Origin of the sequence: Agrococcus jejuensis (assembly GCF_007679035.1) — a bacterium.
Taxonomy (GTDB): domain Bacteria; phylum Actinomycetota; class Actinomycetes; order Actinomycetales; family Microbacteriaceae; genus Agrococcus; species Agrococcus jejuensis_A.
On sequence record NZ_VEFR01000002.1, the window covers coordinates 1 to 230686 of the forward strand.

Consider the following 230686-nt stretch of genomic DNA (forward strand, 5'->3'; position numbering starts at 1 on the left):
GTCGGCCTGCTGGTCGGCGTCGCGCAGATCACGGCCGTCCCCGCCGAGTAAGGCACGCGGAACCACCGAAGGCCCGTCGCACACCACTGGTGCGGCGGGCCTTCGCCATGCCCGGACCCGCAGACGACGACAGGGCTCGTCGCACCCCCTGGTGCGGCGGGCCCTCGCCGCGTGCGGCGCGGGGACGACGAGAGGGCGCGTCGCACCATCGGTGCGGCGGGCCCCGCCGCATGCGGCGACGACGCGCCCAGCACTCCGGGATGGCACATGCCCACGGGGCCCGCGCCATCCCGCCTCGCCGCGCTCGACGAGTCAGTAGCCGGCGAACGCGTCCACGAGGACGCGGCGGGCGCCTGCGGCCTTGGCGATGCGCCGCAGCCTGCCCACCTGCTCCGACGACCCCGAGACGAGCACCTGTCGCTCGGCGAGGTCGGGCACGAGCGCACGCAGCCGATCGCCGTCGATGCGTCCCGTCTCGTGCTCCCACCGCGCGGGCATGCCCTCGGGCTCGGTGGGCGTCACCACGATGACGCGCGCATGGGCCTCGGCGAGCGCTGCCGCGAACGGCACGGGGTCGCCGTCGCGCACGAGCAGCACCAGCACGGTGTCGTCGTCGCCGGCGCCGAGATGCGACAGGAACGGCGTCACGCCGATGCCGGCTGCGACGAACAGACGAGGCTGCCCGGGCTTCGGCGTGAAGTCGCCGCCCTGTCGCGTGACGGCGACGGTGTCGCCGGGCGCCATGTCGAGCAGGTGCTGCTTGAACGACGAGATCGGTGCGGCGGCACGGATGCCCAGGCGCACCTCGGGCGAGCCGGGCGGGGATGCGACGCTGAAGACGCGCCGCTGGCCGCGCAGGTCGGCGCGGTGCGGCAGGCTCAGCTCGACCCACTGGCCGGGCCGGTGCGCGAGCTCGGGCTCGGCGACGAAGCGCAGGTCGACGAGGTCGCCGTCGCGCTCGAGGCCCGTGAGCCGCAGCAGCGTGCCGTGGCGCGCACCGAGCAGGAATGCGACGACGTTGCCGACGACGAGCGCGAGCGCGGGTCCCGGGTAGAAGGAGGCGACGCCGACCGGGATGCTCGCGACGGATGCGAGCGCGGGCACCGCGAGCAGCAGTCCGACGAGGGCGCCGATCGCGATGCGCTGCCACCGCAGCGGCGGGAGCGTGATGGGCTCCGAGAACATGAACGCGGCGAGGAAGAGCACGGGGCTCTGGCCGATGGCCTGCACGAACGCGGCACCGACGTCGCCCGTGAACGACGCGTACGCGAGGGTCTGCAGCACGACGCCGACGGCCACGAGCACGAGCGCGGGCGCGACGATGCGCGTACGCAGCAGCACGAGCGCGCCGCCGACGAGCGTGAGCGGCAGCAGCGGCAGCGCCGCGACCCACCACAGCTCGACGCCGACGCCCGACGTGAGCAGCGGCAGCACGATGCCCGCCACGACGAGCCCGACGGCAGCCGGGTTCGCGACGAGGCGTCCGCGCCACACGACGAGCACCTTCGCGGCCGCCGCGAGGGCGCAGACGGCAGCGACGACGGCGAGGTCGACGATGCCCGTCGGCGCATCCATGCTCGGCGGCGCCGCGATGAGCGCGACGAGGAGGCCCGTGATCGCGGCGCTCGGCACGTCCGCGGGGCGGCGCCCGATGCGTCCGAATAGCAGGCTCGCGACGATCGACACGACGACGGCGAGCGCCGCCGAGACGAGGATGCCGATGCCGTCGAACGTCAGCACGCCCGTGAGCGACAGCAGCGCCGCGAGCACGACGTGCGCCGCGAGGATCGCTCCCACGAGCACGTGCATGGGCACGGCGTCGAGCCGTGCGATGGGCGTCTTGGCGCTCACGCCGCCACCTTCCTGACGTGCAGCCCTGCTGCGAATCGGCCGGTCGCCTCGACCTGGCCGCCTGCGTACATCCTCGCGTGCTCGAACGACCAGTGGCGCGCGAGCAGCCCGACGGGCGCGAACGACAGCGCCGTCGCGATCGCGTCGGCGACCATGGCGCGCTCCGCGACGACCCACGTGCCGATGACCTCGTCGGTCGGGGCGCCCGTGCGGCCGTCGAGGATGTGGTGCCGCCCCGCCCAGCGGCGACGGTTGCCCGCCGAGGCGCAGAAGGCCTCGCCCTCGACCTCGACGACGCCGATCGCATGGCCGAGCGCCCGCGGATCCTCGAGCGCGACCCGCGTGGGGCGCCCCTGGTCGCCAGCGCCCGCGTGCCGCAGGTCGCCGGACGCGTCGACGACGCGGTCGTGGATGCCGTGGGCGTCGAGCACGTCGCCGACGAGGTCGACGAGCTGGCCCTTGCCTGCGGCGCCGACGTCGAGCACGAGCGGCGCCGTCGTGCGGATCGTCGTGCCCTCCCAGCGCAGCACGTCGTCCCACGCGGGCGGCGCCTCGGGCGCGAGGCCCGTGTCGGCGACGCCGTCGGCTCGGTAGCCGAGCCGTTCGAGCGATGCGCCGACGAGCGGCGTCACGGCGCCGTCGGTCACGTCGTGCAGCTGGCGGTAGAGCGTCGCGAGCTCCGCCGACTCCTGCGGCATCCGCACCTCGCCGGCCGCGCGGGCGAGCGGAGCGATCGCCGCGTCGGGCCGGAACCGCGACCAGGCTCGGTCGTAGGCGTCGATGCGGTCGCGGATCGCCGCGACGACCTCGTCGCCGAGCGGCTCCTGCGTGTCGATCGACCAGCGCGTGCCGATCGCGTCGAGCCGGAGCCGCGCAGGCATGCCTACGCGGCTGCCTCGTCGCGGATGGTCTCGAGCGCATCCTCGAAGCCGCCGCTCGTGAGGCTCGAGCCGCCGACGCGGTCGACCGACACGTCGTCGAGCGGCACGCCCACGACCTCGGCGGCGATGCCGTCGATGAACTCGCCCTGGTAGCGCAGCGAGTTCGGGTTCGTCGTCTCGGGATTCTCGACCTCGACGTCCTCGATCACGCCGTCGGCGAGCGTCACCGTGACGGTGATGGTCTCCTCGCCGCCCGGCGACGTGTACGAGCCGTCGGCCGAGTACGTGCCGTCGGCGTAGGCGCTCGATCCGGAGTCGGTCGTGGTGCCGTCGCTCGTCGACGTCTCGGGAGCCGTCGTCTCGTCGGTCGTGTCCGCGGGCTCGTCGGCGGTCGCGCAGGCGGAGAGGCCGAACGCTGCGAGGGAGGTCGTGGCGAGCGCGAGGGCTGCGCGGCGGCGAGGGGTCATGAGGGCTCCTGTCGTCGGGGGTCGTCGGTCACGGTATCCGTGAGGTTCGACGCGCCCGCCATCAGGCGCATTGGAGATTCCCATGATGCCCCATGGCGTCGCCGGGCAGACGGCCCTGTGCGCAGACGCCGCCAGCGAGTCAGACGAGTCCGACGGGCGCGACGCCCCAGCGCCCCGTCCATGTCTCCCCCGGCTCGAGCCACACGAGTCCCTCTCCCGAGTTCAGCGCATCGGCCGGGGCCGACATCGGCTCGACCGCGACGGCCTGATGCACGCCGTCGACGCCCGGGAAGTCGCGAGGCGTGAACACGACGGCGTAGCCGAAGGCCGAGTCCTGCCACAGGCGCACGCCGCGACCGGCGTCGTCGAGCAGCGTCGACGTCGCGATGCCGTCGACGTGCGCGACGTCGGCGAGCCCGAGGTCGAGGTCGAGCTCCGAGAGTCGACGACCGGCGCGCAGGTCGGCGCCCGCGGGCGCGTCCGCGTCGTCGACCGCGACGGTGCGCACGGGCAGCAGCCGCTCGTCGGCGATGAGCGCGGATGCCGCGGGCACCGTGAGCGTGAGCGCATCGGCGGGCGTGGCGCCGACGGCGAGGTACGGGTGGGCGCCGCAGGCCCACGGTGCACGGGTCGGGCCGGCGTTGACGGCCTCGTGCGTCACGGTGAGCCCCGTGTCGTCGACCTCGTAGCGCACGAACGTGTCGAGCAGGAAGGGGAAGCCGGGCTGCGGGTGGATGGTGGCCTGCAGCAGCACGAAGGCGTCGCCGTGGTCGAGCACGCGGTACGGGGCGTAGCGCAGCAGTCCGTGGCTCGCGTTGCCGAGTGCGGGCTCCGTCAGGGCGAGCTGCTGCGGGGCGCCGTCGAGCGTCCAGCGGCCGTCGCGCACACGACCGCCCCACGGCGCCATGACGATGCCCTGGCCCTTCGCGGGCCTCGCATCCTCGCGGAACGGCTCGACGAGGTCGACGTCGCCGAGCACGAGCTCGCGCAGGCCGGCGGCGACCTCGGTGACGGTCGCGCGCAGACGCACGCCGCCCAGGGTCGACGAGATGGTCAGCTGCTGGCCGGAGGGAGGTCGCACAGAGGCGATCCTACGGATCGGGCTAGGGTCGAGGGGTGACCCAGCCGAGCGCGTATCCGCCCGCCGCGTCCTTCCGCCCCGCGAGCGGCTGGCAGTTCGACGGGGCATCCGCCCCCGTCGCCGCGACGCCCTCGCGCCGCACGAGCCTCGTGCCCGGCATCGTGCTCGTCGTCGCCTTCCTCCTCATCGGGTCGCAGGGCGCCGCGAGCACCCTGAGCGTCGGCCTGCCGTCGGCGGGCGACCTCGCCGTCACCATCGCGCTGTGGAGCACGTCCGGCGTCGTGCTCGCCACGCTCTTCGCGGTCGCCTCGCGCGTCGTGTGGCTCGCGGTCGCCGCGGGCATCGCCGCGCTCGCGGACGCCATCGCCATCGCCGTGCTCCTCGCGATCGGCTCGGCGACGGGCTGGGATGCGGTGCAGCTGGTGCCGATCCTGCTCGCCGTCGCCGCCGCCGCGTTCGTCGCGTTGAGCGGCCGTGACGCCCAGGGTCGTGCTGCGCTGCTCATCGCCGCGGGCGCCGTGGCCCTCTTCTACGTCACCGCCGCCGCCGTGCAGGTGCTGCGCAGCGGCGACGCCGGCGACCTCGCGATGACGCTCGCGCGGTCGATGCCGATCGCGATCCTCGCGATCGCCGCAGCCCTCGCCCTGCACGGCGCGCGCTCGCGCATCGTGCCCGCCGTGCTCCTGTGGGCGCTCGCGGCGTCGCTGCTCGGCGCACCCCTGCTCGCGACGCTCGCGGGCTCGCCGCCCGTGCTCGCATCCATGCTCGTGCTCGTGCTGCGCGTGCTGCTCGTCGCAGGCGCCGGCGTGCTCGTGCTGCTCGCATCGCGCCGCTGACGCCGATCGGTACGCTCGCGGCATGACCGTCCACGAGCGCGCCACCGTCATCGTCCTGCCCGGCCGCGAGCCGCGCATCCCCGACTCGGCGTACGTGCTGCCCAACGCGGTGATCGCCGGCGACGTGCGGCTCGGCGAGCGCGTCGGCGTCTACCCCGGCGCGAGCCTGCGCGCCGAGGAGGAGCCCATCGTGATCGGCGACGACTCGAACGTGCAGGACTCGTGCTCGCTGCACGTCGACGCGGGCTCGCCGCTCACGATCGGGCAGCGGGTGTCGATCGGCCACAACGCCGTCGTGCACGGCTGCACGATCGGCGACGACGTGCTCGTCGGCATGCACGCGACCGTCATGAACGGCGCCGTCGTCGGCGAGGGATCGCTCATCGCGGCGGGTGCGCTCGTGACGCAGGGACAGGTGGTGCCCCCGCGTTCGCTCGTCGCCGGCGTGCCCGCGAAGGTGCGCCGCGAGGTCACGGACGACGAGCTCGCCTCGATCCACCGCAACGCGGCCGTCTACGTGGAGCGCACGGCGCAGTACCGCGCGCTCTGACCGGCGTGGAGGCGCACGGGCGCTGCACGCTGGGCTGCTAGAGCAGGGCGCGCTCGGCGGCGCTCACGACGTTGTCGAGGAGCATGACGCGTGTCATCGGCCCGACGCCGCCCGGCACGGGCGACAGCCAGCCGGCGACCTCGGCGACGCCGGGATCGACGTCGCCCAGCAGGCGCGCCTTGCCGTTGTCGAGCACGCGCTCTCGCGTGATGCCGACGTCGAGCACCGCTGCGCCCGGCGTGATCCAGTCCGGCTGCACGAGATGCGGTCGGCCGACCGCCGCGACGACGACGTCGGCCCTGCGCACGTGCTCGGCGAGGTCGGGCGTGCGCGAGTGCGTGAGCGTGACGGTGGCGTCGACGCCGCGGCGCGTGAGCAGCAGGCCGATCGAGCGACCCACGGTCAGGCCGCGGCCGATGACGCACACCTCGGCGCCCGACAGCGGCACGCCGTGGCGGGCGAGCAGCTGCACGCACGCGCTCGGCGTGCACGGCAGGGGCGCGTCGATCGGGCCCTGCACGCCCAGCACCAGCCTGCCGAGGTTCGTCGGATGCAGCCCGTCGGCATCCTTCGCCGGGTCGATCGCCTCGAGCATCGCCTGCTCGTCGAGCCCCGCGGGCAGCGGCAGCTGCACGATGAAGCCCGTGACCTCGCCCGCGTCGTTGAGGTCGCGGATGGCGGCGTGCACGTCGGCGTTCGTCGCCGACGCCGGCAGCTCGACGCGCACCGACGCGATGCCGACCTCGTCGCAGTCGCGATGCTTGCCCGAGACGTACGAGCGCGAGGCGGGGTCGTCGCCCACCATGAGCGTCGCGAGCCCGGGCGTCACGCCGACGCCCCGCAGGGCGTCGACGCGCGCTCGCAGCTCGGCCTTGACGGTCGCCGCGGTCGCGACGCCGTCGAGGCGCTGCGCGGTCACAGGGTGGGGTAGAGCGGGAACGCGCCGGCGAGCGCGTCGACGCGCGCGCGCAGCGCCTCGACGTCGGCACCCGGCAGCAGCGCGAGCGCGATGACGTCGGCGACCTCGCGGAACTCCTCGTCGCCGAAGCCACGGGTCGCGAGCGCGGGCGTGCCGATGCGCAGGCCCGACGTCACCATCGGCGGACGCGGGTCGTTCGGCACCGAGTTGCGGTTCACCGTGATGCGGATCTCGTGCAGGAGGTCCTCGGCCTGCTTGCCGTCGATCGCGGCGTCGCGCAGGTCGACGAGCACGAGGTGCACGTCGGTGCCGCCCGAGCGCAGCGTGATGCCGGCATCGGCCACGTCCTGCTGCGTGAGGCGCTCGGCGAGGATCTGCGCGCCGCGCACGGTGCGCTCCTGGCGCTCGACGAACTCCGGCTCGGCCGCGAGCTTGAACGCCGTCGCCTTGGCGGCGATGACGTGCATGAGCGGGCCGCCCTGCTGACCGGGGAACACGGCCGAGTTGATCTTCTTCGCGATGTCGGCGTCGTTCGTGAGGATGAAGCCCGAGCGGGGGCCGCCGATGGTCTTGTGCACGGTCGACGAGACGACGTGCGCGTGCGGCACGGGGCTCGGGTGGATGCCGGCGGCGACGAGGCCCGCGAAGTGCGCCATGTCGACCCACAGCAGCGCGCCGACCTCGTCGGCGATGGCGCGGAACGCGGCGAAGTCGAGCTGGCGGGGGTAGGCCGACCAGCCGGCGATGATGACCTTGGGCTGGTGCTCGACGGCGAGGCGACGCACCTCGTCCATGTCGACGCGGCTCGTCTCGGCGTCGACGCCGTAGGCGACGATGTCGTAGAGGCGGCCCGAGAAGTTGATCTTCATGCCGTGCGTGAGGTGGCCGCCGTGGTCGAGCGACAGGCCGAGGATCGTGTCGCCGGGGCGCGCGATCGCATGCAGCACGGCCGCGTTCGCCGAGGCGCCCGAGTGGGGCTGCACGTTGGCGAACGCTGCGCCGAAGAGCGCCTTCGCGCGCTCGATCGCGAGCGACTCGGCGACGTCGACGAACTCGCAGCCGCCGTAGTAGCGGCGGCCGGGGTAGCCCTCGGCGTACTTGTTCGTGAGCACGGAGCCCTGCGCCTCGAGCACGGCGACCGGCACGAAGTTCTCGGACGCGATCATCTCGAGGTACTGCTGCTGGCGGCCGAGCTCGTTCGCGAGCACCGCGGCGATCTCGGGATCGACCGTCGCGAGGGAGTCGTTGAAGGTCGAGGGAAGGCGGTCGGACACGCTGCATCTCCTTGGCAGTCGATCGGATGGCCCAGGCGCGCGACCGTGCAGTGGTCGGCCGCTCCCCGGTGGTCACCCACCCAAGCGCCAGTCGCGGCCGTCACCGATGCTACTCGTCGGCGCCGACGGCATCCACATGCGCGCCGCACGAGACGCGCGTCGGTGGCACGCTGGGGGCGTGCACGACGACGACCGGGGACGCGACGCCCTGCTCGCGACGCTGCATGCGGCGCGTGCGCACGTGCTGACGGCGATCGAGCCGCTCGACGATGCGCAGCTGCGCACCGCGACGCTGCCGTCGGGCTGGAACCCCATCGGCCTCGTGCGGCACCTGACGTACGGCGGCGAGCGGTACTGGTTCGAGGTCGTGGTGGCCGGCGGCGGTCTCGACTGGTGGCCCGCCGACGATGCCGCGCTCGACGCGGGCCGCCCGGCGGACTGGCGCGTCGCGCCGGACGAGTCGTGCGCCGAGGTCGTCGCGGCGTATCGCGCGTCGATCGCCGCCTCCGACGGCATCCTCGCCGCGACCCGTCTCGATGCCGCGCCGGTGCGACGCGAGCCCGACTGGCCGCCGGAGCGCTTCGCCGACGTGCGCTCGGTCGTGCTGCACGTGCTCGCCGAGACCCTCACGCACGCGGGGCATCTCGACGCGGCGCTCGAGCTGCTCGACCGGAGGCAGCGCCTCGTGCTCTGACGCCTCAGGCGTCGCGCGACGCGCGACGCGCACGGGCGAGCCGGGCGCCGTCGGCGAGCACGAGCACGAGTCCGATGACGAGGGCGCCCAGCAGCACGGCGGGCAGCGCCTGGATGCCGACGCCCTCGTAGACGAGCGCTCCGAGCAGCGCACCGCCGCCGATGCCGAGGTTGAAGCCCGTCGTGTACCAGGCGGTGGACGACTGCAGCATGTGGGTGGGCGACGCCTGCAGCATGCGCGTCTGCAGCAGCGGCGGCAGCGCCCCCATCGCGAGGCCCCAGAGGAGCACGGCCGCGAACGCCACCGACAGCGTGCTCGTGGCCGACAGCACGACGCACACGACGGCCATCACGAGCATGCAGCCGACGGCGCCCGCGAACGGCTTGCGCCCGAGCCACACCGAGACGACCGCGACGGCGAGCGCGCCCATGAGGCCGTACGACAGCAGCGCCGGGCTCAGCCACACCTCCGGCAGCTCGACGCGCTCGACGAGGTACGGGGTGATGTACGTGTAGAAGGCGTACTGGCCCAGCATGACGACGGCAGTCGCCGACACCGCGACGGCGACGCCGATCGCCGACCGGCCGGGCTCGCGCTGCGGCATCGCCACCGAACCCGTCTCGGTCGTGGCGACATCGGGCAGGTGGTTCACGGCGGGCAGCATGCGCCGCACGAGCACCGCGCCCGCGAGGCACGCGACGCCGAAGACCGCGAACGACCAGCGCCAGCCGAGCGCCTGGCCCAGCAGGGTCGACAGCGGCAGGCCGAGCACGAACGCGAGCGAGCCGCCTGCGCTCGTGATGCCGACGGCACGGTGGCCAGCGTCGCCGCATGTCGAACCTCGTGTCCTCGCACACCGTCGCTCAGACCGACGTGCCGCGCATGCGTGGCGCTGCCACGACGCAGGTGAGGTCGACGCGATGCTCGCCCGCATCCACGCACCGCGCTCGTCGCGCACGAGTCGCGCTGACGCGCGTGCCACCGGCATGCTCTCAGGCATTGCCGAATAGCGTTCGCAGCATGCAACCCGGTCCGCTCCTCATGCCCGACGAGATCGTCGAGCAGATGTTCTCGACGACCCGGTTCCGCGCGGGCTACGACCAGGATCAGGTCGATCACTGGCTCGACGGGGTCGTCGCGACCATGCGCCAGCACCTTGCGGGCTCCCACGAGGCGGGGCCGATCCGCGCCGACGACGTGGCCGCGGTGCAGTTCACGCAGACCAGGTTCCGCGACGGCTACGACATGGCCGAGGTCGACGACTTCCTCGACCGCGTGCACGCGACGCTCGCCGCGCTCGAGCGGGGCGAGCGTCCCAGCTGACTCCGCGTCAGCAGTCGGGCTGCCGACGCCGCTCGGCCCTCCCCGGATGACGAGCGCTCGGGCGACCGGCGTAGGGTGTGCGCATGGCAAGGGTGCCTGCGTGACGACGCTCAGCCCCTGGCTCGCGCAGCCGGGCAGCAGCGAGGAGCGCGCCGTCGTGCGCGCGTCCTGGGATCGTGCGCGCCGCGAGCGCCTCGCGCCCGACGTGTCGGCATCCCTCGCGCTCGACGACGACGCCCTCGCCGCCGCCCGTGCCGCGCATCCGCTCACCCCCGCGCTCCCCGTGATCTCGCGCCTGCTGCACCGGGATGCCGACGACGGCTCGGGCGTGCTCGTCGCCGTCGGCGACGCCATGGGGCGGCTGCTGTGGGTCGACGGCGACCGCAGCCTCAAGGCGCGCGGCGAGTCGATGCTGTTCGTCGCGGGCGCCGACTGGTCGGAGTCGCGAGTCGGCACGAGCGCGCCCGGCACCGCCCTCGCGATCGACCACGCCATCCAGATCCATCGCGCCGAGCACTTCGCCGAGGTCGTGCAGCCGTGGAGCTGCTCGGCCGTGCCCGTGCACGACCCCGAGCACGGCGGCCTGCTGGGCGTCATCGACATCACGGGTGGCAGCGAGGTCGTCGACCCGCACGTGCTGCCGCTGCTCGAGGCGACCGCCGCGGCCGTCGAGCGCGAGCTGCTCGTGCAGCGCCTCACGCACGCACGCGGCGCGCACCCGACCGAGGTGCCCGTGCTCGCGTGCCTCGGCGTCGACACCGGCATCGTCACCGACGGTCGCGAGCGCCGCCTCACGATGCGGCACACCGAGATCCTCGCGCTGCTCGCGCTGCACCCCGAGGGACTGTCGGGCGGCGAGCTCGCCGCGATGCTCTCGGAGCACGACGCCTCCCCCGTCACGCTGCGCGCCGAGATGACGCGCCTCAAGCGCGCGCTCTCGGGCGTCGTGCGCCTCGAGTCGCGTCCCTACCGGCTCGCGACGGCGCTCGAGACCGACGTCGACCGGCTGCTGTCGCTGCTCGACCGGGGCGCGCACCGCGTCGCCCTCTCCTGCTACCGCGGTCCGCTCGTGCCCGGCTCCATCGCCCCGGGCATCGTCGCCGCGCGCGACGAGATCGCCGGGCGGTTGCGCACCGCGATCCTGACCTCCGCCTCCTCGGAGGTGCTGTACGACTTCGCCTCGACCCACGGCCGCACCGACCGGGATGCGTGGATGCAGCTGCTGCATGGACTGCCTCCGCGCTCGCCCCGCCGCGCTGCGGTGGTCGAGCACCTGGAGCGACTGGACCGCGAGCTGGCCTAGCGCCGGGCCCACCCCATCCACCTGGTCGAGGAGCGCGCGAGCCCTCGGCGAGCACGCGTCACGAGACCGCGCGAGCGCTGCTCCCACCCACCCATGCGCACGGTCGCGCCGAGCGGACATCTCGCGAGGTCTCGTGACGGCTGCAGCCTTCGGCTGCGGCCTCCTCGACCGGCTGGTGCGGCGTGGCGTCGGCGGGCGCACCCCCATCCACCTGGTCGAGGAGCGCGCGAGCCCTCGGCGAGCACGCGTCACGAGACGGCGCGAGCGCTGCTCCCACCCAGCCATGCGCACGGTCGCGCCGAGCGGACATCTCGCGAGGTCTCGTGACGGCTGCAGCCTTCGGCTGCGGCCTCCTCGACCAGCTGTCGGGCTGCGGCCTCCTCGACCGGCTGGTGGTGCTGCGGCCCCCTCGACCGGCGCGTCACCCTGCAACCTCCTGCAACGTCGCCGCGCGTAGCGTGCCGCGCAACGGCAACCCGCCGGACAACGACGTCAGAGAGGGTGACCATGACCGTCTACGCCAGGCCAGGAGCTGAGGGCTCCGTCGTCTCGTACGAGAGCCGGTACGACCACTACATCGGGGGCCGGTACGTGCCGCCCGCCAAGGGGCAGTACTTCGAGAACCCCACGCCCATCACCGGCCAGACGTTCTGCGAGGTCGCCCGCGGCACGAGCGAGGACGTCGACGCCGCCGTCGACGCCGGCTGGAAGGCGTTCGCGACGTGGGGCAAGACGTCGCCGACCGAGCGGGCGAACATCCTCAACAAGATCGCCGACCGCATCGAGGAGAACCTCGAGGCGATCGCCGTCGCCGAGTGCTACGAGAACGGCAAGGCGGTACGCGAGTGCCTCGCCGCCGACATCCCCCTCGCGGCCGATCACTTCCGCTACTTCGCCGGCGCCCTGCGCGCGCAGGAGGGCGGCATCTCCGAGCTCGACGGCGACACCGTGGCGTACCACTACCACGAGCCGCTCGGCGTGGTCGGGCAGATCATCCCGTGGAACTTCCCCATCCTCATGGCCGTGTGGAAGCTCGCGCCCGCGCTCGCCGCCGGCAACTGCGTCGTGCTCAAGCCCGCGGAGCAGACCCCCGCATCCATCCACCTGCTGCTGTCGTTCATCGAGGACCTCATCCCCCCGGGCGTGCTCAACATCGTCAACGGCTTCGGCATCGAGGCAGGCGCCCCGCTGGCATCGCACCCGCGCATCCGCAAGATCGCGTTCACGGGCGAGACGACCACGGGCCGCCTGATCATGCAGTACGCGTCGGAGAACCTCATCCCCGTCACGCTCGAGCTCGGCGGCAAGAGCCCCAACGTGTTCTTCGAGGACGTCGCGCGCGAGAAGGATGCCTTCTACGACAAGGCGCTCGAGGGCTTCGCGTTCTTCGCCCTCAACCAGGGCGAGGTGTGCACGTGCCCCTCGAGGGCGCTCATCGCGTCGTCGATCTACGACGGCTTCATCGCCGACGGCCTCGACCGCGTCGCCAAGGTCAAGCAGGGCAACCCGCTCGACACGGACACCATGATCGGCGCGCAGGCGTCGAACGACCAGCTCGAGAAGATCCTCAGCTACATCGACATCGGCAAGCAGGAAGGCGCGGAGCTGCTCACGGGCGGCGAGCGCGTCGACCTCGGCGGCGACCTCTCGGGCGGCTACTACGTGCAGCCGACGGTCTTCAAGGGACAGAACCGCATGCGCGTGTTCCAGGAGGAGATCTTCGGCCCCGTCGTGTCGGTGACGACGTTCGACGGCTTCGACGAGGCCATCGAGATCGCCAACGACACCCTCTACGGCCTCGGCGCCGGCGTGTGGAGCCGCGACGGCGCCCAGCTGTACCGGGCCGGTCGGGCGATCGAGGCGGGCCGCGTGTGGTCGAACACGTACCACCAGTACCCGGCGCACGCCGCGTTCGGCGGCTACAAGCAGTCGGGCATCGGCCGCGAGAACCACAAGATGATGCTCGACCACTACCAGCAGACGAAGAACCTCCTCGTCTCGTACGCCGAGGGGCCCATGGGCTTCTTCTGATCGGCGCCGGGCTGTCGACGACCCTCGGCAAGCCCTCGCCACGCGCGGTCCGCGGTGCCATCCTGGTGCCGCGGGCCGCGTCCCGCATCCGTCCTCAGGAGGTCGACGATGACCGAGTCCACGAACCCCGCCACGATCGAGCGCGTCGCGCTCACCGAGGCCGCAGCCGACCTCATCCGGCAGCTCGTCGCCGCCCACGGACCCGTGATGTTCCACCAGTCGGGCGGATGCTGCGACGGCTCCGCCCCCATGTGCTACCCCAAGGGCATGTTCCGCACCGGGCAGCAGGACGTGCTGCTCGAGGAGCTCGCGATCGACGGCGTCGACGAGCCCGCGCCGTTCTACATGAGCGCGTCGCAGTACGCCCTGTGGAAGCACACGCACATCACCGTCGACGTCGTGCAGGGCCGCGGCTCGGGCTTCTCGCTCGAGGCGCCGGAGGGCAAGCGCTTCCTCATCCGGTCGCGCATCTTCTCCGACGACGAGTACCGCTCGCTCGTCGACGCGGGCGTGCTCACCGCCTGACGCATCGCGTCGACGACGCTGCGGCCGGCCGGCCCTCGTCCTAGCCGAGCACGGTCGGCACGAGCGCCTCGGCCAGCGCCGTGCCCGTCGCGACGGCCTCGATCGCGGTGACGCGCAGCAGGCGGTCACCGGCCGCGGCCCACGTCGTGCCCACGGTGCCGAAGTCGTCGACGCCCGACTCCTGGTCGGAGCGCACCTCGTGGCCACCGACCGTCGTCGACGCCCACTCCCCCGACTCGTCCCACGCGTCGAGCTGCTCGTCGTCGACCTGGAAGACATCCACGACGACGAACACGTCGCCGGCCGTCGCGGGCGTCCACGCGCACGTGAGCGCAGGCTCCGGCAGCGCGACGTCGCGGCTCCACGAGTCACCCGACGCCTGCCACTCCTGCGCGTTCGGCACGAAGCCGGCAGCGTCGGCGGCCGCTGCCGTGCTCGGCGAGTCGAGCTCGCCGCACAGCTGCGGCATCGGGGGCAGCGTCACCGGCTCCTCGATGGGCTCGCCGCTCGTCGACGCCTCGTCGCTCGGCGCCGTGGTCGGCGTGCTCGTGCCGGTCTCGTCGGGAGCGAGCGCGCCCGCCTGGCATCCCGTGAGGGATGCGATGGCGAGCGCGGTGACGAGCGGGAGCAGCAGGCGACGGCGCATGTCCCCCATGATGCCGCGTGCCGCTGGCCGGTCGCTGCAGCAGGCGTCCAGGCCGCGGACGACCATGAGGCATGCCGTCTCATCGCCTCGCCGTCCTGCCGCTCGTCGCTGCGCTGCTGCTGGTCGGATGCGCATCGTCGGCGGAGACGCCGGGGTCCGCATCGCCGGAGCCCTCGACGACGCCGTCGCCGAGCGCGACCCCGAGCGCGACGCCGACCCCCGCAGCAGAGCCGGCCGCGCAGCCGACCTTCGACCCGTCGCCCTTCGGGCCGAGCACGACGATGACCGACGAGGACGTGCAGGTCCTCCTGCCGTCGAACGCCGACGTCCCGGCCGGATGGGTGTCGCAGTTCGTCGACTACGGCCTGGCCTTCTCGCCGGAACCGGCGCCCTGCGGACCGGGCTTCTGGTACGTGACCGGCTTCCCGCTCGAGACCGAGGCGGCCTTCGCCTCGATCCGCTGGGCCTCGAGCGGCGACGTCCCGGCACCGCCCTTCCCGACCGGCATCACGACGAGCATCTGGGCGACCCCGGACGCCCCGGGCGCGTTCGAGCGCATCGCGACCGACCTCGCCACGTGCACGAGCGCCGACATCGACGATCCGCAGTCGCTGCCGACGACGTTCGAGGCCCCCGCGGGCCACGGCGCGGTATGCGGCGGCCTCGCGACGACGCGCGAGGGCACGACGGTGACGAGTCGCACCGTCTTCTGCTGGGCATCCGCGGGAGAGCTGCTCGTGCAGGTGCTGTACTGGCAGACGTTCGAGCCGCAGGTCGTGCTCTCCGACGCCGAGATCCGCACGGCGTTCGACGCAGCCCTCGCCCGGGCACTCGGCTGACGTGCCGCGCGCCGCGTCGGCGCGCGCACTCCTAGACTCTTGCCTCGTGCCGAATCACTGGATCCTCTCGTTCGCGTGCGACGACCGCGCGGGCATCGTGCACGCCATCACGGGGGCGATCGTCGCGTGCGGCGGCAACATCACCGAGTCGCAGCAGTTCTCGTCGGCGGACACCGACCGCTTCTTCATGCGCCTGCAGGTCGAGGCGGATGCGCCGCGCGAGGACTTCGAGCGCGAGCTCGCCCCCATCGTCGAGCGGTACGACATGCAGTGGCAGCTCGACGACGTGGGGCGCCCGCTGCGCACGCTCGTGCTCGTGTCGAAGGCTGCCCACTGCCTCAACGACATGCTCTTCCGCCAGCGCGCGGGCCAGCTGACCGTCGACATCCCGCTCGTGCTGTCGAACCATCCCGACCTCGGCGACCTCGCCGCGTTCTACGACGTGCCGTTCGAGCACGTGCCGGTGACCGACGCCGCGTCGAAGGCCGCGTTCGAGGCGCGGGTGCTCGAGGTCGTCGAGCAGCACGACGTCGAGCTCGTCGTGCTCGCCCGCTACATGCAGATCCTCTCGCCGGAGCTCTGCGAGCGCCTCGCCGGTCGCATCGTGAACATCCACCACTCGTTCCTGCCGGGCTTCAAGGGCGCGAACCCATACCGCCAGGCGCACGCGCGCGGCGTGAAGCTGATCGGCGCGACGGCGCACTTCGTCACGAGCGACCTCGACGAGGGGCCGATCATCGAGCAGAACGTCGTGCGCGTCGACCACGCGCATTCGCCGGCGCAGCTCATCGCGATCGGGCAGGACGAGGAGTCGCGCACGCTCACGAAGGCGGTGCAGTGGTTCTCGGAGGATCGCGTGCTGCTCGACGGGCAGCGCACCATCATCTTCCGGTGACGCCGGAGGGATCGGGTTCGAGCGACGGAGGAGCCCGAGCCCGATGCCGGAGGGGTCACGGTCGAGGAGGCCGCGAGCGCAGCGAGCAGCCGTCGCGAGGCCGCACCACGCCGCACCGCCGATTCCGCACCTGTCAGGGCGCAAGTCCTATGCATTCCGTCGTCCGGACCCCCATACTGGGTGGCATCCGGTAGCGAAGGAGCGCGATTCCATGGAGTATCAGGTCGTCAACCCGTCCACGGGCGAGACCGGCGAGGTGCATCCCACCGTCACCGCCGACGAGCTCGAGACCGCGATCGCAGGAGCGTGGAGCGCGTGGCACGTGCTCGCCGCCGAGTCGGTCGCCGATCGCGCAGCCCGCATCGCCAAGGTCGCCGACCTGCACGAGGAGCGCGTCGAGGAGCTCGCCGCGATCATCATGCGCGAGATGGGCAAGCCGAAGAGCCAGGCCACGGGCGAGGTCGAGTTCGCCGCCGCCATCTACCGCTGGTACGCCGACCACGCCGAGGAGCTGCTCGCGGACCTGCCGCTGCAGACCGACGACGGCCGCGCCGTCGTGCGCAAGTCGTCGATCGGGCCGCTGCTGGGCATCATGCCCTGGAACTTCCCCTACTACCAGGTCGCCCGCTTCGCAGGCCCCAACCTCGTCGTGGGCAACCCGATCCTGCTGAAGCACGCACCCCAGTGCCCCGAGTCGGCCCTCGCGATCCACGCGATCTTCGCCGAGGCCGGCTTCCCCGTCGGCGGCTACACGAACGTGTTCCTCACGAACGACCAGGCCGCCGAGGTCATCGCCGACCCGCGCGTGCGCGGCGTCTCGCTCACGGGCTCCGAGCGCGCGGGTGCCGCCGTCGCCGAGGTCGCGGGCCGCAACCTCAAGAAGGCCGTGCTCGAGCTGGGCGGCTCCGACCCGTTCATCCTGCTCTCGACCGACGACCTCGACCAGGTCGTCGAGGACGCGGTCAACGCGCGCCTCGACAACACGGGCCAGTCGTGCAACGCCGCGAAGCGGTTCATCGTGCACGAGGACCTCTACGACGCGTTCGCCGAGAAGATGACGGCGAAGATGGCGGAGCAGGCTCCCGGCGCACCCGACGACGACCTCCTGCTGGGCCCGCTGTCGTCGAAGGCGGCCGCCGACCGCCTCGAGACGCAGATCGAGGCGGCGATCGCCGCCGGCGCCACGGCGCTGCTGCGCGGTGCCGCGCCGCACGGCGACGGCGGCGCGCACGTCGGCACGACGGTGCTCGCCGACATCGCACCCGAGAACCCCGCCTACCAGCAGGAGTTCTTCGGCCCCGTCGCGTCGCTCTACAAGGTCGCGAACGAGGACGAGGCGATCGAGGTCGCCAACGCCACGCCGTTCGGCCTCGGCTCGTACCTCTACACGACCGACGAGTCGCAGGCGTCGCGCCTGGCCGACCGCATCGACGCCGGCATGGTGTTCGTCAACGCGGTGCTCGCCGACGAGGCCGGCCTGCCGTTCGGCGGCGTCAAGCGCTCGGGCACGGGCCGCGAGATGGGCGTGCTCGGCATCGAGGAGTTCCTCAACAAGAAGGTCGTGCGCCTGCCGTAGGCACGGGATCGCACGCTCGGATGGGGCGCGTCGGCTGCGGCCGACGCGCCCCATCGTCGTGCGAGGGAGACTCGGGCCGGCCCCGGAGCAAGGTTCATCGAATCGTCACGAACGGCACGGACGTGTCGTCGCAGGTTCTGGCTAGGTTGAGCGGCAACCCCCGACCACCGGACCTTGGACCACGCATGCCTCAGGCCCTCCGACGCTCGCTGAGCGTCGCCACCGCGACAGCGCTCGCGGCATCCGCCCTCGTGGCGCTGGGGGGTGCCGGCGTCGCGAACGCCGCCGCCTACCCGACGATCAACGAGTTCTCCGCGAGCACGACCGGCAACGACGTCGAGTACATCGAGCTGCACGCGACGCCCGGCACCGACCTCACCGGCCACTCGCTCGTGGTCGTGCGCGGCGACGTCTCGGCGAACCTCGGCACCGTGCTGCGCAGCTACCCGGTCGCCGGCACCACCGACGCGAACGGACTGTGGCTGCTCGAGCTGCCCGCGAACGACCTGCAGAACGGCTCCATCAGCATCCTGCTCGGCACCGGCACCGCACCGGCCGTCGGCGCGGATGTGGACGCCGACGACGACGGCGTCATCGACGCAGCCCCCGGCTTCACGATCGTCGACGGGGTCGGCGTGAACGACGGCGGCATGAACGACGCCGGTCAGCGCGACGTCGTCTACGCGGAGACCTCGCTCGGCGTCGCCTACGACGGCCTCCCCTTCGCGCCCGGAGGCGCGAGCCGCATCCCCGACGGCACCGACACGAACTCGGCCGCCGACTGGGTGCGCAACGACTTCGATCTCGCCGGCATCGGCGGGGCCTCGGGCACGATCGTCGACGGCGAGGCGTACAACACCCCCGGCATCCTCAACCGCACCTTCGCCGACGGTCCGCCGCCGGTCGACGAGCTCGATCCCCTCGAGTGCGACGCCCCTGGCGTGACGCTCATCAGCGCCGTGCAGGGTGCCGGCGACGCGAGCCCGATCGTGGGCTCGGCCGTCGAGGTGCAGGGCATCGTCGTCGCCGTGCAGCCGGACCTCCTGGGCTTCGTCGTGCAGGAGGAGCTCGCCGACCAGGATGCGGACGCGCTCACGAGCGAGGCCGTCTTCGTCTACGACGTCGACGCCGCCGCTGACGTCGCCGTCGGCGACGCGGTGCGGGTCGGTGGCGAGGTCGCCGAGGAGGCGGGACTCACCCGCCTCGAGATCACGGGCATCGGAGGCTGCGCCGAGGCACAGACCCTGCCGCCCACCACCGAGGTCTCGCTGCCGCTCCAGAGCCCCGAGTCGCTCGAGAGCATGCTCGTCACGGTGCCGCAGACGCTGTCGGTGATCGAGACGTTCGAGTACGCGCGCTTCGGCACGATCGTGCTGGGCACCGATCGCCAGTTCCAGCCGACCGCGCTCTTCGCACCCGGCTCCGCCGAGGCCGTCGCGCTCGCGGCATCGAACTCGGCGAACCGCCTCATCCTCGACGATGCGAGCATCCTCCAGAACCCGGTGACGCCGCTGCACCCGAACGGGCAGCCCACCACGCTCGACAACCTGTTCCGCGGAGGCGACACCGTCGCGAACGTCACCGGCACGCTCGACTGGCGCATCACCGAGGCCGGCGACGCCGACTGGCGCATCCAGCCCACCGAGGGCGCTGACTACACGGCAGCGAACCCGCGCCCAGAGGTGCCCGACGTGGGCGGCTCGCTGCAGGTGGCATCGTTCAACGTGCTGAACTACTTCACGACGCTCGGCTCGCGCGGTGCCAACAGCGCCGCCGAGTTCGACCGCCAGGAGGCGAAGATCGTCGCCGCGATCCTCGAGCTCGACGCCGACATCGTCGGCCTCATCGAGATCGAGAACAACGGCACCGCCGTGCAGACCCTGGTCGACGCCCTCAACGAGGCCGCGGGCTCGGAGGTGTACACGCCCATCATCACCGGGCTGCTCGGCACCGACGCCATCACGCAGGCGTTCATCTACAAGGCCGACGTCGTGACGCCGCAGGGCGCCTTCGCAGCGCTCGACGGCGACATCGACCCGCGGTTCGACACCGACCGCAACCGGCCCGCGCTCACGCAGACGTTCGCGCAGAACGTCGACGGCGCGCTGCTCACCGTGTCCGTGAACCACTTCAAGTCGAAGGGCTCCGCCTGCAGCGGCGAGCCCATCGACGCGAACGGTCAGGGCGAGTGCAACCCCACTCGCACGCTCGCAGCGGAGGCGCTCGCCGACTGGCTCGCGACCGATCCGACGGGTGCCGACACCGACGACGTGCTCGTCATCGGCGACCTCAACTCGTACGACCACGAGGATCCGATCGTCGCGCTCGAGTCCGCCGGGTTCGTCGACCTCGAGGAGCGGTTCCAGGGCGAGGAGGCGTACTCGTACGTCTTCGACGGCCAGCTCGGCTACCTCGACTATGCGATGGCCACCGACTCGCTCGTCGACTCCATCACGGGCGCGCAGGCATGGAACGCGAACTCCGACGAGGTGCCGATCCTCGACTACAACCTGGAGTTCAAGTCGCCGGCGCAGGTCGCGCTCTTCGCGCCCGACGCGTACCGCGCATCCGACCACGACGCCGTGCTCGTCGGGCTCACGCTCGACCCGCCGACCGTCGAGGAGCCCGCGGTGTCGACCCTCGCGGGGCCGAACCGCTACGCGACGAGCGCCGCAGCCTCGGCTGCGCAGTTCGAGCCGGGCACCGACGTCTACCTGACGGCGGGCGAGGGCTTCGCCGACGCGCTCGCCGCCGGGCCCGCCGCAGCGCACGACGGCGCGAGCCTGCTGCTGACTCCCTCGGCGTCGCTGCTGCAGGTGACGCTCGACGAGATCGAGCGTCTCGCCCCGTCGTCGATCACGATCGTCGGCGGCGCGGCAGCCGTGTCGCCCGCCGTCGAGGCGCAGCTCGCCGCCGCATGGCCGGAGGTCGAGATCACCCGCATCTCGGGCGCCGACCGCTACGCGACGGCCGCCGCGGTCGCGACGGAGGTGTTCGGCACCGCCGACACCGCGTTCGTCGCGAGCGGCGCCGACTTCGCCGACGCCCTGTCGGCGAGCGGCGTCGCGGCGACCCTCGCCGATGCGCCCGTGCTGCTCACGATGCCGACGGGCCTGCCCGCCGGCACGGCGGAGGCGCTCGACGCGCTCGGCGCGTCCGAGATCGTCGTCGTGGGAGGCCGCGTCGCGATCTCCGACGGCGTCGTGCGCGAGCTGCGCGCCTACGGCACGACGACGCGCGTCGCCGGCGCCGACCGGTACGCGACGAACGCCGCCCTCGTGGGCGCGTACGTCGAGCCGACCGACCCGCAGACGATCGTCGTCGCCTCCGGTGGCGCCTTCCCCGACGCCCTGTCGGGCACGGCGATCGCCGGAGCGACGGGCGGCCCGCTGCTGCTGTCGGTGGGCCAGTGCGTGACGATCGACGTCGAGGACTCCATCGCCGGCTTCGCGCCGGCCGTCGTGCTCAACGTCGGCGGCCCCGCCGTGCTCTCGCCGGAAGCATGGCGCACGGCCTGCTGACGCGAGCCTGACGACGAGGAGGGCGGCATCCGGGCGACCGGATGCCGCCCTCCTCGTCGTGCGGTGCGCCGCGTCAGCGGAAGTCGCGCGACGGCGGCGCCGCCGCGTCGAACGGCTCGATCTGGTCGGCCATCATCGTCACGACCCCCTGCGAGTGCTGCAGGATGCCGCGCACCTTGAGCGCCGCCGAGTGCTTCGCGATGCTGCGGTACCGCTTCCAGAGCCCGACCGAGCAGATGACGTTGAGCATGCCGGTCTCGTCCTCGATGTTCATGAACGTGACCCCCTGCGCCGTCTGCGGCCGCTGCCGGTGCGTGACGATGCCCGCCGCCCACCGCCGACGCCCGGGCTCGAGATCCGCCAGCCGCGCGATGGGCACGACGCCCGCAGCCTCCAACGCCACCCGCGCATGCCGCACGGGATGGTCGTCGGGGCTCACGCCCGTCGCCCAGATGTCGAGCGCCGTCTGCTCGGCCTCCGACAGGATCGGCAGCAGCGGCGGCTGCACCGTCACCGACGTGCCCTCGAGCTGATCCTCGCGCTCGGTGGATGCGGGCGCCGCGAGCCACAGCGCCTCGCGGCGCTCGAGCCCGAGGCTCTCGAAGGCGCCTGCGGTCGCGAGCGACTCGAGCTGCCTGCGATCGAGCCGCGCCCGCCTCGCGACGTCGTCGATGCCCGTGAACGGCGACTCGTCGCGTGCCGCGACGATGCGCTCGGCGTCGGCCTCGCTCACGTGCGCGACGCTCGACAGACCCAGCCGCACCGCGAACCCCCGATCGCGGCGGTGCCGCGCGTGGTCGTTGGGGCCAGGCGTCCACGGCACCTCGGGCTGATGGTGCGCGAGGCAGGCGTCGTCGCCCGCGACGCGGTCGCCGCGCGCCTCGAGGTCGGCCGTCGCCGCCGAGCGCACGATGTCGGGCCCGAGCACCTCCACGCCGTGCCTGCGCGCATCCGCGCTCAGCGTCTGCCCCGACCAGAAGCCCATGGGCTGCGCCCGCAGCAGGCCGGCGAGGAACGCCGCCGGGTGATGCAGCTTCAGCCACGACGACGCGTACACGAGCTTGCCGAAGGCGAGCGAGTGCGACTCCGCGAAGCCGAAGCCCGCGAACGCCTCGATCTTGCGCCAGATGCTCTCGGCCAGGTCGCCGACGATGTCGTTCGCCTGCATGCCCGCGAAGAGCCGATCGCGCAGCTGCGCGACGCGCTCCTTGCTGCGCTTCGACGCGATCGAGCGCCGCAGCTCGTCGGCCGCGGCCGCGTCGAAGTTGCCGACGAGCACGGCGATCTGCATCAGCTGCTCCTGGAACAGCGGCACGCCGAGCGTGCGCGCCAACGCATCCTCGAGCAGCGGATGCGGATACGTGATCGGCTCCTGCCCGCTGCGCCTGCGCAGGTACGGATGCACGGCGTCGCCCTGGATGGGACCAGGGCGGATGAGCGCGATCTCGATGACGAGGTCGTAGAACGAGCGCGGCTTGAGCCTCGGCAGCGTGGCGAGCTGCGCCCGCGACTCGACCTGGAAGACGCCCACGGCATCCGCCTCGCACAGCATGTCGTACACGCCCGCCTCCTCCGCGGGGATCGTCGCGAGCGTCCACTCCTCGCCGAGGTGCTGCCTGGCGATGTCCATCGTGTGCTGCATCGCGCCCAGCATGCCGAGCCCCAGCAGGTCGAACTTCACGAGGCCCATCCACTCGCAGTCGTCCTTGTCCCACTGCAGCACCGTGCGCGCCTCCATGCGCGCGGGCTCGATGGGGCTCACGTGGCCCACGGGCTCCTTCGTGAGCACCATGCCGCCCGAGTGGATGCCGAGGTGACGGGGCGAGTGCAGGAAGTCGTCGGCGAGCGACAGCACGGGATCGGGGATGCCCTCGGTGCCGTCGACCGACGGCGCGCTCCACCCCTCGACGCGCTTCGACCACGCGTTCTGCTGCCCGACGGCGTAGCCGAGCGCCTTCGCCGCGTCGCGCACCGCCGACTTCGGCCGGTACGTGATGACGTTGGCGACCTGCGCCGCGTTGCGACGGCCGTACCGCTCGTAGACGTGCTGGATGACCTCCTCGCGGCGCGCGGCGTCGAAGTCGATGTCGATGTCGGGCTCCTCGGTGCGGATCATCGAGATGAACCGCTCGAACGGCAGCCGGTAGAGGATCGGGTCGACGGCCGTGATGCCGAGGATGAAGCACACGGCGCTCGCCACCGCCGAGCCGCGGCCCTGGCAGAGAATGCCGCTGGCGTGGGCGAAGTCGGCGATCTCGCTCACGATGAGGAAGTAGCCGGCGAAGCCCTTGTCGTCGATGAGGCGCAGCTCGTGGGCGAGGCGCTCGTCGACCGCCCGCTGGTCGACGTGCGGGTCGTCCGCGGGATAGACGCGGCCGCGGCGCTCGGCGACGAGCTGCCGCAGCCTCGACATCTGCGTGTGGCCCTCCGGCACCTCGGTGTCGGGCAGGCTCGGACTCGCGGCGCGCAGGCCGAACGCGAGGTCGCGGCCGATGGCGGCTGCGCGCTCGACGACGCCGTCGAACTGGCGGAAGCGCCACGCCATCTCGGCGCCCGACCGCAGCCGGGGCACGCCGCCGGCGGGCAGCCAGCCGTCGAGCTCGTCGATGCTGCGGCGGGCGCGCACCGCCGCCATCGCATCGCCCAGCAGCTGCTGCCTCGGGCTCGCGACGTGCGCGTTCGTCGTCGCCACCACCGGCAGGCCGCGTCGCTCGGCGAGGGCCTGGAGCGCCTGGTTGCGCTCGCCGTCGTCGGGCAGGCCGAGGTCGGTGAGCTCGACCATGACGCCGTCGCGGCCGAAGAGCGACACGAGCCGGTCGAGCTCGACGCCCGCCGCGTCCGCCCCCTCCCGCTCGAGCGCGCGGCGCACGGCGCCCTTGCGGCATCCCGTGGACACCATCCACTCCCCCGCACGCTCGGCGACCTGCTCGAGGTGCAGGATGGGGCGGCCCTTCTCGCCGCCGGCGAGGTAGCCGTCGGTGAGGGTCGCCGCGAGCCTGCGATACCCCTCGGGGCTGCGGGCGAGCACGAGCAGATGGTCGCCGACGGGGTCGGCGACGCCCTGCTGGGGCTCGGGCAGCTCGAGGCTCAGCTCGGCGCCGAAGATCGTGCGCAGGCCTACGTGGTCGGCGGCCTCGGCGAAGCGCACGGCGCCGTAGAGCCCGTCGTGGTCGACGAGCGCGAGGGCCTCGAGGCCGAGCGCCGTCGCCTCGGTGACGAGCTGCGCGGGGCTCGAGGCGCCGTCGAGGAACGAGTAGTGCGAGTGAGCGTGCAGCTCGGCGTACGGCACGACCCGCTCGGGATCGGGGCGCGTGCGGCGCTCGCGCGGCTCGGGGTTCGGCGTGAGCGACGGCGCCTCGGTGGCGCGGCCGTCGAGGATCGCCTCGAGCTCTCGCCACGGCATCGGCGGATTGCGCCAGCCCATCGCTCGGCCCCCTCCTGCTGCGATGCGGATGCGGCGCATCCGCTGCTCTCGTGCTGCGTGGGATGCGGGTGCATCCACGTCGTGCGCATCGGGCCGGCCTCCGCGATGGTGCGCTGCGACGATACGCCTGGATCGAACGTATGTTCGACCTCCGACGCGAACTCGCCTCAAGCCCTGGTCGAGGGTTCGGGCCACTTCCGGTCGATGAGTGGTCACTCGATGTCGCCGACACGCCGCTACGGCGACATCGACTGACCACTGTCGGCAGGGGGAGGGATGCGCGGTCGGGGCACGGCGACGGCGCGCCTGGTCGGTCGTGTCGGAGGTCGGTGCCACCCTCGTGCCATGACCGATCAGCACGACGAGCTCGAGCTCCAGCTCTGCGAGAGCGCGTGGTGCACGGCCGCCTTCGTGCCCGAGGAGGGCTTCGGCGGTCGGTGCCCCGCATGCCTCGCGGTCGCCGACGAGCACCACGCCTACGGCCACGCGACGGTGGTCGACGACTGCCTCGTGTGCGACCGCATCCCGAGCCTCGGCGCGGCGCGGTCGCGAGTCCGCTCGGCGAGCGCGGCGTAGCCGCACCACGACGCGACGTCGGCCGCGCGCGGTCGCGCGTCAGCCCTGTCGAGCAGGCTTGGCCGCTGCTGCCGAACCATCAGCGCGCTCGGCGATGAACGCGTCGATCACCGCCTCGGCGATGCCCGCTCGCACGAGCACGTCGCGCTCGTCGCGCGAGAGCGTGGGCCGCTGACGATCGACGCGCAGCTCGAGCTCGCGCATCCAGTCGTCGCCCGCACGCAGCGTCCTGGCGAACGCGGCGCGCTCGGCCGCCGTCGCGAGGCCGTCGACCGGTGCACCCCAGCGCCCGGCCTCGGCTGGGCGGCGACGCTCGCGGGCGAGCTCCACGAGCATGCGTCGCGCAGTCTCCTCCTCCTCGTCGCCTGCCCAGCTCAGCCAGCCGCGCACGAGCACGTGTCGCTCGTCGGCGTCGGTCAGCCGCTGCCACAGCTCGGCGACATGGGCTGCGACCACGCGCCGGCGACGCGCGTCCTGCCGCTTGAGGTGCGCGTCGAACGCGACGAGGAGGCCGCCTCCGACGATGCCGGCGCCCACGACGAAGAGCACGCCCTGCATGAGGAACTCGCCCGTCTCGGCTCCCGGCGTCCCCGTGGCGATGCGTACGACGACGCCGATGGCGACTCCCAGGCCACCAACCACGACGCCGAGGACTCCGGCGCAGCCGAGCGTCACGGCGACACCGCCCAGCCAGTCGAACCGACCGGCAGCGGGCGGGGCGACGACCACGTCGGCGATGCCCGACGGCACCGGCACGTCGAGCGGCAGGCCGAGGTGCTGCCCGGCGTCGAGGCGCGGCAGCCGCTCGAGCAGCGTGCGGCGCAGCGCGCGCACCTCGCTCGCTCGCGTCCAACCGGGGATCGCGATGCCCCACCGCGCCGCCTGGTCGGGCGAACGGAGGGCGCGGTAGTGCTCGGCGAGCATGCGCCGGATCGCCGGATCGGCGGCGGCGCCGGCGCGCAGCAGATCGCGGCGCTCCCCGTGCAGCGAGTGCGTCGGCGCGGTGCGCAGCAGCGCGAGCACGACCGGGAGCCGCTCGACGGCGCGCGCACGCTCGGCCCCGCGCCGCCGCTCGGCGCGCGTCGTCCGGGCGGATGCGCTCATCCTGCGAGCATCCCACGAGCGCGACACGTCGTCGCGCCAGGCCACGACCGCGTCGCCTAGGTCGTGGAGAGCCGCTCGCCGTCGCCCGTCGACGCCTGCCTGCGGTGCCACCAGCGGCGCTCGCCGCGCACGAGCAGCCAGAGCGCGCCGAAGCCGACAACCAGCGAGACGAGCACGAGCACGATGCCCTGCGCGACGAACGCGAGCACGTCTGCCATCGCATCGCCATCGGCGAGACGAGCGAGCGAGCCCGCGACGACGCCGATCACGCCAGCGACCGCCAGCATGAGCGCAGCAGCGGCCACGACGAGGCCGAGCACCTGCTGCCAGGCGACGCGTCGCTGCGGCGCAGGATCGGTGGCGCTGAGGACCGGGTCCGCGACCGGCGCGAGGTCCCGATCGCGCACGACGTCGTCGCTGCGCTCTCCCTGGACCATCCGTCGATGATCCCACGTCCGCACGCCGCTGCGCGTCAATGCCAGGCGCCTCGAGCGCTGAGATCGTGCGGTGGATGGCTAGCGGCGGTCTCGCACGCGGGTCGCGAGCGCATCGACGTCGGCCTGCGAGACTCCCGCACGCGCCGCAGATCGAGGGTCGGGTCGACCAGGAGACCGTCGAGCACCGCGGCGATGCGCTGCAGCTCGGCCGCATCCGCATGCCCGTGCCTGACCATCCTGCGAGCATCCCACGGTCGCGACCCTGCGTCGCGCCACGACGCGTCAGTCGTACCGACCCTCCGCGCGCCACCCGGCGGCGTCGCCCAGCAGCACCCACGCATCCCCTGCGCCATCGACGACCTGGATGCGCGCGAGCGCCTCGACGTGCGATCCCGCGCGCATGCGCAGCGGCCACGGCCCCGCCCACGCCGCCACGCGTCGGCGGTCGCCCGTCGGCGTGCGGAACCACGTCGGCGGGTGGATGCGCTCGCCCGTCTCGACCTCCGCACCCTCGGCATCGAGCAGCACGACCGGCTGCGGCGGACGGAACACCGTCGCCGGTCGCGGCTCGGGCAGCGACCCCGGCCACGGCCCCTCGCGCACGTCGGCGACCGCATCGCCCCACGGCGTCAGCACGCCCCGCTCGGCGAGCAGCCGGCCGCCGCCGAGGCTCGCCACCACGACGCCCTCGCGCCCCAGCACGCCCTGCAGCCGCTCGATGACGCCGCGCGTGCGCTCGTCGACGCCGCGCCCGCCCCACAAGCCGGGCATGTGCTCGGTGTCGCGCTCGAGCCGCTCGGGCGTGATGCGCACCTCGACGAGCGCGCTGTCGAGGCCGCTCTCGGCCAGCTGCCACCTGGCTCGGTCGACGACGTCGCGCGCGCGGAAGAACCCCGGCTTGCGCCACGTGCGCTCGCTGATGCCGCCGAGGTCGGCGCGCAGCAGGATGCGCACCTCGGCGACGACGAGGCGTCGGGCGGCGAGCTCGGCGACGTACGCATCCGCCCGACCCTGCAGCGCGAATCCCAGCTCCTCGCCGCCCTCGATGCCGGGCTCGAACTCGAGCGCGAGCGCGTCGGGCGGATGGTCGGAGCCCGGCTCGATGCGACGGTCGTCGAGACCGCGAGCGCGCTGCAGGTCGCGCAGCCCCTCGTGGCCGAAGCGGTCGCGCACGCTCGCGTCGGGCAGCGCCGCGAGGTCGCCGAGCGTGCGCAGGCCGAGGCGCAGCAGCATGCCGGCGAGCTCGCCGCCGAGCACCGTGACCGGCACGGGCGCGAGGAACGCGCGCGAGGCGCCGGACTCGACGATGCGGATGGGGGTGGGGTGCTGCGGATGCGCGGGGCTCGTGTCCACCTGCGGACCGGGGGTGCCGGGAGTCGCGTGGGAGATGTGCACGTGAGCGGGGTCCCGTCGCCCATGCGGGCCTGCTCGCCCGCTCACGTGCACATCTCCTGCAGACGAAGGGGCGGCCGGCACGCCCTCGTGCCCGGCGGGCGCGGGATGCGACGCCGGGGGCGCCGCATCCGCCACGGCTGCGCGCTCGGCGAGCTCGGCCGTGAACCGATCGTCGGCCACGCCCACGCGCACGCGCAGCCCGAGCGGCGCGAGGGCGGCGACGATCGCCGCGACCGCCTCGCGCTCGCCACCGTAGAAGCGGGTGGCGCCGCGCATCGGCAGCGCGAGCGCACCGTCGCCGAGCCCCTGCACGCCCGGCACGACGGACTCGACCGCTCGGATGACGTGCGCGAACGCGAGCACCTCGCCCACGGCATCCGCATCCGCGAGCACGAGCGACGGCGCACCGGCCTGCGCATCGCGCACCCGCTGCCCCACGCGCACGCCGACCGCGCGAGCGAGGTCGTCGCACGCGACGATGCGATGCAGGTGCGTCGTCGCCACGGGCACGCCGCCCGGCAGCTCGCCAGCGGCGCGCGCCACCTCGACCGACCAGTCGGGCACGCGCACGACCGCGATGCGCCGGGCGGTCACGGGATGCTCCGGGGTGCGCTCGAGCGAGAGGTGGGGCCGTTGCGAGGTGCGCTTCGCGGTTGCGAGGTGCGGTCCTCGCGTTGAGGTGCGGTTGCAACCGCACCTGAACACGAGAAGCGCACCTCGGCAGCAAGAACCGCACCTGAACGCGAGAGGCGCACCTCGCAACGGGGATGGCGACCGTGGTGGCGACCGACGTCTCGGCCGCGCGCCGAGGTGCGGTTGGTGCGCTCGGATGCGGAAGGAGCCGCACCCGAGCGCACGAAGCGCACCTCGGAGCCGGGCTGCGCAGCACCGGTCGACGAGCATCCGCGCGCCCGCAGCCGCAGCGCCCGGCATCCATCGACGCTCACCGGGAACCGCCCAGGTCGACGACCGCACGCCTGGGCACGCGGTCGCCCGCCGACACCTCGACCTCGAGCCGTGCCGTGCGGATGCGGCCGAGGCCGTCGTCGGCACCCGCCCACGTGGCGCCGAGCGTGCGGATGCGGCTCGCCGGCTGCGGCCAGTCGCCGAGCACGAGCAGGCAGCCGTCGGCGCCGCGCACCCGGGCGGCGAGGCGCGCAGCCTCGGCGGGCGCGAGTCGCGAGGGAGCGGCGGCGAGCACGACGGGCAGCACCTCGGCGAACCCCGCGACCGCCGACGCCCACGCCTCCCCCGGCTGCGGCACGAGCACGACGCGATCGACGGGCACGCCCGCATCGGCCGCCGCCTCGACGCCGACGTCGGCGAGCCCGATCATCGCGCCCCATCCACCCGCCGGCAGCGCCGTGGCGAGCATGCGCAGCGCGAGCGATCGCGAGTCGACCGCGTGCACGCCGCCGATGCGCAGCGCAGGCAGCACGCGCTGCAGCGCAGCCGGCGTCGGCAGGCCGACGACCTCGACGGCCGTCGACTCCATGCCGCGCATCCGCGAGCGCAGCGCCTCGATGGTCGCGGCCTTGCCGCGGTCGAGGTCTGCGATCGTCATGCATCCATGATCGAACGTATGTTCGAATGCGGCAAGTCGCTGCGGCGTGTCTCCCAGCGGCTCGTGCCCCGGATGCGCGCGTCGGTCGAGCGCGCGGATCGCGCGGTCGAGCGGCGGCGGCGGGCGGTCCCTGCACGCCGATCCCTCGAGCATCCTCGGCACCCCCGACACGTCTCGCGCGCCGCTCGCCCGCATCCTCCATCCGCACCGACAGTGGTCAGTCGATGTCGCCGTCGCGGCGCATCGACGACATCGAATGACCACTCAGACGCATCGAGCGACCACTCACCGCACGAAGCCGCCACTCACCGCACGACGTCGCCGAGCACCGCAGGACACGGCCGATCGGCACGCAGGCGGGACGAGCGCGGGGCCGACGGCCGCACTGCCGCGCACGCGCGCCGACCGCAAGTCCGCACGCGGCACCCCGACCGTCTGCCAGGCTCGACGCGTGCTCCCCGATCGCGCGAGCGGCATCCAGCTGCACCTCACGTCCCTGCCCGACGGACGCCTCGGCGCATCCGCCCACCGCTTCGTCGACTGGCTCGCCGACGCCGGCCAGACGGTGTGGCAGGTGCTGCCGCTCACGGTGCCCGACGCGTTCGGCTCGCCGTACGCATCGCCGTCGGCGTTCGCGGCGAGCCCTGCGCTGCTCGAGCATCCGGATGCACCGGTCAGCCAGGAGGAGGTGCGCGCGTTCGCCGAGCGCCACGCCTACTGGGCGCCGTCGTGGGTCGCGCACGGCGGCGACCTCGCCGACCAGGTGCGCTTCGACCGCGAGTGGGGCGCGCTGCGCGCCTACGCGACCGAGCGGGGCGTGCAGATCCTCGGCGACGTGCCGATCTACGTCGCGCAGGGCGGTGCCGACGAGGCCGCGTGGCCCGAGTACTTCCGGTCGGATGCCGTCGCGGGCGTGCCGCCCGACGCGTACGCCGCGACCGGCCAGCTGTGGGGCAACCCGCTGTACGACTGGGATGCGCTCGCCGCCGACGGCTACCGCTGGTGGATCGAGCGCCTGCGCCGCACGTTCGACCTCTACGACCTCGTGCGCATCGATCACTTCCGCGCGTTCAGCGACTTCTGGGCCGTGCCGGCCGGGGATGCGACGGCCGAGCGGGGCGTGTGGGAGCCCGGCCCCGGTCGCGCGATGTTCGACGCCGCGAACGCCGAGCTCGGGCCGCTGCCCGTGCTCGCCGAGGATCTTGGCGACATCGACCAGCCCGTGCTCGACCTGCGCGACGCGCTCGGCCTGCCCGGCATGGCGGTGCTGCAGTTCGCCTTCGAGGGCGACGCCTCGAGCCCGCACGAGCCCGCGAACCTCACGCGCGAGCAGGTCGTCTACACGGGCACGCACGACAACGACACCGTCGCCGGCTGGTGGGCGGGGCTGTCGCGGTCGCGTCGTCGCGCGGCGCGTCGCGCGATGCGCGACGCGGGCGCCCGCTGGTCGACGCGGCGCCGCGAGCCGTCGTGGGGTCTCATCGAGGTCGCGCAGCACGGTCCGAGCCGCCTCGCGATGGCGCAGGCGCAGGACGTGCTCGGCCTGGGCTCCGAGGCCCGCATGAACACGCCGGGCACGGCGTCGACGTGGGGCTGGCGGATGGATGCGGGCGCCCTGACCCCGGCGCACGCAGCCAGGCTCCGAGCGATCACGGAGGCAGCGGGCCGCGTCTGACGCGTCATGGCACGCTGACGCGGGCCGTCGGGCTGCACCGCATCCCTCGGGCCCGCGCGCGCGTGCGGTCCTGTCGACCACCCCGATCCGTGGTCGCCATGCTCAGGCACGGCGGCGAGCACCTGAGGACGGGTGGCGCTCGTCGGGTGCCGCACCTGAGCACGGTGAGCACGGATCGGGATGGTCGACTCGTCGCGACGACGAGCCGTGGCCGCGCGAGCCGGCTGCGCGCCCTCTCGGCGGCAGCCGGCTCCCGTGGTGCTCGGTGATGCGGACCGCAGCCCGCATCACCGAGCGATGGACTCAGCCACGCTGACGCTGCGTGCGCAGACGCGCACCCAGCATGAGCAGCAGGCCGAGCAGGAGTGCCGCGAGCGCGAGGCCGAGGCCTCCGACCTCGGCGCCGGTGACGGGCAGCGACGCCGTGGGCGTCGCGGCCTGCGCCGGAGCGTCAGCCTTCGCGGTGCCGGTCGGCACGCCTGCGGGCGTGGCGCCCGCGGGCGTCTCGCCGGCTGCCGGGGTGTCCGTGCCGGGGTCACCCGTCGACGGGGCGTCCGTACCGGGGTCGGTCGGCTCGGTCGGCGTCGTCGGCGTGGTGGGGTCGGTCGGGTCGGTCGGCGTCGTGATGACCGTGGTCGTCGACCCGGTCGTGGTGGCGTCGCCGAGCACCGACACGGCGTTGCCGCCGATCGTCACGGGAGCCACGATCGCGATGCCCGAGCCGATGCCCGAGAGCAGCCCGTCGTCCTGCGACGTGCCGTCCGACGTGCCCGTCGCAGGCGCCACGACCGTGGTCGTCGCCCCCTCCGACGTCGCGTCGCCCAGACCCGCGACGGCGTTGCCGCCGATGGTCACGGGAGCCGAGGCGCCGAGCGCCGAGTCGATGCCCGACAGCAGGCCGTCGTCACCCGACGACGTGCCCTCGGACGTCCCGGCGGCAGGAGCGGTCACCGTGGTGCTCGCACCCTCCGAGTGCGCATCACCCAGCACCGACACCGCGTTGCCCGACACCGTCACCGGCGCCGACACCACGCCCGCCGAGCCGAGGCCCGACAGCAGCGAGTCGTCGTCCGACGACCCCGTCGACTCCGCCGTTCCCGTCGCAGGAGCGTCGACCGTGGTCTCCGCACCCTCCGAGGACGCGTCGCCGAGACCGGCGATGGCGTTGCCACCGATCGTCACCGGCGCCGAGGCACCGAGCGCCGAGTCGATGCCCGACAGCAGGCCGTCGTCACCCGACGACGTGCCCTCCGACGTACCCGTCGCAGGAGCGTCGACCGAGGTCTCCGCACCCTCCGAGTGCGCGTCACCCAGCACCGACACCGCGTTGCCCGACACCGTCACCGGCGCCGACACCACGGCAGCCGAGCCGATGCCCGACAGCAGACCCTCGTCATCCGACGAGCCCGTCGCCTCGGACTCGCTCGTCGCAGGAGCGTCGACCGAGGTCTCCGCACCCTCCGAGTGCGCGTCACCCAGCACCGACACCGCGTTGCCCGACACCGTCACCGGCGCCGACACCACGGCAGCCGACGCGAGGTCGGATGCGACGGACTCCTCGGAGCCCCCGGATGCCGTCGCAGTGGACGTGGCGGGAGCGGCGACCGCGGTGGCCGCGTCGTCGCTGGTCGCGTCGCCGGCGACGCTCACGGCGTTGCCCGAGATGGTGACGGGCACGGAGATCACTGCCCCTGACGAGTCACCGGCGAGGATGCCGCCCGACGAGTCCGCGGGCGCGGAGGCCGTCGTGGCGGTGGACGCTGCATCGACCGACGTGACGGCACCGGAGGTGCTCGCATCGTCGCCGCCGACCGCATTGCCTGCGATCGTGACGGGCAGCTGGACGTCGACGACCGACGTGAGGTCGGAGACGATGCCCGACCCGTCGTCGCCCGTGTCGGCACTGGCGACTGCCGTGCCCGCGGCCCACAGGCCGCCTGCGACGGCTGCGACCAGCAGCCCTCGCTTCACATGCGTGTTCATGATGAACCCTTCTGAAGGATGTGCTTCGCCTGCTCCGGTCGGAGCGGCGTGCGTGGCCACGCGAAGGCGTGGCGCGGCATCCGTCAGTCAGGGCTCGAGTCGTGGTCTCCCACCACGGAGGCGGGCAGGTCGTCGTCATCCGCGAGCGCGCCGAGGATGGCGCCGCTCGAGCGGAGGAGGTCATGGGTCGCGTCGCCGACGACGACCGCGCCGACGGCGGACGCCGCGGGCGCGACGGCACCCGGCACCTCGACGGGCGTCGGGGGCACCGGAGCGCGGGGCGCATCGATCGGCAGCGCACCGAAGGGCGACGCCGACGGCATCGCCGCGACGGGCGCGGGCACCGAGAGCGCAGCCTGCGTCGCACGGATGGCGACGGAGGTGGCAGTGCGATCGCCCGCGACGATCGCTGCAGCGGCGCTCGCGTCCGATGCCGTGACGACCGGGGAGGCCAGGGGGACGTCGCCGCTCGCATCGCCCTCGTCGGGCGTCGGGAGCATCGGGAGCTCGGCATCGGGCGCGGGCTCGAGAGCGCCGTCGACGGCGTCGACGATGGGCTCGGTCACCGAGCCCACGGGCGTCGACACGAGCCCACCGACCACCGGCACGGCGGCGACGACGTCGTCGACGCCCGAGGCGATCGGCGTCACGACGCTGGAGACCGGAGAGATGGCCTGCACGACGGGCTCGACGACCTGCACGACGGGCTGCGCGATGGCCTGCACGACGGGAGCGGCGGGCTCGGTCACGGCCGTCGCGGGCGCGGCGACGACGGCGACGACCTGCACGGCGGGCTCGACGAGGGACGTGGTCGCGTCGACGAGCGTCTGGCTCGTGGAGCCGAGCGTCGAGTCGAGGAGGCCGGCGCCATCGTCGGCGGCTGCATGCGAGCCGCCGAGGAGCAGTCCGCCGACGACGGCGGCTCCGGCAGCTGCGACGCCCAGCAGGGCAGCGCGCACGATGCGGCGGTGGTCGACGACCATGCTCCGCGCATCCATGCGACACCTCCATCGGCAGTGCATCGGAGGACTCCTCAGTCCTTCGTACCCCTTAGAGGACACCTCAGGCGCGCAGTGCGTCGACCCCCTTGCGCCTTCCAGCGAGATTCGTCCACGCGGGCGCGCGGGTCCGGAGCCACCCCGGCATCCGGATTGGACGCATCTCGGATCGCTCGACGCGGCATCCTGCGTGCCCCACGACGAGGAGCGCCGTCCCCGCTCCGGGACGGCGCTCGGATGCCTCAGGAGGCCGTCGTCAGTCGGTGCCCGCGTCGAACGCCGCGCGCTCGCCGGCCTCGTCGAGCGAGTCGAGGTCGGCGCCGGTCGACGAGCCGCCGCTCGCGATGAGCGCGGCGCCGCCATGCTCGAGCTCGCCGATGAGCGCGGCGGTCTCACCCGTGACGAGGCCCGCGGCCGCGTACTGCTCGAGCCGCTGGCGCGAGTCGGCGATGTCGAGGTTGCGCATCGTGAGCTGGCCGATGCGCTCGGTCGGGCCGAACGCGGCGTCGCCGACGCGCTCCATCGACAGCTTCTCGGGGTGGTACGACAGCGAGGGTCCGGTCGTGTCGAGGATCGTGTAGTCCTCGCCGCGGCGCAGGCGCAGCGTGACGGTGCCGGTGACCGACGAGGCGACCCAGCGCACGATCGACTCGCGCAGCATGAGCGACTGCGGGTCGAGCCAGCGGCCCTCGTACATGTAGCGCCCGAGGCGACGACCCTCGTTGTGGTACGTCGCGACCGTGTCCTCGTTGTGGATCGCGTTGAGCAGACGCTCGTAGGCGATGTGCAGCAGCGCCATGCCCGGAGCCTCGTAGATGCCGCGCGACTTCGCCTCGATGATGCGGTTCTCGATCTGGTCCGAGACGCCGATGCCGTGGCGGCCGCCGATCGTGTTGACCTCGTCGACGAGCGCGACCGCGTCGAGCTCGACGCCGTTGACCGACACGGGGCGGCCGGCTTCGAAGCCGATCGTCACGTCCTCGGTCTCGATGACGACGTCGTCGCGCCACGACGCGACGCCCATGATGGGCTCGACGAGCAGCACCGAGGCGTCGAGCTGCTCGAGGTCCTTCGCCTCGTGCGTCGCACCCCAGATGTTCGCGTCGGTCGAGTACGCCTTCTCCGCGGAGTCGCGGTAGCCGAAGCCGTGCTCGACGAGCCACGCCGACATCTCCGAGCGACCACCGAGCTCCTCGACGAACTGCGCGTCGAGCCACGGCTTGTAGATGCGCAGCGCCGGGTGGGCGAGCAGGCCGTAGCGGTAGAACCGCTCGATGTCGTTGCCCTTGTAGGTGGAGCCGTCGCCCCAGATGTCGACGCCGTCCTCCTTCATGGCGCGCACGAGCATCGTGCCCGTGACGGCGCGGCCGAGCGGCGTCGTGTTGAAGTAGGTGCGGCCGCCGGAGCGGATGTGGAAGGCGCCGCACTGCAGCGCGACGAAGCCCTCCTCGACGAGCATCTCGCGGGCGTCGACGAGGCGGGCCTTCTCGGCGCCGTACTCGAGCGCGCGGCTCGGCACGGCATCGATGTCGGGCTCGTCGTACTGGCCGATGTTCGCCGTGTATGTGAAGGGGACGGCGCCGTTGTGCCGCATCCAGGCGACCGCCACGGAGGTGTCGAGCCCTCCCGAGAAGGCGATGCCGACGCGCTCGCCGACGGGCAGGGAGGAGAGGACCTTCGACATGCCCTCCAGCCTAGAGCCGCGCGGATGCTGGCGCTGACGCGCGTCGCTAGGGTCGGAAGGGTGGATGCGCACGTCGAGACCGCTGCCGGCACGACGCTGCTGCGAGGCCGCGTCGTCTCCGATGGCCTGGCCGCCGACGCGGCGTGGGTGCTCGTGGAGGGCGACCGCATCGTCGATGTGGGCACGGGCGTGCCGCCGGCCGCGGATCGGACGATCGACGGCGCCGTCGTGGCGCCCGGATTCGTCGACCTGCACTGCCACGGTGGCGCGGGCGTCGCGTTCGACGACGGCGAGGACGCGATCGAGCGGGCGATGGCCTTCCACCGCGCCCACGGCACGACGCGGCAGCTCGCATCCCTCGTCACGGGATCGCTCGACGACATGACCGCCCGCACCGCCGCCGTCGCGGCCGTCGCGGCGCGCGACGACCGCCTGCTGGGCGTGCACCTCGAGGGGCCGTGCATCGCCGAGGCGCGCAAGGGCGCGCACGACGTGACGCTGCTGCGCGACCCCGACGCCGCATCCCTCGACGTGCTCGTCGGAGGCGTGGGCGAGCTGCTCGCGATGATCACGCTCGCGCCCGAGCTCGACGGCGGCATGGCTGCCGTCGCGGCGCTGTCGGCGCGCGGCTGGCGCGTGGCGGTGGGCCACACGGATGCCGTCGTCGAGCAGGGCGCTGCGGCGTTCGACGCGGGCGCGACGATCGTGACGCACGCGTTCAACGGCATGCGCGGCCTCGACCACCGTGCCCCCGGCGTGCTGCCGGCGGCGTTCGACGACGAGCGCGTGACGATCGAGGTCATCGCCGACGGCGTGCACGTGCATCCGCGCATGGTTCGCCTGCTCTTCGACGCGGCGCCCGGCCGCATCGCGCTCATCACCGATGCCATGGCGGCCGCCGGGCAGCCCGACGGCGAGTGGATGCTCGGCTCGCTCGCGGTGACGGTGACGGATGGCGTGCCGCGGCTGCGCGACGGCGGCGCGATCGCGGGGTCGACGCTCACGCTCGACCACGCCGTGCGGGTCGCGGTGGATGCGGGCGTGCCGCTGGCCGCGGCGATCGACGCCGCGACGCGCGTGCCCGCGCGGGCGCTGGGCGTCGACGACCGCTTCGGGTCGATCGCGTCGGGCCGGGTCGCGGACCTCGTCGTGCTCGACGAGCACCTGCAGGTCGCCGCGGTGCTCTCCCGCGGTGCCGTCGTGCCGCTCGTCGACTGACGCCGATTGGTCCAGTTCTGGACCGATCGGCCGGTGCGGACCTACGAGACGCGGCCAATCACCGCAGGAACTGGCCAATCACCGCAGGAAGTGGCCAATCGACGAGGACGACGCCGTCGACCCTCGACTAGGCGTCGGGCTGCACGATGCTGCGGTGCTCGACCGTGTAGCGGTAGTAGTCGGTGAGGGTGAGCTCGGAGGCGGCCGCCTCGTCGATCACGATCGTGGCGTGGCGGTGCAGCTGCAGCACCGATCCGGGCCACATCGACGACACCGGGCCCTCGACGATCTGCGCGATCGCGTGCGCCTTCGACGCCCCCTGCGCCACGAGCAGCGCGCGCTTGGCGTCGAGGATCGTGCCGAGGCCCTGCGTGAGGCAGTGCATGGGCACCTGGTCGAGGCTGTCGAAGAAGCGCGCGTTGGCCTCGCGCGTCGCGGGCGCGAGCGTCTTGACGCGCGTGCGCGAGACGAGCGACGACGTGGGCTCGTTGAAGCCGATGTGGCCGTTGCCGCCGATGCCGAGCAGCTGCACGTCGACGCCGCCCGCGGCGGCGATCTGCGCCTCGTAGTCCTCGGCGGCGGCGTCGAGGTCGGCGGCGAGGCCGTCGGGCACGCGCACGCGCGACGCGTCGAGGCCGAGCGGCTGCACGACCTCGCGGTCGACCACCGCGTGGTACGACTCGGGGTGGTCGTGGGCGATGCCCACGTACTCGTCGAGCGCGAACGCCGACACGCGCGAGAGGTCGAGCCCCGCGTCGCGGCGCGCGGCGAGCGCACGGTACGTCTCGAGCGGGCTCGACCCGGTCGCGACGCCCAGCACCGCCTCGGGCTTCGCCGCGACGATCTCGGCGATCCGTCCGGCTGCGAACGCTCCGACCTCGACCGACCCTGCCACGATCACGACTTCCACGCGCTGCTCCCCACGATCGCGGCCCCGACGGCGGCCGGCTGGCTGCCTGCTGGGACCATGTGCACCCTCGACGGTATCGCCAACGCGGCGAGGAAGGGCGACGCCGCCGACCACTCGCCGAGCCGCTCGCGGATGCCGTCGAGCAGCGGTGCTCCGAGGCCGCGCATGCCGCCGCCGATCGCCACCGCGTCGACGTCGACCGTCAGCACCAGCATGCGCACGGCGTGCGCGAGCGCGTCGACGACGACGTGCCACTCGGCGGATGCCATGGCCGAGCCGGCACGGGCCGCCTCGAGCATGCGAGCGGCGGGCCACGGCTCGCCCCAGCGCTCCGCGAGCGCCCATCCGGCCGCGACGGTCTCGAGGCATCCGGCCTGTCCGCACCGGCAGACCGCGGTCGCGCCCGGCACGGGCACGTGGCCGATCTCGCCCGCGACGCCGGTCGCACCGCGCCAGACGGCGCCGTCGAGCAGCACGCCGGCGGCGATGCCGGTGCCGAGGCCGAGGTAGGCGAACGCATCCGCGTCGCTGCCGAGCAGGTGGCGGGCGCCGAGCGCCGCGGCGTTGACGTCGTTCTCGACGAGCACGCGCGTGCCGAGGCGGTCGCCGACGGCGGCGCCGACGTCGAACGCGCCGAGGCCCAGGTGCACGGCGTTGCGGATGCGCGAGCGGTCGGCATCCACCTGCCCGGGGATGCCGAGGCCGACCCCGTCGAGCTCGGAGACGCCGACGCCGACGTCGCGCAGCACGAAGCGCGCCGCAGCGAGCACGGAGTCGACGACGCCCTCGCCGAGCTCCGTCGGCACCTGATGCTGGCCGACGACGGCGCCGTCGCTCGCGAGCAGCACGGCGGCCGTCTTCGTGCCGCCCACGTCGATGCCCAGCCGCATCATGCGCGCTCGATCCAGCGACGCACGGCGGCGCCGACGGCGGCGGAGGCGCCGAAGGTGGCGACGTCGGCGCAGTCGCCCGCCGACCAGCCGAGGTCGATCGCGAGCACGTCGTGGCGCGCGCGCAGCCCGTCGAGCGTCGCCCGCGACTCCGAGCCGCGCTCGAGGTCCTTGCCCACGACCACGACCGGTCCGGGCTCGAGGTCCGGCACCGCGCCGGGCTCGACGACGATGGATGCGGCGAACGGATCCCACGGCACGGCACCGGCGGCGATGTTCGCGGCGCGCTCGATGCGCACCGTCGTCGTGGCGCGGTCGGCACGACGCACGCGGCGCAGCCACGCGCGCGCGCGATCCGAGAGCGCGAACGTCGACGCGATGCGGTCGAGCTCGCCCTCGTCGAGGCCGGAGAGCTCGGCGAACGGCAGCGGCGCCGGCGACGTCGCCGCGAGGGCGCGCACGCGTGCCGCGGCGTCGCGCACGCGCGCCTCGGGCAGCCGCCCCTCGGCGACGGCCGCGAGCACGGCCGCCTCGATGGCATCCATGCCGTCCGGCCCCGTCGCGGTGCCGAGGCACAGCAGGTCGCACCCGGCCGCGAGTGCGCGCACGGCGGCCTCGGGGATGCCGGTCTCGCCCGACGCGCCCGCCATGTCGAGCGCATCCGACACGATGACGCCCTCGAAGCCGAGCTCGCCGCGCAGCAGTCCCTGCAGGATGCGCGGCGACAGCGTCGCCGGCACGTCGTCGAGGGCGGGCAGCACGATGTGCGAGGTCATGATCGTGGCGGCGCCGGCCGCGATGGCGGCGCGGAACGGCGCGAGCTCGCGTGCCTGCAGCACCTCGAGCGAGGCGTGCACGACCGGCAGCCCGAGATGGGAGTCGACGGCGGTGTCGCCGTGGCCGGGGAAGTGCTTCGCGCTCGTCGCGACGCCCGTCGCCTGCACGCCCTCGACCCAGGCGCCCACGTGCCGGGCGGCGAGCGCCGCATCCGCCCCGAACGAGCGCACGCCGATGACGGGGTTGCGAGGATCGACGTTGACGTCGGCGACGGGGCCGAACGTGAGGGTGCAGCCGGCGGCGCGCACGTCGCGACCGACGCGCTCCCCCACCGATCGCGTCCATGCGACGTCGTCGGCGCGGCCGAGCACCGCCGAGCCCGCGTACGGGGCGCCGGTGGCGTAGTGGATGCGCGTGACGTCGCCGCCCTCCTCGTCGATCGCGACGATCGCGTCGGGGCGCGCGGCGCGCACGGCATCCGCGAGCGCGCGCACGGTCGCGGCGTCGGGCGCGTTCTCGCCGTAGAGGCACACGGAGGCGAGGCCGTCCGCGAGCCGCGCGGCGACCCAGGGGGGCAGCGTCGCACCCTCGAACCCCGGCATGAGCGTGGCCCGCACGTCGTGCAGCAGCGTCGTCATCCCTTCACCGCCCCGCTCACGAGACCGCTCGTCATGCGCCCCTGCACGATGAGGAAGAACAGCACGACCGGGATCGCCATGAGCGTCGATCCCGCCATGATCGCGGCCCAGTTCGTCGTGCCGTTGAGCGCGAGGAACGTGCGCAGCCACACGGGCAGCGTCATGAGCTGCGGGTCGGTGTTGACGATGAGCGCGATGAGGAACTCGTTCCAGGCTTGGATGAAGGCGAAGACGCCGGTGGCGACGAGGCCGGGCGCGAGCAGCGGGAAGGTGACGCGGAAGAACGCGCCGACGCGCGAGCAGCCGTCGATCATCGCCGCCTCCTCGAGCTCGATCGGCACGCCGTCGACGAAGCCGCGCAGCGTCCAGATCGTGAATGGCAGCACCGTCGCCGTGTAGACGAGCACGAGGGCCAGGATCGTGTTGAGCAGCTGCCAGCCGTCGAGCACGCGGTAGAGCGACACCATCATCGCCTCGAGCGGCAGCATCTGGATGACGAGGATCGCCACGATGAACCCGCGGCGGCTGCGGAAGCGGAAGCGCGAGATCGCGACGGCTGCGAGGAACGCGAGCACGGCCGCGATGAGCACCGTCGCCGTCGTCGCGATGAGCGACGTGCCCAGCGCCGGCAGGAAGGGCGTGCGGCCCGGATCGAGCAGCACGGTCTCGTAGTTGCGCAGCGTCCACGTCTCGGGCCACAGCTGCAGCGACGTCGAGCGCACCTCGGAGTTCGGCTGGAACGACGTCTTCACCATCCAGTAGACGGGGAAGACCGAGCAGACGAAGACGACGACCGCGACGGCGCACCACAGCACCGTCATGCCGCGGTAGGCGGGCGAGCGCCTCACGAGTCCGCTCGCAGCATGCGGCGCACGAGCGCGATCGACGCGACCGAGATCGCGGCCATCGTGATGATCGCGAGCGCACCGCCCTCGCCGAACTCCCCGCCGGCGATGGCGGTCTGGTAGATGTACACGCCGAGCGTCGACGTCTCGCCGCGGATGCCGCCGATGTCCTGCAGCGCGAAGATCTGCGTGAAGACGCGCAGGTCCCAGATGATCTGCAGGATCGTCGCGATGACGAGGATGGGCGCGACCTGCGGCAGCACGATCGCCGTGAACCGCTGCACGGGCCCGGCGCCGTCGAGCGCGGCGGCCTCGAGCTGCTCGTCGGGCACCTGCGTGAGGCCCGCGAACACGGTGAAGGCCACGAACGGGATGGCGCCCCACACGATGATGACGACCGCGACGCCCATGAAGGACATCGGCTCGATGAGCCACGAGTGCCGATCGAACTGCGCGAGGCCCAGGCCGTCGCGCAGCAGCTGGTTGAGCACGCCGTACTCGGTGTCGACGATCCAGCCCCACACGATCGTCGCCGTGAGGGCGGGCATCGACCACGCGAGCAGCAGGCCCACGCTCACGAGGATGCGGAACGGCGTCGGCAGGCGCTGCATGAGCAGCGCGATGAGGGTGCCGAGCACCATCGTCACGACGACGCACACGGCGGCGAAGCCGACGGTGCGGCCGAGCACCTCCCAGAAGACGGGATCGGTGAGCACGCCGACGTAGTTGTCGAGCCCCACCCACTCCGCGGGCTGCCCGAAGGCCTGCGCGCGGCCGAACTCCTGGAAGGAGAGGATGACGAGCTGCACGAGCGGCCAGCCGATGATCGCGAGCACCACGATGGTCGCGGGCGCGAGGAGCGCGTACGGCAGGGCGCCCGCGCGCCGGCGGTCGCGGCTCCCGGCTCGTCTGCCGGGTGGCGGCGCGATGGCGGTGACCGCGGGACTCGCTGCGGTCGGCACCTGGGTCTGCACCATGGAAGTGGTCCTCCTAGGATCGTGTCGGCCTTCCTAGGGCCGGATGCGGTCGGCGCGGCGGGCGATGCCGCGCCGACCGCATCGTCTGGTCGGACTCGGGCCTAGCCGTTGAGGATGGCCTCGATGTCCTCGTCGGCCTGCTCGGCGAGGGCCCGCACGTCGCCGCCCTGGGCGATGCTCACGAACAGGTCCTGCATGATGCCGGCAGCCTCGACGTCGGCCCACCTCGGCGATGCCGGGGTGAGACGGGCATTGGCGGCGGCCTCGGTCGACGCCTGCGCCGAAGGGTCGTCGCCGAGCGTGCTCGCGAGCGAGACGCGGGCGGGCACGAGGCCGTTCTCGCCGTAGATCGTCTGGAAGTCCTCGCCCAGGATGATCTCGAGCGCGTCGAGCGCCAGCTCGGGGTGCTCGGTGCGTGCCGAGATGGCGATGTTCGAGCCGCCGGCGAAGACGGAGGCTGCGCCGCCGTCCATGCCGGGCATCGCGTACACGCCGAGGGTCGCCTCGGCGTCGGGGCAGCCCGGCGTCTCGGCGTCGGCGGGCGCGAGGATCGAGCCGCGCAGCCAGTTCGGCGCCGAGACCTGCAGCGTCGTGCCGTCGCAGTAGCCGACCTGCGCGTTCGTCTCGTTGGCGTCGACCGGGGCGAGCGAGGCGCCCTGCATCACGGCCTGCACCTGCTCGAGACCCGCGACCGACTCGTCGCTCGAGAGCTGCGCATCCCACTCGTCGCCGTCGGGCACGGCGATCTCGCCGCCGTGCTCCCACACGAACGGGAGGCCGTTGTACCAGTCCTGGCCGGGCCACCACAGGCCCGAGTCGCCGGGGTTGGCGGCGGCGAGGGCGTCGGCGTTCGACACGTACTCGTCGAGCGTGGTCGGTACCGCGAGCCCCGCTGCCTCGTAGGCGGCGGTGTCGTAGTAGACGACGCGAGCGCCCGAGTAGAGCGGTGCCGCGTAGAAGGCGTCCTCGTACGAGCCGATCTCGACGAAGCCGGGCAGCAGGTCGTCGCCGCCGAGGTCCTCGTAGTGGTCGGTGAGGTCGAGGAACGCGCCCGCGCTCGTGAACGCGGGCGTCTGCGTGTTGCCGATCTCGACGATGTCGGGGCTGTCGGAGCCCGAGAGCGCCGTGGTGAGGCGGTCGACGAGACCATCCCACGACTGCTCCTCGATCACGACGGTGCTGCCGGGGTGGGCATCCTCGAACTGCTCGACGAGCAGGTCTCGGGCGGCGTCGGGGGTGTCGGTGCCGACGAGCCACACGCGGATCTCGGCGCCGTCGTCGCCGCCTCCGCCGTCGCCGCCTGCGCTGCAGCCGGCCGCGGCGAGCACGCCGACCACGGCGACGCTCGCGAGTGCGATCTTCCTCATGCGTGTTCCTTTCCTAGGGCGGCCGGCGGAAGGGCACCGTCGGCTCTCGGGGGTCACGCGACCCCGAGCTCTCCGGAGCGCACGAGCATCGCGGCTCCTCGCACGACGACGTCGTCGCCGTGCACGGTCATGGCGACGACGACCTCCTGGCCGTCGTCGAGGGTGCGCTCGCGCAGCGTGCGCTCGGCGGCGCGCGCGAGGGGGCCGTCGAGCAGGTCGGCGGGGCCCGAGACGATCACGCGCGGCAGGTCGAGCACGCCGACGATGGGCGCGAGGGCGATGCCGAGGCGGTGGCCGGCCTCGTCGAGGATGCGGTCGTGATCGGATGCGTCGGCGACGGCGAGCGCGTGGCGCAGCCGCGGCTCGGCGAGCCAGGCCTCGAGGCATCCGTCGCGGCCGCACGCGCAGCGGGGGCCGCCGTCGGTGCCGATCGTGACGTGGCCGATCTCGCCGGCTGCCGAGCGGGTGCCGCGCACGGGGACGCCGCCGACGGCGAGGCCGGCGCCGACGCCGAGACCGATGCGCACGACGAGCAGGTCGGCGTTCGATCGGCCGCGCTCGGCGAGCAGGGCGGCGTTGGCGTCGTTCGCGACGTGCACGGGCACGCCGAGCGCGTCGACGAGGCGGTCGCGCAGCGGCAGGTCGTGCCAGTCGAGGTTGGGAGCCTGCAGCACGACGCCGTCGACGTCGACGACGCCGGGGGTGCCGACGCCGACGCCGAGCACGGGAGTCGCTGCGCGGTCGCGCAGCGTGCGGGCGAGGTCGATCGCGAGCGCGAGCGCCTCCTCCCCCGCGGCGCCGCGCGTCGGCAGCTCGGCTCGGTCGAGCACGGTGCCGTCGATCGCGAGCAGCGCGCCGCGGAAGGCGGCGGCGTCGGAGAGGTCGAGGCCGACGATGAGGAAGGCGTCGCGCGCGAGGTCGACGAGCGTCGCGGGCTTGCCCGGCCGCGAGTCCTCGCGGGTGCCGAGCTCGACGAGCAGCCCCTCGGCGACGAGCTCGGCGACGAGGTCGGAGACCGTGACGCGCGTGAGCGACGTGGCGCGGGCGAGGTCGGCGCGCGACGACGGCCCGTCGTCGAGCAGCGTCTGCAGCACGAGCGTGCGGTTGTGCGCGCGAGCGTGCTCGGGCAGCACCTTGGCACGGCGCGGGGCACCGCTCGCGAACGCGTCGCGGGGCAGGGCGACGGCGGCGTCGGAGCGGACCTGCGTGGGTGCCATGTTTGTTAGTACACCTTCCAAACAAACATCGCGCAAGAGCCGTTCGATCACGATCCGGTCACGAGCACGTCACCCGGCCGCCGTCGCACGGCCACCGTCCACTCATCCTCGGGTCTGATGCAGCACATGGCGGAGTCGGCTACCGTGATGGTCATGCACGACCTGCGCCTCGAGGAGCTCAACGCGAAGAACGCCGTGGCCGCGAACGGGCTCACGCTCAAGCGCGGACAGGAGGCCTTCCTCGTGCCCGCCTCGAACGAGGCCTACGTCGACCAGTCGTCGACGTGGACGCGCGTCGTCTACGCCGGCGAGGACCTCGTGGCGTACATCATGGCCAACTTCGACGCGGAGTCGTCGAAGGAGGAGTACCGCAGCAGCGTGCTGCGCATGCACGTCGCCGGCACGGCGCAGGGCCAGGGCGTCGGCACGTTCGCCGTCGGCCAGGTCGCCGACGAGGCCAAGCGTCGCGGCTTCGACGCCCTCTACGCCGTCTGGGAGCCGGGCGAGCTCGGGCCGACCGCCTTCTTCACCGCCATCGGCTTCGAGGTCGTCGGCGAGACCGAGTTCGGCGACCAGATCGGCCGCCGCGCCCTCTAGGTCCGTTCGGCGTCGAGCACGGCGTCGAGCCCCAGGCTCCATCGACGCAGGATGGCGGCGAGCGCCCGCCTGTCCTCGTCGCCGAGCGGCGCGAGCAGCCGTCGCTCGTTGTCGAGGTGGGCGGCGTACGCCTCGTCGATGACCTCCCGCCCGCGCTGCGTGAGCGCGATGGTGCGCGTGCGCGCATCCACGCCGCCCGCCGCACGCGTCACGAGCCCCGCGGCGACGAGCCGATCGATGCGCTTCGTCATCCCGCCCGTCGTCACGAGCGTCTGGGCAGCGAGCTCGCTCGGCTGCAGGGCGAACGGCTCGCCGTGCCGCCGCAGCGTCGCGAGCACGTCGAACTCGCCCTCCCCCAGGCCGAAGTCGCGATAGCGGGCGACGAGCTCGGCGCGCAGCCGATCGCCGAGGCGGTGCATGCGGCCGACGACGGCGACGGGCGACGAGTCGAGGTCGGGCCGCTCGCGCGCCCATTGGGCGAGCAGGCGATCGACGGCATCGGGCTCGAACGGTGCGGGCGTGGTCACGCTTGCAGGATATCTTCCGCGTCACCTATCTTTGCTTCCATGGAAGCGAACTGGCGATGGATGCTCGTCACAGCCGTCGCACCCATCGCATGGGGCTCGATGTACGTCGTCACCCACCAGGCGCTGCCCGCCGACGCGCCGCTGTGGGGCGCGACGCTGCGCGCCCTGCCCGCCGCCATCGTGCTGCTGCTCGTCGTCCGCCGCCTGCCGACGGGCGCGTGGTGGTGGCGCTCGGCGGTGCTCGGCGTGCTGAACGTCGGTGCCTTCTTCCTGCTCGTCTACGTCGCCGCGACCCTCCTGCCGTCGAGCGTGGCCGCGTCCGTCATGGCCGCGAGCCCCATCGCGCTCATGGCGCTCGCCTGGCCCATCGCGCGCGAGCGCCCGACCGCACGCCTGCTCGCCGGGGCCGGCGTCGGCGTCGTGGGCGTGCTGCTGATCGTGTCGACGGCGACCGGATCGATCGATGCGCGCGGCGTGGTCGCGAGCGTCACCGCCCTCGCGATGTGGTCGCTCGGCTCGGTGCTCGCGAAGCGCTGGCACGACGGCACGCCCGCCCTGCGCCTCACGGCGTGGCAGCTCGCGACCGGCGCCATCGCGCTCGCGCCGCTGGCCCTGCTCGTCGAGGGTGCGCCGCCGCACGTCGACGCCGTCGGCGTCGCCGCGTACGCCTACGTCACGATCGTCGCGACCGCCGTGGCGTTCGTGTGCTGGTTCACGGGCATGCAGCGCCTGCCGGCCGGCGCCGTCGGCATCCTCGCGCTCCTCAATCCGGCGACGGGCGTGCTGCTGGGCGTCGCCGTGGGCGGTGAGCACCTCGCGCCGCTGCAGTGGCTCGGCATCGCCCTCGTCGTCGCGGCCGTCGCCATCGGAGCGACGCGCACGCGTCGCCGGGCACCGGCGCCAGCCTCACCATCCGCCGCGCAGGCTTCGTGAGGATGCGTCTCGCAGGCGATCCGGGTGGGCGGAGGGAAGATGCCCCTCCACCACCCCTGATCGCCTGCGAGACGCAACCGCGGCCGTCCCTGCGTATCGCAGGCGATTCCGCGAGCCAAGGGAGCATTCCCCTCAGGTCTCGGAATCACCTGCAGAACGCAACCGCGGGCGGGGCGGGGCGGATGCGGTGAGCCCGGCGGGGTCAGGCCGACCGGAGCGCGGCGCGCACGTCGCCGCCCGCCGCATCCAGCAGCGCCTGCGCTCGGGATGCGTCGCACTCGGCGAGCAGCATGACCACCGCGGTCTTCGCGTGCGTGCCGGCTGCCGCGAGAGCCTCCGCCGCGGCATCGCGATCGGCGCCCGTCGCCTCGGCGACGATGCGCTGCGCGCGGTCGACGAGCTTCGCGTTCGTCGGCTTCACGTCGACCATGAGGTTGCCGTAGGCCTTGCCGGTGCGCACCATGCTCGCGGTCGAGAGCATGTTGCACACGAGCTTCTGCGCCGTGCCGGCCTTGAGGCGCGTCGAGCCCGTGAGCACCTCGGGGCCTGTCGCGACCTCGATCGCGACGTCGGCGGCCGCGCCGATGCGCGATCCCGGGTTGCAGGCGACGGCGACCGTCGCGGCGCCGCGCGACCGAGTCTCGGCGAGCCCGCCGAGCACGTACGGCGTGCGGCCGCTGGCGGCGAGTCCCACCACGACGTCGTCGGCACCCACGCCGAGCCCGGCGACGTCGGCTGCACCGAGCGCCGGGTCGTCCTCGGCGCCCTCGACGGCCACGACGAACGCGTCGCGACCGCCGGCCATGAGGCCGACGACCTCCGACGGATCGGTGCCGAACGTCGGCGGGCACTCGACGGCGTCGAGCAGGCCGAGCCGACCGCTCGTGCCGGCGCCGAGGTAGATCAGCCGGCCGCCGCGGCGACGTGCAGCCGCGATCAGCTCCACCGCCTCGGCGACCTGCGGCAGCACGGCGCGCACCGCGGCGGCCACCGTCGCATCCTCGTCGTTCATGCGCTCGAGCAGCGTCGCGGTGTCGAGCGTGTCGAGGTCGAGGGTGCGCGGGTTGCGCCCCTCGGTGCCGAGCGCGGCGATGGTCTGGATGTCGTCGGCCACGGGGTCCTCCTGGTCGATGCTGCGGGTGGGGATGCCGGCGCTCACGCGTCGGCCGCCGCGGTCGCGGTGGCGGCGACGACCACGGGCGCGTCGCCGTCGCGCTCGACGATCGACCACGCGGCGCCGTTCAGCACGACGACGGGCGAGACGAGCGAGGGCACGCGGTCGCGCACGGCGTCGAGGTCGACGTCGACGATCGCGTCGCCCGCGGCGACGACGTCGCCCTCGGCGCGCAGCACCGTGAAGCCCTCGCCGTCGAGCGCGACGGTGCCGAGACCCACGTGCACGAGCACCTCGAGGCCCTCGGGCGTCGTGACGCCGAACGCGTGGCCCGTGGGGAAGATCGCCGTGATCGTGCCGGCCACGGGGCTCGCGAAGCGACCGCTCGTCGGGTCGACGGCGAAGCCGTCGCCGAGCGTGCGCTCGCGGAACGCCGCGTCGGGCACGTCGTCGAGCGAGACGATGCGACCCTCGGCGGGCGTGGCGATCGCGATGCGCGTGCCGGGCACGGCTGCGACCGGTGCGACCGCGGGCGCGGCGTCGGCATCCGTCTCCACCGCTCCCCCGTGCTCGGCGAGCAGCGCCTTCGGGAAGCCGAACGCCATCGTGATGGCGAAGCCGGCGACGTAGCCGACGACGAGGCCCACGACGTACGCGAGGATCGCGTATCCCTGCCCCTCGTCGCTCTGCAGCAGCGGCAGCAGCGCGAGGCCCGACGGGCCGATGGCCGTCGCGCCCCACGGTGCGACGAACTGGTTGAACGCGCCCGCGACGGCGCCGCCGAACGCGCCGCCGAGGCACGCGGTGAGGAAGGGGCGGCCGAGCGGCAGCGTCACGGCGTAGATGAGCGGCTCGCCGACGCCGAGCACGCCCACGGGCAGCGCGCCCTTGATGGCGCGGCGCAGCGAGGCGTTGCGGCGCAGGCGGATCCAGATCGCGATCGCCGCACCCACCTGGCCGGCACCCGCCATCGCGAGGATCGTGAGCAGCGGGGTGAAGCCGAGCTGCTCGATGAGGGTCGCGTGGATGGGGATGAGCGCCTGGTGCAGGCCCAGCATCACGAGCGGCAGGAAGAGGCCGCCGAGCACGAAGCCCGCGAGCACGCCGGAGACCTGCAGCAGCCAGACGGCGCCGTCGCCGATGCCCGTCGCGATCGCGCCGGCGAGCGGCATGAAGGCGAAGATCGTCGCGAGCCCCGAGCCGAGCAGCGCGAGCGTCGGCGTCACGAGGATGTCGATGGCGTCGGGGATGCGCCCCCGCAGCCCGCGCTCGATCCACGACGCGAGCACGGCGGCGAAGATCGCGCCGATGACGCCGCCCTGGCCGGGCGCGAGCGTGATGTCGCCCACGACCGGCAGCGTGTACGAGACGTCGGCGATGCCGGGGAAGACGATGATCGCCGCGACGGCGCCGCCGATCGCGGGGGTGCCGCCGAACTCCTTCGCGGCGTTGATGCCCGCGAAGATCGCGAGGTACGCGAAGAACGCCGAGCCGATGGCCGTGAGCGCCGGGATGAGGCCGGCGACCCACTCGGGTGCGGCGCCGACCGCATCCCAGTTGACGATGAGGCCGCGCACCGCGGCGACGATGCCGGCACCGATGAGCGCGGGGATGAGCGGCACGAAGATGTTCGCGACCTTGCGGATGAGGTTCTTGAACGGGGTGTCGTTGCGGCGCCTCTGGGTGGCCTTGATGTCGGCGCCGCGGGCGGCGAGCGCCTCGGCGTCGGTGCCCTGCTCGGCGAGCAGCGCGCGGAACGCGGTCGTGATGCGGGTGACGGCGCCCGGACCGAGCACGACCTGGTAGGTCTCGTCGTCGACGACGCCCAGCACGCCGTCGGTGGCCTTGACCGCGGCCTCGTCGATGCGGTCGCGATCGCGGGGCGTCACGCGCATGCGCGTCATGCACTGCTCGACGCCGGCGACGTTGTCGGCGCCGCCGAGGTGCTGCAGCAGCTGGGCGGCGATCTGGTCGGGTGCGGCCATGGGTGGATCCTCGCGTCGATGGGAGTGTCGGTACAGAGAGTACACACTCTGCGTGTTTCAGGTACATTGCGTACATGGCGGGCGATGCGCCGGCACGGGCCGCGCCACCGATACCGTGTCGACGGTCGAGAGGAGCGCCATGGCATCCGAGCCCGCACGAGCGGCGGCGCGCAGCACGCGCGCCGTGCTCACGGAGGCGCGCGCTCGCTACGACGACCTGCGCCCCTCCGAGCGCCGCATCGCCGACGCGCTGCTCGCCGATCCCGAGGCCTTCGCGTCGCGCTCGATCGGCGAGATCGCCGTGCAGGCGAGCACCTCGACGACGACGGTCGTGCGCTTCACGCGCACCGTCGGCTACGAGCGCTTCCGCGACCTGCGGCGCGACCTCGCCGAGCAGAACCTCCGTGCGCGCCTCGCGATCGCCGCCGTCGACGTCACGAGCCCCGACGTCTCGGCGGGCGACGGCATGGAGGACGTCGTCGCGCGGGTCGCCGCGAGCGAGTCGCTCTCGATCGCCGACACCGCAGCCACCATCGACGTCGCAGCCCTCACGACCGCCGTCGGCGCCATCGCCCGCGCGCGCCGCGTCGACCTCTTCGGCGTCGGCGCGAGCGGCATCGTCGCCGTCGACCTGCAGCGCAAGCTCTCGCGCATCGGCCGCGTCGCGATCGAGTGGCCCGAGCCGCACGCGGCGTGGACGGCCGCGGCCGTGCTCGACGAGGACTCCGTCGCCATCGCGATCTCGCACTCGGGCGCGACGGACGAGACCGTGCGCTTCCTGCGCCTCGCGAGCGAGTCGGGTGCGACGACGATCGCGATCACGAACCACGACGACTCGCCGCTCGGGCGCCTCGCCGACGTCGTGCTGCGCACCGCGGCGCGCGAGGCGGCGCCGCTGCGCTCGGGCGCGCTCGGCAGCCGCACCGCGCAGCTGCTCATCGGCGACTGCCTCTACCTCGGCGTCGCCCAGCTCGACGCCGACGGCGCGATGGATGCGCTGCGCCGCACGTACGCGGCGGTCGGCCGCACGCTGCCGAACGCCTGACGCGCTCCCGTCCGCGGGCGTCGTATCGTGGCGACGTGACCGACGAGCCCGACCACGACGCCTTCGCCGAGGCGGTGCACGAGCTCGTCGCGAGCATCCCGCCCGGTCGCGTCATGGCGTACGGCGAGGTGGCGGCGGTGCTCGGCTCGCGTGCCGCACGCCGCGTCGGTCGCATCATGGCGACCGACTCGGAGGGCCTGCCGTGGTGGCGCGTCATCCGTTCGAGCGGCCTGCCCCCGGCCGGGCTCCACGATCGCGCGCTGCCCCACTACGAGGCGGAGGGCACGCCGCTCGCCGGCACGAGCCCGGGCACCGACGCGCCGTTCCGCATCCAGCGCCGCGCCCGGTGGATGCCCGACTGAGCGCATCCAGCACGCGCGCGGCGGCAGGTGCCAGGATGCGGCCATGACGCACCTCCCTCCCCCGCAGCCCGGCTCGCAGCAGCCGGCCGCCCCCGCGTGGCAGCAGGCTCAGCAGGGTCAGCCCCCGCAGGCGCAGCCGCAGCAGCTCGCACAGCCGTCGTGGGCGACCGCCCAGCCGAGCGCGGACGCGAGCCCGCAGCGGCCGCGCGGCAACCCGCTCGGGCTCGTCTCGGTGCTGCTCGCCGCGGTCGCCCTGCTGCTCGGGCTCGTCGCCGCCGTGGTCCAGGCGGTGCTCATCGCCTCCAACGGCTTCGAGGCCGTCGGCGCGGCCTCCCTCGCGTTCAGCCTCGCGCGGCTGCTGGTCTCGCTCGCGGGCGTCGCGCTCGGCGTCGTCGGGCTGCTGCGTCGCGACGCGCGTCGCACGGTCGCCGCCATCGGCCTCGGCGCCTGCGCGGCCATCGCCGCCAGCGTGCTCATCGGCCTCCTCAGCGTGCCGATCACCGCGATCGTCACGGGCTGATCGTCGCCCGCGCGGGGCGGGGTCGCTCAGACGAGCGACTCCCGCCACGCACGGTGCAGGTCGGCGAACCGGCCGCCGGCGGCGATGAGGGCTGCGGGCGCGTCATCCTCGATGACGCGACCGTGCTCCATCACGAGCACGCGATCCGCGATCGCGACCGTCGACAGACGGTGGGCGATGATGATCGCCGTGCGGTCGGCGAGCAGCGTCTGCAGCGCCTCCTGCACGAGCCGCTCGCTCGGGATGTCGAGGCTCGCCGTCGCCTCGTCGAGGATGAGCACCGCAGGGTCGGCGAGGAATGCGCGCGCGAACGACAGCAGCTGCCGCTGCCCCGACGACACGCGGCCGCCGCGCTTGTTCACGTCGGTGTCGTAGCCGTCGGGCAGCGCCGACACGAAGTCGTGCGCACCGACGGCGCGCGCCGCCGCCTCGATCTCGGCCCGCGTCGCATCCGGCTTGCCCAGCGCGATGTTCTCGGCGACCGTGCCCGAGAACAGGTACGCCTCCTGCGTCACCATGACCACCGCGCGGCGCAGGTCGTCGTTCGACAGGTCGCGCAGGTCGGCGCCGTCGAGCCGCACGGCACCCTCGGTCGGGTCGTAGAACCGCGCGAGCAGCTTCGCGAGCGTCGTCTTGCCGGCACCGGTCGTGCCGACGAGCGCGACGGTCTGGCCGGCCGGGATGTGCAGGTCGAGCGCGGGCAGCACGTCGCCGCCCGTCGCGTACGCGAAGCGCACCTCGTCGAAGTCGATCCGCCCCTTCGCAGCCTCGAGCGCCGTCGGCTCGACGGGCTCGGGCACCGTCGGCTGCTCCTCGAGCACGCCCGAGATCTTCTCGAGCGCCGCGGACGCCGACTGGTAGCCGTTGAAGAACATCGCGATGCCCTGGATGGGCTGGAAGAACTGCCGCGCGTACAGCGCGGTCGCGAGCAGCACGCCCACCTCGAGCGTGCCGTCGATCACGCGGATGCCGCCCAGCAGCACGATCGCCGCGATGCTCGTCGCCCCGAGCGCGATGATGCCCGGCTCGTAGACGCCGAAGATCGAGATGACCTTGTGGTTCGCGACGCGGTAGTCCTCGACGCGGTCGCCGAACTCGTCGTCGTTGCGACGCTCGGTGCGGAACGCCTTCACGGCGCGGATGCCCGTCATCGTCTCGACGAAGTACACGATCATGCGCGCGCTCGTCGTGCGGGTCTCGCGGAACAGCACGGTCGATCGCACCTGGAACCAGCGCGTCAGGATGATCGCCGGCACGAGCGCGATGCCGAGCACGAGTCCCGAGATCGGGTCGAGCAGCACCATCGCGACGCCGGTGAACGCCATGAACAGGATGCCGCGCACGAGCTCGTTGAGCCCCTGGTCGAGCAGGTCGCGGATCGACTCGAGGTCGCTCGTCTGGCGCGCGATGATGCGGCCCGACGTGTACTGCTCGTGGAACTCGAGGCTCAGCCGCTGCGTGTGGTCGAAGAGCCGACGGCGCAGCGAGAACAGCACCGCCTGGCTGATGCGCGCCGACGACACCGTGTAGACGTACATGAGCACGCCGGCAGCGACGGCCGAGACGACGTAGGCGATCGTCGCACCCCACAGGGGCAGCCAGTCCTGCCGGTCGAGGATCGCGGGCAGCGCCGTGTCGACGCCGTACGCGATGATCGCGGGGCCGACGACCCCCGCGCCCGCCGAGATGACGACGAGCAGCATCGTCCACGTGATCCGCCGCACGTGCGGGCGCACGAGCTGCAGCAGCAGCCTGCGGGAGCGCAGGCGGATCTCCCGCGACTCCTCCTTCGTGTAGTCGTCGCGGTCCTCGCCGGAGACGCCGTGCACGCTCACAGGTTCACCTCTCGGTTCCGCTCGGCCTCTTCCAGGCTCGAGAGCACGAATCGGTAGTGCTCGTTGCGCGCGAGCAGCTCGGAGTGGGTGCCGACGTCGTCGATGCGACCCTCGCGCATGAGGGCGACGCGGTCGGCCAGCTGCACCGTCGACGGACGGTGGGCGACGATGAGCGCCGTGGTCTCGGCGAGCACCTGGCGCAGCGCCGCCTCGACCTGCGCCTCGGTGTCGACGTCGAGCGCCGACAGCGGGTCGTCGAGCACGAGCACGGCGGGCTTGGCGGCGACGGCGCGCGCGAGCGCGAGCCGCTGCCGCTGGCCGCCGGAGAGCGAGAGCCCCTCCTCGCCGATCACGGTCTCGATCCCGTCGGGCAGGTCGTGCACGAAGCTCGCCTGCGCGATGCGCAGCGCCTCGTCGAGCACCTCGTCGTCGGCGCCGGGCACGCCCAGCAGCACGTTGTCGCGCACGGAGCGCGAGAAGAGCGTCGCATCCTCGAACGCCATGGCGACGTGGGTGCGCAGCTCCTCGCGCGTGAGGTCGCGCACGTCGACGCCATCGAGCAGCACGCGGCCGCCCGTCACGTCGTAGAGGCGCGCGGGCAGCGCCGTGAGCGTCGTCTTGCCGCTGCCGGTGGAGCCGACGAGCGCCATGGTCTCGCCGGGCTCGAGCACGAGGTCGGCGCCGTCGACGAGGTCGCGCTCGTCGGCGGGCGCGTCCTGGTAGCGGAAGCGCACGCCCTCGAACGTCAGGCGCCCGCGTGGCTCGGCGATCGTGGCCGGCCGCTCGGGGTCGTCGATCGTGTTCTCGGTGTCGACGACCTCGTGGAAGCGCACCGAGGCGTTCGCGGCGTCGATCGCGAAGGCGTAGAGGAAGCCCATCGACTCGATCGGCCAGTTCAGCACGACCGCCGTCGCGAAGAACGCGAGCAGCTGGCCGACGGTGAGCTGATCGACGGTGACGAGCCACACGCCCACGAACAGGCACACGGCGTACGACACGAACGGGATGATCGTCAGCCACATCCAGAGCGACGCATCCTGACGCGCCTTCGCGATCTCGGTCGAGCGCAGCTCGCTCGCCTGCGACGTGAAGCCGTCGAGCGCGTGCCGGCCGCGGCCGAACGCCTTGAGCACGCGGATGCCGTGGACCGACTGCTCGACGGTGGTCGCGAGGTCGCCCGCCTGGTCCTGCGCCCGGCGGGAGACCTGGTGGTAGGTCTGCTCGAAGCGGAAGGCGACGACGACGATCGGCAGCGACAGCAGCACGAAGAGGCCGCCCAGCAGCGGGCTCCACCACAGCAGCACCCCGACGCCGACGAGCAGCGTCATGAGGTTCACGACGAACAGCACGGACCCGAACGCCAGGAAGCGGCGCAGCTGCCCGAGGTCCTGCACGGCGCGAGAGAGCAGCTGGCCGGACTGCCAGCGGTCGTGGAAGGCGACGGGCAGCTGCTGCAGGCGGGCGTAGAGGTCGCGGCGCATCGATGCCTCGACGTACGTCGACGGCTGCAGCACGAAGAAGCGCCGCAGGAAGATGCACAGCGCCTCGGCGAGGCCGAGGGCGAGCACGGCGATCGCCGCGGGCCATACGGCATCGCGGTCGCCGTGCGTCAGGGGCCCGTCGACGAGGGCGCGCAGCACGAGCGGGATCGCGAGCGCGAGCAACGAGCCGACGAGCGCGGCGCCGACGCCTGCGAGCAGGCGCGGCAGGTAGGGCCGCACGTAGGGCATGAGCCTCGCGAGCGACGGGATGATGCGGGGCTTGGAGGGGGCAGCGGGCTGCGACGACATGGAGGGTCCTCGGTGGCGCGCTCACGGCGCGCGTCGGAAGGGCGATGCTGGGGGTGGTCGAGGCGGGAGTGGTGCCTCTGGGGTGCGCCGCGTGCGGCGCGCGTGGTGCTGGTGCCGGGGCGCTAGCGCGCGACGCCGACGACGGGGGTGAGAGCGGGTGCCGTGAGCATGGCGTCCTCCTTCGGTCGGCGAGAGCCCTCCAGGCTATGCGCCGACGGTGCGACGCGCAAGCGGGAGGCCCCGCATCCGTGCTGGATGCGGGGCCTCCCGACTGCGGATCGCCTGCTGCGGCGTCAGCCCTCCGCACGCACGCGGCGCACGACGAGCGTCGCGCCTGCGACGGCGAGCAGCGCACCCAGGGCGAGGATCGCCGAGAGGTCGAAGCCCGTCCGCGGCAGGGTCGGCGGTGCCGACTGCGCGGTCGTCGGCGGCGTGGCCTGGGTCGGCGGCTGCACGGGCGGCGGAGCGATCGCGCAGAGGTCGCCGTCGGCGGCGGGCACGTCGAGCGTGAACGTGCGCGTCGTCAGGTCGCTCGAGACGCCGGGCAGGCCGGCCTGGAACGCGGCGCCCTGGTCGGCGACGGCGACGAAGGTCGCCGTGCCGCCGGCGGCCGGCACGTCGGTGACGGTCCACGAGGCGCGCTCGGTCTGGCCGGTCGTCGCGGTGCCGGGCGCCGAGCAGGTCGCGCCGGTCACGATGACGTCGGCGGTCGCGATGCCGGCGACGGGGGTGTCGCACGGCTGGTCGGAGAACGTGAACGTCCAGCTCGTCGTGGCGCCCTCGGGGGCCACGAAGCCGTCGTCGAAGGCGACGGCGATCGTGACGACCCGCTCGCCGTCGACGTAGGTGCCGGGGTCGGTCACGACGTACCGGTAGTGCTCGCCGTCGGCGGGCAGCACGTACGGAGCGTCGCCGTCGGGGCCGCAGACCTCGGCCGCCGTGGGCGCGGGGATGGCCTCGGTCGTGCACGGCTCGCTCGTCACGGCGAACTCGTAGGTGCGGGGCTCGGTCGAGCCGTCCTGCCACGTGAAGCCGTCGGCGAGCGTCGCGGTGACGACGACGGTGCCCTCGCCGTCGACGACGCCGGACTCGTCGACCGAGAACGCGTAGCCGTCCGCGTCGGTGACGACGGGCAGCTGCACGTCGTACCCGGGGCCGCACTGGTCGACGACGTTCGGGGTGCCCTCGACGGTGGTCGGCACGTCGCAGGGCTCGTCCGTGGCGTGGAAGGTCCAGGTCCTCGGCTCGGTCGCGCCGCCCGTCCAGACGTACCCGGGGTTCAGGGTCGCGGTCACGACGATGTCGCCGGAGCCGTCCTGCGCTCCGTTCGCGACGGTGAAGCGGTAGCCCTCGGTGTCCTCGGGCACGACGAGCTGGTACTCGGGTCCGCACACGTCGTGGAAGCCGGGCTCGGTGGTGACGCCCGTCTCGGTGGTCGGCGGCTGCTCGCACGCCGTCTGGGTGCCCGAGTCGTGGTAGTCGTACTGGTTCCCGTCGCCCTGGTCGATCGTGACCTCCCAGTCATGATCGACGGTCGCATCCCATGCGAACGACCGCACGAAGCTCGCGCCGAACGCCTCGTCGACGACGGTGTCGCCGTCGATGACCACGGTCACGTGGTTCGCCGCGTTGCCGGCGTAGTTCGTCGCAGACACGTCGAGCGAGGTGCAGGTCGGGCTGGCAGCGGGCGTGTGCGCCTGCGCCGACTGCGGCGCGAGGGTCACGAGCAGCGCGCTGAGGAGCGCCGTGAGCAGGAGCATGGCCGCGAGCACGAAGGCTCTCGAGCGGCGCGGGATGGCTGGGTTCAGCACGGGAGGTCACCGATTCGTCGTTGGACAGGAGGGTGGCCTCCGCGCGGAGCTCGGATCGCGGAGACCGTCCACGAACGTAGGAATCGGTTCCACCGCGGCCGAACGCCGACGCGTGCGTGGGGGACCATGCAGACGGGATCGTCGCTATCAGCGGGTGGAGGCTGCGCGATCCGAAGGGTACGCGGTACCCCACTCCCTCGACCGCCCAATCCGATGATCGAGGCATTCCGCGATGCGGCGCGCGAAACCGTGCGCGACGCGCACGGATGCAGTCCTCGGCATCCTCGCACGACGATGCCCCGCGCCGCGATGCGGCACGGGGCATCCGTCGAGCGTCGACCCGGATGGGTCAGTGGAAGAAGTGGCGCTCCCCCGTGAGGTACATCGTGAGGCCCGCGGCCTCGGCAGCGGCGATGACCTCGTCATCGCGCTTCGAGCCGCCGGGCTGCACGATGGCGCGCACGCCGGCGTCGATGAGGATCTGCGGGCCGTCTGCGAACGGGAAGAACGCATCGGACGCCGCGACCGAGCCCGCTGCTCGATCCCCGGCGCGCGAGACCGCGAGCACGCACGAGTCGACGCGGTTGACCTGGCCCATGCCGACGCCGACGGCGGCACCGTCGGAGGCGAGCAGGATGGCGTTGGACTTCACCGAGCGCACGGCGCGCCACGCGAACTCGAGGTCGGCGAGCGTGGCGTCGTCGACGTGCGCACCGGTGACGCGGCGCCACGTGTGGCTCGAGAACCCCTCGAACGTGTCGGGCTGCTGCAGCAGCAGGCCGCCGGAGATCTGGCGCAGCTCGCTCGCCTCGCGCGCATATCCCTCGGGCAGGCGCAGCAGACGGATGGCCGCCTTGCGCGAGAGGATCTCGATCGCCTCGGGCTCGAAGTCGGGCGCGACGACGACCTCGGTGAAGATGCCGGCCACGGTCTGGGCCATCGCGGCCGTGACCGTGCGGTTCGCGGCGATCACGCCGCCGAACGCCGACACGGGGTCGCACGCGTGGGCGCGCTCGTGGGCCGACGCGATCGGGTCGGGGGCGCCGGCTGCTGCGAGCGCGACGCCGCACGGCTGCGCGTGCTTGATGATCGCGACGGCCGGCTCGGCGTGGTCGAACGCGGCGCGCAGGGCGGCGTCGGCGTCGACGTAGTTGTTGAACGACATCTCCTTGCCGTGCAGCAGCGTCGCCTGCGCGATGCCGCGACCGGCGGGCAGCGTGTAGATGCCCGCGGCCTGGTGGCTGTTCTCGCCGTAGCGCAGCGGGCTCGCGAGGGTCGCTCCCCCGATGGCCGCGAGCAGGTCGGCGTTCGCGTCGCCCGACGCAGCCGGAGCTGCGGCGGCAGGCGCCGCGGCGACCTCCTCGACCGAGCCCGTCGCGAACCAGCGCGCGACGGCCGTGTCGTAGCCGGCCGTGTGCGCGAACGCGTCGCTCGCGAGCGCGCGGCGCTGCGCGAGCGAGAGGCCCGACGGCAGCGCACGCGCGACGAGGTCGTACGCACGGGGGTCGGTGACGATCGCGACGTTCGCGAAGTTCTTCGCGCTCGCGCGCACCATCGCGGGGCCGCCGATGTCGATCTGCTCGACGATCGCGTTGGCCTCGGCACCCGAGCGCACGGTGTCGACGAACGGGTAGAGGTTCACGACCACGAGCTCGAACGGCGCGATGCCGAGGTCGGCGAGCTGCTGCTCGTGATGCTCGAGACGGAGATCGGCGAGCAGACCCGCGTGGATGCCGGGGTGCAGCGTCTTCACGCGGCCGTCCAGCGCCTCCTGGAACCCCGTGACCGAGGCGACCTCGGTGACCGGGATGCCCGCATCCGCGATGCCCTCCGCCGTCGAGCCGGTGGAGACGAGCTCGACACCGGCGGCGTGCAGCGCGGCGGCGAGGTCGAGGATGCCGGTCTTGTCGCTGACCGACAGCAGCGCGCGGCGGATGGGCACCACGTCGCGCTCGCGGTACAGGCTCTCGTCGTGGGTCGGACCGCTCACTCAGGACTCCTGGTTCCAGTTCGTGACGACGCCTGCGAGCAGGTCCCGCTCGACCGGCTTGATGCGGTCGTGGAGGCTCGCCTCGTCGTCGTCGGGGTGGATGGGCACGCGCACCTGCGCGAGGACGGGACCCGTGTCGACGCCGGCGTCGACGACGATGACCGATGCGCCGGTCTCGCTGGCGCCGGCCGCGAGCGCATCGCGCACGGCGTGGGCGCCGGGGAACTCGGGCAGGTACGCGGGATGCGTGTTCACGAGGTTCGGGCTCAGACGCTCGACGGCGTCGGCCGACAGCAGGCGCATGAAGCCCGAGAGGATCGTGAGGTCGGGCTCGTGGGCGAGCACGCGGTCGACGATGCGACCGCTCCACTCGGCCCGCGGCTGCGCGAACGGCTCGACGAACGTCGTGATGCCGGCCGCGCGAGCGAGCTCGAGGCCGCCGCACTCCTGGTCGGCGCCGACGGCGACGATCGTCGCGGGCACGCGGCCGTCGCGGGTGCGCTCGAGGAGATCGGCGAGGTTGCTGCCGCCGCCGGAGACGAGGACGACGAGACGCAGCACGGAGGCGAGCCTACCGGCGGTCGGATGCCTCGTCGTCCGCGGCATCGTCGGCGAGCGGGGCGACGGGCGCCGTCTCCTGCGCATCGGGGTCGCCGGGCGCAGCGACCGGGGCGGATGCCAGCGGCGCCACGGGCTGGGTCGTCTGCGCGTCGGGGTCGAGCGTCGGGGATGCGGTGGCAGCGTCGTCGGAGCCGTCGACCTCCTCGTCGACCGCATCGGCATCGGCCGCGGTGGTCTCGGCGTCGCGAGCGCGCGCCGCGGCCGCGAGGGCGGCCACGTCGAGGTCCGCGGTGTCTGCGTCGTCGTCGTCGTCGTCGTCGTCGGCGTCGGCGACCTCGGGCGCGCTGCCCGCGAGCAGGCCGACCGCCAGGCCCGCGGCAGCGATCCCGGCACCGACCGCGCCGACGAGCCACCACGTCGGCCCCGCGACGTCGAGCCTGCCCGGCCCCATGCCGCCCGACGCCGCGGCCGCGAGCACCGCGAGCACGAGCCCGGTCACGAGCCCACCGCCCACGGCGACGACGACCGACTGCCACCAGCGCGTCAGCGCCGACCGCTGCCGCACGAGCGCACCCACGCCCATCGCCGCCACGAGGGGCACGACGGCGACGACGAGCGACCACGGCTGCACGCCGGGCACGATCGCGCCGAGCAGCGGCAGCGTCGGCACGGGCCCGAGGTCGGTGCCGAGCGGCGAGACGCTCGAGCCTGCGCCGAGCGCGAAGCCCGGCCCCAGCATCCACGACGTCGACCAGATGACGGCCGTCGGCAGCAGCGCGAGCTGCACGAGCCACAGCACGACGACGCCCAGATGGTCGGGCTGCAGCGCCTCGAAGAGCAGGATGACGTCCGCCTGGCGCACGATGAGGGCGACGCCCAGCAGCACGGCGCCGAGGCCGACGAACGCGGCGACGGTCGCGAGGCCGGCGCGCAGCGCCGCGCGCACGAGCGGCACGGCGCCCGTGTCGATCGCGAGCCAGCCGGCCGCGTCGCCCACGAGGTCGCGCGCCTCCCAGGCGGCACCGATCGCGAGGCCGAGCAGCATGCACACGGCCGGGCCGATCGCCGCATGCACGACGTTGGGCGCCGCCGACTCGTGCTGCGCCGACAACGCGAGCACGGTGCCGAGCGCCGAGGTCGCGACCGCGCCGCCCACGAGACCCCATGCGGGCTCGGCCGTGCGAGCGAGCCGCATGCCGCTGCGCACGGCGAGCAGGATCGTCGCGAGCCCGATGCCCCATGCGCCCACGCCCAGCACGAAGGGCGCGGAGGCGGCATCCGTGCCGACCGCCGCCACGGCCGCGTCGCCGAACGCGATGCCCACGTCGACGCCGTGCCCCAGCATCCACGCGTCGACCGCGATGCGCCACGGCACGGCGATCGGCAGGGCGAAGCCGCCGGCGGCGTACGCCCCGAAGGCGGGCACGAGCGTGAGCAGCAGCGTCGCGAGGGCGATGGATGCCGACTCGACCGCCTGCAGGAGGACGGAGGAGAGGCGACGCACGCGGCGAGCCTACTGGCGCGGGACCACCCCATCCGACCGCCTCGCGGACGGCGCCGGACGACGCGCATCCACCCGCGATAGGTTGGGATGTGGGCCTGCGCCGCCACCCGGCGCGCCCCCACCGACCATCGACGAGGGACGACGCATCCATGGCGACGATCATCTACACCCACACCGACGAGGCGCCGATGCTGGCGACGCACTCGTTCCTGCCGATCGTGCAGGGCTTCGCGAAGGCTGCCGACGTGGCCGTCGAGACGCGCGACATCTCGCTCTCGGGCCGCATCGTGGCAGCCTTCTCCGACCGCCTGCCCGCCGACCAGGGCCAGGCTGATGCGCTCGCCGAGCTCGGCGAGCTCGCCAAGACGGCCGAGGCGAACATCATCAAGCTGCCGAACATCTCGGCATCGGTGCCGCAGCTCAAGGCGGCGATCGCCGAGCTGCGCGCCCAGGGCGTCGACCTGCCCGAGTACCCCGACGAGCCGTCGACCGACGAGGAGCGCGACGTGCGCGCCCGCTACGACTCGATCAAGGGCTCGGCCGTGAACCCCGTGCTGCGCGAGGGCAACTCCGACCGCCGCGCCCCCCAGTCGGTGAAGCAGTACGCCCGCAAGCACCCGCACTCGATGGGGCGCTGGTCGGCCGACTCGCGCACGCGCGTCGCGACGATGGGCGTCGACGACTTCCGGTCGAACGAGCAGTCGGTCATCCTCGACGCCGCGACCGACCTGCAGATCCGCCACGTCGCCGCAGACGGCACCGTGACGGTGCTCAAGGAGCGCGTGCCCGTGCTCGCCGGCGAGATCGTCGACGCGACGGTGCTGCGCGTCGCCGCGCTCGACCGCTTCCTCGGCGAGCAGGTCAAGGCCGCGAAGGATGAGGGCGTGCTGTTCTCGGTGCACCTCAAGGCGACGATGATGAAGGTCTCCGACCCGATCATCTTCGGCCGCGTCGTGCGTGCCTTCTTCCCCACGCTCTTCCAGCGCTACGGCGCGCAGCTCGAGGAAGCGGGCCTCACGCCCGACGACGGCCTCGGCGCCATCCTCGCCGGCCTCGACCAGCTCGAGCCGTCGGTCGCCGAGGGCGTGCGCGCCGCGGTCGAGGAGGGACTGCGCGAGGGTCCGCGCCTCGCGATGGTGAACTCCGACAAGGGCATCACGAACCTCCACGTGCCCTCCGACGTCATCGTCGACGCGTCGATGCCCGCCATGATCCGCACCGCGGGCCACATGTGGGGCCCCGACGGCGAGGAGGCCGACACGCTCGCGGTCATCCCCGACTCGTCGTACGCCGGCGTCTACCAGGCCGTCATCGACGACTGCATCGCCAACGGCGCCTACGACCCCACGACCATGGGCTCCGTGCCCAACGTGGGCCTCATGGCGCAGAAGGCCGAGGAGTACGGCAGCCACGACAAGACGTTCACCGCGAAGGCCGACGGTCGCATCGAGGTCGTCGACGCCGCAGGCACCGTGCTGCTGTCGCACGAGGTCTCGGTCGGCGACATCTGGCGCGCCTGCCAGACGAAGGACGTGCCGATCCGCGACTGGGTGCGCCTCGCCGTGCAGCGCGCACGCCTCTCCGACACCCCCGCCGTGTTCTGGCTCGACGCCGACCGCGCGCACGACGCGAACCTGATCCGCGTCGTCGAGGACGAGCTGCCCCGCCACGACACCGAGGGCCTCGACATCCAGATCCTCGCCCCCGCCGCCGCGACGACGCACGCGATCGGCCGCATCCGCCAGGGCCTCGACACGATCTCGGTGACGGGCAACGTGCTGCGCGACTACAACACCGACCTCTTCCCCATCCTCGAGCTCGGCACGAGCGCGAAGATGCTGTCGGTCGTGCCGCTGCTCGCCGGCGGTGGCCTGTTCGAGACGGGCGCCGGCGGCTCGGCTCCCAAGCACGTGCAGCAGGTCGAGCAGGAGAACCACCTGCGCTGGGACTCGCTCGGCGAGTTCATGGCGCTCGCGGAGTCGTTCCGCCACCTCGCCCTCACGGCGGGCAACGAGCGCGCCGGCGTGCTGGGTGAGACGCTCGACAGGGCCACGGCGACGTTCCTCGACGAGAACAAGTCGCCGTCGCGCCGCGTCGGCGAGATCGACAACCGCGGCAGCCACTTCTGGCTCGCCCGCTACTGGGCCGAGGAGCTGGCAGGCCAGACGACGGATGCGGCGCTCGCCGAGCGCTTCGCCCCCGTCGCAGAGGAGCTGGCGTCGAAGACCGACGCGATCGAGGCCGAGCTGCTCGCAGCGCAGGGCTCGCCCGTCGACCTCGGCGGCTACTTCCGCCCCGACGCCGCGAAGGCCGAGGCGGCCATGCGCCCCTCGGCGACGCTCAACGCGATCGTCGACTCGCTGCGCTGACGCGCTCATGACGAAGGGCCCCGGCTGACGCCGGGGCCCTTCGTCGTCGTCCGCGTCGAATCCGCACGTGCGCGGGCCCTGCGGTGCACCGTGCACACGAGGCCCGCCGCACGTGCAGGCTCGACGTCAGGGGTGCCGTGCATCGAGGCCGGCAGGGTCGTCGGCGTGCGGGCGATCCTGCGCTGCGTCGACGGGATCCGAACGACGCAGGGCCCCGGCGTGATGCCGGGGCCCTGCGTGCGTGCGTGCTCGGATCAGAGCGCCGCGATGACCTCGCGCATGAGGCGGGCCGTCTCGGAGGGCGTCTTGCCCACCTTGACGCCTGCGGCCTCGAGGGCGACCTTCTTCGCCTCGGCGGTGCCCGACGAGCCCGAGACGATGGCGCCTGCGTGGCCCATCGTCTTGCCCTCGGGGGCCGTGAAGCCGGCGACGTAGCCCACGACGGGCTTCGTGACGTTGGCCTTGATGAAGTCGGCAGCGCGCTCCTCGGCGTCGCCGCCGATCTCGCCGATCATCACGATCGCCTTCGTCTCGGGGTCGGCCTCGAACGCCTCGAGGGCGTCGATGTGCGTCGTGCCGATGATCGGGTCGCCGCCGATGCCGATGGCGGTCGAGAAGCCGATGTCGCGCAGCTCGAACATCATCTGGTAGGTCAGGGTGCCCGACTTCGACACGAGGCCGATCGGGCCCTTGCCCGTGATGTTCGCGGGCGTGATGCCGACGAGCGACTCGCCCGGCGTGATGACGCCGGGGCAGTTCGGGCCGATGATGCGCGTCGTGCCCGTGGCCTTCGCGTGCGCCCAGAACTCCGCGGAGTCCTGCACGGGGATGCCCTCGGTGATGACGACGAGCAGGCCGATGCCCGCGTCGATGCCCTCGATGACGGCGTCCTTCGCGAATGCCGGCGGCACGAAGACGATGGAGACGTCGGCGCCGGTGGCGGCCATCGCCTCCTTCACCGAACCGAAGACGGGCAGCTCGACGGGCGAGCCGTCCTTCGCGACGTGGTTGACGGTCGTGCCGGCCTTGCGGGCGTTCACGCCGCCCACGACCTGCGTGCCGGCCGCGAGCATGCGGGCGGTGTGCTTGGAGCCCTCGCCACCCGTGATGCCCTGGACGATGACCTTCGAATCCTTGTTCAGGTAGATCGACATGCTGCTGCTTCCCCCTACGCCGCTGCCAGCTCGGCAGCCTTGGCGGCAGCCTCGTCCATGGTGTCCACGACCGTCACGAGCGGGTGCGCCGCGTCGGCCAGGATCTGTCGGCCCTCGTCGACGTTGTTGCCGTCGAGGCGCACGACGAGCGGCTTCGTGGCTGCGTCGCCGAGGATGGCGAGCGCCTGCACGATGCCGTTCGCGACGGCGTCGCATGCGGTGATGCCGCCGAAGACGTTCACGAAGACCGAGCGCACGTCGTCGTCGCCGAGGATGACGTCGAGACCGGCGGCCATGACCTCCGCCGAGGCGCCGCCGCCGATGTCGAGGAAGTTGGCCGGCTTCACGCCGCCGAACTGCTCGCCCGCGTAGGCGACGACGTCGAGCGTCGACATGACGAGACCCGCGCCGTTGCCGATGATGCCGACCTGGCCATCGAGCTTCACGTAGTTGAGGTCCGACTCCTTGGCCTTCGCCTCGAGCGGGTCGGCTGCTGCCTTGTCCTCGAGGGCGGCGTGGCCCTCGTGGCGGAACTCGGCGTTCCCGTCGAGCGTGACCTTGCCGTCGAGGGCGACGATCGCGCCGTCGGCCGTCTGCACGAGCGGGTTGACCTCGACGAGCGTCGCGTCCTCCTTCTCGAACACGTCGTAGAGCGTGACGAGCACGGGGGCGACGCGCTCGGCGACGTCCTCGGGGAACGACGCCGCGGCGACGATGCGGCGGGCGACGTCGAGCGTGATGCCGACGGCGGGGTCGACCTCGACCTTGGCGAGCGCCTCGGGGCGCTCCTCGGCGAGCTGCTCGATCTCCATGCCGCCCTCGTACGAGCACATGGCGAGGTACGAGCGGTTCGCGCGGTCGAGCAGCACCGAGAAGTAGTACTCCTCCTCGATCTGCGCGCCTGCGGCGACCATGACGCGCTGGACCGTGTGGCCCTTGATGTCGAGACCCAGGATGGCCTCCGCTGCGGCGCGGGCCTCCTCGGGGCTCTTCGCGACCTTGACGCCGCCGGCCTTGCCGCGGCCTCCGGTCTTGACCTGCGCCTTCACGACGACGACCGGGGTGCCGATGGAGCGGGCAGCCGCCTCGGCCTCCTCGGGTGTGTCGGCGATGATGCCTGGCAGGACGGGAACGCCATGGGACTCGAACATGTCCCTGGCCTGGTACTCGTAGAGATCCACCGGAATCCTTCTGCTGGGAGTGGGGGCCGCCGACCAGCCTAGCCCGGTCGCGCGACGCGCCGGTGTCGGTGTGGGAGCGGACCTGCGCTCGTCTGCGGATGCCTGCGGATGCGGTGCCACCGGGAGCGACGGCGGGCCTCGACGCGCCGCGGTCGGGTGCGCCGGATGCTCGATGGCGTCGCCGCGCGACCGGACTGCGGATTCGGCAGGCCGAAGCCCCAGCCTTCGGCCGATTCCGCGGGCAGATGGCAGGCTCGCCCCCGTCGCGGCGCACCCCCGATGCGCGGACCATGGAGGTCATGGACCCCGCACTGCACCGCTACCCCGACCTGCCTGCGCCGGTCGAGTCGACCGCCTCGCGGCTGTCGTGGCTGCGTGCTGCCGTGCTCGGCGCGAACGACGGCATCGTGTCGACGGCCGCGCTCATCGTGGGCGTCGCCGCGTCCGGCGCGTCCGCTGGCGCCATCCTCACGGCCGGCACGGCGGCGCTCGTCGCCGGCGCGCTGTCGATGGGCGTCGGCGAGTACGTGTCGGTGTCGTCGCAGCGCGACAGCGAGCGCGCGGCGATCCGCCGCGAGCGCCGCTTCCTCGCCTCGAATCCCGTGGGCCAGGAGGCCCAGCTCGCGCACATGTACGAGCTGCGCGGCCTGTCGCCCCGCACGGCGCACCTCGTGGCGAGCGAGCTCTCGGAGGCCGACGCGCTGCGCGCGCACCTCGACATCGAGTACCGCCTCGACGAGGACGAGTCGCCCAACAACCCGTGGGCGGCTGCCGCCGCATCCGCCGCCGCCTTCTCGGCGGGCGCGCTCGTGCCGCTGCTCGCCGCGATCGTCATGCCCACCTCGTGGACGCCGTGGTCGATCGTCGCCGCGGTCGTCGTCGCGCTGCTCGCCACCGGCTTCACCGCCGCGCGCATCGGCGCCGCAGGCAAGCGACGGGCGATGGTGCGCGTGCTCGTGGGCGGCGTCGGCGCCCTCGCGATCACCTTCGTCATCGGCTCGCTCTTCGGCACGCACGTCGTCTAGCCGCCCCTGTCGGAGGTCGGTGGTCGGGCGTACCGTCTGGCCATGGACACCACCGCATCCGAGGGCCCAGCAGCCCTCGAGGTCAGGATCGAGCTCGTCTTCGTCCCCGTCGCCGACGTCGACCGCTCCGTCGCCTTCTACGGCGACACGCTCGGCTGGCACGTCGACCACGACGCCACCGTCTCCGAGTCCCTGCGCTTCGTGCAGGTGACGCCGCCCGGCTCGGCGTGCTCGATCGCCTTCGGCCTCGGCATCGCGGAGGGCGAGCCCGGCTCGATGCGCAACGTGCAGGCCGTGATCCCGGATGCAGATGCGGCGCTCGCCGACCTGCGCGCCCGCGGCGTCGAGGCCGAGGGCGTCGACGAGCTGTCCTGGGGCCGCTTCGTGTCGTTCGCCGACCCCGACGGCAACCGCTGGGTGCTGCAGCAGCTCCCCGCCCGCTGAGGCGCGTCCGCGTCGGTCAGCGGGCGACGGCGTCGAGGATGCGCTCGAGGCCGTAGGCGAACGCGCGCTCGACGTCGCCGCCGAGCTGGAAGGAGCCGCCGAGCTCCATGGCGAGGAAGCCGTGCAGCCAGGCGGTGAGCAGGCGCGCGGCATCGAGCGCGGCGTCGTCGCCGACGAGCTCGCTCGTCGCCTCGAGCAGCGGCTCGACCGCATCGGCGAGCGCCGACACCTCGGGGCGCGCCGCGGGCGACGGGGCGAAGATGAGGCCGTAGCCGACCGGGTTCGCGTGCGCGAAGGCTCGCGTCGCCGTGGCGATCGCGACGATCCGCGCGCGCGGACCACCTGCACCTGCGGCGTCGGCGATCGCGACGACGAGGTCGCCGAGCGCCGACGCGACCACGGCGGCGAGCAGCGCATCGCGCCCGGCGACGCGCTTGTAGAGCGAGGGCGCCCGTACGCCGACGCGCTCGGCGACGGCCTGCATCGTGAGCGCCTCGACGCCCTCGGCCTCGACGATGGCGCGACCGGCGGCGACGATCGCCACCGTCGTGGTGCGTTCGGGTGCCGGCACGCGTCCTCCTCGTCCAGCTCCAGCCTAGGCTATTGACCATAGCCATGAAGGCTATGTACCGTAGCCATCATGCAGCTCGCACCCGGAGTCCACCGCCTTGGCGACGATCGCGTCGCCTTCCTGCTCGTCGTCGACGACGACGGCCTCACGCTCGTCGACGCCGGGTTGCCGGGCAGTCGCCGCGACCTCCGTCGCGCGCTGCGAGCGCTCGACCGCGCCGAGGCGGACATCCGCGGCGTCGTGCTGACGCACGGCGACGCCGACCACATCGGCTTCGCCGAGGCGCTGCGGGCCGAGCACGGCATCCCTGTCTACGTGCACGAGGCCGACGCGGCCCGCACGCGCGGCGACCAGAAGGCGCCGCCCACCGCGACGCCGCCGTGGCGGATGGGCGCCGCGCTGGGCTTCGTCGGCACGATGCTCGCGAAGGGCGGACGCACTCGCCGACTCGGCGAGGTGCGCACCGTGGTCGACGGCGACGTGCTGCCGCTGCCGGGATCCCCCGTCGTCGTCGGCATGCCCGGCCACTCCCCCGGCTCCATCGCGGTGCACCTGCCCGAGCATCGGGTCGTCGCCGTGGGAGACGCGCTGACGACGCGGCATGTGCTGACAGGCGACACGACGCCGCAGCTCGCGCCCTTCACCGACGACCTGGCCGACGCCGACGCATCGCTCACCCGGCTTGCGGCAGTCGACGCCGACATCGTCGTGCCGGGCCACGGCATCGTGTGGCGTGGCACGCCGCGCGCGCTGGTCGACGCGATCCGCGCCGCCCGCTGACCGGCGACACGGAGCGCGCCGCTCAGTCGAGGGTGTCGAGGATGTCCGTGAGCACGTCGACCGTCGTGAGCGGGCTGATGATCGCGAAGCGCAGCACGGGCTCGCCGGCGTGCGACGACGGCACGCAGAACGCACGCTGCTCGTCGAGCAGGCGATCCGACCAGCGCTGGTAGTCGGCGAGCGTCCACCCCTCACGGCGGAACACCACGACCGAGAGCTGCGGCGGGCGCACGAGCGACAGGTGCGGGCGGTGCTCGATCGTCTCGGCGATCGCCGCGGCGGCGTCGATGCCGTGGCGGATGGTGGCGCGGTACTGCTCGGTGCCGTGCGTCGCGAGCGAGAACCACAGCGGCAGCCCGCGCGAGCGGCGCGTGAGCTGCACGGCGAGGTCGGAGGGGTTCCAGTCGGCCGACTCCGTGAGGGTGTCGAGGTACTCGGCGTGCTGCGTGTGCGCGAGGCGAGCGCCGGCCGGGTCGCGGTAGAGCAGCGCGCACGCGTCGAAGGGCGCGAAGAGCCACTTGTGCGGGTCGACGACGAGCGAGTCGGCGAGCTCGACGCCCTCGAACGCGGGGCGCAGCTCGTCGACGAGCATCGCGGCGAGGCCGTAGGCGCCGTCGACGTGCAGCCATACTCCCCGGTCCTTGGCGGCGCGGGCGATGCCGGCGACGTCGTCGACGATGCCGAAGTTCGTCGTGCCCGCGGTCGCCACGACGGCGAAGACGCCGGGATGCGCGTCGAGCGCGGCCGCGACGTCGTCGCCGTGCAGGCGCCCGTCGGCGCCGGTCGGCACGCCGATCACGTCGACGTCCATCACGGCTGCGGCCGAGGCGATCGACGAGTGCGCCTCGGCGCTGCACACGACGGCGAGGCGCACGGGCGCTGCATCGTCCATCGCGGCTCGGTGGCGACGGTACGCGTCGCGCGCGGCGACGAGCGCCGACAGGTTGCCGATCGTGCCGCCCTGCACGAACGCGCCGCCCGCACCCTCCGGCAGGCCGAACTCGCCGGCGAGCCAGTGCAGCACCTCGTTCTCGGCGTGCACCGCGCCGGCGCCCTCCATCCACGACCCGCCGTAGATCGCGGACGCCGAGACGACGAGGTCGAACGCGATGGCGGCCTTGCTCGGCGCCGACGGGATGAACGAGACGTAGCCGGGGTGGTCGGTCGAGAGGCACGCGGGGGCGAGCACGTCGGCGAAGAGCGTCGTCGCGCGCTCGGCGCCGATGCCCTCGGGCGTGATCGCTGCGCCCGCCCGGGCGGCGAGCTCGTCGGGTGGCAGGGCACGGTCGAGCGGCACCCGCTCGTACAGCGCCCGGTCGCGCGCATACCGCAGGACGCGGTCGACGACGTCGCGCGTGCCGTCGGAGATCTCGTGCATGGCGTCGGGTCGCGGCGTCGCGTCCCCAGGGGTGTCTGCAAGCATCTCCACCATCGTGGCGTACGCGTGTGGCGAGCGGCAGCCCCGCCTGGCACGCTGGGGGCATGCAGCAGCAGCGCGACCCGTGGGACGAGCACGAGCGCGACCGCGTGCCGCCCGAGCTCGATCCGGCATTCTCGGAGTTCGACGACGACCGCCCGTCGCGCACGATGGCGAACCGTCTGCGCCCCGTCATCTGGCTCGCGGCGCTCGCGGCGCTCGTGGCGATGACGTTCGTCTTCGTGCTCTGACGCGCCCACACGTCGCGCGGCAGCGGAACCCCCTGCCGCATCCGCGCGGCCGCCCGTAGCCTCGGGACGCATGACCCTGACCCGCAGGACCATGCTCACGGGGATGCTCGGTGCCGGGCTCGGCCTCACGGCCTGCACCCCGAGCGGCCCGACCGTGCACGCCTCCGGCGACGAGGATGCCGACGCGGTCGCCTCGACGCCCGCGGCGACGCCGCCCGCGTTCCCGACGGTCGACCGCACGATCGCGACGGGCCTCGCCGTGCCGTGGTCGCTCGCGTTCCTCGCCGACGGCGCGGCGCTCGTCTCCGAGCGCGCCACCGGACGCGTGCTCCGCGTCGACGGCGCCGGCGGCGTCGACGAGGTCGGCGTCGTGCCGGGCGTGGCGCCGCAGGGCGAAGGCGGGCTGCTGGGCCTCGCCCTGTCGCCCGACGAGGCGGCGCTCTACGCCTACCTGTCGAGCGAGTCCGACAATCGGCTCGTGCGCATGCCCTTCGACGGCGGGCTCGGCACGCCCGAGGTGCTCGTCGAGGGCATCGCGCTCGCCCGCAACCACCAGGGCGGGCGGCTGCGGTTCGGGCCCGACGGCATGCTCTACGTCACGGTCGGCGACGCCGCCGACGGCTCGCGCTCGCAGGATCCGAGCGATCTCGCCGGCAAGATCCTGCGCGTGGATGCGGATGGGCAGGCTGCCGAGGGCAATCCGTTCGGCACGCGCGTGTGGTCGCTCGGCCACCGCAACCCGCAGGGGCTCGCGTGGGACGGCGACCGCATGTGGGCTGCCGAGTTCGGGCAGGACACCGCAGACGAGCTCAACCGGATCGAGCCGGGCGGCAACTACGGCTGGCCCGCGGTCGAGGGCGCCGGCGGCGATCCCGCCTACGTCGACCCGATCGTCACGTGGCCGACGTCGGAGTGCTCGCCGTCGGGCCTCGAGATCGATCGCGGCGTCGCCTACCTGTGCGCGCTGCGCGGGCAGGGGCTGTGGATCATCCCGCTCGCGGGCGACGGCGCCGGCACGCCGCAGAAGGCCTTCGACCGCGAGCTCGGCCGGCTGCGCTGCGTCGCGCTCGCGCCCGACGGCTCGCTGTGGGTCACCACGAGCAACCGCGACGCCAACGGCACGCCGGGCACCGACGACGACCGCATCCTGCGCGTCGTGATCTGACGCGTCAGGAGCCCGTCGCCGTGTACCGGTGCTCGGGCCTGCCGGCCGACCCGTAGCGCGGCTCGACGCGGGCGACGCCCAGCTCGACGAGGCGCTCGAGATAGCGGCGTGCGCTCACGCGCGACATGCCGATGCGCTCGGCGACCTCGGCGGCCGACGCATCCGACCCCGCCTCGGCGAGCGCCGCCTCGACGGTCTGCAGCGTGCGGTCGTTGACGCCCTTGCGCACGAGCCGCGGCCCAGCCGACGAGCTGCCGAGCACGGCGTCGATGCCGGCCTGGTCGAGCGTGGATGCGGCGAGCGAGCGCTCCTGCACGACGGCGCGATGCACGTCGTCGAGGCGCTGGTGCAGCGTCTGCATGTCGAACGGCTTCACGAGGTAGTGCCGCACGCCCTGCGTACGCGCCATGCGCACGGTCTCGAGGTCGCGCGCCGCCGTGACGGCGACGACCTCGACGCGGCTGCCCCGCGACCGCAGCCTGCGCAGCACCGTGAGGCCCGAGATGTCGGGCAGGTGCACGTCGAGCAGCACGACGTCGGGCGCGAGGGTCTCGACGGCGTCGAGCGCCTGCTCGCCCGTCGGCGCCACCGCGACGACCTGGAAGCCAGGATGCCGCTCCACGAAGCCGCGGGTCACGATCGCGACCTGCGGCTCGTCCTCGACGACGAGCGCGCGCAGCACCACGGTCACGGCCGCACCTGCGCATCCGCGCGGGCGCGCACGGGCAGCGTCACCGTGAGGCGCGCGCCGCCGAGGTCGGCGTCGTCGACGTGCACGTCGCCGCCGAGGCGACGCACGACGCGACGCACGAGCGTGAGCCCGTAGCCGCGCGCCCGCCCCTCGCCCTTCGACGAGTGCCCGAGCTCGAAGATCGCGCCGCGCTCGGCTGCGGGCACGCCCGGGCCGTCGTCCTCGACGACGATGCGACCGGCGGCATCGGGCCCCGTGCCGCTCGACAGCGTCACGCGCACGCGCCCCTGCATGCCCGCCGCGTCGAGCGCGTTGTCGACGAGGTTGCCGACGATCGTCACGAGGTCGGCGCCGTCGGCCGCGAACGGCACCGCGAGGCCCGACGCGTCGACCGTGAGCCGCACCCCGAGCTCGCGTGCGCGGGCGCGCTTCGCGAGCACGAGCGCCGCGAGCTCGAGATCGTGGATGCCCGACTCCTCCACGCCGCTGATCGCGCCGCCGTCGCCCTCGCGCCGCACCATCGCGAGCGCCGCATCCGACTCCCCCAGCTCGATGAGGCCGCCGATCGTGTGCAGCGTGTTCGCGAACTCGTGCCGCTGCGCCCGCAGGCCCTCGGCCGCCGACTGCGCACCCGCGAGCGCGCGCAGCGCCTCGTCGGTCTCGGTGCGGTCGACGAGGATGACGACGCTGCCGACCGTGCGGTCGTGCACGACGACGGGGTCGGCGTGCGCGACGAGCACGCGCTCGCCCGCGAGCACCAGCTGCTGGCCGTCGTCGGCGAGCAGCTCGGCGAGGTCGGCATCGAGCACGCCGTCGAGCGGCTCGCCGACGGCGTCGTCGACCTCGACGTCGAGCAGCCTCGCGGCGGCGTCGTTGCACAGCACGATGCGGCCGTCGTCGCCCACGACGACGATGCCCTCGCGGATGCCGTGCAGCGTCGCGTCGCGCGTCTCGAGCATCGCCTTGATCTCGTCGGGCTCGACGCCGTGGATGCGACGGCGCACGACGCTCGCCGCCCACGTCGCCAGCAGCACGCCCACGATCGCGGCGATGACGAGCCACACCGCGAGCGTGCGCATGGAGCCGAGCAGGTCGGCCTGCAGCTCGGACTCGAGCGTGCCGACCGACACCTGCCCGATGACCTCCCCGTCGGGGCCGAAGATGGGCACCTTCACGCGCCACGACTGCCCGAGGGTGCCCGTCTCGGTGCCGATCCACACGTCGCCGGTCTGCGCGGCCGTCGGCGGCGTCGACGCCGGCTCGCCGATGAGATCGGGGTTGGGGTGCGAGTAGCGGATGCCGTCGACGTTCGTGACGACGACGTACGTGACGTCGGACGAGGTGCGGATGAGCTCGGCGATCGGCTGGATGGTCGCCGACGGATCGGGATCGTCGAACGCCTCGAGCACCGTCGGCAGCTGCGCGACCGAGAAGGCGACGCCGATCATGCGGTCCTTGTAGGCCTCGCGGATCTGCGCCTCCTGGATGACGACGGCACCGCCGGTCGCGCCCAGCATCACGACGAGCATGATGGCCGACTGCAGCAGCACGAGCTGTCGTCGCAGCGGCATGGCGCGCAGCAACGCGAGCGGCCGCGCGAGGCGACCCCGCAGCGCCGTCGCTCGAGCCATGAGCAGATGCTAGGCCCGATCCCGACGTTCGGCGCAGTCGGCCCAGGACCGAAACGACCGAAACGACGCGTTTCGCACGCAACGCGCTGCCTCCGCATCCGCGTCCCTATGGTCTCCCCAGATCGCGACCCGGCACGGCGCCGGGCGCTCGACGATGAGAGGCGATCGACACATGACCAACGACGCTCAGACCCCCCGCCTGCGGCGCACCCTCCTGATCGGTGCCGCGGGCCTCACGGCCTTCGCCCTCGCGGCATGCTCCTCGGGCGGCACCGGAGGCGGCGACGCCGACGCGGCGCCCGGCGAGATCTCGACCCTCGACGTCATCGCCCCCGCCGACCCCGGCGGCGGCTGGGACCAGACGGCCCGCGCCGTCTCGGCCGCGCTCACCGACGACGAGCTCGTCGGCTCCGCCCCCGTGACGAACATCGGCGGCGCCGGCGGCACCGTCGGCCTCGCGAGCCTCGCGACCGAGACCGAGTACACGACCCTCATGGTCACGGGCTCCGTCATGGTCGGCGCCGTCGAGACCAACGCGTCGCAGAACCGCATCGAGGACATGACGCCCATCGCGCGCCTCACCGAGGAGCCCCTCGTCATCGTCGTGCCCGCGAACAGCGACTTCGAGTCGGTGCAGGACGTCGTCGACGCCATCGTCGAGGACGGCCCGCAGGTCACCGTCACCGGTGGCTCGGCAGGCGGCATCGACCACATCCTCGCCGGCCAGCTGCTCATCGAGGGCGGCGTCGACGCCGCCGACGTGCCCACGTCGCTCAACTACATCGCGAACTCCGGCGGTGGCGAGGCGCTCACGATGCTGCTCGGCGGCACCGCCATGGTCGGCATCTCGGGCGTCGGCGAGTTCGCCGAGTCCGTCGAGTCCGGCGACCTGCGCGCCCTCGCGGTGTCGTCGGCCGACCCGTCGATCACGCTCCCCGACGTGCCGACGCTGCAGGACGAGGGCATCGACCTCGCCATCACCAACTGGCGCGGCCTCATCGCTCCCGGAGACATCTCGGCCGAGGAGCAGCAGGCGCTCGTCGACGTCGTCACCGAGATGCACGACGCCGGCTCGTGGGCCGACGCCGTCGAGACGAACGGCTGGACGGACGCGTTCCTCACGGGCGACGACTTCCAGTCGTTCCTCGACGAGGACATCGCGCTGACGCAGGAGACCCTGCGCACGATCGGCCTGACCTCGTGACCGCCGAGGTCGGCGCACCCGTCGAGGGTGCGCCGGCCTCGCCCCGCGTGCACCCCCGGGCGCACCGGGTCGAGGCCATGGTCGTCGTCGGCGTCGTCATCGCCCTCGCGATCGCGACGCTCGTGCTCACGACGCAGATCCCCCAGGGCGGTCAGGCCACGACGCTCAGCGCCCGCGTCATCCCCTACGTCGTCGGAGGCTTGCTGCTCGTCGCCGGCATCGGCGTGCTCGTCGGCCAGCTCCGCGGCCGCTTCGGCGAGGCCGAGGAGGGCGAGGACGTCGACCTCGAGCACGGCACGTCGTGGGTCACCACCGGCGTCGTCGCCCTCGCGTTCCTGTCGCTCGTCGTCACCATCCCGCACCTCGGCTGGCCGCTCGCCGTCACGGTGCTCTTCGGCGCCTCCGCGATCGCGCTCGGCGCGAAGCGGTGGTGGATCGCGGTGCTCGTCGGCCTCGGCCTCGGCGTCGTGACCCAGCTGCTCTTCGGCAGCCTCCTCGGACTCTCGCTGCCCGCCACGGGCACCCTCACCGGCTGGATCCCCCTTGGATAGCCTCACCCTCCTCCTCGAGGGCTTCGCGGCAGCCGCGCAGCCCGTCAACCTGCTGTTCGCGCTGCTGGGCGTGTTCGTCGGCACCGCCGTCGGCGTGCTGCCCGGCATCGGCCCGGCCATGACCGTCGCGCTGCTGCTGCCCATCACGTACGCGCTCGAGCCGACGCAGGCGCTCATCGTGTTCGCCGGCATCTACTACGGCGGCATGTACGGCGGATCGACGACGTCGATCCTGCTGAACACGCCAGGCGAGTCGGCCTCGATCGTCACCGCGCTCGAGGGCAACAAGATGGCCCGCGCAGGCCGCGGCGCCGCAGCGCTCGCGACGGCAGCGATCGGCTCGTTCATCGCCGGCACCATCGCCACGGCGCTGCTGACGCTCGTCGCCCCCACGGTCGCCCGCTGGGCGGTGTCGCTCGGCCCCGCCGACTACTTCGCGCTCATGATGCTCGCGTTCCTCACCGTCGGCGCCCTGTTCGGGTCGAGCGTGTGGCGCGGACTCGTGTCGCTCGGGATCGGCCTGCTCATCGGCCTCGTCGGCGTCGACTCCATCTCGGGCCAGTCGCGGTTCACGCTCGGCGTGCCGCAGCTCACCGACGGCATCGACGTCGTGCTCGTGGCCGTCGGCCTCTTCGCCCTCGGCGAGGCGCTGTACGTCGGCTCCCGGCTGCGCAACGGCGAGATCCCGCTCATCCCCATCACCCGCGGATGGCGCACGTGGATGCGCCGCTCCGACTGGGCGCGCTCGTGGAGGCCGTGGCTGCGCGGCACCGCCATCGGCTTCCCCATCGGCACCATCCCCGCCGGCGGCGCCGACGTCGCCACGTTCCTGTCGTACGCGACGGAGCGCGGCCTCGCGAAGGGCGAGTACAAGCGGCAGTTCGGCAAGGGCGCCATCGAGGGCGTCGCCGGTCCCGAGTCGGCGAACAACGCCGCAGCGGCCGGCGTGCTCGTGCCGCTGCTGACGCTGGGCATCCCGACGACGGCGACCGCGGCGATCATCCTGTCGGCGTTCCAGACGTACGGCATCCAGCCCGGCCCGCGCCTGTTCGAGTCGCAGGGTCCGCTCGTCTGGGCGCTCATCGCGAGCCTCTACATCGGCAACATCATGCTGCTCGTGCTCAACCTGCCGCTCGTCGGGCTGTGGGTGAAGCTGCTGCAGATCCCCCGCCCGTACCTGTATGCCGGCATCCTCACGTTCGCCGGGCTCGGCGCGTACGCGGCGAACTTCACCACGTTCGACGTCATCGTGCTGCTCGTGCTCGGCGTCATGGGCTTCTTCATGCGCAGGCAGGGCTTCCCGGTGTCGCCGCTCGTCGTCGGCGCCATCCTCGGCCCCATGGCCGAGGAGCGGCTGCGGCAGGCGATGCAGCTCGGCGTCGGCGACCCCGCCTACCTCGTGCACTCGCCGTTCGCGATCGTCGCGTACGTGCTCGCCGTCGTGATCATCGGCCTGTCGCTGTGGCTGCGACGCCGCAGCGCCCGCTTCGAGGCGACGCTCGCCGCCGAGACGGAGGCGGCGTCGACGGAGTCGATCGCGACGCTCGACGAGACGATCGAGAGCCACGAGCCGCATCCGCAGGTGGAGCGTGGGGCGCTGTCGACGACGTCGATCCCGACGGAGCGTCGTCGGCGGTTCGGTCGGAAGGATGATCCGCCGTCGTGATGCATTGAGCGGGGCGGCGGCGTGCTCGAATGTCGCTCCTCAGCTCAGACAACGGAGACGACCGGAGGGGGTCGAGGCCTGGCGGCCTCGACCCCCTCCGGTCGTCTCCGTAACTCGACACCCCGCGACATCCGAGCACGCCGCCTACGGTCCCCAGAGAGGGGGCGCTGCGCACGCGTCCCGGTGAAGCCGTCTGACACGGCGGTCTCGGCGGAGCCGGTGGTCGGCGAGGGGCCTCTGCGCCCGGCGTGCGGGTGGTGCGCGGGTCTCGTGACGGCTGCTCGCCCAGGGGCTCGCGGCCTCCTCGACCAGCTGGAAGGACGCGCCCCGCCCCTCTCAGGCGGCCTCCTCGCAGCTGGTCGAGGAGCGCGCGAGCGCAGCGAGCTCGCGTCACGAGACCCGCGCACCCGCGATCACGCCGAGCGGCAGGACGCCCGCCAACCCCCGAACCCGCCGAGACCGCCGAGCAGGTCAGTCGCACCGGCACGCGCGCGCAGCCCCACCCCCACGGATGGATCCGCCCGCACGCGTCGGGCGGGGATGTCGCGGGGTGTCGAGTTACGCCGGAGAGCGGAGGGGGTCGTGGCCCCCAGGCCACGACCCCCTCCGCTCTCCGGCGTTGTCTGAGCTGAGGAGCGACATCCCCGCCCGACGCGGCCCAGCCACCCTCGACCCGGCCAAGGACTCAGAGCTTCTCGATCGGCGCGATCTTGATCAGCAGCCGCTTCTTGCCGACAGCGTCGAACTGCACCTCCGCCACCCGCTTCGGCCCGACCCCGGTCACGCCGGACACGCGTCCCTCGCCGAAGTCCTTGTGGCGGATCCTGTCCCCGGGCACGAGCTCGAGGTCGGAGTTGTCGCGCACCTCGGCGATCGTGTTGGGGAACGCCTTCTTCTCGCCGGGCGGGAGCGCGTCGGGGTACCGCGAGCCGGAGCGACCGCTGAAGCCGCCGGTGCCGAGCGCACCCTGTCGGGCGCCGCCCTGCCGCGCGTTGAGCGCGCGGGACTGGGAGCCGCCGCGGCCGTTGACGAAGCCGGGCGACTGGCGCCAGTCGATGAGCTCGGCGGGGATCTCCTGCAGGAACCGCGACGGCATGGCGACGGTGACCTCGCCGAACTGCGCGCGCGTCATGGCGAGCGACAGGTAGAGGCGCTTGCGGGCGCGGGTGACGCCGACGTAGAAGAGGCGGCGCTCCTCGGCGGGGCCGCCGGGCTCGTTGGCGGAGATGCGGTGCGGGAGGAGGTCCTCCTCGACGCCCGTGATGAACACGGCGTCGAACTCGAGGCCCTTGGCGGTGTGCAGGGTCATGAGCGACACCTGCCCCTCGGAGTCGTCGAGCTCGTCGGCGGCGGCGACGAGGGCGACCTCGGTGAGGAAGTCGATGAGGGAGCCCTCGGGGTTCGCCTTGCGGAACTCCTTCGTGACGGCGATGAGCTCCTCGACGTTCTCGGCGCGCGCCGCATCCTGCGCATCCGGGGAGGCGCGCAGCTGGTCGAGGTAGCCGGTGCGGCCCATGAGGTCCGAGAGCACGGTGCCGGGGTCGGGGTTCTGCGCGTCGGAGTGGCCGTCGAGCAGCGTCGAGAGCGTGCGGATGGCGCCGGTGACCTTCGGGCCGAAGCCGAGCTCGTCGACGCGGCGCATGGCGTCGCGCAGCGTGATGTCGTGCTCGTCGGCGAACGACTGCAGCGACGCCTCGGTCGCGGGGCCGATGCCGCGCTTGGGCACGTTGAGGATGCGCCGCAGGCTCATGGCGTCGTCGGGGTTGGCGACGGCGACGAGGTAGGCCATCGCATCCTTGATCTCGGCGCGCTCGTAGAACTTCGTGCCGCCGATCACCTTGTAGGGGATGGCGGAGCGGATGAGGATCTCCTCGAGCGCTCGCGTCTGCGCGTTGGTGCGGTAGAACACGGCGATCTGCGACCAGGGCATCCCCTGCGTCTGCAGCGCGACGATCTCGTCGGCGACGAACTGCGCCTCGTCGTGGCCCGAGTAGCCGGTGTAGCCGACGATGAGGTCGCCGTCGCCCTCGTCGGTGAAGAGGTTCTTGTCGCGCCGGTCGAAGTTGTGCTTGATGACCGAGTTGGCGGCGGTGAGGATGTGCTGCGTCGAACGGTAGTTCTGCTCGAGCAGCACGACCTTCGCGTCGGAGAAGTCGCGCTCGAACTCGACGATGTTGCGGATGTCGGCGCCGCGGAAGGCGTAGATCGACTGGTCGGAGTCGCCGACGACCGTGAGCGAGGCCCCGGGGATCTCGCCGCGCTGGTCGGGCAGGGTGCCGGGCGGCACGGGCTGGGTGAGCTCGCGGATGAGCGCGTACTGCGCGCGGTTCGTGTCCTGGTACTCGTCGACGAGGATGTGGCGGAAGCGCTTGCGGTAGAGCGCGGCGACGACGGGGAAGGCGCGGAAGAGGTAGACGACCTGGCCGATGAGGTCGTCGAAGTCGAACGCGTTCGCGCGACGCAGCTCGTGGTCGTAGCGGCGCCAGATCTCGAGGAACGCCTGCTCGCGGGGGTCGGAGAGGTTGGCGGTCTCGCGGTACGAGTCGACGTCGTGGAGGTCGTTCTTCGCCTTCGAGATCTTCGAGGCGGTGCCGCCGGGCGTCAGCCCGAGGGTGTCGGCGCCGGAGTCCTTGATGAGGCGCTTCACGAGCGCGCGGGTGTCGCCGGAGTCGTAGATCGTGAACGACTGCTTGAACCCGAACTGCTCTGCCTCGCGCCGCAGGATGCGCACGCAGGCGGAGTGGAACGTCGAGATCCACATGCCGCGGGCCTCGTCGCCGATGAGCGACGAGACGCGTTCGCGCATCTCGCCTGCGGCCTTGTTCGTGAAGGTGATGGCGAGGATCTGGCTGGGCCACGCCTCGCGCGTCGACAGCAGGCCGGCGATGCGGTGCGTGAGCACGCGGGTCTTGCCGGAGCCGGCGCCGGCGACGATGAGCAGCGCGGGTCCGCGGTGCAGCACCGCCTCGCGCTGGGGCGGGTTGAGGCCGTCGAGCAGTGCGTCGTCGACGCCGGGCTCGCCCGAGCCACCGCGCCCGATGGGCGTCGGCACGAGCGGAGCGTCGTCGAGCCCCCAGAGATCCGTCATGTCGCCCACCAGCCTACGGCGCACCACCGACGCGCGACGCTCCCACAGCTGGTCGAGGAGCGCGCGAGATCGAAGGGCGAGCCCGCGTCACGAGACCACGCGACCGCCGCTCCTGCCCGGCCACGCGCATGGTCGCCTCGGGCGGGCACGTCGCGTGGTCTCGTGACGGCTGCAGCCTTCGGCTGCGGCCTCCTCGACCAGCTGGTGGGAGATCCCACCGGATCAGCGCGAGCGAGGCCCGCCCGGCGGATCGCCGGACGGGCCTCGCGGGCTGCGCCTGTCCGCCTGGGTCAGGCGGCTCGACGCAGCCGGGTCATGCGCGGCGCCGCAGCACCGACCCGCGACGTGCGAGGAGCGCACCGGCGGCGACCAGCAGCAGCGCGAGCGCGACGATGCCGACGGCACCTTCCGAGCCGGTCTGCGGCAGCGTGCCGCCCTGGTCGCCGGCCTGGTCGCCCACGACGGGCGGCGTCGTCGGCGTGGGAGCCGTCGGCGTCGGGCCGGTCGGCGCGGGCTGCGACGGCGCAGGCTCGGACGGCTCGGGCTCGGCGGCGACGCAGTCGGCACCGGGTGCGACGCGCAGCGAGACGCCCTCGTGGGCGGTGTCCGAGATCCAGAGCGTCGTCGGGGTCACGTCGGCGACGTCGCAGTACTGCACGACGAGGCCCTCGTTCGTGTAGGCGGTCGGCATCGCGGCGGGCGGCAGCACGTCGGCCTGCCACGTGAGCAGGCCGTCGACGATCGACAGCTGCGAGAGGCGGTTGTCGCACGCCTCGTCGCACAGCGCCCACAGCAGGTTGCCGCCTGCGCGCCAGTCGAGGCCCATGACGACGGACACGGCGGGGCCGGGCCGCGTCGTCTGCAGCAGCGTCATGCCGCCGTCCTCCTCGAGCACGGCGAGGTGGAGGTTGCCGGTCGCCTCGACGGCGAACGCGACGATGCCGCCGAGGTGGGGGCCGTACGACGCGGGGTCGTACGCGGCGCCCGTGGCGTCGACGATGCCGAGGCTCGTCGCGTCGGCGTCGGAGATCCACTCGATGGCCTCGATGCCGGCGTTCGCGCCGAGCGGGCCCGTGAGGGCCGTGAGGTTCCACTCGTGCGTCGTCGTCGAGGCGCCGTCGGCCCCGAGCTCGACGCGCAGCACCGAGGGGCGCGAGACGTTGGATGCGGTGTTGTCGCGCTCGGTGGAGAGCAGGATGGCGCCGTCACCGGCGACCGAGATGCCCTCGGCGTCGGGCTGGCCCGTGCCGTTCGGGTAGGTGGGCACCCACGACTGGGCGATCGTGTACAGGTCGCCGTCGCCGCCTGCCATCTCGAAGATCTCGCCGTCGTCGTTGTTCACGGCGAACACCGTGCCGTCGGCGGCCTGGTCGAGGCCCGACATGTCCTCGCCCCAGGTGCCGGGTGCGACGGCATCCTGCACGTCCTGGCCGTAGGGCCAGTCGATCGTGTCGTAGACGGGCTCCTCGACGACGGTGCAGTCGTTGACGAGCTCGAACGTCGAGGCGGTGGTGACCTCGAACGCGCCCGTCATGTCGGGGCAGCGACCGTACGTGGTCGCGGCGTGTCCCGACCAGCCGAAGGAGTCGATGTCGGCGCCGGTCTCGTCGCGCACGGTGACGCGGTCGGTGCCGCCGAGGCCGAAGAAGTCCTCGGGAGCATCGGTGCGGATGCCGAGGTAGCCACCCGACTCGATCTCGGTGCCCTCGGGCAGCGTGATCGCAGGGTTCTCGGGGTCGCTGTCGCGGATGGTCCAGCCCGAGACGTCGACGGTGCTCGTCGTGTCGGTGTTGGCGAGCTCGACCCAGTCGCTGACCGGGTCGCCGTTGGACTCGACCTCGTTGATGACGACGGGCGAGGCGATGCGGCGCTCGACGTTGGCCTGGCCGCGCGTGACCTCGGTGTCGACGAAGGCGCCGGTGCCGTCGGGGATGCGGCCCTCGGAGGTCGCGTGCTCGGTCCACGCGTACGTGTCGGCGAGGCCGGTGCCGTCCTCGGTGATGACGCTGATCTCGTCGTTCGCGCCGAGCCCGAAGCCGTCGGGCGTCGCGTTCGTCTCGATCACGAGCAGCTCGCCGGGCTCGACGACCGTGCCCGCGGCGATGCGCAGCGTCGACAGCGGGTCGTTGTCGCGCAGGATCCAGCTCGAGATGTCGACGGGCTCGAGTCCGACGTTCGTGAGCTCGACGAAGTCCTCGAGCACGGGGTCGTTCGACAGCACCTCGTTGATGCGGATGCCCGTCTCGACCGGCGTCGGCTCGACGGTCGCCACTCGGGCGACGTTGGGCTCGCCGGGCGTGGGCTCGGTGTCGACGAATGCGCCAGTGCCGTCGGGCAGGCGGCCCTCGGTGAAGGCGTGCTCGGTCCATGCGTAGCCGTCGATCGCGACGAGGGCGTCGTCGAAGAGGCGCGCCGAGTCGTTGGCGCCGAGGCCGAACGTGGGCTGGATGACGAGGAGCGCACCGGGTGCGATGGTCGTGCCGAGCGGGAGCACGTCGCCGTTCGCGTCCTGGTCGTCGCGCAGCACCCAGCCGCCGACGTCGACGGGATCGGTGCCGGCGTTGACGAGCTCGACGAAGTCGGGGGCGCCGGTGGCGCTGTTCGACTGCACCTCGTTGATGCGGATGTCGGCGTCCGCCGCGAGGGCGGGGGTCGCGGCCACGACGCTGCCGAAGGCGACGGCGGTCAGGGCTGCGACGGAGAGGGCGCGCTTGTGCACGGCAGGAGCCTCCTGGCTGTGGGGGACCTCTGCATCCTGCGGATGCCGCGCGAACGGTCGGTGAACGGACGCCCAACGCGAGGAGGACGCGGGGCGGCGCGCTCGCGCGCCGCGTCAGGAGCGGGTGACGGCGAGCGCCGTCAGCGACCTCGACCGGTGCCCGAGGCGCGGTCGGCGGCGAAGCCGGCGAGGTCGGGATGGTCGGCGAAGATGCCGTCGAGCCCGGCGCCGATGAGCAGGTCCCACTCCTGCATCCACGAACCCCAGTGCGAGGCGAGCGGGCCGCGCCGATGCGCCTTGGCGAGGAAGCGGTTCTCGGGGCGCAGCGTCCACGCGAAGACCTGCAGACCTGCGGCGTGCGCACGGTCGACGAGGTCGGTGACGCGCACGCCGTCCCGGCCCTCGTGCAGCAGCACCTTCTTGTCGACGCTGATGCCGTCGAATCCCTGCGCGGCGATGTCGGCGAGGCCCGCGTCCGTGCGCTGCGACGCGTAGGTCGGCGCCGCCGACCCGAGGGCGGCGACGGCATCGGCGGGCGAGCCGCCGTGCTCGATGAGGTAGACGGAGCGGCCTGCGACGTCGCGAGCGCGGAGCCGCCGCAGCACGTCCTGCTCGAACGACTCGATCACGAGGCGCTCGGGCGTCGACGCCCAGCCCCGGTCGCGCAGCTCGCTCGCGATGAGGTCGTCGAGCGGCAGCCCGATCGACTGGAAGTACGTCGCGTGCTTGACCTCGAGCACCATGCCGAGGCCCGTCTCGTCGAGGATGTCGAGCAGATCGCGCAGGCGCAGGATGCCGAGCTGGCCGTCGAACGTGGCCGACGCCTGTCGGATGCGCGGCAGCCGCTCGCGCACGGCGAGCTGCGAGAGCTCGTCCCACGTGAAGTCCTCGGTGAACCAGCCGGTGAGCTGCTGGCCGTCGACCTCCTTCGTCGTGCGACGGGATGCGAACTCGGGGCGGGTCGCGACGTCGGTGGTGCCGGAGATCTCGTTCTCATGCCGCAGCACCAGCACGCCGTCCTTCGTGGCGACGACGTCGGGCTCGATGGCGTCGGCGCCGAGGCGCGCTGCGAGGCGGTACGCCTCCTCGGAATGCTCGGGGCGGTAGCCGCTGGCTCCTCGGTGGGCGACGACGAGTGGCCTGGTCACGCGACCAGGCTAGCCCCGCCTCCGGGGCCGTCCGAGCCCGACCTCCGCCTGCGGCGAACGGCCGTGCGGGCACAGGCAATCCATGGCCTCCGCGGCTACCCTGAGGGCGGACTTCCCATCCCGAACAGGAGTGCACACCATGGCCGGCTTCGGCTTCTCGAACTCCCCCGCCTTCTCGCGCGACCCCAAGCGTGCCGCGCAGCTGCAGCAGGACGGCGCCTACGTGCCCGGTCAGACCTACGCGCCGCAGCAGGGCCAGGGCCAGCAGCCTTCGCAGCAGCAGGGCTTCCAGCAGCACGGCCAGCCGGCGCCGGGCTTCCAGCCCGGCGCCGCGACGCCCGAGCAGCTCGGCCGGATGTACGACCGTCCGTCGGCGACGTCGGCAGACACGGGCCGCCTCACGTACGACGGCGTCATCATGAAGACGGTGGCGATGCTGGCGATCGTCGCGACGGGCTTCCTGCTGCAGATGGCGCTGCTGCTGACCGGCAACGGCATGATCATGCAGGGCCTCATGTGGGTCGGCCTCATCGCCGGTCTCGTGCTCGGTCTCGTCAATGCGTTCAAGCGCGAGCCCAATCGCGCCCTCATCCTCGGCTATGCCGCGGCGCAGGGTCTCGCGATCGGTGGCTTCAGCGCCATCATCGAGTTCGGCATGGGCTACGACGGCATCGTCTTCCAGGCGCTGCTCGCGACCGCGTGCGTCTTCGCGGCCACGCTCGCGCTCTACGCCTTCCGCATCGTGCGGGTCACCCCGAAGTTCACGCGCTTCTTCTTCATCGTGCTGATCGGCTACGGCCTGTTCTCGCTGGTGAACTTCGGTCTCATGGTCACGGGCATCAGCCCCGACCCCTGGGGCCTGCGCTCCGTCGAGGTGCCGATCCTGGGCCTGCCGTTCGGCGTCGTGCTCGGCGCGCTCGCGGTGCTGCTCGGCGCGTACTCGCTCATGCTCGACTTCAACAACGTCGAGATCGGCGTGCAGCGCGGCGTCCCCGCGAAGTACGGCTGGCAGGCGGCCTTCGGCATCACGGCCACGATCATCTGGCTGTACGTCGAGATCCTCCGCATCCTGGCGATCCTGCGCGGCAACAACTGATGCGCTGACGCCAGACGCGAGAGCGCCCCGAGCCCACCGGCTCGGGGCGCTCTCGCGTGGCCCGGACGGATGCGCGACGCGAGTACCCTCGACAGGTGCCCGACCCCGACGACCAGACGCCTGCGAGCCTCGACCCCGCCGACCTCGCGACGGCGCTGCGCGTGCTGCAGGAGGCGGAGGGCCTCGCCGAGGACGACCCCGACCTCGTCACGATCAAGCGCGCCGCGTGGCTGCTGCAGAAGCGGCTGAAGAAGACGCGGCGCGAGGCGAAGACGTGGGCCGAGCGCAAGGCCGACCGCGCCGTCATCGAGGCGACCGCGACCGGCTCGCCCATGCGCATCGACGACGAGACGAAGGGCATCCCGCTCGTGTCGAACGCGCAGGGCGCCTTCGCGGGCGAGCTGCAGAAGGCGCGCGGCTGCTACATCTGCAAGCGCGAGTACACGCTCGTCGACGCGTTCTACCACGGCCTCTGCCCCGAGTGCGCGGCGCGCAGCCACGCGAAGCGCGACCAGCGCACCGACCTCACGGGCAAGCGGGCGCTGCTCACGGGCGGTCGCGCGAAGATCGGCATGTACATCGCGCTGCGGCTGCTGCGCGACGGGGCGCACACCACGATCACGACGCGCTTCCCCAAGGATGCGATGCGGCGCTTCGCGCAGATGGACGACGCGAGCGACTGGATCCACCGGCTGAAGATCGTCGGCATCGACCTGCGCGACCCTACCCAGGTCATCGCGCTGGCCGACGACGTCGCGGCCGCGGGCCCGCTCGACATCCTCATCAACAACGCCGCGCAGACCGTGCGCCGCTCCCCCGGCGCGTACTCGGCGCTCGTCGAGCAGGAGGACGCGCCGCTGCCGACCGACCTCGTGCTGCCCGAGATGACGCGGTTCGACAGCATCTCGGAGGCGCATCCCGCGTCGATCGCGGGCGCGCTCGACCACCACTCGACGCCGCACCACGAGGGTGAGTCGCTCGAGCACGCGCTGGCGGCCCAGACGGCTGCGTCGATGACGGCGCTCGCGCTGCGCGCCGGCCACGCGAGCCTCGACGCGCACCTCGCGGGCACGGCCGTCGACGCCGGCGGCCTGCTGCCCGACCTGCAGACCACGAACTCCTGGACGCAGACCGTCGAGCAGGTGGATGCGCTCGAGATGCTCGAGGTGCAGCTGTGCAACGCGACGGCGCCGTTCCTGCTCGTGTCGCGTCTACGGGCGTCGATGCGCGCCGCCGTGCAGTCCGGCGCGCGCCGCGCGTACGTCGTGAACGTGTCGGCGATGGAGGGCCAGTTCGGCGGCCGCCGCTACAAGGGAGCCGGCCATCCGCACACGAACATGGCGAAGGCGTCGCTGAACATGCTCACGCGCACGAGCGGGCCCGAGATGTTCGAGACCGACCGCATCCTCATGACGGCCGTCGACACCGGATGGATCACGGACGAGCGCCCGCATCAGGAGAAGCTGCGCATCGCCGCCGAGGGCTGGCACGCGCCGCTCGACCTCGTCGACGGCGCCGCACGCGTGTACGACCCGATCGTGCGCGGCGAGGCCGGCGAGGACCTCTCCGGCGTCTTCCTCAAGGACTACGTGAAGGCGCCCTGGTAGGTCACCACTCGCGCGACGCGAGCACGCAGAACTCGTTGCCGTCGGGGTCGGCGAGCACGGTCCACGGCTTGTCGCCCTGCCCGACGTCGATGCGCGTCGCGCCCAGCGCCTCGAGGCGCGCGAGCTCGGCGTCGCGGTCGTCGCTCGTGTGCGGCGCGAGGTCGATGTGGAGGCGGTTCTTTCCCGTCTTCTCATGCTCGACCCTCACGAACACGAGCCCGGGCGGCGTCTGATGGAAGGTGAGCTTCGGCCCGATCTCGTCGGCCCACCTGGGGATGATGACGACCTCGTCGTCGGCCTCGTGCACGAGCTGCCAGTCGAGGGCCTCGCCCCACCAGCGGGCGAGGCGGGCGGGATCGGTCGTCTCGACGACCACGGTGTACCAGCGCAGCGGCATCGCGGCTCCTTCCGTCGCCCTCGACGGTAGCCGTCGGGGCAGGCGACGTCGAGAGTGCGTCTCGGGGGTCGCTGCGAAGACCGCTCCTCCGTGCTCTCGCCGTCTCCCCCTACCGCTCCTCGAGGTGCGAGCGCAGCGAGCCTCGAACGGGGCACCATCGACTCCGCCGGAACCCTGTCGAGGCTCGCTGCGCTCGTACCTCAAGGGTCGGTCCTCGGGTCAGCGGGCCGTCGCCGCCTTCGCCAGCAGCACCGCGCGCTCGGTCGCGTTGCGCGTCAGCCTCGCGGCCTCCTCGAACGCGACGCGCGCCTCGTCGGCGCGCCCCAGCCGCGCGAGCAGCTCGCCGCGCACCGACGGCACGAGGTGGTGGCCGGCGAGACGGCCGGATGCGTCGATGGCGTCGGCGATCGCGAGCCCGGCCTCCGGCCCGTCGGCCATCGCGACGGCGACGGCGCGGTTGAGCTCGACGATCGGCGACGGGCCCGCCGTGAGCAGCCCGTCGTAGCACTCGACGATCGCGTGCCAGTCGGTGTCCTCGAAGCGATGGGCGATCGCGTGCTGCTCGGCGATCGCGGCCTGCTGCGCGTAGATGCCGCGGCCGATGCGCACGGCGTCTGCGCGCTCGAGGGCCGCCCGCCCGCGGGCGATGGCGCCGCGATCCCAGCGTGAGCGATCCTGGTCGGCGAGCAGCACGGGATCGCCTCGCACGTCGAGCCGCGCGGGCATGCGCGCCGCCGTGAGCTCCATGAGGGCCACGAGGCCGTGCACCTCGGGCTCGCGAGGCAGCATCGCCTGCAGCGCGCGACCGAGTCGCAGCGCCTCGCGTACGAGCTCGGCGCGCATGAGCCCGTCGCCCGCGCTCGCCGCGTGCCCCTCGGTGAAGACGAGGTAGATGCAGGCGAGCACGGCGGGCAGCCGCTCGGGCAGCGCGTCGGCCTCCGGCAGCTCGAACGCCGCGCCCGCCGCTGCCAGCGCGCGCTTCGCCCGCACGATCCGCTGCTGGATCGTCGCTGGCGCGACGAGGAAGGCGGCGGCGATCTCGTCGGTCGTGAGGCCCGCGACCGTGCGCAGCGTGAGCGCGACGCGCGCCTCGGGGCCGAGCACGGGATGGCAGGCGATGAGCATGAGCCGCAGCTGGTCGTCGAGCGACGACTCGAGGTCCCACGGCACGGCGTCGGCGGCGTCCGCCTGCTCGAGCTCGAGGTCGTGGGCGATGGATGCGACGCGCGCGTCGAGCCGCTCGCGACGTCGCCAGTGGTCGATGGCCTTGCGCTTCGCGACCGCCGTGAGCCACGCGCCGCCGTTGGCGGGCACGCCGTCGGCCGGCCACTGCCGCAGCGCGTCGGCGAGCGCCTCCTGCGCGAGGTCCTCGGCGAGCGCGAAGTCGCCGACGTGGCGGGTGAGCGTCGTGACGATGCGACGCGCCTCGATGCGCCAGACGGCGGCGACGGCGCGACGCGCGGCATCCCCGGCGGCGTCGTCGCCTGCCGGGGATGCCGCGGGGTCGCGATCGGTCACGCCTGCTCGGCGGCCTTCCGCTCGCCCTCGGCGCGCCACTCCTTCTCCTTCTGGATCCACTCGTTGTCGGGGTCGAAGTCCGACTCGTCGGTGACGCGGCGCACCTCGAGCTTGGATCCCGGGCCGAGCGGGCAGCGCTTCGCCCACTCCGCGGCCTCCTCCTTCGACGACACCTGCAGGATCCAGAAGCCGTTGAAGAGCTCCTTGATCTCGCCGTAGGGGCCGTCGGTGACGAGCGGCGGCGTCTCGGCGAAGTCGACGACGAAGCCCTGCGACGCGTCGGCGAGGCCGTCGCCGCCGACGAGCACGCCTGCCTCGATGAGCGACTCGTTGTAGCGACCCATGGCCGCGATGATCTCGTCGAAGTCGATGTCCTCCGACGCCTCGATCGCCTCGGCGGTGCTGCGCATGATGAGCATGTACTTCATGGGTTCGATCCTCTCGGGTGCGGGGCCGCTCGGTCGACCCTCTCATCCAGGACGTCGCGTCGGCCCGGCGCAGGTCGACGAGCGCTCGGATGCGTGCATCCCGGGCGTGTCGCAGTCGGCGACGCATGCTTCGATGGAGCCATGGCGACGATCCCCTCCCCCGCAGCCGTGCCCGCCCTCGTGACGGAGCTCGCGGCCTGGCAGCGCGACGGCGCGGCGCTGCAGCTGCACCCCGGCGACCTCGGGTGGCAGCAGCGACTCGGCGCCGATGCGCTCGCCGGCTCGCTGCGCGCGTGGCACCGCGACGGCGCGCTCGTGGCGCTCGGCATGCTCGACGGGCCGGTGCTGCGCATCGCCATCGACCCCGACCTGCAGGGCGACGCCGACCTCGCCACGGCGCTCGCCGACGACCTCGTCGACCCCGAGGGTGCCCTGCCGGGCGACGACGGCTCGGTCGAGCTCCCCACGGGCGCGGCGCTCGACGAGGTGCTCGCCGCGCGCGGCTGGACGCCCGACGAGGTCTGGCAGCCGCTGCGCCGCGACCTCGCCGAGCCGGTGCCGCCACTCGCCGACGGCCTGCGCATCGACCTCGTCGACGAGGCGCTTGTCGACGAGCGCGTCGCGGTGCATCGGGCCTCGTTCGACGGCGGTACGTTCGATGCGGCTGCGTGGCACATGATGGCGACGGGCCCTGCCTCCGCGGATGCGCGCTGCCTGCTCGTGCGCGACGTCGACGGCACGGCGGTCGCGGCGGCCACGGTGTGGGCTGCGGGACCGGGCCGCCCGGGCCTGCTCGAGCCGCTCGGCGCGCACCGCGACCACCGCGGTCGCGGACTCGGCAGGGCGATCGCCGTCGCGTCGGCGATCGTGCTGCAGGATCTCGGTGCGTCGAGCGCGCTCGTGTGCACGCCGTCGACGAACGTGCGCGGCGTCGCCACGTACCGGTCGGCGGGGTTCGTCGACCTGCCCGAGCGCACCGATCGGCGTCGGCCTCGCTGATCGGGTCGGCGACGCGCCTCAGCTCGCCGTGGCGTCCGCGCGCTCGACGGGCGCGGCATCCTTCGGCGGGCGACGCGACCAGAACGACGCGAGCAGCGAGCCCGACACGTTGTGCCACACCGAGAAGATCGCGGCGGGCACGGCCGCCTCGGGCGCGAAGTGCGTGCGCGCGAGGCCCGCGGCGAGGCCCGAGTTCTGCATGCCGACCTCGACCGACACGGCGCGACGCGCAGGCTCCTCGAGCCCCACGGCGCGCGCGGCGACGTAGCCGAGCGTGAGGCCGACGCCGTTGAGCACGACGACGATGCCGAGGATCGCGAGACCCGACGCGAGGATCGTCGCCGCCGAGCCCGACACGACGGCGAGCACCACGAGGGTGATGCCCACGACCGACACGAGCGGCATCCACTCGACGATGCGCTCGACGAATCGCGACAGGAAGCGCCGCAGCAGCAGGCCGACGACGATCGGCACGATGACGATCTGCACGATCGACACGAAGAGGCCCGCGGGGTCGACGGGCAGGTAGCTGCCTGCGAGCCACAGCACGAGCAGCGGCGTGATGACGGGGGCGACGAGCGTCGACACCGTCGTCATCGCGACCGAGAGGGCCGTGTCGCCCTTCGCGAGGAACACCATGACGTTCGAGGCCGTGCCGCCGGGCGCGGCGGCGACGAGGATGACGCCGACCGCGATGGCCGGGTCGAGGTCGAGCACCGTCACGAGCGCGAAGCCCGTGAGGGGCATGATGATGAACTGCGCCAGGATGCCGATCACGAGCGCGAACGGCTTGCGGGCGACGATGCCGAAGTCGCTGCCGCGCAGCGTCATGCCCATGCCGAGCATGATGACCATGAGCAGCGGGGTGATCCACGCGCCGAGCCATGTGAAGGGCGCGGGCACGAGCACGGCGAGGGCGCCGGCGGCGAGCACGACGAGCGGGAACCACGTGCCCGCGATGCGCCCGAGCCTCGCGCCGGTCGTCTCGGGGGCTGCGGCTGCGGGGTCGTGCGCGGGCATGCGGATGCTCCTCGTCGAGGGGTGGGGGACGTCACGACGATACTCGCGGGCGCATCCCGCGCCGGGCAGACGCCGGACGCCGGTCGCCGGCCACCGGCCCCCGGCCCGCCGTGCTGCTCCCCCACCAGCTGGTCGAGGAGGCCCCGAGCCGCAGGCGACGAGCCGTCACGAGACCACGCGACGTCCCCGCTCGACGCGACCACGCGGATGGCTGGTCGGGAGCGTCGGTCGCGTGGTCTCGTGACGCGGGCGCGCCCAGGGGCTCGCGCGCTCCTCGACCAGCCGGTGGGGTGCCGTCTCTCGCGATCAGTCCGGCAGGTCGGCGTCGCCGTGCACGCGCCGCACCTCGAGGTGCGTGCCTGCGGCGAGCGGTGCGTCGGCGGCGAGGGCGGTGGCGGCGGCGAGGTCGGGGGCCTCGACGATCCAGAACCCGTTGAAGAGCTCCTTGATCTCGCCGTAGGGCCCGTCGGTGACGAGCGGCGGCGTCCCACCGAAGTGCACGACGGCACCGTTCGAGGGCGCATCCAACCCGACGGCGGTCACGAGCGCCCCAGAGGCCTCGAGGCGATCGTTGTACGCCCCCATGGCGGCCATCATCGTCGCGACGTCCCCGTCGCGCCGCTCGATCGCGGCGGCGTCGTCATCTCGCATGATGAGCATGAACTGCATGTCGATCAGTCTCCTCGTCCGGGCTGCCCACTGCATCCCTCACCACGACCGTCGAACGACGAGGCCGAGGATCGACACGATGCGACGATCTCCCTCCAGGAGACCCCGGCGGCCGCCGCTCGCGAAGCGAGCGCCAGCCGCCGCAGCGCCCACCGCCCGCGCGAGCCCGAGCGCTGATCGCGCGGGTCGACGGGGTCGCGGGGTGTCGAGTTCTGCGAAGAGCGGGAGGGATGAGGGCCGCTAGGCCCGCATCCCTCCCGCTCTTCGCAGTGTCTGAGCTGAGGAGCGATTCCGGCGACCCGCGCGATCAGCGCGGACCAGCCGACCTCACTCCCACTCGATCGTCCCCGGAGGCTTCGACGTGACGTCGAGCACGACGCGGTTCACTTCCTCGACCTCGTTCGTGATGCGGTTCGAGATCTTCGCGAGCACGTCGTACGGCAGGCGCGTCCAGTCGGCGGTCATGGCGTCCTCGGACGACACGGGTCGCAGCACGACGGGGTGGCCGTAGGTGCGGCCGTCGCCCTGCACGCCGACGGAGCGCACGTCGGCGAGCAGCACGACGGGGCACTGCCAGATGTCGCCGTCGAGGCCGGCGGCGGTGAGCTCGGCGCGGGCGATGGCGTCGGCGCGGCGGAGGGTGTCGAGGCGGTCCTCGGTGACCTCGCCGATGATGCGGATGCCGAGGCCGGGGCCGGGGAACGGCTGGCGGCCGACGATGACCTCGGGCAGGCCGAGCTCGCGGCCGATGGCGCGCACCTCGTCCTTGAAGAGAGCGCGCAGCGGCTCGATGAGCTGGAACTGCAGGTCGTCGGGCAGTCCGCCGACGTTGTGGTGCGACTTGATGTTGGCGGTGCCGGTGCCGCCGCCCGACTCGACGACGTCGGGGTAGAGCGTGCCCTGCACGAGCCAGCGGATGGGCTCGCCGTCGGCGGCTGCCTCGGCGACGAGGTCGCGCTCGGCCTGCTCGAACGAGCGGATGAACTCGCGGCCGATGATCTTGCGCTTCGTCTCGGGGTCGGTGACGCCGGCGAGGGCCGTGAGGAACTGCTCGCGCGCGTCCACCGTGACGAGGCGCACGCCGGTGGAGGCGACGTAGTCCTGCTCGACCTGCTCGCGCTCGTCCTGGCGGAGCAGGCCGTGGTCGACGAAGATGCAGACGAGCTGGTCGCCGACGGCCTTGTGCACGAGGGCTGCGGCGACGGCGGAGTCGACGCCGCCGGAGAGCCCGCAGATGACGCGGTCGATGCCGACCTGCTCGCAGATGCGTGCGACCTGCTCGTCGATGATGTTGCCGGAGGCCCAGTCGCCCGGCAGTCCGGCGATGTCGTGCAGGAACGACTCGATCACGCGCTGGCCGTGCTCGGAGTGCCGCACCTCGGGGTGCCACTGCACGCCGGCCAGCCTGCGCTCGCGGTGCTCGAAGGCGGCGACGGGGGTGTCGGTGGTGGAGGCGAGCACCTCGAACCCCTCGGGGGCGGTGGCGACGGCGTCGCCATGGCTCATCCACACGGTCTGCTCGTCGGGCTGGCCGGAGAGCAGGGTGCCGGCGTCGCCGACGGCGACGGCGGTCGAGCCGTACTCGCGGTTGCCGGTGCGCGCGACCGTGCCGCCGAGCTGGGCGGCCATGACCTGGAAGCCGTAGCAGATGCCGAGCGTGGGGATGCCGAGCTCGAGGATGTCGGGGTCGAGGCGCGGGGCGCCCTCGGCGTAGACGGACGAGGGTCCGCCGGAGAGCACGATGGCGGCAGGCGACTTGGCGCGCACCTCGTCGGCGGTGATGGTCGACGGCACGATCTCGGAGTACACGTCGGCCTCGCGCACGCGGCGCGCGATGAGCTGCGCGTACTGGGCGCCGAAGTCGACGACGAGGACGGGACGCTGGGAGGTGTCGGCCATCAGGCCTCCTTGGCTGAGAGTGCTGCGGCCTCGGTCTCGAGGCGGGCGACGTCGGTGCCGGCGACGCGGTGCATGCGTCGCTCGACGAAGAACGAGAGGAAGGGCACGACGCCACCGAGCGCCATCGCGAGGAGGCGCGTGAAGGGCCACCGCAGCAGCATCCACAGGCGGAAGCAGGCGAGCAGGTACACGACGTAGATCCAGCCGTGCACGATGAGGATCGCGAGCGAGACGTTGAAGCCGTCGCCGAGCGACTGGATCTCGCAGCCCATGCCGCCGGGCACGAACAGCGAGAACCACTGGCAGCCGGGCCCCGGCACGACGGGCGCGAGGCCGAGCGGGCCGGCCGAGCCGCCCGCGAACAGCTCGACGTGGCTCGGCGAGTACTTCAGCACCATCTCGATGACGAGGAGCAGCAGGAAGGTTCCCGTCACCCACGACATGATGCGGTAGAAGGTCATCGCCGAGCGGATCTTCGGGATCTGCTGGATGGGCCTCGGCACGCGCTCCATCCTACCGAGCGGCTCAGGCCTCGCCGGACGGCACGGTCGACGCGGCCGCCTCGGCCTCGGCGTCCTCGATGGCCTCGGCCTCGCGTTCGCGGGCGTCCTGCACGAGTCGGAACCAGAGGTACATCGCGAAGACCATGAACGCGACCCACTCGACGGCGTAGAAGACGTTGAGCCAGTTCAGCTGCGTCTGCTGCTCGGGCGGCAACGAGACGATCGTCGTGAGGGATGCGGGCGCGTGGTCGAGCACGACGTAGCCCGAGTAGACGTCGCCGTCGAACCCCGGCCAGCGGTTGATGAGGTCGCCGACGCTCATCGCCTCGGCCGTGTCCTGCTCGAAGTCGGTGACGGTCGGTGACTCGCTGGGCAGGTAGCGGCCGACGACCGTGGCGGGGGCGAGGTCGACGTCGTCGATCGCCGCCTCCGCCTCGGCGCGCGTCGGCGCCCAGCCGACGGCGACGGCGAGCGAGTCGCCTGCCTCGGTGATGGCGCGGGCGGTGAGCCATGCGCCGCTCGTGCCGTCCTGCTCGCGGCCGACGAGCACGATGAACGAGTCGGGATCGATCGTGGCGGTCGCCTCGACGATGCGGCCGCCGGCCTCGGCCGTCAGCGGCTGCTGCGGCTCGGCGACCGAGTCGAGGGCGACGGGCGTCTCGGTGTCGCGGTCGTCGGCCTGCCCCTGCTCGACGGCCCGTGCGATCTGCCACTGGCCGAGCGCGGCGAAGATCGCGGCGACGGCGAGGGCGAACAGCAGCGCCCCGATCCACCGGGGGCGCCGCGCGACCTCGAGGAAGCCGGGTGCCGTGGCGGTCATGCGCTGCCCGTCGCGGTCCCCTGGTCGACGAGGGCGTCGACGATCGACGGACCCTCCTCGACGAGGCGCAGGCGGTCGAGCTCGAGCGTGAACGAGTCGCCTGCGACGAGGTCGCCGACGACGCGCAGAGATGCGTCCTCGTCGAGCAGCAGGTCGTCGCCGCGATCGATCGCGCCGTCGATGCGCAGCTCGAGGCCGGCGCCGCCTCGGATGCGCGGGGCCGCGCACAGCACGCGGGCGCCGACGACGGGGTCGAGATGCACGCTGACGGCGCCGGGCGGCGGCACGAGCGTGACGCGCGCCGTGCCCTCGCCGTCGGTCACGAACGCGAGGTGCTCGTCCTCGACGCGCACGCCGTCGATGTCCCACACGATCGAGAACGCGACGATCGTGCGGGCGTGATGGCCCGGCTGGCCCGCCGATGCCATCTGGCCGACGCGGTGCAGCAGGGCGCTGAAGCGCTCCTCGCCGCCGCTGCCGACCTGGGCGCCGAGCCGGCGCAGGTAGTCGAGGGCCGTGACGTGCGCGATGGATGCCTGCTGGGGCGTGGTCGCATGGCGCGTGAGGAGGCCGTTGGAGGCGACGATCGACGGCAGCGCCGTGCGCGCGTCGTCGGCGTCGACGCCGAGGTCGCGCAGGCCCGCGACGGCGGCGGGCAGCAGCCAGAGCGCGCCGGCGGCGAGCGACACGGGATCCCGCTGCTCGTTCGTCGGCACGGCGCGGCCGGCGGCGACGAGCGCGTCGCGGATGCGGTCGTGGCTGCCGCGCCAGCCGTCGCCGAGCGCGCCGAACCAGGTCGCATGCAGGGGCGGCGCGGCGACGACGGCGCCCGTGTCGTCGGCGTCGAGGAGCGCGAGCACGCCGGCGACGTGGCCCGGGCTCGCGAGCACGTCGTGCACGGCCTGCCGGGCGGTCGCCTCGGCCGCCGAGAAGGGGAACGCGACGCCGTCGGCGGGGCCGAGCACCATGCACACGGCGTCGACGGGATGCTCGTCGACGTCGCGCAGCGCGGTGCGCAGGGGATCCCCGCCGTGCGTCATGACCCGCGTCGCGTCGCCGCACGCCTCGAGGCAGGCGCTGCCGCCGTCGCACAGCACGACGACGTCGTCGACGCCGGCCGCGCGGGCCGAGCGCACCGCATCCGGCGACTGCACGCCGTCGCACGCGACGTACGCGCGCAGCGAGCGCTCGACGGGCCTCTCCAACGGTGCGACGATCTCGTGCAGCGCGAGGGTCGCGTGCAGGTCGGCGACGTCGCACGTGCGCAGCAGGTGGCGCAGCAGCATGCCGTGGTCGTAGTCGGCCTCGTCGCGCAGATGGTCGTAGAGGTTCCGCGCGACGTCGTGCGCGGTCTCGTCGACGTAGGCGGCGGGACCGGCGAAGAGCGACTTGCGCTTGAAGACGGGGCTGCGCGCCTCGGTGAGCAGCCGCACGGGGTCGTTGAAGAGCGGGTAGTACTGCTTGCCGATCGTCTGCGCCGTGTCGACGTACGCGGTCCAGCGGAACCCGAGCTCCGCGAACCGCTTCGTGAAGATCACCTCGTGCTTGCTCACGGCGTCGCCGTACGAGCGGATGGCGCCCATCCGCTCCCAGTAGTCGCGGAACTCGGGCGACGTCGCGACGGTCCTGCGCACCGCGATGAAGTGGGACTGCAGGTGCACGGGCAGGTAGCCGAGCGCCGACTGGGCCGAGAACGGGTCGAAGCTCGCGCCGTTGTGGGTGGTGAGCCCCCAGAAGTCGACATCGGTGGCGTCCATGCGCGCGAACATCTCGTCGAGCGGATGCACGGGCCCGAGGATCGTGAAGTTGAAGAGCACGACCTCGTCGAAGCGGGCGATCTCGTCCCAGCCCTTCGCGCGCAGCCCGGTGCGGTATGCCCAGACGTCGAAGCCCACGTTGGGCCGCTGCAGCACCGTGGTGCGGGGCAGGGACTCGAGGCGTGCGCGGCTCGCGTCGTCGAGCGCGCCGTTCACGACGGCGATGAGCTCGTGGCAGTGCGCGTGCATCGCGGCGAGCATGTGCCACGTCGCATCGTCGACGACGCCGTCGGCGTCGTACAGGAAGTAGATGCCGAGGCGCCTGGCGTCGGGGCCGAGGATCACGGCTGCTGGCCTGCGCCGCCGTCGTCGCCGACGACCCGGCCGAGGCGGTAGAAGCGCGACTCGAGCACCTCGGCGCGCATGCGGCGCAGCGCGACGGCGTCGGCGTTGCGCACGTCGGTGAAGCGGATGGGGCTGCGGCGCGTGAGCCAGCCGACGAACGTGCGCGCCGAGCTCGTCGCCGACCAGGGACGTGACAGCAGCAGCGCGACGAGGCCGAGGCGCTGCTCCTCGAGGCGCTGCTGGCGGGCGAGGCGTCGCTCGGCGCGCTGCATGGCTCGCTCGGCGTGGTCGGCGCGGTCGATCGCGCGGTGCATGTCAGCACGGGCGGCGGTGAGGCGCTGGCCGATCACGAGCACCTCCGTCTCGCGGCGATCGCGTGCGGCCGCGGCATCCGCGTGGGCGGCGCGGCTCTCGGCGAGATCGGCGGTCGCGGCGGTGGCGACGCGGTCGCGGCTGCGCATGAGTCGGTACAGGTCGCCGTAGAGACGGCCGAACGCCGCGAGCCTGCGGACGTCGGAGGCGGCCGCGGGCGGGGCGGGACGCAGACGCTCGTCGGCGAGGAGCGCGTCGACGCGCGTCGAGAGCCGCCAGCGCTCGGCGTGACGGGTGCGGTGCTGCTCGGCGAATGCGCGTGCGGCGTCGAAGCCGTCGACGAGCTCGGCGACGAGCGCGTCGGCGTCGATGCGGCGACCGGTCGTGCGACCGGAGAACGCCCAGTCCGCCTCCGCCTCGAGCACCTCGTCGTCGAGCCAGCCGACGCCGCCGAAGTGGTCGTACACGTAGGCGGGGATGCCCATCGACAGCGCGAACTGCACGGTCTTGCCGATCGTCACGATCGCGTCGTACGGCGCGAGCACGTCGGGCGTCACGCGCACGGGACGGTCGTGCACGCCGAGCCTGCCCACCTCGATGCCGCGGGCCTCGAGCTGCTCGACGGCCGCGCGCACCTCCTCGGGCGGGTGGTTCGAGACGACGAGCACGCGCGAGAGCCCCGCCTGCGACGCCTCCCGCACGTGGTCGGCGAACGCGTCCGGCGCGGGGTTGTCGTACAGCGCCGTGCGCGCACGGTCGAGCCCGAACCCCTCGAGCGTGTCGAGCGCCTTGGCGCAGAAGCCCGTCGAGAGCGCGGTCACGCGCGACTCGACGTCGGCGAGGATCGGCATCTCGACGTCCATGAACGTCGAGAGGTGATGCCACACGATGGGCGACGGCACGCCCTCCTCGAGCCGCTCGACGAACGTGGGCGGCAGCACGCCGTGCTGCGACCACACGAGGTCGTACGACTCGTCGAAGCGCTCGGCGGGACTCGCCTCGACGAGCCGGAGCCTGCCGTCGTGCGGCAGGCCCGTGAGCTCGTCGACCATCGGCGAGCCGAGCTCGTTCGTGTACACGTCCACGCGCCAGCCGCGCGAGAGCAGGTGCTCCGCCAGCTCGAGCGCGACCATCTCCGACCCCGCGTACGAGCGCAGGTGATTGGTTCCGATCAGCGCGTGGGGCATGGTTCGATGATGCACTATGTCGCAGTGCTCCTCGTGCCGACGGGCTCCACGACCGGCAGCGCGCCCAGCGGCACGATGTCGGGCGCCTCGAGGCGCGCGCGGTCGGCCGACTCGTCGTCGGGCAGCTCCTGGCTGGCGAGCTCGGCGGCGACGCGCTTGTTGTACGTGTTGATCTCGGTCTCGACGCGCTCGTCGTCCCAGCCGAGCACCTCCGCCATGATGCGCGCGGCGACGGGCGCCGCGGCGACGCCGCGATCCCACGCCTCGATCGAGATGCGCGTGCGACGCGCGAGCACGTCGTCGAGGTGCAGCGCACCCTCGGCGAGGCACGCGTAGCGCACCTCCGCGCCGAGGTAGTCGTCTGCGCCCGGCAGCGGCTCGGCCAGCTCGGGACGCTCGCGGATGATGTCGAGCAGGTCGTCGGTCATCACGCCGTACCGGTTGAGCAGGTGCTCGACGCGGTGCTTGTGCAGGCCGAACGCCTTCGCGATCTTGCCGCGCTTGTTCCACGCGGCGCGGTAGCCGACGGCGCCGAGCAGCGGGATGTCCTCCGTGCACGACGCCGGCACCTTGCCGTCGATGGCCGAGACGGCCTCGTCGATCGCATCCTTCGCCATGACGCGGTACGTCGTCCACTTGCCGCCGGCGATCATCACGAGGCCGGGGACGGTGTGCGACACGTGGTGCTCGCGCGACAGGTTCGCGGTCGAACCGCCTGCGGGGGCTGCGAGCAGCGGACGGAGCCCTGCGTAGACGCCCTCGACGTCGGCACGCGTGAGCTTCGTGTCGAGCACCGAGTTCACGTGCTCGAGGATGTAGTCGATGTCGGCGGCCGTCGCGGCCGGATGCGCCTTGTCGAGCTCCCAGTCGGTGTCGGTCGTGCCGATGATCCAGTGGCGGCCCCACGGGATCACGAAGAGCACCGACTTCTCGGTGCGCAGCAGCAGGCCCATCGACGAATGGAAGCGGTCGCGCGGCACGACGAGGTGCACGCCCTTCGACGCCCGCACGCGGAAGTCGCTGCGCGAGCCGACCATCGCCTGCGTGTCGCCCGTCCACACGCCCGTCGCGTTCACGACCTGCTTCGCACGGATCTCGAAGCGCTCGCCGGTCTCGTAGTCGTGCGCCTGGATGCCGACGACGCGCTCGCCGACCTTGAGGAAGCCCTCGGCCCGCACGCGGCTCGCGACGTGGGCGCCGTAGAACGACGCCGTGCGCGCGAGCTCGGCGACGTAGCGAGCGTCGTCGACCTGCGCGTCGTAGTAGGTGAGCCCGCCCACGAGCACGTTGGGGTCGAGCGACGGGATCTCCTTGAGCATCTGCTTCTTCGACAGGTGCTTGTGCAGCGGCACGCCCGGGCGCATGAAGCCCGTGTAGCTGAACGCGTCGTACATCGCCATGCCGGCGCCGATGTAGCCGCGCTCGAGCTGGTTCGTGAGCGGGTACAGGAACCGCACGGGCTTCACGAGGTGCGGCGCGATGCGCTGCAGCAGCAGGCCGCGCTCGATGAGCGCCTCGCGCACGAGGGCGAAGTTGAACTGCTCGAGGTAGCGGATGCCGCCGTGGATGAGCTTCGACGAGCGGCTCGAGGTGCCCGACGCGAAGTCGCGCGCCTCGACGAGCCCCACGCGCAGGCCACGGGTCACGGCGTCGAGCGCCGACCCCACGCCCACGATGCCGCCGCCGATCACGAGCACGTCGAGCTCGCGGTCCTTCATCGATGCGAGGGCGCTCGCGCGCTCCTCAGGACCGAGGTTCGCCGATCGACGCACGCTCTTCGGCTGCGTCGCCTGCTGCTTGCCTGCCATGTGCCTCCCCTTCCCTTGCGGGATCCTTCGGGCCCAGAGGGGTCCTTCGCCGTTCCGGCGTCAGCGTCGCGGTGCCACCACGACGTCGATGCGCTGGAACTCCTTGACGTCCTTGTAGCCGGTCGTCGCGAGCGCCTTGCGCACCGCTCCGACGATGTTGGCCGTGCCGTCGGCGACGGGCGCGGGCCCGTTGAGCACGACCTCGAGGTCGCCGACCTGCTCCACCTGCACGCGGTTGCCGCGCGGCAGCTTCTGGTTGTGCGCCTCGGGGCCCCAGTGCCAGCCGCGACCGGGTGCATCCGTCGCTCGAGCGAGCGCCGTGCCGAGCATGGCGGCGTCGGCGCCGCACGCGAAGGCCTTGACGATGTCGCCGGAGGTGCCGAGCGAGCCGTCGGCGATGACCTGCACGTAGCGGCCGCCCGACTCGTCGAGGTAGTCGCGGCGCGCGGCGGCGACGTCGCTCACCGCGGTCGCCATGGGCGCGTGGATGCCGAGCACCGAGCGGCTCGTCGATGCGGCACCGCCGCCGAAGCCCACGAGGACGCCCGCAGCGCCCGTGCGCATGAGGTGCAGCGCGGCCGTGTACGTCACGACGCCGCCGACGATGACCGGCACGTCGAGCTCGTAGATGAACTGCTTGAGGTTGAGCGCCTCGCCGGTCTTCGTGACGTGCTCGGCGGAGACGGTGCTGCCGCGGATCACGAAGAGGTCGACGCCCGCCTCGATGACGGTCTGCTGGTGCTCCTGCACGGCCTGCGGGCTGAGCGAGCCGGCCACCGTGACGCCGGCGTCGCGGATCTCCGACAGGCGCTGGCGGATGAGCTCGGGGCGCACGGGCTCCGCGTAGATCTCGCGCATGCGGCTCGTCGCGAGGTCGGTGGGCAGGCCCGCGATCTCGGCGAGCAGCGGCTCGGGGTCGTCGTAGCGCGTCCACACGCCCTCGAGGTTGAGCACGCCGAGGCCGCCGGCACGCCCGAGCGCGATCGCGGTGCGCGGGCTCATGACCGAGTCGGTCGGCGCGCCCAGCATCGGCATCTCGAAGCGGAACGCGTCGATCTGCCAGGCGAGCGAGACGACGTCGCTGTCGCGGGTGCGCCTCGTCGGCACCACCGCGACGTCGTCGAATCCGTACGCCGGTCGTGCGCTCTTCGCCAGTCCGAGCTCGATCTCCGCCACGTCCTCCAGCCTAGTGCCGTGCGGAGGTCGCATCTGGCGGCTTCGCCCAGGGTGCTGTGCTCCCCGGCGCGAGGTGCGGTTCCCGTCGCGAGGTGCGTTCCCCGTGGCGAGGTGCGCTGAGCGCCGCACCTCGGCAGGAGCAGTGCGGCCCGCGACGGTGAGCGAGCGCCGCGGGGTCAGCGACCGAGGATCGCGCGGATGCGGGCGGCAGCCGCATCCACCTCCGCCAGCACCTCGCGGGCTGATGCCGCGGTCACGGATGCGCCGCGCACGAGCGTGCGCACCTCGGCACGCATGCGCGTGACGGCGAGGTCGACCTCGTGCACGGCGGCGCGCAGGTCGGCGCGGTCGTCGCCGCGCGGCTCGGATCGCCCGTGCGCCGTCGACGACGCCGGCTCGGGCTCGGGTGCGGTCGCCGATCGCGGCGACGATCGCGCCTCGCGCTCGGCGGCGGCGAGGTCGGCGCGCAGCGTGCGCATCGCATCCCGCACGCCGCCGCGCACCTCGTCGGCGAGCCGGCGCACCGAGTCGCCGATCTCGGTCTCGAGCGCGTCGAGCTCACCCTGCCGCTCGGCGAGGTGGGCGCGTCCCGCATCCGTGATGACGTACTGCGTGCGGCGCCCGTCGGCGTGCTTCTCGACGAGCCCCTCCTCCTCGAGCCGCGAGAGCCGCGGGTAGATCGTGCCCGCCGACGGCTGGTAGGTGCCGCCGAACCGACGCTCGAGCGCCTGCATGACCTCGTACCCGTGCTTGGGCGACTCCGCGAGCAGCGCGAGCAGGTAGAGGCGCAGGGCGCCGTGCGCGAAGACGGGGCTCACCGGCGCACGACCGTCTGGGCGCCCGAGACCGAGTTGAGCGTGATGCGCGCCGTCGCTCCCGTGCCGGCCTCGACGTGGCGTCCGCCGCGCTTCGGCATGGCGACGCCCGTGACGCTGCCGCGTCCGCTCACGGTGTTCGTGACGACCTCGAGCGCGACGTCCTGGTCGACGCGGATGGTCGCATCGCTCGAGACGCCGTTGACCGAGATGGCCTCGACGGGCCCGTGCACGTCGAGCAGCACGTCGCCCGACACCGTGTCGATGCCGACGCGACGCGTCGCGCCCGACACCGTGACCTCGCCGCTGACGGCGTGCACCTGCACGTCGCCGTCGAGGCCCGTAGCCTCCACGTCGCCCGAGACGGTGTTGACCTGCACGGCACCCGTGACGCCGTCGAGCTGCACGTCGCCCGAGACGGTGCTGACGTCTGCGCCCGCCGTGACGCCGGACACGAGCCCCTGCGCCGTGACCTGACCGTAGGTGAGCGACACGTGGCGCGGCACGAGGATGCTGACCTCGACGCGGCCGCGCTCGGTGCCGAGCGACTTGAGGGAGTCGATGAGGTTCGACCATCGCAGCAGGGGATGCGCGACGGTGAGCGCGCCGTCGTCGAGCGAGATCTCGAGGTCGCGGCCGTCGACGCGATGCACCTCGACGCGCGCCCACGGCTCGTCGTGTCCGACGACGTCGACGGTGCCGGCGATGACGCCGACCTTGAGGCGCCGCACGCCCTCGAGCGTGATGGTGCGGGTGTCGCCAGGGCGCACCGTCCAGCGCTCGACGCTCGTGTCGGCGGGCGTCGTGCCGTCGAACGGCTCGTGCTCGGTGGTGTCCATGGCGGCTCCTCGCTCTGCTCCCGATCGCGATATATCGCGTCTTGTCACACACGATATATCGCGTCCCCGCTCCTCGCAACCCTCGCCCGTTGCGAGGTGCGCTTCCTGCGACCAGGTGCACTTCCTGCGCTGCTCGCGGTTGCGAGGTGCGCTTGCTGCACTGAGGTGCCGTTGCAACCGCACCTCGATGCAGCAAGCGCACCTCGGAACACGATCAGGAGAGGAGGCGCACGCCGGTGGGCAGCACCCGCTCCTGCTGCGGGAGGCCAGCGGCGCGAAGGATGCGCTCGAGACGCACCGGCCGGATCACGTCGTCCCATGTCCATCGACACACGTCCGACACCGTGCGCATCGCATCCTCGCGGCGCTTCTCGCTCACGAGCGCCTCGACCCCGGTGCGCCCCTCTGCGGCCGCGAGCGAGCCGTACTTCATGAGCCCATCGAACTCGCCGAGCAGCCAACGCTCGCGGCGTCGCCACCCGAAGTCCGCTCGAAGCTCCCCGAGGTGCGTGCGCACGACGACCTGGAGCTGCGGCGCCGGGAAGCCGAGCAGCGCGATGGCGACCCGGCTGCGAGACTCGCCGACCGACTCCGACCGGGCATCGGCGAACGCGATCGACCACCGCGCCCGCATCCTGCCCTGCTTGGTCTGATGCAGCAGGGCGCGCTCGATGCCTTCCTTCGTCACGACGCCCGCTGCGAGCGCGACATCCATCGCAGGGACCGCATCGCTGGGAATGCGCCGTCGCCCCAGATCGGCGAGCGTCCACGCGACGCTCGAGCATCGGAGCCCGTCGACCTCGACGACATGCTCGGGCCGGATCGGCAGATGCGAGTTCCGGACCCCGGCACGCCCTCCTGACATCGACGGGTCCCCGGTGCTGAACACGTACCGCGGCTCCGTGCCGAACGGGAGGCCGTGGAGCATGAGCGCCGACTCGAGCGCGAAGACGATGCGGGGGCGGGCGATGCCGACGGCCCGCACACGTGCTCGATACCGATCCTCGACGCCTGCCGCCTCCTGCGCGGCTGCGTCGACGTAGCTGCCACGGCGGATCCGGCGGAGCGCGCGGGACCGCGAGGGGACGAGGCCGAGCGCCCTCGCCTTCGAGGTCTGGATGATGTCGAGCGGGTCGGGCATCCCGGCAGCATCCGTCACGACACTGTGGGCGACCCCGCGCTGGAGGCCACGTGTGGACGGCAGTCGCCTGTGAGGGACGCATGGCCCGTTGCGAGGTGCGCGTGCTGCACTCGGGTGCGGGTGCAACGGCACCTCAGTGCAGCAACCGCACCGCGCAACCGTCCACTGGCACGAAGCGCACCTCAGTGCACGAAACGCACCTCGGATCGAGGAGCGAGCGCCGCGTCAGCGGCGGTAGTTCGGCGCCTCGACGACCATCTGGATGTCGTGCGGGTGCGACTCCTTCAGGCCGGCCGGCGTGATGCGCACGAAGCGGCCCTTCGTCTGCAGCTCGGGGATCGTGCGGCCGCCGACGTAGAACATCGACTGCCGCAGTCCGCCCGACAGCTGGTACGCGACCGTCGCGAGCGGGCCGCGGTACGGCACCTGGCCCTCGATGCCCTCGGCGATGAGCTGCTCGTCCGACGGCACGTCTGCCTGGAAGTAGCGGTCGCGCGAGTACGACGTCTTCGTGCCGCGCGTCTGCATCGCTCCGAGCGAGCCCATGCCGCGATACGACTTGTACTGCTTGCCGTTGATGAGCACGAGGTCGCCGGGCGACTCGTCGGTGCCGGCCAGCAGCGAGCCGAGCATCACCGAGGATGCGCCGGCCACGAGGGCCTTGGCGATGTCGCCCGAGTACTGCAGGCCGCCGTCGGCGATCACCGGCACGCCCGCGGGGGTCGCTGCGAGCGACGCCTCGTAGACGGCCGTCACCTGGGGCACGCCCACGCCCGACACGACGCGCGTCGTGCAGATCGAGCCGGGGCCGACGCCCACCTTCACGGCATCCACGCCCGCGTCGACGAGCGCCTGCGCGCCCTCGCGCGTCGCGACGTTGCCGCCGATGATGTCGACGGCGTCGAACCGGCTGTCGCCCTTGAGGCGCGTCACGATGTCGATGACGCCCTGCGACTCGCCATTGGCGGTGTCGACGACGATGACGTCGACGCCGGCCTCGAGCAGCGCCTCGGCACGGTCGTACGCGTCGCCGAAGAAGCCGATCGCCGCGCCGACGCGCAGACGACCCTGCGGGTCCTTCGTCGCGAACGGGTACTGCTCGACCTTGTCGAAGTCCTTGATGGTGATGAGGCCCGCGAGGCGGCCGTCCTCGTGCACGAGCGGCAGCTTCTCGAGCTTCGACCGCTTGAAGATCTCGAGCACGTCCTCGCGCGACGTGCCCACGGGCGCCGTCGTCAGCGGTGCGGGCGTCATGACGTCGCGCACGAGCGCCGTCGCGGCAGCCTCGCGGCCGACGAAGCGCATGTCGCGGTTCGTGATGATGCCGAGCAGGTGCCCGCCCTCGTCGACCACCGGCAGGCCCGACACCTTGTACTGGCCGCAGATCGCGTCGACCTCGGCGACCGTCGCGTCCGGACCGATGGTCACCGGATCGGTGATCATGCCCGACTCCGACCGCTTCACGCGGTCGACGATCGCCGCCTGGTCCGCGATCGCGAGGTTGCGGTGCACGATGCCGATGCCGCCCTGGCGCGCCATGGCGATCGCCATGCGCTCCTCGGTGACGGTGTCCATCGCGCTCGACACGAGCGGCACCGCGAGGCGGATGCGCCGTGAGAGCTGGGTCGAGGTGTCCGCCTCGCTCGGGATGACGTCGGTGCGGCCCGGGAGCAGCATGACGTCGTCGTAGGTGAGACCGGTGAAGCCGAACGGGTCGCGGGTTTCCATCGCCATCCATCGTACGAGTAACGATTCGGTCCCGAGTGCCGATCCGAGCAAAGACGAAACATGCTCGACACGGCAACCGGGCTATGTTGACTCCACCGTGCAACAGGCACCCCGCCTATCGCATTCCCGTATGGGTGCGCCACGGACCACTGGAGGACATGTGGAGAAGACGCTCCGACCGGCCAGGTGGTGGCTCGCCATCCCTGCGCTGCTCGTCGCCCTCGGCATCGCCCTGAGCCTGGGATCGACCCAGGCCAGCGCCACGCCGGCACCGACCGACCCGACGCAGGCCTATCAGTTCCAGGGCATCGTACGGTCCGACCCCCAGACGCCCCTCGCGGGCGTCGTGATCGACGCCACGGGAGCCGACGGCTTCGCGGGCACCGCGACCACGGGCGATGACGGCCGTTGGTCGATCCCGCTCCCCGGCCCCGGCGACTACACCGTCACGATCGACGAGACGACGCTGCCCGACGGCCTCGCCGTGAACCCCGAGCAGGTGTCGCGCGACTTCACGATCGGCACGACGAGCTCGCAGGGCGTGCTCTTCCAGATCGGCGAGCCCGGCTCGTTCACCGCCGCACCGACGCCCTCCGAGGGCGGCGAGGCGGAGGAGACGCCGAGCGCCGGATCGTCCGGACCGTCGTTCTCGCTCCCGCAGCTCGGCCAGCGCCTCTTCACCGGTCTCAACTTCGGCCTGCTCCTCGCCCTCGGCGCGATCGGCATCACGCTGATCTTCGGCACGACGGGCGTCAACAACTTCGCCCACGGCGAGATGCTGACGTTCGGAGCGCTCGTGTTCTACACGCTCACCACGTCGCTGGGACTGCCGGTCTGGGTCTCGGTGCTCGGCGTGCTCCTCGCGAGCGCGGCCTTCGGATGGCTGCACGACGCCGCGATCTTCAAGCCGCTGCGGCGCAGGCGCGTCGGGCTCGTGCAGGTGCTCATCGTGACGATCGGCCTCTCGATCGCGTTGCGCTACTTCTTCCAGTTCATCTTCGGCGGCGGCGCCGAGACGGCGCAGGTCGCCGACACGGCCGTCTCGTTCGGCGCGTTCAACGTGCGTCTGTCGAACATCATCGGCATGGTCGTGTGCATCGTGCTGCTGCTCGGCGTGGCCTACTTCCTCACGCGCACCCGACTCGGCAAGGCCACGCGAGCCGTGTCCGACAACGCCTCGCTCGCCGCAGCGTCCGGCATCGACGTCGACCGCGTGATCCGCATCGTCTGGGTGCTGGCGGGCACGCTCACGGGCCTCTCGGGCATCCTCTACACGTACTTCTCCGGACTGAGCGTGCGGTGGGACATGGGCTTCACGATCCTGCTGCTGCTGTTCGCATCCGTGACGCTCGGCGGTCTCGGCAGCGCCTTCGGTGCCCTCATCGGCGCGCTCATCATCGGCTTCGCCACGGAGCTGTCCACGTTCTTCCTGCCACCTGACCTCCGGTTCGCCGTGGCGCTCGTCATCCTCATCCTCGTGCTGCTGCTGCGGCCGCAGGGTGTGCTCGGTCGCAAGGAGAGGGTCGGCTGATGCTCGACGTCCTGCTCGGCTCCCTCGGGGAGCTCATCTCGCCCTCGTCGGCCGCCTACGCGCTCGCCGCGATCGGCCTCGGCATCCACTTCGGATACTCGGGTCTGCTGAACTTCGGTCAGGCGGGCTTCATGGCGATCGGCGCCTACGGGTTCGCCGTGTTCACCTCGCTCGTCGACCCGACGGCGACGTGGGGCTGGCCGCCGCTGCTGTCGCTGCTCGCCGCCACGCTCGTCGGCGTCGCCGCATCGGTGGTCTTCGCGCTGATCCTCGGCATCCCGACGCTGCGCCTGCGCGGCGACTACCTGGCGATCGTCACGATCGCCGCAGCCGAGATCGTCCGCTACGTCGCCCGCACCCAGGACCTCACCGACGTCACCGGTGGCTCGCAGGGCATCCGAGGCAACCAGTTCAAGGGCGACATCCAGGCCGTGAACGACGGCTTCCTCGACCTGCCGACGGGCACCTGGTACACCGTGGTGTCGTGGGCGCTCGTGGTGGTCGCCATCGTCGTCGTCTGGGGCATCATGCGCAGCCCGTGGGGTCGCGTCGTCAAGGGCATCCGCGAGGACGAGGATGCGGTGCGCTCGCTCGGCAAGAACGTGTACGCCTACAAGATGCAGGCGCTCGTGCTCGGCGGCGTCATGGGCGCCGTCGCCGGCATCCTGCTCGTGTTCCCGCGATCGGTGCAGGCAGACGGCTTCGCCACCATCCTCACGTTCAACGTGTGGACCGCACTGCTGCTGGGAGGCGCGGCGACGGTGCTCGGCCCCGTCCTCGGTGGCGTCCTGTTCTGGTTCCTGCTGTCGTTCGTGCGCGGCGTGATCGGCGAGCTGCACACGCTCGGCGTGTTCGGCAGCACCACGGCCACGCAGGCCGGTCAGCTCGCGTTCGTGTTCGTCGGTCTCGCCCTCATCGCCCTGGTGGTCTTCCGACCACAAGGCGTCATGGGCAACAAGAAGGAGCTGTCGTTCAATGTCTAGCCCTACGAAGACCCATCCCCTCGTCCAGGGCGAGGTGGGCCCCGGCTGCGCGAAGGTCGACCCGATCGTCGTCGCCGACGCCGTGAAGCGGCAGTTCGGCGGCCTGACGGCCGTCGACGTCGCGCACCTCGAGATCCCCCGCGGCGCCATCACGGCGCTCATCGGCCCCAACGGCGCAGGCAAGACGACGTTCTTCAACCTGCTCACCGGCTTCGACAAGCCCAACGAGGGCACGTGGTCGTTCGAGGGATCGTCGCTCGCCGGCGTCCCCGCCTACAAGGTCGCCCGCCGCGGCATGGTGCGCACGTTCCAGCTCACGAAGTCGCTCGGACGGCTCACCGTGCTGCAGAACATGCTGCTCGGTGCGACCGGACAGCGCGGCGAGAGGTTCGGATCCGCGTTCTGGTCGTTCCTGTGGCGCAAGCAGGAGAACGAGAACACGGTCCGCGCCGACGACCTCCTCGCGCGCTTCAAGCTCGACGCCAAGCGGGAGGACTTCGCAGCCTCCCTCTCCGGCGGCCAGCGCAAGCTGCTCGAGATGGCGCGCGCGCTCATGTCGAAGCCGACGCTCGTGATGCTCGACGAGCCGATGGCAGGCGTCAACCCGGCGCTCACGCAGTCGCTGCTCGACCACGTGCTCGGCCTCAAGGCCGACGGCATGAGCGTGCTCTTCGTCGAGCACGACATGCACATGGTGCGGCACATCTCCGACTGGGTCATCGTCATGGCGGAGGGCAAGGTCGTCGCCGAGGGGCCGCCCGAGTCGATCATGCAGGACCAGGCCGTGGTCGACGCCTACCTCGGCGCCCACCACGACACCGACCTCGGCACGCTCACCAACCAGCAGGTGCGGCAGATCGAGCAGGAGGCCGCCCAGGAGCTCGACGAGGTCCAGGCCACCCGCGAGGAGGACAAGGCATGACCGCTGTGCTCGAGACGAAGGACCTCGTCGCCGGCTACCTGCCGGGCGTCAACATCCTCAACGGCTGCTCGATCGTCGCCAACCAGGGCGACCTCATCGGCATCATCGGCCCCAACGGCGCCGGCAAGTCGACGCTGCTGAAGGCGATCTTCGGCCAGGTGAACGTGCGCGGCGGCTCGATCGTGCTCAACGGCGACGAGATCACCGGCCTCAAGGCCGACAAGCTCGTCGGCAAGGGCGTCGGCATGGTGCCGCAGAACAACAACGTGTTCCCCTCGCTCACGATCGAGGAGAACCTCGAGATGGGGCTGTTCCAGCAGCCCCGCATGTTCAACGAGCGGTTCGAGTTCGTGGCAGGGCTCTTCCCCGAGCTCGGCAAGCGCCGCAAGCAGCGCGCAGGCTCGCTCTCGGGCGGCGAGCGCCAGATGGTCGCCATGGGCCGCGCGCTCATGATGGACCCGTCGGTGCTGCTGCTCGACGAGCCCTCCGCCGGTCTCTCCCCCGTGCGCCAGGACGAGACGTTCCTGCGCGTCGCCGAGATCAACAAGCACGGCGTCACGATCGTCATGGTCGAGCAGAACGCACGCCGCTGCCTGCAGATCGCGCACCGCGCGTACGTGCTCGACCAGGGCCGCGACGCGTACACCGGCCCGGGTCGCGAGATGCTCAACGACCCCAAGGTCATCGAGCTGTACCTCGGCACGCTCGCGACGGACGTCGAGGAGAAGGCGAAGACGTCGACGAACGCGATCGTCGTCGACTCGGGTGCCTCGGCGGAGCCTGGTGGGGCGGATGAGGTGGCGGCGGCGGACGAGTCGAAGGACGAGTCGAAGTAGTCGTCTGCTGCTCGGATCGAAGGCGTCGCACCCTGGGGTGCGGCGCCTTCGTCGTGTCCCGCTGCGGGACGGGCGGGCTGCTGGGACGTCGCTCCTCAGCTCAGACACTGAGGCCGGAGGGGAGGGCCGTGGCCCAGGGGCCACGGCCCTCCCCTCCGGCCTCAGAACTCGACACCCCGCGACATCCCAGCACCCCGTCCGTCCCTGCGCTCGCGTCCTGACGAGGGTGCGCGGCGATCGCTGCGCTCCGCCAGTCGCGGGGAGGGAGGTCGGCCGCATGGGGGTGGGGCGCTGCGCGCGCGTCCGACGCGCTGCTGGCATCGCCCGGCCGTCCCCAGCGACGATGGTGCTCGCGCAGCCTCCACGGGGCTGGGCGTGCTTGGGAGGGCAGGGGCCTCGTGACGCATGCGGCCTGCGGCCGCGCGCTCCTCGACCAGCTGCGCGGAGGCGACGGTGGGGGCGGGAACCGGCCGCCTCCTCGACGCCCCTTCCCAGCTGGTCGAGTAGGCCGCGAGGGCAGCGCGCAGCCGTCATGTGGTCCGCGCACCAGCAGAGCGCCGCCCCATGAAGGCGCACGGCGACCGCGGCAGGGATCGAGACCGCCGGGAGGGCACGGCAGCGCGCAGGACGCGCGCGGCGCCTTCCCTCATCGGGGTGGCGCGCCCTCCCCTCGAGACCCAGGGCGGCGGTGCACGAGGATGGCGCGGGGTGTCGAGTTCTGCGCAGGAGGGGAGGGCTCGTGGCCCCCAGGCCACGAGCCCTCCCCTCCTGCGCAGTGTCTGAGCCGAGGAGCGCCGTCCTCGCGCACGGACGCCCGACGCCACCAGACGCAGCAGAAGGACCCCGGACGAATCCGGGGCCCTTCTGGTGTGCTGTGATTCGGAGATCCGAACCGATGACTACTCGGTCAGCGAGCCGAACTCGGTGGTGAGCAGCGTGTAGCGGTTGTCGGCACCGTACTGGTAGATGCCGATGTACGCCTCGGTCGGGTCGCCGTTCTCGTCGAACTCGATGGGTCCGGAGACGCCGTCGTAGTCGATGTCCTCACCGTCGGCGATGAGCTGCAGGCACTCGGCGACGTCGGTGCACTTCGTGCCGCCCTCGGAGACGTCCTGGAGGTTGTCGCGGATGGTGTCGGCGTCGGGCGAGCCGCCAGCCGCTGCCGCGAGGGCAGCGAGGACGACGGCGTCGTACGACTCGGGTGCGTAGGAGAAGTCGTCGAGGTCGGGGTCGATCTCGAGCAGGCGCTCCTGGAAGTCGCCCGATGCCGGGTTGCCGGGCAGCGTGCCCTGCGTGCCGTCGAGCGTGCCCTCGGGGAACTCGTACGAGTTCGAGAGGTTGCCGTCGACGAAGTACACCTGGTTCGACGGGTAGCCCTGCGTCGTGACGAGCTCGGGGATGATGTTCGCCGTCTCCTCGAACGCGAGGATGCCGATGGCGTCGGGGCTCGCGGCGAGCAGCTCGGACACCTGCGACGAGAAGTTCGTGTCGCCCGGGTTGTACGAGACCGACGCGACGACCTGGCCGCCCGCTGCCTCGATCGCCTGGGTGGCGTTGTCCTCGAGGCCGATGCCGTAGGCGTCGTTCAGGTACAGGAAGCCGACGTTCGCGGCGCCGTTGTTCACCATGAGGTTGCCGAGCACGCGGCCCTGGAGCACGTCGGAGGGGGCGGTGCGCCAGTAGTAGCCGTCGTCGGGGTAGTCGGTGAAGTCCGGCGACGTGTTGGCCGGCGAGATCTGCACGATGCCCGCGTCGACGAACTGGTCGATGAAGTTGAACGAGACGCCCGACGATGCGGCGCCGATGGCGATGTCGACGCCCGCGTCGACGAGCTCGCCTGCCGACTGCGTGCCGACGTCGGGGTTCGCGCCGTCGCCCGAGTCGGTCGTCGTCTGCTCGATCTCGAAGGGGAAGTCCGCTGCCTCGAGGTCTGCGACGGCGAGGTCGACGCCTGCGAACTCGGGCGGGCCGAGGAAGGCGAGGCTGCCGGTCTGGGGGAGGATGGTGCCGACGTGGAACGTGTCGCCGCTCGCGTCGCCGTCGCCGCCGGCGTCGCCGCCGCCGGTCGAGCAAGCTGCGAGCGCCAGGACGGTCACGGCACCGGCCGTGAGCACGGCCGTGGTGCGCGAGCGCTGACGAAGGAATGCCTTCATGGTGCTCCTTGGGAGTCCTTAGGGAACGCCCGGCCGCGCCGGGTTGCGTCAACACTAGGCCGACCCGGAACCGAAGAAGCCTCGGTTTCGTGACGAACGTGTAACGGTCTGGTCGCGGTCTGGTCACGGTCCGATCGCGAGGAGGTGGACCGCTCCGGGAGGCCCCCCGAGGCGGCGCTAGGGCGCGGGGGCGGGCACGACGGGCGAGCGACGGCGGCGGCGGCCCGCGACGACGAGGTCGACCATGAGCACGACGAGCGAGAGCCACACGAGGGCGAAGCCCGCGAGCCGCTCGGGCGGCATGGGCTCGTGCATGACGAGCCAGCCGAACAGCAGCGAGATGGTGGGCGCGAGGTACTGCGTGAAGCCGAGGGTCGTGAGCGAGACGCGACGAGCCGCGGCGGAGAAGAGCATGAGGGGCACGGCGGTCACGACGCCGAAGCCCACGACGGCGAGCTGCACGAGCGGCGAGACGTCGACGATCGTGGGACCGAGGATGATCGACGAGCCGATGAGCATGACGAGCGCGAACGGCACGGTCGCGGCTGTCTCGAGCGTGAAGCCGGTGATGGCGTCGACCTTCACGCCGACCTGCTTCTTCAGCAGTCCGTAGACGCCGAAGGCGGCGGCGAGCGCGATCGCGATCCATGGGAACTCGCCGTAGGCGACGACGAGCACGACGACGGCGAGGCCGCTGATGCCGACGGCGACCCACTGCGCGGGGCGCAGTCGCTCGTGCAGCACGACGACGGCGAGCAGCACGGAGACGATGGGGTTGAGGAAGTAGCCGAGGCTCGTCTCGATGATGTGCCCGGTGAGCACGGCGGACGCGAAGACCGTCCAGTTGACGAGGATGGCGACGCCCGAGGCGGCGAGGAAGCCGAGCGATCGGCGGTCGCGCAGCACCGTGCGCACGGCGCCCCAGCCGCGCACGATCGTCACGATGATCGCGGCGACGGCGAGCGAGGCGAGCACGCGCCAGCCGATGAGCTCGATGGCGCCGACGCCCTGCATGAGCACGACGTACATGGGCACGACGCCCCACACGGCGTAGGCGCCGATCGCGAGCGCGAGCCCGCGCCCCGCATCCTTCGACTCCGGCATCATCGTCCTCTCGCGCGTGCGCCATCCTGCTGCAACGACGCGACGGCGGCACCCCGTGCAGGGTGCCGCCGTCGCTGTGGGTGGGGGTGCGTCAGCGCACGACCACTGCGAGCACGTCGCGGGCCGAGAGCACGAGCAGCTCCTCGCCGCCGAACTTCACCTCGGTGCCGCCGTACTTCGAGTAGATGACCCGGTCGCCCTCGGCGACGTCGACGGGGATGCGGTTGCCGTTGTCGTCGACACGGCCGGGGCCCACGGCCACGACCTCGCCCTCCTGGGGCTTCTCCTTGGCGGTGTCCGGGATGACGAGACCGCTGGCGGTCGTCGTCTCCGCCTCGACCTGGCGGATGACGATGCGGTCCTCGAGCGGCTTGATGGAGACCGACACGGTGCCCTCTTTCCTCAGTCGGATGTCTGATTGGCAGTCGACGTCGTCGAGTGCCAGGTCGACTGTACGCGTTCGGCTGGCACGAGGGCAACACGAGTGCCAGTCGCGTCCGCCATGGGCGGACGCGTTCGCTGCTTGGATGGTGGGATGGATGCCGACGCCCTGCGCCTGCTGCTCTCGCGCGACGGACTCGCGCTGCTCGACGAGGTGTCGTCGGCGCTCGACGACCTCGGCGGCGCCGTGCAGGCGGTGCAGACGCTGCGACGTCGCGGGCACGATGCCGCGCTCGTCGCAGCCGTGCTGACGCAGGCGCGCCTGCGGCGTCGGGGCGAGGCGAAGTTCGGCCCGTTCGCGCGGTCGATGCTCTTCACGGAGGCGGGCCTCGAGCAGGCGACGCGGCTGCGCGTCGCTGCGCAGCACGCGGGCAGGATGCGCGACGCCGGCATGGGCACGGTGGCGGACCTGGGCTGCGGCATCGGCGGCGACGCCCTGGCGATCGCCGGCGCAGGCTGCGCGGTGCGCGCCGTCGACGCCGACGAGGTCACGGCGGCCGTCGCGGGCTTCAACCTCGCGCCGCTGCCCGAGACGTCGGTCGCGCACGGGCGCGCCGAGGATGCCGACCTCGCTGGTGTCGACGCGATCTGGGCCGACCCGGCCAGGCGCGATGCATCGGGCCGGCGCCTGCCGGTCGTGCAGTGGTCGCCGCCGCTGCCGTGGCTGCTGTCGCTCGCGGCGCAGCGACCGATGGGCGTGAAGCTCGGCCCGGCGATCGACCACGATCGGCTGCCCGCCGACGGCGAGACGCAATGGGTGACCGTCGACGGCGAGACGGTGGAGGCCGTCGCGTGGACGGGAGCGCTCGCACGACAGGGCGTGCGCACGGCGGCGCTCGTGCTCGATGCCGACGGCGCCCACGAGCTCGCGGGCTCCCCCGATGCCGACGCCGTGCCGATGCGCGAGCTCGGCACCTGGCTGCACGAGCCGGCGGGGGCCGTCATCCGCGCGCGACTCATCGGCGCCGTCGCCGACGCGCTCGACGCGGGCGTCGTGAGCGAGCGCATCGCCTACCTCACGACCGACGCCGACGTCGTGAGCCCCTTCACGCAGCGCTTCCGCGTGCTGGCGACGCTGCCGCTCGACGAGAAGGCGATCCAGCGCGAGGTGCGCGCCCGCGGCATCGGCACGCTCGAGGTGAAGAAGCGCGGCGCCGACGTCGACCCCGATCGCCTGCGCAGGCGCCTGCGGCTCGACGGCGACGCCGCGGCGACGCTCGTCGCGACCCGCATCGACGGTCGGCACCGGGCGATCCTCGCCGAGCGCGCCTGACGCCTCGTCGACGCGAGTCGCGCATCCGGGCCACGACGCACGAACGCCCCGCCGAGGCGGGGCGTTCGTGCGATGCGCGTGCGGCCTAGAAGGAGCCGCCCGCGGCGAACCACGGCAGCCAGACGACTGCGTAGATGATGATCACGATGATCGTGATGAGCGTGCTGACGATGCCGACGAGCATCGCGATGAGGCCCCACGGCTTGTTCTGCGGCGCCTTGCGCATGCTCATGAGGCCCGTGACGATCGCGCCGATGCCCGGCAGCAGGCCGAAGCCCGACCAGGACAGGATGAAGCCGACGCCTGCGAGCACGATCGCGGTGATCGTGAGACCCGTGAGCTTGCCGCGCGGCGCCTTCTCGGCCTGGCCGAACTGCTGCTGACCGTACTGCTGGCCGTAGCCGGGCTGCTGCCCGTACTGCTGCTGGCCGTAGCCGGGCTGCTGGCCGTACTGCTGCTGCCCGTACGCGGGCGCCGAGGTCTGCTGGCCGTAGGCGGGGGCGGGCGACGACTGGCCGTACGCGGGGGCGGGCTGTCCGTAGGCGGGGGCCTGCTCGGCGGGCTGGCCGTAGGCGGGGGCCTGCTCGGCGGGCTGGCCGTAGGCGGGCTGCTCGGGAGCCTGCTGGCCCCAGGCGGGTGCTGCCTGCTGCTCGGCGGGCTGGCCCCATGCGGGCGCGGCCTGCTCGGGCTGCTGGCCGTAGGCGGGCGTCGACTGGCCGTAGGCGGGGGCCGCGGGCTGCTCGGTCGCGGGCTGACCCCACGTGGGGGTCGCAGGCTGCTCGGGCTGGCCGTACGAGGGCGTGGAGGCGGCGGGCTGCTCGGGCTGCGCTGCGGGCTGGCCCCACGAGCCGGCGCCGGCGTCGCTCGCCGCGGGCTGCTGCGCCTCCTGGCCGAAGCTGGGCGCCGACGCGGGCTGCTCGGGCTGCTGCTCCGACGGCGCGAAGCGGCGCTCGTCGCCGCCGTTCGAGAACTGGTCGCTCATGGTCCCCCTCCAGGGATGCTCGCCTGCCTCGACAGGCTCTGGTCACGGTCGTCACGAAGAGCGGTGCGACGCGACTGCATCACGCTACCGCACGGTGCAGTCGGTTCCCTGGGCTTGCATCACGGCGCGGACGGCAGGTTCTGGAACAGCGTCGCGAAGCCCGCTGCGAAGAGCACGATGCCGGCGACGATGGCGACGAGGCCGAGCGCGCCGAGCACGATGGCGCCGATCGCGAGCGGCCGGCCTCCCGACCCTGCACGGCGGATGCGCGGCAGGGCGATCGCGCCGAGCACGATGCCGGCGAGCGAGCCGAGCAGCGGCAGCACGGTGACGCCGGCGGCGGATGCGCCGATCGCGAGCATCGCGAGCAGGTCGGTCGCGGGCGCGCGGTAGGCGGCGGCGTCTGGTGCCTCGTGCGGTGCGGCGACGGGCGGCGGTGCGATGCTCACGCGACCAGGGTGCCACGAGACGCTGTGCGGCGCCTCTGCCGACCGTCGGCTTAGGCGATCTGGATGACGCCGGCGTCGAGCGTCGACTCGACGCCGAACCCCGGCGCGCTCGGCGCGACGCCGCGGGCGACGAGGCGAGCGCCGAGGCCGGCGATCATGGCGCCGTTGTCGGTGCACAGCGACAGCGGCGGCACGCGCAGCGCGACGCCGGCCGCCTCGCAGCGCTCGGCGGCCAGCTCGCGCAGGCGTCGGTTGGCGACGACGCCACCGCCGAGCAGCAGGCGCGGCACGCCCGTGTGGGCGCACGCGTCGAGCGCCTTCGTCACGAGCACGTCGACGACGGCCTCGCGGAACGAGGCCGCGACGTCGGGCACCGACAGCTCGCCGGCATCCGCCGACCGCTCGACGTGGCGTGCGACGGCGGTCTTGAGTCCCGAGAACGAGAAGTCGAAGCGGTGCCGCTCGCGGTCCTTGGGCGCCGTGAGCCCGCGCGGGAAGCGGATGGCGGTCGGGTCGCCATCGACCGCGGCGGCGTCGATCGACGGGCCGCCCGGGTATCCGAGGCCCAGCAGGCGCGCGACCTTGTCGAACGCCTCCCCCGCCGCGTCGTCGATCGTCTCGCCGAGCGTCCGCACGTCGGCGTCGATGTCGCGCACGTGCAGCAGCGACGTGTGCCCGCCGGAGACGAGCAGGGCGATCGTCTCCTGCTCGATCGGGCCGCCCGCGAGCGCGTCCGCCGCGACGTGGCCCACGAGGTGGTTGACGCCGTGCACGGGCTTGCCGGCGGCGACGCCGAGCGCCTTCGCGGCGCCGACGCCCACCATGAGGGCGCCCGCGAGACCCGGCCCCGCGGTGACGGCGATGGCGTCGAGCTCGTCGAGCGTCACGCCCGCCTCGACGAGCGCGCGCTGGATCGTGGGCTCCATGGCCTCGAGGTGCGCGCGCGCGGCGATCTCGGGCACGACGCCGCCGAAGCGCGCGTGCAGGTCCATCGACGACGCGACGACGTTCGCGAGCAGCTCGTCGCCGCGCACGATGCCGACCCCCGTCTCGTCGCAGCTGGTCTCGATGCCCAGCACGAGCGGTCTCATGCGAGCTCCTTCTTCATGGCGATCGCGTCGATGCCCTCCGGCTGGTAGTAGCCGGGACGCACGCCGATCTCGACGAATCCCTCGGATGCGTAGAGGGCCCGGGCGGGCGCGTTGTCCTCCCGCACCTCGAGGAAGAGCTCCTGCACGCCGCGGTCGCGCGCATCCTGCTGCGCCTCGGCGAGCAGCCTGCGACCGAGCCCTGCGCCGCGCACGGCCTCGGAGACGGCGATGGTCTGGATGTCGCCCTCGACGCCGACGGCGCGCAGGCCGACGTAGCCGACCACGGCGCCGGCGTCGTCGACGGCGACGACGTAGCGGCCCCACGGGCTCGCCATCTCGGCGGCCATGGTCGCGCGTGCCCACGCCGTCAGTCCGAACGACGCCGTCTCGAGCGCCATGATCGCGTCGAGGTCGTCGGCGGTCGCGGTGCGCAGCGCGATCACCTCGCCACCCGCTTCGGGGCTGCGCTCGGCACGGCGTCGGCGTCGCGCAGGTAGATGGCGTCGCGGCTCGGCTCGGCGCCGGCGTGCAGCGCGGCGACGAGGCCGGCAGCGCCGATCCAGTCGGCGTCGATGCGGCGCGCGCCGTCGACGATCGGCACGTCGGCGGCGGGTGCGAGGGCGGGACCCTGCACGCGCTGGCCGCCGTCGTAGAGGCTCCATGCTCGCTCGCGGCGCCGCACGTCGGTCGTCACCTGCACGAGGCCCGCCTCGGCCACGCCCACGGCGTCGTGGCTGCACACGCCCACCCACGGCACGCCCAGGCCGAGGGCGGCGGTGCGGGCGGCGACGATGCCGATGCGCAGGCCGGTGAACGCGCCGGGACCGAGGCCCGCGACGACCTGCGTCACGGCGTGCCGATGCTCGCCGAGCACGTCGGAGAGCAGCACGTCGAGCACCTCGGCGTGCCTGCGGGTGTCGTGCTCGTCGCGCGCCGCGACGACGCGATCGCCGTCGACGAGCGCGATCGACGTGCCGAGCGACGTGTCGATGGCCAGGATCATGCGGCTCCCCTCGCGAACGCCAGCAGTCGGGATGCGGGCCACCGGTCGCCGTGGCCCGTGAGCCGCACGGTGCGCGGCTCGTCGACGTCGTCGCCGCCGATCGTGCGCACGATCTCGACGTGCAGCCAGGCATCGACGGCGTGCACGAGCGGCAGCCCCCACTCGGCGATCGTGATCGACGCGTCGACGTCGAGGTCGAGGTCGTCGAGCTCTGCCTCGTTGCCCAGGCGGTAGGCGTCGACGTGCAGCAGCGGCACCGTCGCGGTGCGATGCGTGCGCGCGATGACGAACGTCGGGCTCGCGACGGTGCCGACGGCGCCGAGGCCCTCGCCGATGCCGCGCGTGAGCGTGGTCTTGCCCGCACCGAGCTCGCCCGTGAGCACGACGACGTCGCCTGCGCCGAGGATGACCGCGAGGCGGCGACCGAGCGCCTCCATGGCGTCGGCGTCGGCGACGACGTCCTCGACGACCGCCTGGACGCGCGGGCCGACGAAGGCCTCGAGCAGCGCAGCCGGCACGCGTGCGGCGTCGCCCCACGCGCCGACGGGCGTGCCGCCCGCGCCCCAGAGCACCGCCTCGGCGCCCGGCGTCACCGCGGCGTCGCCGACGTCGAGCACGACCTGGTCCATCGCGACACGGCCGGCGATGGGATGCGCGACGCCGTCGACGGTCACGGGCGCGCCGGAGGCCGTGCGCGGCACGCCGTCGGCGTAGCCGAGCGCGACGAGCGCGAGCGTGGTCGCAGCGCTCGTCACGTGCTCCGCGCCGTACGAGACGCCGTGCCCGGCGGGCACGCGCTTCGTCGAGACGACCTCGCCCGCGAGGCGCACGACGCGGCCGGCGAGGTCGACGGTCGCGACGCGACGCGGCGCGCGGCGCGGCGCGGCATCGGCCGACGTGCGATCGGGCTGCGCGCTCATGCCGCCGCCATCCTCGTCACGACCTCGTAGCCGATGGTGTCTGCTGCGAGCGCCCATGCGATCGCGCTCGGCTCGCCATCGGCGGGGTCGCCCCACAGCACGGCGGAGCCGGAGACGGGCTCGGCGAGCGTCGTCGACGTCGAGCCCACGGCGTCCACCGGCACGACGCGGTCGCCCACGAGCACGGGGGCACCGGGCGCGGGCAGCAGGCCGTGGCGCGCGCCGACGTCCAGCACGCCGTCGACGACCGCGCCGGTCACGCGCATGGCGGGCCGCAGCCCTGCCGCGGCCGCCGCCGAGCCCGCGGCGTCGTCGCCGTCGGGATGGATGCCGTAGGCCGCGATGCCGAGCCGCACCATGTCGTGCGCGGCGCCCGGCAGCGCGAGGGTCGCCGACGAGTTCGACAGGTGCCGCAGCTCGGGCTCGAGCACCTCGGCGATCGCGCACGCGTCGACGAACGCGGCGAGCTGCGCCGCATCGAAGGCGGCACCGGCGCCCGCGAGATGCGAGAAGACGCCGCGCACCCGCAGCGAGCCGGCCGCCTGCAGCGCGGCGGCACGCTCGACGACCGACGCCCACTCGCCCATCGGCACGCCGTTGCGGCCGAGCCCCGTGTCGACCTTCAGGTGCACCGTCGCGCCGACGAGCGCGGCGCGGTCGAGCTGCGCGGCGCTCGAGACGCCCACGTCGACCCCCGCCGCCGCCGCCGCCGCGAGATCGGGCTCCGCGGCGTGGAGCCATGCCAGCACCGGGGCGTCGATGCCGGCTGCGCGCAGCGCGAGCGCCTCGACGACGTCGACGACGCCGAGCCACGTCGCGCCGCCCTCGAGCATCGCCCGCGCGGCCACGATGGCGCCGTGGCCGTAGCCGTCGGCCTTCACGACGCCGCACACGAGCGCGTCGGTGCGCGCCGAGACGCCCGCGACGTTCGCGGCGATCGCCGCACCATCCACGTGCCGCATCTCAGGCCTCCGCGACCACGACCGCCGCCGCGACCCCCGCGTCGTGCGTGAGCGACACGTGCACGCTCGTCACGCCGCGCGATGCCGCGAGCGCCGCCCACCCGCCGCCGAGCACGAGCGACGGGGCACCCGCCGCATCCGACGCCACCACGAGGTCGCGCCAGCGCTGCCCGTCGATCGTGCCGAGCGCCTTCGCGGCCGCCTCCTTCGCCGCCCATCGGGCGGCGAGCGATCGCACGGGCCGCTCGGCGCCGTCGACGACGAGCTCCTCGTCGGCGAAGAGCCGCTGCGCCAGGCCCGGCGTGCGCGAGACGGCGCGCTCGAAGCGCGCGACGTCCACGACGTCGATGCCCAGCCCCACGATCACTCGACCGTCACGGACTTCGCGAGATTGCGCGGCTGGTCGACGTCGAGGCCCTTGGCCGTCGCGAGCTCGAGCGCGAACACGTGCAGCGGCACGACCGACAGCACGGGCTCGAGGAGCGGCAGCGTGAGCGGGATGCGCAGCACCTGGTTGGCGTACGGCAGCACGGCGGCATCGCCCGCCTCGGCCACCGCGATGACGCGGGCGCCGCGCGCACGGATCTCCTGGATGTTCGACACGACCTTCGCGTGCAGCCCCTGCTGATGCCGCGGGCTCGGCACGACGACGAACACGACCTGGCCGGGCTCGATGAGCGCGATGGGGCCGTGCTTCAGCTCGCCGGCCGCGAACCCCTCCGCGTGGATGTAGCTGAGCTCCTTGAGCTTGAGCGCGCCCTCGAGCGCGACGGGGTAGCCGACGTGGCGGCCGAGGAAGAGCACCGAGCGCGTGTCGCTCATCCACTGCGCGAGCTCGCGGATCTCGTCCTGCTCGGAGAGCAGCGTGCGCAGCTGGTCGGGCAGCGCCTCGAGCGCCTCCGTCACCTCGCGGATCGCGTCGTCGGTCATCGTGCCGCGCACGCGCGCGATGTGCAGGCCCGTGAGCAGCAGCCCGACGACCTGCGCGAGGAAGGCCTTCGTCGACGCGACCGCGACCTCGGGGCCGGCGTGCGTGTAGAGCACGGCCTCCGACGCGCGGGCGATCGTCGAGCCCTGCGTGTTGCAGATCGACAGCGTGCGCGCGCTGTGCTCGATGGCGTGCTGCACCGCCATCTTCGTGTCCATCGTCTCGCCCGACTGCGAGATCGAGATCACGAGCGTGCGCTCGTCGACGATGGGGTCGCGGTAGCGGTACTCGTGGGCGAGGTCGACCTCGACGGGGATGCGCGCCCACGTCTCGATCGCGTACTCGCCGACCATCGCCGAGTACGCGGCGGTGCCGCAGGCGACGATCTGCACGCGGTCGATGCCGCGCAGGGTCTCGTCGTCGAGGCTGCCGAGCTCGCCGAGCGACGGCAGGCCGTCGACGATGCGGCCGCGCAGCGTGTTCGCGACGGCCTCGGGGTCCTCGGAGACCTCCTTGGCCATGAACGACGACCAGCCGCCCTTCTCGGCCGCGGCGGCATCCCACGTGACCTCGAACGTCTCGCCCGGGATCGGCTCGCCGTCGAAGCCGATCACCTCGACGCTCGTGGGCGTGATGATCGCGATCTCGTCGTTGCCGAGCGCTCGCGCGGTGCGGGTGTAGCGCACGAAGGCGCTCACGTCGCTCGCGAGGAACTGCTCGCCCTCGGCGAAGCCGACGAGCAGCGGGGAGTTGTGGCACGCGCCCACGACGACGTCGGGCTCGTCGAGGTGCACGGCGAGCAGCGTGAACTGCCCCTCGAGCCTGCCCACGAGCGCGAGCATCGCCGAGCGCAGGTCGCCGTGCTCGCGGTGGAGCCTGCCGAGCAGCAGCGCCGCCGCCTCGGTGTCGGTGTCCGACGTGAAGGTCTCGCCCGCCTCGGCGAGCTCGGCGCGCAGCTCGGCGAAGTTCTCGACGATGCCGTTGTGGATGAGCGCGAGGCGGCCGCCGTCGCCGAGGTGCGGATGCGCGTTCTCGTCGGTCGGTCCGCCGTGCGTCGCCCAGCGCGTGTGGCCGATGCCGATGCCCGACTCGGGCAGCGGCGCGTCCTCGAGCGACGAGCGCAGCACACCCAGCTTGCCGCCGCGCTTGCGCGACGAGACGCCCTCGGCGCCGACGACCGCGACGCCGGCCGAGTCGTAGCCTCGGTACTCGAGACGACCGAGCCCCTCGAGCAGCACCTCGACGGTGTCTCGCGGGCCTGCATATCCGACGATGCCGCACATGCTCCCCAGGCTACCGGCGCGCGCGGGTGCTCGCCGCTAGGCTCGGCCCTCGTGGTCCACCAGCAGACGCCGTTCGTCGAGATCGACCGCGTCGCATGGTCGCGCCTCGCACCCACGACGCCGAACCCGCTCACCGAGCGCGAGGTCGCGCGCCTGCGCGGCCTCGGCGATCGGCTCGAGCTGCGCGAGGTCGCGGAGGTCTACCTGCCGATCTCGCGCCTCGTGAGCCTCTACCAGGAGTCGTCGCGCCGCCTGCACGACGAGACCGCCGGCTTCCTCGGCGAGCGCGTGCAGCCCGTGCCGTTCGTGATCGGCGTCGCGGGATCGGTCGCGGTCGGCAAGTCGACGACGGCCCGCCTGCTGCAGGAGCTGCTGGGCCGCTGGGAGGGCAGCCCGCGCGTCGACCTCGTGACGACCGACGGCTTCCTCTTCCCCAACGCCGAGCTCGAGCGCCGCGGGCTCATGCAGCGCAAGGGCTTCCCCGAGGCGTACGACCGGCGGGCCCTGCTCACCGCGATCTCGCAGGTGAAGTCGGGCGCCGAGGAGGTGGAGGTGCCGGTGTACTCGCACCTCACCTACGACATCGTGCCCGACGAGCGCATCGTCATCCGCCGCCCGGACATCCTCATCGTCGAGGGCCTCAACGTGCTGCAGCCGCCGGCGTCGAAGGCGCACATGGCGGTGTCGGACCTCTTCGACTTCACGGTGTACGTCGACGCGCGCACCGCCGCGATCCGCGAGTGGTACGTCGAGCGGTTCCTCGCGCTGCAGCAGGGGGCGTTCCAGGACCCCGAGTCGTACTTCCATCGCTTCGCCGACCTCGACGAGCAGGCGGCGCGCGCGCACGCCGTGGGCATCTGGGATGCGATCAACGGGCCGAACCTCGCCGAGAACATCGTGCCCACGCGCTCGCGAGCGGACCTCGTGCTGCGCAAGGACGCCGACCACACCGTGCGATCGGTGCTGCTGCGCAAGATCTAGCGCGGTCGCCCGCGTCCCCCGTCGGCGTCCCCCGGCCGGTCCCCCGCCGAGCCTTCAGTCGCGCGCGGGCATCTCCGGCACGACGATCGGCAGCTCGAGCGGCGCCGTGACGGGGTCGCGCTCCGCGCGCGGCCTGCGCAGCTCGCCGGCGCGCACGAGGACGACGCCCGCGAGGATCGCCGCGGCGCCGACCCACTGCACGGGCGAGGGCACGATCGCGAGGAGCACGGCCATCCAGAGCAGCCCGAAGAGCGGCTCGGAGTACCCGAGGAAGCTCGAGACCGTCGCGCCGAGCATGCGCACGCCCGTCACGCCGAGCACGTACGCGGCGACGGTCGCGACGAGCACGAGCAGACCGAGCGTCACGGCGACGGGCACCTCGACGCCCGCGAGCATCGTCGGCGCGACGGCGACCGTCATGGGCAGCAGGCCGACGCCGCCGGCGACGAGCAGCAGCACGGCGCCCACCGCGAGGCCGAGCCCCGCGAGCGTCACGGGCGGCAGCCCGTGCGTCGTCGAGGCCGCCGAGGCCCAGTAGACGGCGTTGCCGACGGCGGAGACGAGCGCGAGGCCGATGCCGATGGGGTCGAGGCCCTCCGCCTGGCCGACGCCGGAGACGAGGCCGAGGCCCAGGACCGCGACGCCGGCGCCGACGAGCGTGAGCGCGGCGGGCGAGCGGCGCGTGCGCGCCCACGTCCATGCGACGAGCAGCACGGGGCCGAGGAACTCGATGAGCAGCGCGAGCGCGGGCGGGATGCGCTGCACCGCGCTGAAGTAGGCGAGCTGGCAGATCGCGACGGCGAAGGTGCCGAAGAGCAGCACCTGCCAGCGGCCCGCCCAGAGCGTCGACCAACGGCCGCGCAGCGCGAGCAGCGAGGGCACGAGCATGACGAGCGCCGCGAGGCCGATGCGCGCCGTCGTCACGGCGCCCGGCGACCACCCGGAGGCGATGAGCGAGCTGGCGAAGATGCCCGAGAACCCGAAGGCGCCCGCGGCGGCGAGGCAGAGGATCAGGCCGAGGCCGCGGCGGTCGGTCATGGCCGGTCCGATCTCGTGTCATGGGCGTTCGTGCGTACGGTCGTGACACTATCGTATGCGTGATGGAGATCGCAGCATGGTGACGCCGCTGCGCCTGCCGACCGAGACGGTCGCGGCGCTCGATGCCGTCGTCGCGTTCGCGACGGCTGCCGACGCGGGCGCGCTCGACGACGCCGCCGGGCTCGACGCAGCCGTCGGCGGCATGCTCTACAGCGGAGCGCGCACGCACGACGACCGCGAGGCGCGCGAGGTGCGCGAGGTCGTGCCGTCGCTGCTGGCGATGTGGGATGCGCAGCGCGACGACGTCCCGGCGCTCGCCAACGCCATCCTGCGCACCGCCGACGCCGCGCCGCAGCTCGTGCGCCACGACGGCCTCGACTGGCACCTCCACGCGATCGACGCGCAGCGCCCGTTCGCCGAGCGCATCGCCGTCGAGACCGCGATCGCCTTCGTCGACCTCATCCGGCTGGAGGAGACCGAGCGCTGCAAGCGCTGCGCCGCCGCCGACTGCGGCCTGCCGATGCTCGACCTCTCGCGCAATCGCTCGCGTCGCTTCTGCTCGACGGCGTGCCAGTCGCGCGTCAACGTCGCCGCGTACCGCGCACGCGCGCGCTGACGCGGCGGCGGCCTACGCCTCCGACGGCGTGCCGAGGCGATCGCGCACGAGCTCGGCGAGCTCGTGGGCGATGGTGTCCGCCGCGTGCTGCTCGCGCGCCTCGACCATGACGCGGATGAGCTTCTCGGTACCCGACGGGCGCAGCAGCACCCGTCCCGAGTCGCCGAGCTCCGCCTCGTGGCGCGCGACGGCGGCCTGGATGACGTCGTCGCCCGCGAGGCCCAGCCGGTCGACGCCGCGCACGTTCACGAGCACCTGCGGGAAGACCTGCATGACCGATGCGAGCTCCGCGAGGCTCCTGCCCGTGCGCGCCATCTCCTGCGCGACGTGCAGCCCGGTCAGCACGCCGTCGCCCGTCGTCGCGTGCTTCGTGAGGATGACGTGGCCCGACTGCTCGCCGCCGAGCGTGAGCCCGTAGGCGCCGAGGGCCTCGAGCACGTAGCGATCGCCGACGGCCGTCTGCACGAGCTCGATGCCGTGCTCGGCCATCGCGAGACGCAGCCCCAGGTTCGACATGACCGTCGCCACCAGGGTGTCGTCGACGAGCTCGCCGCGCGCCTTCGCCGAGACGGCGAGGATCGCGAGGATCTGGTCGCCGTCGACGACCTCGCCCCGCGCGTCGACCGCGAGGCAGCGGTCGGCGTCGCCGTCGTGCGCGATGCCGAGGTCGGCGCCGAGCGCCACGACGCGCTCCTGCAGCAGCTCGAGATGCGTCGAGCCGACGTCGCGGTTGATGTTCATGCCGTCGGGGTCGGCCCCGATGACCGTCACGGTCGCGCCCGCGTCGTGGAACGCGTCGGGGCTCACGCCCGAGGCCGCGCCGTTGGCGCAGTCGAGCACGACGTGGATGCCGTCGAGTCGCGTGTCGAGGGTGCCGAGCAGGTGCACGACGTAGCGGTCCTCGGCGTCGGCGAAGCGACGGATGCGCCCCACCTCGCCCCCTACGACGCGCTGCGGCCGCTCGGCCATCGCGCGCTCGATGTCGTCCTCGGTCGCGTCCTGCAGCTTCACGCCGCCGCGCGCGAGGAACTTGATGCCGTTGTCGGGTGCCGGGTTGTGCGACGCCGAGATCATCACGCCGAAGTCGGCGTCGACGTCGCCGACGAGGAATGCCGCCGCGGGCGTCGGGATGACGCCGGCGTCGAGGACGTCGACGCCGCTCGAGGCGAGCCCCGCCGCGACGGCCGCGACGATGAACTCGCCCGAGACGCGCGGGTCGCGCGCGACGACGGCCACGGGCCGACGATCCTCCAGACGCGCGGAACGGCCGAGCACGGCTGCACCCGCCTGAGCGAGTGACAGCGCGAGCTCGGCCGTGATGTCGGCACCAGCAAGGCCACGGACTCCGTCCGTGCCGAACAGGCGCGACAAGGTCAGCGCTTCGAGTACTGGGGCGCCTTGCGGGCCTTCTTGAGACCGGCCTTCTTGCGCTCGATGACGCGGGCGTCACGCGAGAGGAAGCCAGCCTTCTTGAGCTCGGCGCGGTTGTTCTCGACGTCGATCTCGTTGAGCGCACGGGCGATGCCGAGGCGCAGCGCGCCGGCCTGACCCGAGGGGCCACCGCCGGAGATGCGCGCGACGACGTCGTAGCTGCCGTTCAGCTCGAGCACCGTGAACGGGTCGTTGATGAGCTGCTGGTGCAGCTTGTTCGGGAAGTAGTCCTCGAGCGTGCGGCCGTTCACGACGAACGAGCCGGCGCCGGGGACGAGGCGCACGCGGGCGATGGCCTGCTTGCGACGGCCGACGGCCTGGCCGCCGACGGTGAGGACGCGGGGTGCGCGGGGAGCGGCAGCCTCGGGCGTCTCGGTCGAGAAGCCCTCGGGCGCCTCGATGGACTCTGCGATCTTCGCCATGATTGTCAGTTCCTCTTCGCGCCTACTGGGCGACCTGGTCGAACGTGTACGGGGTCGGCTGCTGCGCAGCGTGGGGGTGCTCGGCACCCGCGTACACCTTGAGCTTCTTGATCTGGGCGCGGCCGAGCGAGTTCTTCGGCAGCATGCCGCGGATGGCCTTCTCGACTGTGCGCACGGGGTGACGCTCGAGCATCTCCACGTAGCTGGTGGCCTTGAGGCCGCCCGGGTAGCCCGAGTGCCGGTAGGCGAGCTTCTGCTCGCGCTTCTGGCCCGTGAGGGCCACCTTCTCGGCGTTCACGATGATGACGTGGTCGCCCATGTCGATGTGCGGCGCGAACGTCGCCTTGTGCTTGCCGCGCAGGATGGCTGCGGCGTGGCTGGCCAGACGGCCGAGGACCACGTCCGCGGCGTCGATGACGACCCAGTCGTGCTGGACGTCGCTCGCCTTGGGCGAGTAGGTGCGAGTCATGTGTGCCTCACGTGTCGAAGTTGAGTGGTTCGTGCATCCCGCTCCATGGGGTTCCCGTGTGGGACGCTCCCGGCTGGAGGGCTCAGCTCGGGGCGCGCAAGGCAGCGCGCACCAAGGGTCCACAGTACCCGCTGCGCGGGGACCGGGTCAATCCGACGCCGTCGGCGCGTCGCGACCGCGGCGACGTCAGCGGTCGGCGTCGTCCCGGTCGTCGCGATCCTCGTGCCACACGACCTCGACCTCCTCGCTCACGATGCCGTCCTGCGACGACTCGTCGACGGGCTCGACCTCGCCGGTCACGATCGTGAGGTCGTCGAGGTCGTCGGAGACCTCGACGCGCTGCGCGTGCGGGTCCTGCTCGATCGCGGGCTCGAGGTCCGCGACGTCGTCGGCGCCGTCGGCGGGCTCGAACGCCGGCGCCGCCGGGGCCGACGCCTCGGGCGTGGGGATGGGAGCGACGTCGTCGCCGAACGTCGGCAGCGCGGCGCGCGTCGACTCGGCGATCGCCATGAGCTGGCCGAGCTCGGCCCGGAAGCCCTGCAGCTGCTGCTGCTGGAAGCGCAGCGTGCGCGCGCGGTCCTCCGCCTCGTGCAGCACCTCCTTCGAGTGGCCGAGCACCGACTCGACGATGGCCTGCGCACGCGTGCGCGCCTCGCCGAGGATCGCGCTCGCCTTCGCGACGGCCTGACGCTCGACGTGCGCCGCCTGCGCCTTCGAGAGGTCCTCGAACGCCTGCGCCTGCTCGGCGATGTGGTTGGCGTGCTGCAGCGCGGAGGCGACCTTGTCGTTCGCGTCGTTCGTGATGCGCTCCGCGTGCTGGATGGCGTGGTTGTGCAGGCGCAGGAACTCCTGCTGCGCCTCCTCCTGCCGACGCTTCGCGGCGGCGTCGAGCTCGAGCTGCCGTGCCTTCGACTCGCGCTGGATGCGCTCGGCCTCGGCCTTGAGCGCGTCGGCCTCGGCCGTCGACTGCTGTCGCAGGGCTGATGCGCCGCGCTCGGCCTCCGAGATGAGCACGTTCGCCTCGGACTCCGCCTGGGCGACGCGCTCCTGGTGCTTCGCCTCGCGCGACTCGAGCTCGGCGGTGTGGGCGCTGCGCTCGGTCTCGATGCGGATGCGCGCCTGCGCCTCCTCGTGCTTGGCGGCCTCGAGGATCCGGTCGGACTCCTCCTTCTGCGCCTTGCGGTCCTTGCCGATCTGGTTCGTGGCGTCGGCGACGATGCGGTCGGCCTGCTTGACGGCGTTGTCGATGAGCGCCGACGCCTGCTCCTCGGCGACGCGCAGGATCTCCTCGAAGCGCGGCTCCTCGCCGTCCTCCGACACCTCGCGGCCCAGGATCTCGGCACGCGACTCGGCGGCCTGGAGACGGCTGCGCACCTCGATGAGCTCGCCCTCGAGGCGCGTGATGCGCTGCTCGGCTGCCGACATGTCCTCGCGGTGGTGCTCCGCCTGCGCCTGCACGTCCTGCGCCGCGGCCTGCGCCGAGCGACGCGACTGCTCGACCGCCTCGCGCAGCCGCTGCACCTCCGCGTCGACCTGCTGCTGGTCGTAGCCGCGGAACGCCTGCTTGAACTCCTGCACGTCCGTCATCGGGGTCGCCTCATCCACTCGCCATCGGAACCGACGTCGTCCATCGTAGCCAGGCCCCACGATGCGAGGATGGCCGGATGCGACCCTCCGCCGTGCTCCTCGACCTCGACGGCACCCTCAGCGACTCCGCGCCCGGGCTCGTCGCCTCGCTGCGGCACATGCACGAGGGACTGGGGTGGCCGGTGCCCGCCGACGACGAGCTGCGGCGCTGGCTCGGCCCGCCCACGGGCACGACGCTCGCGGAGCGCGGACACGATCCCGCGACGGTCGAGCGCGGCGTCGCGCTGTTCCGCGAGCACCTCGTCGACGGCGGCGGGCTCTGGGAGCAGGAGGTCTACCCGGGGATCCCCGCGCTGCTCGCAGACCTGCACGCCGCGGGCGTGCCGACGAGCATCCTCACGTTCAAGCTGCAGGAGGACGCCGAGTCCGTCGCCGAGCACCTCGGCCTGCGCGGCTCGCTCGGCGCCGTGCACGGTCGCATCGCGAGCGACGACGGCCGGTCGAAGGCGCCGCTCATCGCCCGCGCGCTCGCGGAGCTGGGCGTCGAGGCCTCCCCCACGGTCGTGATGGTCGGCGATCGTCGGCACGACGTCGAGGGCGCGCTCGAGGCGGGCGTCACGGGCATCGGCGTGACGTGGGGCTACGGGTCGCGCGCCGAGCTCGAGTCGTCGGGCGCCGCGTACGTCGTCGACGAGGTCGACGGGCTCAGGCGCCTGCTGCTGCCGTGACGTCGTCGGCCGTGCGACGCGCTCGGGCACGCTCGGCCTGCGCCGCGAGCTCGTCGTCGGCCGGGTAGCCGACCTCGACGAGCGTGAGGCCGGCGGCCGCCATCATGCGGAAGGCGCTCGATCGTCCGTCGGCGTCGAGCAGCGCCGCGGCCTCCGCGAGCCCCAGCCGCCCCTCGCCCACGGCCACGCAGGCGCCGACGAGCGAGCGCACCATCGAATGGCAGAACGCATCCGCCTGCACGGTCGCGACGAGCAGGTCGTCGTGCCGCTGCCAGGTGAACGACTGCAGCGACCGGATGGTCGTCGCACCCTCGCGCGGCTTGCAGAACGCCGCGAAGTCGTGCAGCCCCACGAGCACGTCGGCGGCGCGCTGCATCGCCGCGTCGTCGAGGTCCCGCGGCACGAACGCGCTCGTGCGTCGCGCCAGCGGATCGGCGACGCGCGTCTGGATGCGGTACTCGTAGCGTCGATGCACCGCGGAGAAGCGCGCGTCGAAGCCCTCGGGGGCGAGCGAGACGGCACGCACGACGAGGTCGCGCTCGGGCACGAGCGACGAGAGCCGATGCGCGAGGCGGGGATCGGGGGCCTCGTCGAGGTCGACGTGCGCGACCTGCCCGGAGGCGTGCACCCCGGCATCCGTACGGCCGGCCACCGTCACGCGCACGGGACGGCGCACGACCGTGGCGAGCGCCTCCTCGAGCACGCCCTGGCACGTGCGCAGTCCCGGCTGCGCCGCCCAGCCTGCGAAGTCGGTGCCGTCGTACGCGAGGTCGAGGCGGACGCGAGGCATGAGGCCACGGTACCGGCGCAGCGCGGCACCGTCCGCACACGCGACGAGGGCGGGAGCGCATCGCGCTCCCGCCCTCGTGGCAGATGGTCCGGAACCTACTTGGACTCGTCCTTGGCCTCGTCGGCCGGCTCCGCAGCCTCGGCGGCGTCCGATTCGGGCGCAGCAGCCGTGTCGGCCTCGACGACCTCCTCGGTCGTCTCCGTGGGCTCCTCGACCGCGGCCTCGTCGGCCTCGGTCGCGGATGCGGCAGCGGCCTCCTGGTCGGCGGCGGCCGTCGCAGCAGCGGCGGCGTTCTTCGACTTCGAGCCCTTCTTCTGCACGGGCTCGAGCACGAGCTCGATGCGCGCCATGGGGGCGTTGTCGCCCTTGCGGAAGCCGAGCTTCGTGATGCGGGTGTAGCCGCCCTCGCGCTCCGCGACGAGCGGGGCGATCTCGGCGAACAGCTCGTGCACGACGCCCTTGTCGCCGATCACGGCGAGGACGCGACGACGCGCGTGGAGGTCGCCGCGCTTCGCGAACGTGACGAGGCGCTCGGCGACGGGACGCAGGCGCTTCGCCTTCGTCTCGGTCGTCGTGATGGCCTTGTGCGTGAACAGCGCAGCCGCGAGGTTCGCGAGCAGCAGGCGCTCGTGCGCCGGTCCGCCTCCGAGGCGGGGTCCCTTCGTGGGCCTGGGCATGGTGATGCTCCTTGGTCTTCCCGGGAGCCCTTAGAGGGCTTCCTCGTCGTCGTAGCCGTAGAAGTGGGCGCCGTCGAAGCCGGGCACCGCGTCCTTGAGCGAGAGGCCGAGCTCGGTGAGCTTGTCCTTGACCTCGTCGACGGACTTCTGGCCGAAGTTGCGGATGTTCATGAGCTGCGTCTCGCTCAGCGCCACGAGCTCGGACACCGTGTTGATGCCCTCGCGCTTGAGGCAGTTGTACGAGCGGACCGAGAGGTCGAGCTCCTCGATCGGCGTGCCGAGCTCGCCCGAGAGCTGCTCCGCGGCCGGTGCGGGGCCGATCTCGATGCCCTCTGCCGCGGCGTTGAGGTCGCGGGTCAGGCCGAACAGCTCGACGAGCGTGCGACCGGCCGACGCGACGGCGTCGCGCGGCGAGATCGCGGGCTTCGACTCCACGTCGACGACGAGCGAGTCGAAGTCGGTGCGCTCACCGGCACGCGTCGCCTCGACGCGGTAGGTGACCTTGAGCACGGGCGAGTAGATCGAGTCGATCGGGATCGAGCCGGCCTCGGCGAACTCGTCGCGGTTCTGCGCGGCCGACACGTAGCCGCGGCCACGCTCGATCGTCAGCTCGAGCTGGAACTTCGCCTTGTCGTTGAGCGTGGCGATGACGAGCTCGGGGTTGTGGATCTCGACGCCGGCCGGAGCCGTGATGTCGGCGGCGGTGACGCTGCCCGCACCCTGCTTCGAGAGGTAGGCGACGATCGGCTCGTCGTGCTCCGACGAGACGACGAGGCCCTTGAGGTTGAGGATGATCTCGGTCACGTCCTCCTTCACGCCCTGGATGGTCGTGAACTCGTGGAGCACGCCGTCGATGCGGATGCCGGTGACGGCAGCGCCGGGGATCGACGAGAGGAGCGTGCGGCGGAGGGAGTTGCCGAGGGTGTACCCGAATCCGGGCTCGAGCGGCTCGATGGTGAACCGCGAGCGGTGCTCCGAGAGGACCTCTTCGGAGACGGTCGGGCGCTGGGCGATCAGCACGGTATGGCTTCCTGTTCTGCGAGTCCGCTATATGACTCGCGATGGGATCGAGGTGTCGACAGGGTGCGACGCGCGGAGGGCTCTCGAGCCCTCCGCGCGTCGATGGGTCAGTTGCGGCGCGGCTTCGGCGGACGAACGCCGTTGTGCGCCTGCGGCGTGACGTCGTGGATCGCGCCGATCTCGAGGCCGGTGGCCTGGAGCGAGCGGATCGCGGTCTCGCGACCCGAGCCTGCGCCCTTCACGAACACGTCGACCTTCTTCATGCCGTGGTCCTGCGCCTGACGCGCAGCCGACTCCGCAGCGAGCTGCGCGGCGTAGGGGGTCGACTTGCGCGAGCCCTTCATGCCGATCGCGCCGCCCGAGGCCTGCGAGATGACGGCACCGGTCGTGTCGGTGATCGACACGATGGTGTTGTTGAAGGTCGACTTGATGTGCGCCTGACCGACGGGGACGTTCTTCTTGTCCTTGCGGCGCGGCTTGCGCACTGCGGACTTGGGAGCTGCCATGTTCCTCTACCTCCCGGGGCCCTTAGCGGGCCTTCTTCTTGCCGGCGACGGTGCGCTTGGGTCCCTTGCGGGTACGCGCGTTGGTCTTGGTGCGCTGACCGCGCACGGGCAGGCCGCGGCGGTGGCGGATGCCCTCGTACGAGCCGATCTCGACCTTGCGGCGGATGTCGGCGGCCACCTCACGACGGAGGTCGCCCTCCACCTTGAAGGTGCCCTCGATGTGGTCGCGGAGCGCGACGAGCTGCTCGTCGGTGAGGTCCTTGACGCGGATGCTCTGGTCGATGCCGGTGGCCTCGAGCGTCGCGACCGAACGCGTGCGTCCGACGCCGTAGATGTAGGTGAGCGCGATCACCACGCGCTTGTCGCGCGGGATGTCGACGCCTGCAAGACGTGCCATCTGTGCTCCTTCTCGGAGTCATGGGAGGTGTGGTGCAAGCCGCGGTGCCAGGGCCTCTCCGCCCCTGGGTGTCCCCTCGCCCTCTCGGGTCTCGGATCTTGCGGTGCTTGTGTCGAGTGGTCACGGCCCTCCGGCCGGTTCGACCTTCGCGTGGAGCTTGCGGTCCTCGCTGGGTCAGGTCTCGTGACGGCTGCGACTTCGTCGCGGCCTCCTCGACCTTGAGCCGTCCGCGCTCACGCCGACTTCGTCGTCATGAGCGCTCCCGGCTCAACCCTGCCGCTGCTTGTGGCGGGGGTTCGAGCAGATGACCATCACGCGACCGTGCCGGCGGATGACCTTGCACTTGTCGCAGATGGGCTTGACGCTGGGGTTGACCTTCATGTTCTTCTCTTCTCGCTGGCCTCGTGCTCCGGGCGGAGCCGTTCCTTCTCAGCAGATCAGCGGTACCGGTAGACGATGCGGCCGCGCGTGAGGTCGTAGGGGCTGAGCTCCACGATCACTCGGTCCTCGGGCAGGATGCGGATGTAGTTCTGCCGCATCTTCCCCGAGATGTGCGCCAGGACGACGTGCCCGTTGGTGAGCTCCACGCGGAACATCGCGTTGGGGAGGTTCTCGATCACCGAGCCCTCGATCTCGATGACGCCGTCCTTCTTAGCCATAGCCTCGTCTGCAGGTCTCGTTGGTGTGCTGGTCATGCGAGTGGCATGGCACAGTCGTGCCACGACACCAAGGGTCTACTGTACGCGCGGATCGGGCGGTGCTGCAACTCGGGCGTGTCGCACGCGGGTCGGATCAGTGCTGCACGTGGATGCCGCCCCAGACGAGGCTGCGATCGTCGTCGGCCAGCGCGCTCGCTCGAGCGTCGGCCGTGGGCGCGAACGACCGCACGATGATCGGGCCGCCGGGCACGACCGCACGGCGCGCGGCTCGCCCGAGGCGCTCGACGACGTCGGCGCGCGTGCCGTCGGCGACGTTCGACAGCGTCACGGCGTCGTACGACGCCGGGGCCGCGGACTCGAGGTGGCTCAGCGCATCCGAGGCCACGAAGTCGATCGCGCCGTCGGGCGCGACGGGCGGGGCGTAGCCCGGCGGGTCCTCCCCCGCGAGCAGACGCCACGCGAAGCGGTTGCCCGGCGACGGATGCATGCCGAGGCGCGCGTCGAGGCGTGCGCGCACGGTGTCGGTGAAGTGGGCGGGCAGCACGGTCGAGAAGTCGCGCTGGATCGCGGCCGCGAGCATGCCGGCGGGCGCCATCGTGGCATGCAGCACGCTGCGGAACGTGCGGTTGTCGAAGCGCTGGCGCCACTGCTGCTGCACGCGCTGCGGCGACGCGTCGGTGAGCAGGCTGCGCACGCGGCGGCGATGCCACGCGGGACTCGCCGCGCGGATGAGCTTCCTGCCCGCATCGAGCACGCGCTCGGCGGAGCCCGCCTCGAACGGTCCGCCCGACGACCGTCGTCGCGCGTATTCGAGCTGCTCGCGGTTCGCCGACACCGCGACGACCTCGTGGCCGGCGGCGGCGAGGTGCGCGACGAGCTCGCCCGCGCCGGCGGCCGCGAGCACGCGACTGCCGGGCGGCAGGAGCGCGAGCTCGATCTGCTCGTCCTCGATGTCCCAGCCGTACAGGAGCCTCGGCCTCGGCGTCGCGCTCGCGCGACCCGCGATCCCGCGTGCCACGGGCATCAGGCGACCGCGCGCACGGTCACGAGCGGGTGCTGCTCGGGGCGCGTCGGCATGCTGCCATCGTAGGCGCGCAGCCTGGGAGCGCCGCGCGTCGTGCGCCGGTCAGCGCGCCGCGACGACGGCGACGAGGGCCGGCTGCAGCGGGTGCCCGTCGGCGATGCCGCACACCTCGGCGACGAACGCCTCGGGCTCGAGCTCGCCGAGCAGGCGCTGCAGCTCGACGGCCTGCTCGTCGTCGGCGACGTCGAACGCGAGCGCGGCGCCGACGGCGCGCACGAGCGCAGCGGGGTCCGATCCCTGCTCGGCGAGCCCGGCGGCGGGCCGGATGAAGCGCTCGTCGCGCGAGAGCTTGCGCAGCGGCTGGCGGCCGATGCGCGCGCACGTGTCGGGCAGCGCGCGGTTCTCGAATCGCTGGATCGCGCGCGCCACGTAGGCGGCGTGCTCGTCGGCGTCGAGCCCGAACCGCTCGACGAGCAGCGCGCTCGTCTCGGCGAGGGCCGCCTCGACCTCGGCGCGCACGGCGGGCAGGTCGAGCGCGTCGGCGATGGTCTCGGCTCCCGCGAGGTAGCCGTGGTACGCCGTCGTGGCGTGGCCGGTGTTCACCGTGAACAGCTTGCGCTCGATCCACGGCGTCAGGTCGTCGACGAAGTGCGCCCCGGGGATCGCGGGCTCGGCGCCCGCGAAGGGGGTGCGGTCGATCGACCACTCGAAGAAGTCCTCGACGACCACGTCGACGCCCGACGCGTCCTGCGCCGGGATGATGCGGTCGACGGCCGTGTTCGCGAACACGGCACGCTCGGCGAGCTCCTCCGCACCCTCGAGCACGTGGCCCGCGAGCGTGTCGGTCGCGCCGATGGCGTTCTCGCACGCCATGACCGTGAGGGGCGCCGCGTCATCCGGGCGGGCGGCGAGGCCCGCCCGGATGACGGGCGCGATGAAGCGCAGCACCGTGGGACCCACGGCGCAGGTGACGACGTCCGCCGCGGCGATCGCCGCGATGGCGCCCGCCTCGTCGGCTCGGGAGTCGATCGCGTCGAAGCCCGCGACGACGTGCGTCGTCGCGTCGGGGCCCACCTCGGTGACGGTGTACGCGTCCGCCGCCTGCAGCATCCCGATGAGCTCGGCGTTCACGTCGACGAACGTCACGTGATAGCCGGCCTCGTGGAGCAGCAGCCCGACGAATCCGCGGCCGATGTTGCCGGCACCGAAGTGGACCGCTCGCATCAGTCGTTCACCGCTCCCAGGATGTCGAGCATCGCCTGCTCGTCGGGAGCGTCGAGGAGACGCTGCACCTCGGCCTCGTCGCTGAAGACCGTGGCGATCTTCGCGAGGATCTCGAGGTGCCCGCCGTCCTTGCCCGCGATGCCGACGACGAAGCGCACGTCGTTGCCGTCCCACGAGATCGGCGCGGGGTAGCGGGCGACGGAGATCGCGGATGCGAGCACCTCGCCCTTCGCCTCGTTCGTGCCGTGCGGGATGGCGAGCAGGTTGCCCATGTAGGTCGACACCGTCGCCTCGCGATCGCGCATCGCGTCCGCGTAGGCGGGCGTGACGGCCCCGGCTGCGACCAGCGCGTCGGCCGCCTCCTGGATGGCGGCCTCCTTGGTCGTGGCCGTCGGCGAGACGGTGATGCGCTCGAGCGTGAGCACGTCGTCGGACGCACCAGCCGCCGGGGTCGGCGCCGCAGCCGCGGCAGCCGGAGCATCCTCGGCGGGCGCCTGCTCGCGGCTCTGCGCCACGAGCTGCACGACGTCGTCGTACTTCGGGCTGTTCATGAAGTTGTCGACCGAGACGTGCACGGCGTCGGGGGTGCGCTGGCGCGCACGGTCGGTGAGCTCCTGCTGCGTCACGATCACGTCGGGCGTCGCATCGAGGTTCGCGATCGCGACGTTCGTCACGGTCACGTCGCCGAAGCCGGCCTGCTTGATCTTGTTGCGCAGCACCGAGGCGCCCATGGCGCTCGAGCCCATGCCCGCGTCGCACGCGAAGACGATCTTCGAGATCGGGCCGGCGAGGGTCGCGGTCGCGACGCCGCCACCGGCACCGCCCACGAGTCCCGAGAGCACGGACGAGTCCTTGCCCTTGTTCGCCTGCGTCTGGGCGACGGCAGCACCGAAGTCGTCCCTGCCAGCCGCCTCGCGCTCGAGGTCGCGCTTGCGCGACGCACGGAGGATCACCGACGCGACGAGGAACGTCACGGTCGCCGAGACGAGCACCGAGACGAGGACTCCGACGAGGTTCAGCACGGAGACGGAGACCGCCGCGGTCGCGACCGCGATGATCGAGCCCGGAGCCGCGGGGAAGCCGAGGCCCGTGCCGAGGATCGCGTTCGTGGCGACGCCGGATGCGCCACCGAGGATCATCGCGAGCAGCAGCTGCGGCTTCGCGAGGACGTACGGGAAGTACACCTCGTGGATGCCACCGAAGAAGTGGATGATCGCCGCGCCCGGTGCCGTGGCGCGCGAGACGCCGACGCCGAAGAACGTGAACGCGAGGAGCACGCCGAGGCCGGGGCCGGGGTTCGCCTCGAGCAGGAAGAAGATCGACTGGCCCGTCTCCGACGCCTGCTGCACGCCGAGCGGCGTGAGCACGCCGTGGTTCAGGGCGTTGTTGAGGAAGAAGACCTTGGCGGGCTCGATGATGATGCTCGCGAGCGGCAGGAGTCCCGAGTCCACGAGGAACCCGACCGCGCCGCCGAGCACGCGCATGATGAACGTGACGACCTGCGCGATGACGAAGAAGCCGAACAGCGCCATGAGGAACGCGACGATGCCCGCCGAGAACATGTTGACGAGCATCTCGAAGCCGGCCTTGACCTTGCCGTCCCACAGCCGGTCGAGCTGCTTCATGACCCATGCGGACAGCGGGCCGAGGATCATCGCGCCGATGAACATGTGCGGCGAGCTCGGGCCGTCGGGCACGAGCGACGCGATGTAGTCGGCGCCGCCGATGGCGCCACCGGTCGCGACCGTCGCGACGATGCCACCGCGCTGGTCGTAGACCATGCGGCCACCGGTGTTCGCGATGATCAGCGGCAGCAGGTAGTGGATCACGGGACCCACGACGAAGTCGGTGATGCCACCGTTCGGGAACGGGCCGTCCGGGATGAAGAGTGCGGTGAGGATGCCCCACGCGATGAGCGCGGGGATGTTGGGCATGATCATGCCCGACAGGAACGTGCCGAACTTCTGGACGGCGACTCGCGCGCCGCCCCTCTGCTCGACTGCGGGTGCGGTGGCGGTCATCGTCGACCTCTCTGGTGCAGGGGTGGGATCAGGCGTCGTGGTCGGTGCTCAGCAGCTCCTCGAGCGCGTCGAGGGTCGCCTCGTCGTCGCTCGCGATCACCACGGAGTCGCCCTTGGCGACGCCCAGCGAGATCACGGACAGGATCGATGCCGCGTTGACCTGCTTGTCGCCCTTCGCGATCGTGACGGGCGACGACGCCTTCGCCGCTGCCTGGGTGAACAGCGATGCGGGGCGGGCGTGCAGGCCCTGCGAGGATGCGACGGTGACGGTGCGCTCGGCCATTGGGTGCTCCTGATCTGCGGGAATCTCGGTGATGAACCTAGCACCCGCGACGACCTCGCCGACGCCGCAGCGGAACCGGTTCCGCCCGCGACGGGGTGCTGCGACGCTCGCGGGTCGCGAGCGTGGCTCAGCGGTCGCGGATGGGGCGGGGCTCGATGCCGAACGGCGCGAGTCCCTCGGCGCCGCCGTCGAGCGCGGTGAGCACCCAGATGCCGTCGGCGTGCACCGCGACCGAGTGCTCCCACTGGCAGGCCTGGCTGCCGTCGACCGTCACGACCGACCAGCCGTCGTCGAGGATGCGGGTGGCCTGGTCGCCTGCGACGACGATCGGCTCGATCGCGACGCACAGGCCCGGCTTCACGGCCGGTCCGAGCACGCGCGTGCGGTAGTTGAAGACCGGCGGCTCCTCGTGCATGGCCTTGCCGATGCCGTGGCCGATCCAGTCGTCGCTGATGGCGTAGTCGCCCGCGGCCTCGACGGCATCCTCGACCGCGGCGCCGACCTCGCCGAGCATCCGTGCCGACGCGAGCGCGGCGATGCCCGCCCACAGTCCGTCGTGCGTCGCCTGCGACAGGCGCTCGCGCACGCCCACGAGCTCGCCGGAGCCGCCGGGCACGACGACCGAGAAGGCAGCGTCGCCGTTCCAGCCGTCGACCATGGCGCCGCAGTCGATCGTCACGAGGTCGCCGGCCTCGATGGGTCGCGAGTCGGGGATGCCGTGCACGACGACGTCGTTGACGTTCGCGCAGATCGTGTGCTGGTAGCCGGGCTCGAGCTGGAAGTTCGGGATGCCGCCGCCCGAGCGCACGACGTCCTCGGCGATCGCGTCGAGCTCGAGCGTCGTGACGCCCGGACGGATCGCCGCGCGCACCGCCTCGAGGGCTCGCCCCGTCAGCAGGCCGGGCGCGCGCATGGCGGCCAGCTGCGACCGGGACTTGTAGATCCGTCGCATCACGGGTTTCAGCCCGCGGCGACGCCGCGGACGCTCAGCGCCGTGAGGATGCGCTCGGTGACCTCGTCGATGTCGCCCAGGCCGTCGATCTCCACCACCACGCCACGTGCCGCGTAGGCGGCGAGGATCGGCTCGGTCTCCCGCTCGTACACCTCGAGCCGATGCCGCATGGCCTCGTCGGTGTCGTCGCTGCGCCCCTGCTCGGCCGCGCGCAGCTGCAGGCGGCGGATGACCTCGTCGTGGTCGGCGACCAGGCGCACGACCGCGTCGAGCCCACGACCGCGGCGCTCGTTGACGGCGTCGAGGAACTCGACCTGGCCCTCGGTGCGCGGGTACCCGTCGAGCAGGTAGCCGTCCTGCGCGTCCGCCTGCGCCAGCCGATCCTCGACGAGGTCGTTGGTCAGCGAGTCGGGCACGTAGTCGCCGGCGTCGAGGATCGCGGTGACCTGCTTGCCCAGCTCCGTCTGCTCCTTGATGTTGGAGCGGAAGATGTCACCGGTCGAGATCGTCGGGATGCCGAACGTCTGCGCGAGGCGCGACGCCTGCGTTCCCTTGCCCGCCCCGGGAGGGCCGACGATGAGCAGCTGGGTCACGTGCGGATCAGTCCCTCGTAGTGGCGCTGCTGCAGCTGCGCGTCGATCTGGCGCACGGTCTCGAGACCGACGCCCACGATGATGAGGATCGATGCGCCGCCGAACGGGAAGTTCTGGTTCGCGCCGACCGTCGCGAGTGCGATGAGCGGGATGAGGGCGACGACGCCCAGGTAGATCGAGCCCGGGAACGTCACGCGCGTCAGCACGTAGTCGAGGTACTCGGCCGTCGGGCGGCCGGCGCGGATGCCCGGGATGAAGCCGCCGTACTTCTTCATGTTCTCCGCGACGTCGTCCGGGTTGAACGTGATCGCGACGTAGAAGTACGTGAAGCCGATGATGAGCAGGAAGTACAGCACCATGTACAGCGGGTGGTCGCCCGTCGTCAGGTTGTCGTTGATCCACTGCACCCACGGGGCGGGCTGCTCGCCCGACGCCGGCGAGTTGAACGACGCGATGAGCGCGGGGAAGTACAGCAGCGACGAGGCGAAGATGACGGGCACGACGCCGGCCATGTTCACCTTGATCGGGATGTACGTCGACTTGCCGCCGTACATGCGGCGGCCCACCATGCGCTTGGCGTACTGCACGGGGATGCGGCGCTGCGACTGCTCGACGAAGACGACGGCGCCCATGATGACGATGCCGATCGCGAGCACGGCCACGAGCATCTCGATGCCGTTCGTGTCGCCGATGAGCAGGAGCGCGCTCGGGAAGGTCGCCGAGATCGACGTGAAGATGAGGAGCGACATGCCGTTGCCGATGCCACGCTCGGTGATGAGCTCGCCCATCCACATGATGACGCCGGTGCCGGCCGTCATCGCGACGATCATCAGCACGATCGCCCACCACGACTCGTTCGTGAGGAGGTCGGCGCAGGGGCCGGTCGGCGCGACGCCGCCGGCCGAGAAGAGCTGGCCGGAGCGCACGACGGCGATGAGGGTCGTCGACTGCAGCACGCCGAGACCGATGGTCAGGTAGCGCGTGTACTGCGTGAGCTTCGACTGACCCGACTGGCCCTCCTTGTAGAGGGCCTCGAAGCGAGGGATGACCACGCGCAGCAGCTGCACGATGATCGATGCCGTGATGTACGGCATGATGCCGAGCGCGAAGACGCTCAGCTGGAGCAGCGCGCCACCCGAGAACAGGTTGACGAGCTGGTAGAGGCCCGACGTGTCGGTCGCAGCCGTGTCGAGGCACGCCTGCACGTTGCCGTAGTCCACGAACGGGGCGGGGATGAACGAGCCCAGTCGGAACGCCGCCACGATGGCGAGGGTGAAGAGGATCTTCCGTCGCAGGTCGCGAGTCTTGAAGATCCTGCCGATTGCCTTGAACACGTGAGCCTTCCGGTGGACGCAGAAGAAGGATGGGGTGGCCGCACGGGCCACCCCATCCGAGCTTGCTTACTGGATGGAGCCGCCGGCGGCGACGATCTTCTGCTCCGCAGCAGCCGACACCTTGTCGACCGTCACGTTCAGCGTAGCCGTCAGCTCGCCGTCGCCGAGCACCTTCACGAGCTCGTTCTTGCGCACGGCACCCTTCGCCACGAGCGCTGCGACGGTCACGTCGCCACCCTCGGGGAAGAGGTCCTGGAGCTGGCCGACGTTGACGACCTGGTACTCCGTGCGGAACGGGTTCTTGAAGCCGCGCAGCTTGGGGGCGCGCATCACCGAGTTGAGCTGGCCACCCTCGAAGCCGAGGCGCACGGTGTTGCGCGCCTTCGTGCCCTTGGTGCCGCGGCCAGCCGTCTTGCCCTTCGAGCCCTCACCACGGCCCACGCGCTGGCGGTCCTTCTTGGCACCGGGCGCGGGACGAAGGTGGTGGACCTTCAGTGCGGGCAGCTGCTCGCCGTCCTTGTTCTTGTCGCTCATTCGTCGACCTCCTCGACGCGCACGAGGTGACGGACCACGTTCACGTAGCCGCGGTTCTGGGCGTCGTTCTCACGCACGACCGTGTGGCCGATGCGCTTGAGACCGAGCGACCGGAGCGTCTCGCGCTGGTTCGGCTTCTCGCTGATCTTGGACTTGATCTGGGTGACCTTCAGCTTGCTCATGCCTTGGCCTCCGCGATCTCTGCAGCGTGCTGCTTCGCCTCGGTCTCGGCACGACGCAGGCGTGCGGGCACGACGTGGTCGAAGTCCAGGCCACGACGAGCCGCGACTGCTGCCGGCTCCTCGAGCTGCTGGAGGGCCGCGACGGTCGCGTGCACGATGTTGATCGTGTTCGACGAGCCGAGCGACTTCGACAGGACGTCGTGGATGCCAGCGCACTCGAGGACGGCACGCACGGGGCCGCCCGCGATGACACCGGTACCTGCGGAGGCGGGACGGAGCAGGACGACGCCTGCTGCTGCCTCGCCCTGCACGGGGTGCGGGATCGATGCGCCGACGCGCGGGACGCGGAAGAAGTTCTTCTTCGCCTCCTCGACGCCCTTCGAGATGGCCGTGGGGACCTCTCGCGCCTTGCCGTAGCCGACGCCGACCATGCCGTTGCCGTCGCCGACGACCACGAGGGCGGTGAAGCTGAAGCGACGACCACCCTTCACGACCTTCGACACGCGGTTGATCGTGACGACGCGCTCGAGGAACTGGCTGTCGTTGCCGCGATCGCGCTGACCGCGCTCGCCGCGGGTGCCGCGGTCGCGGCTGCCGCGACGCTGCTCACGGGGCTCGCTGCGGGTGTCGGTGCCCTGCACCGTCTCCGCTGCGGTGGCGTTCGTGTCGCTCACCTGCGTCTCCTTCGTCTCTTCGCTCACAGCTCCAGACCTGCCTCTCGTGCACCGTCCGCCACTGCGGCGACGCGTCCGGCGTAGCGGTTGCCGCCACGGTCGAACACGACCTTCTCGACGCCCGCTGCCTTGGCACGCGAGCCGACGAGCTCGCCGACCTTCTTGGCCTTCTCCGACTTGTCGCCGGACACGGCGCGGAGGTCGGCCTCCATCGTGGATGCGTAGGCCAGCGTGTGGCCCTGCGCGTCGTCGACGATCTGCACGAACAGGTGTCGTGCCGAACGGGTGACGACCAGGCGCGGCGTGGATGCCGTGCCGACGATCTTCTTGCGCAGCCGCGCGTGACGGCGGCCGCGGGCAGCGGACTTGCTGGTGCCTCGGGTTCCGATACCCATCACTTACCTGACTTTCCGGCCTTGCGGCGGATCTGCTCGCCCGCGTAGCGGACGCCCTTGCCCTTGTACGGCTCGGGCTTGCGGAGCTTGCGGAGGTTGGCGGCGGTCTCGCCGACGGCCTGCTTCGAGATGCCGCTGACGGTGACCTTGTTGTTGCCCTCGACCGTGAACGTGATGCCCGCGGGGGGCTCGACGGCGATCGGGTGCGAGTAGCCGAGCGCGAACTCGATGCCCGAGCCCTTCGACGCGACGCGGTAGCCCGTGCCGACGACCTCGAGGGACTTCGAGTAGCCGGCGGTGACGCCGACGATGTCGTTCGCGATGAGGGTGCGCGTCAGGCCGTGGAGCGAACGCGACTCGCGCTCGTCGTCGGGGCGCGTGACCTGCACCTGGCCGTCGGCGATCTCGACCTCGATCGGCTTCGCGACGGTGAGGTTCAGCTCGCCCTTGGGGCCCTTGACGGTGACGGCAGCGCCGTCGACCGTGATCTCGACACCCGCGGGGATCTCGATGGGAAGACGTCCGATTCGTGACATGTCAGATCACCACACGTAGGCGAGGACTTCCCCACCCACGCCCTTCTGCTGAGCCTCACGGTCCGTGAGCAGGCCCGAGCTCGTCGAGAGGATGGCCACGCCGAGGCCGCCGAGCACCTGGGGGATCTCGGTCGACTTCGCGTACACGCGCAGGCCGGGCTTCGACACGCGCTTGATGCCGGCGATCGAGCGCTGACGCTCGGGGCCGTACTTCAGGCCGATGGTGAGGGTCTTGCCCACGCGGGCGTCCTCGACCTTCCAGTCCTGGATGAAGCCCTCACGCTGGAGGATCTCCGCGATGTGGGTCTTGATGTTCGATGACGGCAGCGAGACCTCGTCGTGGAACGCCGTGTTGGCGTTCCGGAGCCTCGTCAGCATGTCGGCGACCGGGTCGGTCATCGTCATGGGTATCTCCTACTGTTCTGGTTTCCCCGCCCGTTCCACGGACGGCGACCTGGATACGTTCCTCGGCGCCGGCGGCGCCGAGGGTGCTACTCCGACTTGAAGGGGAAGCCGAGCGCCTTGAGCAGCGCGCGACCCTCGTCGTCGTTCTTGGCCGTGGTCACGACGGTGATGTCGAAGCCACGGACGCGGTCGATGCGGTCCTGGTCGATCTCGTGGAACACGGACTGCTCCTGGAGACCGAAGGTGTAGTTGCCGTTGCCGTCGAACTGCTTCGGGCTCAGGCCGCGGAAGTCGCGGATGCGGGGCAGCGCGAGCGTCAGCAGACGGTCGAGGAACTCCCACATGCGGTCGCCGCGCAGCGTCACGTGGGCGCCGATCGGCATGCCCTCGCGCAGCTTGAACTGGGCGATCGACTTGCGTGCCTTCGTCACCATCGGCTTCTGGCCGGTGATGGCCGTCAGGTCCTTGATGGCGCCGTCGATGACCTTCGAGTCACGGGCGGCGTCGCCGACGCCCGTGTTCACGACGATCTTCACCAGGCCGGGGACCTGCATGACGTTCGCAAACTCGAACTGCGAGCGCAGCTGGTCCACGATCTCCGCGCGGTACTGCGCCTTGAGGCGCGGCAGGCGCACTGCCGTGTCAGTCATTGCTCTTGATCTCCTTGCCCGAGCGCGTGCTCACACGCACCTTCGTCGTCACCTGGACGCCGTCCTTCTCGACCTTGGTGATCGAGGAGCGGACGCGCGTCGGCTTCTTGCTCTCCGGGTCGATGAGCGCGACGTTCGACACGTGGATCGGCGACTCGTGCGTCTCGATGCCACCCGTCTTCGTGCCGCGCTGCGTCTGCCCGACCTTGATGTGCTTCGTGACGAGCTTGACGCCCTCGACGATGACGCGGTCGTCACCGAGGACCTCGAGCACGCGACCGGTCTTGCCACGGTCTCCGCCGCGGCTCTCCCGAGCACCGGCGATCACCTGGACGGTGTCGCCCTTCTTGATGTTCGCCATCACAGCACCTCCGGCGCGAGCGAGACGATCTTCATGAATCGCTTGTCGCGCAGCTCACGGCCGACCGGCCCGAAGATGCGGGTGCCACGGGGGTCCCCATCGTTCTTCAGGATCACGGCGGCGTTCTCGTCGAACTTGATGTAGGAGCCGTCGGGACGACGCGTCTCCTTCACCGTGCGGACGATGACGGCCTTGACCACATCGCCCTTCTTCACGTTGCCACCCGGGATGGCGTCCTTGACCGTCGCGACGATGGTGTCGCCGAGGCCCGCGTAGCGGCGGCCGGAGCCACCGAGCACGCGGATGGTCAGGAGCTCCTTGGCGCCGGTGTTGTCGGCGACCTTGACACGGGATTCCTGCTGCAGCATCTCTGTCTCCCCTGGCCTACTTGGCCTTCTCGAGGACCTCGACCAGACGCCAGCGCTTGGTGGCGCTCGTCGGTCGAGTCTCCGCGATCAGGACGCGGTCGCCGATGCCGGCGGTGTTCTGCTCGTCGTGGGCCTTGACCTTCGACGACGTGCGGATGACCTTGCCGTAGAGGGGGTGCTTCACGCGGTCCTCGACCTCGACGACGATGGTCTTCTCCATCTTGTCGCTCACGACGAAACCCTGACGCGTCTTGCGGTAGCCGCGCTGGATCGCCGGAGCTGCCTCTGCCTGCTTGGCCATCAGCTCTCCTCAGCCTTCTCGGCCTCGGTGGCCTTCTTGGACTTCTTCTTGTCCGCGGCCTTCTCCACCGGCGCCGGCGAGGCGCTGATCCCGAGCTCGCGCTCGCGGATCACGGTGTAGAGGCGCGCGATGTCACGCTTCACGGCACGCACGCGGCCGTGGCTCTCGAGCTGGCCGGTCGCTGCCTGGAAGCGCAGGTTGAACAGCTCCTCCTTGGCACGCTTCAGCTCGACGACGAGACGCTCGTCGTCGAACGTCGCGAGCTCGACGGGCATGAGCTCCTTCGTTCCGATCGCCATTATGCGTCAGCCTCCTCGCGGGAAATGATGCGCGCCTTGAGCGGCAGCTTGTGGATTGCGCGGGTCATGGCCTCACGGGCCAGTGCCTCGTCGACGCCGGCGACCTCGAAGAGGACGCGACCCGGCTTGACGTTGGCGACCCACCACTCGGGCGAGCCCTTGCCGGAGCCCATTCGGGTCTCGGCGGGCTTCTTCGTGAGCGGACGGTCGGGGTAGATGTTGATCCACACCTTGCCACCACGCTTGATGTGACGCGTCATGGCGATACGAGCGGACTCGATCTGACGGTTGGTCACGTACGCGGGCGTCAGGGCCTGGATGCCGAACTCGCCGAAGGCGACCTTCGTGCCACCGGTGGCCTGACCCGAGCGCTTCGGGTGGTGCTGCTTGCGGTGCTTGACGCGACGGGGGATCAGCATGATCAGCCCTCCGATCCGGCGTTGCCCGAGTCGCGGCGGGGGCCACGACGCTCGGGACGCTGCGACTTCTGGTTCGCCTGCTCGCGAGCGAGCTCGCGGTTGGTGATGTCGCCCTTGTAGATCCACACCTTCACGCCGATGCGACCGAACGTCGTCCGGGCCTCGTAGAAGCCGTAGTCGATGTTGGCGCGGAGCGTGTGCAGGGGCACGCGGCCCTCGCGGTAGAACTCCGAGCGGCTCATCTCGGCGCCGCCGAGACGGCCCGAGACCTGGATGCGGACGCCCTTGGCACCAGCGCGCTGCGCGCCCTGGAGACCCTTGCGCATCGCACGACGGAACGCGACGCGAGCGCTGAGCTGCTCCGCGATGCCCTGTGCGACGAGCTGCGCCTCGGCCTCGGGGTTCTTGACCTCGAGGATGTTCAGCTGGATCTGCTTGCTCGTGAGCTTCTCGAGCTCGGCACGGATGCGCTCGGCCTCCGCGCCGCGGCGGCCGATCACGATGCCGGGGCGAGCCGTGTGGATGTCCACGCGGACGCGGTCACGGGTGCGCTCGATCTCGATGCGGGCGACGCCGGCCCGGTCGAGGCTCTTCTTGAGCATCTCGCGGATCTTGATGTCCTCAGCCACGTAGTCGGCGTAGCGCTGACCGGGCTTCGACGAGTCGGCGAACCAGCGCGACACGTGGTCGGTGGTGATGCCGAGGCGGAACCCGTACGGGTTGACCTTCTGTCCCATTGCTTCCTAGACCTCCGTCTCGGGCGTGGCCAGCACGACGGTGATGTGGCTCGTGCGCTTGTTGATGCGGAAGGCACGACCCTGCGCACGCGGACGGAACCGCTTGAGCGTGGTGCCCTCGTCGACGAAGATGCGGGACACGTACAGGTCCTGCTCGTCGAGGTACTCGTTCTGCGCGTCAGCCTTCACGCGAGCGTTCGCGACGGCGGACGCCACGAGCTTGCGCACGGGCTCCGCCGCGCTCTGCGGCGCGAACTTGAGGATGGCCATGGCCTCCTCTGCCTGCTTCCCGCGCACGAGGGCCACGACGCGACGGGCCTTCTGCGGGGTGATGCGGATGTGCCGCACCCGAGCGATCGACTCGATCATCTCTTCCTCCTGTCAGCGTCGCCGCGTCAGCGGCGACGGCCCTTCTTGTCGTCCTTCACGTGGCCGCGGAAGGTACGCGTCGGCGCGAACTCGCCGAGCTTGTGACCGACCATCGACTCCGTGACGAACACGGGGATGTGCTTGCGACCGTCGTGGACGGCGATCGTGTGACCGAGCATCGCGGGCACGATCATCGAGCGGCGCGACCAGGTACGGATGACGTTCTTGCTGCCGGCCTCGTTCTGACGGACCACCTTCTGGAACAGGTGGTCGTCGACGAACGGGCCCTTCTTGAGGCTGCGAGGCATCTTGGGTTACTTCCGCTTCTTGTTCGTGGACCGGCGACGGACGATGAGCTTGTCGCTCTCCTTGTTCGGGCGACGCGTGCGGCCCTCCGGCTTGCCCCAGGGGCTCACCGGGTGACGGCCACCGCTCGTCTTGCCCTCGCCACCACCGTGCGGGTGGTCGACCGGGTTCATCGCGACGCCGCGCACGGTCGGGCGGACGCCCTTCCAGCGGTTGCGGCCGGCCTTGCCCCAGTTGATGTTCGACTGCTCGGCGTTGCCGACCTCGCCGATCGTCGCGCGGCAACGCGCGTCGACGTTGCGGATCTCGCCCGAGGGGAGACGCAGCTGGGCGTAGGGGCCGTCCTTCGCGACGAGACGCACCGAGGCGCCTGCCGAGCGAGCCAGCTTCGCGCCGCCGCCGGGACGGAGCTCGATGGCGTGGATGACGGTACCCGTGGGGATGTTGCGCAGCGGCAGGTTGTTGCCGGGCTTGATGTCGGCGCCTGCACCGGACTCCACGATGTCGCCCTGCGACAGCTTGTTCGGAGCGACGATGTAGCGCTTCGTGCCGTCCGCGAAGTGCAGCAGCGCGATGCGCGCCGTGCGGTTCGGGTCGTACTCGATGTGCGCGACGCGGGCGTCGATGCCGTCCTTGTCGTGACGACGGAAGTCGATCACGCGGTACTGGCGCTTGTGGCCACCACCGATGTGACGGGTCGTGATGCGACCGGTGTTGTTGCGACCGCCGGTCTTGGGCAGCGGGCGGAGCAGCGACTTCTCGGGGGTCGAGCGCGTGATCTCCGCGAAGTCGGCGACCGACGAGCCACGACGACCCGGGGTCGTCGGCTTGTACTTGCGAATAGCCATGTGTCTAGTCCTCTAGTCCTCAGCCGACAGCCGTGAAGATGTCGATCGAGCCGGAGCGGAGCGTGACGATGGCACGCTTCGTGTCCTTGCGCTTGCCAAGTCCGAACTTGGTGCGGCGCGTCTTGCCCTGACGGTTGAGCGTGTTCACGCGCTCGACCTTCACGGAGAAGATCTTCTCGACCGCGAGACGGATCTCGGTCTTCGAGGCGCGGGGGTCGACCTCGAACGTGTAGCTGCCGCGGTCGATGAGCGAGTAGCTCTTCTCCGAGACGATCGGACGCAGGATGACGTCGCGGGGGTCCTTCTGGATGCTCATCGGTCCTACTCCTTCTCTGCCTCGGCGGCGTCGTCGGCCTTAGCCGCCTTCGCCTTCGGAGCCTTCTTCGCGGGCTCGGCCTCGGCGGTCTCGTCGGCGTCGGCCTTCGCGGCCTTGGCCTTCGGAGCCTTCTTCGCGGGCTCGGCCGCGACGGTCTCGTCGGCGTCGGCCTTCGCAGCCTTGGCCTTCGGAGCCTTCTTCGCGGCCTCGACCTCGACGGTCTCGCCGGTGCGGGCCTCGACGAACGCCTGGTAGGCGGTCTGCGAGAAGACGATGTCGTCGCTCACGAGCACGTCGTACGCGTTGAGCTGGTCCCACGTGATCACGTGGACGTTGCCCAGGTTGCGCACCGACAGCCACGACGACTCCTCGTCGCGGTGCAGCACGATCAGCACGTTCTTCGACGACGCCACCGACGCGAGCAGCGCGACGGCCGTCTTCGTCGAGGGGGCGCCATCGGCGAGGAACGACTCCACGACGTGGAGACGGCCGCCGCGGGCGCGGTCGGAGAGCGCACCGCGGAGCGCGGCGGCGATCATCTTCTTGGGGGTGCGCTGCGAGTAGTCGCGGGGCGTCGGGCCGTGCACGACGCCACCACCACGGTGCTCGGGCTGGCGGATCGAGCCCTGGCGCGAACGGCCGGTGCCCTTCTGCTTGAACGGCTTGCGACCGGCGCCGGAGACCTCGCCGCGGTTCTTCGTCTTGTGCGTGCCCTGACGTGCGGCAGCGAGCTGCGCGACGACGACCTGGTGGATCAGGGGCACGTTCGTCTGGACGTCGAAGAGCGACTCGGGCAGCTCGAGCGAGCCTGCCTTCGCACCCTTGGCGTCGAGGACGTCGACCTTGTTCGCCATGGTCAGGCTCCCTTCACGGCGTTGCGGACGAACACGATGCGGCCACGAGCACCGGGGACGGCGCCCTTGACGAGCAGCAGACCCTTCTCGGCGTCGACGGCGTGGATCGTGAGGTTCTGGACGGTGACGCGGTCGCCGCCCATGCGGCCGGCCATGCGCATGCCGCGGAAGACGCGCGAGGGCGTCGACGAGGCACCGATCGAGCCGGGCTTGCGGTGGTTGCGGTGCGCACCGTGCGACGCGGAGACGCCCGCGAAGTTGTGGCGCTTCATGACACCGGCGAAGCCCTTGCCCTTGGACGTGCCCACGACGTCGACCTTCTGGCCGGCGGCGAAGACGTCGACCGCGATCTCCTGGCCGAGTGCGTACTCGGAGGCGTTGGCGGTGCGGACCTCGGTGAGGTGGCGACGCGGCGTCGTGCCGGCAGCCTTGAAGTGACCGGCCTTGGGCTGGTTCACCTTGCGGGGGTCGATGGAGCCGAACGCGATCTGGATCGCGTCGTAGCCGTCGATCTCGGGCGTGCGGATCTGCGTGACCACGTTGGGCGTGATCTCGACGACGGTGACGGGGATGAGCTTGTTCTGCTCGTCCCACACCTGCGTCATGCCGAGCTTCCGGCCCAGCAGACCCTGAGTCGTTGCGAGGGTGGACATGCGGTTCCTTAGAGCTTGATCTCGATGTTGACGTCGGCAGGCAGGTCGAGGCGCATGAGCGAGTCGACTGCCTTCGGCGTCGGGTCGACGATGTCGATGAGGCGCTTGTGCGTGCGCTTCTCGAAGTGCTCGCGGCTGTCCTTGTACTTGTGGGGCGAACGGATGACCGCGACCACGTTCTTCTCGGTCGGCAGCGGCACGGGGCCCACCACCGTCGCGCCCGCACGGGTCACGGTGTCGACGATCTTCCGCGCCGACGAGTCGATGACCTCGTGGTCGTACGACTTCAGTCGGATGCGGATCTTCTGTCCCGCCATGCTGTCCTTCTCTCATCGACGCGCAGCCGGTACCGACTGCGCATTTGAGCACTGCTGTGCGCCATGTTCTTCTGTCAATGCCCGCCGGGGGCATGCCGATCCCCGCAGGACATGCCTGCTGAGCTTCGGCGAAGTGATGTCGATCTGCCCGCGGCCCAGGAAGCGATGTCCTGTGCACTGCCGAGCAGTGAGCCGCGATCCGCGGCGTCTGCAACCTAACGATTCTCGCACGCGGGTGGGAGTACGTGCAACCCGGGCGTGTCGCGGTCACGCCCGAAGGACGCCGTCCCGGTCGCGATGACGCTGCACGAGCCACCCGGCGCGACTGCGGCGGCTGGCTCCGCCGCCGGCATGCGCTGTGGTCGACGTGCGAAGGACGCTTCTCGCTGCCGAGCGGAGCGATCCTCCGAGGGCCGCTCCTCGAGGTGCGAGCGCAGCGAGACTCGGACGGTACCCACCCCGGTCCAGCCCCCTCGCAGCTGGTCGAGGAGGCCCCGAGCGCAGCGAGGAGCCGTCACGAGACCCGAGTCATCGCGAGCACGCCGAGCACCCGGACGTCCCGCAGCGACCACGGGTCTCGGGCTCGCGCGCTGCTCGACCCGGCGGCGCGAGCGCGTACCGTGGCCGCATGGGCGACGACGCACGCGAGACCGCACGAGCCACCCGAGACGCGATGCACGTCGACCCGCTGTGGCCGCGCGCCGGCGGCTGGCCCGACCTCGGCGACGAGCCCGTCGACGCCGTCGTCGTCGGCGTCGGCACCCACGCGACGAGCATCTCCCCCACGGGCGCGCACGCGACGCCGCTCGCCATCCGCGAGGCCCTCGCGCGCTTCGCGCCGCACGCCGCCGGCGCCGACGTCGACGCCCTCCGCATCGCCGACGCCGGCGACGCCGTCGACCCCGACGGCGACGAGGCCGCCGCCGCCGACCTCGTCGCGAGGGCCGTCGCCCGCTCGCGGCTCGCGATCGTGCTCGGCGGCGACAACGCCGCCACCGTGCCCGCCGCCCTCGGTGCCTGGAGCGGCGCGGGGTCCGGCCCCTCCGGCGCGGGCCTCATCACGCTCGACGCGCACCACGACCTCCGCGACGGCCGCTCCAACGGCTCCCCCGTGCGACGGCTCGTCGAGGCGGGCCTGGACGGCTCGCGCATCGTGCAGGTCGGCATCCAGGACTTCGCGAACTCCGCGGCCTACGCGCAGCGCGCCGCCGAGCTCGGCATCGCCGTCGAGACGCGAGCCGCCGTCGAGGAGGAGCCCGTCGGCGCGGTCGTGCAGCGCGCCCTCACGATCGCGGGCGGGGTGAGCGGCCCGATCCACGTCGACGTGGACGTCGACGTCGTCGACCGCGCCGCCGCGCCCGGCTGCCCGGCGTCGGTGCCCGGCGGCATCTCGGCCTGGCGGCTGCGCTCGCTCGTGCGCCTCCTCGCGCGCGACCCGCGCGTGCGGTCCATCGACCTCACCGAGGTGGATGCGACGGCTGACGCCGCCGACGGCCGCACCGTGCGGCTCGCGGCCTTGTGCGTGCTCGAGGCGCTCGCGGGCCTGGCGGAGCGGGAGCGCTAGGCGCGCAGCTGCGCAGCGCTCGCGCGGGGCGCACCTCCTGCCGCGCGAGACACGCTCCCGCCAGCTGGTCGAGGAGCGCGCGAGCCCGACGGGCGAGCACGCGTCACGAGACCACGCGCCCGCCGCTCCTGCCCGACCATGCGGGTGGCCGCGTCGGGCAGGCTCGTCACGTGGTCTCGTGACGGCTCCTCGCTGCGCTCGGGGCCTCCTCGACCAGCTGGTGATGGAGCCGGCAGCTCGCGCTCGACGCACCTCATGCCCCGCGACACACGCTCCCACCAGCTGGTCGAGGAGCGCGCGAGCGCAGCGAGCACGCGTCACGAGACCTCGCGGCCGCCGCTCCTGTCCGACCATGCGCGTGGTCGCGTCAGGCGGGCTCGTCACGTGGTCTCGTGACGGCGGCAGCCTTCGGCTGCGGCCTCCTCGACCGGCTGGGGTGGAGCGGCCGCTCGCGCTAGACGACCCGAGCGCCCGCCCTCCAGACCGCGTGCGTGAGAGGGACGCCCGGACGGTAGGCCAGGTGCGCCGCCGACGGGGCATCGAGCACGTGCAGGTCGGCGCGGGCGCCGACGCGGAGGCGGCCGAGGTCGGGCAGCCCCGGCGTGGGCTCGTCACGGCCAAGCGCGATGGCGCCACCGAGCGTCGCCGCGCGCACGGCCTCCGCGACCGTGAGCCGCTGCTGCAGCACGGCGGTCGCGACGCAGAACGCCATCGACGTCGTGTACGACGTGCCGGGGTTCGCGTTCGACGCGATCGCGACGACCGCGCCCGCATCGACGAGGGCCCGTGCCGGGGCGAGGGGCATGCGCGTCGACAGGTCGCACGCGGGCAGCAGGGTCGCGACGGTGCCGCGCGCCCCGTCCGCCCACGAGTCCGCGAGCATGCGGATCTCGTCGTCGGACACGAAGCCGACGTGGTCGACGCTCGCCGCACCGAGCTCGACGGCGAGCGCGACCCCCGGCCCGGGCCCGAGCTGGTTGCCGTGCACCCGCAGCGCCAGACCCGCATCCCGCCCGGCCTCGAGCACGCGTCGCGAGTGCGCCTCGTCGAAGGCACCGCGCTCGCAGAACACGTCGATCGCGTCGACGTGCGGGCGCACGGCGTCGAGCATCGGCCCGACGACCTCGTCGAGGTAGCCGTCGGCGTCCCGTCCGTCAGGCACGAGGTGCGCACCGAGGAACGTGACGGCGTCCGCGCGGGAACGGGCGATGCGTGCCGACCGCTCCTCGTCGGCGATCGTGAGCCCATAGCCGGTCTTCGTCTCGAACGCCGTCGTGCCGCCGCGCAGCATCTCGTCGACGAGACGGTCGTACCGCGCCTGCAGCTCGGCATCCGTCGCCGCACGCGTGGCCGCGACCGTCGTGGCGATGCCGCCGGCCGCGTACGCCTGCCCCGCCATGCGCGCCTCGAACTCCGCGCCGCGGTCGCCCGCGAACACGAGGTGCGTGTGGCTGTCGACCCAGCCGGGCAGCACGGCCCGGCCGTCGACGTCGACGCGCGCATCCGCCGCCGGCGCATGGGCTGCGGGCCCGACCCACGCGACGACCTCGCCCTCGAGCACGACGGCGGCATCCGCGAGCCGGCCCGCGGCGTCGTTGGTCGTGAGCTCGGCGATGCCCGTCACGAGGGTCGAAGGCATCACGACTCCCGCATGGGGATGCGGATGCCGTGCTGGTCGGCGAACGCGTCGGCCTCCTCGTAGCCCGCGTCCGCATGCCGCAGCACGCCCATCGCGGGATCGTTGCGCAGCACGGCCTCGAGGCGCTCGGCCGCGAGCGGCGTGCCGTCGGCGACCGTCACCTGGCCCGCGTGGATCGAGCGGCCCATGCCGACGCCGCCGCCGTGGTGGATCGACACCCAGCTCGCTCCCGACGCCGTCGCCGTGAGCGCGTTGAGCAGCGGCCAGTCGGCGATGGCGTCGGAGCCGTCCTTCATGGCCTCCGTCTCGCGGTACGGGCTCGCGACCGAGCCCGCGTCGAGGTGGTCGCGACCGATGACGATCGGCGCCGACAGCTCGCCCGACGCGACCATCTCGTTGAAGCGCAGGCCTGCGAGATGCCGCTGCTCGGCACCGAGCCAGCAGATGCGCGCCGGCAGGCCCTGGTAGGCGACGCGCTCCCCCGCGAGCTCGATCCAACGCCGCAGATGCGGGTCGTCGCCGAAGAGCTCGAGGATCGCCGCGTCGGTCTTCGCGATGTCCTCGGGGTCGCCCGAGAGCGCCACCCAGCGGAACGGCCCCTTGCCGACGGCGAAGAGCGGGCGGATGTACGCCGGCACGAACCCGGGGAAGTCGAACGCCCGCGCGTACCCGCCCTCGCGCGCCTCGGCGCGCAGCGAGTTGCCGTAGTCGAACACCTCGGCGCCGGCGTCCTGGAAGCCGACCATCGCCTCGACGTGGCGCGCCATCGATGCGCGCGCCGCGGCGACGAATGCCTCGGGGTCGCGCTCGCGCGCCGCATCCCAGTCCTCGAACGCCACGTCGCTCGGCAGGTACGCGAGCGGGTCGTGCGCGCTCGTCTGGTCGGTGACGACGTCGATCGGCGCCTCCATCGCGAGCAGCTGCGGCACCAGGTCGGCGGCGTTGCCGAGCACGCCGATCGACAGCGCCCGACCCTCGTCGCGCGCGACGACGGCGCGTGCGAGCGCGTCCTCCACCGAGTCCGCCTGCTCGTCGAGGTAGCGGTGCTCGATGCGGCGGGCGATGCGCGAGGCATCCACCTCGATGCAGATCGCGACGCCGCCCTGCATCGTCACGGCGAGCGGCTGCGCGCCGCCCATGCCGCCGAGACCGGCCGTGAGGGTGATGGTGCCGGCGAGCGACTCGCGGCCGAGCGCGCGGGCGACGGCGCCGAACGTCTCGTACGTGCCCTGCAGGATGCCCTGCGTGCCGATGTAGATCCACGACCCGGCCGTCATCTGGCCGTACATCATGAGGCCGGCGGCCTCGAGGCGTCGCAGCTCGGGCCACGTCGCCCACTCGCCGACGAGGTTCGAGTTGGCGATGAGCACGCGCGGCGCCCGCTCGTGGGTGCGCAGCACGCCGACGGGCTTGCCCGACTGCACGAGCAGCGTCTCGTCGTCGCCGAGGGTCTCGAGCGTGCGCACGATCGCGTCGAACGCCTCCCACGACCGGGCGGCCTTGCCCGTGCCGCCGTAGACGACGAGCGCGTCGGGATGCTCGGCGACCTCGGGGTCGAGGTTGTTCTGCAGCATGCGCAGCACCGCCTCCTGCTGCCACCCCTTCGTGTGCAGCTGCGTGCCGCGGTGCGCGCGCACGGGACGCGGGCCGCTCGTGGTGGGACCGGTCATCGGTCGCTCCTTCCGTGGGCGTCGGCGGTCGCCGGCGCGAGTCGTGGGTCGAGCTCGTGGATGCGGGCAGCCGCGAGCAGCGCACCCGACGCGACGAGCTCGCGCACGCCGGCGATGTCGGGCGCGAGGAATCGGTCGGGACCGGCGCCGGGCACGCGCTCGCGGATCGCCGCGATCGCCGCACCCGTGCGCTCGCCCGGCGCGTCCGCGCGCAGGTCGATGCCGCGCGCCGCGGTCATGGCCTCGATCGCGAGCACCTGCTCGAGGCCGTCGATGGCACGGCGCAGCTTGCGCGCGGCGCCCCATCCCATCGACACGTGGTCCTCCTGCATGGCGCTCGACGGGATCGAGTCGACCGACGCGGGCACCGCGAGGCGCTTGAGCTCCGAGACGATGCCGGCCTGCGTGTACTGGGCGATCATGAGGCCCGAGTCGACGCCGGGCTCGGCGGCGAGGAACGGCGGCAGGCCGTGGCTGCGCGCGGGGTCGAGGAAGCGGTCGGTGCGGCGCTCGCTCATCGACGCGACGTCGGCGACGACGATCGCGAGGAAGTCGAGCACGGCCGCGACGGGGGCGCCGTGGAAGTTGCCGTTGGAGACGATGCGGCCATCGAGCGTCACGACCGGGTTGTCGATCGCGGAGTCGAGCTCGATCGCTGCGACGCGCGCGGCGTGCTCGGCGGTGTCCCTCGCGGTGCCGTGCACCTGCGGCGCGCAGCGCAGCGAGTAGGCGTCCTGCACGCGCGTGTCCTCGGGGCCGGCGTGGCTCGCGACGATGGGGCTGCCGGCGAGGAGGCCATGGATGCGCGCGGCGCTCGCCGCCTGCCCCGCATGCGGGCGCAGCGCCTGCAGGTCGGCGGCGAAGGGCGAGTCGGTGCCGAGCAGCCCCTCGACGCTCATGGCGGCGGCGAGGTCGGCCGTGTCGAGCAGGCGGGCGAGGTCGTCGAGCGCGAGGCACAGCATGCCGAGCATGCCGTCGGTGCCGTTGACGAGCGCGAGGCCCTCCTTCTCGGCGAGCACGACGGGCGCGATGCCGGCGGCGGCGAGCGCCTCGGCGGCGGGCTGCACGACGCCGTCGACGCGCACGTCGCCCTCGCCCATGAGCGCGAGCGCCACATGCGACAGCGGCGCGAGGTCGCCCGAGCAGCCGAGCGAGCCGTGCTCGCCGATGACGGGGTGGATGGCGGCGTTGAGCAGCGCGGCGTACGTCTCGACGACGATCGGGCGCACGCCCGTGCGGCCGGTCGCGAGCGTGCGCAGGCGCAGCAGCATGAGGGCGCGCACGACCTCGTCCTCGACGGGCGCGCCCGACGACGCCGCGTGGCTGCGGATGAGCGACTGCTGCAGGCGCGTGCGGTCGGCCGGGGCGATCGCGGTCGTCGCGAGGGCGCCGAAGCCGGTGGAGATGCCGTAGTGCGGCCGGTCGTCGTCGGCGAGCGCGTCGACGAGGGCGCGCGTCTCGGCGACGGCCGCGAGGGCGTCGGGGTGGATGCGCACGCGTGCGCCGTGCCTGGCGACCGCGACGACGTCGGCGGCTGCGAGGGGCTGCGCCCCGATGACGATGTCCTGCATGCCTCCATCTCAGCCGTGCGTCCCGGGCGGCGCATCGGCGCGTGGGATGCTGGTGTCCGAGATCTCGGACTCCGCGGGACTCGGACTCGGAGGTGACGATGCCGACGCCGCGCATGCCCGCCGCGCGCCATGCGCTGCGCGTGCTCGCGCTGCTCGCCGAGCATCTCGGCCCCGTGCGCGCGCAGACCATCGCGCGCGACCTCGGCATCCCGCGCTCGACGACGTACGACCTGCTCGCGGTCATGCGCGACGAGGGCTTCCTCGTGCACTACCCCGAGCTCGGCGCCTGGGGCCCGAGCGCGCGCGTCGCGCGCATCGGCTCGCGCGTCGACGCCGCGACGCGGATCGAGCGGCTCGGGCAGCCGCTGCTCGACCGGCTCGTGCGCGCCTCGCCCGTGCCGGCGACCGCGCATCTCGCCGTGCTGTCGGGCGTCGACGTGCGCTACGCGGGCCGTGGCTCGGCGCGCCGCTCCCCCACGACGGTGTCGAGCGTCGGCGTGCGCCTGCCGGCCGTGCGCACCGCGACCGGGCGCGCGCTGCTCGCCGCCCTCGACGACGCGCAGGTCCGCGCCCTCGTGCCGCATGACGCCGATCTCGCAGGCGGCGAGCCCGCGACGCGTGCCGCCCTCGGCCGGATGCTCGCCGACGTGCGCGCCAGAGGCTGGGCGCTCGAGCGCGGCGACGTCGACCCCGCCTACGGCTCGGTCGCCGCCGCGGCGATCGACGCGGTCGGCGATCCCGTCGCCGGCGTCGGCGTCACGGTGCGGCTCGACGACGCCGACGCCGCCGAGGCGTGGCCGGCGCTGCAGGCGCTCGTCGTCGACGTCGCGCGCGACCTCAGCGCGCGGCTCGCCGCTCGCCGCTCCCAGGCCACGACCGGCGGGCGCGCGTAGCGTCCGTCGCATGCATCGCCTCCGCCGCATGGCCCTCGCCGTCGTCGGCGCCGGCGCGCTCGCCGGCTGCGTCGTCGTGCCGCCCGCGGCAGCACCGGGGACGCAGGCTCCCGTCGTGCCGCCGTCGCCCACCACGACGCCGAGCGCGAGCCCGACCCTGACGCCGACCACGCCGACGCCGACGCCGAGCGCGACCCAGCCCGCCGCCGGCTCCGCGGTCGTCGACGGCGGCTGCTCGACGGCCTTCCTCGAGGAGGCGATGTTCGGCTACGACGCCGCGACGATCCAGCCCGGGTTCACGCCCGCGACCGTCCTCGACGGCCTCACGATCGCGTGCGCCGCGACGCAGCCCAGCGACATCCTCGACTCCGTCGGCACCTACGCCCTGGCCCTGATCCCGGCAGGCGACGGCGTGCTCGCCGACCTCGACGCGCGCATCCTCGCCACCGGCCTCACCCCGAACCCGTTCGTCGCCGGCATCTACGAGGACGCCGTCGGCGACCCGATCGCCTTCCTCGAGCCGCTGCCCGACATGATCCGCATCAGCGAGCTGACGCCCGTGTCGGATGCCGACCTGTGGGTCAGCGTGCAGTGGTACGCGAAGCCGTGACGGCGACGCGTCAGAGGGTGCGCGTCATGAAGACGCTGCTCGGGTCCAGCACGTACGAGCCGAACGGCGCGCATTCCGCGAAGCCGCCCCGCGCGTAGAGGCCTCGCGCCGCCGCGAAGTACGGCTCGGCGCCCGTCTCGAGGCTCACGCGCGTCGCGCCGCTCGCGCGGGCCTCGGCGAGCACATGGTCGAGCAGCAGCCGGCCGAGGCCCGCGCCGCGACGCGCGCCCGAGACGCGCATCGACTTCAGCTCGACGTGGCCGGGCTCGAGCGGCGCGAGCGCCACGGTGCCCTGCACGCCGCCGTCGTCGCCGCGCAGCACCCACAGCCGTATGCCCGGCGCACGCAGCGCCGCGACGTCGAGCGCGTGCACCGACTCGGGCGGCGAGACGCTGCGCATGTCGGCGAGGTGCTCGTCGAGGAAGGCGACGACGTCGTCGGCGATGGAGGCGTCGAGCGCGATCGCGGGCATGGCTGCGACGCTACCCGGCGTCGATGACGACGAGATGTCGCGCGTCAGCCGGCGAGCACCTCGGCGAGCGTCGGCGCGTCGAGGTCCTTCTGGCTGATGATCGAGCGGTCGTCGCGGTCGGGCTCGATGGGCCACAGGATGCCGAGCTCGGGGTCGAGCGGCGTGATGGCGACGCCGGCCATGCCGGGCACCCACTCGCTCGTGAAGCAGTACACGTACTGGGTCGGGGTGTCGCCCGTCGACTGGAAGCCGTTGCAGACGCCCTCGGGCACGAGGATCTGCGTGCCGGGCTGCAGGTCGGTCTGGAAGACGTTGCCGCGCGTCGGCGAGCCGGGGCGCGTGTCGACCCAGGCGCCGTACGCCGTGCCGTGCGCGATCGCGATGAGCTTGACCATCGACTCGCCGTGCATGCCGCGCATGCCGCCGGGCTTCGTCTCGGTCACGTTGACCTGCTGGAACGCGGGCAGCGGGAAGCCTGCCTCGGCGAGCGCCGATGCGCGGAAGAACTCGCGCACCGTGCCGCGGTCGTCCGTGATCTGCTTCATCCGGATCAGGGCGAGGCCCTCGATGCTGGTCGTCTGCACGTCGAAGTCGATGATGTCCACCACGGTCGACCAGCCTAGTCGGCGCGCTCGGGCGCCGTGGACGCCGTGGCGCTAGCGTGCGTGCATGACGAGGTCCGTGGTGCCCAGCATCCGACGCCGACCCGCTCGGTGGGTGGCGACGCTCGCGGCGAGCGCCGTCGCGCTCGTCGGCTGCACGACCGGCCCGTCGACCACGCCGGCCGCATCCCCGACCGCGACGACGAGCGACCAGGTCGTGCGCATGGCCGTCGTCGGCGACTCCATCACCGACGCCGACAGCCCCGACCTCGCGAACGGCGACCTCGGGGCGCAGTCGTGGGTCGCGCACGCGGTCGACGACGAGGTGGCGTTCGCGGGCGGATGGGCCGAGTGGGGCGCGCGGACCGCGCAGATGGCCGACGCGATCGCCGCGCCGTTCGACGCCGACGTGCTCGTGATCCTCGCAGGCACGAACGACGCCCTGGGCGACGACCTGGCGGCCGACGTCGGCGCGCAGCTCGTGCGCATCGTCGAACGCGCGGGCGTGGACGAGGTGGTCGTGTCGTCCATCCCGCCGCTCGCGTCGGCACCCGACCGATCCGACGCCGTCAACGACTTCCTCGAGCCCTTCGTCGCGCAGCAGGGCTGGACGTGGGTCGACGCGTCGGCCGGCCTGCGCGACGGCGACGGGTTCGTCGCCGGCACGAGCTACGACGGCGTGCACCTCACCGAGGCGGGCGCCGGCCTCCTCGGCGCCGCGATCCGCACGGCGGTCGTTGACGCCGCACCCTGACCGGGCGTCCTCCCCCGACGACGAAGCAGGGGGCCCGCCGAAGCGGACCCCCTGCTGCTCGCAGTCAGATGACTACTTGGTGATCTTCGTGACCGTGCCGGCGCCGACGGTGCGGCCACCCTCGCGGATGGCGAAGCCGAGGCCCTCCTCCATGGCGATCGGCTGGATCAGCTCGACGACCATGTCGGTGGTGTCGCCGGGCATGACCATCTCGGTGCCCTCGGGCAGCGTGATGACGCCGGTGACGTCGGTGGTGCGGAAGTAGAACTGCGGGCGGTAGTTCGTGAAGAACGGGTTGTGACGGCCACCCTCGTCCTTCGACAGGATGTACGCGGTGCCCTCGAAGCCCGTGTGCGGCGTGACCGAACCCGGCTTGACGACGACCTGGCCGCGCTCGACGTCCTCGCGCTTGGTGCCGCGGAGGAGCAGACCGCAGTTCTCGCCGGCCCATGCCTCGTCGAGCTGCTTGTGGAACATCTCGATGCCGGTGACCGTGGTCTTCTGCGTCGGGCGGATGCCGACGATCTCGACCTCGGAGTTGATGCCGAGCGTGCCACGCTCCGCACGACCCGTGACGACCGTGCCACGACCGGTGATCGTGAAGACGTCCTCGACGGGCATGAGGAAGGGCTTGTCCTTGTCGCGGACCGGGTCCGGGATGGACTCGTCGACGGCCTCCATGAGGTCGAGGACGGCCTGCGACCACTTCTCGTCGCCCTCGAGCGCCTTGAGGCCCGAGACGCGCACGACGGGAGCGTTGTCGCCGTCGAAGTCCTGCGACGACAGCAGCTCGCGAACCTCGAGCTCGACGAGCTCCAGGATCTCCTCGTCGTCGACCATGTCCGACTTGTTCAGCGCGACGAGCAGGTACGGCACGCCGACCTGCTTCGCGAGCAGCACGTGCTCGCGCGTCTGCGCCATGGGGCCGTCGGTGGCGGCGACCACGAGGATCGCGCCGTCCATCTGGGCGGCGCCCGTGATCATGTTCTTGATGTAGTCGGCGTGACCCGGGGCGTCGACGTGCGCGTAGTGGCGCTTCGGCGTCTCGTACTCGACGTGCGAGATGTTGATCGTGATGCCGCGCTGGCGCTCCTCGGGAGCGGAGTCGATCGAGGCGAAGTCGCGCTGCACGTTGGTCGCCGAGGGGTACTTGTCAGCAAGCACCTTCGAGATCGCTGCCGTGAGCGTGGTCTTGCCGTGGTCGACGTGACCGATCGTTCCGATGTTGACGTGCGGCTTGGTCCGCTCGAACTTGGCCTTGGCCACTGTGTCCTCCTAGGACGTCTTTCCGGGTGCCTCGCGCGCGCGGCGACGAAGCAGTTCTTGGGGTATGCAGTTATGGTAGCCGGGCTCGGCCCTCAGACCGAACCCGGCCGGGCTCACTCGCCCTTGGTCTTCTGGACGATCTCGTCCGAGACGGCCTTGGGCACCTCGGCGTAGCTCGCGAACTCCATCGAGAAGACGGCGCGACCCGAGGTCTTCGAGCGCAGGTCTCCGACGTAGCCGAACATCTCCGACAGCGGGACCTGAGCCTTGACGACCTTGACGCCTGCGGCGTCCTCCATCGACTGGATCTGGCCACGACGCGAGTTGAGGTCGCCGATGACGTCGCCCATGTACTCCTCGGGCGTGCGGACCTCGACGGCCATGAGCGGCTCGAGCAGGATGGGCTGCGCCTTGCGGGCCGCCTCCTTGTACGCGATCGAGCCGGCGATCTTGAACGCCATCTCCGAGGAGTCGACGTCGTGCGCAGCGCCATCGAGCAGCGAGGCCTTCACGCCCACCGTCGGGAAGCCGGCGAGCACGCCGACCTGCATGGCGTCCTGGATGCCCGCGTCGACCGAGGGGATGTACTCGCGGGGCACGCGGCCACCGCTCGTCGCGTTGACGAACTCGTACGTCGTGTCGGCCGTGATCTCCATCGGCTCGAGCTTGATCTGCACCTTGGCGAACTGACCGGATCCACCGGTCTGCTTCTTGTGGGTGTAGTCGTAGCGCTCGATCGTGCCCTTGAGGGTCTCGCGGTACGCGACCTGGGGCTTGCCGATGTTGGCCTCGACGTTGAACTCGCGCTTCATGCGGTCCACGAGGATGTCGAGGTGCAGCTCGCCCATGCCCTTGATGACCGTCTGACCGGTCTCCTGGTTGAGCTCGGTCTGGAAGGTCGGGTCCTCCTCGGCGAGCTTCTGGATCGCGACGCCCAGCTTCTCCTGGTCGGCCTTCGTCTTCGGCTCGATCGCGACCTCGATCACGGGGGCCGGGAAGGTCATCGACTCGAGCACGACCTGGTGCGCCGCGTCGCTCAGGGTGTCACCGGTGGTGGTGTCCTTGAGGCCGATGACGGCGTAGATGTGGCCAGCGGTCACCGAGGGGACGGGGATCTCCTTGTTGGCGGCCATCTGGAAGATCTTGCCGATGCGCTCCTTCTTGCCCTTGGTCGAGTTGACGACCTGGGCACCGGCATCGAGGTGGCCCGAGTACACGCGGATGTACGTGAGGCGACCGAAGAACGGGTGCACGGCGATCTTCGACACGAGCGCCGCGAACGGCTCGTTCGCGTCGGCGCGACGCTCGATGACGAGCTCGGGGTCCTTGACGTCGTGGCCCTGCACCGGCGGCACGTCGAGCGGCGACGGGAGGTAGGACACGACGGCGTCGAGCATGGGCTGCACGCCGCGGTTCTTGAACGCCGAACCGCAGAGCACGGGGTAGGCGTCGCCGGCGATCGTGAGCTTGCGGATGCCAGCCTGGAGCTCGGCGATCGAGAGCTCCTCGCCCTCGAAGAACTTCTCCATGAGGGCGTCGTCAGCCTCGGCGACGGCCTCGACGAGGTTCGCGCGGTACTCCTCGGCCTTCGCCTGGAGGTCGGCCGGGATCTCCTGGATCTCGTACTTGGCGCCCATGGTCACGTCGCCCTTGGAGTCGCCGGGCCACACGAAGGCCTGCATCGAGAGCAGGTCGACGACGCCGACGAACTCCGACTCGGAGCCGATGGGGAGCTGCAGCACGAGGGGGCGCGCGCCGAGGCGCGAGACGATCGTGTCGACCGTGAAGTAGAAGTCGGCGCCGAGCTTGTCCATCTTGTTGACGAAGCAGATGCGCGGGACGTTGTACTTGTCGGCCTGACGCCACACGGTCTCGGACTGGGGCTCGACGCCCTCCTTGCCGTCGAAGACGGCGACGGCGCCGTCGAGGATGCGCAGCGAGCGCTCGACCTCGACGGTGAAGTCCACGTGACCGGGGGTGTCGATGATGTTGATCTGGGTGCCGTTCCAGAAGCAGGTCACGGCGGCAGACGTGATCGTGATGCCGCGCTCCTTCTCCTGCTCCATCCAGTCGGTCGTCGAGGCGCCGTCGTGCGTCTCGCCGATCTTGTGGTTGACGCCCGTGTAGAAGAGCACGCGCTCGGTGGTCGTCGTCTTGCCGGCATCGATGTGCGCCATGATGCCGATGTTGCGGACCTTCGTGAGGTCCGTCAGCACGTCTTGTGCCACAGGGGTTCCTTACTGGAGTGGATTGGCGGGTGGGGCCGCGAGGCGTCCGGTCCGGACGCCTCGCGGCCGGTGGGTCACCAGCGGTAGTGAGCGAAGGCCTTGTTCGACTCGGCCATCTTGTGCGTGTCCTCGCGACGCTTCACGGCAGCGCCGAGGCTGTTCGATGCGTCGAGGATCTCGTTCATGAGGCGCTCGGTCATCGTCTTCTCGCGACGAGCCTTGGCGTACGAGACGAGCCAGCGCAGCGCGAGCGTGTTCGCGCGGTGCGGCTTGACCTCGACGGGCACCTGGTAGGTCGAGCCACCGACGCGGCGCGACTTGACCTCGAGGGTCGGGCGGATGTTGTCGAGCGCCTTCTTCAGCACGGCGACGGGCTCCTGGTCCGACTTCGATGCGACGCCGGCGAGCGCGCCGTACACGATGCGCTCGGCGAGGCCCTTCTTGCCGTCGAGGAGGATCTTGTTGACGAGCTGCGAGACGATCGGTGCGCCGTAGACCGGGTCTGCGACGACGGGGCGCTTCGGGGCGGGTCCCTTACGAGGCATGGTTCTCAGCCCTTCTTCGCGCCGTAGCGGCTGCGAGCCTGCTTGCGGTTCTTGACGGCCTGCGTGTCGAGCGCGCCGCGCACGATCTTGTAGCGCACGCCGGGGAGGTCCTTCACACGACCGCCGCGGACGAGCACCATCGAGTGCTCCTGCAGGTTGTGGCCCTCGCCGGGGATGTAGGCGGTGACCTCGGTGCCGTTGGAGAGCTTGACGCGAGCCACCTTGCGGAGGGCCGAGTTCGGCTTCTTGGGGGTGGTCGTGTAGACGCGAGTGCAGACGCCTCGCTGCTGCGGGTTGGCCTTGAGCGCGGGCGCCTTGGTCTTGGAGACCTTCGGCGTCCGGCCCTTGCGGACCAGCTGCTGGATGGTGGGCACGAATGCTTCCTTCTGCTGCACGGTGACAGCATCGATGTGATCTGCCGGCTCATCGCCGGCGCCATCGCAGATCCCGCACGCGCGAGTCGCCTCGCGAGCGGTGGGATATGCCGTGGGGGCTCGGACGGGTGTCCGATTGCCCAAGTGGTGCTCGCCGTATCCTGCGCATGACGCAGGGCGCGCCTGAACGCACACCCGAGCAAGCATACGGCCGCGCTCATGCACGGGTCAAGGTCGCGCCGCTCGCCCTGGGCGAGCAGCAGGGGCCTCCGCCGGCGTCGGACGGCCGCGTCCACGCCGGCCCTCGGTCGGCCAGGGGCTCGACGCGCCACGGCCATCGCGCGTCCAGGGTCCGCTCGCGCGACGCCCCTAGGCTCGGCGCGTCCCCCTGAGAGGAGCACGATGCCCACCATCACGAACCGCGCCCTGCGCGGCTCCACCATCGTCGCCATCGCCGCCATCGGCGTGCTCGGCCTCGCCGGCTGCAGCGGCGGCGGCGGCGACGGCGCAGACGAGGAGCCCACGACGAGCGGCTCGAGCGAGGAGTCGGCTCCCGCGACCGACGCCGCCGAGGGCGACGCGTCCGGCGACGTCTGCACGAGCGAGCAGATCGACACGCTCCTGTCGGCGTCGGGCGGCGTGCCCGAGGCCGCGGCCTCGGCAGCCACGGCGGACTTCCAGCCCGCCGAGCTCATCGGCGACCTGCCGACCACGTGCGTCCTGGCGCTCGAGCAGGGCGGCGTCTCCGCGTCGTTCGCCGTGCTGCCCGGCAGCGCGGCCACGGTCACGGCGCTCGCCGAGCAGGGCAACGCCGCCGGCGGCACGCTCACCGAGGGCGGCGGCGCCCTCACGGGCACCATCGGCGACCTCACCGTCGCCGCCGTGCCGTTCACGAGCTTCACGCAGGAGACGGCCGGCTTCGAGGACGTCGAGGACCTCGTGGTCGTCGCGACGACGAGCCTCGGCGGCTGATCGCACCAGCACCACGCGGCCCCCGGACCCTCGCGGTCCGGGGGCCGTTCGCGCGTGGGCGCCGATCGGTGCCCGATGCGGCCCGCGCGTCAGGCGCGCAGCTCGGCGGCGAGCGGCGAGTCGGATGCGAACCGCGCACCGACGACGATCTCGTCGAAGAGGTCGCGCAGCAGCGTCGCGAACGGCGTCTCGGGCGCCACGGCGTGCACGAGCACCGCGTGCCGCTCGCCGGGCACGGTCACCCAGTAGTCGACGCGCAGCGTCGGCAGGGCGCCGAGGTCGGGATCGGCGACGTGCTCGATCGTCGGGCGGCGCAGCACGAGCGAGCGGGGCGTCGCGAGCACGCGGTCCTCGGGGCCGGCGACGGCGGAGCCGCCGTGCGGCTCGTGCGCGGCGCGCAGCACGAGGGGCACGAGCGCATCCATCACCGCCTTCGGCGACGCGTCCGCGGCCGTGCTCACGGCGATGCCGGGATAGACGGCGATCGACGCCGGCAGGGGCGCACCGCCGTCGAGGGCGCGTCCGAGGTGCAGCTGCTGCGCGCTCCCCCGCTCGGCGTGCGCGAGGGCCACGTGCAGGCGGCGGCGCAGCCGGATGCGCTCGACCGCACGGGCGTCGGCGGCGCCGTGCACCTCCTCGGCGAAGCGGCGGATGCGGGTGCGCGCGTCGGGCTCGCCGACGGGCAGCGCGTACCAGTGGCCCGGCAGCGGCAGCGCGAGCCTCATCGCAGCCCCTGCACCGCCGGCGCGTCGACGACGATCGACCGGCGCGTCACGATGCCGAGCCCTCCGAGCCCCGCGTCGGCGGCGATGCGCCGCGCGTCGAGGCGCACCTCGTGCGGGCGGTGCGTCGTGAAGGCGACGGTCGCGCGCGGCATGCCGGCGCCCGCGGTGGCGAGCGCCGCGAGCGCGCCGCGGGCGGCGTCGCCGGGTGCCTCGGCGACCTCGGGGTCGAGGTCGACGTGCACGACGAGCGCAGTGCGCCACGGCGCACCGTCGGCGATCTCGGAGACCGACGCGGCGACGACGCCGTCGACCGCGACGATGGCCGCCTCGAGGGCTGCGGGATCCGTCATCGGGCCACCCCCTGCCCGCCGCGCTGGTACACCGACGCGTGCTGCGTCTCCGTCGCGCTGAAGTAGCGGTCGAGCCCCACGCGATCCACCCACTCCTGCGCGACGGAGCCCGGCAGGTCACCCTGCTGCTGCAGCGTCGTCTCGTAGGCAGCCCCCTCGTGCGGCACGAACGGCGCGTCGGCGGGCGGGTCGACCTCGATGCGCGTGCGATTCGGATCGTCGCGGTGGTAGCCGCCCGAGGGGTCCTCGAGCAGCGGCACGGGGTCGCCCACGTGCTCGACGGAGAGCACGGGGATGTGCGACGGCACGGGCACGTCGTCGACCGGCGCGCCCGCGACGACGACGGCATCGACGTCGTACCGCGCGGTGAACGACGGGTCGGCGGCGAGGTTCGCCGCGGTGATGCCGCCGAGGCTCCACCCCGACAGCACGACGCCCGCGCCGTCGGGCACGCCCGCCTCGGCCATCGCCCGCCGCACGGCCGCCTCGAGCTGCGTCGGGTCCTCGCCGAGCTTCGCGGCGGCGTCGCTCGCGATGTCGTTGATGCCGTCGGTGCCGGGGATCCACTGCTGCGTGCTGGGGATGTTGACGCGGTAGCGCGCGACGCCATCGGCGCCGACGACCTCGGTGACGGTGATCATGGTGGCGTTCGACGAGTCGTAGCCGTCGGGTGCGCCGGCGACGGCGTCGACGTCGCGGTTGCCGGCCTGCAGCTCGGCGAGCAGGTCGCCGGCCGTCGCGTCGTCGAGGTCGCGCTCGACGACCTTCTCGCGGTTCCACTTCGGCTCCGGCTGCCCCGCATCCTGCGCGACGAGCCAGTCGAGCACGCCGGGCGCCGTCGTGCGCAGGGTCTCGATGGCGCCGGCCATGAGCGCGGCGTCGATCTCGCCCGTGCGCAGCAGCGTGCGCACGAACGCCTCCGCGCCCCCGTTGGCGACGAACAGCACGACGGCAGCGAGCAGGAGCCCGCCGAGCAGCGCGACGATGCCGCCGACCGCGAGCATCGCGACGGCGATCGCGGCGAGCACGATGACGGCGACGGCCACGAGCACGACGGCAGCGATCCACTCGAGCACCGCGACGATCGCGTCGGCGATCGCCTCGAACAGGTCGGTGATGCCGCCCCAGAGGTCGTCCCAGAACGAGTCGTTGATCTCGGCGTCCTCGACCTCGGCGCGGATGCGCGCCTCGGCCTCCTCGGCGGCGGAGCGCTTGCGCTCGACGGCGACGAGCCAGTCGTCGTACGCCTCCTGCCGCGCGGCCTCGTGCGCGGCGACGACCGCGGCCTGGTCGCCCACGGGGTCGCCGACCGCGTCGTCGGGCGTCGCCGCCTCGAGGTCCTTGCGCCGATCCTCCGCGTCGCCCGCCGCCGCGTCGGCGGCATCCCAGCGCTTGATCGCGTCGTCGGCGGACGTCTGCGCGATCCGCAGCTCGGCGGCGTAGTCGACGAGCGCCTGGCCCGTGACGTCGTAGCGTGAGCGCGCCCTCGCGATCTGCTCGGAGACGTCGCCCGCCGCGTCGCGGACCCGGTCGAACGCCTTCGCGATCGTCGAGTCCTCGTCGCGGATCGACCGCAGGCGCTCGATCGCGGCCTCGATCGCGTCGGCGGTGCCCACGTACGCGGCGCCGTGCCCGTCGACGACGCTCGCCTCGCCCGTGAGCGGCTCGGGCCTCATCGCTCGTCCTTCGCGAGCTCGACGTCGAGCTCGACGAACGCGCGCATGATGTCGTCGATCGAGCGCGCGAGCCCCTCGGCCGCCTCGCGGAAGTCCTTGCGGTTGTCGTCCCACGTGTCGGCCGACTCGCGCACCTGGTGCGCGAGGCCGTCGTGCCCGACGGCGGCTGCTGCGGCGTCCGCCGTGTCGTCGTGCGATGCGAACTGCGTCGCGACGTGATCGAGGTTCGTGACGGCGCCGCGCAGGTCGCCGTACGAGATGCGGATGTCGTCGCCCACCGTCGTGCCTCCTCGCCGTCGCGCCCAGGCTATGCGTCACCCCTGCGCCGCCCCATGGGCAGGACTCCCCATCGACGGCTCGACCCGGCGATGGCATGCCCGGACACGACGAAGGGGCCGACCGTCGTGGTCGACCCCTTCGTGCGCGGATGGCTGCGGATCAGCCGCCGGCGAGCTGCTCGTCGAGCTGCTGGATCGCCTGCATCATGCCGGTGAGCGCCTCGGACATGTCGCCGATGCCGTCGACCGCCGTCGTCAGGCCCGAGGTCAGCTCCTCGTAGCCCTCGCCGAACTTGCCCGACGCGTGCTGCGTCTTGAAGTCCTCGCCCAGCAGCGTGTCGACCTTGCCCTTGAGCTGCTCGAGCGTCTGCACGATGTCGTCGCGCCCGTCGACGAGCGCCGCCGAGACCTGCTCCATCTCGCCATAGCTGGCACCGAAGTCCGTCATGGTCATCCCCTTCGTTCGGATCTCGCGGCCCGAACGGACCGTGTGCCACCACGCTACGAGCGCTGCCTGGGAACCACCATGGGCAGGACTGCCCATGCCCGCCCCATGGGCAGTCCTGCCCATCGCCGCGGATGCCGCCCGCGCACGACGAAGGGGCCGACCATCGTGGTCGACCCCTTCGTGCGCGGATGGCTGCGGATCAGCCGCCGGCGAGCTGCTCGTCGAGCTGCTGGATCGCCTGCATCATGCCGGTGAGCGCCTCGGACATGTCGCCGATGCCGTCGACCGCCGTCGTCAGGCCCGAGGTCAGCTCCTCGTAGCCCTCGCCGAACTTGCCCGACGCGTGCTGCGTCTTGAAGTCCTCGCCCAGCAGCGTGTCGACCTTGCCCTTGAGCTGCTCGAGCGTCTGCACGATGTCGTCGCGACCGTCGACGAGCGCCGCCGCGACCTGCTCCATCTCGCCATAGCTTGCACCGAAGTCGGTCATGGCCGTTCCTTCCCTCGAAGTTCGTGTCTCTGGCCAATGCGGACCATCGACGACAACGTTACGAAGCGTCGGCCTCCGCGTCGATGGGCACAACTGCCCATCCCTCCACCTGCTCGTCGACGACGACGTGCTCGAGCAGCGGATACGCCTGCCACGGCGTGCCGTCGTCGTGCTCGACCACGATGCCGCGCGCGAGGTCGCGCACCGTCTCGAGGATCGAGGCGGCGAAGAGCGGATGCGTGACGTCGAGCGTCACGAGCAGCAGCGTCTCGCCGTCGGTGAAGGCGTGGCGGGCGGCGACGCCCTGCGCCCCGTCGGGGAGGGTGACCATCCACACGACCTCGTAGCCGGGGCCGACGGTCGCGCCGTCGAGGCGCTCGACGACGACGTCGTCGCCCGGGAACGCCTGCTCGACGAGTCGCTCGACGGGCGGCGCGGCGTGCACCGACAGCTGCACGGTCGCGTTCGCGGGGCCGTCGCCCGGCCACAGCTGCAGCGTCGACAGCGCGTCGGGGTCGCGGGCGGCGAGGCCGTGGTCGAGGGCGTCCTCGGCGACCTCGCGACTCCACCCGCTCTCCCAGGTACGCAGGAGCCCGTCGACGAGCTCGGCGCGCCACGCCTGGGTCTCGGCGCCGATCGGCGGCAGCTCGACCCATCGGGTGAGCGCCTCGGACGCGATGTCGAGCCTCACGAGGCCACCGTCGGGGACCAGCGGAACGTGGCGACGTGCGTGTCGACCACGCGCAGCACGCCCTCGAGGAACGGGTCGTCGACCTCGTGCCCCACGTCGTGCAGCACGCTGGCGGTCAGCACGAGCGCTCGCGTGCGCTGCGTGCGCGGCACGGGCGTGAGGTAGCGCACCGTCGTGAGCGCCGCCGCCTCCTCGCCCTCGACGCCGTGCTGCGTCGTCTGGGCTCGCACCCAGCGCTTGTCGCCGCCGAACGCGACCGCTCCCTCTGCGACGAGGCCGGCGACGGTCGCGTCGAGCTCCTCGCGCGACGCGCCGATGAATGCCGCCGTGAGCGACGCGGGGATGTACTGCGCGCCCTCGACCGACTCGAGCGGCAGCATGAGCGCGGCACCGCCCCGGGCGCGCAGGTCGCCCACGGCTCGGCGCAGGCGCTCGGAGGTCTGCGCGTAGGCAGCGACGCCGTGCTCGCGCATGAGGCGCTGCTTCAACCGCGCCAGGAGCTCGTCGAGCGACCGCTCGTCGGCGTCGATGCGCTCCCAGCCGGCCGGCAGCAGCATGGTCCACTCGGGGTCGGTGGCCCCCAGCGCCCGTCTCAGGTCGGTCATCTCGCGCTCCTCGCGTCGAAGGTCAGATCGTGATGGGATTCGGCGCCTCGTCGGGGCCGCTCCCCTGGCCGTAGCGCGCGGCGCCCGGGTCGTCGCGCGTCACGACGGGCCATGTGCGCGTCGTCGGGCCCTCGCGGTGCACGACGGTCGCGTGCAGGCGCGTCGCCGCGCGGTCGACGTACGTCGACACGACGATCGGACCGCGCCGGCCCTCCGGCAGGCGGGGCAGCTCGCCGACGGGCGCCGACGACAGCCGCTGCCACACGGCGTCGGCATCGGCCTGCGAGCCGGCGAGCCGGTAGCGCTCGCGCCCGAGCACGGCGCCGTCGGGTGCCGTCCACGTCCTGCGCGCCCTGCGGATGCCCACGAGGCCCACGATCGCGAGCCACGCGCCGATCACGCCGACGCCGACGGGGACGAGCCAGCCGGCGGCGTCGCCGTCGGCCGACGCCCAGGCGCGCAGCGGCGCGAACCCGACCGCGGCGGCGACGACGGCCGCACCGCCGACGACGAGCGCGACGACGTGGCGCGTCGACCGGCGCGACGCGAAGGCGAATCCTGGCGACGCGGCGAGCACGGGATCGTCGTCCCGGGCACGCGCGTCGTCGGCGGTCGTCGCAGCCATCGACTCCAGCCTACGAGGACGAGCCGCTGCCGGTGACGACCCGCTGGTACAGGCCCTCTCCCGTGCCGAAGCCCAGCGCCATGTTGAGCCTGCCGAGCGTCGTCATCCACGTGCCCGCGACGATGTCCACCGGATGCGCGGCACCGATGGGGATCGCCCCCTTGCCCGTGAAGAAGCGAGAGATCGAGTTGGCGGTCAGGCCAGCGTCGCCCTGCGCGACGAACTGCTGCCAGCCGGCACGGAGCCCCTGCATGCCGCCGCCCGAGCCTGCGCGAGCGATGCCCTTGATCTCGAACGCCGCGTCGACCCACCCCTTCTTCGAGAAGACGCCGCCGAAGAACGCCTGCCCGGGCTTGGAGAACACCTTCGACAGCGACCCGAAGGGGATGGCCCCGAAGATCGCGAGCCCGAGCTCCGTCCAGCCGCAGTCGCCGCGGACCTTCTGGTAGATCGTGAGGCCCAGCACGACGAGGCCGACGATGCCCGAGAGCAGGCCGATGATCGGACCACCGATGATGAGTGCCGCGACGGCGAGCACGAGGCCCACCCACTTGAGCACCTCGAGGGCTCCGGCGACGAAGCCGTCGAGGTCGTCCCAGAACGAGTCCTTGATCTTGCCGGAGAGCGCCGTGCCGACGTCCTTGGCGGCCGTGTCGAACGCGGTCTCCCAGGTGTCGTAGTCGTCGTCGAAGAGCGCGGCCTCGGCCTTCCAGTCGTCGTAGGCCTGCTGCTTCGCCTCGTCCTCCGCCGCCTGGGCCGTGGCCTCCTCGCTGCCCTCCTCGGGCTGCAGGAAGCCGCCGACGCCGCGGCCGCCTCGCTCGCCGGGGAGCGCCTCGTACTCCTGCCAGAGCGCCTCGCACCGCGTGACGTGGCCGTTGAGGCTGTCCTGCACCTGCGAGAGCGCGTGGCCGTACCGCCACACGATGGGGCCGGTGGGCTTGTAGAGCTCGCCCGCCTCCTTGAGCGTGCCGTGCGCGCTGCCCACGCCCTCGACGAGCTTGTCGACCGCCTTGCCCTTCAGGCCGTGCGTGCCGTCGGCGAGCGACTGCAGCACCGTGGCGCTGTCGATCATCGCCTCGCCGAGCTCGCGGATCTCGGTGCCGCGCTCCATGATCTTCGACGGGGTGCCCTCGAGCGAGCGGATCACGCGATCCGCCGGGGACTGCTCCATGAATCCGTAGTACGCCATCAGCCCTCGAGTCCCTTCGCCGTCTCGACGTCCCAGTCGGTGAACCCGTCGAGCACACCCTGCACGTGCTCCTGCACCTTCTTGAGGTCGTCGCGCAGCTCGTCGCGCTTGTCGTCCCAGCGGTCCTCGAAGTCCTCGACGGCCTCGCGGAGGTCGTTGCGGCCGAACGGGTCGCCGATCGCGTCCTCGAGCACGTCGGCACGATCCTCCGCCGCGTCGAACTCGCCCACGATCGCCACGAGGTACTCGCTGAGCGTGCGCAGGTCGTCGAACTTCACGAGCACGTCCACGTGCTGCCTCCTTCGTCTCGCTGGTCGTGCTCCACGCTATGCGCGAGCCCTGGACGTCGCCATGGGGACTCCTGCCCATGGCGACGATCGTCATGCGGGCGGCAGGACCGTCGCCTCGCCCACGGGCTCGCCCCCGGCCATCGCCGCGACGGGCTCCGCGACGCGGCCCACCGGCACGGGTGCCGTCGACGTCTGCACGAGCGGCATCTGCATCGTCACCGCGCGACCCGACTGCACGAAGATGCCGCGCCCCACGGGGAAGTCGACGCGCTTGACCTTCGGGAACGGCACCTTGAACACCGAGTCGCCGTCGAACGCGTCGGGCTTGAGGATGATGCCCTTGCGTCCCGCCTTGAAGTCGCCGATGAAGCCGAAGCCGCTCGTGACCTGCGCCACGTCGACGTCGCCGATCAGGAAGTGGTCGGAGCGGTTGACCGCCTGCATGAGCTCCTTGAGCTTGCGCTCGGCGTCGGAGTCGGCGAACTGCGGCACGTTCTCCATCACGATCATGATGCGGCCGGGGATCGTCTCGTCCTTCACGATGTCGACGAGCTCGGTCGCGAGCGCCTTGGCGTCGTCGACCGTCACGGCGCTGCGCACCCACGGCGCGTAGTCCTTCAGCACCGTGCGGCGGCCGGCGAAGTGGAACAGGCGCACGTCGGGGTCGAAGCGCAGCATGCTGTTGACGATCGCCTTCATGGCGTTCGTCTTGCCCGACTCCGGCGGCCCCGCCACGATGAACGTGCCGATCGGGTCGAACTCGCGCGGCGCGAGCGTGTCCTCGGCGACGCCCAGCACGGGGAAGTCCTTGATGCGCGCCGGCAGCTTGTCCTCCGACAGGCGCGTCGGCAGCGCCCCGATCTCCTCGACCTCGCGCGCGCCCTGCCGCCGCAGCTCCTCGGCCAGCTGGCCCATGAGCTTCGACTGCTCGGCGACGTTCGGCGTGCCGCCGAGCACGGCGATCTGCGTCTCGAAGCCGTCGACGATCGCGCGGCCGGGCGCCGACTGCTCGTCGAGCACGTCGCGCGCGACGCCGACCATGACGTACGCGTTCTCGTCGGAGAGACGCAGCACGACGCGGCGCGACACGTTCGACGAGACGCCCGTGGGCACGGCGCCCGAGCGGTCCGCCGTGAAGATCGCGTGCACGCCCAGCGGTCGGCCCTCGCCGAGGATGCGCATGAAGACGCCGTAGAACGGCGCCCGCGCGCTCGTCATGTCCCATTCGGCCTTGAACTGCGGGAAGTTGTCGATGAGCACGAGGATGCGCGGCATCCGCTCGCCCGTGATCTCGCGGAACTCGGAGATGTCGGAGGCGTTGGCCTCCGAGAAGCGGCGTCCGCGCTCGTCGAGCAGCATGCCGAGCGAGCGCAGCAGCCGCTGCACGCGCTCCGCGTCGTCGCCGGCGATGATCGAGCCGACGTGCGGCAGCACCTCGAGCGAGCGCAGCGCGCCCGATGCGAAGTCGAGGCCGTAGACCTCGACGTCGTTCTCGGGCCGCATGCCTGCGCCGATGCCGACGGTGCGCAGCACGCTCGACTTGCCGGCACCCGAGGTGCCGTAGACGAGCAGCGAGCCGTCGCGGTCGGGCAGGAAGTACATCGGCTCCTGCAGCTGCCGCTCGGGGATGTCGGCCTTGCCGAGCAGGATGCGGCGGTCGTCGTGGATCGGCAGGTCGCGGATGTCGACGGTGCGCTCGAGGTCGTCGAGCCACGGGCGGCGCGGCGCCGGGATGCCCGCCTCCCCCACGGCGTCGATGAGCGTGCGCACGATGCGCTTCTGGTCGTTGGGGCCGGGATCCGCGTCCTCGTCGACCTCGACCTGCTGCTCGCGCTCCCACCGCACGAGCGAGCCGAAGCGCAGCTCGGCCACCTGCACGTCGGCCGTCTGCACGACGTCCTCCTCGGTCCAGCCGCCCGCGTAGGCCGACTGGAACGGCACGAGGCGACCGGGACCGGTCTTCGCGATGCCGCGGCCGGGGATCGAGGGGTCGAACGTGCCGGCGACGGGGTCGTCGACGACGTCCTTCGAGTCGGACTCGTCGGCCATGCGCAGCGCGACGCGCAGGTTGGTGTTGGCGCGCAGGTTGTCCTTGATGACGCCCGCGGGGCGCTGCGTGGCCATGATGAGGTGGATGCCGAGCGAGCGACCGCGCTGGGCGATGTCGACGACGCCGTCGACGAACTCGGGCACCTCGCCGGCGAGCGCCGCGAACTCGTCGATCACGAGCACGAGCGCGGGCGGGCAGTCGGGGTCGCGCCGCTTCTCGAGCTCGAGCAGGTCCTTGACCTTCTTGCGGTTGAAGAGGTGCTCGCGGTGGTGCAGCTCGGCCCGGAGGCTCGTGAGCGCGCGGCGCACGAGATGCGGCGACAGGTCGGTCACGAGGCCGACGCAGTGCGGCAGCTCGACGCAGTCGGCGAACGCGGATCCGCCCTTGTAGTCGACGAAGAGGAAGGTGACGCGGTCGGGGCTGTGCGCCGCGGCCATGCCGAGCACCCACGCCTGCAGGAACTCCGACTTGCCGGCGCCCGTCGTGCCGCCGACGAGGGCGTGCGGACCCTGCGTGCGCAGGTCGAGGGTCATGGCGTCGGTGGCGCCCTGCCCCATGACGGCGCGCAGGTTGCCGGCCTTCTTCATGCGCGGCTGCTGCGCGCCCGAGCGGTCGATGATCGTGTTGTTCTGGCGCCAGCGCTCGACGACCGCCGACGGGTCCTTCGCGATCTCGTGGCCCGTGAGCGTGAGCAGGTTGACCGAGTTCGGGATGTCGGAGGAGTCCTCGATGACGGTCGACGAGTCGACCACGGGCGCGAGGCGCTTCGCGAGCATGTGCATGTACTCGTTGGAGACGCCCTCGACGACGACGTCGCGGTAGGTGACGCCCGAGCGCACCGTGCCGACCTGCGCGGCGGTGAGGCCGTCGGTCACGTCGATGAACGTGCGGCACGCGGCCGGCAGCGACTCGACCGTCGGCGCGACGAAGAGCGTGTAGACGCCGACGTCGGGGCCGCGCTCGAGGATCTGCGTGAGCCGCGGGCGGTCGACGGGGGCGTCGTTCGTGACGATGAGCACGATGGCGGTGCCGCCGGCGAACTTCGACTCCTTCGAGGCGCGCTCGACGTCGGTGCCGAAGTCCATCGGATCCCAGTCGTCCTTGTACGGCGCGCGCAGGTCGGCCTCGGTCTTCTTCGACCGACGCATGATGTGCTCCTCGATCGCCGAGAGCAGCGCCTGCCCCGTCGGCGCCGAGTCGGCGAGCGGCATGTCCTTGAACGGGTTCTTCTCGCTCGTGGTGTGCGGCAGCCACTTGAGCCACTCGAGCTCCTCGACCCAGTCGGGGTCGGCGAGCGCCACCGAGACGACGTCGTTGGGCGCGTGCATGCCGAAGAGCTGCACGCCGAGCCCGCGCATCGCGTCGCTCGCGGCGGCCTTGGGCCCGGCGACGCCGAGCGAGCCCGTCGACAGCAGCGTCTCGAAGACGGGCACGTCGCTGATCGTCGCGTAGCGCTCCTCGAGCGCGTCGACGCGCTCGACGTACTCGGGCAGGCCCTCCTGCACCTCGGCGCGCTTGATCTCGTTGCGGCTCTCCGTCGTGCACGTGCCCAGCCGCACGCCGAGGAAGTTCCAGTGCTCGGGCCGGCGCGTCCACAGCATGGGCCCGAGGCGCATGGCGTGGTCGAACACCTCGGCGACGGGCGGCGCCTCGAGGTTGCGCACGCGACGCTCCTCGGGGATCGCGCGGTACAGCAGCTCCTCGAGCCGCTCGAACTGCTTCTCGAACGTCGCGGCCTCCGCCTTGATCTTCTGGCCGAGCTGCGTGCGCTGCGAGATGAAGTTGCCCGCGAGCATCAGCGGGGTCATGAACGCGACGACGAGCGAGCGCGCACGACCCGTCATGGCGAAGAGCGTGGAGGCGAGGATGATCGGCGCGATGAGCATGGGCCACGGGAACATCCGCGACGACGGCTCCTTCGGCATGCGCGGCTCGTCCCACGCCTCGCCCGAGTAGCGCTCCTCGACGCGCGGGCTGCGGTTGAACATGAGCGAGCCGCCGCGCTCGAGCACGGGGTCGGCGCCTCCGGCGTCGAAGCTGCCCGCGAGCTGCACCTGCAGCACCGACTCGCCGAGCGTGAACGGCTGGCCGGGGATGACGCGCAGTCGCGTGACGAGCTGGCCGTCGACGAGCACGCCGTTGGCGGAGTTGAGGTCGACGACCTCGATGTGCGCGCCGACCTCGATGCGCGCGTGGCGCTTCGACACCTGGCGGTCGCCGACGACGACGTCGCACGAGGGGTCGCGGCCGATGGTGTGCTGGCCGGCGGCGAGCTGCACCTCGAGGCCCGCTGCGGGGCCGCCGACCACGCGCAGCACCGCAAGCGCGGGGCCGCCGGCGTTCGCGGCGCGCTGGCCGCGGCGCTGGCCCAACGGCATGACGGCGGCGTTGAAGCCCGAGCCGATCGCGGCCTCGCCGATGAGGGCGTCGGGGTCGAGCGGCTCGAGGCGCGGGCTCGTGGGCGGCGCGACCGCGAGCGTCACGACCTGCTCCTCGCCGATCGCGATGCCGCCGGCGGGGTCGGCGTCGGCGATCTGCCGCGCGACGTCCTCGACGGTCGCGGTCGAGTCGGCCGTCACGACGATGTCGCGCGGGGCGGCGCCGTCCTTGTGCAGCGTGAGCTTGACCTTCATGCGTCGCCTCCGTCGTCATCCGTGCCGCGCAGCGCCTCGTCGTCGAGCAGCCCCAGGTCCGCCCGCGTCACGAGCTGCGACGACACCGCGTACTCCACCAGGCGCGCCCGCCGGTTGCTCGCGAGCTTGCCCGCGCCGCCGCGCAGGCCCTGCACGCCCATGCGGTCGAGCTTGTCGCACACGTTGTCGAGCTTGCGGTTGAAGCGCGACATCGACCATCCGAGCCGCTCGGCGGCCTTCGTGCTCGTGGGCAGCTCGCTCACGCCCACGCCCTCGCGGCGCAGCATGGGCTCGGCGAGGGCCACGATGAGCGCCTTCTGCAGCGCCGTGAGCTGCGACGGCATCACCGTCGCGTCGCCCACGCCGGCCGAGGCGCCGCTCGCGGCCATCGCGAACGGCGCGGTCGTCGTGTGCACGCCGATCTCGTACGTCGTCGGACCGGCCGTGAACACCACGACGCACTCGGCGAACACGAGCGGCAGGCTCGCACCCGGCGACAGCCACGACTGCACGGCACCGCCGGCGCTCGACAGCGTCGCCGACAGCCGCGTGCCCACGTTGGTGAGCCACCACAGGCCGTCGCGATGCGCGATCTCGAGGAACGCGCGGTGCAGGTAGGGGTTGTCGTCGACGGCGAGGTCGCCCTCGCGACCGATCGTGAACGGGCGGTCGACCTCTGGGTCGAACCACTCGCCGGCGAACTCGACGCGGATCACGGTGGGATCAGGCATCGATGCACAGCTCCTCGTAGTCGGACTGCAGACCCGTCGTGCGCTGGATCGCGACGGCCAGGCACGTCTCGCCGTCGGGGTCGATGGGGATCGACAGCTCGGGCAGCACGGGGGTCTCGCGGATGGGATCGCCCTGCGACGGGTCGGCGCGCGCGACGAAGACGTCGCCGTCGACGGGCGACGGGTTCGCCCACGTGAAGCGCACCTCGTCGCCCTCCACGGCACCCGTCATGGCGATGGGCTTCGACGGCGCGTTCGGCTCGGGCGCCGCGAGCGTCGTCGACGGGCCCGGCTGCGACGACCCGGCACCGGACGTCGCGACGAGCCAGATCCCGGCGCCGACGACGACCGCGAGCACGACGGACGCGATCGTCGCGATGACGGGCGTGCGCGACCGCTTGCGACGCACGGCCTGCGCCTGCTCCGATGCGACGCCCCACGGCGATCCGACCTCGGCCGCGACGGGCAGCTCCCCCGGCCGCGGGATCGCGGGGCCCGCCGGCGCGCGCACGACGGTGGCGTCGGACACCATCTGCGTCGCGGCCGCGTAGGTCGGCATGGCCGGCGCCGGGCTCGACGTGGCGAGCCTGGGCGCATCGTCGACGTGCGGATCGATCTCGACGACGCCGCGGATGCGCGTCGCGCCACCGTCCTGATCGTCGACGGCGTCGACCGGCAGCGAGTCGTCGAGCACGTCCATCTGCGTGACCGACAGGCTCATCTCGGCCTCGACCTGCTGCAGCGCGCGGCCGAGCGCCTGCGCGCTCGAGTAGCGGCGCCGCGGGTCGACCTCCATCGACGAGCGCAGCACCGCCTCGAGCGAGGCGGGCACGTCGGAGCGCGCGAGCGGGGCGATCTCGCCGCGCTCGATGCGGGCGATGACGTCGAGGCTCGTGTTCGAGCCGCCCGGGAGCTCGAACGGCGAGCGGCCCGCGAGGAGCGTGTAGAGCGTGGCCCCGAGGGCGAAGACGTCGGACTCGCGTCCGCTCCACGGCTGCTGCGCGAACGCCTCGGGCGGGGACCACGGGATCGACATGCCCGTCGACGCATCCGCCTCGCCCGTCGTCGTCGCGATGCCGAAGTCCGTGAGCGCCGGACGGTTGTACGCCGTGACGAGGATGTTCGCCGGCTTGATGTCGCGATGCAGCACGCCCGCGCGGTGCGCCGTCTCGACGGCGCCCGCGATCTGCACGCCGAGCGCGAGCACCTCGGCGACCGAGAACCGGTCGCTGCGGTAGCGCACGCCCAGGTTGGGGCGAGGGCAGTACTCCATGACGAGGTAGGGGCGACCGTCGTCGGAGACGGCGGCGCCGTAGATCGTGACGATCGAGGGATGCGACGACAGCTGCGCCATGACGTTGGCCTCGCGGCGGAAGTGCTCGACGACGTCGCGGTCGACGGCCTCCGACAGCAGCACCTTCACGGCGACGGGTCGCGACGGCAGCACCTGCTCGTAGAGGAACACGTCGGCGAAGCCGCCCGAGCCGAGCACGCGGCGGTGCTCGTAGCCGGGCAGCAGCGGCGGCTGCGCGGGCGCGCGCTTGGGGCTCACGACGCCCCCGCCGTCCGTGCGCGCTCGACGCGCACGACGACGCCGTCGCCGAGGTCGAGGCGGTCGCCGAACGCGACGAGCTGCGGCGAGTCCGCACGCAGGCGCATGGGGGCCGCGCCGTCGCGCAGCAGCACGGTGCCGTTCGTGGACTCGAGGTCGATCGCGAGCACGTTCCAGTCCTCGCAGCGCACCTCGAGGTGGCTGCGCGAGATGTCCTCGCTCGGCGAGTGCACGGTGACGAGGCGCGGCACGCGGCCGTCCTCCACGCGTCGACTGCGCGGACGCCTGCCGAGCACGACGCCGCGGCCGAGCGGCACGCGCTCTCCGTCGGGCAGCACGAGCTCGGCGAACTCGGGCCGTGCACGCTGATCGGCGGACGCCGTCGCGATCGGAGCACCGCATGCGCACGCCATCGCACCCGGGGGGTTCACGTGGCCCGCGGTGCACAGCGTCGAGAGCACGACGGGTCCCGTCGCCGGGCCGAGCACCGGGGGCGCGGCCGGCGGCTGCTCGCGCGCGGCGGCGGCCAGCGCGCGGGCCGCGTCGCCCGTGATCGTCATGCCGTCGTGGTCGCCCATGGGCAGCTCGTCTGGCACCTCGACGACCGTCGCGGGTCGGATGAAGCCGGGCACCGAGTCGATGATGCCGACGAGGGGCTCGGCGGTGACCTCGGGTGCGGGCTCGGGCGTGCGCTCGGGCTCGGGCTCTGGCTCGGGCGCGGGCTCAGGCTCGGGCTCGGGCTCGGGTGCAGCCTCGGGCTCTGATGCGGGCTCGGGCTCGGGCTCGGGTGCAGCCTCGGGCTCTGATGCGGGCTCGGGCGCGAGCTCGGTCGCGCTCTCGGATGCGGGCCCAGGCTCCGATGCGGGCGCGGACTCGGGCACGACCTCGGTCGCGGGCTCGGGCGCGGGCGCAGCGTCGGGCGCGGGCTCGACGGCAGACGCCTCCTCGCTCCGCGCCGCAGGCGCTTCCGCGACGCCCCCGGCCTCGTCGTCTGCGACCGGCGCGATCGCACCCACGACCTCGGCGTCGTCCGCCGACGCATCCACGAGCTCCACGCGCACGGCGCTCGCGCGCACGACGCCGCCCTCGAGCGGCATGGCGTCGTCGAGCGCGCCGACGGCGCCGAACGCGACCGTCGCGCCGACGGGCAGCAGGTCGCTCCCCCACGCCTCGCCGCCGCGGTCGGGCAGCGGCACGTCGGCCACGGCGGGCACGCCGCGCCGGCGCCACAGCAGCCAGCCGTCGACGACGGGCTCGAGCACCGCGAGCGCCAGCGGCTCGTCGCGCAGGCCGGCGGGCGTCATGACGGCGTGGATCGCGGTCGCCGACGATGCGTCGAGGCCGCGATCGAGCACGACGAGGAGCCCGCCGTGCACGATGCACCATGCGTCGCCCGAGACGTAGGCCGTGCGCATCAGCGTCGCATCCCGGTCGGGCGCGTGTCCTCGTCGAGGCCGCCGCGGTGCGTGTCCTCGAGCTCCCAGTCGCCCGTGACCTCGTCGACGTCGACGACGACGACCGTCACGTTGTCGCGGCCGCCCGCGTGCAGCGCGCGGGCCACGAGGGATGCCGCGGCGTCGGCCGGCGAGGGCGTCGCGCGCAGCAGCCCGGCGATCTCGTGGTCGTCGAGCTCGCTCGAGAGGCCGTCGGAGCACACGAGCAGCCGCTGACCGCGCTCGGCGGGCAGCAGCCACGAGTCGGGGGCGTGCTCCTCGCCTGCGCCGATCGCGCGCGTGATCACGTGTCGCTGCGGATGCGTGCGCGCGGCGGCGCGCTCGACCGCGCCCGCATCCACGAGCTCCTGCACGACGGAGTGGTCGACGCTCACCTGCTGCAGCTCGCCGCGGTCGAGCAGGTACGTGCGCGAGTCGCCGACGTTGAGCACGTACCAGTGGGCGATGCCGCTCACGTCGACGGCGACGGCGCCCGAGAGCGTCGTGCCGCCGGCCGCACCGTGCCATGCCGCCTCGTGCCGCACAGCGCGGAACGCGCGCTCGATGCTCTGCTCGACGCCCTCGACGGTCGCGAGCGCGCGGCCCTTGAGCGTGCGGAACGACTCGACGGCGAGCGCGCTCGCCACGTCGCCCGACGCCTGCCCGCCCATGCCGTCGGCGACGAGGAAGACGGGGAACGACGCGAACACCGAGTCCTCGTTCATCGCTCGTGCACCCTCGTGGGTCGCGGCGGCCCACCGCAGCTGGATCGCCGGGTGCTCGAAGCGGTACTCGCCCACGTGCAGCTCAGCCACGCGAGATCACCGCCCGTCGGTCGCCGAGCAGCACGGTGTCCCCGACCTCTGCGCGCGTGGGCACGCCGCCCACGAGCCGCGTCTCCTTGCCGCTGCGCACGATCGCCGTGCCGTTCGTCGAGTGCCGGTCGACCACCTGGATGGTGCCGCCCTCGACGTCGATCGCGACGTGCGTCTTCGACACCGAGCGCGTGTCGTCGGGGATGGGCACGAGCGTGCCCGCCTCGCCGGGCTGCAGCGTGGGGTTGCGGCCGATGAGCACGCGTCCGCCGAGCTGGATGCGGGCGCCGTCGTCGAGCTCGAGCACGAGGGCCCGGGGACGCGCGACGCGCGTCGCGCCCAGGTCGTCGTCGTCGTGGAGATCGGGGAGCTGGCTCGGCACGATCGTCGCGTCGGCGACCGACGACGCTGCCGCCGGCTGCGCGACCGGCGGCTGCGCGACCGGCGGCTGCGCGACGGGCGGGTGCTGCGCGTACGGCTGCTCGAGCGGCGGCGTGGGCGGCACGGCCTGCGGCGCCTGCCACTGCTGCGGCGTGTGCTCCTGCGCGACGGGCGCCTGCTGCGGCATCTGCTGCGGGGCGACGGGCGACGTCGTCGGCACCCCGACGCTCGGCTGCCCGGCCTGCGCGAGCTGCGGCGCGCTCGGCACGCCCGACGGGGTCGCGAACGGCGACGACGGCACCGGCGGCACGTCGGGCATGCCGCTGAGCTCGCCAGGCCGGTACGGCGCCGACGGCGCCTGCGGCTGCGGCGCGGGCACCGACGGCTGCGCCGCCTGGGACGACGCGAGGCCCACGGCCTGCTGCTCGCCGGGCGCGTGCGGCCGGGCGACGCCCAGCACGCCCGCGCTCACGCGCGCGCCCGGCTGGTAGGCGACGGGTGCGCCGTGCTGCACGGGCGTCGCGAGCGACGGCAGCACCTGCTGCTCGGCGATGGGGTCGGCGGAGACGGTCTTGCGCGCGATGCGCATGCGCTTGACGTCGTACGGGTCGAGGCCGTTCGTCGCGTCGACGAGCCACGTGCGGCCCACGAGGTCGAGCCAGCCGCGGCGGCGGCGCGTGCGATCGAGCAGCGGCGACGCGAGGAAGAGGGCCGGGCCGACGACGGGCACGATCGACGAGGCGTACAGCACGACGCCGCGCAGCAGCGCGCGGCCGAACCCAGGGCTCGAGAGCGTCGCGACGTTCACGGTGCGCAGGCCCGTGAGGGCCTTGCCCAGGGTGACGCCCTTGCGACCGTGCAGCACGAGCTGCACGATCGTGAACGCGAGGGTCAGCACCACGGTCACGGCGGTGAAGACGAGCGTCAGCACGAAGTCCGGGTGGTTCACGAAGCCGTACCAGCTGACGGCGCCCGTGAGCAGGCTCACGAGGCGCGGCGACGCACCGATGAGCAGCGGCAGGGCCAGCAGCGCGTACACGGCGGCGTCGACGAGGGTCGCGGCGATGCGGCGGCCGATGGGCGCCGGCACGAGACCGAGGCTCGCGGCGTACGCGGGGTCGGGGATGCCGTCCTCGTCGACGCCCTCGGGACGCTTGTCGCGTCCATCGTCGATCGACCAGATCATCGGGCCCTCCTCCGCTCCGCTCGGCGACGCAGGAACGACCGGACCGACACCATCCCGAGGATCCTCGTGCGGCGGCTCGCCTCCTGCCGCATGGCTGCGACGCTGCGGTCGACATCCTTCCAGAACGCGTCGATCTCGCCGCGGTGCGGCTCACCGGGCCCGAAGACGCCGGCGTCGACGTACTCGCCGATCGCGGTCGCGCGCGACCGCGGGTAGCGCTCCTCGACGTCGGCGGCGACCTCGCGCCGTGTGACGCCCGCGGGCACGGGCAGGCCGAGGTCGACGGCCTCGTCGACCACCTGATGCCAGCCGCCTGCGAGGCGTTCGCTCTCGGTCGCGGCCTCGAACCGCCTCCGCCTGCGTCTCGCCTTCAGCAGCCCGATGACGAGGAACGGGGATGCGAGCACGAGCAGCGCGAGCAGGATGCTGCCCGCGACGGCGAGCACGACGAGCCACACGCTCGACTGCTGGTCCTCCTCGTCGTCCTGGGCCTGGTCGGGCTGCGTGTTCGGCAGCAGCTCGGCGGGCTCCTCGGGAGGCTGCGGCGGCTGCAGCACCTGTGGCCGCGGGTCGGGCTGCGGCTGCGGCTCGGGCTCGACCTGCGTGTTGTCCTCGGGCGGCGTCGGGTCGAACGGCACCCAGCCGACGCCCTGGAACGACACCTCGACCCACGCGTGCATGTCGCCGCCCGTGAGCTCGACGGCCTCGCCGCCCTCCTCGAAGCCGTCCTCGCCGGGGTAGAGGCCCATGACGACGCGCGAGGGCAGGCCGTAGAAGTCGAGCGCGAGCGCGAAGGCGGCGGCGTACTGCTCGTCGTCGCCCAGCAGCGTCTCGGCATCGAACATGTCCGAGAGCCTGCGCGCGCCGTGGCCCGACAGCGACGGCGCCTCGTCGTCGCCGACGCCGTGGCTGAAGGCGCCCTGCTGCAGCTCGGTGGCCATCGCGACGATGTTGTCGAGCGCCGTGCGCTGCGTCGAGTTCGACGACGCGAAGGCCTCGATGAGCGGCGGCACGTCGACGGCGTCGGGCATGTCGATCTCGGAGGTGGGGATGCCGGCGAGGTCCTCGATGGCGGGCACCTCGGGCACGATCGCGTCGACGGTGTACGTGTCGCCCGGTCCGAGCCCCGCCTCGGCGATGACGTTGCCGGTGGAGCCGTTGTAGGCGAGCGACGACTGCAGCGCCACGGCGTCGTCGCCGCCGAAGTCGATGCGCTCGGCGTAGCCGACGCTCGGCACCCACACGCCCGAGTACTCGCCGACCTCGACCTCGATGGTCGTGGGCGTGCCGGGCTGCGAGGTGCCGATGGCGTCGCCGACCCGTGAGAACGAGCCCGACGACGACGACTCCTGGCTGCCTGCGACGGCGAAGACCGTGCCGTCGTACCAGTCGAGCGTCGCGAGCCGCAGCCGCGATCCCTCTGGCATGCCCGAGACGGTGAGCAGCGTCGCCTCCTCGAAGTTCTTGTGCCAGCCGCGGAAGCCCGCGAGGGGGCTCGGGTAGTCGGCGAGCTCGATGGGCGGCTCGACGTCGTCGCGCAGCACCTGCCGGTTCGTGAAGGCGATCGGCAGCGCCGCGACGCTCGCGATGACGGCGGCCGCCGTCACCATGCCGACGCCGCCGATGAGACGGCGGCGCGCGAACGCCTTGCGGTTGGCGTCGTCGCGCGTGACCTCGACCTCCTCGGCGAGGTTGCGCCTGGCCGTCGCGCCGCGCCACGCGATCCACGCGATCGACGCGCAGGCGGTGACGACGCCGAGCACGATGGGCTGCGCGGCGATGCGGGTGCCGAAGGCGATGCCGACGACGAGCGCGACGACGCCGGGCAGCATGGCCCATGCGGCGCCGCGGCGCAGGCGCAGCGCCAGCACCGTCGCGATCGCCGCGCACACGAGCGTCGTGAGCATGGGCACGACGAGCAGGCTCGGGAAGCCCTGCACGGGCGGCTGCGCCGTGAGCAGCGAGCGCCAGGAGATGAACGAGCCGAGCATGAGCTCGCGCAGCCCGTCGAGCGTGGGGATGACGCCGGCGATCGTCGCGTGCCGCACCGCGAGCGCGGGGCCGAACACGACGTACGCCACGACGATGCCGGCGACGGTCACGAGCCATCCGCGCAGCGGTCGCAGCGACGTGACGACGCCCACGAGGATGCCCGCGAGCGCGCCGCCGATGCCGGCGATGAGGTAGTCGACGCCGCCGAAGACGGGACCGAACGCGAGCGTCGCCATCGACAGCACGAGCAGGATGACGGCGCAGTCGATCGCGGCCTGCCACGGCGCGCGCGGCAGCAGCGGCGGGCGCCGGTCGGCGGCGGAGGGGGCGGGTGCGCTCACTGCTCGCTCACCGCCCTCACGATGCGGGGCAGCTCGCGGATCGACGGCAGCTGCGCGAGCGTCGCGCCGCCGAGCGGCTGCACCCTGGCCTTCGTGCCCTCGACGGCCTGGATGACGAGGATGCGGGCCTGCGCCGGCAGCAGCGAGGTCGCGCGGCGCACGGTCGTGAGGTCGACGCCGGCGCCCGCGTGCAGCATGACGACCGACGCGCCCGGGTGCTCTCGGCCGATCTCCGCGGCGAGCCCGATGAGGCGCTGGTGGCGCGGGCTCCACGCGACGCCCGAGAGGCCGTCGAGCAGGCGCTTGCCGTTCACGGCGGGCAGCGCGCGGCGCGACGTGCGCACCACCACGTCCATCTCGTCGCGGATGGCCTGCAGGCCGAGCGAGCCGAGCACCGAGATCGCCGTCTCGAACTCCTCGGCGTCGCCGTAGTCGTCGGGGTTCGTCGACAGGCCGAGCGCGAGCACCGAACGACGCGTCTGCTCGAACTGGCGCACCATGAGCTGGCCCGTGCGTGCGGACGACTTCCAGTGGATGTAGCGGCGGTCGTCGCCGGCGACGTAGTCGCGCAGCGCGTGGAAGGCGATGTCGGAGTTCGTGAGGTCGCGGGTGGTGATGCCCTCGAGGTCGCGGATGAGGCCGGGCGTCGTCTCGTCGAGCTGCACGGTGCGCGGGTGCACGAAGAGCTCCACGGGCTCCGTCCACCGCACCTGCCGTCGCAGGAGCCCGAGCGGGTCGCCCTTCACCGAGCGCACGGGACCGACGCGCAGCACGGCGCGGCGCGAGGTGGGGATGGCGAAGACGTCCTCGTGCACGTCGCGCGGCTGCATGCGCGGCAGGTGGAACGCGGCGACGGCCGAGCCGACGGGCACCTCGATCGTCGCGGGCATGAGCGGGCGCGACGACGCCGAGTGGATCTCGATGCGGCCGAGCGCGCGCTCGCCGACGACGACTCGCGTGTACGCCAGGTCGAGCTCGATGCGGTACATCGTGCGACCGATGACGTACGCGACCGCGATCGCGAGCAGCACGCCGCCCGCGATGGCGATGACGACGAGCTCGGTCCACTCGAGCGCGAGGCCGGCGACGAGCGCGACGAGCGTGATGGCGAGCGCCACCCATCCGAGCCGCGTCACGGGGGCCAGCACCGGCACGGTCGCCCGGGCTCCGCGAGCGACGCCTCGCCGCACCGTGCGCACGGCCTCCGAGTCGAGCGCGGCGCGGACGCCGTCGCGAGCCGCGTGCAGCAGCGCGCGCGGCGAGCGCGGCAGGGCACGGCGCTGCCTCGGCTGCTCCTGCTCCTCCTCGACCTGCGGTGCCGGCACGCTGGGAGGCGGCACGACCTCGGTCATCCGACGAGCGCCCGCTCCTGCGGCGCCGGCACGTCGGCGATCGCACGCTCGACGACGCGCTCGCCCGTGACGCCCGAGAACTCGGCCTCGGGGTCGAGCACGATGCGGTGCGCGAGCACGGGCTGCGCCAGCGACTTCACGTCGTCGGGCAGCACGTAGTTGCGGCCGCGGCTCGCGGCCCACGCCTTGGCGGCGCGCGTGATGGCCATGGCGCCGCGCACCGAGACGCCCAGGCGCGTGTCGCTCGACTCGCGCGTGTGCTCGGTGAGCGCGGCGACGTAGTCGAGCACGGCGGCGTCGACGTGCGCCGTGGCGGCGAGGTCGATCATGTCGGCGACGACGGTCGTCGTGACGATGGGCTGCACGAGCGACGAGGCGTTGCGCTGCGATGCACCCGCGAGGATGCGCACCGTCTGCTCGCGGCCCGGGTAGCCGATCGACGTCTTCATGAGGAAGCGGTCGAGCTGCGCCTCGGGCAGGCGGTAGGTGCCGGCCTGCTCGATGGGGTTCTGCGTCGCGATGACCATGAACGGCCGGCCGACGGCGTGGGGCTCGCCGTCGACGGTGACGCGCCCCTCCTCCATGACCTCGAGCAGGGCCGACTGCGTCTTCGGGCTCGCGCGGTTGATCTCGTCGGCGAGCACGATCTGGGCGAAGATCGGGCCCTTGTGGAACTCGAAGGCCTGCGTCTTCTGGTCGTACACCGTGACGCCCGTGACGTCGGAGGGCAGCAGGTCGGGCGTGAACTGGATGCGGGTGTTCGCACCAGCGACCGTGGCCGCCATCGACTTCGCGAGCTGCGTCTTGCCCGTGCCCGGCGCGTCCTCGAGCAGCAGGTGGCCCTCGGAGAGCATGGCCGTGAAGGCGAGGGCGATCACGTCCTCCTTGCCGAGCACGACGGCACCCACGTTCGCCACGAGGCGCTGGAACGTCTCCTGGAACCATGCCGCCTGCTCGCGGGTCATCGTCATCGCCATGTGGGCGTCTCCTTCATGCTCATGGCCAGCTGACCCTCGGAGAGGTCAGGCTGACGCCGTTCCCCTGGATGGTGAACCATGCCTCGCCCGCGAACCCGGAGTAGCAGATGCGCCCCCCGCCGACGCGGTACTGCGTGCTGCCGTTCACCGAGCCGACGTTGATCGTCGCAGTCTGGAACGGGGTCGTGGCGTTGCCGTCGCTGTGGTAGCACGCGACGTCGTAGTTCCCGGACGGGAAGTCGTTCCAGTTGATCGTGAAGTATCGGCAGGTCTCGCCGTTCGCACCCGCGCAGGAGCCTGCGTGGGCGACGTCACCCTTGGTGAGGGAGACCGTCGGGTTGGCATTGGAGGTCGCACTCGCCTGCGCCTGGGTCGTCTGCGTGCCGTGGACGCCCTCTGGCTGGCCCGTCGAGGCCTGCGCCTGGATCCGCACCGTCGTGTTCGCTCCAACGTTCACGGTCTGGGATCCGCTCGCGCCGACGTTCTGCCATCCGCCCCAGCCGCCGCCCTGGTCGATGCGGATCTGCATCGAGATCGGGCGACCGTTCGCCGCCGGTGCGCTCCACGACACCGTCACCTGGTTGACCCCGCCGGTCGCGTTCGCACCCGGAGCGCCGATGGGTCCGTAGGGCGCCGCCTGCACGACGTTCGACTGTCCGCTCGCGTACGTGATGCCCTGCACCGTCGAGACTGCGCGCACCGTGATGTTCGCACCCGGCGCGTTCTGGTTCGCCACCGTCACGCGTCCGCCCGTCGCGGCGACCGTGCCGCGCTGGGTGCCGTTGACGAACACCTGGTACTGCACCTCCTCGGCACGCGCGCCGTTCGTCGGGCCGGGCTGCATCGTGATGTCGGACCACCCGTCTCCATCCGAGACGCCCGTGATCGTCGGAGCGCCCGGCGTCGTCGCGTCGCGCACGCCGTTCGACTGCGCCGACGCCTGCGACGGACCGACGTCGTTCACCGCCACGACCGTGAACGTCAGCGTCGCGCCGGCACCCGCGGGCAGCGACCCGGCACCGAACGTCGCGCGCGTCGTCGTCGCGCCCGCCACGCTCAGCGGGTTGCCGTAGGGAGCACCGTTCGAGTAGGCCTGCACCGAGTAGCTCGTGATGGCCGCGCCGTTCGACTGCGTCTCGTGCTGCGCCCAGGTGACGTGCACCTGCACGTTGCCGGGGATCGACTGGTCGCGCTCGGCGGCGACGCCCGTGACCTGGAACGGCGGGCCCGCCGGCGTCACGGCGGCGCCCGCGGGGCTCCATTCACTTGGCTCCGGCGCGTCGTTGTACGCCTGCACGCGGAACGAGTACGCCGTGCCGTTCGTGAGCCCCTGCCACACGTAGCTCGTGGCGCCACCGGGCACGATGACGGTCGGCTGCCCGTTCGCGGGCGGCGGGCTGATCTCGAGCACGTACTGCGTGATCGCCGAGCCGCGGTTCGTCGGCGTCTGCCACGTGACCGACAGCTGCGTGTCGCCGCGCTCGGCCCGCGGCGCCGCGGGCGGGTCGGGCCGCACGTCGGGGCGCGCATCGGCCGACGCGGGCGACGGGTCGGAGTCGCCGACCTCGTTCCGCGCGACGACCTGGAACTGGTACGTCTGGTCGTTCACGAGGCCCTGCAGCGTGCACGTCGTCGACGAGCAGTCCTGCGTGAACGAGCCGTCGGCGCTCTGCACCGTGTAGCCCTGGATGGCGGCGCCGTTCGACGCCGGCGCGGCCCACGCGAGCGTCACCGTCTGGTCCCCGACCGAGAGCACGTTCGGACGGATCGGCGCCTCGGGCCGACCCTTCACGTTGAGCACGATCTGCCCTGTGCGTTGCCGCTGCGCGGTCTCGGTCGCATCCTGCACCGTGTACTGCACCGTGAGGACGCCCGAGAAGTCCGCGCCCGGGGTGACGGTGACCGTCGAGCCGTCGCTCGAGACGTCACCCTGCCCGCCGACCACGGCCTGCGCGACGACGGTCAGCGGCGCCTGCCCCTCGAAGGGGTTCCAGTCGTTCGCGAGCACGTTGACGTTCGACGCGACGCCCTGCACCGCCTCGCCCGTGTCGTCGCGCACGATGGCGAGCGGCTCGTTCGAGATCACGACCGTGCCCACGACCGTGCCCTGCCTGGTGTTGCCGTTCCGGTCGGTGAGGTCGATCGTGTACGAGACCGTCGCGCCGACGTTGGCGTTCACGTCCGCCGTCAGCGTGAGCGTCTGGTCGGTCAGGTCGGCGTCGATCTGATCCGACTGCCCGCCCGCCAGCTCGTAGTCCATCTCCTCGAGGTCGCCCGGGTCGGGGTCGCGCGTCGCGGTCGTGAGGTCGAACGACACCTCGCCGTTCTGCGGCACCTGGAGCGACGCGCCGCTGAAGGTCGGCGGCACCGCCGACGACGGGCGCACGAGCAACGGGATCGACAGCACGGCCGTCGTGCCCTCGGGATCGGTCTCGCTCGTGCCGTCGGTGACCTCGAACGACAGCGTCGCGGGCCCCGTGTAGCCGAGCTCCGAGGTGTACTGCAGCGTGTCGACGTCGATGACGAGCGAGTCGCCGTTGGCGTTCGTCGCCTGCACGCGGTCGGCCGTCGTGATGCGCGGGCTGTTCTGCGAGACGGTGACCTCCTCGCTGAGCTCGAACTCGTACGAGATGCCCGACTGCACCTCGACGACGTCCTGCGACGTGAGGCGCGGCGCGGGATCGCGGGCGATCGGCACGAACACGAACGCCTGCGCCGCCTCGCCGTCGGGGTCGGTCACGCGGTAGGTGACGACCTGGAACTCCTCCGACGACGGCGTGACGCGGATGCCCTCGGCCACGACGTCGCCCGGGCCCTGCAGCACCGTCACCTCGAGCGCGTCGGGGCTGCCGTCGGGGTCGAGGTCGTTGTCGAGCACGGGCACCGAGATCGGCTCGCCCTCGACGACCTCGGCGGCAGGCACCACGTCGTCGACGGCCACCGGCGGCTCGAGCGGCGCGTCCTCGGCGACCGTCACGAGCACGACGCCCTGCGCCTCGCCGCCACGGCCGTCGTCGATGCGGTAGCGCAGCTCGTACTCCCCCGGCGCCTCGGGCGCCGTGAAGTCGACGGTGCTGCGGTCCTCGTCGATCGTGATGTCGCCGAGCTCCTCGGAGGCGTTCGAGATGCCATCGACCTGCAGCGTGAGCGCGTCGCCATCGGGGTCGAAGTCGTTCGCGAGCACCGGCACGGCCACCTGGCGGCCCGGCTGCACCGACACGGCATCGGTCTCGGCGAACGGCACCTGGTTGATCTCGGGCGGCGGCGCGATGCCGACGACGACCGCGGCCGTCGCCTCGATGCCCCAGCGATCGCGCACGCGATACGTGAACGACGTCGTGCCCGCCGTGCCCTCGTACGCCTCGTAGACGAAGAAGCCGTCGCCGGTCTCGGTGACGCGCCCCACGCCGGGCGCCTCGTCGTAGCCGACGAGCTCGACGCCGTCGCCGTCGGGATCGATGCCGTCGAGCGGGATCGGGATCGACACGAGGTTGCCCTCGACGACGCGCGCCTCGACCGTCTGCGCGATCGGCGGATCGTTGCCGGCGTCGCGCTGGATGACGGTGACGTCGATCGGCGCAGTGGCGACGTTGCCGAACTCGTCGGTGATCTCGTAGACGAGGCGCACCGACGACGGCCCGCCGACCGGCACGAAGACGCGCACCTCGTCGCCGTCGACGAACGCGCAGCCCTCGGCATCCTCGCCCGCCGTGTCGCAGCCATCCGTGCCGTCGGCGAACGTCGTCTCGACGAGCTCGCTCGACACGGTGAGCTCGAGCTCGTCGGGGCTGAAGTCGTTGTCGAGCACGGGGATCGACACGAAGTCGCCCTCGCGCACCGTCGCCGTGTCGGCGACCGCCGTCGGCGGCGTCGGCTGCACGGGCGGCTCGACGGGGATGATGACCACCTGGCCCGTCTCGGTGAATCGGCCGTTGGACACCGTGTACGAGATCGTCTGCTCCGACGTGAGTCCCTGCGCGTCGATGAGGCGCAGCACGCGTCGCTCCAGCAGCTGCGCCGTCACCGGCACGCCGTCCACCGTCACGGACTGCACCACGAGCACGCCGCCCGAGGGGTCGACGTCGTTCGCGAGCAGGTCGACGAGCGTCTCGCCGCTCTGCGGCAGCAGCGCGATGTCGCGCACCGCGACGGGGCGCGCCTCGTCGTCGGCCTCGCGCACGTCGACGCGGATCCGTGAGCTCGCCGATGCGGCACCCGCGGACACGAGGTACGGCAGGTAGTACGTGCCCGGCGTCTCGCTCGAGAGCGTCACGAGGCCGGTCTCGTCGTCGTACGTGCCCGTGACCTGCGGCGCCTGCTCCCAGGAGACCTGCGCGAGGCGAGCGTCCTGCGTGCCCGGCACGTAGTCGTTCGCGAGCGGCTCGATCGACGTCTCCTGCCCGACCGTCATCGACACGAAGTCGGCGTTGGCCGTGATCGCCGCGGTGTTGCGCTCCATGACGACGACGCCGATGGAGCCCGTCGCCGTGTCGCCGCGCGAGTCCGCCACCACCAGGTCGACCGACGTCGGCCCCGGCGATCCGGTCGCCGTGTACAGGATGCGGCCGGAGGGGTTCGACTCGATCTGGTCGCCCGTCGGGCTCGTGGCCGACTGCAGGTAGAAGTCGTCGCCGTCGGGGTCGTACCAGCCCTGCAGGCCCGGGTACTCGAACCGCGCGGTCTGCTCGATCTGGAACGACTGGTCGTACAGCCGCTCTGGCGGGCTGTTCTCCTCGGGCGTGCGCACCGCGACGACGACCGTCGCCGAGTCCGTGCCGCCGCGTCCGTCGTCGACCTCGTACTGGAACGTGATCGAGGACTCGGAGAACGAGGCCGGGATCTCGATCTGCAGCTGCGAGTCGTTCGCGATCGGCGACACCGTCACGCCCGAGGGCAGATCGGACGTCACGCGCGCCGTCAGCACGTCGCCGTCCTGGTCGGAGTCGTTCGCGAGCACGGGCAGGATCGTCGCGCGGCCCGGGCGAGCGCCGAGCTGGTCGTCGGTCGCGACCGGGGCGTGGTTCTCCTCGCTCGGCGGCGGCGTCGTCTGCTGCAGGATGTCCTCGAGCGACTCGTCCTGCTCCTCCGACTCCTCCTCGGACTCCGGGGGGATGAGGTCCTCCCAGTTGTCCACGAGCACCACCTGGTCGGTCACGAGCCACGACTGGCCGGACTCGAACTGGTTGAGCACGACCATGCCGCGGTTCACGCGGAAGACGGCGGGACCGTCGAGCCCGTCGATCGCCTCCTCGGCGTTGCGCGACGCGTCCTGGCAGGCGCGCACGAACTGGCCGGCGGACGGGAAGGCCGCGTACAGGCAGCCGCCGAGCTGCACGGGCGCGACGACCTCGCCGCCCTCGGCGCCGATCGACTGCTGCACGAGCTCGCCGACGCCCAACGGCTGCCGCAGCAGCAGCTCGCTCGTCGCCAGCACGACGCTCGACGCGGCGTCGCCCACCTGCTGCAGCACCGCATCCGCGGGCACGTCGACCGTGCGACCCGGCAGGAACAGGCGCTCGCCACCGAGCGCGACCGCCTCGTCGCCGACGAGGGTCACCGAGACGTCGTCGGCGTCGCCCAGGCCCTCGCGGCCCTGCGTCGCCGGCTCGTCGAATCCACCCTCGTCGCTCGGCTGCCATCGCAGCACGGCGCTCTGCGCCGGCGATGCCACGGCGACGCTGCCGTCGTAGCCGACCGCGAGCGCCGCGTCGTCGCCGACCTCGGCGAGCGGCTCCATCTCCTCGGCATCGAAGCCGCCGACCTCGGCGACCGGCATCGCCCACAGTCGGCCGTCGGGCTCGAGGATCGCGACGGTGCCGCCGCGCTGCTGCACCTCCACGTCGGCCGCGAGCGGCACCGTGGCGCCGAGCGTCATCGTGGCGGGGTCGATCTGCACGAGCGTGCCGTCGCCGTCGCGCAGGAACACGCTCGCGCCGTCCTGCAGCACGTCGAACGACGTGGACCCCGACGGCGCGTACACGTGGCCGTCGAGCTCCTGCGCCTGCACGTTGAGGTGACCGACCTCCGACGTCGACGTGCGGGTGACCCAGACGCCGCCGTCGTGCAGGTCGACGTCGGTCTGCGTGAAGCCCTCGTACGTGAACGCGAGGACGCCCAGCGCGATGGCTGCGGATGACACGACGGCGATGGATGCGGTCGTCTTGCGACGTCCCTTCATCCAGCGCAGCACGCCCACGACACCCCCGAGGTCTCTGACTCGACCTCACGATGATGCCCTACGTCGGGGCTCCGCTGCTGGATGGGCGCTGTGCCGCCCGAGATGTGCAAGGGCCCGGCGAGCATCGCTCGCCGGGCCCGGGGGCATCTGCGTCAGGCGCGCGAGGCCTCGTACTCCTCGAGACGACGCGCCTGCTCGGCCTCGTACTCCTCGAGCGCCTCCCGGTTGCGCTGCTTCGCACGGCGTCCGCGCCTCGCCACGATGCCGCCGAACCACACGGGCACCTCGCGCGCCACGAGGAACGTCACGATCGCAGTCGGTGCCAGCAGCAGCTGGCCCAGGTCCGAGACGCCGAGGCTCGCGAGCCCCGTGACGTCCCACACGTTCGACTGCGTCTCGAGGTACGCGCCGGCGATGTGGGCGCCGTAGGCGAGCAGCGCCACGATGAAGCCGCCGAGCACGTGCGCCCACCATCCGGCGCGGTTCACGATGATGGTCGTCAGCCAGTAGGCGACGAAGAAGACGGCGACGGGCAGCAGCCACGACGGACGCAGCCACAGCGTCTGCAGCGCCTCCTGCAGCACGAAGTCGCGGTCGAAGAGGAACTGCACCGCCAGGAACACCGCAGCGAGCAGCGCCGCGAACACGATCGTCGACAGCAGCACGACGAGGAAGCCCACGCCGCGCGCACCGCGCTTGCGCGGCGGCGTCGCGGTCTCGACGAGCACGATCGGGGTGCCCGTGGCAGCCTGCCGTGCCGTCTCGTCGTCGACCGAGATCGAGCCGAGCCGCTCGGTGCGCTGCTCGGGCGCGACCGCCGGGGCGACCGCGGTGGCCGACGCCGGCTCGTCGACCTCGAACTGCGGCTCGCCCTGCTGCTCGGGCAGCAGCGCCGTCTGCGCCTGCGTCGGCGCGGGCTCCTCGGCAGCGGGCGTCGTCGGCATCGCCTGCGTCGCCTCGGGATCGGAGAGGCCGGCGAAGGGTGCCGTGTCGGCGAGGTCGGGGCGCTGCTCGCCGCGCAGGCTCAGGCTCGGGCGACGCGGCTCGACGAGCTCGGGCGGATCGGCCGACGCACCCGTCTCCACGGCGCGCGACGAGTCGACGGCGTCCGCCGTCGACGGGTCGGCAGCGATCGGGGGCTGCTCGAGCGAGGAGTGCTCGGCCTCGGCGTCGTGCGAGGGACCCCGCAGCGTCGATGGGGCGATGACGGTCGGCTCGATCTCGCTGCCGCCGGCCTCGTCCCACGACCGCTGCCAGTCGTCGGACTCGTGCGCCGACGGCTCGGGGTCCGTGGCGTGCGCGGGGGCGTCGCCCTGCGTGGGCAGCTGCTGCGTCGGCGCGTCGCCATCGTCGACGAGCGGCTGGTGCGCGTCGTGGTCGGTCACCGACGTCGATGCGTCGTCGGCCGAGACGTTCGGCTGCACGCCGTCGTCGTCGCCGACCCGGCCGTCGCGGTTCGTCGTGTCGCTCATGCGTCGCTCCTTGGCTTCCTCAGCGCAGCGCGCTGCGCTGGTGGACGAGCCTAGCCAGGGGACACGGATGGGCCGGGGAGGCTCGCGGACCTCCGGCGGATGGGGCCAGCGGCGGCTCGGGCCCGCTTCGAGGCTCCCTTCGTTCGCACCTCGAGGAGCGGCGCTTCGCGGAGCGGTTCCCCGCGAACGCCGAAGGGCCGCGCCTCGCGGCACGGCCCTTCGGGATGGATCGGTCAGATCAGCGGTAGACGCCCGGCTCGTCGCCGAACGAGTCGCCCGAGGTGAACGAGTCGAAGTCGACGAAGTCGAGGTCGCCGTCGCCGAACGACGACGAGTCGCCGAACAGACGGTTCGGGTACCGCTCCGCCTTCGCCTCCTCGGTGGCCTCCACCTCCACGTCGCGGTACCGGTGCAGACCGGTACCCGCGGGGATGAGCTTGCCGATGATGACGTTCTCCTTGAGGCCGACGAGCTGGTCGGTGCGGCCGTTGAGCGCCGCCTCCGTGAGCACCTTCGTCGTCTCCTGGAACGAGGCGGCCGACAGCCACGACTCCGTCGCGAGCGACGCCTTCGTGATGCCCATGACCTCCTGGCGGGCCGACGCGGTCTTCTTACCCGAGGTCAGCGCAGCACGGTTGAGGTCGTTGTACCGCGCACGGTCGACGAGCTCGCCCGGCAGCAGGTCGGTCTCGCCGTGGTCGACGACGGTGACCTTGCGGAGCATCTGACGGACGATGACCTCGATGTGCTTGTCGTGGATCGGCACACCCTGCGAGCGGTACACGTCCTGCACGCCGGACACCAGGTGCTTCTGCACCTCGCGCACGCCGCGCACGCGCAGCACCTCCTTGGGGTCGATCGCGCCGACCTGGAGCTGCTCGCCCTGCTCGACGTGGTCGCCGTCCTGCACCATGAGCGTCGCACGACGCAGCACCGGGTAGGCGATCTCGTCGCTGCCGTCGTCGGGGACGATGACGATGCGCTTCGCCTTCTCGTCCTCCTCGATGCGCACGCGGCCTGCGGCCTCGGCGATCGGGGAGGCGCCCTTGGGCGTGCGGGCCTCGAAGAGCTCCGTCACGCGGGGCAGACCCTGCGTGATGTCGCTCGCGCCCACCGAGCCACCGGTGTGGAACGTACGCATCGTGAGCTGCGTGCCGGGCTCGCCGATCGACTGCGCCGCGATGATGCCGACGGCCTCGCCGATGTCGACGAGCTTGCCCGTCGCCAGCGAACGGCCGTAGCAGGCAGCGCAGACACCCGTCGTCGACTCGCAGGTCAGGACCGAGCGGACCTTGACCTCCTCGACGCCGGCCGCGATGACCGCGTTGATCTGCACGTCGCCGAAGTCGGCGCCTGCAGCCGCGAGCACCGTGCCGTCGGGAGCGACGACGTCGGCAGCGAGCGTGCGGGCGTACACCGACGACTCCACGTTCTCGCCGCGCACCAGCACGCCGTCGATCGTCTCGCCGATGGGCATGTCGAGACCGCGCTCGGTGCCGCAGTCCTCCTCGCGGATGATGACGTCCTGCGACACGTCGACGAGACGACGCGTGAGGTAGCCCGAGTCGGCGGTACGGAGGGCCGTGTCCGCCGAGCCCTTGCGAGCACCGTGCGTGGCGATGAAGTACTCCGCCACCGACAGCCCCTCGCGGTACGAGGAGATGATCGGACGGACGATGACCTCGCCCTTCGGGTTCGTCACGAGACCGCGCATGCCGGTGATGTTGCGGACCTGGATCCAGTTGCCGTTGGCGCCTGCCGTGACCATGCGGTAGATGGAGTTGTTCTCGTCGAACGCCTCCTGCGTGGCCTTCTGCACCTCGTTCGTGGCGTTGGTCCACAGCTCGGTGAGGTCCTGACGACGCTCGGCATCGGAGATGAATCCGTTGTCGAACTGGTCCTGCACCTTCTGCGCCGCGTCCTCGGCCCTGGCGACGATCGCCTTCTTGTCCTTCGGCGTGATGACGTCGGACAGGGCGACCGAGATGCCCGACCGCGTGGCCCAGTGGAAGCCGGCGTCCTTGATCTTGTCGAGCGTCTCCGCCACGACGACCTTCGGGTACCGCTCCGCGAGCGCGTTCACGATCTGCGAGATGACCGGCTTGGTCGTCGCCTCCTGCACGAACGGGAAGTCCGCGGGGAGCGTCTCGGCGAACAGGGCACGGCCCAGCGACGTCTCGAGCAGGAACGGCTCGCCGTCGACGAAGCCCTCGGGACGGTCCTGCTCACGGAAGTGCAGGTCGTCGATGCGGATCTTCACCAGCGCGCCGAGGTCGAGCGAGCCCTGGTCCATCGCCATGATCGCCTCGGCGACCGACGAGAACGCACGACCCTCACCCGTCGCGCCCGGCTTCACCGTCGTGAGGTGGTGCAGACCCGACACGATCTCGTGCGTGGGCAGCGTCACCGGACGGCCGTCGGACGGCTTCAGGATGTTGTTCGACGCCAGCATGAGGATGCGGGCCTCGGCCTGCGCCTCCACCGACAGGGGAAGATGCACGGCCATCTGGTCGCCGTCGAAGTCGGCGTTGAACGCCGAGCAGACGAGCGGGTGCAGCTGGATGGCCTTGCCCTCGACGAGCAGCGGCTCGAACGCCTGGATGCCGAGACGGTGCAGCGTGGGCGCACGGTTCAGCAGCACGGGGCGCTCGGAGATGATCTCCTCGAGCACGTCCCACACCTGCGGCTTCGAACGCTCCACCATGCGCTTGGCGTGCTTGATGTTCTGCGAGTGCTGCAGGTCGATCAGGCGCTTGATGACGAACGGCTTGAACAGCTCGAGCGCCATCTGCTTCGGCAGGCCGCACTGGTGCAGCTTGAGCTGCGGGCCGACGACGATGACCGAACGGCCCGAGTAGTCGACGCGCTTGCCCAGCAGGTTCTGGCGGAACCGGCCCTGCTTGCCCTTCAGCATGTCCGAGAGCGACTTCAGCGCGCGGTTGCCCGTGCCCGTGACGGGACGGCCACGACGACCGTTGTCGAACAGGGCGTCGACCGCCTCCTGCAGCATGCGCTTCTCGTTGTTCACGATGATCTCGGGAGCACCGAGGTCGAGCAGGCGACGCAGACGGTTGTTGCGGTTGATGACGCGACGGTAGAGGTCGTTCAGGTCGGAGGTCGCGAAGCGGCCACCGTCGAGCTGCACCATCGGGCGCAGCTCCGGCGGGATCACCGGCACGACGTCGAGCACCATCGCAGCCGGGCTGTTGCCCGTCTGCAGGAACGAGTTCACGACCTTGAGGCGCTTGATCGCACGGATCTTGCGCTGGCCCTTGCCCTCGGCGATCTCGAGGTGCAGGTTCTCGGCCTCGGTCTTGAGGTCGAACGCGAGCAGGCGACGCTTGATCGCCTCCGCACCCATGTGGCCCTCGAAGTAGTCGCCGAAGCGGTCGACGAGGTCGTGGAAGACGGCGTCCTCGGGCTTCAGGTCGCCGACCTTCAGCGAGCGGAAGTCGTCGAACACGCGCTCGAGGTGCGCGATCTGCTCGTCGGTGCCCTTGCGGATCTGCGCCATCTCGCGCTCGCCCGCGTCGCGGACCTTGCGCTTCTGGTCGGCCTTCGCGCCCTCCTCCTCGAGCTGGGCGACGTCGGTCTCCAGCTGCTGCAGGCGGTCGGCGATGGCCGAGTCGCGGCGCTTCTCGAGCTCCGCCATCTCGAGGCGGATCTCCTGCTCGATGCCGGGCAGGTCCTCGTGACGGCCGTCCTCGTCGATCTCGATGATCATGTACGCCGCGAAGTAGATGACCTTCTCGAGGTCCTTCGGCGCCATGTCGAGGAGGTAGCCGAGACGGCTCGGCACGCCCTTGAAGTACCAGATGTGCGTGACGGGGGCGGCGAGCTCGATGTGGCCCATGCGCTCACGGCGCACCGACGACTTCGTGACCTCGACACCGCAGCGCTCGCAGACGATGCCCTTGAAGCGCACGCGCTTGTACTTGCCGCACGAGCACTCCCAGTCCCGCGAGGGACCGAAGATCTGCTCGCCGAACAGCCCGTCCTTCTCGGGCTTCAGCGTGCGGTAGTTGATGGTCTCCGGCTTCTTCACCTCGCCGTACGACCACTTGCGGATGTCCTCCGCAGTGGCCAGGCCGATCCGGAGCTCATCGAACGTGGTTGCGTCGATCAATGTTGTTCCCTTGGCTGAATCTTCGTAGCGGGCCGGATCAGATCTCGTCGATCGACGAGAGCTCCGGGCGCGAGATGTTGATGCCGAGCTCCTCGGCGGTGCGGAGGGCCTCGTCCTCGTCGTCACGCAGCGTGACGACCTCGCCGGCGGCGTTGAGCACCTCGACGTTCAGGCAGAGCGACTGCATCTCCTTCATGAGCACCTTGAAGGACTCGGGGATGCCGGGGTCGTGGATGTTCTCGCCCTTGACGATCGCCTCGTACACCTTCACGCGGCCGACGATGTCGTCGGACTTCACCGTGAGGAGCTCCTGGAGCGTGTACGCAGCGCCGTATGCCTCGAGCGCCCACACCTCCATCTCGCCGAAGCGCTGGCCACCGAACTGCGCCTTGCCGCCCAGCGGCTGCTGGGTGATCATCGAGTACGGACCCGTCGAGCGCGCGTGGATCTTGTCGTCGACGAGGTGGTGCAGCTTCAGGATGTACATGTAGCCGACCGAGATCGGGTACGGGTACGGCTCGCCCGAGCGACCATCGAACAGACGGGCCTTGCCCGAGCCGTCGATGAGACGGTCGCCGTCGCGCGTCGGGAGCGTCGAGTCGAGGAGACCGATGATCTCCTCCTCCGTCGCACCGTCGAACACGGGGGTGGCGACCTTCGTGCCGGGGCCGGCCTTGAGGATCTCCTTGGGCAGGTTCTTCGCCCACGCCGCCTTCGCGTCGGCATCCCAGCCCGTCGCCGCGATCCACCCGAGGTGGGTCTCGAGCACCTGGCCGAAGTTCATGCGCTTCGGGATGCCCAGCGGGTTCAGGACGATGTCGACCGGCGTGCCGTCGGGGAGGAACGGCATGTCCTCCTCGGGCAGGATCTTCGCGATGACGCCCTTGTTGCCGTGACGGCCGGCGAGCTTGTCGCCCTCGGTGATCTTGCGCTTCTGCGCGATGTAGACCACGACCTTCTCGTGCACGCCCGAGCCCAGCTCGTCGTCGCCGTCCTCCGCGTTGAAGTGCTTCACCGCGATGACGGTGCCCTGCTCGCCGTGGGGCACCTTGAGCGACGTGTCGCGCACCTCGCGGCTCTTCTCGTTGAAGATCGCGCGGAGCAGGCGCTCCTCTGCCGACAGCTCGGTCTCGCCCTTCGGCGTGACCTTGCCGACGAGGATGTCGCCGGGGCGGACCTCGGCGCCGATGCGGATGATGCCGCGCTCGTCGAGGTCTGCCATCAGGTCGAGGCTGACGTTGGGGAGGTCACGCGTGATCTCCTCCTTGCCGAGCTTCGTGTCGCGGGCGTCGACCTCGTACTCCTCGATGTGGATGGACGAGAGCACGTCCTCCTTCACGAGGTTCTGGCTGAGGATCATGGCGTCCTCGTAGTTGTGGCCCTCCCACGGCATGAACGCCACGAGGAGGTTCTTGCCGAGCGCCAGCTCGCCGTTCTCGGTCGCGGGACCATCGGCGATGACCTGGCCGACCTCGACGCGGTCGCCCGCCGAGACGATGACGCGCGTGTTGTACGACGTGCCCTGGTTCGAGCGGTCGAACTTGCGCAGGTAGTACGTCTGCGTGCCGCCCTCGTCGAGCTGCACCGTGACGACGTCCGCCGAGACCTCGGCGATGACGCCGGCCTTGTCGGCCGTCACCACGTCGCCGGCGTCGATGGCCGCGAAGCCCTCCATGCCGGTGCCGACGAGCGGCGAGTCGCTGCGGAGCAGCGGCACGGCCTGACGCTGCATGTTCGCACCCATGAGGGCGCGGTTCGCATCGTCGTGCTCGAGGAACGGGATGAGGCTCGTCGCGACCGACGCCATCTGGCGCGGCGAGACGTCCATGTAGTCGATGCCCTCGGGGCCGATGAGCTCGACCTCGCCGCCCTTCTTGCGGGCGATGATCTTCTCGGTCGTCAGACGGCCCTTGGCGTCGAGCGGCGAGTTCGCCTGCGCGATGACGTGCTCGTCCTCCTCGGAGGCGGTGAGGTAGTCGATCTGCTCGGTGACGACGCCACCGACGACGCGGCGGTACGGCGTCTCGATGAAGCCGAACGCGTTGATGCGGCCGAACGTCGCGAGACGACCGATGAGGCCGATGTTCGGGCCTTCCGGGGTCTCGATCGGGCACATGCGGCCGTAGTGCGAGGGGTGCACGTCTCGCACCTCGACGCCTGCGCGCTCACGCGACAGACCACCGGGGCCGAGCGCCGACAGCGTGCGCTTGTGGGTCAGGCCCGCGAGCGGGTTGTTCTGATCCATGAACTGCGACAGCTGCGACGTGCCGAAGAACTCCTTGATCGCCGCCGACACGGGCCGGACGTTGATCAGGGTCTGCGGCGTGATCGCCTCGATGTCCTGCGTCGACATGCGCTCGCGCACGACGCGCTCCATGCGAGCCAGACCCGTGCGGACCTGGTTCTGGATGAGCTCGCCGACCGCGCGGATGCGGCGGTTGCCGAAGTGGTCGATGTCGTCGGTGTCCAGGCGGATGTCGACGGCCTCGCCCTTGCGGACGCCCGGCAGGGTGGTCTCCTGGGCGTGCAGCGCGACGAGGTACTTGATGGTCGCGACGATGTCGTCGACCGAGAGCACCGAGTCGCTCATGGGCACGTCGATGCCGAGCTTGCGGTTGACCTTATAGCGGCCGACCTTCGCGAGGTCGTAGCGCTTCGGGTTGAAGTAGAAGTTGTCGAGCAGCGCGCGCGCAGCCTCGGCAGCGACCTGCTCGCCCGGACGGAGCTTGCGGTAGATGTCGCGGAGGGCGTCCTCCTTCGACATCACCGGGTCCTTCTCGAGCGTCGCGAGGATCGACTCGTAGCCGGCGAACTCGCGAGCGATGTCCTCGGTCTCGAGACCCAGCGCCTTGAGGAAGATCGTGACCGACTGCTTGCGCTTGCGGTCGATGCGCACGCCGACGGCGTCGCGCTTGTCGATCTCGAACTCGAGCCATGCACCACGGCTCGGGATGACGCGAGCCGAGTAGACGTCCTTGTCGGAGGTCTTGTCGAGCGTGCGCTCGAAGTAGACGCCCGGCGAACGCACGAGCTGGGACACGACGACACGCTCGGTGCCGTTGATGATGAACGTGCCCTTCTCGGTCATGAGCGGGAAGTCGCCCATGAAGACCGTCTGCGACTTGATCTCGCCGGTCTCGTGGTTCATGAACTCGGCGGCCACGTAGAGGGGCGCCGCATACGTCTTCGAGCGCTCCTTGCACTCGTCGATCGTGTACTTCGGCTCCTCGAGGGACGGCTCCGAGAAGGAGAGCTGCATCTTCTCGCCGAGGTCCTCGATGGGCGAGATCTCCTCGAAGATCTCCTCGAGGCCGGACTGGCGGGAGACGTCGTCGCGTCCCTCCGCGTCGGCTGCGGCCAGGCGATCCTGCCAAGCCTTCGAGCCGATGAGCCACTCGAAGCTCTCGGTCTGGAGAGCGAGAAGGTCGGGGACCGTCAGGGTCTCGGGGATCTTCGCGAAGCTCAGTCGGGCGGCGCTGCGCCCGGTGATGGCATCTGCCAAGGTGACTACCTCCGTGCCGCATGCGGGTTGCAGCCGCTGCGGGTCGACGTCGTAAGGTGAGTTGCCATCCGGCCCCGATGAAGCGCTCGAGAGCGCACGCCGACCGCAATATGAGGGCATGGGGAAGCCAGAGGCAAACTCCTACGATACGCCCGGGCGATTCGCGTGTCCACTCCCGGCGTGTCTCGCGATCGGGATCCGCGTGCGCTGACGGCGAACGGCGGAGGTCGCGATCGGCGCCGTCCTGCCCCGATCGGCCGCCTTCTGCAGCGATTGGCCACTTCCTGCGCCGATTGGCCACTTCCCGCGGCGATTGGCCAGTTCCTGCGCCGAATGGCCGCCTCTCGCGGCGATTGGCCACTTCCTGCGGCGATTGGCCACGTCGTGCAGGTGTCCGCCGGGCGATTGGTCCACAACTGGACCAATCGGCCGCCGACCCCCTTCGATGACGACCCCGCGCGTGCACCCGGCAGGATGGGAGCGTGTCCGCACTCCCCTCGACGACGCTCTCGAACGGCATGCACGCCGAGATGCGCTTCTCGGGCGACGGCGGCTACCAGCTCGTCGTCGACGGCACGCCCCAGTCGCACGTCGATCCCGAGCGCCCCGAGCTGCTCGTCTACGAGTACGTGCAGCGCATCGGCCACGTGCTCGACGCCATGCGCCCCGGCCCGCTCACGGCCGTACACCTCGGCGCCGGCGCCCTCACGCTCCCCCGCTACGTCGCACGCACGCGTCCCGGCTCGCGTCAGCAGGTCATCGAGCTCGAGCCCGGCATCGTCGAGATCGTGCGCGAGGTCGCGCCGCTGCCGCGCGAGGCGAGCATCCGCATCCGCTACGGGGATGCGCGCGCCGTGCTCGAGCGCTTGCCCGGTGGGCTCATGGGCGCGTGCGACCTCGTCATCGTCGACGTCTTCGCCGGCTCGCAGACCCCGGCGCACGTGACGTCGGTCGAGTTCCACGAGCGCGTGCGCGCGCTGCTCGCGCCGGGCGGCGTGCTGTGCGTCAACCTCGCCGACGGCCGCGAGCTGCGCTTCGTGCGCTCGCAGCTCGCGACGCTCGCGCACGTGCACGAGCACGTCGCGGCGATCGCCGACACCGGGTTCCTCAAGGGCCGCCGCTACGGCAACCTCGTCGCCGTCGCCTCCGACGAGCCGCTGCGGCTCGATGGCGTGCCCGCGGCGCTGCAGCGCGACCCGTGGCCCGCGAAGGTCGTCGAAGGCTCCGAGCTGCGCCGCTTCGCATCGAGCGGCGCCATCGTGACCGACGCGACGGCGCTGCCGTCGCCGCCGCCGAACCGGTCGGTGTTCGGCTAGCGGCACTCCCCTTCCCACGAGCTCGCCATGAGTCTCGGATGCGTCGGGCGATGCGCGCGGATCGCGTCGGTGGTCGGGTGCAGGATGTGCGCATGCATGCGGTGCTCGGCTTCGACGTGACGACGTTGCGTCCGACGGTCGACGTCGCCGCCGCGACGGCCCGCATCGACGCCATCGGGCTGTCGCGGGCGATGGCCGACCTCGCCGAGCGGGCCTGGCTGCTGCTCGCCGTCGGCCGCATCGACGAGGCGTCGGGCAGCGCCGCGCGGGCGCTCATGGTCGCGCGAGCGACGGGCGATCGGCGCGAGAGCGCGCGCATGCGCCTGCTGCGCGCCGCGATCGCCGTCGGCGGCGGCCAGCTGGTCGCAGCGCTGCGCGACTGCGACTCCGTGGTCGACGAGGCGCGCGCGTCGGGGTGGGATGCCGTGCTCGCCGAGGCGCTGCACGAACGCGGCGTCGCGCGCTTCGCCGCGCAGCGCTGGCGCGAGGCGGCCGACGACCTCGGCGAGTCGCTCGCGCTGCTGCGCGCCGCGCAGGAGACGTCCGGCGACCTCGCCGCGGCCGGCGAGGTCGATGCGACGGGCGACGCGGCACGGGCGGAGGCGATCGACGCGGCCGAGGTGTCGCTGCTCGTCGCGCTCGACCGCGCGGATCGCGCCGAGGGCGCGGCGGGGCGGGCGCGACCGACGCATCCGCTGTTCGGCGGGCGCTGACCGCTCCGCACCTGCGCGCGTACCCCGTTCGCGACGCTCGACGACGGATTGCGTCGCGTGTGTTGCGCAGGGGTCACGGATCGGTGACGATCCGATCTCGCGACCACCGGATCCATTGCCTCGGCCGCATCCGCACACCTACGCTCCTGGAAACCGAGCGCCCGACGCGCGGCGCCCAGCCCCAAGGAGCACCGATGGCACGACGACCCATCCGCATCCTCGCGAGCCGCGCAGGCTCGCAGGCGATCACGAGCGAGCTCACGCGTCGCGGCTTCCTCGCCGTCGCGGCCGGCTCGGGCGCCACGGCCTTCCTCGCGGCATGCTCCGGCCCCTCCACGAGCGAGGCGCCCGCCGCGACCGGCGGCGCCCTCGAGGATGCGCTCGCCATCTACACGTGGGGCGACTACGACGCCCCCGAGACCCTCACCGAGTTCACCGACGCCGAGGGCCCGCAGATCACCCTCGACTCCTACTCGTCGAACGAGGAGATGATCGCGCGCCTCGTCGCCGCCAACGGCACGTCGGGCTTCGACGTCATCGTGCCGACGGGCGTCTTCATCCCGCAGCTCATCGAGCAGGGCCTCATCCAGGAGCTCAACCTCGACCTCATCCCCAACCTCGCGAACCTCGACCCCGCGTTCGCCGGGCAGGACTGGGACCCCGAGAACGCCTACTCGATCTGCAAGGACTGGGGCACGACCGGGTTCGTGTTCGACTCCACCGTCATCACGCGCGACCTCGTGACGTGGGAGGACTTCCTCGACGCCGCCCAGAACGAGGCGAGCGGTCGCACGAGCCTGCTCGACGCGCCCGAGGACCTCACGGGCCTCTACTTCTGGGCCAACGGCATCCCGTGGACGACGACCGACGCCGCCGACCTCGACGCCGCCGAGGACTTCCTCGTGAACACGCTCGCGCAGCACATCTCGGCCTTCGACTCGTACCCGGGCTCCGGCGCGATGCAGCAGGGCACGCAGGTGCTCATGCAGTGCTGGAACGGCGACGCTCGGCTCGGCATCCTCGAGTCCGAGGACCCCGACCGCTGGCAGTGGCGCCTCGGCGCCCCGGACACCGAGCTGTGGATGGACAACTGGTGCATCCCCGTCGGCGCACCCCACCCCGAGGCCGCGCACGCGTTCATCGACTACGTGCTCGACCCGACGGTGTCCCTGCAGGAGCTCGACTACATCGGCTACCACACGGGCGTCGCCGGCATCGAGGAGGCCGCGACCGCCGAGGGCCTCGAGCGCACCGACATCGTGTTCTTCACGCCCGAGCAGCTCGAGACGATGCACAACGGCGAGGTCAACGAGGCGCAGCCGCGCGGCGTCGAGATCTGGAACGCCATGAAGGCAGCGGCGGGCCAGTAGGCATGACCGACACCGCCGCCCAGGCAGCCCTGCACGCCGCCGCCGAGGCGCACGCGGGCGACGTCACGCTCACCGGCGTCACCAAGCGGTACGGCGACGCCGTCGCGGTCGACGGCCTCGACCTGCGCATCGCGCAGGGCGAGTTCCTGTCGCTGCTCGGCCCGTCGGGCTGCGGCAAGACGACGACGCTGCGCATGATCGCCGGCTTCGAGGAGCCCGACGCAGGCGACATCCGCATCTCGGGAGCCTCGGTCGTGGGCGTGCCGCCGCACAAGCGGCACGTCAACACCGTCTTCCAGCAGTACGCGCTCTTCCCGCACCTCACGGTCGCCGAGAACGTCGCCTTCGGGCTGCGTCGCACGCGCGTGCCGCGGTCGGAGCTCGGCGGCCGCGTCGTCGAGGCGCTCGACATGGTGCGGATGCGGTCGTTCGCCGATCGCAGGCCCACCGCGCTCTCCGGCGGCCAGCAGCAGCGCATCGCCCTCGCGCGCGCCCTCGTGAACCGGCCGTCGGTGCTGCTGCTCGACGAGCCGCTGTCGGCGCTCGACCGGCAGCTGCGCGAGGAGATGCAGGTCGAGCTGAAGCTGCTGCAGGCCCGACTCGGCACGACGTTCGTGTTCGTCACCCACGACCAGGGCGAGGCGCTCTCGATGAGCGACCGCATCGCCGTCATGCGCGCGGGCCGCATCGAGCAGCTCGCCGACGCCGACACCGTCTACGGCTCCCCCGCATCCGCCTACGTCGCCGGCTTCATCGGCAGGCAGAACTTCTTCACGGGCACGGCCTCTGGCGCGCTCGTGGAGGCCGACGGCGTCAGGCTGCGCGGCACCACCGACCTCGTGGCGGGCACGCGCGTGCGCGCCGCGATCCGCCCCGAGGCCGTGACGTTGGCCGCGGGCGAGGATGCGGGCGAGAACCGCATCGTCGGCAGGCTCGTGGGCATCAGCCACCTCGGCGAGTCGATGCAGTTCATCGTCGAGTCGGGCCGCCACTCCATCGTCGTGCTCACGCCGCGCCCCACGGCGCCGCGGGTCGAGCCCGGCGAGGCCGTGACGCTGTCGTGGTCGCCCGCCGACGTCGCCGTCTTCCCCGACGAGACCGCCGCGCCCGTCGAGGAGCCCTCGGCGTGACGGCTCTCGGCTCCGCGCCGCGACGCGCCGCGACGCCCCCGCCGCGTCGGCGCCTGCGCGCCCCCTCGTTCCTGCTGGCGCTGCCCGCCTGGTTCTGGCTGCTCGTCTTCTTCGTCGCGCCGGTCGGCCTCGTGCTCTACTACTCGTTCGGCTACAAGCCGAGCCTGTTCGAGACCGTCGCGACCGATCGGCTGTCGTTCGACCGCTACCTCGAGGCGCTCTCGCCGACCTTCGCCTCCGTGTTCCTGAACACGCTGTGGGTCGGGGTGATCGGCACGATCCTGTGCCTCGTCATCGCGATGCCCGCCGCGTACTGGATCGCCACGAAGGTGCCCGCGCATCGTCGCGGCCTCATGCTGGGCCTCGTGCTCGTGCCGTTCTGGACGAACTTCCTCGTGCGCACCATCGGCTGGCGCGTCATGCTGGCCCCCGAGGGCTTCCTGTCGGAGTGGATGGTGAGCCTCGGGCTCGGCCCGATCGAGCTGCTCAACACCCGCGGCGCCGTGCTCATCGGCGTCGTCTACAACTACCTGCCGCTCATGATCCTGCCGCTCTACGTCGCGTTCGACCGCGTCGAGGGGCCGCTGCGCGAGGCGAGCAAGGACCTCGGCGCCGACCGCGTGCGCACCTTCCTCACCGTGACGCTGCCGCTCGCGCGCCCCGGCATCGTCGCGGGCGTGCTGTTCGTCTACATCCCGCTCATGGGCGACTACATCACGGCGACCGTGCTCGGTGGCGCGCAGGGCACGATGGCGGGCCAGCTCGTCGCGAGCCAGTTCCAGACGGCGCAGAACTGGGCGCTCGGCTCGGCGATGGCCGTCGTGCTCATCCTCACGACCGTGCTGTCGGCCGTCGTCGCGGCGGCGATGCTGTGGCTCGTGACGTGGCCGGTGCGGTTCGCGACGCGCCTGCGGATCGGAGGCGCATCGTGACCGCTCCCGTCGTGCGACGCCGTCGCCGCCCCGTGACCGACGTGCTGCTGTCGGTGTGGGGCTGGCTCGTCATGGCCTTCCTCTTCGCACCCATCCTCGTGATCGTCGTCTACTCGTTCAACGACGGGCGCCTGCTGTCGGCCTGGGGCGGCTTCGGCTTCTCGGCGTACGAGGCGGCGTTCGCGAACCGGCAGATCGTGGCGACGGTGCTCGTGACCATCCGCGTCGCGATCTGGTCGGCGCTGCTCGCGACCGTGCTGGGCACGATGGCGGGCATCGCGCTCGCACGTCGCCCCGGCAGGTGGACCGTGTGGTTCACGGCGCTGCTGCTGCTCGTGACCGTGACGCCCGAGATCGTGGATGCCGTCGCCCTGCTGCCGTGGTTCGTGCAGCTGGGCACCGAGCTGGGCATCACGATCCTCAACGACGGCATCGTGCGCCTCGCGATCGGCTCGTCGCTCTTCTCGACCGCCGTCGTCGCCTACCTCGTGCGCTCGCGGCTCGTGGGCATGGACGAGCACCTCGAGCACGCGGCGACCGACCTGTACGCGACGCCGTTCCAGGCGCTCACGCGCGTGACGCTGCCGCTCACGGCGCCCGCCGTGCTGTCGGGATTCCTGCTGTCCTTCACGCTCAGCCTCGACAACACGATCATCGCGGCGTTCGTCTCGGTGCAGGGATCGACCCCGTGGCCCGTCTACATCCTCGGCTCCGTGCGGTCGGGGCTGCGGCCCGAGATCGCCGCGATGTCGACGGTCATGCTCGTGCTGACGCTGCTCGTGCTCGTGCTCGTCGCCATCGTGCTGCGCCGCTCGGGCGACTCGACGGCGCAGATCGCCCGCACGATGACCGGCGGCTGACGCCGATCGACGCGGGCCCCGGCGCCGGACGGCGCCACCCCTCGACGCGGCCGCGCATGCGGTCGCAGGATGCACACGACGAAAGGCGGATCACATGGTCGACGCGATCTTCACGAACGGACCCATCTTCACCGCCGACGCCGCAGGGTCGTGGGCGACGTCGCTCGCGGTGTCGGGCGACCGCATCGTCGCGGTGGGCCACGACGACGTGCTCGACCTGCGCACCGCATCCACCGAGATCGTCGACCTGCGCGGACGCCTGCTGACCCCCGGCTTCGTCGACAGCCACGTGCACCCCGCATGGGGCGGCCTCGACATGCTGCGCTGCGACCTCGCCGGCACCGACGTGTCGCGCGACGCCTACCTCGCGACCATCGCGGCGTACGTCGCGGAGCACGCGCACGAGCCGTGGCTGCTCGGCGGCGGCTGGGCCATGGCGGCGTTCCCGGGCGGCACGCCCCTGGCCGCCGACCTCGACCGGATCGTGCCCGACCGGCCCGCGTTCCTCACGAACCGCGACGGGCACGGCGCGTGGGCGAACTCGGTGGCGCTGCGCATGGCGGGCATCACGGCATCCACGCCCGACCCCGCCGACGGCCGCATCGAGCGCCTCGCCGACGGCTCGCCGAGCGGCACGCTGCACGAGGGTGCCATGACGCTCGTGAACCGCCTCATCCCCGTCGAGTCGCCCGAGCGGATGCGCGAGGCGCTGGTCGTGGCGCAGCGGTACCTGCACTCGCTCGGCGTCGTCGGCTGGCAGGACGCGATCCTCGGCGACTACGGCGACGCCCCGAACCCTGGCCCGACGTACCTCGCGCTCGCCTCCGCGGGCGAGCTCACGGCGCGGGTGCGCGGGGCGCTGTGGTGGGAGCGCGGACGCGGCGTCGAGCAGATCCCCGAGCTCGTCGAGCGCCGCGAGGCGTGGACGGCGGGCACGTTCACGTCGACGAGCGTGAAGATCATGCAGGACGGCGTCGCCGAGAACTTCACCGCCGGCATGCTCGAGCCCTACTGCGACGGCCACGGGCATGCGACGACGAACGACGGGCTGTCGTTCCACGACCCCGCCGTGCTCGCCGAGGCGCTGCCCGAGCTCGAGCTCCTCGGCTTCCAGGCGCACTTCCACGCCATCGGCGACCGCGCCGTGCGCGAATGCCTCGACGCCGTCGCCGCCGCACGCGCGGCGAACGGATGGGTCGACTCGCGGCCGCACATCTCGCACATCCAGGTCGTGCACCCCGCCGATCGGCCGCGCTTCCGGCAGCTCGGCGTCGCCGCCAACATGCAGATGCTGTGGGCCGTGTTCGAGGACCAGATGCTCGACCTCACGATCCCGTTCCTCGGCGGCGAGGACGCCGCTCGCGTCGGCTGGCAGTACCCATTCGCGTCGCTCGCCGCCGCCGGTGCGACGCTCGCGGCGGGATCCGACTGGTCGGTGTCGACGCCCGACCCGTGGGCGGCGATCCACGTGGGCGTGAACCGCACCGAGCCGGGCACGGTCGGCGCGCGGCCGTTCCTGCCGTCGGAGGCGCTGCCCCTGCCCACCGCGCTCTCGGCGTACACGGCAGGCTCGGCATGGCTGAACCGTTGGGAGTCGGGCGTGCTGGCCCCGGGCCGTCTCGCCGACCTGGCGATCGCATCCCGCGACCCGTTCGCGGGCGCATCCGACGAGATCGGCGACACCGCGAACGACGAGACCTGGGTCGGCGGCCGCCGCGTCTACGTGCGGGAGTGACGCCCCGACCGCGACGTGGCTGCACGTCGCTCGGTCGCCTCCTGTCGCCGAAGGGTCGCTCGGTGCCGGTGAGTGGTCGGTCGATGCGCGTGCGCGGTCAGCAGATGTCGCCGACACGCCGCCGAGACGACATCTGCTGACCACTGTGGGACTCACGACGGCGACGGATCCGCTCTCGCGAGCACCGCATCCATCGCGAGGGCATCCGATGCCGTGATCTCCGGCACACGCACGAGCACCTAGTGCGCGGAGTAGCCGCCATCGACCAGGTGGTAGCTGCCGGTGATGAACGACGCCTCGTCGCTCAGCAGGAACAGCGTGAGCGCCGCGACCTCGGCGTCGGTGCCGAGGCGCTTCGACGCGTGCTCGGCCTCGAGCGCCGCGATGGCCTCGGCCGACAGGGACGCGCGCAGCAGGGGCGTGTCGATGAAGCCGGGGCCGACCGCGTTGGTGCGCACGCCGTCGGCGGAGTACTCGAGCGCGGCGACCTTCGTGAGGCCGTCGAGCGCGTGCTTCGTGGCGACGTAGGCCGAGTTCTCGGCGATGCCGACGGTGCCGAGCACCGACGCCATGTTCACGATCGCGCCGCCGCCCGCCGCGACCATGGCGGGCAGCTGGGCGCGCAGGCCGTAGAAGACGCCGTCGAGGTTGACGGCGCGCACGCGATCCCACGCCTCGATCTCGTAGTCGCCGATCCGCGCCGCGGGGGCGCCGATGCCGGCGTTGTTCACGGCGAGGTGCAGCGCGCCGAACGTCTCCTGCGCGAAGGCGACGGCGGCCTGGGCCTCGTCGGGCTTCGCGGCGTTCTGCGCGAACGCGGCGGCCTCGCCGCCCGCGGCGACGATCGCGTCGGCGACGCCCTGCGCCGCATCCAGACGGATGTCCGTCACGACGACCTTCGCACCCTCTGCCGCGAGCCTGCGCGAGATCTCCGCACCGATGCCGCTGCCGCCGCCGGTGACGATCGCGACCTTGCCTTCGAACCTGGCCATGTGCCGGCCCCTCTTTCCCTTGCTGGAGCGAGCGGGTGCCGATCGGCGCCCGGGAGGTCGGGGCGCGGGTCCGGCGAGCGGCGCGAGGTGCGTCGTGCGAACGGGCGTCGCGTCGACGGGACCTCCGTATCGATCCAACCACCATCGGCCGCCCGCGCTTCCCGCGGCCCGGTCGATGGCCGACGTCGGCGGTCGGTGCGACGATGGATGCGTGGGGATGGGGCTGCCGGTGCGCGCGTCGGGTCGCGCGCACGTCGCGCGGCGCTCGCGAGGGGCGCGGCGTGGCTGACCTCGCGCGCGTGCGGGTGTGGGCCGAGTCGCTCATCCGCATCCACCTCGACGACTCGTGGACGTTCGCGTTCGACCACGCCAAGCGGCGGGCGGGCCTCACGGACCACGCTGCGCACCGCATCTCGGTGTCGCGGTACCTCGCGTCGCGGTACGAGGACGACGAGGTGCACCAGGTGCTGCTGCACGAGGTGGCGCACGCGCTCGCCGGCTTCGACGCCGGCCACGGCGCCCGGTGGCGGCGCGTGGCCAAGGAGCTCGGCTACGAGGGCGGGCGCCTGCACGACGGCGAGATCGCCTCGGAGCTCGCGCCGTGGATCGGCCGCTGCCCCGCCGGGCACGTGCACCATCGCTTCCGGAGGCCGACGCGAGCTGCGAGCTGCGGACAGTGCTCGAAGCGCTTCGACGCCGCGTACCGGATCGCCTGGGAGCACGTGCGATGACGTCGGCGCCCGAGTCGGTGCTGCTGTCGAGCGGGCAGTCGGCGTCGATCGTCGTGCTCGACGACGGCTGGGCGCTCGAGATCGACGGATTCCGCCAGTCGCACGTCGGCGACGATGCCGAGCCCTCGCCGCACGCGACGGTGCGGTGGATGCTCGCCGCGCTGTCGGGTCCGCTGGCTCGGCAGGCGCCGCGGATCGCCCACCTGGGCGGCGCGGCGATGAGCCTGCCTCGGCAGGTCGCGCACGCGCGACCCGCGGCCGAGCAGGTGGCCGTCGAGCTGGAGCGGGCGATCGTCGACCTCGTCGTCGCGCACGCGCCGCCGCCCGCGGGCGTCTCGGTGGCGGTCGGCGACGCGCGCGCGTGGCTCGACGCGGCGCCCGCCGGCGCACTCGACGCGATCGCGATCGACGTCTACGCGGGCGGACGCATCCCGCCGGCGTTCACGTCGCTCGAGTGCGCGGTCGCGGCGCGGGCTGCCCTGGCGCCCGGCGGGCTGCTCGTCGTCAACGGCGTCGCGGGGCCCGAGCTCGCGTTCACGGCGGCGCACCTCGCCGCGCTCGAGGCCGCGTTCGGCCACGCGGCGCTCATCGTGCAGGGATCGGTGCTCGCCGGCGCGCGCTTCGGCAACGCGGTGCTGCTCGCGAGCGCCGAGCCCATCCCGCCCGAGCCGATCCGGGCGGCGCTCGCCGGCGACGCGTCGCGCGGCGCGTTCGTGGGCGACGTCTCGCGCATCGTCGGCGACATTGCGCCGCTGCGGGATGCCGACGCGCGGTGGTCGCCGGAGCCCATCCGCGCCGCCTTCATCCCGCCCGCCGACTGAGGACTGCCGGGTCGCTGCGAGGAGGCCATCGAGCGTCGATCGGCGACATCGCCGGGGCGGTCGGACACGTCGTGCGGCGATCGGCCGCCTCCTGCGGTGATCGGCCACTTCATGCGGCGATTGGCCACTTCGTGCGGCGATTGGCCGCTTGGTGCGGTGATTGGCCACTTCGTGCGGTGATTGGCCACGTCCCGTAGGGCTGACCCGGTCGAGTGGTCCAGAACTGGACCAATCGACGACTCCCCCGCAGCGCATCCCAGGGCGGGCCGAGCCGTCAGGCGGCCGCGGCGACCTCGCGCGTGGCGCGCTCGGCGCGCACGAGGTGCGTCGTCGCACCCCGCAGCGCCACGGCGGCCGCGCAGGCGACGGCAGCCTGCGGCGAGTGGAAGTCGATGCCGCGGTCGGCGAGCGCGTCGACGATGCGGCCGGCGACGAGGGTGTCGGCGACGCTCACGCGCAGCGAGCCGTCGGGCCACGCGTCGCCGGCGGCCGCGATCGTGATGGAGGCGCGGCGTCCGAGCCGCGTCTGCTCGGCGAGCACGAGGTCGGCGACCTCGTCGGCCGTCTCGAGCGTCGCGGCGAGCACGAGGGCCGCATCCGCGGCGCGCAGCGCGTCGCCCGACTCGCCCGCATCGGCGTCGGCGACGATCACGACGTCGGCGGGGTGGGCGCGCAGCGCCTGCACGCCCCACTCGAGCTGGATCTGGTAGTCGGCGGACACGGTCGCGAGCGTACGTGGGCGGCCGCGGGCGTGCCGCATCCGCATGTCACGGAGCGTCACGCGCGTGGGAGTCGTCGCGAGGTCGGGCGCCCCGCTGCGCGATCCGGGCCTCGCGACGAGGGCGGGTCAGCGCAGCGCGCCGAGATGCGCGAGGGCCGCGCGCACGAGCGCGCCGCGGCCACCCTCCATCTCGGAGGTGACGAGCTCGGAGGCCGCCTGGTCGGGCGTGAGCCACGTGAGCTCGAGCGCATCCTGCCGCGGCTCGCACGTGCCGGTCACGGGCACGATGAACACGAGCGACACGGCGTGCTGGCGGTCGTCGTGGTAGTTGCCGTCGCCTGGGATCGGGAAGTACTCGGCGACGTGGAACGGCGTCGGGCACGGCGGCAGCTGCGGGAACGCCATGGGCCCGAGGTCCTTCTCGAGATGCCGGTCGAGCGCGTCGCGCAGCGACTCGCCGTGCATGACGCGGCCCGACACGATCGTGCGAGCGATGCCGCCGGATGCACCGACGCGCAGCAGCAGCCCGACGTCGGTGACGCGGCCCTGGCCGTCGAGGCGCACGGGCACGGCCTCGACGTAGAGCATCGGGATGCGACGCCTCGCGTCGGCGAGCTCGTCGTCGCTCAGCCATCCGGGATTGCGGTCGGGTGTGCGCACGGACATGCCTCCATCGTGGCATCCCGCAGCGGTCGCGGCCCGTCATGGGCGTCGCGGCCACGCCGTACGCGTCGACGACTGGTCGCAGTCGGCTGCCATCTGCGACCACTCGGCAGCCAAGCACGACCAGTGCTCGACCATCTGCGACCAGTCACGAGCCATCTGCGACCAGTCATCTCCGCGACCCGCGCCAGCCGACCGCATCCGCGTCACCCTGCGGCCGCGCGTGCCGCCTATGCTGGCGCCGACAGCGCCGCGTGCGCGCGAGAGGAGCGGGCATGCCCACCTTCACCACGACCCTGCTTCGCCAGGGCAACAACGTCGGCATCGAGGTGCCCGAGGACGTCGTGCTCGGCTTCGGCGTCGGCAAGCGCGTGCCGGTGACGGTCACGCTGGGCGGCTTCGTCTACCCGTCGACCATCGCCGTCATGGGCGGCCGGTACCTCATCCCTGTGTCGGCCCGGATCCGCGAGGATGCGGGCGTCGCCGGTGGCGAGGAGCACGAAGTGACGCTCGAGCTCGACACGTCGAGCCGCGACACCCCCGTGCCCGACGACCTCGCCGCGGCCCTCGACGCCGCGGGCGTGCGCGCCGCGTTCGACGCGCAGTCGCCGTCGCGCCGCAAGGAGCACGTGCGGCAGGTGGAGTCGGCGAAGGCCGAGGACACGCGCGCTCGCCGCGTCGCCAAGGTCGTGGAGTCGCTGGCATGAGCGCCGCCGCATCCGCGACGCATCCGATCGACGCCGATGCCGTGCTCTGGCGCGACGGCGCCGACGGCCGCCCCGGCAGCGACCTGCTCGTCGTCATGCACGGCATCGGCAGCCACGAGGGCGACCTGTTCGCGCTCGCGCCGTTCCTGCCGGACCGCCTCACGATCGCCGCGCTGCGCGCCCCGCTGCAGTACGGCCCGGGCTTCGCCTGGTACGCCGCCGGCAGCCAGATGTCGACGGACTCGGCGCTCATCGACGCCTCCGCCCGCGGCGTGCTCGCCTGGCTCGACGGGCTCGACGACGAGTTCCGCTCGGTGAGCCTCCTGGGCTTCTCGCAGGGCGGCGCCATGACGCTGCAGCTGCTGCGGCATGCACCCGAGCGGTTCGCGGCCGTCGTGCAGCTGTCGGGCTTCTCGTTCGCCGGCACCGCACCGGGCGACGCCGCGCTCGCCGAGGCCGAGCCGCGCGTGCCCGCGTTCCAGGCCTACGGATCCGCCGACGAGATGATCGCCCGCGAGGCGACGGCCCGCACGATCGCGTGGATGCAGGCGCACACCGACGTCGAGGTGCACGAGTACGCGATGGGGCACTCGATCGTGCAGGACGAGCTGCAGGACGTCGTGGCGTTCCTGGATCGGGTGCTGCCGGGCTGACGGGGGCCCGCCCCCATCGCTCGGGGTCTCGCGCACAGCTGGTCGAGGAGGCCGCGAGCGCAGCGAGCAGCCGTCACGAGACCCGAGTCACGACCGGGACCCCAGGGACCGGGAGCGATGGCGGGTCTCGTGACGCGTGCCGCCTTCGGCGACGCGCTCCTCGACCAGCTGGTGGTGCGCCCTACCGCGAGGAGCGGGCCGAGCGGCCTCGCGTGATCGCGACGAGCGCCTGCACGTCGTCGCCGTCGCGCTCGTGCCGCCAGACGAGCGCGATCGTCGTCGGCGGCAGGTCGTCGACGGGCAGGGATGCGACGTCGCGGCGCTGATGCAGGCGGGCGAGCGACTGAGGCATGATCGCGATGCCCGCACACGACGCGACGACCTCGACGAGCTCGGACCACGTCATGGTGCCGCGCTCGATCGTCGACTCTCCGACGAGGTCGGCCGCCACGACCGAGTCGAGCTCGGCCGCCGCGTGCTCCTGGGGCACGACGACGAATGCGCGCTCGTCGTAGAGCCGCACGACGTGCAGGCCGTCGTCGTCGATCGGCAGGCGCACGATCGCGGCATCCGCCTCGCCGGCGCGCAGCGCATCGAGCTGCTGCTCCCCCGTCACGAGCTCGTGCTCGAGACGCTGCGGCATGCGATCGATCCACGCGCGGATCCACTTCGCGGGCGTTGCGCCCTCGACGTAGGTGAGCCGGAACGGCTCGAGCGGCACGGGCGCGGGTGCGGGCGTCGCCTCGGGCGCGCGGCGCGCGGGCTTCGCGGGCGTGCCGCGCCTCGCGGCGGCGCCGCCCGTGCCCTGGGCGCGCTTGCCCGTCGGCCGCCCGGGTCGGGCGGGCCGCGGCGCGCGCCCCTTGGGGCTCACCAGGCGCGCTCCAGCACGACCGACTGCTTCGCGGTCGTGAAGCCGAGGCGCTCGTAGAGGCCGACGGCGCCGGTGGGCGACTCGGAGTCGACGTCGAGCACGGCGCGCTCGAGCCCCGCATCGCGTGCCGCCTCGAGCGTGCGCGTGAGCAGGCGGGGCGCGATGCCCCGGCCGCGGTGGTCGCGCACGACGCCCACGAGGGCGACGTACACCGACGAGTAGCCGGCGACCGCGGCGTCGTCGGGGTCGTGCTCGGCGAGGCAGAAGCCGACGATGCGGTCGCCCTCGACGGCGACGGCCGACAGGTCGGGGCGCAGCACGTCGCGCCCGGTGAAGCGGCCCCAGCGCTCGACCGTCGTCGGCTGCGAGCCCCAGTGGTCGCGGAAGGCGTCGTTGCGGGCGATGCGGCCGGCCTCGAACAGGTCGGGGGTGAACGGCACGATCGTGAGGCCGCCGTCGTCGAGCGGCTCGATCGGCTGCGACAGGTCGCGGTGCAGGTCGGTGAAGTAGCGGACGATCGCGTACCCGGTGCCCGTCATGAACGGCACGGCCGACGTCTCGGACCCGGCCCACGAGTGGATCTGCGCCGGCAGCTCGGAGTCGCCGTGCGCGCGCAGGCGCTCGGCCGCGCGCCGCTCCTCCCACGCGAGCAGCGCCGCGCCGATGCCCTGGCGCCGCGCCTCGGGCACGACCGTGCCGCCGAGGAACACGCGGCGCACGTCGGTCTGCCCGTCCGGCAGCATCGCCGACCCGATCGCCACGATCGCGCCGTCGCGCTCGCCCACCACGAGGTCGCGCGCGACGTCGACGTGGCTCGCCTCGAAGTCGTCGACGATCTCCTGCAGCGGCACCTGGAACTCGGGGTGGTCGACGCGGCCGGAGAGGTTGTAGGCGGCGTGCATCGCGGGCGCATCCGCGACGGTCGGGCGTCGCCATGCGACGCCCGCGACCGAGTCCGGCAGCCCGGGCTCGCCGAGGTCGGGGACGCGTGCGGAGATCGGGGCCGTGCTCATGGCATCGAGCCTACGGGCGCGCACCCACCAGACTGGCCGCATGGCCACGCGCATGCTGCTGCTGTCGGACACGCACCTGCCCAGCCGCGCGAAGGCGCTGCAGGAGCAGGTGTGGGCGCTCGTGGATGCCGCCGACGTCGTCGTGCACGCCGGCGACTGGATCGACGTCGCGACCCTCGACGCCCTCGAGGCGCGCGCTGCGCGCCTCGTCGGCGTCGCCGGCAACAACGACGGCCCCGAGCTGTGGCGGCGACTCGGGGAGGTCGCTCGCGTCGAGGTGGAGGGCGTGCGGTTCGCGGCGATCCACGAGACGGGCGCCTCCGCGGGTCGCGAGCGCCGCGCCGACGAGCGCTTCGGCCCCGCCTCCGACGACCCGGCGGATGTGCTCGTGTTCGGTCACTCGCACATCCCCTGGGACTCCACGACCCCCTCCGGGCTGCGGCTGCTGAACCCTGGCTCCCCCACCGATCGCCGCAGGCAGCCGGTCGGCACCGTCATGACGCTCACGGTCGACGGCGGCGCGCTGCGCGACGTCGAGCTCGTGGAGACGCCGCGGGAGCGGTAGGTGCGAATCCCCTGGCAATCGGGTGTCATGGCGGGTCCACCTGCCTAGCGTGGACGGATGGATCCCGCATTCCCCACCCCGACGCCGCCGTCCGTGCCGACGTCGCCCCTCGACGGCATGGGCGCGTGGTTCCCCGTCCTCTTCCTCGTCGTCGGTGCCGTCGTGCTCGTCGGCTTCGTCGTCGTGGTCGTCGGCGTCGTGCGTCGCGGTCGACGCATGCGCGAGCTCGGCCACGACCCGATGACGATCGACGCCGACATCGCCGACCGCATGGCGACGGGTCGGCTGACGACGCCGGACCCGTCGAGCGAGGCCGACGGCGCGGCTGCGTCCACGGCGGATGCGACCGTCGAGGAGCGTCTCGCGCACGTCGACGACCTGCACGCGCGCGGCGTCATCGACGATGCCGAGCACGCCGCGACGAGGGCGCGCATCCTCGGAGACGCGTGACCCGCACGCCGCCGCGTGCCGTGGAGGCATGCTGCACCTGCCGCTGACCGCCCTGACCTTCTCGGGCCTGCCCGGCTGGGCACGCATCGCCATCGCCGTCGTGGTCGTCGCCGCGGCTCTCGTCGGCGTCGTGAGCATGATCGCCGCGATGCGCCGCAACCGCGAGCTGCAGGACGGCGCTCCCCCGCTGCCGCCGCGCCCGTGGTCGCAGCCGTCGGCGCAGACGCCGCTGCCCGGTCCGCCCTCGCCCGCGGCACCCGACGATGCGCCCCTCAAGCAGCGGCTCGCCGAGATCGACGACGCCTTCGCCGCCGGCCGCATCGACGCCTCCGAGCGCGAGCGCGCCCGTCGGGCGCTGCTGGGCGACGACCCCGACGGGGTGCGCTGACCCTCGAGGCTGACGCGACGTGATGCTGGGCGAGCGCTCGCGCGCACATCGCACTCCAACGCCTGCTCAGCATCGCTCGGTGCGGCGGTGGCGGCCACGCCCGCCGTCGCGAGAGAGTGGACGCATGACCGACCTGGACGACGCATTCGTGGAGGCGGTCGCCCAGACCGCGCTCCAGATCGACCACCGCGGCACCGACGTGCTGCTGCGAGCCCCCGAGGCCGAGGCCACCTACGAGGCGGCCGCGAGCGGCGACGACGACGAGGCCTCGTCGTTCACGCTCGACGGCGGCCGCGCGGACGCCGCGCTCGAGGTGCTCGTCGGCGGCGAGGTCGTGGGCATGATCGTGCCGGTCGACGACGGCTACGGCGTGCTCGTGGTGCCCGAGGACGGCGAGGAGCCCTCCGACGCGATCGACACCCTCGAGGACGCGCTCGACGAGCTCGGCGTCTGACCCGCACCGACCCCGGACATGACGGAAGCCCCGACCATCTGGTCGGGGCTTCTCGCTGGCGGTGACGGTGGGATTTGAACCCACGGTGGAGGGTTACTCCACACAACTTTTCGAGAGTTGCACCTTCGGCCGCTCGGACACGTCACCGCCGTCGAGGATACACACGTCGAGGCCCCGCTCCCAAAACGAGGCGGCGCGGCCCGTCAGCGCTCGGCCAGGATCCGCACGCGCGCGTGGTCGACGAGGACGCGCGTGGGATCGGTGTCGGGGTCGTCGAGCGTCGCCCCGTCGGGCTCCCAGCCGTACCGCGAGTACGCCTGCTCGGCCGGCACGTTGCCCTCGAGCACCCACAGGTAGGCGCGCTCGAACCCGGCTGCCGTCAGCCGCGCCTCGACCTCGGCGACCATCGCACGGCCGATGCCCGAGCGCGTCGCGCGCGGGTCGACGTAGCATCCGGCGAGCTCGCCCCATCCCTCCCGCTCCGGCAGGCGTGCGGGACCGAACGTCGCCCAGCCCATGACCTCGCCGTCGCGCTCGGCGACGACCATGGCGTGGCGCACGTCGCCGTCGGTGCCCTCGCCCGCGAGCGAGCGCTCGAGCCACCGGGTCCAGCCCGCCGTGCGATCGGCGACGTCGAGCGCGTCGAGCACCGGCCGGTGGATGAGGCCCGCATAGGCGTGCTGCCATGCGGTGACGTGGATGCGTGCGACGGCCGCGGCGTCGGCGGTCGTCGCGTCGCGGATCGCGATCGTCACGGCGCCTCCCCCAGCTCTCGGACGCGGCGGTGCTCGAGCAGCGGCACCAGCACGCCCCCGTAGCCGAAGCGCTCGTCGATCCACGTGTGGCCGTCCTCGCGCCAGCCGTGCCGCTCGTAGAAGTCCGCGGCCCGATCGTTGCCGTCGAGCACGTACAGGCACGCACGCTCGAAGCCCGCGTCGCGCAGACGCTGCTCGGCCTCGTGGACGAGCGCGCGGCCGACGCCCGACGACCACGTGGCCGCGAGCGCGTAGATGGCGAAGAGCTGGCCGAAGCCCGGCAGGTCGTCCTGGTCGGTGGGGCCGACGCTCGCCCAGCCCACGACGTCGCCGTCGCGCTCTGCGACGAGGTCGACGACCTTCGGGTCGCGATGCCGCTGGGCCCACGTCTCGGCGCGGCGCACGGCGTTGCGGTCGACGTCCATGCGTCGCAGCAGCGCCTCGGGCATGAGGTCGGCGTACGCGGCGCGCCACGTCTCGACCTGCACGATCGCGATGGCGCGGGCGTCGTCGACGGTCGCGGTGCGCACGGTGACGGGGAGCGGAGCAGCCATCCGTCGACGCTAGCCGCCGAGCGCTGGACGTGCTCGGTGCGCGCGACGAGTGCCGCACCGGTCGACGCTCACGCCAGCGGCACGACGCGGTGCCACTCGAACCCGTGCCAGCCGGCGGCGTCGACGACGCAGAACCGGTTGCCCTCGGGGTCCTGCATGATGACGTAGTCCGCGTCGTCGGGCCGTCGATCCCAGGGCACGACGCTGGCGCCGAGGCCCTGGAGCCTGGCGACCTCGGCCTCCTGATCCTCGGCGTAGAGGTCGAGGTGGATGCGGGGAGGCAGCGCCCGCTCGCTGGGCACCGCGTCGAGCGAGACGTTCGGGCCGGCCCCCGAGCGCGAGTGCAGCAGCGCGAAGTCGTCGCCGACGGGCTCGCGAGCGACGTAGTCGAGCGCTGCGGTCCAGAAGACGAGCTGCCCGGGCAGGTCGCTCACCCGGATCACGATCGAGCCGACGACGAGCATGCGGCCACCCTACGCTCGGCCGGTCGGGTGCCGTGGGCGGCGGCGGGTACCGTCGGGAGCATGGCCAAGACCGACGCGCGCTTCCGCTGCTCCGAGTGCGGCTGGCAGACCGCGAAGTGGGTCGGCCGCTGCGGCGAGTGCCAGCAGTGGGGCACGGTCGAGGAGGTCGGCGCCCGCGCTGCCGAGCGCGTGCGGGCGGCGAGCATCCCCGCCTCGCGCGTCGCCCGCCCCATCACCGAGATCGACGTGTCGGATGCCCCGCGCTGGGCGACCGGCATCGGCGAGTTCGACCGCGTGCTCGGCGGTGGCATCGTGCCCGGCGCCGCGGTGCTGTGCTCGGGCGAGCCCGGCGTCGGCAAGTCGACGCTGCTGCTCGAGGTCGCGAGCCGCGCCGCCCAGTCGGGGCGCACGGTGCTCTACGCGAGCGCCGAGGAGTCGGTGGCGCAGGTGCGACTGCGCGCGGAGCGCACGGGTGCCCTGCACGATCGGCTCTTCCTCATCGCCGAGACCGACCTCGCGCAGATCATGGGCCAGATCGCCGCCGTCGAGCCCGACCTCGTGATCGTCGACTCCGTGCAGACCGTCGCGAACGCCGACAACGACGCCATCGCAGGTGGCCCGAGCCAGGTGCGCGACGTCGCGAACGCGCTCACGCGCCTCGCCAAGACCACCGGCATCCCCGTGCTGCTCGTCGGCCACGTCACGAAGGACGGCACGATCGCCGGCCCGCGCGTGCTCGAGCACCTCGTCGACGTCGTGACGCACTTCGACGGCGACCGGCAGACGGCGCTGCGGTTCGTGCGCGCGACGAAGAACCGCTTCGGCCCGACCGACGAGATCGGCTGCTTCGAGATGACCGGCGAGGGCATCGCCGAGGTGCCCGACCCCTCCGGCCTCTTCCTCTCGCGTCAGACGGCTCCCGACTCGGGCTCGTGCGTGACGGTCGCGCTCGAGGGTCGCCGTGCGATCCCCGTCGAGATCCAGGCGCTCACCGTCACCTCCACCGCGCCGAACCCGCGCCGCGTCGTGAACGGCGTCGACTCGTCGCGCGTCGCGATGCTCCTCGCCGTGCTCGAGAAGCGCGTCGGCCTCAAGCTCGGCGAGCGCGACGTCTACGTGTCGACCGTCGGAGGCATGCGACTGCACGAGCCGGGCGTCGACCTGGCGATCGCCCTCGCCATCGTGTCGTCGGTGCGCGACGTGCCGCTGCCGGCGCGCCTCGTCGCCGTGGGCGAGCTGTCGCTCGCCGGCGAGATCCGCCCCGCCTCCGCATCGTCGAAGCGCGTGGCCGAGGCGCGCCGCCTCGGCTACGAGCACGTGCTCGACGACTCCGCCGTGCATCTGCGCGGCGCCGTCGAGACGATCACGCTGCTGTCGGATGCGCTGCGGCAGCCCGCCGGGGTGCGCGAGTTCTGACGCGCGGCGCGGGCGCCGAGGCGCCCGTTCGCGTTTCGCAGGCGATCCCGGCCTCCAAGGGAGCATTCCCCTCGGCTCGCCGAATCGCCTGCGAAACGCATCCACGGCCATCCGAGTCCGTGCGCTTCGCAGGCGATCCCGGGTCTGGAGGGAAGATTCCCCTCGAGAGGCGGAATCGCCTGCGAAACGCAACCGCGCCGCACGAGAGTGGGCCACGGCGCCCGCGCGATGGGAGATCGCTGCGGGGCCGTGGCCCGGTGCCCGAGGAGCCGACCCGCTCCTCGAGACGACTCAATCCTGCACGCCGCGGGCTGTGACCTCCGTGTCGATCATGCCGGTGGCGGTGCCGGCGTCGAGCGTCTGCCCTCGGAAGAACCCCGGCTCGCGGATGCGCTGCACCACCATGACGATCGCGCCGAGCACGAGCACGACGACGCCGAGCACGAACACGAGCCCGAGGCCGCCGATCGACGAGCCCGAGCCGTAGTCGGGATCCATCGAGTCGATGAGCGTCGTCACGAACAGGACGCCCAGCACGACGCCGCCGACGAGCGGGAACACGAGCTGGAAGCAGACGTTGCGCAGCGACGCGAACCAGGTGGTGCGGAAGTACCAGACCGTCGCGAACGCCGTGAGGCCGTAGTAGAAGCAGATCATCATGCCGAGGGCGGTGATGGTGTCCCACAGCACGTTCTCGCTCACGAAGCGCATGACGGCGTAGAACGCCGAGGCGACGATGGCAGCGACGAGCGTCGCGAATCCGGGCGTCTTGAAGCGCGACACCTCGGCGAACCGCGACGGCAGCGCGCCGTAGTGGCCCATCGCGAGCAGGGTGCGCGCGGGCGACACGAACGTCGACTGCAGCGACGCCGCCGACGACGACAGCACCGCGAGCGAGACGAACGCCGCGAGCGGGCCGAGGATGGGGCCAGCGAGCGCGAAGAAGACGTTGTCCTGGATGTCGGGGTTGCCGAGGCCGAACTCGCCCTCGCCCGTGCCCGCGAACGCGAGGAGCCCCATCGTCAGCAGCAGGTAGAGCGCGACGATGATGACGACGGTGATGGTCGCGGCGCGGCCCGGGGTCCTCTCGGGGTCCTTCGTCTCCTCGTTCATCGTCAGGGTGACGTCCCAGCCCCAGAAGATGAAGATCGACAGCGACAGCCCGGCGACGAGCGCCGAGACCGAGTCGACGGCGAACGGGTCGAACCACGACAGCGACACGGGCGTCGCGTCGAAGGCGGTGCCGTTGGCGACGTGCACCAGGGCCGCGATGGCGAAGACGACGAGCACGAGCACCTGGAAGCCCACGAGCACGTACTGCACGCGCTGCGTCGTCTGCATGTCGCGGTACGCGATGAAGGTCGCGCCGGCCATGAACGCGAGGCACGTGATGACGTTGACGAGCGGGTTCGTCGCGAGCGCCGCGACGTCGGACGCACCCGTGACCTGCGCGATGAGCAGGTACAGGAAGTCGACGGCGATGCCGGCGAGGTTCGACAGCACGAGGATCGTCGCGGCGATGAGCCCCCAGCCGGCCATCCACCCCACGTAGGGCCCGAAGGCGCGCGTCGCCCACGTGAACGACGTGCCGGAGTCGGGGATGACCGAGTTGAGCTCGCGGTAGCCGAACGCGACGAGCAGCATCGGGATGAAGCCGAGCAGGATGATCGCGGGCGCCTGCGAGCCGACCGCCGACACCGTGGGCCCGAGCGCCGCCGTGAGCGTGTACGCGGGGGCGATGCACGAGATGCCGATGACGACCGCGCCGATGAGGCCGACCGAGCCCTTGGCGAGGCCCTTCTGGGCGACCTTCTGCGCCGCGATCTGCCCGCTCACGAGCCGACGCCCGCCGAGCTCGAGGCGAGGGCTGCTGCGACGTCGGCCGCTGCGGCCCAGCCGGAGCGGATGCCGCCGTCGACGTGCTGGAAGCCGAGGCCGGCGAAGTCGGAGCATGCCCAGTGGATGGGGCCGACGGGCGTGCGCTGATCGGCGCCGTAGCGGCTCAGGCCGCCGAGGTCGTACGAGGCGCCGTACGCGCCGCGGGTCCACTCCTCGGTGCCCCAGTCGGACTCGTAGTAGACGACGGGGTTCGCGGCCTCGGGGCCGTAGTACTCGGCGAGGTCAGCGAGGATGCGCGCCTTGCGCTCCTCGGCCGGCAGCGCGAAGACGCCGTCGGCGTGCTCATCGGAGACGAAGCCGACGAGGGTGCCGCGGGCATCCTCGTGGTTCGTGTTGTCGTACGCCTCGTGCACGAGGCGGTACGGGCTGAAGGCGGTGCCCGACAGGCCGTCGGCGCGCCAGAACGGCGTCTCGTAGACGGCGTGGACCTTGATGACGAGGCCGAGCGACAGATGCTGGTGCAGCTGGTGCTGGCGGCGCGGCAGCGGCGGCTGGTAGTCGATGCGGCCGAAGAGGTTCGGCGGCATGGCCACGATGGCGCGGCGGGCGCGCACGACGACGCGGTCCGACGTCACGACGACGCCGGCGTCGGAGTGCTCGAGGCGGCGCACGGGGGTGCCGGTGCGCACGCGGTCGCCGAGGTTCGCGGCGAGGGTGAGCGGCACCATCTGCAGGCCGCCGACGACGCGCTTGTCGAGGATGAACTCCGAGTCGACGAGGTTCGAGAACGAGCCCGCGGATGCGGCCATGAGCACGGCCTGCAGTGCCGAGAAGGCGTGGGCGGGCTTCGTGAGCATCGCCTCGCCGATGAAGAGGGAGATGTGGCGGCGAGCGACCGCGTCGTCGGACTGCTGCGCGAGCCACTCCGAGAACGAGACGGTGTCGAGCTCGCGCGCCCTCGGGTGCGCCCAGGGGGCGTCGGCGCCGATCTCGGCGACGAGCTCGTCGAGCAGCACCGTGAGGCGCTCCATCTCGGCGACGGTGCCCGCGGGCACGGGCAGCTGCTCGCCGGTGAAGCGGATGCGCTCGCCCGACTCGTCGACGTAGACGGAGTCGCCGTCGCGGTATCGCGAGAAGGTCTCGAGCCCGAGCGTCTCGAGCGTCTCGAGCAGCGCGTCCTGGTCGGGCGACACCCACTGGCCGCCGAGCTCGAGCATCGCGCCGTCGATCGTGTCGGTCCAGAGGCGACCGCCGACGCGGTCGCGGGCCTCGAGCACGACGACCTCGTGCCCCGCCTCGACGAGCCTCGTGGCGGCGGAGAGCCCGGCGACGCCGGCTCCGATCACGACGACGTCGGCCTCGACGGTCTCGACCTGCTGCGGATCGCTCATCCGAGATGCTCCTTCACGATGGATGTCGTGGCAGCATACGCCCGATACCGACGGATTCGGTAGTCCCAGGCATGGGCGACCACCGAATCCGTATCCACGGCGGTCGCAGATGGCGACTCGAGCGTGGAGCGATTCGACCGAGGAGGCCGCAGGATGAGCATCGACGTCGGCGCGCTGCTCGGCTCCCTCATCGCCCGTCGACGGGCTGCTCGAGCGGCTGCAGCCCGACCCTCGCCCGCGAGACCACGGGCCTCGGCCACGGCCGCAGGGGCCGTCGCCGCTGCGCTAGAGCGGGCGAACGGTGCGGTCCGGCTCCGCGACGATCGTCACGACCGCGGGCTGCGCCTCCTCGGCGCCCGCCTCGACGACGACGAGCTCCTCGCCGCGACGCAGTCGCGCGAGGGTGAGCGCCGCGAGCAACGTGGACGAGCCGATGAGCGACACGATGCAGATGAGCGCGCCGCGCCACGCGTCGATCTGGGCGGGAGCACCTGCGGGCGCGGCGACGGCCACGACGACGGCGACGGTCGCGATGACGAGCAGCACGACGCTCGTCACGAGGGTCATGACCCAGGCCACCCCGAGGAACGTCTTCTCCATGGGACGAGACTGCCGAACGAGCGCGATCCGCGCGCAGCGTTGACAGATCGTCACCATTCGTGCTGCGGGCGCCTCGAGCGGCCCTGCGCGTGCGCCGACGACGCGACCTAGTAGAGGATGACCTGCTGCTCCGACGCGCTCGCGACGCCCGAGACCGTGATCGACAGGTGGTAGCTCGCGCCGCCGCCGACGACCTGCTCGCGGGGCGAGGCGCACGTCTCGGGCGACGAGGCCGTGCGGTCCCACGTGACCGGCAGCGTGCGCTGCGGCACGCCCGGCGCGAGCTCGACGATCTGGTCGACCTCGTCGACCGGGCAGTCGTCGGAGCGGTAGACGACCTGGTCGCCCGTGCGCACCTGGTACGACTGCTGCGTCGTGCCGACGTTGAGCCTGCAGGGGTCGGCCGACACGTTCTGGATCTGGAACGACATCTGCACCTGCTGCCCCGTCGCGTACGTCACGGCATCCGTGATCGGCGTGATGAGCAGCTGCTCGGGCGTGCACGCGGCCGAGCCGTCGCCCTCCTCGGGGATGCCGCCGATCGGCGTGTACTGCTGCGACGCCGACGGGCTGGGGCTCGGCGTCGGCGAGGCCGAGGGCGACGCGGAGGGCGGCGTGGATGCGCTCGGCGCGGGATCGGCGGAGGCCTCGCCCGTCGCATCCCACGGACGCCACATGAGCGCGATGACCACGAGGGCCGCGACGGCCAGCAGCGCCAGCATCGCGAGCGTGCGACGTCGACGTGCGACGGCCTGCCGCCGCCTGCGCTCCCGATCCGTCGTCACCAGCCAAGGGTAGGCGGCGACCGGCTTCTAGAGCCGCTTCACCATGCGGGTGTTGCCGAGCGTGTTCTGCTTCACGTGCGCCAGGTCGAGGAACTCGGCGATGCCGTCGTCGTTCGAGCGCAGCAGCTGCTGGAACACGTCGGGCGGCACGATCTCCTCCGCGATCGCCTGGAAGCCGTGGCGGCCGAAGAAGTCGGTCTCGAAGGTGAGGCAGAACAGGCGCGACAGGCCCAGGTCTGCGGCGCGCGTCTGCAGGGCCTCGAGGATGACGTGGCCGACGCCCTTGCCGTGCACGTCGTCGGTGACGGCGATCGTGCGGATCTCGCCGAGGTCCTCCCACATGACGTGCAGCGCACCGCAGCCGACGACGCGGCCGTCGACCTCGGCGACCACGAACTCCTGCACCGCCTCGAAGAGCGTCACGAGCTCCTTGCCGAGCAGGATGCGTCGCTGCACGTACGGCTCGATGAGGTCGCGCATGGCGCGGACGTCGCCCGTGCGGGCCTGGCGGACGGCGACTGCGGACATGCCATCAACGCTAGCCCCGGTGGGATGCGGTGCTGGACACGGGCGCCGGCTGGTCGAGGAGGCCCCGCCCTTCGTGACGTGCCCGCGCGACGCGACCATGTGCACGGCGCGGCGGGAGCGGCGATCGCGTGGTCTCGTGACGCGGGCTCGCCGATGGGCTCGCGCACTCCTCGACCAGCCGGGACGACAGCGTCCTCGACGATGGCGCGAGCGGAGCACACCCGGCTGCTAGCGTCGCCGCATGCGCGTCGTCGACCGGGTGGGGGCCGCCCTCACCGCCGTGCTCGTCGCATCCGACACGCC

At 72.4% G+C, this 230686-nt stretch carries 214 protein-coding genes, 1 tRNA gene, 1 pseudogene and 1 riboswitch (1 of these 217 cut by a window edge); of the genes and pseudogenes, 61 read left to right on the plus strand and 155 right to left on the minus strand.

From position 1 onward, the window contains the following. Positions 1–312: 312 nt before the first annotated feature. The 4 genes from FS793_RS07010 to FS793_RS07025 all read right to left on the minus strand — a co-directional run bounded on the left by FS793_RS07010 (position 313) and on the right by FS793_RS07025 (position 4280). Positions 313–1851: an FAD-dependent oxidoreductase gene (locus FS793_RS07010; RefSeq protein ID WP_144719815.1), complete on the minus strand. Its 1539-nt coding sequence runs from the start codon at positions 1849–1851 to the stop codon at positions 313–315. Then, complete coding sequence (locus FS793_RS07015; RefSeq protein WP_144719816.1) at positions 1848–2732, minus strand: FAD:protein FMN transferase; 885 nt, start codon at positions 2730–2732, stop codon at positions 1848–1850. Before FS793_RS07015 ends, FS793_RS07010 begins: the two co-directional genes overlap by 4 nt. 2 nt (positions 2733–2734) lie before the next feature. Beyond that, positions 2735–3199: an FMN-binding protein gene (locus FS793_RS07020; protein WP_144719817.1), complete on the minus strand. Its 465-nt coding sequence runs from the start codon at positions 3197–3199 to the stop codon at positions 2735–2737. Positions 3200–3338: 139 nt separating this feature from the next. Continuing rightward, positions 3339–4280, minus strand: coding sequence for an aldose 1-epimerase family protein (locus tag FS793_RS07025; protein WP_260980072.1), 942 nt, complete (start codon positions 4278–4280; stop codon positions 3339–3341). Positions 4281–4315: 35 nt separating this feature from the next. On the opposite strand from FS793_RS07025, the gene FS793_RS07030 reads away from it, so the two are divergent. Both FS793_RS07030 and FS793_RS07035 read left to right on the plus strand, forming a co-directional pair. Further along, positions 4316–5116: a hypothetical protein gene (locus FS793_RS07030; RefSeq protein WP_144719819.1), complete on the plus strand. Its 801-nt coding sequence runs from the start codon at positions 4316–4318 to the stop codon at positions 5114–5116. Between the two features lie 22 nt (positions 5117–5138). Then, positions 5139–5666: a gamma carbonic anhydrase family protein gene (locus tag FS793_RS07035; protein ID WP_144719820.1), complete on the plus strand. Its 528-nt coding sequence runs from the start codon at positions 5139–5141 to the stop codon at positions 5664–5666. Positions 5667–5703: 37 nt separating this feature from the next. Here FS793_RS07035 and FS793_RS07040 read toward each other — a convergent pair whose 3' ends face one another. After that, positions 5704–6585: a bifunctional methylenetetrahydrofolate dehydrogenase/methenyltetrahydrofolate cyclohydrolase gene (locus FS793_RS07040; protein WP_144719821.1), complete on the minus strand. Its 882-nt coding sequence runs from the start codon at positions 6583–6585 to the stop codon at positions 5704–5706. Continuing rightward, a complete protein-coding gene (gene glyA, locus FS793_RS07045) occupies positions 6582–7859 on the minus strand; it encodes a serine hydroxymethyltransferase (RefSeq protein ID WP_144719822.1) in 1278 nt (425 codons plus the stop codon). The genes FS793_RS07040 and glyA overlap by 4 nt, the downstream gene beginning before the upstream one ends. A gap of 22 nt (positions 7860–7881) precedes the next feature. Next, a riboswitch (ZMP/ZTP riboswitch) is annotated at positions 7882–7964 on the minus strand. A gap of 73 nt (positions 7965–8037) precedes the next feature. Between glyA and FS793_RS07050 the strand changes: the two genes are divergently transcribed. Then, positions 8038–8553: a DinB family protein gene (locus FS793_RS07050; protein ID WP_260980073.1), complete on the plus strand. Its 516-nt coding sequence runs from the start codon at positions 8038–8040 to the stop codon at positions 8551–8553. A 4-nt stretch (positions 8554–8557) separates the two neighbouring features. Here FS793_RS07050 and FS793_RS07055 read toward each other — a convergent pair whose 3' ends face one another. Continuing rightward, a complete protein-coding gene (locus FS793_RS07055) occupies positions 8558–9553 on the minus strand; it encodes an MFS transporter (protein ID WP_144719823.1) in 996 nt (331 codons plus the stop codon). A 20-nt stretch (positions 9554–9573) separates the two neighbouring features. Here FS793_RS07055 and FS793_RS16160 point away from each other — a divergent pair, with 20 nt between their 5' ends. From FS793_RS16160 to FS793_RS07075, 4 genes are all read left to right on the plus strand, one after another. After that, complete coding sequence (locus tag FS793_RS16160) at positions 9574–9876, plus strand: DivIVA domain-containing protein (RefSeq protein ID WP_186329382.1); 303 nt, start codon at positions 9574–9576, stop codon at positions 9874–9876. Between the two features lie 100 nt (positions 9877–9976). Next, the gene (locus FS793_RS07065; protein ID WP_260980074.1) at positions 9977–11179 is read left to right on the plus strand and encodes a GAF domain-containing protein; all 1203 of its coding nucleotides are present in this window, start codon (positions 9977–9979) and stop codon (positions 11177–11179) included. Between the two features lie 507 nt (positions 11180–11686). Beyond that, positions 11687–13210 carry an acetaldehyde dehydrogenase ExaC gene (gene exaC, locus FS793_RS07070; RefSeq protein ID WP_144719826.1) on the plus strand — a complete coding sequence of 508 codons (1524 nt, stop codon included), beginning with the start codon at positions 11687–11689 and terminating at the stop codon, positions 13208–13210. A 108-nt stretch (positions 13211–13318) separates the two neighbouring features. Further along, positions 13319–13735, plus strand: coding sequence for a DUF779 domain-containing protein (locus FS793_RS07075; protein WP_144719827.1), 417 nt, complete (start codon positions 13319–13321; stop codon positions 13733–13735). Between the two features lie 40 nt (positions 13736–13775). On the opposite strand, the gene FS793_RS07080 is transcribed toward FS793_RS07075, so the two are convergent. Then, entirely contained in the window at positions 13776–14381 is a 606-nt protein-coding gene (locus FS793_RS07080; protein ID WP_144719828.1) for a hypothetical protein, read from the minus strand. A gap of 71 nt (positions 14382–14452) precedes the next feature. Here FS793_RS07080 and FS793_RS07085 point away from each other — a divergent pair, with 71 nt between their 5' ends. The 4 genes from FS793_RS07085 (at position 14453) to FS793_RS07100 (ending at position 21212) form a co-directional block, all read left to right on the plus strand. After that, positions 14453–15220, plus strand: a complete 768-nt coding sequence (locus FS793_RS07085; RefSeq protein WP_144719829.1) for a hypothetical protein — start codon at positions 14453–14455, stop codon at positions 15218–15220. Between the two features lie 46 nt (positions 15221–15266). Further along, the gene (gene purU / locus FS793_RS07090) at positions 15267–16115 is read left to right on the plus strand and encodes a formyltetrahydrofolate deformylase (protein WP_144719830.1); all 849 of its coding nucleotides are present in this window, start codon (positions 15267–15269) and stop codon (positions 16113–16115) included. Between the two features lie 211 nt (positions 16116–16326). Continuing rightward, a complete protein-coding gene (locus FS793_RS07095; RefSeq protein WP_144719831.1) occupies positions 16327–17691 on the plus strand; it encodes an aldehyde dehydrogenase family protein in 1365 nt (454 codons plus the stop codon). Positions 17692–17876: 185 nt separating this feature from the next. Next, the gene (locus FS793_RS07100) at positions 17877–21212 is read left to right on the plus strand and encodes an ExeM/NucH family extracellular endonuclease (protein ID WP_144719832.1); all 3336 of its coding nucleotides are present in this window, start codon (positions 17877–17879) and stop codon (positions 21210–21212) included. 73 nt (positions 21213–21285) lie between these two features. Here the strand turns inward: FS793_RS07100 and FS793_RS07105 are convergent, their stop codons facing one another. Further along, positions 21286–24636 carry an error-prone DNA polymerase gene (locus tag FS793_RS07105; RefSeq protein WP_144719833.1) on the minus strand — a complete coding sequence of 1117 codons (3351 nt, stop codon included), beginning with the start codon at positions 24634–24636 and terminating at the stop codon, positions 21286–21288. Between the two features lie 345 nt (positions 24637–24981). Here FS793_RS07105 and FS793_RS07110 point away from each other — a divergent pair, with 345 nt between their 5' ends. Beyond that, the gene (locus FS793_RS07110; protein ID WP_144719834.1) at positions 24982–25212 is read left to right on the plus strand and encodes a hypothetical protein; all 231 of its coding nucleotides are present in this window, start codon (positions 24982–24984) and stop codon (positions 25210–25212) included. A 39-nt stretch (positions 25213–25251) separates the two neighbouring features. Here the strand turns inward: FS793_RS07110 and FS793_RS07115 are convergent, their stop codons facing one another. From FS793_RS07115 to FS793_RS16165, 4 genes are all read right to left on the minus strand, one after another. Continuing rightward, positions 25252–26316 carry a hypothetical protein gene (locus FS793_RS07115; RefSeq protein WP_144719835.1) on the minus strand — a complete coding sequence of 355 codons (1065 nt, stop codon included), beginning with the start codon at positions 26314–26316 and terminating at the stop codon, positions 25252–25254. 56 nt (positions 26317–26372) lie between these two features. Continuing rightward, positions 26373–26753 carry a hypothetical protein gene (locus FS793_RS07120; protein ID WP_144719836.1) on the minus strand — a complete coding sequence of 127 codons (381 nt, stop codon included), beginning with the start codon at positions 26751–26753 and terminating at the stop codon, positions 26373–26375. A 282-nt stretch (positions 26754–27035) separates the two neighbouring features. Further along, positions 27036–28742: a Y-family DNA polymerase gene (locus FS793_RS07125; RefSeq protein WP_186329383.1), complete on the minus strand. Its 1707-nt coding sequence runs from the start codon at positions 28740–28742 to the stop codon at positions 27036–27038. A 349-nt stretch (positions 28743–29091) separates the two neighbouring features. Beyond that, positions 29092–29712: a hypothetical protein gene (locus tag FS793_RS16165; protein WP_186329384.1), complete on the minus strand. Its 621-nt coding sequence runs from the start codon at positions 29710–29712 to the stop codon at positions 29092–29094. A 451-nt stretch (positions 29713–30163) separates the two neighbouring features. Between FS793_RS16165 and FS793_RS07130 the strand changes: the two genes are divergently transcribed. Next, positions 30164–31387 carry a 4-alpha-glucanotransferase gene (locus tag FS793_RS07130; RefSeq protein ID WP_222123713.1) on the plus strand — a complete coding sequence of 408 codons (1224 nt, stop codon included), beginning with the start codon at positions 30164–30166 and terminating at the stop codon, positions 31385–31387. A 303-nt stretch (positions 31388–31690) separates the two neighbouring features. On the opposite strand, the gene FS793_RS07135 is transcribed toward FS793_RS07130, so the two are convergent. The 3 genes from FS793_RS07135 to argG all read right to left on the minus strand — a co-directional run bounded on the left by FS793_RS07135 (position 31691) and on the right by argG (position 36052). Beyond that, positions 31691–33370: a hypothetical protein gene (locus FS793_RS07135; protein WP_144719839.1), complete on the minus strand. Its 1680-nt coding sequence runs from the start codon at positions 33368–33370 to the stop codon at positions 31691–31693. An 83-nt stretch (positions 33371–33453) separates the two neighbouring features. Then, positions 33454–34368 (minus strand): hypothetical protein, encoded by a 915-nt coding sequence (locus FS793_RS07140; protein WP_144719840.1) that lies wholly within the window; start codon positions 34366–34368, stop codon positions 33454–33456. Between the two features lie 256 nt (positions 34369–34624). Further along, on the minus strand, positions 34625–36052 hold the full coding sequence (argG, locus tag FS793_RS07145; protein ID WP_144719841.1) for an argininosuccinate synthase: 1428 nt from the start codon (positions 36050–36052) through the stop codon (positions 34625–34627). A gap of 60 nt (positions 36053–36112) precedes the next feature. Here argG and nagA point away from each other — a divergent pair, with 60 nt between their 5' ends. Further along, positions 36113–37270 carry an N-acetylglucosamine-6-phosphate deacetylase gene (gene nagA / locus FS793_RS07150; protein ID WP_260980075.1) on the plus strand — a complete coding sequence of 386 codons (1158 nt, stop codon included), beginning with the start codon at positions 36113–36115 and terminating at the stop codon, positions 37268–37270. A 127-nt stretch (positions 37271–37397) separates the two neighbouring features. Here the strand turns inward: nagA and nagB are convergent, their stop codons facing one another. The 7 genes from nagB to FS793_RS07185 all read right to left on the minus strand — a co-directional run bounded on the left by nagB (position 37398) and on the right by FS793_RS07185 (position 44891). Then, positions 37398–38180 carry a glucosamine-6-phosphate deaminase gene (gene nagB / locus FS793_RS07155; protein WP_144719843.1) on the minus strand — a complete coding sequence of 261 codons (783 nt, stop codon included), beginning with the start codon at positions 38178–38180 and terminating at the stop codon, positions 37398–37400. After that, positions 38168–39073 (minus strand): ROK family protein, encoded by a 906-nt coding sequence (locus FS793_RS07160; protein WP_144719844.1) that lies wholly within the window; start codon positions 39071–39073, stop codon positions 38168–38170. The genes nagB and FS793_RS07160 overlap by 13 nt, the downstream gene beginning before the upstream one ends. Continuing rightward, a complete protein-coding gene (locus tag FS793_RS07165; RefSeq protein ID WP_144719845.1) occupies positions 39070–40485 on the minus strand; it encodes a glycoside hydrolase family 3 N-terminal domain-containing protein in 1416 nt (471 codons plus the stop codon). Before FS793_RS07165 ends, FS793_RS07160 begins: the two co-directional genes overlap by 4 nt. Beyond that, complete coding sequence (locus FS793_RS07170) at positions 40482–41306, minus strand: carbohydrate ABC transporter permease (RefSeq protein ID WP_144720405.1); 825 nt, start codon at positions 41304–41306, stop codon at positions 40482–40484. The genes FS793_RS07165 and FS793_RS07170 overlap by 4 nt, the downstream gene beginning before the upstream one ends. 23 nt (positions 41307–41329) lie before the next feature. Continuing rightward, positions 41330–42307: a carbohydrate ABC transporter permease gene (locus tag FS793_RS07175; protein WP_144719846.1), complete on the minus strand. Its 978-nt coding sequence runs from the start codon at positions 42305–42307 to the stop codon at positions 41330–41332. Positions 42308–42408: 101 nt separating this feature from the next. Further along, entirely contained in the window at positions 42409–43674 is a 1266-nt protein-coding gene (locus FS793_RS07180) for an extracellular solute-binding protein (RefSeq protein ID WP_144719847.1), read from the minus strand. Positions 43675–43727: 53 nt separating this feature from the next. Continuing rightward, positions 43728–44891 carry an ROK family transcriptional regulator gene (locus tag FS793_RS07185; protein WP_144719848.1) on the minus strand — a complete coding sequence of 388 codons (1164 nt, stop codon included), beginning with the start codon at positions 44889–44891 and terminating at the stop codon, positions 43728–43730. 153 nt (positions 44892–45044) lie between these two features. Between FS793_RS07185 and FS793_RS07190 the strand changes: the two genes are divergently transcribed. After that, on the plus strand, positions 45045–45488 hold the full coding sequence (locus tag FS793_RS07190; RefSeq protein ID WP_144719849.1) for a GNAT family N-acetyltransferase: 444 nt from the start codon (positions 45045–45047) through the stop codon (positions 45486–45488). Here FS793_RS07190 and FS793_RS07195 read toward each other — a convergent pair. Next, complete coding sequence (locus FS793_RS07195; RefSeq protein ID WP_260980076.1) at positions 45485–46015, minus strand: MarR family winged helix-turn-helix transcriptional regulator; 531 nt, start codon at positions 46013–46015, stop codon at positions 45485–45487. The two genes, FS793_RS07190 and FS793_RS07195, sit on opposite strands and share 4 nt — an antisense overlap. A gap of 39 nt (positions 46016–46054) precedes the next feature. On the opposite strand from FS793_RS07195, the gene FS793_RS07200 reads away from it, so the two are divergent. Next, positions 46055–46948, plus strand: a complete 894-nt coding sequence (locus FS793_RS07200; RefSeq protein WP_144719850.1) for an EamA family transporter — start codon at positions 46055–46057, stop codon at positions 46946–46948. Between the two features lie 202 nt (positions 46949–47150). On the opposite strand, the gene murQ is transcribed toward FS793_RS07200, so the two are convergent. Then, the gene (gene murQ, locus FS793_RS07205; protein WP_222123714.1) at positions 47151–48062 is read right to left on the minus strand and encodes an N-acetylmuramic acid 6-phosphate etherase; all 912 of its coding nucleotides are present in this window, start codon (positions 48060–48062) and stop codon (positions 47151–47153) included. Between the two features lie 41 nt (positions 48063–48103). Beyond that, on the minus strand, positions 48104–50047 hold the full coding sequence (locus FS793_RS07210; RefSeq protein WP_144719851.1) for a glucose PTS transporter subunit IIA: 1944 nt from the start codon (positions 50045–50047) through the stop codon (positions 48104–48106). Positions 50048–50186: 139 nt separating this feature from the next. On the opposite strand from FS793_RS07210, the gene FS793_RS07215 reads away from it, so the two are divergent. From FS793_RS07215 to FS793_RS16170, 3 genes are read left to right on the plus strand one after another with little or no spacing between them, the layout of a single operon-like run. Then, positions 50187–51092 (plus strand): MurR/RpiR family transcriptional regulator, encoded by a 906-nt coding sequence (locus FS793_RS07215; protein ID WP_144719852.1) that lies wholly within the window; start codon positions 50187–50189, stop codon positions 51090–51092. A gap of 35 nt (positions 51093–51127) precedes the next feature. After that, on the plus strand, positions 51128–51454 hold the full coding sequence (locus tag FS793_RS07220; RefSeq protein WP_144719853.1) for an MGMT family protein: 327 nt from the start codon (positions 51128–51130) through the stop codon (positions 51452–51454). 43 nt (positions 51455–51497) lie between these two features. Continuing rightward, complete coding sequence (locus FS793_RS16170) at positions 51498–51974, plus strand: hypothetical protein (RefSeq protein ID WP_186329385.1); 477 nt, start codon at positions 51498–51500, stop codon at positions 51972–51974. A gap of 26 nt (positions 51975–52000) precedes the next feature. Here FS793_RS16170 and FS793_RS07230 read toward each other — a convergent pair whose 3' ends face one another. The 6 genes from FS793_RS07230 to FS793_RS07255 form a co-directional block, all read right to left on the minus strand. Further along, complete coding sequence (locus FS793_RS07230) at positions 52001–53809, minus strand: ABC transporter ATP-binding protein (RefSeq protein ID WP_144719854.1); 1809 nt, start codon at positions 53807–53809, stop codon at positions 52001–52003. Continuing rightward, positions 53806–55599 carry an ABC transporter ATP-binding protein gene (locus FS793_RS07235; protein WP_144719855.1) on the minus strand — a complete coding sequence of 598 codons (1794 nt, stop codon included), beginning with the start codon at positions 55597–55599 and terminating at the stop codon, positions 53806–53808. Before FS793_RS07235 ends, FS793_RS07230 begins: the two co-directional genes overlap by 4 nt. A 293-nt stretch (positions 55600–55892) precedes the next feature. Then, positions 55893–57410: a hypothetical protein gene (locus tag FS793_RS07240; RefSeq protein WP_186329386.1), complete on the minus strand. Its 1518-nt coding sequence runs from the start codon at positions 57408–57410 to the stop codon at positions 55893–55895. 349 nt (positions 57411–57759) lie between these two features. Then, complete coding sequence (purH, locus tag FS793_RS07245; RefSeq protein ID WP_144719857.1) at positions 57760–59400, minus strand: bifunctional phosphoribosylaminoimidazolecarboxamide formyltransferase/IMP cyclohydrolase; 1641 nt, start codon at positions 59398–59400, stop codon at positions 57760–57762. Further along, on the minus strand, positions 59401–59961 hold the full coding sequence (gene purN, locus FS793_RS07250; RefSeq protein WP_144719858.1) for a phosphoribosylglycinamide formyltransferase: 561 nt from the start codon (positions 59959–59961) through the stop codon (positions 59401–59403). Positions 59962–59971: 10 nt separating this feature from the next. Then, complete coding sequence (locus FS793_RS07255) at positions 59972–61465, minus strand: cell division protein PerM (RefSeq protein ID WP_144719859.1); 1494 nt, start codon at positions 61463–61465, stop codon at positions 59972–59974. A 149-nt stretch (positions 61466–61614) separates the two neighbouring features. Here FS793_RS07255 and FS793_RS07260 point away from each other — a divergent pair, with 149 nt between their 5' ends. After that, positions 61615–63834, plus strand: coding sequence for an NADP-dependent isocitrate dehydrogenase (locus FS793_RS07260; protein ID WP_144719860.1), 2220 nt, complete (start codon positions 61615–61617; stop codon positions 63832–63834). Positions 63835–64088: 254 nt separating this feature from the next. Here the strand turns inward: FS793_RS07260 and sucD are convergent, their stop codons facing one another. Further along, positions 64089–64988, minus strand: a complete 900-nt coding sequence (gene sucD / locus FS793_RS07265; RefSeq protein ID WP_144719861.1) for a succinate--CoA ligase subunit alpha — start codon at positions 64986–64988, stop codon at positions 64089–64091. Between the two features lie 14 nt (positions 64989–65002). Then, complete coding sequence (gene sucC / locus FS793_RS07270) at positions 65003–66169, minus strand: ADP-forming succinate--CoA ligase subunit beta (RefSeq protein WP_144719862.1); 1167 nt, start codon at positions 66167–66169, stop codon at positions 65003–65005. A 299-nt stretch (positions 66170–66468) separates the two neighbouring features. Here sucC and FS793_RS07275 point away from each other — a divergent pair, with 299 nt between their 5' ends. Continuing rightward, on the plus strand, positions 66469–67194 hold the full coding sequence (locus FS793_RS07275) for a VIT1/CCC1 transporter family protein (RefSeq protein WP_144719863.1): 726 nt from the start codon (positions 66469–66471) through the stop codon (positions 67192–67194). Positions 67195–67236: 42 nt separating this feature from the next. Further along, on the plus strand, positions 67237–67638 hold the full coding sequence (locus FS793_RS07280) for a VOC family protein (protein ID WP_144719864.1): 402 nt from the start codon (positions 67237–67239) through the stop codon (positions 67636–67638). Between the two features lie 16 nt (positions 67639–67654). Here FS793_RS07280 and FS793_RS07285 read toward each other — a convergent pair whose 3' ends face one another. Continuing rightward, positions 67655–68209, minus strand: coding sequence for a TetR/AcrR family transcriptional regulator (locus tag FS793_RS07285; protein ID WP_144719865.1), 555 nt, complete (start codon positions 68207–68209; stop codon positions 67655–67657). A gap of 69 nt (positions 68210–68278) precedes the next feature. On the opposite strand from FS793_RS07285, the gene FS793_RS07290 reads away from it, so the two are divergent. Further along, positions 68279–68989, plus strand: coding sequence for an MBL fold metallo-hydrolase (locus FS793_RS07290; protein WP_144719866.1), 711 nt, complete (start codon positions 68279–68281; stop codon positions 68987–68989). A 22-nt stretch (positions 68990–69011) separates the two neighbouring features. Here the strand turns inward: FS793_RS07290 and FS793_RS07295 are convergent, their stop codons facing one another. Beyond that, positions 69012–70412 carry a pyridoxal phosphate-dependent decarboxylase family protein gene (locus FS793_RS07295; RefSeq protein WP_144719867.1) on the minus strand — a complete coding sequence of 467 codons (1401 nt, stop codon included), beginning with the start codon at positions 70410–70412 and terminating at the stop codon, positions 69012–69014. A 59-nt stretch (positions 70413–70471) separates the two neighbouring features. On the opposite strand from FS793_RS07295, the gene FS793_RS07300 reads away from it, so the two are divergent. Then, positions 70472–70657 carry a hypothetical protein gene (locus FS793_RS07300; RefSeq protein ID WP_144719868.1) on the plus strand — a complete coding sequence of 62 codons (186 nt, stop codon included), beginning with the start codon at positions 70472–70474 and terminating at the stop codon, positions 70655–70657. Between the two features lie 70 nt (positions 70658–70727). Continuing rightward, positions 70728–71822 carry a PQQ-dependent sugar dehydrogenase gene (locus FS793_RS07305; RefSeq protein WP_144719869.1) on the plus strand — a complete coding sequence of 365 codons (1095 nt, stop codon included), beginning with the start codon at positions 70728–70730 and terminating at the stop codon, positions 71820–71822. Between the two features lie 4 nt (positions 71823–71826). Here the strand turns inward: FS793_RS07305 and FS793_RS07310 are convergent, their stop codons facing one another. Both FS793_RS07310 and FS793_RS07315 read right to left on the minus strand, forming a co-directional pair. Next, complete coding sequence (locus FS793_RS07310; RefSeq protein WP_144719870.1) at positions 71827–72513, minus strand: response regulator; 687 nt, start codon at positions 72511–72513, stop codon at positions 71827–71829. After that, on the minus strand, positions 72510–74144 hold the full coding sequence (locus FS793_RS07315) for an ATP-binding protein (protein ID WP_260980077.1): 1635 nt from the start codon (positions 74142–74144) through the stop codon (positions 72510–72512). Before FS793_RS07315 ends, FS793_RS07310 begins: the two co-directional genes overlap by 4 nt. A 172-nt stretch (positions 74145–74316) precedes the next feature. On the opposite strand from FS793_RS07315, the gene FS793_RS07320 reads away from it, so the two are divergent. The 3 genes from FS793_RS07320 to FS793_RS07330 are packed head-to-tail and all read left to right on the plus strand — an operon-like array spanning position 74317 to position 77565. Beyond that, positions 74317–75348, plus strand: a complete 1032-nt coding sequence (locus FS793_RS07320) for a Bug family tripartite tricarboxylate transporter substrate binding protein (RefSeq protein WP_144719871.1) — start codon at positions 74317–74319, stop codon at positions 75346–75348. Further along, on the plus strand, positions 75345–75899 hold the full coding sequence (locus FS793_RS07325; protein WP_144719872.1) for a tripartite tricarboxylate transporter TctB family protein: 555 nt from the start codon (positions 75345–75347) through the stop codon (positions 75897–75899). The genes FS793_RS07320 and FS793_RS07325 overlap by 4 nt, the downstream gene beginning before the upstream one ends. Next, entirely contained in the window at positions 75892–77565 is a 1674-nt protein-coding gene (locus FS793_RS07330; RefSeq protein ID WP_144719873.1) for a tripartite tricarboxylate transporter permease, read from the plus strand. The genes FS793_RS07325 and FS793_RS07330 overlap by 8 nt, the downstream gene beginning before the upstream one ends. A 685-nt stretch (positions 77566–78250) precedes the next feature. On the opposite strand, the gene FS793_RS07335 is transcribed toward FS793_RS07330, so the two are convergent. From FS793_RS07335 to FS793_RS07345, 3 genes are all read right to left on the minus strand, one after another. Further along, a complete protein-coding gene (locus FS793_RS07335; protein ID WP_144719874.1) occupies positions 78251–80653 on the minus strand; it encodes an ATP-dependent helicase in 2403 nt (800 codons plus the stop codon). 313 nt (positions 80654–80966) lie between these two features. Beyond that, a complete protein-coding gene (locus FS793_RS07340) occupies positions 80967–83372 on the minus strand; it encodes a lamin tail domain-containing protein (protein WP_144719875.1) in 2406 nt (801 codons plus the stop codon). Between the two features lie 140 nt (positions 83373–83512). Continuing rightward, positions 83513–84520, minus strand: a complete 1008-nt coding sequence (locus tag FS793_RS07345) for a glycerophosphodiester phosphodiesterase family protein (protein WP_144719876.1) — start codon at positions 84518–84520, stop codon at positions 83513–83515. 139 nt (positions 84521–84659) lie between these two features. On the opposite strand from FS793_RS07345, the gene FS793_RS07350 reads away from it, so the two are divergent. Further along, positions 84660–85616 carry a Bax inhibitor-1/YccA family protein gene (locus tag FS793_RS07350; protein WP_186329387.1) on the plus strand — a complete coding sequence of 319 codons (957 nt, stop codon included), beginning with the start codon at positions 84660–84662 and terminating at the stop codon, positions 85614–85616. A gap of 95 nt (positions 85617–85711) precedes the next feature. Next, positions 85712–87223: an SDR family NAD(P)-dependent oxidoreductase gene (locus FS793_RS07355; RefSeq protein ID WP_144719878.1), complete on the plus strand. Its 1512-nt coding sequence runs from the start codon at positions 85712–85714 to the stop codon at positions 87221–87223. A gap of 1 nt (position 87224) precedes the next feature. Here FS793_RS07355 and FS793_RS07360 read toward each other — a convergent pair whose 3' ends face one another. The 3 genes from FS793_RS07360 to FS793_RS16380 form a co-directional block, all read right to left on the minus strand. Continuing rightward, positions 87225–87620, minus strand: a complete 396-nt coding sequence (locus FS793_RS07360; protein WP_144719879.1) for a VOC family protein — start codon at positions 87618–87620, stop codon at positions 87225–87227. Positions 87621–87839: 219 nt separating this feature from the next. Then, a complete protein-coding gene (locus FS793_RS07365) occupies positions 87840–89138 on the minus strand; it encodes an RNA polymerase sigma factor (RefSeq protein WP_222123715.1) in 1299 nt (432 codons plus the stop codon). Then, on the minus strand, positions 89135–89566 hold the full coding sequence (locus FS793_RS16380) for a YciI family protein (protein ID WP_222123716.1): 432 nt from the start codon (positions 89564–89566) through the stop codon (positions 89135–89137). Before FS793_RS16380 ends, FS793_RS07365 begins: the two co-directional genes overlap by 4 nt. A 141-nt stretch (positions 89567–89707) precedes the next feature. Between FS793_RS16380 and FS793_RS07370 the strand changes: the two genes are divergently transcribed. After that, entirely contained in the window at positions 89708–90565 is an 858-nt protein-coding gene (locus tag FS793_RS07370; RefSeq protein WP_144719880.1) for a GNAT family N-acetyltransferase, read from the plus strand. 18 nt (positions 90566–90583) lie between these two features. Here FS793_RS07370 and FS793_RS07375 read toward each other — a convergent pair whose 3' ends face one another. From FS793_RS07375 to guaB, 13 genes are all read right to left on the minus strand, one after another. Continuing rightward, complete coding sequence (locus FS793_RS07375; protein WP_144719881.1) at positions 90584–91585, minus strand: bile acid:sodium symporter family protein; 1002 nt, start codon at positions 91583–91585, stop codon at positions 90584–90586. 306 nt (positions 91586–91891) lie between these two features. Further along, a complete protein-coding gene (locus FS793_RS07380) occupies positions 91892–92254 on the minus strand; it encodes a YciI family protein (protein ID WP_186329388.1) in 363 nt (120 codons plus the stop codon). Between the two features lie 327 nt (positions 92255–92581). Continuing rightward, complete coding sequence (gene guaA, locus FS793_RS07385; protein ID WP_144719883.1) at positions 92582–94153, minus strand: glutamine-hydrolyzing GMP synthase; 1572 nt, start codon at positions 94151–94153, stop codon at positions 92582–92584. Continuing rightward, complete coding sequence (locus FS793_RS07390; RefSeq protein ID WP_144719884.1) at positions 94153–94665, minus strand: DUF3817 domain-containing protein; 513 nt, start codon at positions 94663–94665, stop codon at positions 94153–94155. Before FS793_RS07390 ends, guaA begins: the two co-directional genes overlap by 1 nt. Before the next feature lie 13 nt (positions 94666–94678). Then, complete coding sequence (locus FS793_RS07395) at positions 94679–95476, minus strand: SURF1 family cytochrome oxidase biogenesis protein (protein WP_144719885.1); 798 nt, start codon at positions 95474–95476, stop codon at positions 94679–94681. After that, positions 95473–97578 (minus strand): rhamnan synthesis F family protein, encoded by a 2106-nt coding sequence (locus FS793_RS07400; protein ID WP_144719886.1) that lies wholly within the window; start codon positions 97576–97578, stop codon positions 95473–95475. Before FS793_RS07400 ends, FS793_RS07395 begins: the two co-directional genes overlap by 4 nt. Further along, positions 97575–99077, minus strand: coding sequence for a glycosyltransferase (locus FS793_RS07405; RefSeq protein WP_144719887.1), 1503 nt, complete (start codon positions 99075–99077; stop codon positions 97575–97577). The genes FS793_RS07400 and FS793_RS07405 overlap by 4 nt, the downstream gene beginning before the upstream one ends. 14 nt (positions 99078–99091) lie before the next feature. After that, entirely contained in the window at positions 99092–100885 is a 1794-nt protein-coding gene (locus FS793_RS07410) for a glycerol-3-phosphate dehydrogenase/oxidase (RefSeq protein WP_144719888.1), read from the minus strand. Between the two features lie 60 nt (positions 100886–100945). Then, complete coding sequence (locus FS793_RS07415; RefSeq protein ID WP_260980079.1) at positions 100946–102061, minus strand: GuaB3 family IMP dehydrogenase-related protein; 1116 nt, start codon at positions 102059–102061, stop codon at positions 100946–100948. 176 nt (positions 102062–102237) lie between these two features. Continuing rightward, complete coding sequence (locus FS793_RS07420) at positions 102238–102879, minus strand: PadR family transcriptional regulator (protein ID WP_144719890.1); 642 nt, start codon at positions 102877–102879, stop codon at positions 102238–102240. Further along, on the minus strand, positions 102876–103715 hold the full coding sequence (locus tag FS793_RS07425) for a DUF4097 family beta strand repeat-containing protein (protein ID WP_144719891.1): 840 nt from the start codon (positions 103713–103715) through the stop codon (positions 102876–102878). The genes FS793_RS07420 and FS793_RS07425 overlap by 4 nt, the downstream gene beginning before the upstream one ends. A gap of 214 nt (positions 103716–103929) precedes the next feature. Then, entirely contained in the window at positions 103930–104430 is a 501-nt protein-coding gene (locus FS793_RS07430; RefSeq protein WP_144719892.1) for a hypothetical protein, read from the minus strand. Positions 104431–105081: 651 nt separating this feature from the next. Continuing rightward, positions 105082–106584 carry an IMP dehydrogenase gene (guaB, locus tag FS793_RS07435; RefSeq protein ID WP_144719893.1) on the minus strand — a complete coding sequence of 501 codons (1503 nt, stop codon included), beginning with the start codon at positions 106582–106584 and terminating at the stop codon, positions 105082–105084. A 160-nt stretch (positions 106585–106744) separates the two neighbouring features. On the opposite strand from guaB, the gene FS793_RS07440 reads away from it, so the two are divergent. From FS793_RS07440 to FS793_RS07455, 4 genes are read left to right on the plus strand one after another with little or no spacing between them, the layout of a single operon-like run. Beyond that, positions 106745–108115 carry a branched-chain amino acid ABC transporter permease gene (locus FS793_RS07440; RefSeq protein ID WP_260980080.1) on the plus strand — a complete coding sequence of 457 codons (1371 nt, stop codon included), beginning with the start codon at positions 106745–106747 and terminating at the stop codon, positions 108113–108115. Beyond that, a complete protein-coding gene (locus FS793_RS07445; protein ID WP_144719895.1) occupies positions 108115–109098 on the plus strand; it encodes a branched-chain amino acid ABC transporter permease in 984 nt (327 codons plus the stop codon). The genes FS793_RS07440 and FS793_RS07445 overlap by 1 nt, the downstream gene beginning before the upstream one ends. Beyond that, on the plus strand, positions 109091–110020 hold the full coding sequence (locus FS793_RS07450) for an ABC transporter ATP-binding protein (RefSeq protein WP_144719896.1): 930 nt from the start codon (positions 109091–109093) through the stop codon (positions 110018–110020). The genes FS793_RS07445 and FS793_RS07450 overlap by 8 nt, the downstream gene beginning before the upstream one ends. After that, positions 110017–110856 carry an ABC transporter ATP-binding protein gene (locus tag FS793_RS07455; protein WP_144719897.1) on the plus strand — a complete coding sequence of 280 codons (840 nt, stop codon included), beginning with the start codon at positions 110017–110019 and terminating at the stop codon, positions 110854–110856. The genes FS793_RS07450 and FS793_RS07455 overlap by 4 nt, the downstream gene beginning before the upstream one ends. Positions 110857–111755: 899 nt before the next feature. On the opposite strand, the gene FS793_RS07460 is transcribed toward FS793_RS07455, so the two are convergent. From FS793_RS07460 to groES, 3 genes are all read right to left on the minus strand, one after another. After that, positions 111756–113009: an ABC transporter substrate-binding protein gene (locus FS793_RS07460; RefSeq protein ID WP_144719898.1), complete on the minus strand. Its 1254-nt coding sequence runs from the start codon at positions 113007–113009 to the stop codon at positions 111756–111758. 177 nt (positions 113010–113186) lie between these two features. Beyond that, entirely contained in the window at positions 113187–114113 is a 927-nt protein-coding gene (gene rarD, locus FS793_RS07465; RefSeq protein WP_260980081.1) for an EamA family transporter RarD, read from the minus strand. A 91-nt stretch (positions 114114–114204) separates the two neighbouring features. Next, positions 114205–114501 (minus strand): co-chaperone GroES, encoded by a 297-nt coding sequence (groES, locus tag FS793_RS07470; RefSeq protein ID WP_092502918.1) that lies wholly within the window; start codon positions 114499–114501, stop codon positions 114205–114207. A 147-nt stretch (positions 114502–114648) separates the two neighbouring features. Between groES and FS793_RS07475 the strand changes: the two genes are divergently transcribed. Continuing rightward, entirely contained in the window at positions 114649–115827 is a 1179-nt protein-coding gene (locus FS793_RS07475) for a class I SAM-dependent methyltransferase (RefSeq protein WP_144719900.1), read from the plus strand. An 85-nt stretch (positions 115828–115912) separates the two neighbouring features. On the opposite strand, the gene FS793_RS07480 is transcribed toward FS793_RS07475, so the two are convergent. The 9 genes from FS793_RS07480 to glmS form a co-directional block, all read right to left on the minus strand. After that, positions 115913–116809 (minus strand): hypothetical protein, encoded by an 897-nt coding sequence (locus FS793_RS07480; RefSeq protein WP_144719901.1) that lies wholly within the window; start codon positions 116807–116809, stop codon positions 115913–115915. A 119-nt stretch (positions 116810–116928) separates the two neighbouring features. Then, a complete protein-coding gene (locus FS793_RS07485; RefSeq protein ID WP_144719902.1) occupies positions 116929–117258 on the minus strand; it encodes a DUF4190 domain-containing protein in 330 nt (109 codons plus the stop codon). A gap of 50 nt (positions 117259–117308) precedes the next feature. Further along, positions 117309–118349, minus strand: coding sequence for a tRNA (adenosine(37)-N6)-threonylcarbamoyltransferase complex transferase subunit TsaD (gene tsaD, locus FS793_RS07490; protein WP_144719903.1), 1041 nt, complete (start codon positions 118347–118349; stop codon positions 117309–117311). Then, positions 118346–118792, minus strand: coding sequence for a ribosomal protein S18-alanine N-acetyltransferase (gene rimI, locus FS793_RS07495; protein WP_313959368.1), 447 nt, complete (start codon positions 118790–118792; stop codon positions 118346–118348). The genes tsaD and rimI overlap by 4 nt, the downstream gene beginning before the upstream one ends. Then, entirely contained in the window at positions 118789–119352 is a 564-nt protein-coding gene (gene tsaB, locus FS793_RS07500) for a tRNA (adenosine(37)-N6)-threonylcarbamoyltransferase complex dimerization subunit type 1 TsaB (RefSeq protein ID WP_144719904.1), read from the minus strand. Before tsaB ends, rimI begins: the two co-directional genes overlap by 4 nt. After that, on the minus strand, positions 119349–120272 hold the full coding sequence (tsaE, locus tag FS793_RS16735; protein WP_313959369.1) for a tRNA (adenosine(37)-N6)-threonylcarbamoyltransferase complex ATPase subunit type 1 TsaE: 924 nt from the start codon (positions 120270–120272) through the stop codon (positions 119349–119351). Before tsaE ends, tsaB begins: the two co-directional genes overlap by 4 nt. Further along, positions 120269–121234 (minus strand): alanine racemase, encoded by a 966-nt coding sequence (locus FS793_RS07515; protein WP_144719905.1) that lies wholly within the window; start codon positions 121232–121234, stop codon positions 120269–120271. The genes tsaE and FS793_RS07515 overlap by 4 nt, the downstream gene beginning before the upstream one ends. 1 nt (position 121235) lies before the next feature. Further along, entirely contained in the window at positions 121236–121595 is a 360-nt protein-coding gene (locus FS793_RS07520) for a holo-ACP synthase (RefSeq protein WP_313959370.1), read from the minus strand. A gap of 2 nt (positions 121596–121597) precedes the next feature. Continuing rightward, complete coding sequence (glmS, locus tag FS793_RS07525) at positions 121598–123445, minus strand: glutamine--fructose-6-phosphate transaminase (isomerizing) (protein WP_144719907.1); 1848 nt, start codon at positions 123443–123445, stop codon at positions 121598–121600. Positions 123446–123496: 51 nt separating this feature from the next. On the opposite strand from glmS, the gene coaA reads away from it, so the two are divergent. Beyond that, positions 123497–124426, plus strand: coding sequence for a type I pantothenate kinase (gene coaA / locus FS793_RS07530; protein ID WP_144719908.1), 930 nt, complete (start codon positions 123497–123499; stop codon positions 124424–124426). 54 nt (positions 124427–124480) lie between these two features. On the opposite strand, the gene FS793_RS07535 is transcribed toward coaA, so the two are convergent. After that, entirely contained in the window at positions 124481–125464 is a 984-nt protein-coding gene (locus FS793_RS07535; protein ID WP_144719909.1) for an EamA family transporter, read from the minus strand. Positions 125465–125540: 76 nt separating this feature from the next. Here FS793_RS07535 and FS793_RS07540 point away from each other — a divergent pair, with 76 nt between their 5' ends. Next, positions 125541–126080, plus strand: coding sequence for a CGNR zinc finger domain-containing protein (locus FS793_RS07540; RefSeq protein ID WP_186329389.1), 540 nt, complete (start codon positions 125541–125543; stop codon positions 126078–126080). 12 nt (positions 126081–126092) lie between these two features. On the opposite strand, the gene glmM is transcribed toward FS793_RS07540, so the two are convergent. From glmM to FS793_RS07560, 4 genes are all read right to left on the minus strand, one after another. After that, positions 126093–127451, minus strand: coding sequence for a phosphoglucosamine mutase (glmM, locus tag FS793_RS07545; protein ID WP_144719911.1), 1359 nt, complete (start codon positions 127449–127451; stop codon positions 126093–126095). 2 nt (positions 127452–127453) lie between these two features. Further along, positions 127454–127933 (minus strand): 30S ribosomal protein S9, encoded by a 480-nt coding sequence (rpsI, locus tag FS793_RS07550; protein ID WP_144719912.1) that lies wholly within the window; start codon positions 127931–127933, stop codon positions 127454–127456. Positions 127934–127955: 22 nt separating this feature from the next. Then, complete coding sequence (rplM, locus tag FS793_RS07555; RefSeq protein ID WP_144719913.1) at positions 127956–128402, minus strand: 50S ribosomal protein L13; 447 nt, start codon at positions 128400–128402, stop codon at positions 127956–127958. A gap of 186 nt (positions 128403–128588) precedes the next feature. Beyond that, positions 128589–129989: a cell division initiation protein gene (locus FS793_RS07560; RefSeq protein WP_144719914.1), complete on the minus strand. Its 1401-nt coding sequence runs from the start codon at positions 129987–129989 to the stop codon at positions 128589–128591. A 77-nt stretch (positions 129990–130066) separates the two neighbouring features. Between FS793_RS07560 and FS793_RS07565 the strand changes: the two genes are divergently transcribed. Continuing rightward, positions 130067–130717 (plus strand): HAD hydrolase-like protein, encoded by a 651-nt coding sequence (locus FS793_RS07565; protein WP_144719915.1) that lies wholly within the window; start codon positions 130067–130069, stop codon positions 130715–130717. Here the strand turns inward: FS793_RS07565 and truA are convergent. The 34 genes and pseudogenes from truA to rpsJ all read right to left on the minus strand — a co-directional run bounded on the left by truA (position 130695) and on the right by rpsJ (position 151721). Next, positions 130695–131507 (minus strand): tRNA pseudouridine(38-40) synthase TruA, encoded by an 813-nt coding sequence (truA, locus tag FS793_RS07570; RefSeq protein WP_144719916.1) that lies wholly within the window; start codon positions 131505–131507, stop codon positions 130695–130697. The two genes, FS793_RS07565 and truA, sit on opposite strands and share 23 nt — an antisense overlap. Before the next feature lie 95 nt (positions 131508–131602). Further along, positions 131603–132184 (minus strand): 50S ribosomal protein L17, encoded by a 582-nt coding sequence (rplQ, locus tag FS793_RS07575; protein WP_144719917.1) that lies wholly within the window; start codon positions 132182–132184, stop codon positions 131603–131605. A 30-nt stretch (positions 132185–132214) separates the two neighbouring features. Next, complete coding sequence (locus tag FS793_RS07580; protein WP_092502959.1) at positions 132215–133204, minus strand: DNA-directed RNA polymerase subunit alpha; 990 nt, start codon at positions 133202–133204, stop codon at positions 132215–132217. 107 nt (positions 133205–133311) lie between these two features. Next, positions 133312–133710: a 30S ribosomal protein S11 gene (gene rpsK, locus FS793_RS07585; RefSeq protein WP_092502961.1), complete on the minus strand. Its 399-nt coding sequence runs from the start codon at positions 133708–133710 to the stop codon at positions 133312–133314. 22 nt (positions 133711–133732) lie between these two features. Next, complete coding sequence (gene rpsM, locus FS793_RS07590) at positions 133733–134107, minus strand: 30S ribosomal protein S13 (RefSeq protein ID WP_144719918.1); 375 nt, start codon at positions 134105–134107, stop codon at positions 133733–133735. A 267-nt stretch (positions 134108–134374) separates the two neighbouring features. After that, positions 134375–134488: a 50S ribosomal protein L36 gene (rpmJ, locus tag FS793_RS07595; RefSeq protein ID WP_056536355.1), complete on the minus strand. Its 114-nt coding sequence runs from the start codon at positions 134486–134488 to the stop codon at positions 134375–134377. 56 nt (positions 134489–134544) lie between these two features. Further along, positions 134545–134766 carry a translation initiation factor IF-1 gene (gene infA / locus FS793_RS07600; RefSeq protein WP_092502965.1) on the minus strand — a complete coding sequence of 74 codons (222 nt, stop codon included), beginning with the start codon at positions 134764–134766 and terminating at the stop codon, positions 134545–134547. A 133-nt stretch (positions 134767–134899) separates the two neighbouring features. Next, complete coding sequence (locus tag FS793_RS07605) at positions 134900–135784, minus strand: hypothetical protein (RefSeq protein ID WP_144719919.1); 885 nt, start codon at positions 135782–135784, stop codon at positions 134900–134902. A gap of 108 nt (positions 135785–135892) precedes the next feature. Next, positions 135893–137014 (minus strand): mannitol-1-phosphate 5-dehydrogenase, encoded by a 1122-nt coding sequence (locus tag FS793_RS07610; RefSeq protein WP_144719920.1) that lies wholly within the window; start codon positions 137012–137014, stop codon positions 135893–135895. Continuing rightward, positions 137014–139035 (minus strand): PTS mannitol transporter subunit IICBA, encoded by a 2022-nt coding sequence (locus FS793_RS07615; protein ID WP_144719921.1) that lies wholly within the window; start codon positions 139033–139035, stop codon positions 137014–137016. The genes FS793_RS07610 and FS793_RS07615 overlap by 1 nt, the downstream gene beginning before the upstream one ends. 28 nt (positions 139036–139063) lie before the next feature. Continuing rightward, positions 139064–139318 carry an HPr family phosphocarrier protein gene (locus tag FS793_RS07620; protein WP_144719922.1) on the minus strand — a complete coding sequence of 85 codons (255 nt, stop codon included), beginning with the start codon at positions 139316–139318 and terminating at the stop codon, positions 139064–139066. A 127-nt stretch (positions 139319–139445) separates the two neighbouring features. After that, a complete protein-coding gene (gene map, locus FS793_RS07625; protein WP_144719923.1) occupies positions 139446–140270 on the minus strand; it encodes a type I methionyl aminopeptidase in 825 nt (274 codons plus the stop codon). Between the two features lie 8 nt (positions 140271–140278). After that, positions 140279–140863: an adenylate kinase gene (locus FS793_RS07630; protein WP_186329390.1), complete on the minus strand. Its 585-nt coding sequence runs from the start codon at positions 140861–140863 to the stop codon at positions 140279–140281. Further along, on the minus strand, positions 140860–142197 hold the full coding sequence (gene secY / locus FS793_RS07635) for a preprotein translocase subunit SecY (protein WP_144719924.1): 1338 nt from the start codon (positions 142195–142197) through the stop codon (positions 140860–140862). The genes FS793_RS07630 and secY overlap by 4 nt, the downstream gene beginning before the upstream one ends. Positions 142198–142263: 66 nt before the next feature. Then, complete coding sequence (gene rplO, locus FS793_RS07640) at positions 142264–142731, minus strand: 50S ribosomal protein L15 (RefSeq protein ID WP_092502996.1); 468 nt, start codon at positions 142729–142731, stop codon at positions 142264–142266. Beyond that, entirely contained in the window at positions 142728–142913 is a 186-nt protein-coding gene (gene rpmD, locus FS793_RS07645; protein ID WP_144719925.1) for a 50S ribosomal protein L30, read from the minus strand. The genes rplO and rpmD overlap by 4 nt, the downstream gene beginning before the upstream one ends. Further along, positions 142910–143587 (minus strand): 30S ribosomal protein S5, encoded by a 678-nt coding sequence (gene rpsE, locus FS793_RS07650; protein WP_186329391.1) that lies wholly within the window; start codon positions 143585–143587, stop codon positions 142910–142912. Before rpsE ends, rpmD begins: the two co-directional genes overlap by 4 nt. Positions 143588–143610: 23 nt before the next feature. Then, on the minus strand, positions 143611–143982 hold the full coding sequence (gene rplR, locus FS793_RS07655; protein ID WP_144719927.1) for a 50S ribosomal protein L18: 372 nt from the start codon (positions 143980–143982) through the stop codon (positions 143611–143613). After that, the gene (gene rplF, locus FS793_RS07660; protein WP_144719928.1) at positions 143982–144518 is read right to left on the minus strand and encodes a 50S ribosomal protein L6; all 537 of its coding nucleotides are present in this window, start codon (positions 144516–144518) and stop codon (positions 143982–143984) included. Before rplF ends, rplR begins: the two co-directional genes overlap by 1 nt. A 6-nt stretch (positions 144519–144524) precedes the next feature. Further along, complete coding sequence (gene rpsH, locus FS793_RS07665) at positions 144525–144923, minus strand: 30S ribosomal protein S8 (RefSeq protein WP_092503005.1); 399 nt, start codon at positions 144921–144923, stop codon at positions 144525–144527. Positions 144924–145009: 86 nt separating this feature from the next. Beyond that, on the minus strand, positions 145010–145573 hold the full coding sequence (gene rplE, locus FS793_RS07670) for a 50S ribosomal protein L5 (RefSeq protein ID WP_092503007.1): 564 nt from the start codon (positions 145571–145573) through the stop codon (positions 145010–145012). After that, a complete protein-coding gene (gene rplX / locus FS793_RS07675; RefSeq protein WP_144719929.1) occupies positions 145566–145934 on the minus strand; it encodes a 50S ribosomal protein L24 in 369 nt (122 codons plus the stop codon). Before rplX ends, rplE begins: the two co-directional genes overlap by 8 nt. Then, entirely contained in the window at positions 145934–146302 is a 369-nt protein-coding gene (gene rplN / locus FS793_RS07680; protein ID WP_092503011.1) for a 50S ribosomal protein L14, read from the minus strand. Before rplN ends, rplX begins: the two co-directional genes overlap by 1 nt. A 16-nt stretch (positions 146303–146318) precedes the next feature. Further along, on the minus strand, positions 146319–146603 hold the full coding sequence (gene rpsQ / locus FS793_RS07685; protein WP_144719930.1) for a 30S ribosomal protein S17: 285 nt from the start codon (positions 146601–146603) through the stop codon (positions 146319–146321). Then, positions 146603–146902 carry a 50S ribosomal protein L29 gene (gene rpmC, locus FS793_RS07690; RefSeq protein WP_144719931.1) on the minus strand — a complete coding sequence of 100 codons (300 nt, stop codon included), beginning with the start codon at positions 146900–146902 and terminating at the stop codon, positions 146603–146605. The genes rpsQ and rpmC overlap by 1 nt, the downstream gene beginning before the upstream one ends. Next, positions 146902–147321: a 50S ribosomal protein L16 gene (gene rplP / locus FS793_RS07695; protein ID WP_144719932.1), complete on the minus strand. Its 420-nt coding sequence runs from the start codon at positions 147319–147321 to the stop codon at positions 146902–146904. Before rplP ends, rpmC begins: the two co-directional genes overlap by 1 nt. 2 nt (positions 147322–147323) lie before the next feature. Beyond that, on the minus strand, positions 147324–148058 hold the full coding sequence (gene rpsC / locus FS793_RS07700; protein WP_144719933.1) for a 30S ribosomal protein S3: 735 nt from the start codon (positions 148056–148058) through the stop codon (positions 147324–147326). Between the two features lie 6 nt (positions 148059–148064). Further along, complete coding sequence (gene rplV / locus FS793_RS07705) at positions 148065–148427, minus strand: 50S ribosomal protein L22 (RefSeq protein WP_092503021.1); 363 nt, start codon at positions 148425–148427, stop codon at positions 148065–148067. Between the two features lie 26 nt (positions 148428–148453). Next, a complete protein-coding gene (rpsS, locus tag FS793_RS07710; protein WP_092503023.1) occupies positions 148454–148735 on the minus strand; it encodes a 30S ribosomal protein S19 in 282 nt (93 codons plus the stop codon). A gap of 6 nt (positions 148736–148741) precedes the next feature. Further along, positions 148742–149581 carry a 50S ribosomal protein L2 gene (gene rplB, locus FS793_RS07715; protein ID WP_144719934.1) on the minus strand — a complete coding sequence of 280 codons (840 nt, stop codon included), beginning with the start codon at positions 149579–149581 and terminating at the stop codon, positions 148742–148744. A gap of 19 nt (positions 149582–149600) precedes the next feature. Then, complete coding sequence (gene rplW / locus FS793_RS07720) at positions 149601–149897, minus strand: 50S ribosomal protein L23 (protein WP_144719935.1); 297 nt, start codon at positions 149895–149897, stop codon at positions 149601–149603. Between the two features lie 203 nt (positions 149898–150100). Continuing rightward, positions 150101–150751: pseudogene (gene rplD / locus FS793_RS07725) on the minus strand (50S ribosomal protein L4); the annotation flags it as partial. Positions 150752–150753: 2 nt separating this feature from the next. Beyond that, positions 150754–151404 carry a 50S ribosomal protein L3 gene (rplC, locus tag FS793_RS07730; protein WP_092503031.1) on the minus strand — a complete coding sequence of 217 codons (651 nt, stop codon included), beginning with the start codon at positions 151402–151404 and terminating at the stop codon, positions 150754–150756. A gap of 8 nt (positions 151405–151412) precedes the next feature. Next, complete coding sequence (gene rpsJ / locus FS793_RS07735) at positions 151413–151721, minus strand: 30S ribosomal protein S10 (RefSeq protein ID WP_092503033.1); 309 nt, start codon at positions 151719–151721, stop codon at positions 151413–151415. A gap of 628 nt (positions 151722–152349) precedes the next feature. Between rpsJ and FS793_RS07740 the strand changes: the two genes are divergently transcribed. After that, positions 152350–153285, plus strand: coding sequence for an arginase family protein (locus FS793_RS07740; protein ID WP_260980082.1), 936 nt, complete (start codon positions 152350–152352; stop codon positions 153283–153285). 454 nt (positions 153286–153739) lie between these two features. Here the strand turns inward: FS793_RS07740 and hutI are convergent, their stop codons facing one another. Genes hutI through hutH form a run of 3 tightly spaced genes read right to left on the minus strand, consistent with a single transcriptional unit; the run spans position 153740 to position 158165 of the window. Further along, positions 153740–154924 carry an imidazolonepropionase gene (hutI, locus tag FS793_RS07745; protein ID WP_144719937.1) on the minus strand — a complete coding sequence of 395 codons (1185 nt, stop codon included), beginning with the start codon at positions 154922–154924 and terminating at the stop codon, positions 153740–153742. Continuing rightward, positions 154924–156594 carry a urocanate hydratase gene (hutU, locus tag FS793_RS07750; RefSeq protein WP_144719938.1) on the minus strand — a complete coding sequence of 557 codons (1671 nt, stop codon included), beginning with the start codon at positions 156592–156594 and terminating at the stop codon, positions 154924–154926. The genes hutI and hutU overlap by 1 nt, the downstream gene beginning before the upstream one ends. Beyond that, the gene (gene hutH, locus FS793_RS07755) at positions 156591–158165 is read right to left on the minus strand and encodes a histidine ammonia-lyase (RefSeq protein ID WP_144719939.1); all 1575 of its coding nucleotides are present in this window, start codon (positions 158163–158165) and stop codon (positions 156591–156593) included. The genes hutU and hutH overlap by 4 nt, the downstream gene beginning before the upstream one ends. 98 nt (positions 158166–158263) lie before the next feature. On the opposite strand from hutH, the gene FS793_RS07760 reads away from it, so the two are divergent. Both FS793_RS07760 and FS793_RS07765 read left to right on the plus strand, forming a co-directional pair. Further along, positions 158264–159058: an IclR family transcriptional regulator gene (locus FS793_RS07760; protein WP_144719940.1), complete on the plus strand. Its 795-nt coding sequence runs from the start codon at positions 158264–158266 to the stop codon at positions 159056–159058. A 10-nt stretch (positions 159059–159068) separates the two neighbouring features. Beyond that, positions 159069–159668 (plus strand): hypothetical protein, encoded by a 600-nt coding sequence (locus FS793_RS07765; RefSeq protein WP_144719941.1) that lies wholly within the window; start codon positions 159069–159071, stop codon positions 159666–159668. Positions 159669–159678: 10 nt separating this feature from the next. On the opposite strand, the gene FS793_RS07770 is transcribed toward FS793_RS07765, so the two are convergent. Then, complete coding sequence (locus tag FS793_RS07770; protein WP_144719942.1) at positions 159679–160140, minus strand: GNAT family N-acetyltransferase; 462 nt, start codon at positions 160138–160140, stop codon at positions 159679–159681. A 44-nt stretch (positions 160141–160184) separates the two neighbouring features. After that, positions 160185–160748, minus strand: coding sequence for a dTDP-4-dehydrorhamnose 3,5-epimerase family protein (locus tag FS793_RS07775; protein WP_144719943.1), 564 nt, complete (start codon positions 160746–160748; stop codon positions 160185–160187). A 61-nt stretch (positions 160749–160809) separates the two neighbouring features. On the opposite strand from FS793_RS07775, the gene FS793_RS07780 reads away from it, so the two are divergent. After that, complete coding sequence (locus FS793_RS07780) at positions 160810–161496, plus strand: SGNH/GDSL hydrolase family protein (protein WP_144719944.1); 687 nt, start codon at positions 160810–160812, stop codon at positions 161494–161496. A 72-nt stretch (positions 161497–161568) separates the two neighbouring features. Here FS793_RS07780 and tuf read toward each other — a convergent pair whose 3' ends face one another. The 4 genes from tuf to rpsL all read right to left on the minus strand — a co-directional run bounded on the left by tuf (position 161569) and on the right by rpsL (position 165909). Continuing rightward, the gene (gene tuf, locus FS793_RS07785) at positions 161569–162762 is read right to left on the minus strand and encodes an elongation factor Tu (RefSeq protein ID WP_144719945.1); all 1194 of its coding nucleotides are present in this window, start codon (positions 162760–162762) and stop codon (positions 161569–161571) included. A 113-nt stretch (positions 162763–162875) separates the two neighbouring features. After that, complete coding sequence (gene fusA / locus FS793_RS07790; RefSeq protein ID WP_144719946.1) at positions 162876–164990, minus strand: elongation factor G; 2115 nt, start codon at positions 164988–164990, stop codon at positions 162876–162878. Positions 164991–165064: 74 nt separating this feature from the next. After that, complete coding sequence (gene rpsG / locus FS793_RS07795) at positions 165065–165535, minus strand: 30S ribosomal protein S7 (protein WP_144719947.1); 471 nt, start codon at positions 165533–165535, stop codon at positions 165065–165067. A 5-nt stretch (positions 165536–165540) separates the two neighbouring features. Further along, positions 165541–165909, minus strand: coding sequence for a 30S ribosomal protein S12 (rpsL, locus tag FS793_RS07800; protein ID WP_092506783.1), 369 nt, complete (start codon positions 165907–165909; stop codon positions 165541–165543). Between the two features lie 402 nt (positions 165910–166311). On the opposite strand from rpsL, the gene FS793_RS07805 reads away from it, so the two are divergent. Continuing rightward, on the plus strand, positions 166312–166881 hold the full coding sequence (locus tag FS793_RS07805) for a hypothetical protein (protein WP_144719948.1): 570 nt from the start codon (positions 166312–166314) through the stop codon (positions 166879–166881). An 89-nt stretch (positions 166882–166970) separates the two neighbouring features. Here FS793_RS07805 and FS793_RS07810 read toward each other — a convergent pair whose 3' ends face one another. The 24 genes from FS793_RS07810 to rpoB form a co-directional block, all read right to left on the minus strand. Beyond that, positions 166971–167606, minus strand: a complete 636-nt coding sequence (locus tag FS793_RS07810; protein WP_144719949.1) for a hypothetical protein — start codon at positions 167604–167606, stop codon at positions 166971–166973. Then, positions 167603–167956, minus strand: coding sequence for a hypothetical protein (locus tag FS793_RS07815; protein WP_144719950.1), 354 nt, complete (start codon positions 167954–167956; stop codon positions 167603–167605). The genes FS793_RS07810 and FS793_RS07815 overlap by 4 nt, the downstream gene beginning before the upstream one ends. Next, positions 167953–169632 carry a hypothetical protein gene (locus tag FS793_RS07820; RefSeq protein WP_144719951.1) on the minus strand — a complete coding sequence of 560 codons (1680 nt, stop codon included), beginning with the start codon at positions 169630–169632 and terminating at the stop codon, positions 167953–167955. Before FS793_RS07820 ends, FS793_RS07815 begins: the two co-directional genes overlap by 4 nt. After that, positions 169629–169910, minus strand: coding sequence for a hypothetical protein (locus tag FS793_RS07825; RefSeq protein WP_144719952.1), 282 nt, complete (start codon positions 169908–169910; stop codon positions 169629–169631). The genes FS793_RS07820 and FS793_RS07825 overlap by 4 nt, the downstream gene beginning before the upstream one ends. Before the next feature lie 160 nt (positions 169911–170070). Next, positions 170071–170358 carry a WXG100 family type VII secretion target gene (locus tag FS793_RS07830; RefSeq protein WP_144719953.1) on the minus strand — a complete coding sequence of 96 codons (288 nt, stop codon included), beginning with the start codon at positions 170356–170358 and terminating at the stop codon, positions 170071–170073. Positions 170359–170557: 199 nt separating this feature from the next. After that, positions 170558–170845: a WXG100 family type VII secretion target gene (locus FS793_RS07835; protein ID WP_092503067.1), complete on the minus strand. Its 288-nt coding sequence runs from the start codon at positions 170843–170845 to the stop codon at positions 170558–170560. Between the two features lie 58 nt (positions 170846–170903). After that, positions 170904–171536 carry a hypothetical protein gene (locus FS793_RS07840; RefSeq protein WP_144719954.1) on the minus strand — a complete coding sequence of 211 codons (633 nt, stop codon included), beginning with the start codon at positions 171534–171536 and terminating at the stop codon, positions 170904–170906. Further along, positions 171533–172141: a hypothetical protein gene (locus FS793_RS07845; RefSeq protein ID WP_144719955.1), complete on the minus strand. Its 609-nt coding sequence runs from the start codon at positions 172139–172141 to the stop codon at positions 171533–171535. The genes FS793_RS07840 and FS793_RS07845 overlap by 4 nt, the downstream gene beginning before the upstream one ends. A 22-nt stretch (positions 172142–172163) precedes the next feature. After that, entirely contained in the window at positions 172164–172766 is a 603-nt protein-coding gene (locus tag FS793_RS07850; protein ID WP_144719956.1) for a hypothetical protein, read from the minus strand. A gap of 10 nt (positions 172767–172776) precedes the next feature. Further along, positions 172777–173937: a hypothetical protein gene (locus FS793_RS07855; RefSeq protein WP_144719957.1), complete on the minus strand. Its 1161-nt coding sequence runs from the start codon at positions 173935–173937 to the stop codon at positions 172777–172779. Positions 173938–173954: 17 nt separating this feature from the next. After that, complete coding sequence (locus tag FS793_RS07860) at positions 173955–174245, minus strand: flagellar protein FlgN (RefSeq protein WP_144719958.1); 291 nt, start codon at positions 174243–174245, stop codon at positions 173955–173957. 90 nt (positions 174246–174335) lie between these two features. After that, on the minus strand, positions 174336–178928 hold the full coding sequence (locus FS793_RS07865) for an FtsK/SpoIIIE domain-containing protein (protein ID WP_144719959.1): 4593 nt from the start codon (positions 178926–178928) through the stop codon (positions 174336–174338). Further along, on the minus strand, positions 178925–179659 hold the full coding sequence (locus FS793_RS07870) for a hypothetical protein (protein WP_144719960.1): 735 nt from the start codon (positions 179657–179659) through the stop codon (positions 178925–178927). Before FS793_RS07870 ends, FS793_RS07865 begins: the two co-directional genes overlap by 4 nt. Beyond that, on the minus strand, positions 179652–181211 hold the full coding sequence (locus FS793_RS07875) for a serine/threonine-protein kinase (protein ID WP_144719961.1): 1560 nt from the start codon (positions 181209–181211) through the stop codon (positions 179652–179654). Before FS793_RS07875 ends, FS793_RS07870 begins: the two co-directional genes overlap by 8 nt. Next, on the minus strand, positions 181208–182626 hold the full coding sequence (locus tag FS793_RS07880) for an FHA domain-containing protein (RefSeq protein WP_144719962.1): 1419 nt from the start codon (positions 182624–182626) through the stop codon (positions 181208–181210). Before FS793_RS07880 ends, FS793_RS07875 begins: the two co-directional genes overlap by 4 nt. Further along, a complete protein-coding gene (locus FS793_RS07885) occupies positions 182626–183459 on the minus strand; it encodes a PP2C family protein-serine/threonine phosphatase (protein ID WP_144719963.1) in 834 nt (277 codons plus the stop codon). The genes FS793_RS07880 and FS793_RS07885 overlap by 1 nt, the downstream gene beginning before the upstream one ends. Next, on the minus strand, positions 183452–185026 hold the full coding sequence (locus FS793_RS07890; RefSeq protein WP_144719964.1) for an RDD family protein: 1575 nt from the start codon (positions 185024–185026) through the stop codon (positions 183452–183454). Before FS793_RS07890 ends, FS793_RS07885 begins: the two co-directional genes overlap by 8 nt. Beyond that, positions 185023–187359, minus strand: a complete 2337-nt coding sequence (locus FS793_RS07895) for a transglutaminase-like domain-containing protein (RefSeq protein WP_144719965.1) — start codon at positions 187357–187359, stop codon at positions 185023–185025. The genes FS793_RS07890 and FS793_RS07895 overlap by 4 nt, the downstream gene beginning before the upstream one ends. Continuing rightward, complete coding sequence (locus FS793_RS07900) at positions 187356–188711, minus strand: DUF58 domain-containing protein (protein WP_144719966.1); 1356 nt, start codon at positions 188709–188711, stop codon at positions 187356–187358. Before FS793_RS07900 ends, FS793_RS07895 begins: the two co-directional genes overlap by 4 nt. Continuing rightward, positions 188708–189682, minus strand: coding sequence for an AAA family ATPase (locus FS793_RS07905; RefSeq protein WP_144720414.1), 975 nt, complete (start codon positions 189680–189682; stop codon positions 188708–188710). The genes FS793_RS07900 and FS793_RS07905 overlap by 4 nt, the downstream gene beginning before the upstream one ends. A 25-nt stretch (positions 189683–189707) precedes the next feature. Further along, positions 189708–195884, minus strand: coding sequence for an Ig-like domain-containing protein (locus FS793_RS07910; RefSeq protein WP_144719967.1), 6177 nt, complete (start codon positions 195882–195884; stop codon positions 189708–189710). A 134-nt stretch (positions 195885–196018) separates the two neighbouring features. Beyond that, positions 196019–197338, minus strand: coding sequence for a hypothetical protein (locus FS793_RS07915; protein WP_144719968.1), 1320 nt, complete (start codon positions 197336–197338; stop codon positions 196019–196021). Positions 197339–197576: 238 nt separating this feature from the next. Further along, positions 197577–201464 carry a DNA-directed RNA polymerase subunit beta' gene (gene rpoC, locus FS793_RS07920; protein ID WP_144719969.1) on the minus strand — a complete coding sequence of 1296 codons (3888 nt, stop codon included), beginning with the start codon at positions 201462–201464 and terminating at the stop codon, positions 197577–197579. 37 nt (positions 201465–201501) lie between these two features. Next, a complete protein-coding gene (gene rpoB, locus FS793_RS07925) occupies positions 201502–205086 on the minus strand; it encodes a DNA-directed RNA polymerase subunit beta (protein WP_144719970.1) in 3585 nt (1194 codons plus the stop codon). A 398-nt stretch (positions 205087–205484) separates the two neighbouring features. On the opposite strand from rpoB, the gene FS793_RS07930 reads away from it, so the two are divergent. From FS793_RS07930 to FS793_RS07960, 7 genes are all read left to right on the plus strand, one after another. After that, on the plus strand, positions 205485–206282 hold the full coding sequence (locus FS793_RS07930; RefSeq protein WP_144720415.1) for a spermidine synthase: 798 nt from the start codon (positions 205485–205487) through the stop codon (positions 206280–206282). 92 nt (positions 206283–206374) lie between these two features. Beyond that, entirely contained in the window at positions 206375–206995 is a 621-nt protein-coding gene (locus FS793_RS07935; RefSeq protein ID WP_144719971.1) for a hypothetical protein, read from the plus strand. A gap of 194 nt (positions 206996–207189) precedes the next feature. After that, positions 207190–208365 carry a polyamine ABC transporter substrate-binding protein gene (locus FS793_RS07940; protein ID WP_144719972.1) on the plus strand — a complete coding sequence of 392 codons (1176 nt, stop codon included), beginning with the start codon at positions 207190–207192 and terminating at the stop codon, positions 208363–208365. Positions 208366–208367: 2 nt separating this feature from the next. Beyond that, positions 208368–209495 (plus strand): ABC transporter ATP-binding protein, encoded by a 1128-nt coding sequence (locus FS793_RS07945; RefSeq protein WP_144719973.1) that lies wholly within the window; start codon positions 208368–208370, stop codon positions 209493–209495. Continuing rightward, a complete protein-coding gene (locus FS793_RS07950; protein WP_144719974.1) occupies positions 209492–210427 on the plus strand; it encodes an ABC transporter permease in 936 nt (311 codons plus the stop codon). Before FS793_RS07945 ends, FS793_RS07950 begins: the two co-directional genes overlap by 4 nt. Further along, positions 210424–211287 (plus strand): ABC transporter permease, encoded by an 864-nt coding sequence (locus FS793_RS07955; RefSeq protein WP_260980084.1) that lies wholly within the window; start codon positions 210424–210426, stop codon positions 211285–211287. The genes FS793_RS07950 and FS793_RS07955 overlap by 4 nt, the downstream gene beginning before the upstream one ends. A 94-nt stretch (positions 211288–211381) precedes the next feature. Then, positions 211382–213022 (plus strand): amidohydrolase, encoded by a 1641-nt coding sequence (locus FS793_RS07960; RefSeq protein WP_144719975.1) that lies wholly within the window; start codon positions 211382–211384, stop codon positions 213020–213022. 239 nt (positions 213023–213261) lie between these two features. Here the strand turns inward: FS793_RS07960 and FS793_RS07965 are convergent, their stop codons facing one another. Then, positions 213262–214014 (minus strand): SDR family NAD(P)-dependent oxidoreductase, encoded by a 753-nt coding sequence (locus FS793_RS07965; protein ID WP_144719976.1) that lies wholly within the window; start codon positions 214012–214014, stop codon positions 213262–213264. 281 nt (positions 214015–214295) lie between these two features. On the opposite strand from FS793_RS07965, the gene FS793_RS07970 reads away from it, so the two are divergent. After that, positions 214296–214745 carry a SprT-like domain-containing protein gene (locus tag FS793_RS07970; protein ID WP_144719977.1) on the plus strand — a complete coding sequence of 150 codons (450 nt, stop codon included), beginning with the start codon at positions 214296–214298 and terminating at the stop codon, positions 214743–214745. Continuing rightward, complete coding sequence (locus tag FS793_RS07975) at positions 214742–215566, plus strand: spermidine synthase (RefSeq protein ID WP_144719978.1); 825 nt, start codon at positions 214742–214744, stop codon at positions 215564–215566. The genes FS793_RS07970 and FS793_RS07975 overlap by 4 nt, the downstream gene beginning before the upstream one ends. 274 nt (positions 215567–215840) lie before the next feature. Here FS793_RS07975 and FS793_RS07980 read toward each other — a convergent pair whose 3' ends face one another. Both FS793_RS07980 and FS793_RS07985 read right to left on the minus strand, forming a co-directional pair. Beyond that, positions 215841–216287: a hypothetical protein gene (locus FS793_RS07980; RefSeq protein WP_144719979.1), complete on the minus strand. Its 447-nt coding sequence runs from the start codon at positions 216285–216287 to the stop codon at positions 215841–215843. A 126-nt stretch (positions 216288–216413) separates the two neighbouring features. Further along, complete coding sequence (locus FS793_RS07985; RefSeq protein WP_144719980.1) at positions 216414–216953, minus strand: NUDIX hydrolase family protein; 540 nt, start codon at positions 216951–216953, stop codon at positions 216414–216416. Positions 216954–217225: 272 nt separating this feature from the next. On the opposite strand from FS793_RS07985, the gene FS793_RS07990 reads away from it, so the two are divergent. Further along, positions 217226–217657: a YdeI/OmpD-associated family protein gene (locus FS793_RS07990; protein WP_144719981.1), complete on the plus strand. Its 432-nt coding sequence runs from the start codon at positions 217226–217228 to the stop codon at positions 217655–217657. Then, positions 217654–218310, plus strand: coding sequence for an alpha/beta hydrolase (locus FS793_RS07995; protein WP_144719982.1), 657 nt, complete (start codon positions 217654–217656; stop codon positions 218308–218310). Before FS793_RS07990 ends, FS793_RS07995 begins: the two co-directional genes overlap by 4 nt. Positions 218311–218491: 181 nt before the next feature. Here the strand turns inward: FS793_RS07995 and FS793_RS08000 are convergent, their stop codons facing one another. Both FS793_RS08000 and FS793_RS08005 read right to left on the minus strand, forming a co-directional pair. Beyond that, on the minus strand, positions 218492–219181 hold the full coding sequence (locus FS793_RS08000; RefSeq protein WP_222123717.1) for a LysR family transcriptional regulator substrate-binding protein: 690 nt from the start codon (positions 219179–219181) through the stop codon (positions 218492–218494). Next, positions 219178–220194 carry a GNAT family N-acetyltransferase gene (locus FS793_RS08005; RefSeq protein WP_186329392.1) on the minus strand — a complete coding sequence of 339 codons (1017 nt, stop codon included), beginning with the start codon at positions 220192–220194 and terminating at the stop codon, positions 219178–219180. Before FS793_RS08005 ends, FS793_RS08000 begins: the two co-directional genes overlap by 4 nt. 40 nt (positions 220195–220234) lie before the next feature. Between FS793_RS08005 and FS793_RS08010 the strand changes: the two genes are divergently transcribed. From FS793_RS08010 to FS793_RS08025, 4 genes are all read left to right on the plus strand, one after another. Beyond that, complete coding sequence (locus FS793_RS08010; RefSeq protein ID WP_144719984.1) at positions 220235–220759, plus strand: metallophosphoesterase family protein; 525 nt, start codon at positions 220235–220237, stop codon at positions 220757–220759. 57 nt (positions 220760–220816) lie between these two features. Beyond that, positions 220817–221209: an SHOCT domain-containing protein gene (locus tag FS793_RS08015; protein ID WP_144719985.1), complete on the plus strand. Its 393-nt coding sequence runs from the start codon at positions 220817–220819 to the stop codon at positions 221207–221209. A 28-nt stretch (positions 221210–221237) separates the two neighbouring features. After that, entirely contained in the window at positions 221238–221597 is a 360-nt protein-coding gene (locus FS793_RS08020; protein WP_144719986.1) for a hypothetical protein, read from the plus strand. Between the two features lie 124 nt (positions 221598–221721). Next, positions 221722–222051 carry a hypothetical protein gene (locus FS793_RS08025; protein WP_144719987.1) on the plus strand — a complete coding sequence of 110 codons (330 nt, stop codon included), beginning with the start codon at positions 221722–221724 and terminating at the stop codon, positions 222049–222051. 56 nt (positions 222052–222107) lie between these two features. Here the strand turns inward: FS793_RS08025 and FS793_RS08030 are convergent. The 4 genes from FS793_RS08030 to FS793_RS08045 form a co-directional block, all read right to left on the minus strand. Continuing rightward, positions 222108–222198, minus strand: a tRNA-Ser gene (locus FS793_RS08030). A 56-nt stretch (positions 222199–222254) separates the two neighbouring features. Then, positions 222255–222806: a GNAT family N-acetyltransferase gene (locus FS793_RS08035; protein ID WP_144719988.1), complete on the minus strand. Its 552-nt coding sequence runs from the start codon at positions 222804–222806 to the stop codon at positions 222255–222257. Beyond that, entirely contained in the window at positions 222803–223360 is a 558-nt protein-coding gene (locus FS793_RS08040; protein ID WP_144719989.1) for a GNAT family N-acetyltransferase, read from the minus strand. The genes FS793_RS08035 and FS793_RS08040 overlap by 4 nt, the downstream gene beginning before the upstream one ends. 68 nt (positions 223361–223428) lie before the next feature. Beyond that, on the minus strand, positions 223429–223824 hold the full coding sequence (locus FS793_RS08045) for a VOC family protein (RefSeq protein WP_144719990.1): 396 nt from the start codon (positions 223822–223824) through the stop codon (positions 223429–223431). A 60-nt stretch (positions 223825–223884) separates the two neighbouring features. On the opposite strand from FS793_RS08045, the gene radA reads away from it, so the two are divergent. After that, the gene (gene radA, locus FS793_RS08050) at positions 223885–225240 is read left to right on the plus strand and encodes a DNA repair protein RadA (protein WP_144719991.1); all 1356 of its coding nucleotides are present in this window, start codon (positions 223885–223887) and stop codon (positions 225238–225240) included. A gap of 291 nt (positions 225241–225531) precedes the next feature. On the opposite strand, the gene FS793_RS08055 is transcribed toward radA, so the two are convergent. The 5 genes from FS793_RS08055 to FS793_RS08080 all read right to left on the minus strand — a co-directional run bounded on the left by FS793_RS08055 (position 225532) and on the right by FS793_RS08080 (position 230383). Further along, complete coding sequence (locus tag FS793_RS08055) at positions 225532–227076, minus strand: APC family permease (RefSeq protein WP_186329451.1); 1545 nt, start codon at positions 227074–227076, stop codon at positions 225532–225534. After that, on the minus strand, positions 227073–228470 hold the full coding sequence (locus tag FS793_RS08060; RefSeq protein ID WP_144719993.1) for a flavin monoamine oxidase family protein: 1398 nt from the start codon (positions 228468–228470) through the stop codon (positions 227073–227075). Before FS793_RS08060 ends, FS793_RS08055 begins: the two co-directional genes overlap by 4 nt. Positions 228471–228755: 285 nt before the next feature. Beyond that, complete coding sequence (locus FS793_RS08065; RefSeq protein ID WP_144719994.1) at positions 228756–229070, minus strand: hypothetical protein; 315 nt, start codon at positions 229068–229070, stop codon at positions 228756–228758. A 107-nt stretch (positions 229071–229177) separates the two neighbouring features. Further along, positions 229178–229855: a hypothetical protein gene (locus tag FS793_RS16175; protein WP_186329393.1), complete on the minus strand. Its 678-nt coding sequence runs from the start codon at positions 229853–229855 to the stop codon at positions 229178–229180. A gap of 27 nt (positions 229856–229882) precedes the next feature. After that, positions 229883–230383, minus strand: coding sequence for an amino-acid N-acetyltransferase (locus tag FS793_RS08080; RefSeq protein WP_144719997.1), 501 nt, complete (start codon positions 230381–230383; stop codon positions 229883–229885). A 241-nt stretch (positions 230384–230624) separates the two neighbouring features. Here FS793_RS08080 and FS793_RS08085 point away from each other — a divergent pair, with 241 nt between their 5' ends. Next, positions 230625–230686: the 5' end (the start) of a sensor histidine kinase gene (locus FS793_RS08085; RefSeq protein ID WP_144719998.1), read on the plus strand. Its footprint extends 886 nt past the window's final position; 62 of the gene's 948 nt are visible here — the first part of the coding sequence; it begins with the start codon at positions 230625–230627; the stop codon falls past the right edge of the window.

Bases quoted from the DNA above. Each gene is read 5' to 3' on its own strand.
- hutI (WP_144719937.1), bottom strand. From the start codon at position 154,924: ATGCCTTCGACCCTCGTGACGGGCATCGCCGAGCTCACGACCAACGAC.
- FS793_RS08015 (WP_144719985.1), top strand. From the start codon at position 220,817: ATGGATCCCGCATTCCCCACCCCGACGCCGCCGTCCGTGCCGACGTCG.
- FS793_RS07880 (WP_144719962.1), bottom strand. From the start codon at position 182,626: ATGCGCACGGCCTACGTCTCGGGCGACGCATGGTGCATCGTGCACGGC.
- FS793_RS07295 (WP_144719867.1), bottom strand. From the start codon at position 70,412: ATGCTTGCAGACACCCCTGGGGACGCGACGCCGCGACCCGACGCCATG.
- FS793_RS07480 (WP_144719901.1), bottom strand. From the start codon at position 116,809: ATGAGCGACCAGTTCTCGAACGGCGGCGACGAGCGCCGCTTCGCGCCG.
- FS793_RS07560 (WP_144719914.1), bottom strand. From the start codon at position 129,989: ATGACGGACGTGCAGGAGTTCAAGCAGGCGTTCCGCGGCTACGACCAG.
- FS793_RS07430 (WP_144719892.1), bottom strand. From the start codon at position 104,430: ATGGATGTCGCGCTCGCAGCGGGCGTCGTGACGAAGGAAGGCATCGAG.
- guaA (WP_144719883.1), bottom strand. From the start codon at position 94,153: ATGGCCGACACCTCCCAGCGTCCCGTCCTCGTCGTCGACTTCGGCGCC.
- FS793_RS07110 (WP_144719834.1), top strand. From the start codon at position 24,982: ATGACCGATCAGCACGACGAGCTCGAGCTCCAGCTCTGCGAGAGCGCG.
- rplR (WP_144719927.1), bottom strand. From the start codon at position 143,982: ATGGGTATCGGAACCCGAGGCACCAGCAAGTCCGCTGCCCGCGGCCGC.
- FS793_RS07305 (WP_144719869.1), top strand. From the start codon at position 70,728: ATGACCCTGACCCGCAGGACCATGCTCACGGGGATGCTCGGTGCCGGG.
- FS793_RS07105 (WP_144719833.1), bottom strand. From the start codon at position 24,636: ATGGGCTGGCGCAATCCGCCGATGCCGTGGCGAGAGCTCGAGGCGATC.
- FS793_RS07410 (WP_144719888.1), bottom strand. From the start codon at position 100,885: ATGGCAGGCAAGCAGCAGGCGACGCAGCCGAAGAGCGTGCGTCGATCG.
- rplQ (WP_144719917.1), bottom strand. From the start codon at position 132,184: ATGCCCAGGCCCACGAAGGGACCCCGCCTCGGAGGCGGACCGGCGCAC.
- FS793_RS16170 (WP_186329385.1), top strand. From the start codon at position 51,498: ATGACGCACCTCCCTCCCCCGCAGCCCGGCTCGCAGCAGCCGGCCGCC.
- tsaB (WP_144719904.1), bottom strand. From the start codon at position 119,352: ATGATCCTGGCCATCGACACGTCGCTCGGCACGTCGATCGCGCTCGTC.
- FS793_RS07080 (WP_144719828.1), bottom strand. From the start codon at position 14,381: ATGCGCCGTCGCCTGCTGCTCCCGCTCGTCACCGCGCTCGCCATCGCA.
- FS793_RS07390 (WP_144719884.1), bottom strand. From the start codon at position 94,665: ATGGAGCGCGTGCCGAGGCCCATCCAGCAGATCCCGAAGATCCGCTCG.
- FS793_RS07535 (WP_144719909.1), bottom strand. From the start codon at position 125,464: ATGACCGACCGCCGCGGCCTCGGCCTGATCCTCTGCCTCGCCGCCGCG.
- rplX (WP_144719929.1), bottom strand. From the start codon at position 145,934: ATGGCGAACATCAAGAAGGGCGACACCGTCCAGGTGATCGCCGGTGCT.
- FS793_RS07850 (WP_144719956.1), bottom strand. From the start codon at position 172,766: ATGGCTGCGACGACCGCCGACGACGCGCGTGCCCGGGACGACGATCCC.
- FS793_RS07055 (WP_144719823.1), bottom strand. From the start codon at position 9,553: ATGCCTGAGAGCATGCCGGTGGCACGCGCGTCAGCGCGACTCGTGCGC.
- FS793_RS07445 (WP_144719895.1), top strand. From the start codon at position 108,115: ATGCTCGACGTCCTGCTCGGCTCCCTCGGGGAGCTCATCTCGCCCTCG.
- rplN (WP_092503011.1), bottom strand. From the start codon at position 146,302: ATGCTGCAGCAGGAATCCCGTGTCAAGGTCGCCGACAACACCGGCGCC.
- guaB (WP_144719893.1), bottom strand. From the start codon at position 106,584: ATGGAAACCCGCGACCCGTTCGGCTTCACCGGTCTCACCTACGACGAC.
- FS793_RS07335 (WP_144719874.1), bottom strand. From the start codon at position 80,653: ATGACGGATCTCTGGGGGCTCGACGACGCTCCGCTCGTGCCGACGCCC.
- FS793_RS07990 (WP_144719981.1), top strand. From the start codon at position 217,226: ATGCCCACCTTCACCACGACCCTGCTTCGCCAGGGCAACAACGTCGGC.
- radA (WP_144719991.1), top strand. From the start codon at position 223,885: ATGGCCAAGACCGACGCGCGCTTCCGCTGCTCCGAGTGCGGCTGGCAG.
- FS793_RS16165 (WP_186329384.1), bottom strand. From the start codon at position 29,712: ATGACGATCGCAGACCTCGACCGCGGCAAGGCCGCGACCATCGAGGCG.
- FS793_RS07360 (WP_144719879.1), bottom strand. From the start codon at position 87,620: ATGCCGCTGCGCTGGTACACCGTGGTCGTCGAGACGACCGATCCCGCC.
- FS793_RS07985 (WP_144719980.1), bottom strand. From the start codon at position 216,953: ATGTCCGTGCGCACACCCGACCGCAATCCCGGATGGCTGAGCGACGAC.
- FS793_RS07320 (WP_144719871.1), top strand. From the start codon at position 74,317: ATGACCAACGACGCTCAGACCCCCCGCCTGCGGCGCACCCTCCTGATC.
- rpmC (WP_144719931.1), bottom strand. From the start codon at position 146,902: ATGGCGATCGGAACGAAGGAGCTCATGCCCGTCGAGCTCGCGACGTTC.
- FS793_RS07855 (WP_144719957.1), bottom strand. From the start codon at position 173,937: ATGGAGCAGTCCCCGGCGGATCGCGTGATCCGCTCGCTCGAGGGCACC.
- FS793_RS07260 (WP_144719860.1), top strand. From the start codon at position 61,615: ATGGCGACGATCATCTACACCCACACCGACGAGGCGCCGATGCTGGCG.
- FS793_RS07280 (WP_144719864.1), top strand. From the start codon at position 67,237: ATGGACACCACCGCATCCGAGGGCCCAGCAGCCCTCGAGGTCAGGATC.
- FS793_RS07995 (WP_144719982.1), top strand. From the start codon at position 217,654: ATGAGCGCCGCCGCATCCGCGACGCATCCGATCGACGCCGATGCCGTG.
- FS793_RS08080 (WP_144719997.1), bottom strand. From the start codon at position 230,383: ATGTCCGCAGTCGCCGTCCGCCAGGCCCGCACGGGCGACGTCCGCGCC.
- FS793_RS07780 (WP_144719944.1), top strand. From the start codon at position 160,810: ATGACGAGGTCCGTGGTGCCCAGCATCCGACGCCGACCCGCTCGGTGG.
- infA (WP_092502965.1), bottom strand. From the start codon at position 134,766: ATGGCTAAGAAGGACGGCGTCATCGAGATCGAGGGCTCGGTGATCGAG.
- rplP (WP_144719932.1), bottom strand. From the start codon at position 147,321: ATGCTGATCCCCCGTCGCGTCAAGCACCGCAAGCAGCACCACCCGAAG.
- FS793_RS07180 (WP_144719847.1), bottom strand. From the start codon at position 43,674: ATGAGGAAGATCGCACTCGCGAGCGTCGCCGTGGTCGGCGTGCTCGCC.
- FS793_RS07965 (WP_144719976.1), bottom strand. From the start codon at position 214,014: ATGGCCAGGTTCGAAGGCAAGGTCGCGATCGTCACCGGCGGCGGCAGC.
- FS793_RS07565 (WP_144719915.1), top strand. From the start codon at position 130,067: ATGCGACCCTCCGCCGTGCTCCTCGACCTCGACGGCACCCTCAGCGAC.
- hutH (WP_144719939.1), bottom strand. From the start codon at position 158,165: ATGCAGGACATCGTCATCGGGGCGCAGCCCCTCGCAGCCGCCGACGTC.
- rpsK (WP_092502961.1), bottom strand. From the start codon at position 133,710: ATGGCAGCTCCCAAGTCCGCAGTGCGCAAGCCGCGCCGCAAGGACAAG.
- FS793_RS07350 (WP_186329387.1), top strand. From the start codon at position 84,660: ATGGCCGGCTTCGGCTTCTCGAACTCCCCCGCCTTCTCGCGCGACCCC.
- FS793_RS07190 (WP_144719849.1), top strand. From the start codon at position 45,045: ATGCACGACCTGCGCCTCGAGGAGCTCAACGCGAAGAACGCCGTGGCC.
- rplV (WP_092503021.1), bottom strand. From the start codon at position 148,427: ATGATCGAGTCGATCGCTCGGGTGCGGCACATCCGCATCACCCCGCAG.
- FS793_RS07425 (WP_144719891.1), bottom strand. From the start codon at position 103,715: ATGGACACCACCGAGCACGAGCCGTTCGACGGCACGACGCCCGCCGAC.
- rplC (WP_092503031.1), bottom strand. From the start codon at position 151,404: ATGTCCACCCTCGCAACGACTCAGGGTCTGCTGGGCCGGAAGCTCGGC.
- FS793_RS07140 (WP_144719840.1), bottom strand. From the start codon at position 34,368: ATGGATGCGCGGAGCATGGTCGTCGACCACCGCCGCATCGTGCGCGCT.
- rpsM (WP_144719918.1), bottom strand. From the start codon at position 134,107: ATGGCACGTCTTGCAGGCGTCGACATCCCGCGCGACAAGCGCGTGGTG.
- FS793_RS07165 (WP_144719845.1), bottom strand. From the start codon at position 40,485: ATGACGACGCTGCTGCACGACGTGCGGGCCACGCTCATGCCGGGGTTC.
- FS793_RS07515 (WP_144719905.1), bottom strand. From the start codon at position 121,234: ATGCGGCACGTGGATGGTGCGGCGATCGCCGCGAACGTCGCGGGCGTC.
- FS793_RS07275 (WP_144719863.1), top strand. From the start codon at position 66,469: ATGGACCCCGCACTGCACCGCTACCCCGACCTGCCTGCGCCGGTCGAG.
- FS793_RS07870 (WP_144719960.1), bottom strand. From the start codon at position 179,659: ATGCCTGATCCCACCGTGATCCGCGTCGAGTTCGCCGGCGAGTGGTTC.
- FS793_RS07405 (WP_144719887.1), bottom strand. From the start codon at position 99,077: ATGCCCCACGCGCTGATCGGAACCAATCACCTGCGCTCGTACGCGGGG.
- FS793_RS07215 (WP_144719852.1), top strand. From the start codon at position 50,187: ATGGCATCCGAGCCCGCACGAGCGGCGGCGCGCAGCACGCGCGCCGTG.
- FS793_RS07135 (WP_144719839.1), bottom strand. From the start codon at position 33,370: ATGAACACGCATGTGAAGCGAGGGCTGCTGGTCGCAGCCGTCGCAGGC.
- FS793_RS07120 (WP_144719836.1), bottom strand. From the start codon at position 26,753: ATGGTCCAGGGAGAGCGCAGCGACGACGTCGTGCGCGATCGGGACCTC.
- FS793_RS07450 (WP_144719896.1), top strand. From the start codon at position 109,091: ATGTCTAGCCCTACGAAGACCCATCCCCTCGTCCAGGGCGAGGTGGGC.
- FS793_RS07770 (WP_144719942.1), bottom strand. From the start codon at position 160,140: ATGCCCGCGATCGCGCTCGACGCCTCCATCGCCGACGACGTCGTCGCC.
- rpsG (WP_144719947.1), bottom strand. From the start codon at position 165,535: ATGCCTCGTAAGGGACCCGCCCCGAAGCGCCCCGTCGTCGCAGACCCG.
- FS793_RS07035 (WP_144719820.1), top strand. From the start codon at position 5,139: ATGACCGTCCACGAGCGCGCCACCGTCATCGTCCTGCCCGGCCGCGAG.
- FS793_RS07915 (WP_144719968.1), bottom strand. From the start codon at position 197,338: ATGAGCGACACGACGAACCGCGACGGCCGGGTCGGCGACGACGACGGC.
- FS793_RS07380 (WP_186329388.1), bottom strand. From the start codon at position 92,254: ATGCAGTTCATGCTCATCATGCGAGATGACGACGCCGCCGCGATCGAG.
- FS793_RS07935 (WP_144719971.1), top strand. From the start codon at position 206,375: ATGCATGCGGTGCTCGGCTTCGACGTGACGACGTTGCGTCCGACGGTC.
- rpsJ (WP_092503033.1), bottom strand. From the start codon at position 151,721: ATGGCGGGACAGAAGATCCGCATCCGACTGAAGTCGTACGACCACGAG.
- FS793_RS07835 (WP_092503067.1), bottom strand. From the start codon at position 170,845: ATGACCGACTTCGGTGCAAGCTATGGCGAGATGGAGCAGGTCGCGGCG.
- exaC (WP_144719826.1), top strand. From the start codon at position 11,687: ATGACCGTCTACGCCAGGCCAGGAGCTGAGGGCTCCGTCGTCTCGTAC.
- FS793_RS07810 (WP_144719949.1), bottom strand. From the start codon at position 167,606: ATGAGGCTCGCGCTGCCGCTGCCGGGCCACTGGTACGCGCTGCCCGTC.
- FS793_RS07395 (WP_144719885.1), bottom strand. From the start codon at position 95,476: ATGACCGCCACGGCACCCGGCTTCCTCGAGGTCGCGCGGCGCCCCCGG.
- FS793_RS07370 (WP_144719880.1), top strand. From the start codon at position 89,708: ATGGCGACGATCCCCTCCCCCGCAGCCGTGCCCGCCCTCGTGACGGAG.
- FS793_RS07460 (WP_144719898.1), bottom strand. From the start codon at position 113,009: ATGAAGGCATTCCTTCGTCAGCGCTCGCGCACCACGGCCGTGCTCACG.
- rpsH (WP_092503005.1), bottom strand. From the start codon at position 144,923: ATGACGATGACCGACCCGGTCGCCGACATGCTGACGAGGCTCCGGAAC.
- rpoB (WP_144719970.1), bottom strand. From the start codon at position 205,086: ATGCCCTCATATTGCGGTCGGCGTGCGCTCTCGAGCGCTTCATCGGGG.
- FS793_RS07115 (WP_144719835.1), bottom strand. From the start codon at position 26,316: ATGAGCGCATCCGCCCGGACGACGCGCGCCGAGCGGCGGCGCGGGGCC.
- FS793_RS07960 (WP_144719975.1), top strand. From the start codon at position 211,382: ATGGTCGACGCGATCTTCACGAACGGACCCATCTTCACCGCCGACGCC.
- FS793_RS07865 (WP_144719959.1), bottom strand. From the start codon at position 178,928: ATGAAGGTCAAGCTCACGCTGCACAAGGACGGCGCCGCCCCGCGCGAC.
- FS793_RS07170 (WP_144720405.1), bottom strand. From the start codon at position 41,306: ATGACGGTGCTGTGGTGCGCCGTCGCGGTCGTCGTCTTCGTCTGCTCG.
- FS793_RS08065 (WP_144719994.1), bottom strand. From the start codon at position 229,070: ATGGAGAAGACGTTCCTCGGGGTGGCCTGGGTCATGACCCTCGTGACG.
- rplW (WP_144719935.1), bottom strand. From the start codon at position 149,897: ATGAGCATCCAGAAGGACCCCCGCGACGTCATCCTGCGTCCGATCGTC.
- FS793_RS07160 (WP_144719844.1), bottom strand. From the start codon at position 39,073: ATGATGCGGCTGGGCATCGACGTGGGCGGCACGAAGACGGCCGCCGTG.
- FS793_RS07075 (WP_144719827.1), top strand. From the start codon at position 13,319: ATGACCGAGTCCACGAACCCCGCCACGATCGAGCGCGTCGCGCTCACC.
- sucD (WP_144719861.1), bottom strand. From the start codon at position 64,988: ATGTCGATCTACCTGAACAAGGATTCGAAGGTCATCGTCCAGGGCATC.
- FS793_RS07760 (WP_144719940.1), top strand. From the start codon at position 158,264: ATGCCGACGCCGCGCATGCCCGCCGCGCGCCATGCGCTGCGCGTGCTC.
- FS793_RS07740 (WP_260980082.1), top strand. From the start codon at position 152,350: ATGGGCGACGACGCACGCGAGACCGCACGAGCCACCCGAGACGCGATG.
- FS793_RS08005 (WP_186329392.1), bottom strand. From the start codon at position 220,194: ATGAGCACGGCCCCGATCTCCGCACGCGTCCCCGACCTCGGCGAGCCC.
- FS793_RS07455 (WP_144719897.1), top strand. From the start codon at position 110,017: ATGACCGCTGTGCTCGAGACGAAGGACCTCGTCGCCGGCTACCTGCCG.
- FS793_RS07890 (WP_144719964.1), bottom strand. From the start codon at position 185,026: ATGATCTGGTCGATCGACGATGGACGCGACAAGCGTCCCGAGGGCGTC.
- rpmD (WP_144719925.1), bottom strand. From the start codon at position 142,913: ATGAGCAAGCTGAAGGTCACCCAGATCAAGTCCAAGATCAGCGAGAAG.
- FS793_RS07475 (WP_144719900.1), top strand. From the start codon at position 114,649: ATGGATGCCGACGCCCTGCGCCTGCTGCTCTCGCGCGACGGACTCGCG.
- FS793_RS07290 (WP_144719866.1), top strand. From the start codon at position 68,279: ATGCAGCTCGCACCCGGAGTCCACCGCCTTGGCGACGATCGCGTCGCC.
- FS793_RS07200 (WP_144719850.1), top strand. From the start codon at position 46,055: ATGGAAGCGAACTGGCGATGGATGCTCGTCACAGCCGTCGCACCCATC.
- FS793_RS08045 (WP_144719990.1), bottom strand. From the start codon at position 223,824: ATGCTCGTCGTCGGCTCGATCGTGATCCGGGTGAGCGACCTGCCCGGG.
- FS793_RS07830 (WP_144719953.1), bottom strand. From the start codon at position 170,358: ATGACGGACTTCGGTGCCAGCTATGGCGAGATGGAGCAGGTCTCGGCG.
- FS793_RS07315 (WP_260980077.1), bottom strand. From the start codon at position 74,144: ATGGCTCGAGCGACGGCGCTGCGGGGTCGCCTCGCGCGGCCGCTCGCG.
- FS793_RS08025 (WP_144719987.1), top strand. From the start codon at position 221,722: ATGACCGACCTGGACGACGCATTCGTGGAGGCGGTCGCCCAGACCGCG.
- tsaD (WP_144719903.1), bottom strand. From the start codon at position 118,349: ATGAGACCGCTCGTGCTGGGCATCGAGACCAGCTGCGACGAGACGGGG.
- FS793_RS07815 (WP_144719950.1), bottom strand. From the start codon at position 167,956: ATGACGGATCCCGCAGCCCTCGAGGCGGCCATCGTCGCGGTCGACGGC.
- rplM (WP_144719913.1), bottom strand. From the start codon at position 128,402: ATGACTCGCACCTACTCGCCCAAGGCGAGCGACGTCCAGCACGACTGG.
- FS793_RS16160 (WP_186329382.1), top strand. From the start codon at position 9,574: ATGCAACCCGGTCCGCTCCTCATGCCCGACGAGATCGTCGAGCAGATG.
- map (WP_144719923.1), bottom strand. From the start codon at position 140,270: ATGCGACGGATCTACAAGTCCCGGTCGCAGCTGGCCGCCATGCGCGCG.
- rplB (WP_144719934.1), bottom strand. From the start codon at position 149,581: ATGGCTATTCGCAAGTACAAGCCGACGACCCCGGGTCGTCGTGGCTCG.
- FS793_RS07610 (WP_144719920.1), bottom strand. From the start codon at position 137,014: ATGCGAGCGGTCCACTTCGGTGCCGGCAACATCGGCCGCGGATTCGTC.
- FS793_RS07765 (WP_144719941.1), top strand. From the start codon at position 159,069: ATGCATCGCCTCCGCCGCATGGCCCTCGCCGTCGTCGGCGCCGGCGCG.
- rplO (WP_092502996.1), bottom strand. From the start codon at position 142,731: ATGAGCGACAAGAACAAGGACGGCGAGCAGCTGCCCGCACTGAAGGTC.
- FS793_RS07820 (WP_144719951.1), bottom strand. From the start codon at position 169,632: ATGAGGCCCGAGCCGCTCACGGGCGAGGCGAGCGTCGTCGACGGGCAC.
- FS793_RS07905 (WP_144720414.1), bottom strand. From the start codon at position 189,682: ATGACGATGACCCGCGAGCAGGCGGCATGGTTCCAGGAGACGTTCCAG.
- FS793_RS07210 (WP_144719851.1), bottom strand. From the start codon at position 50,047: ATGGCCGCACCCGACCAGATCGCCGCCCAGCTGCTGCAGCACCTCGGC.
- FS793_RS07940 (WP_144719972.1), top strand. From the start codon at position 207,190: ATGGCACGACGACCCATCCGCATCCTCGCGAGCCGCGCAGGCTCGCAG.
- FS793_RS08040 (WP_144719989.1), bottom strand. From the start codon at position 223,360: ATGGCTGCTCCGCTCCCCGTCACCGTGCGCACCGCGACCGTCGACGAC.
- rplE (WP_092503007.1), bottom strand. From the start codon at position 145,573: ATGACTGACACGGCAGTGCGCCTGCCGCGCCTCAAGGCGCAGTACCGC.
- FS793_RS08060 (WP_144719993.1), bottom strand. From the start codon at position 228,470: ATGAGCGATCCGCAGCAGGTCGAGACCGTCGAGGCCGACGTCGTCGTG.
- rarD (WP_260980081.1), bottom strand. From the start codon at position 114,113: ATGCCGGAGTCGAAGGATGCGGGGCGCGGGCTCGCGCTCGCGATCGGC.
- rplF (WP_144719928.1), bottom strand. From the start codon at position 144,518: ATGTCACGAATCGGACGTCTTCCCATCGAGATCCCCGCGGGTGTCGAG.
- FS793_RS07235 (WP_144719855.1), bottom strand. From the start codon at position 55,599: ATGTCGTCGCAGCCCGCTGCCCCCTCCAAGCCCCGCATCATCCCGTCG.
- FS793_RS07100 (WP_144719832.1), top strand. From the start codon at position 17,877: ATGCCTCAGGCCCTCCGACGCTCGCTGAGCGTCGCCACCGCGACAGCG.
- argG (WP_144719841.1), bottom strand. From the start codon at position 36,052: ATGTCGAAGGTCCTCTCCTCCCTGCCCGTCGGCGAGCGCGTCGGCATC.
- FS793_RS07020 (WP_144719817.1), bottom strand. From the start codon at position 3,199: ATGACCCCTCGCCGCCGCGCAGCCCTCGCGCTCGCCACGACCTCCCTC.
- FS793_RS16380 (WP_222123716.1), bottom strand. From the start codon at position 89,566: ATGAAGTACATGCTCATCATGCGCAGCACCGCCGAGGCGATCGAGGCG.
- FS793_RS07015 (WP_144719816.1), bottom strand. From the start codon at position 2,732: ATGCCTGCGCGGCTCCGGCTCGACGCGATCGGCACGCGCTGGTCGATC.
- rpmJ (WP_056536355.1), bottom strand. From the start codon at position 134,488: ATGAAGGTCAACCCCAGCGTCAAGCCCATCTGCGACAAGTGCAAGGTC.
- FS793_RS07615 (WP_144719921.1), bottom strand. From the start codon at position 139,035: ATGACCGCCACCGCACCCGCAGTCGAGCAGAGGGGCGGCGCGCGAGTC.
- FS793_RS07185 (WP_144719848.1), bottom strand. From the start codon at position 44,891: ATGGCACCCACGCAGGTCCGCTCCGACGCCGCCGTCGCCCTGCCCCGC.
- FS793_RS07945 (WP_144719973.1), top strand. From the start codon at position 208,368: ATGACCGACACCGCCGCCCAGGCAGCCCTGCACGCCGCCGCCGAGGCG.
- FS793_RS07900 (WP_144719966.1), bottom strand. From the start codon at position 188,711: ATGACCGAGGTCGTGCCGCCTCCCAGCGTGCCGGCACCGCAGGTCGAG.
- FS793_RS07845 (WP_144719955.1), bottom strand. From the start codon at position 172,141: ATGACCGACCTGAGACGGGCGCTGGGGGCCACCGACCCCGAGTGGACC.
- FS793_RS07175 (WP_144719846.1), bottom strand. From the start codon at position 42,307: ATGGTGCAGACCCAGGTGCCGACCGCAGCGAGTCCCGCGGTCACCGCC.
- FS793_RS07930 (WP_144720415.1), top strand. From the start codon at position 205,485: ATGCACGCCGAGATGCGCTTCTCGGGCGACGGCGGCTACCAGCTCGTC.
- FS793_RS07540 (WP_186329389.1), top strand. From the start codon at position 125,541: ATGGTGACGCCGCTGCGCCTGCCGACCGAGACGGTCGCGGCGCTCGAT.
- FS793_RS08010 (WP_144719984.1), top strand. From the start codon at position 220,235: ATGGCCACGCGCATGCTGCTGCTGTCGGACACGCACCTGCCCAGCCGC.
- FS793_RS07375 (WP_144719881.1), bottom strand. From the start codon at position 91,585: ATGCCCGCGCACGACCCCGCAGCCGCAGCCCCCGAGACGACCGGCGCG.
- FS793_RS07805 (WP_144719948.1), top strand. From the start codon at position 166,312: ATGCCCACCATCACGAACCGCGCCCTGCGCGGCTCCACCATCGTCGCC.
- FS793_RS07300 (WP_144719868.1), top strand. From the start codon at position 70,472: ATGCAGCAGCAGCGCGACCCGTGGGACGAGCACGAGCGCGACCGCGTG.
- FS793_RS07085 (WP_144719829.1), top strand. From the start codon at position 14,453: ATGCCGTCTCATCGCCTCGCCGTCCTGCCGCTCGTCGCTGCGCTGCTG.
- rpsI (WP_144719912.1), bottom strand. From the start codon at position 127,933: ATGGCGAAGATCGCAGAGTCCATCGAGGCGCCCGAGGGCTTCTCGACC.
- truA (WP_144719916.1), bottom strand. From the start codon at position 131,507: ATGCCTCGCGTCCGCCTCGACCTCGCGTACGACGGCACCGACTTCGCA.
- rpsS (WP_092503023.1), bottom strand. From the start codon at position 148,735: ATGCCTCGCAGCCTCAAGAAGGGCCCGTTCGTCGACGACCACCTGTTC.
- hutU (WP_144719938.1), bottom strand. From the start codon at position 156,594: ATGACCGGTCCCACCACGAGCGGCCCGCGTCCCGTGCGCGCGCACCGC.
- tsaE (WP_313959369.1), bottom strand. From the start codon at position 120,272: ATGAGCGCGCAGCCCGATCGCACGTCGGCCGATGCCGCGCCGCGCCGC.
- FS793_RS07975 (WP_144719978.1), top strand. From the start codon at position 214,742: ATGACGTCGGCGCCCGAGTCGGTGCTGCTGTCGAGCGGGCAGTCGGCG.
- glmS (WP_144719907.1), bottom strand. From the start codon at position 123,445: ATGTGCGGCATCGTCGGATATGCAGGCCCGCGAGACACCGTCGAGGTG.
- FS793_RS07095 (WP_144719831.1), top strand. From the start codon at position 16,327: ATGGAGTATCAGGTCGTCAACCCGTCCACGGGCGAGACCGGCGAGGTG.
- rpsQ (WP_144719930.1), bottom strand. From the start codon at position 146,603: ATGGCCAAGCAGGCAGAGGCAGCTCCGGCGATCCAGCGCGGCTACCGC.
- FS793_RS08020 (WP_144719986.1), top strand. From the start codon at position 221,238: ATGCTGCACCTGCCGCTGACCGCCCTGACCTTCTCGGGCCTGCCCGGC.
- rpsC (WP_144719933.1), bottom strand. From the start codon at position 148,058: ATGGGACAGAAGGTCAACCCGTACGGGTTCCGCCTCGGCATCACCACC.
- FS793_RS07620 (WP_144719922.1), bottom strand. From the start codon at position 139,318: ATGGCCGAGCGCACCGTCACCGTCGCATCCTCGCAGGGCCTGCACGCC.